Raw genomic sequence first — 197,999 nt, forward strand, 5'->3', positions numbered from 1 at the left:
CCCATGGACCGTGAAGAAATGATTTGTGAAGAATGTGTGCTGTTTCCGCGGAACTATAACCGTGAGGCGATGAAAAAGGGGAAAGCCGGCATTCCCAGCTTGTTGTCGGAGATGATCATGGACAAAAGTGGCTTCGTGGCTCAGTCGTCTCCCATCCGGCTCTAAGCCCGTAGGCGGGGATGTGAATACGAACGATGGACGTCGAAGCCCTGAAGCAGAAGTACGAGGAGGTCTACCAGACTCAAATTCTCGATCAAGTGTTCATCATCCGCCCGCTCAGCCGGCAAGAGTACAAGGAGATTCTCGAGGCCGACCTTCCTCTTGGACAGCATCAGGAAGCCATCTGCAAGGTGGGCGTCATTTACCCCAGCGACTTTGACTTTGAGAATGGATTGGCTGGTTACGCCGAAGCCCTCTCGGACATGATCCTCGACATTTCCACTCTGAAGCCAGACCAAGGCAAACAGCTTCTGGAACAGTACCGAAGTGAGATGGCCAACTTCGATTATCAGGTCGACTGCATCATTACCGAAGCGTTCCCGCAGTTTACCCTTGAAGAACTGCAGACCTGGACGGTCAAGAAGACCATGTTGTATTTGTCGAGGGCCGAGTGGAAACTCGCCATGCTGCGCGGCGTACCATTGGTTCAGGTGCCGGAGGGCGATGCGCCGCCGCCGAACACTCCTTCACCATCTCCCTCTTCGGAGAATCCTCCCAAACAAGGACCTCTCTCCAAAGAAGAAGTGGAAGCGATGCTCAGCCAAGCGATGGGAAAACCCATCAGCCTCGATCAGGAAACACGGATCGGTCAGCCGCTACCTGAGTTCAGTTGGTTCCGGGCAGAAGCGGAGCTGAAAGGAGAATTTGACTAGACAGGAGGGTGTTGTCGTGGCATACGAGGACTATGAAAACGCGTATTCATCCTATCTGGATATGGACAACCGGACGCATGCGCGCTTTCTGCGTTCCGAGGATGATCGCGACGACACTCCTCTTTATCAGAAGATTGGAATTGGAGTTCTGGCCGGCGCCGCCCTGTTGGCCGTAGGCCATCGAACGGGCGCTTTGCATCAACTCGGTCGATTCCTTGAAACCGAAGGAAAGGGCACGCTACAGGCGGCCAAGGAAGCGTGGAGAGAACGAGGATCGGTCCTTCGCCCCGAGACCTATTCGGAGATGGGCCAAGCCTTCTTGGAACGCCGGCGCGAGATTACGGAGGAACTGCGCGCTCGTAATGAGGATTTCATCCGCAAACGCGAGTACGACATGGTGCGGTATCTCCGACAGCGCCAGGAATTGCTCGAGAAGCAGTTGCCCTTCCACATCGAAGAACGGATTCGGCAAGGGCAGATCCTGAATCATCTCCGGCAGGCTGGCATCCGTGAAGAAGCCGTTCACCAAGTCGAGTCCGCCTTCCATGCCGCGCGCGCAGGATTCTTACGTCATGCGGGAGACGAGCAGCTGCGACTTCACTTGGCGCAACATGGGGTCTCCGATCAGGACGTTCTCAATGAGGTCATCCGCGCGCGGGCCATCCACCGAGATTCGATTCGGAATACAGCGGAAGGCATTGCCTGGATTGATGGCATGCGAAAGCGGTGGCGCGAACAAACGGCCCATGACATCCAAACCACAACCCGTGACCAATCGAAGAGCGGCCGTCTGATCCGTGGACATAAGAGGGCCACGATCCAGGACATTTTGGATCTGCACGAAGCCGGTGTCATTCGGATCGATGCCGATACCCTGACCCAGATCCATGATGTCCTGAAATACAACAAGAAGTTCGGCGAAGCCATTTTTGACGAGAATTTGTATCTGGTCACGAAGAACGGCCGGACGGTTCTTCAGGACTACAAGGTGTACGATCAGATCGGCCGGCGGACGATGGAATGGTGGGCGAAGATGCTTCCCGGCGGACTTCTTCACCTTCGGGACATCTTGAATGTGAAAGAAGCGCGGGAGAAAGCCGCTTTTCGTATTTTTGAAGCCGGTACTCGACAGCCGGTTCTCAACGCGCATCTTGGCATTGCTCCCCAAGAGACCTTGCGTGAGCCGGTCGTCTTTTCAAATGGACATTTCGGCCGTTTGATGGACGCCAATGTCATCAACAATGATGCCCCGATTGAAATTCTCAACCCGAACCGGAGGATGTACCTGACTTCCTCACGCTTTGGAACTATCGGTAAGATTACGAGGCAAGTCAGCGGCATCGCGACCGATCACAAGCGACGGAATAAATTTACCGAGGCCCTGGACCTCTTTAACCAGATGCGGGACACGGAGTATGCCGAATGGTTCAGCATCGGGACGAAGTTCTTTAACCCCGATTGGGAACGAAACAAAGTCCGCAAGGCGCTGACCGAGCGTCTCGGTTACGACGATTTCTTCGACATGCACCGATACTTCTCCCGGTATACCGAAGGATTCTCGCCCCGTGTCTTTAAGAATCTGGTCGAGTACATGCCCGGACACCTGCAGGGATTCATCGAACACGAAGGCATTAACTTCAACCGGGATGAAGATGTGCTCAAGCTGTTTGAGTACCTGAGTCAGGACAAGGAGGCCACGTTCAGCCTCCGTCAATTTTGGGGCCAATATGAGCGAGATAAATATGGTGTCCTCGGTCGCAAGTATCCCGTTGGGGAGGCCAATCCGTTCCTCGGAGGATATGTCAAGATCCAGACGGGCATGGATCAAATCCGTCAGAAGGTCAGCCTGGAGTTGATTCGCCAGATCGAAGAGGTTCGCCCCTTTGCATCGAGAACGAACATTCGCGAGATTGCCGAGGAGCTTCAGGCACAGGGCAAGATTCTCCGGTCTGACCTGGAGCAGATCAGTTGGCTGAAGAACTTTTTCGATCTTGAGCGCCGCGGCCGGGAGATCTATACAGACAAAGATGCGGCGCTGGCCGAGATCAATGACCTGTTCCACGGAAGCTCGGAGGACTCACGCCAATTCCGTGCCTCTTTGGAATCGATGGTCAAAAAGACCAATCCCATATGGCAAAAGTACGCGAGTACACGAGCGGCCAACCGAGTCGGTGACGAGTACATCGCGGTGAACCAGGCGAACTTTAAGAGTCTGTCGGATGTTATCAAACAGCTTGGCTTTCGCACAGGACGTCGAAATCTCGAAGACTTTACCACGCTCTCCGTGTTTGGATCCTTCTATCCGGTGTATCGTTTGCAGGAAGCACTCGGCACGATGGGCCTTGGCTTCTCGGATGCCTCGATGGGAAGCCCGTTGCAGCTTTGGTCCAGCCTGATACTCAAACGCTTCTTGCCAATTGGCCTTGGTGTCGCGTACTGGCAGTACCTTGATTACAAGGCGGACGACTGGACCGGCATGAGCATCTCCGGCCGTTGGGAGACCTATAAGGCGAACAAAGCCTTGAACGAGGCCGCAGAGCGCGATGAATCCGGGGAGACGGAACAACGCAAGCGCGAAATGATGCTCCATCCCGGCATTGAGCAGTTTGGCGAGATGCCGGCGATTACGCTCCCAGGCCTGGGACGGATTGGGATGGGAAATCTCGCTCAGGTTGTGACCGGCACACTCGGCCTTCCGACACGTCCCCAGGACGCGATGAGTGAGGAGGAGTTGCTGGAATACTACCAGCAAGGCACAGATCCCGTCCGTAAAGGCCGCTGGTGGCTGTTTGGTTCCAAGAGTGCATACCGCGGCGATCGGATCATCCAGTTCGCGCCGAATGCCTATCGACGCGCGACCAGTGGCTGGGAGTATTCCGATGTGACCGCGACCGGTGAGGAACGCTGGTCGCATTCGATGATTCCGACCTTGGAGAACCCGCTGGGTATCCTCAAGATGCTGTTTGAGAGCCAGGATGAGCGGTACTGGTGGGAACTGAAACATTACTACGACCGGCCGTATCTTCTGACTGGGTCACTGTTCAACCCCAATACCATGTTCTTTGGCGACATCGGCAATGCGACGATTGGCCAGCTGATTAAACCGGTGAAGCAAATGCACCCGGAGTATTGGGGGAATCCCATCCTCCTGACTGAGCAAAATGAAGAGATTGGCCAGCGACCGACCGGTCCCATTGTCACCAAGGTGTCGCCCGCAGGCCGCATGGAAAACGTCGTTCTCGCGACTCCAGAGGAATATGGCTCGGAATACCACGAGGGTTCCTCTCTGGTGCCCCAGGAGGACTACGACGAGATTCATGAGGCCGCCCCGAGACATGCCGCAGGGCCAGGACGATACGTTCGTATGGATCGTTTGGATGACGAAGGGAATCCAACCGGGGACTACACGCTGATGGATCTTCAGAGCGGCGATACGATCTTTGTGCCCAGTCGGGTGGCCAAGGAAGGATATACGCCACCAGAACTCTTTGATATGGCGGCGGCTGGACCCGAACCCTCCGAGGAGACCAAGCCTCGGGCCATGTTCAGTCAGGAGTTTGCGTATCACAACGAGATCCGCAACCGGCGGCTTCGCAATCTGCAAGATCCACGCAGCATAAACTGGCAAGCCCAAGAGTTCGCCGCCAACTGGCAAGAGACCCTCGGTGTGTACAACTGGCTCGTCAGCGAAGAACTGTTCAACTATCAGCCGTACGCCATGAAGACGGTGATCGACAAGGCGGATCGGGCCACCAACATCTCAAACCAGTTCTGGGAAGCCAACCTGGGTGGACTTGGCGGGGAACTCTCCGAGATTGGACGCCGCTTCATTCGGCGCGACAGTGGTCAACTCCAGCATTATGATCCCGTGCCAAACCAGATGCCAGACTGGCTTCCGGGTGGAGATTATTTCCTCAACTTCCATGTTGGAGATCCTTACGCTCTCATCCCCTACGGGGAATACCGGTTGCCGGGTGAAGCGTATGAGAAACTGAATCCTTTGCACCCGGACGAGACCGGCCGCTACGGCGCATTCGATAAGTTCAAGATCCTTGCTGATGTGGCGCCGTGGTCAGATGAGTACAAGTTCTGGCGGGACTATGTCACCCATAACATCACCGACGAAGAATTGCGGAAACAAGCGGCGGACATCAAGCGACAAGTCGCCAAACGCAAGCAAAAGTACGAGTTCTACGAGTATCGCTTCAAGGACAAGGATCTGAAACTCGAGAAGGTCCATGTCACGAAGCTGCTCGATGACTATACATTCTTGACGAAAGAGTACCCGGATACGCCGATTCGTCTGGCCGGCATGCGGTATCAGGCGAAGGCACCTGGGGTTTTGGCCAGCTACATTCACCCGGGGGATGTCGTGACCATTGGGGTCAATGCCGACGAGCTGCATCGGGTCTCGGATGATACCTATGGCACGATGCGCGCGGTTGTCTATATCGATAACCTCAAGAACATCAACCTCGACATCCTGCAAAAAGGCCTGATGAAAGAAAACGAGACCGACTTCTCCGCGCCGGCGGTCCACGCGCGATTCACACCGAAGGAGATTCGGGAAGGCCAGCGATGGGAAACCATTGCCCACTTTGAATCGCCGCTGAACACGAAGTTCCTGCAGGTTCGCAGTGCCCTTGAAGAATACGAGCGAGACCAAGTGTACGGCAAGGACTATGCGACGTGGCAAGACTTCATGATCCGGGATTACCTCATCCCGGCCTACCAATCGGAGATTCGTAAGGATCCTGCGGAAGCCGCCATGCGTGGCGCATTCATGGGTGCCTTTATCGGACGCGTCTTTTTTGGTGGTGGGCGCCGAACCATCGGTGGGGCTATCATCGGCGCGCTGGTGACTGGTTCAGGGAGCCTGTGGCGAGAACACTGGGAACACGAACATGGCGAGACGTGGATCCCGAAGCGCCGGCGGATTGAGAATGACATCAACGAATACTTCGACCTGTTGAATTACATCAAGTACAATGCCTTGTACAACAAGGCGAAGGACGAGGCGAGGGAAGAAGGCTACGATGTCGACGCCATCGTCCGGTACATTCAACAGAAGCAGGAAGACACCAAACGCCTTCGTCAGCAGTTGCAGGCGGAGAAAAAACGGCTGTATCTGGAGCAGCCCAAGGACTTCGACGAGAAGAAGAAAGCGATCAATGAGAAACTGGAAGCTATCGACGAGGATAAAGATGAACTGGTACTTCCAGAAATCGTGGTCGAAGCTCTAGAATACAAGAAGAAACGGGATAGCACCTTGTATGGGGTCGATCCCTATGGAGATCGGCTTCAAGTCATGGCGGCATTCCCGTACAAGGATCGGTGGTTCTTCAACGCCTTCGTGGAGGCGTCTCCGAAAGAGCGCCAGCGTATTCTTGAACTGGTTCCCGATAACGAGAAGCGCATTTACAAAGCGATCTGGGGGATGGATCCCGGAGAAAAGCCGTCTTTGGAGGACTACTTCACAAAGAAGTATTACCTGCCGGGACCGGATTGGGCCGGATGGCGTCCCGAGTACGACCTGAACGACATTAAACTCAAGGTCATTCGGAACTACGACAGCCTGGATTTGAGTGATTTCAACTTCTGGCCCGAGGATGTCGAGGCGGCAAAACTGGCGCCGGATCTGAATCGCGGCAACCAGATTTACCGTTCCCATGTCGACACCACGTTCAAAGGGTATCGGGAGATGTCCCGGCGCATTCAAGAGGTACTGGAAGGACAAGGTCTGCGAGATGTCCGCGTGACGGCCGCGCCTTCCGGCTCTAACAACTCCCGGATCATCTTTACCTATCAGGAAGACCGCAGCCAAGAGATCGCGGACAACCTCAAGCAGAACATCGACCAGTACGTGTAAGGAAGTGACGAGATGGCCGATTACTTGAATCTGATCAGTGCCGGCGTACAAATGGTGACCCAGACGCAAAGCACAACGCCCATCGGCATTTTCTATCCGGTCCAACGCCGGCCACGAAAAGATACCACGGAGTACGACCAGCGTGTCGCGCATGTACTGGGTCGGATCAACAGCACGAGACTGAGTTCGAACTTTGGCAAGCCGGGAATCTATGACCACTTTGTCTCGATGGCACAGTCTGCCCGACATCCCGGCCAGCCGGCCGTCGCCACCTTCAATGAGTTTGTGCGCAGAGCCATGCACGGCGTTCACGGTCGATATGTGGCGTTTGACATTGAGACCCTTGGGGATGCCATGACGGGTCATGCGCTCTCAATCACCGAGATTGCCGCACAAGGATTCAATCCCATCCTGGGAACAGACCGGTCCGGCCGGCAGCTGGTGGTCGGGGCCACCCCGTCGAATGTCCGATTCAGCGCGATCATCCGGCCGACGAATGAGACGGTGCAGTATTTAGAAAACCTGATCACTCGTCTGGAACGGGATCCATACGCATGGCGATTCATGACAGACGCGGAGAAGAAGTCTTTGTATAACCTGATTCGCTACGATCCCGAAGGACCAGAAGGCGCTCAGCTCGAGGATCCTTGGCGCATTCGGCACAATCCTCTGGCCGCAATGCTCGAACAAGATCCGCTTCAGAACATGCAGCCGTATACCGCCAACATGCGCCGAGGTCTGGAATACTTGATGGAGAAGGGCACCAACCCACAAGACGTGATCCGTCAATATGATGACTTCATTCGACGGCACTCCGCCAAACTGTTTCTCTCCCAAAACGGGACCCAGTTCGACCTTCCGGTTCTTCAGCGTTGGGCCGAGCAAATGGGAGAATCTCTTCGCACACCGGCCAATCACTTGGACCTTCTGACACTGAATCAGACCATCTTCCAAAACCCGATCACCATGCACCAAGTTTATGGACAAAATACCGCGGTACGTCGATTCGTGGATGGTGCTTGGTCTTTGCAGGAGTTGCGCCGCACGTTCGGATTTGAGGAAGGTCAGGCCCATAGCGCGTTACATGATGTGGGTGAGCATGGCTTGGGTGGCGTGTTTGCCAAAGCCCTCCCGTGGATCCAACGTCAGATTGAGGACCGAAAGATTGATCCAACAACGGGATTCAGCCATCGCTCTCCAGTGTTTACGTGGAGTGATGCGAAACTTCAAGTCGGCCAGAAGCTGTTCTCTGTCGGCGGCGTGATGGCCATGCCGGGAATGGAAGATCACCAAGCTGTCCTCCGGGATGGAGAGTTCGTACCCTATAATCCTGGCTGGAACCGAACGATCATCAATACCCATACGTTCTATGAAGTGCAGGGAATCCGAAGGCTTAACCAACAGGGAGAACCGCTCAAACTTGCGATTCAATTGTACGACCAAGATAACGACCGTTACGCCTTCATTATTCGAGAAGGTAAGGATGCAATGGCTCAGATTGGTGAGTTCTTGCAAAGAAGCTTCATCAACTGGGATGGGGCGGATGAGGAAACCAGAAACAAAATCCGAAAGCGTCATGGAGAAGAGTACGCACGGCGCGCGTATCGCCGTCTAACCAGTCTGGAGGGGGCCGGTCGCGGCATGACGGCTGGCTTTATCGGAGCTAGGCGGATGTATCAGAACGCCGCCATGTATGAGAAGCGCCTTCAAGGTAAAGCCGGAAACATGCAGGATAACTTTGACGAGAACGGCAACATCATAGACCCCACACGGCGCATTACGCACCAACAGATGCTCGAAGGCATGGACTTCTACAGCAAACCCGGTTCCACTCCAGAGGAGCGCTTCAACCAACAAGAATGGGAGAGCTTTTGGTACATGCAACGTCGGCTTCGGTCGGAATTGCCGGTGATGATGCCGGCGCTGGAAGCCATCGAAAAGGCATTTCCTGAACCGACGAGGAGACGCAATGAGAGCGAATTAGAGTATAAAAACCGTCTCTTCGAAGCGCGCCGGCAGCGCGATATTGCATGGCGGCTGTTTAATCAGTATCTGAATGAAGTTGTTGGCGACGATGGTCATGTCGAGGAGCTTCCGCTTGAGGAATATGAGAACCGTGGTCTCCATTTCCGAGACCGGGAGACAAAGAAGCCCGTATACATCAACTTCACGGATACCACCACGGCGTCAACGAGTATTTATCGCCATATCGCACATGAAAGGGAAGAGGTCCGAAAGCAGAAGCTGACGTCTCTCATTCACTCGTTGCGCGAGAGCAGCGCCATTGACGATGACACGGCGGAGTATTTCCATCAGGTGAACGCGAATACCAAAGGCATCAGTGAAACGGTCCGGACGATTGTGCAGCACCTGATGGCCAGCGCACAAATCATCCGGGATAAAGAAACTGTGTTGTCGCTTCGTGAGCGAAAGGCCATTCAGAAGATCTCGGATGATGTGTCCAAGGAACTGGTTCAGCGAGCCATCGATCAAACGAAAGGTGCGTGGGGAGTCGCCATTCAACGATCCTTTGGTGATAAAGAACTGCGCCTGAGCCCCGAGATGTCGCGCTTCTTTGATGAGGAGCTGGATCGGGTCAACCCCATTACGGGCCTGGAACCGAATAACAAGCAAGCGGTCATGGAAGTGCTGAATCGCTATCAAGAGATGTTCCCGCATATGCAATTTGCCTTGTCGGTGGCAAAGGACAAGACGGCGGCGGTCATCCACATGTATGACCCGGAGCATAGTGCAAGCGTGATGGAACATGTCCTGTCCGGCAAAGAACATCCGAACGCGCTTCAGCTGACGGTTCCGCTTGTGACTGAGCGCGGCACGATTGAATACGGAAACCGGAAACTTAACTCCCGCGTCACCTGGATGCCTGGACAAGGCAAGCAGGTCATTCGGGAGATGTCCTCGTCCGAGATGATGGCATACCACCTGACCGGCGAGCGGCGCATGAACGCAATCCGTGAGGCCATTGAGGCAGGTGACTGGAAGCGAGCCAATGACCTGGTTCGTCAGGGACTCAACAAGGGACTGGATCATTTGGCCACGATCAACTTGCAGGACTTTGAGATCAAGGACAACCTGTACAATAACAACCCGGCGGACCTGGTTCGCACCGGTCGCGTCGACATCTCTCCGGCCATGATTCACGACCTGTACAACCGCGGAATCTTGCGGGAGAAGTACACCGATGAATTTGGTCAGGAACGAAGCGACTTTGTGAACCCCGACGAGGTTTTCTATACGGATAAGAGAGGGAACCGCCGACTCAAGCGTCTGGTCAACATCTCGGCGCTGACCATCGACAGACAGGCGGAGCTGGTCATGAATGCGAGGAAGTGGGCGGAGGAACACGGCCGTCTCATCTACTCCTCGAGCATCAAAGGCGATATGGTGGCAAAAAACCTGTGGTCTTTGATTGACGGCCGGGATCTGGTTACTTACGGTACCTTCACCAGCATGGGCCGCGACAACCCGATCCAGTTCCAGAATGTCTCGCGGTTCTTGCCGGAAGTTGTGGAGCGCCTGGGTCAGACGAAGGTGTATCACAACTTCAATGAACTGGTAGCCACTCCACTGCAGCACGCGCTGCGGGAGGCACATCAGGATCGTTTCAGCATGAACGTGAAGATGACCTACATGAATGAGGCGGATCTTCGCAACCGGGTTATGGAACTGGCGGAAACAAAAGAAGGTCGTCGGCTGTTGCAGGAGGAGGGCTGGATTGATGAACAAGGGAACATCGATCCAGTGCGCATCGGCCGCGTCTACGAACAGCAAGCCGTCTTCAACCGTGACCTCATCAATGCCCTTGAGGTCGAACGACAGAAGTTCTATGACATGGGAGATGATCCTTCGACCTTTGAATGGGATGAGAAGCTGCTTCGCAATGGGGAGCCGATCGAAGGCGCCACGCTAAAGCCAGGCCAACGCATTGGATGGGCGATGATCGGCGGAAAGCGTACCGAGATTACCTATGACCGGCCTTATGAAGGGACACTCTGGAGCACCGATGGCCGCATTGGTGTGACCTGGCGAGAGAAGCCCTTCAAGTTCTTCTTCGAAGGCGAGAAAATGACGCGGGTCGGTGAAGGCGTATCACAGCGCTTGCTTGAACTCATCACGGGCGTCAAAGGCGTCGCCGGTATCATGAATACCGATGTCACGAAACACGAGGACTTTGGTGCCATGATGGCGGCACAGGCCAAGAAGCTCGCTGCCTTTACCATGGGTCTGCAGAACGAACGAGACCGCCAGCGCGCCATTGAGATGATTCATCAAGCGAACATTGGTCTGCGTTGGAATGGTTCCTATTTCGAAGACGTGAGCAAGGAACTTCAGGAGATCAATGCCAAGGCCTTCCGCGATGTCGCTGAGCAGCTGGATCGGGCGCTGGGTAAGGCCAAAGGCGCTGATCGGAGTCTCTTGGTCAATACGAAGCCACAGAAATACCAGGCGGTGTGGGGATTGGGTGACTTCCGCATGGCGAACGTCGCCCCAACCGGATTCATCGTCGACAAGGAAGGCAAACACATTTTCTACATGGATGAAGATGATGACCTTGTTTCCAGCGGCGAATATAAGGGAACCAGCTACAGCCACCGTGAGATTGGTGTACTCAAAGCTACAGGTCGTGAGAAAACGGCAAACTATGTACTCGATCTCATGCGGAGACATGGACTCGAAATCGGCCGCAGGCAGGAGACCGTGAATTTTCTCAAGTCGATGGAGGCGTTTGTGGCGCCAGAAAATGTGGTGGACCCACGCTTTAGTGAAGACTCAGTGGTGCGGCTTGGTGTCCATGACCTTCGTCCTCTCCCGGATGCTTCCGAAGTGACACCGACCCAAGAACACTATACAGGCACCATCTTTGACCGCCAACATATTGAAAAACTGCTTGGCGACAAGTCGAACGAACATGGATTCTGGTTTGCCCTGCCGGAGTTGCCAGAGGACATGCGGATTCAGGTTCTGGAATACGCGCGCGGATATGGCGGTGCCAGGGAGAACCTCTCACGGCCCATTGATAAGATCTTCATCCCCTATACTGAGCTTCGCGGCCAGGGCAAGAACATTTATCTCTCGGAGGTTCAAAAAAGCATTGCCGACATTTATCGCAAGGCTCAGGCGGTGCGTGAGGCCGCAAGTAATCAGGAACTCGTCGATGCACGCAACGAGCTGCAATCGGCCGTGGACCGGTACATTAACACACTGGCTTATAATGTGACTTCCTCGAAAGGACAAACCGGAGAATCGACGTTCAAGGTCCGTCTCCCGTCCTCGATGCGTGGACGTGCCGCGCTGATCTCACCCGAAGAATCACAGATGCTCCAAGGTGAGCATGTTTTTATCAGTGAGCATGATGCGAGAAAGATGGGCATCTATGACGATTTGGCGGATGGACAAACCCGAGAAGTCATCGTGAACCGCTATCCGACCTTCCACCAGGATGCTTTGAAACAGGCCATTCTCCACATGCGCAGTGATGTCGCACCGGGAGAGATTCACGTGACGTCCGGTATCGCGGACCTTCTCAAGGCCGACGCCGACGGTGACGAGCTGAACCTCTTCTATGCGGCGGACAAAGAGATCCAAAACGAGTGGCGCCACATTCGAACGATGGAAGAGAAGATGGCGGCACAGCGGACCAAAAAGATCCTCAACGACTTTGCCGAATCCCCGCGTCGCTTTGATTTGGAGAGTTTGGCGGCCGACCAAGGTGGCGTGTTCCGCCAGATTGAACCTGGCAATGCGGAAACTCAGGCAAAGATGGGGAAGATGTTTGTCGGTCTAGCTGATACGATGAACTTGAAGCTCCGTCAATTTGCCGCAGACTTTGTAGAGGATCGGGACCAGCGTGCGGCGGTAGAGAGTTTTGGCCAGGGCTTGGTCCAGCGGATCATCTCCTCCAAACACGGTGGCACAGACATCGGCGCCTTGAAGATGCTCGATGCCATGCGACTTGGAAACTGGGATGAGCTAGAGTCCATTGACCAGGACTACTTTGGCGGTGTCCTGACTCAAAAGCACCGCCTTCGTGAAGCTGTACCCGTTCTCAAGGACATCACCACGAAGCTCCAATACGGTCTTTATAACCCGACGCTCAACTTCGGTACGGCCGGCGGATGGCGCGTCAACAAGACCGGCTTGGCACCATTGATGGAGGCCGTACAGGGGCGGCTTACAGATCGTGAGTCCACGGGCAGCAACCCGTTCCTGCAAATGCTTCAGGATTTGATGGGTGTCGAATCCGAAGACGGCCTGCCGAAATACCGGGTCGAGCCGTTCCAAACCCAAGAGCCACTTCGACGGCCGGAGCGCGCGGGTGGACTGGCGGGTTTCATCAGTGAGACGCTCGAGGATACCACAGGCGGGATCGTCGATGCCTTTCGTCCGGGAACGATGCAGGCCATTACAGATCGGATCAAGACATTCTTCTCAAAACCGAGAAACAAGTGGGGATTCATCGGCGGAATGCTCGGACTTGGTGGTATAATGGCTTATAATACCCTTCATGAAACGGAACTTGAACCGCCTCCGGGACCGCCGACTCCGGCGATTTCTCCGATCGATGAACCCTCTCCTCAAGGCGCCAACATCTCCATCTCTGCCAGCGGAGACAAACAGCCAGAAGAATCCTTTGGTCCTATGGTTCACGAAGGCATGCGAAATGCGGGGTACAATGGCGGCCCTTCGAATATGACGGTCAACTATACGGACAACACCGCCAATCTGAACCGAAACTGGTATCGAGACAAGGTTCAGCAATCGATGGCGATGTAGGGGGAAACTCCATGGCAACAACCGTTCTCGATGACCGGGACGCCCTATATGGGGCGCTCCCTGACCATCATTTGCGAATTGGAGATACACAGTTTTACGTACCGCCAACGGCGATTCAGGTGACGCGGCGCGTGCGATCCGACCGGATCAATATTTTGCGTGGCCGCGGCAGCTTTGCCAAGCAAAGCGGATACTCGGACTTAGTGGTTGAGCTGACGTTGTTCTTTCCAGATACACAGTCGATCAATAACGAACTCCGGCCGCTTTTGGCTCAGTTTATGAAATGTCCGTTCTTGCCGATTGAGAACACGCATCTAAATAACGTCCACAAGATCGAAGCGGTCACGGTCGAAGGCTTGACGGTTACAACCACACCTGGTTTCCCGACGACCCTGACCGCGACCATTCAGCTTCTTGCATTCAACCCTTGGTCGTATCTCATCGATCAAACCGGCCGTACCTTTGATGAGATGATCAACTGGCCGCTGTTTCGTTGGTACTACCAAAGGAACCTAGAGCCTTCGAAATACCGGTACATCCGCTATTTCGAGCCGCTCACCGAGGATCTGGACAACAGCTACATCTTCCGTGTAGCCTCCGAGCAGGATCTAAGTGCCATGAAAGCCTGGAGGGTACAGGAGAATAAGCTGTATCAGGATTGGTTGCAGAAGACCCAAACGACCGATCCGGTGCAGGACATCAAGAATGAATTCGCCTCCGACGAGGATTTCTGGAACAAACTTGACCAACAAGCTCGAAGCGCTATTTTCGAGTACGACATTCATATGGAGGAGTGGCCCATCCCCAACCTCCATCTGGTGAGTCTATCTGCGAGCTTCCAGAACATTATCAGCACTGTTCAATTGCAGATGCACGAAGCCCCGACGCATCAGTACCTTGGGTCTCAGGACACCGTGTTTGCCGCGGTATTTCAAACCGATGACGAGGAAGCGATTGCGTCGTTGCAAAACCTCGTGCGCCGTTCCTCATATCTGACCCGGGAGTACCATACGGTACTGTCGAACGGCTTTCTTGAGTTTGATAATCAACTCGCCCGGCTTTTTGGAGTGCATTACGTCATCATCGATGATATGGTTGTTCGCAGCGTGGAAAACATGCCGGGTGTCTTCGAGGTCACGTTACAGATGACCTCGTACAACCGGATGCAGCAGCGGCTGGCGGAAACCCAGATGATTGGCGGTAACGTGAAGTGGGATCTCGGTGGAGCGTTCACGAACTCGTTCCTCAAGATGCTGACACCCCTTACGTCTTGGTCATGGCTGCAAGATCGTCCGTTCTGGAAGCAAATCACGAGCGATGGATGGAACGAGCTGGACATTCAAAAACAAGCGGTCTACAACGCAGCCATCCGGGAAGCCTTCAAGATCATCGAGGTGTATCCCGATCTCGAACTCCCGACGTATGCGGAAGTCGAGCAAGCCGGCTTCTCGATTCCGAACACCAACGGTGGCTATTTCGTCGACCCGGACTTTTTCATCATGTACGAGGACCCGTTTGAGTTTAACAACATGCTCAAAGACGAAGTGGCGAAGTCCTACACCACCGTATTGAGAGATGCCGGCGGTGGTAAAGCGGAGATTACGCCGAGTACAGCCAATCCAGACGAAAAGACCCAAAAGGACATCGACGAGAAAAGTGCCAAGTATGACAATCCTACATCTGGCATCTCCTCGGGCGATCCCCCGGATACGGCGGACCAGAAGAACCTGTCGACGGCGGACATGGAAACGCTGATCCGAGAAAAGGCCGCTGCAGAAGGGTTGGACCAGCGGTTCGTCATTGCCTTTGCGAAAATGAACGACGCCAAGCTGCGGCAGTTTTACAATCCTGGAATTGGCGCGAACAAAGAGTTGGACAACATCACGGTATCTGACTCCAACATCCCGGTCATGCAGACTGCGGATCTGCATTACTTTAAGGACCCAAGCCTGATTCAAGAAGCTGCCTATATCGGTGTCATGCGCGTCAGTCCCTTGATGGGGGATGCGCAGGCACTGGGTCGGAGCATTGTCTACAACGTGACCCAAGGCGTAGCGGCCCTCAAGTATTACCTAAGCCAAGTTGATGATGCCGGGACGATCAATCAGAACGTATATGATGCGCTTGGCCTGGATCCCGACAAGGATATTCAGAAGGCAAAGTACGCCGCGGCCATCGCTTTGTATCTGGGCTTCGGCCGAGAGTGGAATGACCTGGTCAGTCAGAATAAACGCTTGCCGTACCTTCTCACGGCCAAGATCAAGGCCGTCCTCTCGGACATGGATAAAGAGTCCAAGTGGTCCAGCCAGGATCTGAAGAAGAAGTATTCGGCATTGCCCATTGCTGACCAAAAAGCGCCGGCCAACACCGAGGAAGATCTGTCCGCACAGTTCCAACCCGATGAGCCTGGAAACGAATCGGATTATGAGAGTGACGATTTCACCTTCCGGGGCATGTTCCAGGACATGATTCAGTACGACCGACGCGGCCGACTGATTCGTGCGTTCCCGACTTTCTTTATGGTGTTCATCGATGAGGGTCAGTACGTGGACGGCGTGGTGAAACTGGCGGATCACTTCTTTGGGTATTCGGCGGTATCGGACATCACCTATACGAACAACCGGAAACAGGCCTCCAGCACACTCGTCGTGGAAATGTGCAACGTCTTTGGCAACCTGACGGATGCAACGAAGAGCGTGGACCTGACTCATCCCAACACCCTGAGCCTGTTTGAATCGCTCTTTGTGCCAACGATGGAGGCGGCACACATTGAGCAAAGCCGCGACCGGAATTCGAACTACTACAAGTCGATCTTCCTGCGCACGGGGGCCAGAGTGCATTTCCGCATGGGATACGGCTCCAATGCCGCAGAGCTGCCGACGATCATGAACGGCACGGTGACACAGCTCGAGAACAACGGGGATACCGTGACGATGATCGTCCAGGATGATGGGGTGGAACTGACCAATAAGCTCAAGGCGAAGCCTGGCGATTCCACGGATGGATTCCTGCAGGCCAAGAAGGAACCGTCTGAGATCATCGACGACCTGCTTCTGGATCGCGGCAGCGGCATCAGCGGATTCATCGGCAACCTGTGGGAAGACTTCAGCAACAAAGCGTACTATAGCCACTCCCTGGGCATCATGCACTTTGGTATGCATGGTGTACCGATCTCTGGTCAGGACTTCATCAAAGGGGTTCTGCCCATCGCATGGCTGATTTCAGGTACAGACCGAGACATTTACGAGATCAACATGAACATCTACAAGACCAACGGTCTGTTGAATGTCGAGAACGACACCTTCTGGCACAAGCTCGAAGACATGTTTGGTATTGGACAGGGACAGGAAGATAGTATTAACATCACACTGTACGACAAGACGGTGTGGGATGTTCTAAGTGTCTGTGCCTACATGGGACCGGACTACATTCTGGCCGTTCATCCATTTGAGTTCCGTAGCACCATCTTCATGGGGAAACCGTATTTCCCGCTCAACTATGGGTACGTCGTCGACAATAACAAGATTACGGGAACGCTCATGAAGCCGTTCCGCCAGTACCATTTGTACGATTCGTGGACGAGCATTATTGACAATAGCATCGTTGCCTCGGAGCAAAATATGTACACCGTGGCGATTGGCACCTTCATGAACGAAGGCAAGCTCGATACCACGCGCCCCATCTATGTCGACGCGGACATCTGGCCGGAGAAGCAACGCACGGTCAACGTCGACACACAAGTGAACGCCAAGGGAATCTGGTTTGTTGAAAAGGCCGTTCCCTTCGTGGGAGGTCTGCTTAACAAACCATTCAAGTGGTACTTCGATGAGGGCGTCGCCATCAAAATCGCGGCATCCGCCCTTCGTGACTATGTGAAGGACATGTACGATGGGTACCTCACAGTGATGGGTGATCCAACAGTAAAGCCGTTCGACCAAATCCTCATCCATGATGAGTACATCGACATGGCGGGGCCTGCGGAAGTCAAGGAAGTTACGCAGATCATGTCCCTGGATATGGGCTATGTTACAGCCATCAAGCCGGACTGTGTGGTGGTCAATTCCGACCGGAAAGTGATCAATGGCGCGTTCTCGATGACGGCCACATTGACACCGCTGTTGGTCACGTTGAAGCTGCGGAGTATGTTCCGAAATGCCGGGTACACCGGTGCATTGCCCATCATGAACGCCATTTGGGCCATGACGAAGAACAACATGAAGACGCTCAAGGCCAAATTCGACGCCACGAAACTCGGCACAAAACTGAACAATTGGTGGAACGGCAGCGATATGCAGACGTATACCCGGAAGTTTGACATGGTTTCAAAAGAAACCATAGAACGGTGGAAGAAGTCCGGGCTTCTGAAGAAAACGGCCGATACCCTTGGGAGTGTCAATGCACAGCAGATAGAGGAGTTGCTCAACAGAGGCGATTCTGCTTTGCTCGAAAAAGGCTTTTGGGGCTATGATAAGGTGAGTTCAGCTGCCAAAACATTGAGACTGGAGAAGGCTACAAGCAAGTTTGTGGCCGGCGGCGCAAAGGCAATTGGAATGGCAGCTCGATTTGCACAAGCCGGTCTTGTAGGGGCAGAGATGTTCGCCGGTCCCATTGGATGGATCGCCATTTTGGTCGAGACGATGGCCATGTCGCTTCTGACCGCGACCGTGGGTGAGTTCCTCAAGCGATTCCTCTTCACGCGCCATGCTTGCCTCGTCATGCCCCTTAAGAAAGAAGGCATCGAGTTTACGGCCGGACTCAATGGCCATAAGGGATCGGTGGTCGGAGACTCCCCAGACATGTGGCAGTCCCTGTTGACCAATGGCGTCGCGTCCACGATCTTCTCCGTCTTCCTCGGCGTTGACACCTCGCAGTATGGCGCGGCTGGAAGCTCCAACAATCCAGTGTCAGTAAAAGCGAGCAGCAATGGGTCGTCAACGGGCTCCAGCAGTTCCGCGATGTCGTTCTTTGAGCAATACCGCCGGCCGGTTCCGTATGACCCGACGCTAATCCAGTGGTACAACACCGATTTGGAGAACGCCAAGAAAGAGATGTCGGGCGAACTCCAGCGTCTGGATGACGAGAACAAGAAGCCGGACTACAGCGATGAGATCAGCGCCATGCAAAAGGGATTGCAGGAGATTAGTCAACTGCCTTCTCTGATCAAGAATGCCATCTCGAATCTGGCGAGTGAGATTGCCCAGCTCATCAGTGGCGGGGATGGCTACAACTACGATGGCACCGACTTTACGAAGATCGACCTCAATCAACCAAGTGGCATTAGCGCCGAGGCCATTGATAAGGCATTTGCGGCCAATGGAGGCGGTCATCTCAAAGGGCTTGGAAAATACTTTGTCCAGTTGGAGAAGCAGATCCCACCGCTTCCGGGACATCAAGCCAAGGAAGGGCGCGTCATGAATGGTTTGTATTTTGCCGCTCACGCCGCCCACGAATCTGGATGGGGAACGTCTCAGATCTATCGAGACAAACACAACTTGTTTGGCTACGGTGCATACGACTCCAACCCCTATGGCGACGCCGACTCCTTTGACTCCGATGAACACTGCATCATTTTCGTGGCCAACAAGGTGAAGGATGATTATCTGACACCCGGTGGACAGTTCTACAGCAAGGATAAGGGTCCGACCCTGGAAGGCATGAATGAGAAGTATGCCACGGACAAACACTGGGCCACGGACATCGCCAACATCATGAAAGAGATTGCAAAGCTCGATCCCAACTTCAAATGGCCAGGCACCGCCACTAAGGTCAAGATCGATGAGACACCGCCCGATCCGAACCATCGAGAGAAATACTATTTGACCCCGGCACAAGCCAAACAGAGATTGGCCTATGTCCCATCCTTCGGACTCAAACACCTGGGGCAAACATGGGTCGATGGCAGCGCGGCCATCAAGTACGCACACAAGGGTACGCTTGAAATGGCCGATGAACTGGCGAGGCTATACAAGCAAAAGACGGGAGATAAACTGAATCTGACCTCCACATACCGCGTCGAGTCGGGCAGCTGGCACATGACCGGTTGGGCGATTGACATCGATACCCCGGACGCCCCGCGGATCGGCGGACAGGTCCGGTTCCCGAAAGGCAGCAAGGAAAAGCAGAACCTCGAGACCTTGATTGACCTAGCGATTCAGGTTGGTTTCGGCGGAATCATTCACGGGGATGTGGACGTGATCGCAGCCATGAAGAAGAAGTATCCCAACGTTGTGATTCAGCAGCGTGATGACCACTATAACCACTTACATCTGTCCTATCCGAGGGGCTGATCGGAATGCCTGAGACGAGTCATTTTCGCAAGCAGCTAGCCCATGAAGGTCGGGAGGCGGCGGGTGATACCCACACCTCCGGCCTGATTGGGTATGTCGTGAACTTTCATCCGGCGGCAGATATCTGCAACTGCAGCCGGCATAAAGGCGCCAAGATTGAAAAGGATGTTTGGCACACCGCAGACATCGACGTCTTCATGGGGCGCAAGTATCAGCGATATGTTGACGTGCCTTGCTTTGTATACTCACAGGGCATTTTAGACCACGGTCTGAAACCCAATGATCGGGTATGGGTAGAGTTCATTGGCGGCGATAAGTCGCATGCCGTTATCACGGCCTACTATCGAGACCCAAGTGGGTTGGAAGTCCTTGTGAATGACTTTCAGATTGGTGTCGCCAACTTCGTCTCCAAACTTTTTAACTGGTAGGTGAAGTGCATGTCATGGACGGACACTTTGAATGATATTCAATTCCAGCCAGACGTTGACATCGACGATATGGTCAACCAGTTTCATGCCACCAACGGGACGGACAATCAAGATGTCGGCTTCGTGCATCGTATGACAGGCGCCGGCATTTTGGCCCGCTCCAGTGGTACGCTCGAAGGTTTCGCTGATTATGGACTTGGCTTTCGGATCGACCCAGACACGCAAAGCATTACGTTTGTCGCTCCCACAATTCAGTTCCTCTGCTATCAAACAAAGACGTACGACCCCAACTTCAAGCAGCCGCTCAACCCCATCAACAAGGAATTTGCAGACGTGTTGCAGATCTTAGGAGGGACTCCCGATGGCACTTCGGTATGACGATTATGACTTACGCTTCTACGGAAATGGAATTGAAGGCGATCTACAGGTGGACCCTGTAACCGGCGATTTAGCCTTGACTGAGCAGTGGGAATGTCCCCGGCAGGATATGACCAACCGGATTCGCACACAGACGGGGGACTGGAGTACGCACCCGGATATTGGCGGGGATCTGGAGCTTCTTGAGGGGGAACCCAATACCCGGGCCACCGCGGATCAAGGAGCGGCTCAGATTTTGCGAACACTCACGTTTGATGGACGGTTTTCTCCTGCGGATTTGACCATCCGGCCAGTGCCGACCAGCATCGACCAGATCGATTACTACGTGTTTCTTGACGCCGGCGCCGATCAGCCACTGGTTGTCAAACAGACTTCTCAGTTGTAGGGGAAGGGGTGAGTGATGTGGCCACCCTGATCAAACGAACCGCCGATCAGATTCTCCAGGATGCCTTGACCTACATCCCGGCGAACACACCGATTACCAATCTCACGCCGGGAGCCATTGCCCGCGCGCTGGTCGAGGCCATGAAAGACGAGTATCCACGGCTATACGACTATGCAGAAACGATCCTGAACATGGGATTTCTAAGTACCGCCGAAGGTCAGTATCTGGATCTCATCGGTGGACTCTTTAGCTACCCTCGTCGAACCACGACCGTCATCGATCAGACCACAGGCGAGATGAATGATGTCCTCATTGATGATGACACATATCGATACGAGATTTCACAACGGGTGCTGGCCGCGGCAAACGCCAACTTAACCGCATTGCGTCTGGCCATTCTACCGGTTCCAGGTGTGGATGATGTGGTGGAGAAGGAGTATGCGCAGGGCACTGGCAGCTTTAGCTTTTACGTCATCACCTCCAACGGATTTACACCGGAGAGTGTGCAAAGCCAAGTCCAAGCGGCCGTCGAGGATGTGAAAGCGTTCGGTGTTCGGGACAATATTCTGCTTCCCACAGAGATTCCCCTCGACATCAGCCTGCAGCTTACCCTTGCAGACTCCGTTTCCGACCAGGATGCACAACTGATTCAATTGAACGTGAAAACGGCCATCTACAATTACATCGGCAACCTCAGTATGGGGCAGGGATTGATCTATAACGAGTTGGTCAAAGCCATCATGGATGCGGATAGCCGGATTCAGGAATTCACGATCACCCAGTTCTATCTCAATAATGAGCCGGCGTTGCTGACCAACCAGAATGTCAATGATGACGAGCGAATCGTGGTCTCCAGTGTCAACGTAAGCTGAAACACCCGATAAGGAGGTAAATAGGGATGCCGCTGACCAAGATTCTGAAATCCGATCTCAGTGTGGACCTCCAGCAACTGATTGAAGACCTGAGAAATGCCCGAGGGACATTTCCCTCGCTGTCCGACCGGCTTGATGGCCCTTCGGTGTTGCTGAAAAACCTGGACTCGAGCATTCAAGATGTGATCAAAGACCTACAGATGGCCAAAGACACAACCGGCCAAGAAATGTCGATCCGCATGACAAACATGGAGAATAAGGAAGTCATCGTGGACTTAGAGAACGCCAAAACCGCGAGTGGCAAGGACATGTCCACCCGTGTTTCCGATCTGGAATCCGAAGTATCCAGTCTGTCCTCAGCCTCTGGCACAGTGGGTCTAAAGACCGTTGGCGAACCCCAGCTTACGGATGCCCTGCTGGCCGAAATCCACGCGGTGTCAGAGCGCGGAAACTACACAGAACAGTACACTTACGATGATTATGGCAACGTAACATCTGTTACGGTAACTGGGGACTTCGCCTATACCGTTACCTACACGTATTCAGATCCCGTCAACGGCATACTTCAACAATCTGTCAAGACACTCATTGAAGACGGCAAGACGGTGACGGTGACTAAAACCTACACTTACGATTCCACCAACACCAATATCACCGCAGTATCGACCACAACCACGATTTCGTAAGGGCGGTGAAAGACAATGGATGCCATCGTGATGAGCAAGGCCAAATCAGCCTTGAATAAGATTAAGAATCTTGATCTCAACGTTGTCGCGCCGCTGGCGGAAGGCCGGTTTGCGACCGTTGCCGATCGATTGGCATGGTTGGAAGATCAAGCGGCGAAATTAAAGGCCAGTAACTCCATTCCTATTGACTTGAGCCAAGGTATCTTTGATGGGACCGAGTTTGTAGGAGGACAACTGCGGCTGAAATGTCTTGGAGAGAATCAATATGTCACTTCCGGCACGTGGGAATCTCCTATTATTGACCTGACGAGCGATTGGATCGATACGACACGCGTCAACATCACGAACATTGTACCCTCAGGAGCGTCATGCGTTCTTGAAGTGGCTTCCTCAACGGATGGCGTTACATTCTCAAACTATTCGACATATGACCCAGCAAACATTCCGCAGACCAGATACCTGAAATTCAGGGTGACTTTAACCGCACCAGTGACAAGTTCAACATCAACGACCCTTGAATTCAACAATTCAGATCCTCAAAACACATTCACATTGGACAGTAATACAGTAGCGGACGGGGCTCTTCACCTCAAGACCAGTTACACATTCACGATGACGGATGAAGGTGCGGTAGGGGCCGGCCATATGTTTAGCCAAGTCTTGGACAAGACAGCCTTTAGTTCTATTGAGAAAGTGAGTGTGAACTAATATGGCAGCACCTGCAACAAGCGGGAAATTGGTAACGACTCTGCAAGGAATGAATATAGGAGATTATATTGTCTGCGGATTGACATTTGTAGGAAGCAATTCAGCACCAAAACTCGGAATGCTTGGCAGTTGCAATTATAGCGAGATGTCTTACTCTGGTATGGCAAATCCGTCCAATGGCGCTAAATCAACTCAGTGGTCCTTTTACTTTGTAAAGGTTGATAAAGGTTTACTCATTGCGGATCGTGTAATCGTGAACTCCATCTCGTGGGACACTTTGAATTCTGGCAAGGTCATTCAAGGAACTCCTGCATCTAATGTGTTTTCTGACAGCACATATGCGCAGCAAGGTATATCCAACCCCATCATACGTTCCCTTACAGGTGGAGTAGCTTATGCAGATGCGAATGGGAATTACACTACGAGTGGAACAAATGCTTCACCGGGATGGCCAACGAACAATGAATATGATCGCTACCTCATGAACTCCACCCTAGGGGGAAAGATTATTGCCGGAGATGACAATGTGTGGCACCACGGGAATGGCTCTTTTTATATGCAGACATGGTGTCAAGACACTCCGGCACTTGCCATAGCTGTCTCGACCAATAGGGTGGTAAGGTCCAACAATCCATCACAGTCATGGAATTTTAACTACAGGGCGTCAAGTACCGCAATCACAACTACCGGTTTCCGCCCAGTCTTCCAGTACCAAGAATAAAGAGAGGTGAGAGCATATGGCTACAGTAGGACAACAGCTTCTTTATCCGGAGTATGGTTGGAAACGGTATGATGATACAAATAAAGCTCTTACCTATACAGGAACATGGAGTTCGGTATCTGGGCCTGGGTTGGCTAATTTCAATCAAACAAGAAGGGAATCGACAGCTACTGGAGCTTTAGTGTCCTTTACGTTTTTCGGAACAAAACTAAGAATTATCTCAGTAGTAAACAGTAATGGCCCCACAAGTGTTCAGGTCGCAATCGATGACGCTCAGAATACGTTTAGTTGCAACGGAGCCACCACAGTAGCTCAGGCGCTCGTGTTCGAACAAACTGGACTTTCACAAGGAAATCATTCTGTGACAATTACTCTTACACAAGCAAGTAACTTTGTGTTTGACGCCATCGACACCGATGGGTACTTGGTTGACTCCAACGGTAACCGTGTACCAGGTGCATGGTGTACATCCATTCAAGACATGATTGTGGGAGACAGGATTGTTGCAGAATATACGGCTCCCACATCTGATCAGGTCGGGACATTCAAGAATCTTGGTACATCTACAGCTTCTTTGATTCCCGCTGCCTCTTCTGCCACGCCAAATGGTGCATTCTACTTCATCATGGTGGATAGAGATTATCTCGGACGAAAGCTCCTTGTGGCGGACCGAAATATTCAAAGCGGCATTTCATGGGATACATTAAATACAGCAGGCATCGCCAGCGGGAGTGGATTACCCTATTCATTTCTCAGAGATCTAGTTCCGGTAATGACATCTGATACAAGTCCAGGCATCTGCTCCATATCCGGATTTTCTGATGCATGGAAAATATTTGATGGGTATGAATCATCGAACGTTTATTTTAGTGCTTCTCAGAACATCATTATAGATTTCCTATCCCCAATCAGTGTTCAGGGCATGAGCTATTTTGCAGACGGATCCTATGTAGTGAAAAGCTTTACCCTAAGTGGATCCAACGATGGCTCTACATGGACAACTATCCAATCTGTATCTGCACCACAAGTACAGCGCAACACAGTATTATTTGATGTGGTAACTTACCGCTACTATCAAATTAGCAATGTACAAATCTACAGCAGTGGTGTTGCAGACCGCGCATTTAAATCAATTCAATTGATTGGACCATCATCAAAAGAACACACTCTTCGGCTCCTCACGGGTGGTACATCTTCTCAAGACACCAATAATGAATGGGATAAGTACATTGTTAACTCCACATTGAATGGCGCCATTACAGCGGGAGATAACAATGTATGGAATTGGAGTGGTTTATACAGTTGGGCATCTACTGTGGGTTCCTCTGCAGGTACATGGAGGGTAACAAGAGGATACAGTGCAGCAAACACTTGGGATCAAGCAGGATCAAGTTCAGTCAATTCTATTTACGGTTTCCGTCCAATGCTTGTCGTAGATCCACCTGCACCCCAAAAGAAGTTCTTAATACAAGATGGGATGGATATTGAGGCATATGTATCTAGTACATGGACGACAATTGGATCTGCTCCTGCCACTCAGGACATGTTTGATCAAAATGGCATGACAGACTTGTCTGTCCTCACGCCCGACGCTATTCAACAGCTCACATCTTCTCAGCCTAAGCTCTTGTTCTGGACAGATGATACACAGACTCCAAGTCATACCGCGACGATCACCGCTGTTCCTGCACCGCGACTTGTATTTCCAACGGGTGACATTGATCTTCCGCCACAAGGATTTCAGTCGATTCAGCTTAATGCCTCTGTTTCTGGTTCTGGTGTACTGGGAGTGCTGGCGAGTGTGGATGGCGGGGAAACGTGGCATTCATACAATGGCGGCGCGTGGGCTGTCGTAGATACAACAGACTTGGCTACTGTGAAATCCTTGGTAATGACGCCGGACACCTTTAATGGACTGACACTGGATCAATGGCAAAAGCTCATTGGTTCATCCACAAAGATCCGCTTTGCCTATTATATTGAACAGGCAACTTCCATAGACCAAGCAGCGGCGGATTTCCTTACGATTACCGCCAATCCTGTGTCGATGGTCACGCCTACGATAAATTCGCTCTCCGTACAAGCTGACCAGATTTCGCTGGAGAACCGGCTGAAGAGCCTCGAGCAAATCAACGCCATCAACCTCTCCAAGCTCAATTTCAAGAGCAATGCTTTGATCAAGTCTGCTCAATACAGTATGTATGACATGATTGTCGATACATTTGAGGATGTGGGGACGGTTGACACTGCCGCCACCACAGCCACCTATGATACAGTGAATAAAGCATATATCGGTCCGGGTGATGTTGTAATGCCCATCCAGACACTTCCGGATCCGAGAAGCAAGCTCATGATCAACGCAGACGCGGATCCAGAGGCGGCGTTTAGTTACAGTCTGGATGGCGGCGCGACGTGGAATGCAGCCACCTTGGGGACAATCATGGACATCTCCTGCGCCTCTGGCAACCAACTAAAGATCAGAGCCACGTTGACGGGGAGCTCACAGCTTCGGGCATTGTCTTACGCTTGGGTTTAAGAACGTGGGGTCGCTCCGCCCCCCTCCCGCCTCATAGATGTGAAAGAGGTGATTGGATTGGATATCCTGGCTCTTCAACAAGCCATGAAGGCCAAAAAAGCCATGAGTGCCCTGTCCAACCGTATGGGGGCAACCCCACAGGGCGCATATACCGACGTTGCCACCCGATTGAGTGCGTTAGAATCTGAAGAGATTCCTACAGTATCTCACCATGTCTCCGATGTAGAGGCGGCGACGGCCATCAATCTGAATAAAACCAACCTTTTCATTCAGAGCATCATCGATAAAAACCGGTACGAGCATACGGATATGGTGGTGGAGGATTTTCAAGACGACTCTGGAATTGACCCTTTACAGTCGTCTGGCTATGTTTTAGATACAATCCTCGGCGCTGTTGAAGTGGTATCTGGCCAGCCGTCTGCGATTGTGGTCACGACGGCGGAAGACTCCGATATTGTCCCCTCTGAGTTTCAGATTTCCATAGCTACGAAGGTCAACGATACCGATGACGTTTCCGTTGATCTGACAAAAGGTACGTTTACCAACACAGAGATTGTGAGTGATCAGTTGCAACTGAAACGAACGAGTGCCGATGAGGATTCTCCAGTCACTTATGCGGCATCAGGTTCATGGGAATCGGATGTCATTGACTTAGGAGATAACTTTAAGTCTCTTGATACAATCAACGTGACGAATACTTTACCAACTGGTACATCCATTTCGATTGAGACATCTACCTCTACAGATGGAATCAACTTCTCTCCATATACACCCCTGAATTCAGATGGAACCATTGCTTCACCTTCAGGGAGATACATCAAAATCAAAGTGGATATGTCAGGGGGGTATCAATTTGTCAGCAACCTCAAGAATGATTTTGTGGCTTCAGAAGCAAGTCAGTTTCAGAGTGACCCACAGGTTGCTTTTGATGGCAGTCTTCATGAAGTGACTTCGTATTCCACTCCGATGACAGTTGACTCTTCATGGACAGATGCAGGAACACTCTTCAGATCGACGATTGATACATCATCTCTGAAATCCATTGAAAGACTAGAGGTGAAATGATGGCTCAGTACACAATCAATTCGCCAGGCAGTTCCAACATGACATTGCCGTCTACCCTCTCAGCAGGCGACATTCTTGTGTTCAACTGGAGTCCAAACCCACTAGCATGGAGTCCTCCTGAATATGGAACATACAAAATAACGGCTTATGGAGCAAAGGGTGGCGGAACGAACGGTGGGGCTGGGGGGATTGTACAAGGAACCCTTACTCTGCTCCCTACAGATGTCGTACAGCTTTCTATATATGCTGCTGCAACTGGGGCATCTGGTGGCACAGGTGGTGGCCCTGGTGGGAATGGAGGGTACTCATCGGCTGGTGAAAATGGATACCGTGGCGGCAAGGCTACATTATGTAACTTAAACGGAGCATTGATTCTTGCGGCAGCAGGAGGCGGTGGACAAGGAGGAAAGGGAGGAGACACACATTATGGTACCACTACGTTGTATGGGACAAGCGGTGGTGCAGGATCTCCTGGTGGATCTGGGCAAGACGGAAATCCAGGAACTGGAACTGGAGGCGGAGCTGGTGGTACCGTTTCCTCTCCTGGAGGACAAGGCGGAAAAGGTGGTAAAGTAATTTATAGTAACAAAACATATAGTGGTCAAACAGGATCAGATGGAGCACCTGGAGACACACCGTACGATGGATCTGGCGGTGGTGGCGGAGGTGGTGCTACCTGGGCTTCGAGCGGTCAAGGTGGTTTTGGCGGAGGTGGTGGGCGAGGAGGAGACAACTATCTCGATTCCTCTCTCACAGATTCATCCGTGTTGGCCACATTTAACACTGGAGACGGCCGAGTCGAGATTGCAGTTGTTTCAGTCGCACAGAACAAATATCTAATTCAAGATGGAAACGATATTAAAGCGTTTGTATCTGGCGCATGGACAACGGTAGGGCAAGAGCCTATTACCAAGGCCATGTTTGACTCTTATGGTATGACCGATCTGTCTGTCCTAACGGATGCCGCTCTTCGTCAGCTCAATTCCACTTCACCACAGCTCCTGTGTTGGACAGATGAAACCGGATCTCCATCCAGAACACAAATCATTACGGGGATTCCTCCGGCCAAACTCATTCTGCCTATAGGAGACATTGAAGTACCAGATGGGATTGATTCTGTCAATCTTGATGTCACCACGTCAGGATTTGGCAAGGTAATTATTGTGGTGAGCGTAGATGGGGGATTAACATGGCAATCGCATGCATTAGGTGGATGGACCCCCGTAGATATCTCCTATCTTGAAAACGTCGGTGCGAATGGGATGTTGCCGGATCAAGTCAATGCTTTGACGGCCGATGAATGGGCGGCGTTGGGCGTCACGGACAAAATTCGTTTTGCCTATTATCTCGATCAGTTATACAGCACCGACACCGCACAAGTGAATTCACTGACTATCAACGAGCGGCAATACACCCTGACTCCAACCGTCTCCAGCCTGGATGTCATCTACAAATTGCTCAATGCTTCAAACCCGACGTTTTATGTATCGCGAGATGATGGGGTGACGTGGAAAGAAGTCGAGCCGGATACGTTGGTTGACCTCACGGATCTTCCAAGCGGGAATCAGATTCGCATCAAAGCCGTCTTACAAAGTGGGCAAGAGATCTATGGCTATTCATATTCTTGGGTATAAGGAGGGCGTGAAAACATGGATGTCATCAGCCTTGGTATAGCATCGTCTGCATACAGCGCGGAAGAAAAGATGCGCAATCAGACATTGGGACCGGATGTGACGGGATCGTTCCCGAACACTAAGTCCCGTATTGATGCAATTGATAAGTCCTATGCCGGCGTCGTCGAAACCGCCAATCAACTTATCATCAATGACGCGATCAACATCATGAAGGCGAACGCCAAGCTGAATGCCGTGGCCAAGTCGATGAGGTACAAGCATCAGAACATGATTTTCGACGACCTTCTTGACGCTAATGGGATTGATGCAAGCAAGAGTTCGGGATATACCGTCGATACCACGAATGGACTGGTCAAATCTTCTGGATCTGAACCGGCGACCATTGTAACAATTCAAGAACTTGCGGATGCGGTTCCGCAAGAAGCTGTGTTAGTTGTCGAAGAATCTGTACCGGCATATACTGCAATTGTTCCAGTGATGACAAGCAACACATCTCCTGCGGGATATGTCGCTTCAACAAACACATCGACTCCAGCATATTATGCGTTTGACGGAGCTGCTCCCGAATGGGGAACAGGAGATAGTAATACGACGGGGTGGGTTCAGATCGACTTACCGTCGGCTGCGAAACTCGATAAACTCACTTTGTCGATCAATAACGCTCCTTGGTCCACTCAATGCGCTCCAAAAACATTCGATATTCTTGGATTTAATCCAGATACACATGCATGGGAAACTATCCAGTCATTTACCGCTGGAGCCTGGTCTGATAACATGATACAGGAATTTACTGTGAATTCTACAAGAACATACACCTCCTATAAACTTAATATAAACACTGTCAACGGAGGACAAAACTTGTGGGTCGAAAATGTCGGTCTTTATCAACTGAACACAGGTATCATGGGAACGTACTATATTTCTCGTGACGACGGTGTTACATGGGAACAGATTATCCCTGAGCAACTCTTCTACTTCACAGCCAAGTCTCCACAAGACAAGAAGATTCGCCTGAAGGCTATGTTGCCTCCCGATGTCTCGTTACTCAATTATGGACTCACCTGGACCTAAACTCTCATGAGGAGTGATTCCAATGGCACGCGAAGTCTTTAGCCTTGTTTCCGACGAAGTCCGTCAAGAGACCGTTCTTCGTTATCAAATCTTGAACGGCCAGATTACACCAGAAGTCTATGCGACGTTGGATCCTGACACACAAGCCAAGATCAACAAGATCCTCTTTGACATTGCCTCCGAGAAATCAGACCCCAATATCGGCGCATCCTGTCTCGAGTTTGTTCTTTTCACCTTCATGCGTCTCATGCTCAAGCGCCTGAATGGAGAAGCCTTCACGGATGAAGACATGGGGATCCAAGAAGGACTCAATCAGATCCTTGCCATGCATGAAATCACCAATGGCACCCCAAGGTCTGAGTGGCTGTTTGACTATCTTCTGTATACACAGGCGAAAGCCCAAGATTTTCTGCAAAACCGAAAGGAGCATATTGAACGCAAGAAAGCTGTAATCGGAGACGTGTAATGTCCGTCATCAATGCAAATTGGTCAGTTCATGAATGAGGAGTAGAATGGGTTCATTGGAAAATGGTCGTAACCGCTCTTCATAGAGGGGTTATAGCATATCCACAAAGGAGTGATAGGGATGCCGCTTGAGTCGCAACAGTCGAATCAAGTCACCGTGATGGTGAGTGACGCACTGGCTCCTGCCAAGGTTCAAAACCTGCGGTACACGGTATCGCAAGGAAAAGTGTCCTTGGCTTGGGATCCGGTAACGACCAACTCGGATAGTTCGCCACTCACTGACCTGGCTGCGTACCGCGTCTACCGCAAGGACGACGAGGGTTCCTCGCCGGTACTGGTGGGTACGGTGGCTTCCACAATCGACAATCAAGTCACCAACTTCGACGACACGACGATGCTCGATGGCGCGAGCTATCTGTACATCGTCACGGCGGTCGACAACGAAGCGACCCCGAACGAGTCGGTGGCCTCGGACGAATTGCCGGTCAAGACCATCCCATCGGTGCCTCAGAACCTGCAGGCGACCTCGGGCGACGGTCATACACACCTCACCTGGGACTCGGTCCTCGATGGCGGCAATGCCAAGAAGAACGAGAACCTGGCGGGGTACAATGTATACCGTTCGGACGATGGGGGCGCGACCTTCAACAAGATTGGGTCGGTCGACAAGAACACCCTCAGCTACCAGGACAACACGGTGGCCATTGGCCAGCAGTACATCTACGCGGTCACGGCGTTCGACAACAGTCCGTGATGTCAGCGTAACTTTTGGGCATCCGGCGTTTGCCGGGTGCTCTTTTCTTATCCTGAGAATGACGATATAATCAGTGTAATGCGTTACATGTAGGGAGTGTGAGGGCCTTGAGCTACTCATACATATCTCCAAATGGGGACATCCTCATTGTCTCCGATGCCGAAATTAACTGCACTCGGCTCGTGAATTCGGATGTTCAATCGGATCCTGTGGCCGTCGATGAACCATTCTACCAAGACTACCGGCCAACCCATCTTCAGTTTCAAATCCAATCACCCGTCCAGGAACAAACCCTCCAGATCACCATCCCGTACTTGAATAAGCTATCCACCTTGGAAGCACGGCATGCGGTCATCTGTCTGCATGATGACGACAACAAAGTCTGGCGGGTCTTGGAGACCACCGTCAATGAAGATGGCAAAACACTCATGGCAACGGCCAATCAGGTCGGAATGATCGCGGTTTTCTTGAACAAGTATTGGTATTCGGCGCGTGCACAGATCATGGCGGATACTTTTCCAAGCTGGACATATATTCGGCAGTCCTCCAAAAGTATCGGCCAGCTTTTCTTGAACTTCTTTGGCCTCAAGCTCGAGGAAGTCGAAGAGCAGCTCAATTTGATTGAAAGCCAGAAATATATTGGCACGCTCCAAGTCGAGATGCTCGATTGGATTTATATTTATGAGTTGCCCAGTGTTCAGCCGACCGATGACCTGACACTGTACAACGACGGCCGGCCCATTCCGATTCTGGATACCATCGAGCAGTTCTTCTACAACGACCTCGATGATGGCGGGATCATCGATTACGACAATCGACGATTTTACTCCCGATTCAAATACGACAAGTTCAGTGGACTCATCAATAACGTGAATCAGCGTGTTTCCTTTGAGTCCACACCCATTCCACAGCTGCTTTGGAACGCGTTTGACGAATTTGGTCTCCTCGTAGGACTCGCGCGCCTGCCTATGGAGACCAATGCTCAATTCAAGGAACGCATCCTCGATGTCTTCCGTTATCCGGCTAACTCCGGTGACGAAGGACTCACCAATGGGATTGCCCGCGAACTGGGCCTTGTCCAACGCGTCACATGGGCCAATGATTCGAAGCATCTGTACCTCAAAGGCCGCAGCATTGACCCAAGAAGTCTCCGCGTAGATGGGCAGACGTTGCAACCCAATGAGTACAAGCAAGATGAGTTCGGCAACATCATCGTCTTGGCTAGAGGAAATGGCGGATCTCACGTGGTCTCGTTCATCGCCGGAATTGAGAAGTATGAGCTACATGATCAAACGAATGAACAACTCTACCAGCTCATGTTTACCCCAGATGGACAGGCAACCCCATTGCTTCGGAATTGGGTGGCATACATTGAGAAAGTGGCGCCGATCATGTGGGGACGGTTCACCTGGGATGAAGGCTCCTGGGACACGATTGACAAGGCGTTTACGGGCCTTGGTTATCTGCCAAACATGTGGGACTCCGACATTGAAGTCTGGAAGAACTACACCTTTGATCCAAAGCGGTGGGAGAGTGAAAGTATATGGCGTTCGTGACGTTTGACTATAAACTTCAGGCCTTGATCCAACCCATCCTGACTCGCTACTTCAACTATCAGATTTGGGCCAACTGCACCATCGATAACAATGGATCCACCCAGACGGTCACCGAACTGGTCTACACCGGTCGAGGTTGTGTCACCTCTCTCAATGACAGCCTGAACTCGGCCAATACCCTCGATGAACACACCGTCGAATATCTGGCGACCACGGGTGTGAACCAGTTACGAGACCAGTATGCCGGCATGACCGTCACGGTGGATTCGTATACCATCGTCTCGACGGATCCGCGGGTCTCTGTGATCTGTCCTCCAGATGGAAGCGCACAGCCACTCGCTTGGTGCAGCGACCTGGTTCAAGACGAGGTGGAGGTCGAAACCACTTGGATTCAAGGGCCGACAATTGATACATCTCTGTACAACTCTCCAGACCAGATGATGCCGCTCTTGGAGACGAACATTAAGGTCCATCTGGCCCGTTTTGCCACGGCCCCACTTCCAGACAACTACAACATCATCTCTCTGCTGGCCACTTCGGATAACGAAGCCGTCGTCATGGAGCTTCAAGATGACAACCTCTTTGTGTTTGCCCAAGATGCTGGAGACTTTCCGCCAGAATTGGTCGTGGACGAAGACACGGTGACGCTGGTACAGGGCATGACCGGGACTCTCAATATCCAGATGCTTGTCGGCGGTGAGAGCGTCGACCGCATGGATGAACTGCAGGTTTACATCAATGATCCGTCCATTGTGTCCCTCGTCAGCGTGGATGACAACGGCGTCGTCTTGCAGGGCACCAATGTCGGTACCACGACGGTTTCTCTGTCCTTCCTCACCTCGAATGTCATTGTCACCGTTCAAGTGGTGGCACCCCAAGGACAATTGGACTTCAGTAAATCTGTTCAAACCTCGTATGTCGGGGACCCAACGGAGATTCATTTCCATGCCACTTACGAAAATGGCAGTCGGTTTGACATCGCCTCATCGATCCTGGCACTGGTGGATGGAGACGCAGAGATCCAAAAGATCGACGAATCCACGTATGCGGTGACGCCGCATGCCTCTGGGATCCTTACGATGTCGATTTCCGTGACCGGGGCAACGGGCGACCCGATCAACGCCACAATCAAAATGCCTGTAAAGGACAAGCAATTGAACCGATTCTTCATCACGCCACGAGAGCTCCAGGTGGTCAAGGGCCAGCCGTTTACGGTCACGGCCAACTATGATGTGCCGGATCCGGAGATGACCGTGGATGAATCGTTGATTACCTGGACCGCTTCGGATGAATCCGGCCCGATTGGACTGGAGGTTCAGAGTGGGCGGAGCATCACCCTCACCCCTCAGAACACAGGTGAGTTGACGATTCAAGCCCGCTTGTACAATGGCGCGGACTCCGTTGTGGCGACCGTGTATGGAGAAACCGAGCCTTTTATTACGGTCAGTGCGGAATCGGTTCTCCTAAAGCCGAATGACACCGTGACTCTGTTTGCTCAAGTCGTCAATGGTCAAAATCAGCCGATTGATTGGTCGGTGGAAGACAATGGGCTCATCAAAGTCCTGAACCAGAGCGACAACTCGATTGAGATTCAAGGGCTTATCGATGGCACCGCTGTGATTCATGCTCGTGCGCTCGGGATGCAGAAGGATATCACCATTAGTGTCAGCTCGGTGGAATTTCAGGCCAGCGATGACCCGGATCCCATTCAGATGGATCCCGGTGATCAAAACACCTACTACTTCCCGACTGAAGATGCTCCTGAACAGTGGGGAGACCCAGGCACGCCCTCTTCCTATGTGGATGGTGGCGGCATTCTCACAGAGATCTACGGGAACGGAAGCGGAACAGAGGACCCGACCTATGCCTTTTACTCTGGCATCGGAGACAATGACGATCTGTTCGTCAAAAAACCACAGTTTGAAAACACGGTCCAGAAGTTCAACTATGCGGCTCGGATGCGCGGAAAGAAAAAGCATAGCGTGATGATCTATCCAGAGATCGACTTCCAGTATTCTATTCAGTACAAAGGTGACTTCTTTACGGATTACAACGAGTCGCCATTCAAGTTCGAAGTAGACGCCTATCCGCAGCGGGACTTTCACTTTACCATCAATGAAACCCGCAAGCTGCAGTCCTTGCGCGACTACTCGGTGAAGATGACGATTGGCGGAACCGTCCCGAAAAAGACGCTGCAGTATGCGGTCGAGTGGACCGGTGCCTATGAAATTTCCAACACGATCGACATCCGTGCCTTGTTCGACAAGAATTCAGGGGAAGGCCATTTTGTGGGGGCTGGAAAAGATACCTGGGAACTTCTCTCCAATGGTCATGTCGTCGACCACAGTAACCAGAGCCGTTTCAGTGGGTCCATTGCCAGAAACACCCAATATTTCAATCCAACATGGGCCTATAATGACTTTGAGGTTCACTTTACGCCTGTGATCGACTTAGTCACTGACTATCACGCTCCCCTCTGGGGCAATGACGACGATATTATCGGTGTGATTTTTAAGGCGCAGAACGACTGGAAGAACTTCTACTGCTTCATGTGGGAACGGGATGAACGGGTGCAGTATTCTTGGCGCGCCGGCAACAACCTGGATGGTCTTCCCCTTGGTTTCACAGACTCCGAGTGGGAAGCCCATTGCGTCACCGAGAAATATCAGGATCCGTGGAGTAACTATGTCCACAATCTCGGATGGGGAGACCGGCATTATCGAGTGTACCGATGCAAAAATGGAAAGTTTTATCGGGTCAATACGCCTGACCTCTCCAATGGAGATGGATGGGTCTATGAAAAAAGCAATGGCATTCGGATTCACGCGGATGGCAATCACATTCAAATTTACATCCTGCCATCCGGAGCAAGCAACTGGAGGAAAGTCTTTGAGTTTGATACGGAATATGAAACCGGGAGCTTTGGTCTCTTTAACATCTCCCAGGCAGTCGAATTTACGTCTTGTACGATTACTCGTTGGCAGCCGATTTCCGGACGTGTACCGGATTCTCCGAACTGGGATAGCTGGGACGGCATTGGTACGAAGACACTTGCCTCTTCCGGCAGCGACTATGTCGATGCGGATGTGAAGAAAGCCGCGGGAGGAAAACCGTATGAAATCTTATCGGTGAAAGGTGTCGTCAAGGATTCTTCGGCCGGTAAGATCGACGCGAGTCTCAATGGTGCAGTGACCATTACCACGACCAACCCGCCGGATGCCGGGAAGTCGGTTGACACGGAGTTCATTAAACAGGGCACGGTGACGATTACGCCCGATAACACGAGTGAATCAACCGCCGTTGTCGTATTCAGCGATCCATCCACCTTGTTTACCGATGAGATCAAGCAGTTTAAGGAAAACAACCCGACGTTGGTCAATGTCACGCCGACCTACACCTTGGAGGAGCCAACGTCATCCGATGAGGAGTTTAGTTTCGACGGGAAGACCCTCAAGATGTGGAAGAGTGACCCGCCCACCGAGACGTCGAGCAAGGACTTCACCTGCTCGGTCTATGCATATGAGGGGTGGAAGACGGCGGCAACGCTGACCAGCTTTGAGGGCGGCCCGTGGGCCACCTACACGGTGACGATGAATGAGGCCGATTTTAACCCGGATTATGACCAGGTCCGTTGGCATATCGCGGGTGACATCAAGAACCCGGCCAAGGACAATGACTATCTGGAGATCAAGACCACCGAATGGTATCACGGCATCTGGCCGGCCGACGTGAAAAACGAGGGAACGGTAAACAGTGAACAGCGGCTGTATATCGACATTCCGCCAATGCCTGAACACTATGTCGAGCCGCATACAGGAGAAGTCATGTACCACGGATACGACAAGGTGGACTTTCTCTTAACCAAGGATCCGGTCGGCAAAGACGCCGTGTGGATGTACTTTAAATCCAACCCGAATATCACAACGAGAAATGCAGCGTCACTGTGTCCGATCAACCCGATCAATGGGTATCCGGTCATCAAGACGAATCTCATTAACGATCAAGTCGTGGTGGTCTGTGATCCCGACCCGAGGTACATCCCCTGGATCAGTGGTAAGTATATTGGCTATGGAAAGGTCAATGGGAAACGGCCCTTTTTCTCGGATAACACCGGGAAGGCCGATATGATCAATGTCCCGACGGATGTCGTATACCTGCCGCCAAATCTGGTGAATATCCAAGGGCCGTTTGTCGAAGTCGACGATCCGAGGGTGCAGGTATCGGTGAATCCAGACAAGACCGTGAACTTCAGCTCAGACTACATGGACGCCTACGTCTGGTACACCGACTGGTATACGGATTGGGTGAATGATCCGAATAACTACTTTGCGACACTCGATCAGCCCACAGAAATCACCGATCCGGTGTACATTGACCCAACGCTCGCGCCGGACTACGACGAAAATGTCATCATCGACCATGTAGAAGTGACGAGCAACAACCCCTTCGTGGCGACATGGGTGAATCCGGCGCCAACCGATACGCATGGCTTGCTCGGCACGTATTACAAGATGCCGAATCGCATCGACCCAACTCGCGAAAAGTTCCAGGTCACTGGCGACTATCGCTTGCGCCAACAGGTCTTCACCGTCAATGAGCCGGTCGATGAATACCGAGAACCCGGAACTCCGGTGTCCGAGGCCTTTTTGCCGGGTATTGCGCCCATTGTCGGTACCGTGCCTGACCGACAAGTCGTGGATGTCACCACCATCTTTGTGCCGGCCGGCCAACCCGTCTTGAAAATCTTAGGGGCATTCTTTGGGCCATCCGGTGACCACTATCCGGATCTCCAGGTGACAGCCCCGAATGGAGAACAGTTTGGAATCGCTGCGAACAATGGCACATGGAGTCAGACGGCCATCTCGATCACTCAGTTCGCCAATGGCACTTCGATCAAATCCTGCAGTCAGTACAGCTTTGCGGGAGAGAACGATCTGTATGACCTGATGACGTTCACCAATCCGATGACGGGTGTGTGGAAGATACAGGTCTACAACGGTGGCATTGAGTCGTCGGAATACACGGTGACAACCAACATCGGTACTCTTCTTCAAAACGCATTCACGCTTCAGCACGTTCCCGATGCGTGGAATGTGAAGGTGAAAGTCAATGGCACACCCATTCCCGGATTTACCGTCGATGGCAGCACGGTGACGATTACCGATCCACTGAACAAGGACGACGTGGTGGAGATTGACTACACCACAGGTGGCCTTCAGGTGGACGCCCTGCCCATGCAGTCGGAATTTGAATTCCAGGACTCGCCACCGTTCACGATCGTCAGCGTTCAACGCAATGGCGTGGACATCCCAGAAGACCCAACCAATGGCTATACGGTGCAGGATGATAAGTTCTATCTGCATGGCAGCGCGCTGACACCCGGAGACGTCGTGGTCCAATACGCGATGGGTTCCGTGAACAATGTCTTCACCTTGGCCAATCCCGTGGGAGAAGGCGTCGAGGTTTATCTCAATGGGGTCAAGCTCGATCCGTCTCAATACACGGTCTCAGGAACCACGCTCGTCATCCAAAAGAGTCTCTTGCATCTGAATGACTGGGTTCATATTCAGTCGTATCAGTTGCTTCCGGGCTTTGATACCTCAAAGAACAATTACTTGGGCGAGTTCCAGTTCTCGCGGATTGACCCGGCGATCAACTTTGATTGGGGATACAGCTCTCCGTTTGCCGAAGAGACGTCCCCGGTACAGGCCAGTGAATTCACGATCGAAGAAGTCATCCCGGATACCGCGGACTTCGATTTCATCCTGGATGCGACCGTCGTGTATCCGACGAATAGTCCCATCAGCATCGATAACTTTACAGGGACTTGGGTGGAGTTCGATACGGATCCCACCAGTAAAGGTAATTGGCATGGACCGCCGGAGGACGGTTATACGGACGTTACCAACTTGGAAAATCAGAATGGTCAATCTGGATGGTACAATCCCGATCATGTGAACCTGACGGATTATGCGTTCTCCTTCAAGGTGCAGACCCGTGCGGGTGATGATGACGTGATTGGCGCCTTGTTCCGCTTCGACCCCGATACGTTGAATTTCTACTCGTTTGAGTGGGATGCGGAAGCGCCAGAAACGCATTGGATCTTGCCCACAAAAGGGATGTATGTCTTCCGCAACATTTGCCTGAACCCGCAAGACTACGGGAAAGATAAATTGGTCTACGAGCGAGAGCAATTGGGGTACTTTAATCAAGCATGGGAACCTGGTCAGCACATTGTGCATGAGGTCCTCATCCAGGTATTTGGATCCACGATCATTGTCACGGTGGATGGAGAAGAAAAGATCCACGTCACCGATCCGGATTCGACAAAAGTGTTGACCAAAGGCGCATGGGGACCGCTGACGCAGTCGCAGCCCGAATCGCACTTTTGGGATTTCTTGTTCACCACCTATCAGCAGGTAGTCTTCAGCCATCACATTCAAAACTCAGTTCCCGTCCCCGTGTCAGATACCAACCGGACTGCAACATTACAGGTGATCGATCATACGGTTCGGGAAGAGTTCCAAGAAGACATCAATGAGCTTCTGGACAACAACGTGGGAGTGGATGAAGCCGATCTGATTGTCAGCTATCAGATTGTAGACGACCACAGCGATGTCGCCAGCGTGTATTTCGATGATCCGGCCCAGCCGACGACAAATATGCCGACTTCGACTTCAGACCAAAACGCATCCGTCTACGCCAAGATTCTCACCAAACCGCAGACGGCGCCAGAGGTGCCAGACTATGGCGAAACGCGTCATACCACCCTGGACTACCCGCCGCCGGACGTGCCATCGGATGTGTATGTACCGAATCAGCCAGAACCCTACATTCCGGACATGGTCCCGCCGCCGACCACCGATATGTCGGACGGCTTTGCGGTGAGCTGGCGCGGGCGGATCTATGCCCCCGTCAGTGGCGTGTACACATTCTATGCGACCGTCGATGATGGATTCCGTCTCTGGATCGATAACCGTCTCATCATCGACGCTTGGAAGGACAATCCCGGTGGCGTGACCTACACCGGCTCCATCGAACTGGAAGGTGGGAAGTGGTACACATTCTCCGCGAACTATTTCGAGGATACGGATCGGGCGATGGTTCGGCTGGAGTGGGAGTATCCAGGATCCCCAAGGCAAGTGATTGGTCCGGATTACTTCGTGCCGTATCTGGGCTACACCGTGATGGCACAGGTGCGTGAAGCCACGCCGCTGCCCTGGAGCCCGATGATTCATAACGGGTATTACTACTTCCAGGACAAAGAGTTTTACCTGTATGCCAACAAGGTGCATATCGTAACCACACCCGTGGACAACACGGTCTTGTTACAGCCAAGACCCCAACAAGGTTCGCCCCTCATCGTTCGAGACAACGAGGGCAACATTCTCCGCAAGGTCACATTCTTTGATGACGACTGGAATCTGACCCTTGAATATACGGACGAGATGACAGGGAATGGCGGCGCGCGGTACTTCCTGGCTTATCGAGACATCGATCCCAACACGCTCAAGGTGTATGTGAACGGGGAACTTCTTGGGCCATCCCAATATGTTTTTGATCCCAAGAAATCTGTAGTGGAGTTCATGAAAAACCTCGGCTTCTCTGATATAATCGTCCTGAAGTACAAGCTGTTGTACAGCTACATGGTCGATTACAACTACGATGTCGAGAACGACGTCGCCAAGCTCACCCTGCATGATGCCTATGATCCAGCGCTCATGCGGGATATGGAGATCATTTATGAAGGCGCGACCGACACGCCGTTCTACCGGGCTTCCGATGAAGTGTCTTTCAACCCGATCCTGAATCACAATCATCGAGGGTTCTTGTACATCACGAACAAGCTCGATGAGACGGCCAAGAGCATTGAACTGACGGTCTCTCCCGACAAACTTCCGGCCAGCGGAACCGGGAAGTGTCTCGTCACCGTCAAAGTTCTCGACAAGTACAACAACCCCATTCAGAGAAAAGACGTTCAGATCTTCCGAGATGGCGAGCTGGTCTTTAGCGGCAAGACGAACCGCGCCGGTGAGGTCTATCTGTATGAACAGCCCGCGCCGACTCCCATTGGGGTATCCCAGTACCAGGCGGTATGTGATGGCCTCTACAATGTCGCTCTGCTGAATTTCTATCAGCCCAATGTGGCCAAACGGTACTTTGTCGAACTGAAAGCCTCGAAAGCCGCGATCCAAGCGGGTGTGGACGATACCGTCACGATTACGGCCACGGTTCGGGATGAAAACTGGATGTCAGTTCCTGGCGTGAAACTGACGGTGACGTATAAAGACACCCTCGGCCGGACCCGCACCGTCATGCCGATCACCGATGCGTTTGGTCAAACGACCATCACCATTTCGGGTGAGGATCTCGCGCCTGGAGCGTTCCCCGTATACGCCATTTATGACATGGGTGTGGAAGAAGCCAGCAACTTCATTTTCATCAAGGTGATCGGGGGCTGAGGCCCCCGTTTTTGATCGATAGGAGGATGACCCACATGCCGCGGCCTTATGTCGTGGGTTGGTACTACGCATTTAAGACCCTGTATGACTGGAAGAAGAAACATGGATGGCGGGTTACACGGCGCCGAATGAAGCTGTGGAAACAGATGCTCCGGAAGAAATACTTCTGGAGGACTCCAAAAGAGCGGGCCGAAGAGATGCGAAAGTTTCTGGATGGGATTCGTGAAATGGGAAGGACCGTTCATGAAGAACTCCATGTCGCCCGAGGGATCTCGGTGCCCTCTTGTGGATGGTGTAACCCGCGCGCCGGGGAAGAGGACGATGAGGAAGACTTGGAGGTGAGCTCATGATCTCATACTCTTGCCGAGTCAGTTGTGTCATCTCCGTGCCCAAGCAAGAACTGCTGGCACACGCCTTCAATTTGGAGTTAGATGATCAATCCATCGCGGAGACGCGAGATAGCGAAGACGTCGCTGACCTGCTCTTTGAAGGAAAGACGCTGCAGGATTTGTTTGAGCCGATGATTCAGGATTATGCGCAGCAATACGGATTGCAACGCTCGGACATTGTGGTCACCAAGTATCTGGCCGTATCCGGCAATAAAGACGTTATGGTGGCCTTCAAAGGCGCCAGCGGCACCGATCTATTCGAGACCCAAGATGACTCCAAGGTTGTCATCGCATATTACCGGCCCAGCGCGAATCTCGGCTATGGGCTGGAGTTACATGAGTACCTCAGCCAACTTCCCAACAACAAATATGCCTTGCGGGTCGGTAATCAAGTCCCAAACGGCGATGTGAACCTGGCCTATGTCTACACGCCGGATCTGGATTCGGACGCGAATGTGGCCTTGATTGATACGTCCTCGGTCTCCGACAACGTGATTCCGTTGGATCAGATGGAATCCATCGTCGTCCCTGATTCGACCGGGAAGCTGCAGTATGCATCGATTGTGTCCGAGAATGAACCGGTTGTTGTGCGGCCGCCATATGACATGTTTCCCTCCAAAGACTTTGTCCTGACTCGCCGGTTTGCGAACCATACCAAGTCCGTGGACAATGCGTTGTTCTACAAATTCGAACTCAAATACCACTACGACAGCAAAACCGGCACACCTGGGCAGGTGACTCGATATACGGGTAGCGAGATTCAGATCACCGATGAGAACGGGAATCCTCTCGGTGACGGGTTCAACTACCTGATTTACGCGCGCTGCATGGAAGGGAACCCGCATATTTACTGGGTCAAAATCTACACGGCGTTCAACACGAATGAAGAGCAGACCTTCAAGGTTCTGTACAACCACGTGGATCAGGTCCTGCCCGATGACCAACTGACCACGACCCGCCAATCCGTGTTGTATTCCAACCAGCAGGGGAAGGCAATTCAAGGTGGCAAGCTGCGGATCATCAATGGCATGAGCGCCTATGAAGAAACGACAATGGATACGGTGAAATCGGCCGATGAGACCCAAGAGGTCTATGCCATTGACGATCAGCCCCAGTACGATGGCTATCGGATCTATGTTCCGCAAAAATCGGAGTCCGATCCGCGCGGGCCCCAGATCTTCAGCTACAAACTGTCGGCTACTTATACCACGGCGGAGGGGACGGAGGAAACCTTCACCCTTGGCTGGATCACCGACTGGGTCCTCAACCCAGAGGCTTTGCTGGAACATGAGAAGCCCGTGTTTGATGGGCAGTGGAAGAACATCGGGATCCAGGATGGTTCCAGTTTCTTGTCTGCCCAAAGTCTCATTGGGATGGTTCTTCCGCATGGCATCGATCGATTGCCGTCCAATGCGGTTTATAAGATCGAAGACGCCGCGGGAAATCTTTTGTATACCACCGAGACGGCGCCGGATAACCCGAATGTTCAAACGGACGTGGACTCCTCCGGAGACAATCCGCCGCGCGCGTCCTATACGGGAACCCCCAAGTCCCCGTGGACCGAAGGCGATGATCCGAATACACGTCTGAAAAGTAATCCCATTCCGCATCAATGCACGGTATTTGCAGAGCATCAGCGACAAGAACTGGACTTTACCTGGCAAGCCAGTGGGACGGGCCTTCTCACCAAAACCAGCTTGTTTGAATCGCAATGGCAGGCGGTCGCACGACTCGAGGTCGTCAATGAGACCACGGAGAAAATGATCAAGGTCTTTGATGACTGGGATTATCTTGGCCCCAACTCCGGTATGAAGCGGTCTGACTGGAAATACGATGCCTCGAAAGATCAGTTGTACTGCACGTCCGATGCCGTGGATATCGGGGCGTTTTACGAGAATACCAGTGACGCCAAAAAGCTATCGAACTACGTATGGTCCGCTACGGTGACGGTCAACGACCCTGGGGATGATGATGTCATCGGCCTGATCTTCCGACTCAAGGACGCGAACCATTACTATATGTTCGCGTGGGAAAAGCAGACCATGAACACCTCGTCCTATAAGTATCCCGATGGGTCAACCAACCCCGTGGGGCGCATTTTGGTTTCCAGTAAGGGCGTTTCCCAGCTTATCTATGACTCGAAAGGCGCGAGCCACTCTCCGTATCTGACGACTAAGAGCTGGAGCGACTACATGAATGGATACGCCGGTGAGTCCTTTGGCTCGAAAAAAAAGCGCATTTTCAAGGCAAAGCCGGCGAGCGGGTCAAAATACAGCGCAGATAAAACCGGGAACAGCTATGTGGATGTGACCATTTACGACAGTACCTACAAAGGAACGGGGTGGGAGAAGAACACGAAATACCAGATCGAAGTTCACTGCATCGGCGATTTTTTCAAGGTCTACATTAACGGTTCGTTGGTCCTGACCGCCCGGGACGCCGATTACGATGCGGGTACCTATGGGGTCATGGACATCTCCCAAAAAAGTGTGTACTGGTCGAGCCTAAAACTCACCCTGATTGATACGGACGTGGTGGTGTCCGAAGCCTTCCCGGTATCCTTGCCATCGAATGCCCAGTACAAGCTCTCGACGCAACCCGTGTCTGCGATTATGGCCCCATATATCCAAACCTTTATGAAGCAGAACTATGGGTCGGAGACCTATCCGTACGATATTCTGGGCTATTCCGTGAACCCCGGACAGGATCTCATTTGCACCATTAAGAGCGATGGCTACGTGTATGGATATACCAACAGCCCCAAAGCGGCTGGTTCTGTCACGGTACCCTGGAGCACATCTGACAATGGACTTGACGTCGAGGGAACCGGTAAGGCGTTCTTCCAGCCGGACGGGACGTTCCGGTACGTGCTGGAACCCGCTGTCTTGCCCGTGGACTTTGTGCCGAAGAATGTCGTGAACTTCCAGTGGACCCGGATCTGGATTACAGGTGGAGACAACGTGGCGTTATCCATTGGCCCCGATAACGAAGTGATTGCAAACGCGAGCCCACCACCGATTGAACCCATCGGCCGGCCGTACACCCTGACGGATCAGATTCTCAAGAACGATGGCATCAAGACGTTGGCCAATGTCTTTGGTGACGGTGGAATCTACGAGCAGCTTGCGATCCCAAAAGATATTCCACAGAATGAGATTCTTCTGCGGATCGAGCGAGGGGATGCAAACGGAAACAATAAAGAGTTCCGTGTCAACTACCGCTTCATGAGTACCCTCGATAGTACACGACGCTTTTGCATCGACCAAGCCAGCCACGGCGTCAACCGAATGAATGTTGGGTATGTGCTCTCCCAACTGGGCGACAATCCCCAAGTGGATCTCGTGGCCTGGACGACGTTTGAGGATCTCGAGGCGGTTCCGATCCTCGCCATTCAGCTCACGGACAACAAGAAGATTGAAACGGAAAAGCCAAGGGTCGAAAAGGCGTCGATGGAGATTTCGAACTGGTATCTGCGGATCAAAAACGGCCGAGTCAAACGAAGGATTCTGCTTCCGTACTATGAGGCCGAAGAGCGTGTGCCTCAGATCTACGTCTCGTATCCGCAACTGATGGCCTATGCGCCAAAGGATCCGTCCGATACCGTCGAAGTGATTCTGGACTACACGATCCCGGAATACACAAATCAGGACTTCTACGACCGGCCCGTGATGTTTGTCGAGAATGAGCGGCCGCTCATCATCGATGAGACGACGATTCAAACCCGCTATGCACCGATTGTCCTGAGTTCCGAGACCGGGATCAGCTATCTTGAGGTCGAAGCGCTCCACATGAACTACGGACGCATCCTACGGATTTCCGACGTCGACGCAGAGAAGGGAATCATCTATCTGTATGACCGGATCCGGGATAATGATGATGTCGTCGTGCGCTATGCCTATCGGGAGGAATGGTACACCTACCGCGGATTTGAGCGTCAGAATCCGTCCACGGGCGACACGGTATTGTTCCACCTGGATCTGAATCCAAGCCCAGGACACCGCATTACCTTGGCGCAGGACGGATTTCACGAGTGGATTCCAGGAGACGTCCCGTTGCGGGAAGTCTACACAGAGCAAGAGCGCGAGAGCAATCAGATGCTGGTGCGGCAGATTCATGTGTACCTGCGGCCGACGGCCATCTGGCTCCCGGGCGCCAGCTCACCGATTGAAGGTACAACGAGGACGCAAGCGGTCTTCCATACCACTGAGGCCAACTGGTTCGATCCAAACGACTATCTGTATGACCCGACCATGCTGCGTTTGGCGAAAGTATCCGTACAGGCCAACTCGCGGATCGACAAGGACATGATCGTTCTCGATACGCGTTCCCGTGGCGGTGGACTCGACGAGGCTCTCTCCAACGACATCATCGCTGCCGTCAACAAAGAGTCACTGTATCACTGGGACATCGGATTCTTTGATGGGGAGGCGTATCAGGAAAATGGCGTCATGATTATCCGGTTGCCGCGTTCGATTCTCAAGACCGAATCGAACCCAAACGGGTTTACCGAGTCTCAAGTACAGGCGGTCGTTGCAAAACACAAGGCTTTCGGTGTGCTTCCGATTATCGAGTTCTACAGTGACGCCGAAAACGATCTGAACGTGATTGGAAATCCTGAATTCTCCTATGGGGAACATGTAGACCAGTACAACAAAGACCTAAGTTATGGCGTTTACCAGATTGAGCAATCCAGTGATGACGTGACATCTAACTGGGTGTTACGGATTATTGACGACGCTCGTTACGGAGTTTCCATTCCAGGGTACCGCCTTACCTATAGCACATACGACATCATCGTCCGCGCGCGCTTGGACAATGGTGCCCAACCTCGAAAGGCCGGCGTGCTGCAGATCACAAAGACGGATGGGTCCACCGAAACGGTGCTGATGCCAACCGTCAACAGCACGTCGTGGGACTCGTATGTCACAGTCATTCCGATCGATCAAGCCATCGATCGAGTGGACCTGATCCTCGGTGGAGGTCAGGATGTCACCGAAGACCTCTTGATTGACTCCATTCGCGTCGAACCCGTGTACAACGTAGACGAGACCCAAATGGAGGTTCATGATGTGTAGTTATTTATGTGTAATGCTTTTCATGATAGAATAGGCTCATGTCGAGACTGGCATGAGCCATTTTGTTTCCATCGAGAACTCGGAATCTATAGACCCCTGAATTCGTATAAGGAGGTGTAACCGATGCCCGTCACGAGTTCCTCGCAACTGATTCCGTTTGTGAACAGCCTGGAATCTCGAATCAACACGATGCAAGATGCCTTTAATAGTTGGCAGCAGAATAAGTCCGCCATTCTGTCCGCATTACCTCAAATCGATGCCAATCGCGTCAGCTCGCTCAGCGCGCTGGTGAAAGCTGAGGATGCCTTGGCGGAAATCAACACGGCGACATTTAATGTGGCCGCGGCAAAGGGCCAGAAGCTCAAAAAGGTCATCGATGACCTAAAGCAACAGTGTATTGAGGCCGCCCAGAATGCCACCGGCAAGATCGATCCGAGGTTTGCCGATGAGATCGACAATGCGATCTCGGAAGTCGACAGTGTGGTGGCCGATGGCCTCAAACTTGATTATCGACTTCGAAAGATTCAAGAACTCGGCCAGACCGCGCTGGATACCTCGAACTCGGTCTTTGCCAAGGAACTCATCGTCCCGCAGGTTTGGGATATCGGAACGCCCGTCACAGATACCACATTGAATGTACAGGGGGATCCCGGTGTCGAGTTTATCAGCGGCGATGTGACCGTTCTTGATGAAGACGGCAATGCGATGTTGGATGAATCCGGGCAGCTCATCACTGGCACCATTGACGAGTCCGGCACCATTATGCTTTCCGCGGCTCCAGGTGACACTTGCAAATTGTACTATCCCGTTCGACTTCATTTTAGCGACATTCCAGATGACTTTTTGTACTTGTTCATGCAGATGGTCGTCGCCAAGAACAGCCCACTCATGCAGCAGATTCTTCAGTTTGAAAAGACGCTGGACAGTATTGCGGCAGACATTCAGGCGATGAAGGGGCAAGATTGGACGATTGATCACTCCATCATGGACAACTATCGAGACATCGTGAAGGAGAGCATTACCCCGAAAGGCCTCACCATCACAGTTCAAGATGGGATTGTCCATACAACCTTCTCGTACAATGACCATCCGCTCCTCGATCATTTCGTGTTACAACGCTGGAATGAAGACGCAAAAACCTGGGAGCCGTATGACGGCGCGGACGGTATTGTCAGCAAGTAAGACAGCCTCGTGCTGTCTTGGTACATAGGAGGGACGAATATGGCCAGTTACCTCGATCAATTCATGCTGACGATGCCCGCCACTCAGCGCCAAAAGCTGCTGGAACTGCTGCAACTCAAACAGCAATTGGGTTACATCAAGTCGGAGTACGAACTGCAACTGGAACTGGATAATCTTCTCAAGCAGCTGGACGCGCGCGACGGAAAGCCGACGTTTCAAGCCAGAACCCAGTCTGGCATTACAAATTCGACAGCGTACAACCAGAACTTTGAGGAGATCGCCTTTGACCTCAATGTTCTCTTTGGGGCATCGGATACCATTGACCGTCTCTTACGAGACAACCAGCTCCTCTCGCGAGCTGCCCTATCGGACATCCGCAAACAAATCTTTGCGATGCAATCGAAACTCGAGCAGCTCAAACTCACGATGAAAAACACCGATGGATTCGTCCAAGGTGTCCATGAACAATTCAACGTGCCGCAGTACACGGAGACCGACGAACAAACCCTGAGCCTCCTTCGACAAGACCGATTTGGCCAACCCGTGCCGGCGATCTATAACGCTCAGGTGGTCGGCGGCGCCCTGCAGCTGGCGTCTTCCGAGAGCTTTGATGCCCTGCGAACAGCGTATGGCAGCAACATCGCGACGATTAAAGTCCGCAACCGCGTCGGCCCTGTGGCCACGGATAACAGTCATCCCGTGGAATACGCCATTGACGGCAGTACCGAAAGCTATTGGGCGGAAGCGGTATTGGTCGATGCGCCCATCCAACAGGACATCAGCAATCTATGGAGCCATGACTATCACGACTATCCGAAGGACGGGGCACTCTGCGAACTGGAGATTGATCTTGGCGGCATTACGACCGTCTCGGAGATCACCTTTGATCCGTATTGCGCCTATCCGCTTGAGGTCGTTGCGATACACGGATATGAGTCGACGGATTATGATGGCCAGATGTACGAGCTCATTTCACCGACGCACCCGAATCCGTACCAGCGAAGCCAAAGCTCAACGACAGAGATGACCTTCCAGTTCCCATCCGTGGACATCTCCAAGATTCGGATTCTCCTTCGTCAGGAGAACTATGTGAAGGTCAACTACATCGTGAGCCAGGATCAGGTCAATGACATGCAACTCTGGAACCAGATTGCCCAGTCGGATGCGTCAACCACGATTCCGGACAAGGCAGCGCCGGGGCAGACGGTCGCAGAGTTTGATCAGGTCAACCAGATTACCGGTTGGAACACCTATCTGAATGCCCTCGAACAGTGGGCGTCTCAACAAGGAGACAAAGCCTCGAACCTGATTCAGTCTGCGCGGACCGCGATGAATGTCATTCGAACGGGGAACTATCAGAACCCAATGGCCCTGACACTCCGCGCAGTGGATCCCAATGCGACCCTGCCTTCGGATCCCGAGCTCCAGAAGTCCTGGGTCCCCGTCTCAAAACTTGAGTATCTGTACGGCGCCTATGACATCAGTATCAACGGCCGGCAGTACGAAAGCATGTCGGTCTACGTGTCAAAGCCGTTGCCGTTGCCTGGCAACATCAAGAACATCAGCATCGATACCCAGGAAAAGCATTACGACATTCCGATGGATCAAGGAGACCAGGCCCGAATTACGGACATTGAATACTACATTACGTACAAGAAGAATCCAGACGTGGAAGCCTGGAAACCGATTCTTCCGATCAGCAAAGAGTACGTAGTCGGGGAGTTGTTACTCGGCCGAAGCAGTGATGTCGACTATCCAGAGCTTTCCGGAACCATGTGGTTTACTCTTCGGTTCCCGGCCATCTCGGCGGACACCGTGGCTGTGCGTCGGAATGGCTCACCCATGGACAGCATGACCTACGTCTTGTCGGATGACGGCAAGGCGCTGGGAATCTACCCACAATATTATTCGGCCTCAAGTATCTATACCGTCGATTACAAACCCGCCGATTCGGCCTACGTCGTGAGCCTGGACGCGTCTTCAGGCGTTGAACCAGTCCAATTCATCAACGACAACGGCGATACCGGGGAGTTCTTTGAGACGGTGGACGGAGACAACACGGTGACGCTCAAGCATGAGCCATTCATCTACCGCAGTGATCTCTTTACCTACGACCAAGACGCGGCCTTATACACCCAGGATGATTCCAAGCTGAGTCCAGCGAACCCGTATTACTCGGTGCGCGTGATGGTCAACGGGGTGGAGTACGAGAACATCACCGACTACACCACCGGCACCTTTGACCGAGAAAAGCTGCAGACGGCCAATGGCGGCAAGTGTTTTGCGCAGATCGGAAACAAGATTTACTTCCCGACGGGCCAGCAACTCACCAACATCGTGGTGGACTACTTCTACTTGACCACAGACATCCGGCTCAAAGCGATTCTTCGACGCAATGCGGCCGGCTACGAAAGCGTCACGCCGGCACTGTATGAGTACAGTGTCCGCTGCCAGACCTATGACCAGGCCGTGAAGGACTTGTTGACGTAACGGGAGGTTTCATCATGCCACTGACGCAGCCGCTCCAAAACGATTCGCAGATGCTTTATCTGCAAGCCAAGTACCAGTTCGAGAAAGCCCAACAGGCCTTTCAGGACGGCACGATCAAAACGGAAAAAGGACTGATTCAGGCTGTCTTCAAGGCCTTTCAGGATTTTTTCTTGAGTCTTGGAAAACCGATGTTGACTCCAAGGTACGCGGTTGATGGCGGACCGCCCATCTCCGATGACTATAACCAAATGATGCAGGAGATCCTTCAAGACCTCACCCTTTTGTATCAAGAGGTCGATATCCTCGGCCGCGGCCTGTATACCGACTTTAACTACAACCAAGTACAGGCCGGACAGCTCAAGGCCAAGTTCGATGAGGTCAGCGACAAACTGAAGGATCTCGAACTCCTCAGTGGCACATCGGCGGACGATGCAACCATTGTTCAGTTCCGGGAGAACTTCACGAACTCCAACGACATCGACTTCGACCGCATTATGACGGAGCCTGCGACCATTGAGAATGGCACCGTCACGCTCAAGGCGGTCAATACGGAGAATCTGAGTCCCAATGCGACCGTCACGATCGTCGTGGGCGACGAAACCTACACCAACTTTATTATCGGCTCGGATTCCAATGGGTTTCCCGGCAACAACGCAGAAGTCACGGTTCAACCCGGAAGCTCCCTCACGGGGACCGACAATCAATACACGTTCCTGGGTGAGAAGGACAATCACGGAAACTACGGGGCCGTGCTCGATGGAAACTCGAACACCTGGTTTGAGTACGAACTGAATAACCTGCGCGACCAAGAAGCCATTCGGGTAGCCAAAAACCTAGGCTGGGATTACCAAGTGAGCGGCAACCAAACCATTCGCTGGGCCAGAGATCCCGACAATGGCGCGCTGCGGCTCCATTTGCAGATCGTTCTCGATGAAGTGACACAGATCAACCACATCAACATCAACATGTACACACCGCCGAACTACGGCGCACAGCCGGCTATTGTGAAAAACATCCTGGTGTCCGATGGCGTCAGCGCCCCACAGTCGGTGCTGAGTCCCGACAAAAAGGATACGGACTACAGCTTTTACTTTGCGCCGATCAAAGCCAAAACGATCTCCATTCTCTTTGAGCAGCCGACAAAGTATTACACCGACCTGGGCCACATTTATTACCGGAAGAAAGATTCCAACCAGGACACGGTTCAATATGCCATTACCCAGGGCGGCCAGCCACCACAAGACATGATCCAGCGGGTGGATGGTCCGCTCATCTCCATCGAAGATCTCGGCGTCACGGTGACGGATACAGGAGCGTCTGTGTCGACGTACTATCCCATGAAAGGGCCGGAGTCCAATGGATATTCCATCGGGGACATCCTGACGGACCTGACAAGGCGCGTACAGGAAGAAGACATCGACATTGGCGTGGAGCGATTCGAAGGATACCGCTACTGCATTGGCATTCGAGACATTGAGATTTACTCGTTCCAATACGAGCAGCAAGGCGAGATTGTCTCCAAACCATATTACTTTGAACAGCCGTTGCAAAAGGTGGCTCTCTCTGTGGACGAGGTGTTGCCCGATGCCTTTGGTGAGGATGCGGATTCGTATCTGCAATATTTCATCAGCATCGACGACGGCGCTACTTGGTATCCGATCACCCCTCTGGAACGGTCCATCACGGGTGTGACCGGGGGAGAGGAAGGACCGCCACCGAAAATCTATACGATTGAACAGGTCGATTCACCGGATCAAAGCATCACAAAACCTGGCTACATTGAGACCCAGTATCCGGTCTATAGTCTTCGTGTACGGTGTCTATTGTCTCGTCCGGGAGATGCAGCGTCGAGCAACTCGGTTCAGCAATTTGGCGATGGCTCGGATGACCTGACCTTTGCCACGCCGATTCTCAAAGGCTATACCGTGAAGGGATATATCCAGGGACAGGTCAGCGACTCTGCGGCCTCTCACTTGATTGCCCAAGCTCCCGATCAAGTCGATCCATACCCAAGCGACGATGACACGCCGTTTTTCCCGAGCGGCTCTGACAACAACAATGGTGGTAGTGACACAGGCGGTGGCGCAGGGGGAACGGGAGGCACAGGCGGTGTTGGAGGGATCGGTGGCACGGGAGACACTGGCGATACCGGTGGCCCTGGAACCGGTGGGTCGGGAGGCAGCGGAAGCACCGGTGATTCTGGAGGAAGCGGTGGAAGCGGCGGCGACACCGGAGGAAACACGGGCAACAACGGAGATTCAGGCTCCGGTGGATCCGATGGATCAGGTGGATCGGGTGGATCCGGAAGTTCCGGGAGCGGAGAAGATACCGAGAATCCGACCCTGCGAGTGGTCATCGACAACAAAAACGAGCAGCAGTGCATCGAGGATCCACTAACGGTATCAGGAACAGTGGAAACGTCAAAGCCGCTGGACAAGATCGTCCTGATCATCAATGGATCCGTGGAGCAAACCAACGACAACCCAGATAGCGGGACGGAGGTGCCCTTCCAGTTTCAATTTCCTTTGGATGACTTCTCGGCTGGCGATTCTATTGCGGTTGAAGTCAAAGCCTTTGATAACGTCGGGAATACTGCCGAAGATGACTACGTACTTACGCTGGAAGATTGCAGTCAGGATGGAGGCCAACAAGTCCGAGACTGCTTGCTCTACAGCGCGCTCGTCATTCATTACTTCAACCCCGTCACGGGGTCCATCGAAGTCGCCAATGTTCCGATGTCGTGGCTGCCGTATGAGATCGACAATGGCGCCGGCGTGAAAGCCACATTTGCCTTTAATCAGTCTCTCAACGGCATTGTGGCCATGATTACGGATGGATACGACACCACCGGCTATGCATTCCCCTTGTGGGCAGTCGGCGTCGAATACCTGGATGAATACAACGACCAAAAGACGTCTTGGGCCCAGACCATCCTCAATCAAACCGAAGGTGTGAAAAATGCGGAACTGATGCTGGGTGATCCCTCAACGAAAGACCCAAGCGGATGGATTGCCCAAATCATGGACGGTAATCTGTACACGAATGCCCCGTGTATTGGGAGCATCAATGACTATGTCGTGTTTGGGTTCGACGAGGATCTTCAGAATCGGCATTGTACGGTGGATGGAGATTGGGATCCGGAGGCGCATAAGAAGGACATCAGCGATACGGATCCGCCGGTTGATCCATACGACCCGAACAAAAACCCGGTCAGAAACTGCTTGTCCGTCGAAAAGGTGTGCTTCCAGTATTACAGTGACGTCACCAATGAATTAGAAATGGTCATTGTCCCGATGTCCTTAATGGTGAACTACACCTACACCCTTGAAACGAAAGCGGGGAACGTTGACCTACTGATTGGATGGTCGGAGTATTTCAAGGGCATTTCCCTCTATGTGAAGGATGCGACCGGAGATACCAATGTCCAACTGACCGGTGTCGGCGTCATGTTCCGGGACTACTATGACAACATTAAGACCGCATGGGCCAACGGGACCTCGTATTGGACCCGCGGGGTCAAGCATACCGAGTACATGATCGGTGGACCCAAAGAGCTTGGGGACTTAACCTGGGTGGCCGAAGTGGAGAGCGGTGATTTTTCGAACGCACCTTGCATTGGGGCGCCCCATGACTTCGTGGTCATGCATTTCTACGACGTGTTTACGGGGAATGTTTGTCCGATCGATCCGTCCCAGAACACAGACTCCACCATTGGCATCGATCCCAACAACCCACCCGATGTGCCAACGGTCAAATTGGATGCTCTGCTTCCTGACTGGTGTCAGTCCACGGACCTTCCGATCACCGGCACCATTACCGACTGGCAAGGGGTCACAAGTTATGTCGTATCGGTCAATGGTGTGAAACAAACGCCGATCAGTGGTCAGGGCCAAGCCTCGGTACCGATCAATCTCACGATTCCAACCGGTGACTATGAACCTGGCGAGACTCTCACGATTACGGTAACAGCCACCAATATCAACGGAAAAACGGGGAGCGCGAGTGTCAGCACGGTGATTAAGGACTGCTCACCGCCGCCTCAGATTGCCTTTGACCCGATCTCTGATCCGGTCTGCTATCGGACATTGGGTGACAGCCACCAGTTGACGATCGCTGGAACGATTACCGACGATACCGCCGTCTCGCGTTGGCAGGTCGTCTATGGAGATGCCGTCATCGCAGATACAACATTGACGCCGATGCCCAAGTCGACGAGGTTCTCGGTACCGGTGACGATTACCTTCCCAGAGCCTACGATCACGACGACGGCTGGCAAAGCCGACATTGTCTTCTTAATCGACTACACCGGCAGCATGAGTGGACCGATTCAGAGCATCCGAAGCAACCTGCAGGCGTTCTGCAACTCGTTGACGAGCAACAAGATCGACTTCCGACTAGCCGTTGTATTCTATGGGGACATCACAGGCATTGGCGGCAATATGCCATATATTCGCCATGATTGGACCTCGGACGTGACCCAGTTCCTGAACAACCTAGCCGTCACTGTCTCTGGAGGAGGAGATACGCCGGAATCCACGCTGGATGCGATCATGGACGCCAGCCAGGGTGGTATGTCCTTCTTACCCAGCGTACGAAGTGATGCTGTGCCGTTCTTTATTGTCGTGACGGACGCGCCGACACACGCCAAAGGGTACGATTCCCTGAGCATTTATGACCCTGACCAGGTAGCCAATACACTCAAGGATCAAGGGGTTGTGGCCTCGTTTGTCACCCAACTTACCGACCCCATCAAGACCCAATATAACCCGATTGTCTCTGAAACCGGAGGCCAGTTCTTCGACATCAGCTCGGGCACTTTTGGTGTTCAGATGCAGGCACTCACGAATCAGATCACCAAGCAATCCCTCTACTATCCAGACAGCACGGCGACCATTACCGTGAACGCTTGGGATGAGAAGAACACGATGGCGACAAGTTCCATCACCGTAAACCTCAAGACCTGCTAGGGGTGGACGTGCATGAACATCAAACAAATTCAAATACGCCGGGCCGTGGAGCAGATCGTCCGGTACTACCTGAAATACGGCCGGTATCCCACGTTCCAGACGATTACGTACCAACTGAGCCAATGGCTCCGGGACCATACCCCTGGGGCCCCGAGTTTCTCGCCGTACAAGGTGTTACGCAAGAGCCGGTCCGATGCCAATTTGTTCAATGAAAACATCGCTCAGATTGCCCAAGACCTCAGTGATGCCTACGCGGCGACGATTGACCAAACCACCAGCCTCATGACCAGCTTCAATTACATGGAGGCCGAGCGAAGAAAGCTCTGGCATGCGCTGGCTGAGCTGCAAAACGAGATTGAACAACTCATGCTGGTGGCTACAAACTCAAGTGGGTATGTCGACAGCCAAATCATCAGCTTCGAGGACATGTCTGATGTCGATAAGACCCGAAGCACAGTCTTCATCGATCTCAATACCGGCCAAGTCACCTTGCCGCCGAATGACCGCAGCTCCGAGAAGATCAATATCCAAGGATCCAATACGACCTTCAATGTACTGACCCAAGCAGCCAAGACAGCGGCACTGGATACCATCAACAACGCCTTTGATGACAACGCCAATACGGCCTGGTGGCAGGTCGTCAAGATGCTGTCCCCAGGCGTCGTCAATGCCGAACTCATCGTCATGTTTGACCAACAGTACGTGATCAATCAGATCGACTACGTGAACCATGCCAACAGCCCCGTGACGATGCATGTGTCCTACACGGAAGATGGAACGAGCTTTAGTCCCATCCCGGGGGACAACCAGCAAGTTGTGTCGGATGCGGCGACATGGAAGTTCTCGGACGTGCCCGCCAAGGGAATCCGTTTTACGTACACGAAACAGACGCATGATGACAACTCGGCCGGCGTGTATCAATACTACTTCGGCGCCAAGAACATCTCGGTCTACCGCAAGAGCTATCTGACAAGCGGTGTGCTGATCAGCAATCCCGTCCAGATGGAAGAGCTGCATGTATCGGGTGTCTCCATCAAGACCACAGATACCATTCCCTACAGCACCTCGATTGATTACGCGGTCGCCTTGTACGATCCGGATCAAAGTGTCGATGACGCCGTTTGGTACCCGATTAGTTCTCTCGATGACACGAACCCGAAGTACCCAAAGGTCGTTCAGTTCAATGCCTCGACCACGAAGACCGTGGAGTTCCCAAAAGCAGAACCAACCACCGAAGTGATCAACGGGATGCCTGTGTTTCGACTGATTCGGGAGGACGGAGAGCCGGTACTGCCGGATGAAGATACGTTTGACAACATCAAAAACCCCAAGCTATTCCGTGGCATCAACCAGTGGAAACGTGAGCAGACCTATGTCCCGTTTACGGGCAACGTGCCTCTCAATAGCGCATGGGATGACATCTACACCAATCGGCCGAGTCTTGTGACCACCGACTATTGGCCCATTGGAAATACCTTGAGTCTGCAACGGGTCAATGGCGGCGACAAAAACAACTTCTATCGGTTCACGACCTGTATCTATTCAGAGACGGACCGGACAGTCCCCATGAGTCTTTCCGTGATTCAAACCGATGCGACCACTGGGATGAAAAAGCGCCTTGGCACGTTTGCCGTGTACGTCAATAATCAGCGGATGGTCGCTTCGAACGACCAGGTGACCTTGCCACTTCAGGCTGGATGGAACCAGATTCAGATCCTGTATCACTGGGGCGACATGGCGAATCGCACCGACATGGATCCCGCGAATCTTCCAACCACAACCTACCTGGGGATGTTCAATTTTTCAGCGGAGCCGAAAGTCCGGGCGGAGCTGGACAGCCTGACATTTGTCGATGTGCATACGCTCTATCACAACATTTCGCCCAACGATCATGGCTACTGCGCCATCTACGATAACCAGATCGTCCTGAATTACCAGCCCAAGGACTGCATCTTTCAGCTGGTCTATGACGTGTCGTCGAACGACAACCCAACGAATCAAATCCTCGTCAAGGCGACTCTGTCTCGAGAAGCCGATACCGATGGTTTGACGCCGATAATTTCCAAGATTGAAGTCCGTGCCATGTGAGGTGATACCCTTGGCGTCCATCCAAAACTTCGAGTTTTACCTCGACGCTCCTGGCGACAGCTTTCCCGTCGTGGTGAGCTTCGACGATGTGCAGGGCGGCCGCGGCTTTAGTTTGTCTGATGGGGAGATTTTTGCCCTGCAGTGGGACGATACCAACCGATTGTTACGCATCATCAACTTTACCAACATGGGCAATTCCGGGGCCAAAATGGGTTCGATCCTCGGCATTTGTGCGGTCTATGACGATAATGTGCGTTGCTGGGTCGATCGTATCACCGATCAATCTCCGAATGCTGTCAATCTGAATCTGGCCGTAGGAAACTGGGTCTTTGGCAAAACTTATGATCAAGCCGTCAGTGTACCGGGGTACCAAAAGCCGTACATTGGGTATGTGAATGATTCTGTCCAGGTCCACATCGAATCGTATTCGCCGCCGCCGGAGCCCATGAGCGTGACCCTGGATCAAGACTATGTCACGAAATACTTGGGCGACACCCTGACGGTGAATGCGACCATTGTTTCCAGCGCGCCGGTCACGGATTACGAGTGGAACATCAACAACCAGATCGATGTCTTGTCCAAGGATCAAAATCAGGCCACGTTGAAATTCAACGTGCTGGGAACGTTTCAGATTGAGTACACAGCTACCAACCAGATCGGTCAAACGGCGAGTGCTTCTTGTACGGTGGTCGTCGTTAATCCGCCGGCCAAAGTTCTTGATCTCTCGCTCTTCACAAAAACCAAAGATGGCACCGAAGTCCCGATCGCGCCATCAATCACCTTGAACCAGTACGATATCGATCCAGCGAACATCCCGCTTTTGTTTCGAAACACCGGCGAGTCCACATGGGTGGGGGAAAACTTCAGCGTCGATGTGGGATCGATGGTGTTTCAGGATTCCTCCACACTCTGCGTCGATTCGCTGCCTAGAACCCCCAACAGTGACTATCAGCTGACTGGGGTCATCACTCCGTTTGATCCGTCACGCGCCTATACGATTACGCTCAAGGCCACGGTGTTGGACGACCAGGGGAAGTCAGACACGAAGTTCTTTCAGATTCATTGGACGGCCCAGAGTGGTCCAGACATCAAGCTCAGTCTGGTTGGCCGGCCCAATGTGAACCTCAAGCTGCCGAACCGCATGAAGCGAAATGCCAGGTACCGGGGACCGAGGGAATCTGAGAAATACCTGTCTGACCATCAAGAAGAGATCTTTGAAATCCGCCAGAACTGGAGAGACATCGCCAGTCTGACGCAGCTTCAAGAGCAAACGATTCATTCATGGTTTGCGGGACAACATGAAGGAACATCAACCATCGTTACGTCTTCGGCAACAAAGACCTTGCAGACGACGCCAGATAAAGCACGATATGCGCTGTTGCCCAAAGACAGCGAAGGAACGATTGATTATGCCGTGGTATCATTAAATGGAACATCCATTCCATTAGCTACGCCCTTGCAATCCAACTTCTCCGCTGGTGCGAGCATCACCGTCGGCGATCCCGTTTCCACAGAAGTTCCGATCACGATCACCCCGCAAAATGTTCTTGCCGACGATGGATTTATCATCGACGGAGACGCCATCGTACTCGGGCGTCATGTCTTACAAGAAGGAACTCTGTCCGTCACGTATACCGCTACAGGTCCCATACAAGCGGACAGTGTCTACGGCTTGGATGAACTCAAACTTCAGCTCCGAGAGTTGGACGAACGGCTTGGCGAACTGGAAAGGAGATATGCCTCCTATGAGAATGCCTACAAGTAAGCCAGGCGGGGCCCGATTCCGCGGTCCCACCTCGTCTCATGAATATAACCAGAACGAAGACGATAAGTATCTGGAACTGGTTGAGTTATACCAGCAAAGCAACAAGAATCTCCAGGATCTTCAGGAAGCACACCGCATTGTGGTGGCAGAAAATGCGGCACTGCAGGCGTACATCCAGATGTTAACCGATCGGATTGGCACGCTGGAACAAAAGATCACGGATATGCAGGGTGCGCTTCCGTATCCGCCAACATTCTTTCAAACCTCCTTTGTGCAACAGATGGCGACCCACTATCCGAACATCTCGCAGGATAACTCCGATAGCACCCTGAGAGCCGACATGGACACAGAATATCGATACGCTACACTGCCGATGATCGCACAGATCCCGAAGACGTACGTCAAGAACGACCTCACGGGAGAGATCATTGTTCCCGATGAACTGCAAGTCAGTCTCGGCCGCTCCAATAGTGGCGGCACAGTGGTGGATACGAATGTCTATGAAGCGTTCAACGGCAGCGACGATACCTTCTGGGAGCGGGTTGTCACCTATGATTTCTCGAGTTGTCCTGACCAGGAAGATGTCATCATGGAAATTACGCTGCCCTCACACCTAGTCAACAATCTCAATATCAACACCATCGTCATCAATCCGCATCCGGAGCGTGGCGTTCAGGTCGCCAATGTCGAGTATCTTTACGAGGACGCTTGGCAGCAGATTCCCGGCTTCCAGCAAAACGACCTCGCCACGATTAGCACCGCACTCTATTCTCCACGCAAGAAGTGGTACTTTCCACAGGTTCCGGTGCAAAAGATCCGGATCACCCTGGTACAAAAGACCCCGATTGACTTGGGTGGGAAAAAGGCATTCATCCTTGGCGCCCAGGAGATCGGTGTGTATTTGACCTTATTCGAGCAGGGAGGTGGAATGGTCCTCACCCCGTTTGAGATGACGGGTCTGTACAACATCGAGTCGGTCGAGCATGTATTTCTCAACCGCGGCGCGTTCAGCTTTGACCAGAAACTCGACAATCAGCTTGAGGGCAACATCTTTGACTATGAAATCCTCAAAGAGGAGATCGATGGCACTCTGACACCACTGAGTGGCCGAGAGTGGTCTGGCCAATTTGCACAGCGCCTTTGGGTCCGAACGATGCTGTATCCGGATCCGTATAACGGCGTCAATCCCTGTCTGACGGCCGTACGCCTCAATTATTCTCGATAGAAGGGTGGGTGAACGATGGATGAAGCAATCTTCACGCAGAAAGACCTAGAAGAGCTGCGTACCGAGCATAAGCAAATGTCCCAGACGATCAGCGACATCATCGCGCGGCTCACCATTGTGGAAACCAATCATGCCTCGATGGCCGATGATGTGAAGGAACAAAAAGGCCTCATTTCGGAGATTCGCAAACAGCTTGACTCCCTCACGAACTCCTCCACGGAGACCAAGGTTCAGATCAATATGATCTTCAGCACCCTACACGAGATCAAACAATCGGTAGCCGCACTGCAACGGGACGGTCAAGACACCCGAGACAAACATCACTCTGCATGGACCGAGTTCCTCAAGCAAGTCATCTACTTTTTCATCATGGGTGGGATCACCCTGATGGCCTCGCACATGGCTCATTAACCAAGGAAGGTGAGAATCATGCCACGTTTTCTACAAGCTCTCATTGCCACGCCGGCATTTGTGCAGCTGGTCCTCGCATCGATCAAACTCGTCGAGTCTCCGAAGAATGGCCAAGCCAAGAAGAAAGCCGTTCTGGACATCGTGAGTGCCGTGTATGATGAACTCGCGGCCAACTTCCGAATCCGGTTCGGAAAGACCTTCGTGCTTCGGGTTGCCGACTTGGTCATTGAAATCGGCGTTCGCTTCTACAATCTCATTGGCGAGTTCAAGCACAACCACGACAACAAGGATGAAGCGACGAGCGATGATTCGGCATCACAAGCTCCAAAAGCTGAAGCTCCAAAAGACGCTAAAGCTCCAGCGGAACCGACCACCGCACCCGCGGCTCCTGCGACATCGCCTGAACCAGCAGCTCCGGCAGAACCGGCTGACCAACCCGCGAATCCGGCGGAAGGCAATGCCGAGCCCAGTGAAAATCAGTCGGTTGCAGCCAATCCCACTCAGCCCGTTTCTCAATAAGGCTTCATCAGAATCCCGAGATGATTCGTGTGTTTCCTGTGAATCTCTCGGGATTTTTCATGTTTTCTGTTGAAGATGCAGATCAGACGTGTTAAAATCATATGTGTAATGCACTACAATATATTTGTTGCGCGCAACCCAGTGGGAGTCTATAATGGGTCTGCATTGAAGGAGGCATCATGACATGCGGCCTGTCATTGAAAAGTACCTGCCGGATCTCGAGCAGGTCAACAAGATCAAAGAGAAGCTGAAGGTCTGCAAAGATGAATGGCTAGAGACCAAGCCCGGCCCCAAGGGTAGCTACAGCCAATACATGGGCGTGAACACCGTCCGACAGATTCTTGATTATGCCGTGGATGGCATCACGTATTGGGATTTTGGCGTGGACGCACAGTGGCGAGAGGAAATCTACAAGTACAACAAGCAAGGTAACTCATGGGAATTCGACGGCTATGTCTATCATGTCCGTGGGTATCTGTTTATCCCTGGGCTCGGTCATCGCGAACAGTATGGCTGCAAGATCGCGGTTGGGGGTAGGGACAATCAAGACTCTGCCTACAAGGCTGCCGCATCAAACCTGTTGGTGAAATGCGCGTCACTGTTTGGCGTGGGCGAGTCCATTTACTCCAAGATCAAGGTCGAACTCGACGACGAGCATCAATATGAGCAGATGCAACAGTCGGGTCAATATCAATTCGCACCGGATGGATACGGCCAACAATGGCAACAAGCCCAGCAACCCCAGCAGTGGCAGGGACAGACAAATTGGCAACCCCAACAAGGCTGGAATGCGCAAGCCCAGCAGTGGCAACAGCCCCAGTCGTCCGACCTGGCGCCGCAAGAGCAGTGGCAGATGCAACAACAGTTTGGCTCGGCCGCGGGATACCAAGCACAGCCTAATCCGCAACAGGCCCAGCCGCAGGCCCAAGCACAACCACAAGCACAGGCTCAGCAACAGCAATATCAGGCGCAACCGATGACGTCCTATGGAGCGCCGGCCAACGCGCAACAGGAGCAAACGCAGTCAGCCTCCAGTGCGATTCCGCAACAGTGGGACCCGAACGAGATTCAGCGAATCCACATGCACAAAGCGCGGTTAGGCATCCAAAACGATGAGCAGCTGTATCCGTACATTCGTGACTTTATGCGGGACGAAAACGCGACGTTGGCCAACATCAATCCCGATAACCTAAAAGCCTTCAATGACTACTTGGATCAAATCGCGGTGTGACGAGACGATGAATCGAGAAGAGCTTGCCCAGTATTTCGTCTATGAACTTGTTCAGCCCAGTGGCAATGCAGAACGGCGGGTATCCACCGCGATACTCGCCCTCGAACGTCTTGAAGAACTGGGATGGACGCTGGAAGAGATCAAGCAAGAACTCGACACCTTTGCCAAGTCGTACCCGCAGATCATTCGGAATGTGTATCATCTCGAAGAGATCTTTGGCCAGAAAGAACCTCCGGGAAACCTCATGGAGCCGGATGTGTTCTATTATCACAACGAATTACGCGAAGTGCCGCCACCAACTCGGATCGTCAAAGATCCCGTGACCGGACAGTTCATCCGAACAGATTCCGAGTTCTATCTAGAGATGAAGCGCCGATTCACCATGAATGATCTTTTAGCGTACTGGTATCGATCCAATGGCACAGTAGACCCCAAAGAACACACGCGGCGGCAAGACGAAGCGCGCTTTCGGTATCTGCTTGGGATCTACAACCTGGATGAGATCTTGTTTGCCATTGATTGCGCCAAGTCCCTTCGAGAAGAACGGCAACAGTCACCGCTTCGGAATGTCTTTGAGCTGGAGCGGTACATCGAGGATGCGAGGCAAATGTTGTTGGAGAAGATCAACGTCCACAAGCTGGCCGGCATCAATCAGATCATCCCAAAGAAGGTTCAAGCATGAACACGTTCCCAGACGTATGGGTTGAATGTGGGGCGGACCTAGACAATCCCAAGTTTCCGTTCACGCGAAAACATTATTATCCAGCCGGCCAGACGGATGAATTTCGCCAGCAATACGGAAACTGCGGCGTCTATGAGACCGTGATGAAGTACGTTTCACCGGTATGGGTTCAAGACTCCAAGGGCCGGATGATCATCAATACGCGCGAGTCCCTGAAGTACGGTGACTTCTATATGGACTTTGACACCAAACTCGAAAGCGATGAGGATTTCGAGAAGGTACGCGCGGATGTCAAAAGTGCGCTCCGGTATCTGAAGGTCATCCTGTCCATTGATCCCAGCCAGGTGTCTTTGTACTTCTCCGGCCATAAGGGGATTCATCTGACGGTGGACGCGCGCGTTTTGGGGATTCAGCCCCACTTGGCGCTCAACCAGATTTACAAGGAGATTGCCTCAGACATCGCGCAGTATTGCAAGAACAATACCTTGGATCTCAAAGTCTATGACGACAAGCGGATGTTCCGCATGGTCAACTCTTTACACAAGAAGAGCGGGCGCTATAAGGTGCCGATTTCCCATGCCGAATTCGAGCGCTTGAGCCTCTCGCAAATTCGGGATTTGGCGATACAACCGAGATACGTGTTACCGCCGATGCCGCAAGTCAATCCAAGGGTCAAACATTCCATCCAGCGGGTCATCGACAAGTGGACACAGCGAATCAATCAACGCAAGGAATTTGAAGGTCGCTTTAAAAAGCTGGAGCAGCTCCCGGTTTGTATCCAAACGATGCTGAGTGAGAAGAACTTCCGGGAGACCGTGGATGAACGAAACAACAGCGCCACAGCGCTCACGAGCTTCTTTATGCAACAGGGGATTGAACGCGAAGAAACCTTGGCACGGATGAAGCAGTGGAGCGAGGAACGCTGTCTGCCGCCGCTTCCAGCCCGCGACATCGAGATCATTGTCAACTCGGTCTACAACGGTGGATATCGCTACGGATGCGAGAGTTTCCGGCGTTTGAGTGGCGTATGTGATCGAGACCACTGTCCTCTCTTTGCATGAGGAGAAAGGAGCCGACGAGTGCATGTCATGGTTGTCTAAGATACTTTCGGCATTCCGTGGACCATCCAGTGAACCATCCAGGAGCCTTGTGATGGATGAAAAGCTGATTGAAGAGATTCGCAGCACTCCACCTCCGCCAATCAGGAGCGTGCCAATTGAGTTTTTTCAACGAGAGATCCGAATCGGCAATGACCGGTTTATCGCGCCCAAAGACGGTCAGGTTGTCGTGACATACGAAAACGGAGAAGTGCGCTCCGTTGAAACACGTGTACGGGAGGTAGTATACAGATGGCCGTTAGTGAGAAGCTGATGGGCGAACTCATTCGCCAGATGAACGAGGAGTTTATGAACGAGAAGATCTATTTGGCGATGTCCTGTTATGCAGCCAGCCAGCACCTTGAGGGCTTTACGAAGATGTTCATCTATCAAGCCAAGGAAGAACATAAGCACGCCATGCGCTTTTTCCACTACATCGTCATGCAAGGCGGACGGCCGCGGATCTACCCGACCGATGAGCCACAGAACTTCTTTGATAGCATCACCGATTGTCTCCGGACTGCTGTCACACATGAACAGCAGACCACCGAGCGCATTTATCATCTGACACAGCTTGCCGAAGAAGAAAAGGAGTATTCCACGCAGGAATTCTTATCCTGGTTCCATCGGGAACAAGTTGAAGAGGTACACACCTTCTCGGATCTGTTGGCCCAAGCCGCGGCATTGGATAGTGATCCCGCCACACTGATGGCGTGGGATCACCGGATCTTCCGTCAGTATGAAGATGAGCAGCGATTCGCTGATGACGATTTCATGGGATTCAAGGATTATGAGGGAAAACCGAAGAAACATCGAGATTAAGAAAAACGGATCTTATTATTGAAGTGTATTACAACATCGTTTATACTCAGGGTGCGAGTGCGTTCCTCCTTTTTGTCGTGGCACGAGGGAATGCCGTCTCCCTTGTGCAAGAATCGCTCAAGGCAGCGGCGCTTGCAGAATGGAGACAAGAGGTGAATTCAGTGGAAGGCCTCAGCTTTGAAGAAGCCTTGCGGCAAGTACAATGGATGGAGCAACCCGCTCAACCCCAGGTGCAACAAGAGCCGTTCTCGACGGATGATATAAATCCTCATCGTTTGCGCGTAACCAATCCGGATGGGCTGCTCGGCCGGCCGCTGAATAAGATTGAGGCCATGATGCTTCAGAACATCGAAGCGGTGGATGAATACGCGTGGTCGCGCGGATCCCGAGGCGGTCTGGATACCGGATGGGAGCTGTTCAATGACGCCATCGAAGGCGGCTTACAGCCCGGTCTGATTCTCTTTGCCGCGGCACCGAACGTCGGGAAATCGGCCATGATGTTGCAGATTGCAAAGACAGTCTCAGAGCGAAACGAAAACGTCTATGTATCCTATCACTCACTGGACGACAGTAACAACGAGCTGCTTCCGCGCTACATCGCCTGCGACCAACAGATCAAGATCGCACAGGCCAAGATGCCTGAAAAGTTCTCGGATCAACCGGAGATCATTGAGAAACGCAACGAAGGGCTTCGGAATCTGTACCGAAACATCTACCGCTTTGGCATGTATGACTCCGAGAATCTAGGCACCAGTGTGGAAGCGATTGAACAACACATCAAGGACATCCTGATGGAGTTGCCAGAAGGCGTCAAACTCGTCATCTGCATCGACAGTTTCAATGACCTGACCGTGGAGTCACAGAAGTTTAGCAACAACGATGCGCGCAACGAGTATGTCGCCAAGATGCTCAAAAGCTGGACGGTTCGATACAACGCCGTCGTCATGTGTACGGCACACCTTCGGAAGACCAATGGCAAACGGCCAACGGTCGACGATCTCAAAGACACGATTCGACTTCAATACGAAGCCAACCTGATTCTCCTTTTGTACAACGAGGTCGGCATCAAAGAAGAGAATGCCGCGGTGTACTGGATGGATGAAGAAGAAGAGACGAAGATGCCCGTCATCGAGTGCAAATTTGCGAAGAACAAGTTCAGTTCCTTTAAGGGAACGCGATTCTATGAGTTCTTCCCAGACTTCTCGTTCATGATTGAAGCGCCCATCGAGGCGTGCCGAAGATACGCTTCGCTGATTTATCAAGGCTAGGAGGTGGTTTCATGGAACTGCTAGACACCAAGAGTGCGCGGGTGGGATACATCCTTCAGACCTTTCCAGACGCGCGCAACAATGACAATCTGCTCTGCAAGCTCTATTGGGAACTCTTTGATGGCGCGACCGATTTGAATGACATCATCTATGCGACGAAAGCCGAGGTCATTCGGCGCGCCCGACAGCTCTGGAATGCAAAAGGCATGTACATGCCCACCGACCAGAGAATCATCAACCGCCGGCTACGCGTCAAGCGGAGTCAGAAGACTACATAAAGGAGGTTGACTATGAGCGAGATGGTACATGTTGAATCCTCAGACAGCGCATTCGCCACGTTCCTACAGGAGTATGTGCAGAGCAATATGACACAGCGAGTGCGCCTGGAAACCACGATTGAAGAGTACCAATCCCTTCGAGATTACGTGGCCGAGCGCATTGACGATCAAATCAACCTGATTGAGCAGTGGCAAGAACAACTCAACACAGGGACAGGAATTGCCACGCCCGACATGCTCAACGTGGCCCAAGGTCGTCTCCAGCAAGACCGTGACTTGCAGGATGAGATCGACCGGATTCTTAACGATCTGAATGCCCACAAACATGAACTCAGCGATCGTGTCCACACCTATCTGATGGACCTATCCAAGATTGAGATTCATAGTGGGGGATTCGTCGCACACATCTTTGGCTACAACCGGGATGTACAGTGGGATCCAGACAATTCGTCTTTGACGTTCACAGCCGCGGGAGCGCGCGCGGAAACCGCGGTTTCCGTCCCGCTGTCGAACTGGAGAGACTCCTCGAAGTTCACCATCATTCTCAAGAGTTAGGAGGCCGCCACGGTTGATCTTTTCCTACTACTTGGACGTCGATAAGACCCATTTGATCAATATGAAGTTCAACGTCAAGCAGATCCTGGTCCAGAATTCCATGCTTCAAGTCACGTTTGACGCAGTGGTCGAGGAAGTTCTGGATGGAACCGTGCTTCACTCGGAATCTCAAAGCGGTGCATTCACGCTCTCTTCCAGCCGCGTGGATGATCCCACATCTTCGGATGGATACGACATCAACTTCATCCGCACCCGATATGCGGATCAAAACAAGTGGATCTTTGAAATCCAGAACAACAGCCAACCCGATCAGGTTGTCCTCGTGGGGCTTTACAGCACAACGGCAACCGGAAACCCGCTGGGCGAGGACATCATTCAGGATGATGACTCCTACAACTTTATCCTGAAGGGCAACAACATCGGCCAACTCGAAGAAACGTATGTGCCGCCGGTGCTCACGCAGAATGTGGTCAACACGGACTTCTCACAGCTCGTGTTGCCGTACGGATTTACCACGGTATCCGGCATATATGACTCTGCAGTGGGTAGGTTCTTGCTCAGTGACTTTTCGCATACGTTCCCGAACTCGATTGATCCGGATACAGCCTTTACCCTGACGGCGAATCTCGCGCCGATGCAAACCGATTCCGTCAGTGACGAGATCTTTCATGTCACACTTCACGGCATTGGTCAGGTGACGTTGTACAAGACGTACTTGGCATACCTGCGGGAAGGTGACGACCCGAGCAACACGATAACGATCTTTTTCGGGGCATCGGCCGATCCAACTTGGTTCCTATCGCCTCCACCGTACTTTACCGACAAATCAAAGTTCAGTGTCCAAGCGGACGGAGCCGGAGGCGTAACCGTCAAATACGCCGGAGTATCTTTGATTGGAAGTTATGACCCATCCAATCCATTTGCAGGCGTGGACCTGCAAGCCGCAGCGAGAGCAGACAAAAGTCTGGTGGTCTGCGCCTTTGACAACTACACCATTGAATTCTTCAAGTAAGGAGCGAGATTCATGCTGATTGGCTACACCAAGACCGTTGCCGAACTCCGGACACACATCAACAACCGAATCAATGACATCAAGATGCAGATCAACGAGATGGAAAAGGAATTGCGGGATCTGGAGGCGGATATCCGATACAATCCACCCGAACGTGGGGTGCCGGATGACCGACTGAAGGACCGTATTCGTTTGAGCACCGAGATTGACGATCTGCAAAATGATCTCGCCTGGCTTCAGGCCAAACTCGAAGAGGCCGAGAACTCCCAGGATCAAAACCAGTCGGTGTACCTGTCTCTGAATGACTGCATCCGGCTAGGGGTTACGGAAGACGAGGAGGCATAAGCATGACAGAAGCCGAGCGCAGAGAACTGGTGGAGCGATACAAACAAGAACGAATCCGGCAGGTCAACCTGACCGCCCCTAAGAGCGCCATCTATGGCAAGGAAGACATGCTGAATCTGCCGCGGCATCGCGTCTTGCATAAGTGTCACAACTTCGAGGAATGTCCGCTGTGCTACAAGTGCCGGGCCTACGACCCGAAATACGAATCCTGCCGGCGCTGTGTGCTGGCGAAAGAAGGTCTTTTGTGCGACACCTCCTATCATCGGACTGACATCATCAATCGCATGATCACCCGAGAAAGGATTGATCTGGATGCCAAAGAGCAACAGAGGGCCGTTTAACGGCATGACGTGGGACCAGGTCGCCCTCATCATGGCGTCCCAAGCGGCTTCCCGGCCTGTCTATTGTCGGTACTGTGGAATGGATATCACACGTCCATCCAGCAAACAGCCCAGCGGACCGAATGGCGCGTGGCGTGCGCATCTGGATTGGGAGATTCAAAACGAGGCTCACCTGAGTTGCCACGAGAAGTACGTCATCGAGCAACGCAAGCAAGCCATGCAACAGTTCCATCGAGGAGGAGCTATGTCATGACAGACATGGAGAAGAAGTTGATGTTCCGCAGTGAAATTGAGAGCGTAGAAACCACGGAGATTCGGGAATTCCTCATGGAGGCTATTGAGAAAGCACCCGACAGCTTCTTTGAAGATGAAGAACTGGTCTCCAAGGCCAAGAAAGCATTCCGTGTTGTCCAACACCTGTTGGATGAGGAAAAGACCAAAGGCGGGGTACGGGATATCATTCTCGCCGGCACATTGCTCTGTGACACGCTCTACAACGAGATGCCCGAGCCGTTCAAGGCGTTGCATCCTTGTGCCCCACGCATTTACTTTGCCGATCTGAAACATGAAGTGCATCAGGCAATTTGGGATGGTATCTTCCAGATCATCGAGTCGCATGAACATGACGTCAACACATCGCCGTTGCTCGAAGCCAAAGCCGGCACGCCAGGGTACTTCGTATTCTTGGCGTACTCGTTCATGAAGCCTGACTTCGTAAATGTAACGATAGGCGAATAATCGATATGCCGCCGGCCCCAATCCTAGGTTGGTTGGGGCTGTTCCATCTATCCAAGCGTTGCCCCATAGCGTCTTTCAAAAGTAAAATGCGAATACAACCGCTGTATGTAGTGCATTACATAATGTGCATTGCATCGAGGTGACTATATACGACGTGGAGGCAAAGGAGCAATGAGTGTACAGCTACGTGGTTTCCATAGGAAACTCTTTCAGACTCGATATGCTCAAAAGAGCCTGGATAAAGAAAGGTACATTGTACCGGGCGCCGATGTTGTGACGTTGATTCGGGATGGGAAGTACCCGGTGCGTGAGACCGCCACCGTTACCCGTGTAGACGGCGAGACCGTTCACATGATCCTCACCAGCGGCGATATGGTAGGCCAAGAATTCAGCCAGAACATCGCTCATGTGGATGCGCTGGTGGAAACAGAATGGGAGCATGCATCGGAGCGCGTTTCAACCGCTGTGGCCGGGGTAGAGAAACCCGAAGTCCGCAAGTCCCATCAGAAGAAGTTCCATCATGCCATATCAAACTTTTTATTGATCCCAGCCGGCCGCATCCTCTCTGGCGCCGGAGATGACTCCTTCGTCACTCTGTTCAACTGCTATGTGACGGCAATCAAGCCACCAAAAGGCCAAGAACGGTATGGTCGCGACAGCCGTCAAGCGATCTTTCACACGATGGGCTTCATCACGGAAATCATGGCGCGCGGTGGCGGGAATGGAACCTGTCTATCGGTTCTGCGACCGAAGTATGCGACGTTGTCTCAAACCAAGGGCAAGTCAGCGGGCGCGGTGCATACCGGCAACATGATCAGCTCCCTCACAGACTGGGTGGAGCAAGCCAACCGTCGTGGGGCCCAGATGCTGACCTTGCACGACTGGCACCCCGATGTATTCTATACCGCCGATGAAAACGACTCTCTCTATAATGAGGACTTCATTGGTGCCAAGAATAAGCCAGGCTTCATGGAAGGCAACAATTCCTCCGTTTTGGTGTCCGATGCCTTTATGCATGCGGTCGAACATGATTTGAATTGGGATCTTGTATTTCCGGACACCACGCATCCCGCCTACAACCTTGAGTGGGATGGAGACCTCAACAAATGGAAAGCCAAGGGCTATCCGGTCAAAGTCTATCGCACGATCCGCGCGCGAGACATGTGGAAGAAGATCATCCACTGCAATTGGCGTTCCGCCGAACCCGGCATCATCTTCATTGACACTTGCAATCGGATGCACAATGGCTGGTACCTCGGCACGATTATGGCCACGAACCCATGCGGCGAGCAGCCGATTCTCGATGGCTCGACCTGCAACTTGGGCGCCATCAACTGGGGTCGCATGATTAAGCCGGTTGGAGAAGACGAGCTGGGAACCATCTATGACGTCGATTGGGATCTGCTGAAAAAGACCGTATGGGCAGGTGTCCGGTTCCTGGATAACGTCATTGACGTCAGCTTTTATTGGGACAAGGACCTTGAGCGTTGGCAAAAGGGGGAACGCCGTGTCGGCCTTGGCGGCATGGGCATCGCAGACTTCCTCATTGCCATGCGGAAGCGGTATGGCTCCAAAGAAGGCAACGAACTCATCGAGAAGGTCATGCGGTTCATTCGTGACGAGGCATACCGTTGCTCGATTGAATTGGCCAAGGAGAAAGGGCCATTCCCGTTCTTTGATCGCGACAAGTATCTGGAGAGTGGCTTCGTCAAGACCCTCCCCGAAGACATCCAGCAAGCGATCTATGAGCATGGCATTCGCAATTTGACCTTGCTGACCTTTGCGCCGACCGGTACGACTGGCAGTGTCACGCCGTCCCTGCTCGATCCCGAAGGATCCGTGTCCACGGGTTGCGAACCCCACTTCGCCATGAAATATCACCGGCTTTCGCGGGTGGGTTCGACCATTCAATATGCAGGTGTCGCAAAAACATGGATAGATGAACATCCAGGACAGGAGCTTCCAGAGTGGTTTGTGGGTGCAATGGATCTCACCCCGGAAGAACACGTGGGTGTCCAAGCCGCGCTCCAGAAGTACGTCGACAGCTCCATTTCTAAGACCGTCAACTGTCCGGCCGATTACACGGAAGAACAAGTGGCCGAGGTCTACATGCTGTTATACAAGTCCGGCTGCAAAGGCGGGACCATCTATCGGGACGGTTCCCGTTATGAACAGATCCTCAGCCTCACGGATGAAGAGGAAGCACCGGAGACGGCGGAAGAAAAGGCCGGGGAGACCAATGAGATGCCGGCGGTTCAAGACAAATATGCCAATTGGGAGTGCGTCGGTTGCGGCAGCAAATCCTTCGTACTTGTTGAGAATTGCCCGCAATGCACGGAGTGTGGTCTACAAGTGTGTTCCATTGGAGGACATTGAGTTTCATTGGAGGTGTGGCGAGCACCTCCGGTCCAGGAGGTGATGCTTGTGAAGGGACTCGGTCTACGAGATGGAATCCGCCTCCTTCTTATGTCCGTCCTCATTCTCGGCGTCATGCTTTATCTCTCTTGGACCGTCAGTTTGGCGTTTGGGCTCTTCGTCTTGGTCTTTGGTGTGGTTGAAATCGGCACCGAACTGTTTTGGATCTGGCTTGTGCAAGGAGGTGAGGAACATGGACATCCGACAAGCTGACCTCATTTTGGTGCGCGGCCATGGGCCAATTGAACGCATCATCGAACACGTTACCGACAGCCCGTATTGTCATGTTGCAGGACTGGTCAAGGACAATGAACTCATTGAGGCCCAGGCTGGACACAAGATCGGATACCAAGCCCTGGACTACTACGACGGTGTATCCGATGTCTTTACCTGCGACATGGCGACCGAGGAGCAACGGCAGCAGATCGTCGAATGGGTTGTCAACCGGCTGGGTGGTCATTATGACTATCTGCTGATTGGTTGGGAGGCATTACACTACATTCTCCATGTCGACTTGCCTTACAACCCGGATCCGAACCGGTTTGACTGCTCCCAACTGTGGTCGGAAGCGTACCGCTCCGTCGGAATTGATTTGTGTCCAGGGATCAAGTTTCCCTCACCGGCAGACACCGCGAACTCTCCGGTACTCCGAAAGGTGGGCTCCTTTTAAGGAGTCACCATACATAGCAGGGGGGAGGGGCTATCATGGAACTGCTATCCGAGTATGTCAAACGCCAACGTAACAGACGTCGATGGGTCGTATCCATCGATGAACTTGAACCGGACAGCTACCGCACGCCACTGACAGAACGACTGCGAGACTTTATCGGCCAGCCAATTACGCCAGATTTCCAGAATCGGTTACAGCGAACGTTCGATGAGTATTTTCAGGAGATGCAATATATCAACCCACTGTACCAACCGGAATATCTCTATGAGGATCACTTTGTGATCGTGCCGGGCGAACGCGAATTCAGGCTCTCACACATCCCTGAACCTTCATCGGTTCTCGTATGGATCAACGAGACTCTAGCCCATTTGTTTGATGACTATACCTTAGTCGGAGACACCATTGTGTTTTCCGAATCACCGAATCGGGGAGATCTGCGAGTCCAATATCTGGTTCGAGCGCGGAGGCCCGTATGGAACTGATTTCGGTCTATATCGATCAACACCGGCCAACGGTTCACATTGACGATTTGGACATCGAGATTGACCTCGAAAAGTTGCAAATCACCGTGAGGTCGAGGGAATCCAGGATGCTCTGTGTGGAGCAATTGCTCTATGAGCTTGGGATCTACAGCGCCGAGGAACTGCCGTGGATTGACATGCAACCGCCCGTCTATCTCGATGAAAAGACCACGGTTCACATTGACGTGATGCCCAAGTACAGAAGACGTTTGTGGGAGGCCGTAAATTGGAACTCATTGCTGAATACATGAAAGCACAGGAAGAGCGAGAGGAAGCCATTCAGGAAACCATCAATCGATTCATCGAGGAAGTATGTAACCAAATGCGTCAGGCCCTTGATTTCGATTTACATTCAAACGATGAAGTTCGCAACTACTTTGGTGAAACTCCATCTCCTACGTACCAAGTGCTTCTCCACTATGGGGGTGAAGATGTATGGAACTGATTTCTGCCTACCTTGAGAACCGTGACAAGGCACGACTCGATGAGTTGACCGAAGCCTTCAACACGTTTCTAGACAGCTACAAGAAATTCATGGAGGACGCTGGAATCATTCCGTATTACGGGTTTCCCAATGACCAACCCACTTGGGTCACACCGATATGGCAAGAACCTCGAAGACCTGACTGGGAGGGCGCTGTACATTATGCAGCCTCTTGAGCTGACCGTAAACGATCTGTACGAATTCAAGGCTTGTCCCCTGCGGTTTAAGTTCATGCGTTTGGACAAGCAGCCCGTCAAGATGACGGAGAATGATGGCCTGCGGGAAGCCGTGAAATCCACCATTAGCTACTTCTATTTCAACTTGGCACAAGGCAAGTTGGTGGGCATGGAAGATCTGAAGCAGAAGTTTGGTTCCATCTGGTATGAGCGCAACAAGATCTACAACATCATGTATGACGACAAAGTCAAGCAGCGAAAGCGGGAGCTAGAAGCCATCTCGATGTTGGCCTCATTTCATCGCCAACAAAAGTTCCACCCCGACAAAGTGGTGGCCGTAAATCTGGACTTTCGGATCCCATTTGGAGATGACCTCTATATCTCCGGTCAAATCCCCTTGATCCGGGAAAGTCCACGGGGTCTTGAGATCGCGCACTTCAAGGTCGGCAACCACAAGCCGGATGAGTTTTGGACCAAGACCGACATGGGGCTAACCATCGAAGCCATTGCCTTTGAGTCGATCTTTAAACAGCAGGTGCCAAGCATCTGTCTACACTATCTCAAGGCCGGCACAACGGTCTATACCAAGCGGACACGAAAAGACTACCAGCGTCTCTACAAGACGATCCGCATGATCAAAAAGACGATGGAGGAAGGCTGGTATTATCCTCGAGAGTCCTATCACTGTGACAAATGTCCAGCCAAACAACCCTGTATGGAGTGGACTTGATGGAACTCATTCAAGCCTACCTAAGCCGCTGTCCGGAGCCAAAGAGCAAGCCGATCCAACATCACGCACCCTGGGCTCGTGATGTCACATCGTTGTCTCGTCGCGCGAATGCACTCGAAGACCTCTTCCTCGAGCACGGTGTGGCACTGGCTCAATATCGGGCCCTGGAATTCGCAACCCGTATAGAACGCGAGCACCTAAATGACATCCATAATGTTGAGCGAGAATGGGAACAGGCTCTGCAGGAACTTCTTGAGGAAGAACACCGAAAACGACAAAGACAAAAGAGACGATGGCACACAGTACCGTTGATATGGACATGTCTGTGTCTTCTGTTGATAGGACTGGACCTGATCATAGCGATCCTACACCGCACTCATTGAAAGGAGGTGAGAGGATATGAAATCCTTCAATGAACTCCAAGTCATCGTGGCCAATGAGATTAAGCAACACGGCGCCGTGACACCCCAGACTGCCGTAACCCTCATCGGCCATATTCAAGCCTTGGAAGACAAGGTTCGCAAACTCGAACAAAAGCTCCAAGCCACCAAGCCAAGGGACGAAGGTACCAAAGAGAGCAGTGGGGAAGAATGAGCCAACATGGGACACAGGGGTGAAAAACCAAGGAGGATTCATATGCAAGAACGGTTTTTCACCACGGATGCACACGACTTGCAAATGGTCAGGGCCGAACAGATCGGCGTGGACTATGTAGACTGGGGTCTACAGGTGATCATGGCACCCGAGGTCTGGAACAAAAGCATAGGCCAAGGCGTCAAAGTCGGCATCCTCGACACAGGCGTCGATTTCACGCACCCTGATCTCCGGGATAACATCGCCGCCTACATGGACTTCACGGGGTCTCCGGCCGGCCCACGAGATGTAGAAGGACATGGCACGCATGTCGCCGGCATCATCGCCGCTGAATCGAACAATGTGGGCCTTGTCGGCGTCGCACCAGGAGCCAAGCTATATTGTGCCAAGGTCCTGGGCGATAACGGCAGTGGCGGGTTTGACGCCATCATCCGCGGCATTGATTGGTTGATTCAACAGGGCGTGGATGTCATCAATATGTCCCTGGGATGTTCCGTCGAGCCTCCGCAGGAAGTCCATCAAGCGATCCAACGCGCCGCGGCCGCCGGGATTGTCATCTGCGCAGCCTGTGGCAACGAGAATACCGACGTCGGCTGGCCGGCCAAGTACGATGAAACGATTGCGGTATCCGCAATGGGTATGGACTACAACCGGGCGGAGTTTAGCAATCACGGCGTGAAAAACGAGATCATTGCGCCGGGTGTTGACATCCTATCTACATTCAAGGGAAGCACCTACGCACGTCTGTCCGGCACCAGTATGGCGACTCCAATTGTCACAGGTTCTGTCGCCTTGTACATCTCGATGATCAAGGCGCAGACCGGCAAACGTCCACCGGCGGAACAGATACATGCGGCGATTGACGCCTCCGCCGTTCACCTTGGCAAGGAAGGAAGAAACGAGGATTTCGGCGTAGGACTGATAAATCTCGTGAAACTCTTAGGAATTTGAATAGGGGGCTATGTTCCCCCTGTTTTTTCGCTTCAGCCTATGCTATCATGTGTCTGTGCAATGCATTACACTGTTGCAACGCATTACATCAAATCGAAGGAGAGGAAAATGATGGGCCACAAAGTCCAGATCATCGAAGATCTTGGCAAGGGCGTCCTCCGAGAGCAATTGGCCAAGAAGGGAGAGAAGTCGGATGCTCATCGGGAGCAAACGCAAGAAGAACTTCGTCCTGGAGAGTCAAACGCACGAGCTGAAGACGAATGATCAGGTGCTGATTGTCCAGCAGAAGTCCGATGGCGGAATCACCAACTATGACTTGATTCTCGAGCCGGACAAGTTTGATCAGCTTGGATCTGAGGTGCGCCTGTCTTTCGAGGAATACTGCGAAACCATCAACGATCTGGTCACGGAGGAAGAAGACGACTGGGATTCGCTCCGGATGAAAGACCAAATCAACATGACACGGGATGCGATCCTCGAGCGGACGATTCTCAAATACGCCAAGGAAAAGTACGGCCTCGATCCGGAGCAATTTAACGGACACGACATGAATTACATCAAGCGATATGGGTCGGACGGGAGTTTCCTCGGCGAAGCCGTCATCGTCACCTTGACGATGATCCCGACGATGAATGCGGCCGTGAAAGGGTGAGACACATGTTGGTCCCCCTGGAGCTGCCGATGATGATGTATGGCAAGTACAAAACCAGCTGGTATGTCAACGACCCGTCCGGTGCCACGGATCCAAGGACCGGGAAGCCGAAGAAAGTGAAGAAGACAAAGATCGTAGAGCACTTAGAGGAACGCGGCGATCCCGGGTTTTATCCAAGTGTCAACCACATCTATCAGAACATCCGTGGCGGCGGCAAAAAACTGACAAAAGCTGCAGAGCAACTACTAGCAAAGTGGCGCAGTCTGGCGAAAGCATGGGCGGAGGAAGTCGGTTGGGAATGCACGCACGGTGAAAAGGTCATCGTCGAAGTTACGGCCTTCTTCCCAGACAACCAAAAGAGAGACACGTCCAACGTATACAAGCTGATGATGGATGCTTTGGAGGGTGTCATCTACGATGACGACTACTACGCCCTTCCGCGAACGATGGACTTTCAAGTCTTGCCCAAGGATAGCGCAAAGCGACCGTATTTTCGGCTCCACATCTACAAGAAAACCGACGAAGATCTGCATGGGCGTCAGGTTGCAGGAGGTTTTTGATGTCGGACGAGTTGGTCCTGCGCTATCAGCAAACTGGAGACTGCGCCGGCCTCATCGAGGCATACCGGCCATACATCGAGAAGTTTCAGCGCATGTTTCTCACTGGAGACATTGACTTTGGAAACTACGACATCCGACGGTTCCTCGCCTGTTACATATCGGACAAAGAGACGGTACGAAGTCTATGCCGTGGAAAATACCACAGCAAGCAGGCCATTCAGGAAGCCTATCGGGTGCTCGAGAAAATACGCCGGGTCTTTGACGGCTATGAGTCTGACGAACTCTTTCATGAGTTGTTGATCCCGTTTCTCACATGCGCAAGGTGTTACGAGCCTTCCGGCAAGACGTTCAGTCAATATCTGTACAGCTGCTTTCGATACCGACTCAAGCGGCTCATCGATGAACGACTGTTGGATACCAATGGGGAAATGGCCTATTGGGACATGCACGAGCCCGCCAGTGAAGCCTTAGAGGACGAGTTGGACCTCGACCGCCCTGAGTACATGGATCCCAGCGAGCCCGTGGATTTGCACAGTCTACTCTGGCTCAACGGCACCCTCTGCGGAGACACGTTCCGGGATCTCACGTACACCGAGCGATACATCCTCGTCAAGGCCTATGAAGATGGTCTGGATGAACGAGCCATCGCACAACTGACAGGGTTACACCATCGCTCTGTATACCGAATCCGCAAACGATTGATTGAGCATTTCCGCAACCTGCGGGATAAAGGAGAATTGAAATGGATCAGGTAGCCATCATCAACCCCGATGCGAAGGTCGCTGGAATGGCTTGCAAGACGAAACAAGACGAACACACGTTAATTCCACTGGACTGCTACGGCCGTGACATCGAATTCCTCGAGGACCGAATTGTCATCAAAAATCTCATCGTCCCGCACGCATGGTTTGAAGCCGTCCAGTTTTTCGACGAGAAGCACTGGAACGATATTGTCGAAGCGATTCGTCGGAAAGAAGCCCTCGATCTCTCGTATGCTCAATAATTCTCTTGATTTCACACCTTCTTACGTTTATAATGATTGTGTAATGTATTACACGAAGGTTGTGAAGACATGCCTGTGCTGCAACCGATGATCGATCGGTTCCTTCAACAGAAGCAACAGCAAAACGACCGCCCGATGCGGAACAAGTTGCATCCATCGACGATCGGCATGTGTCAACGCAAGATCGTCTTTGAGATGATGGTTGTGCCTCGGGCGCTGGATCCGCCGCGATTGGCTCGGGTGTTCGACAATGGACACAAGGTTCATGAACGATATGAGCAACTGTTCATGGACATGGGCATCGGAGTGGCACGAGAAGTTAAACTGGAGAAGGGAGACATCTCAGGTCACACCGATGCCTTGATCAAGCTGTATAGCTTTGCGGCGCCACAGGGCGAATACTGGCTTGTGGAACTCAAAAGCGCCTCCTCGAAATCCTTTGAGTGGATGGTCAAGAACAACCAACCCAAGAAGGAACACAAAGCGCAACTGACGTTCTACATGCACCTAAGCGGGATCCATAAAGGCGTCATCCTGGTGGAGAACAAAGACAACCAGGAGATCTGGGAGTACGAGATGGAGTACGATCCAGTCTTCGGCCAACAGCTTGAACAAAAGGCACTGTGGCTGATTGATTTAGCCAAGCACCGCATCCTACCGCCGATCCCAAGGGGTTTTTCGCCGTCTCATTACAAATGCGCCTACTGTCCATTTGCGATGTATTGCCACTATGGATCCCGAACCGAAGATGGGCAAGAGCGTTACCCGATTCCGTTCATGCCGGGGACGGAAGCGTATCGGGATATACTCAAGATCATCGAAGCGATGGAGCAAGGCAAGTCGATTCCCAACGTCATTGAAGGGGATACCATCGGGGAATTGATCCAAGAAATGACAAGAAAAAGCCAGACGTATGTCGACGCTTAAATCCGATGGTAAGAGAGGTTGGGATGAGCATGGTATTCGTCGATGTCGGTTTCAGCAACTTTATGGACGCGAGCAAGATCATTACGATCAGCCGGCCGGATTCGAGCCCGATCCGCCGGTTAGTCGGCCACGCCAAGGACAACAATCGGTACATCGACCTGACGCAAGGGAAGAAGACCCGTTCGATCATCGTGAGTGCCGGCGAACAAGGTCTGGTTGTCACCGCTTCTGCGGTCCAGACTTCCACGATTATCGGGCGGATTCGCAAGGCGTTCGAAGACTTGTTTGTCTCCCGCTTGGATCCCGCTGGCTTGGCGGTGATTGGAGAAGGTGGGTCCGAGTAATCCCCAACAAAGGAGCGATGGACGCATGTGCAACCTGGTTCACCTGCACGTTCACTCCGAGTTTAGTGAGTTGGACGGGCTCTCCAAGGTGCAAGACCTGGTGGCGCGTGCGAAAGAGATCGGGAGTACCGCCCTGGCCCTAACAGATCATGGCGTCATGGGTGGTATTCCCGATTTTATCACCGCATGCGAACAAGCAGGAATCAAACCCATCCCGGGCGTCGAAGCGTATATGACGCGCAACCGGCTGCTCAAGGGCGAGTTTCTCAAGGAACGCCGGCTGGAGTTGTGCGAGAAATACAAGATCAAGGAGAAGGTCCTCAAGACCTTTATCCGCACCATCGAAAAGCAGCCGGCCAGCTTCATGGATGAAGCGACGGAACTACTCAAGGACTATCTCATGGCTCCGCCATCGGGCGACCTCTTTCATCTGACGTCGGGCGAGCTATCCAAAGACGACGTTCTGAAAGAATTCCATCGGGAGGTCTATGACTATCTCTCGTATGACAACTATCACATCGTCCTGCTGGCGATGAACAATCAAGGGTTGGAGGATTTGTATGCCATCATCAGCGACGCTCATCTTCATGGATTCTATAGCGATCCTCGCACTGATCTTGCTTTTATTCGCGATCATGGGCTCGGGAAGAATCTCATTGCGACTTCGGCGTGCCTCGGCTCTTGGTTCGCTCGGCTGTGCCTTGCTGGGCTTATTGATGACGCTGTTGCTTTTATAGAAGAGTGCAAGGAGACGTTTCATGCGTTTTACCTGGAGAAACAAGCGACCCATCTGCCAGAGCAGATTCAGCTCAACCAGATCATCGACGATTTAGCGGCGCGGACAAACACACCGAAGATCATCACAACCGATGCGCATTATGCCCGCCAAGAGGACATCGACACGCATGACATCCTCATCTCGGTCAACTTCGGCAAGTGCGTCTTGGATCCAGATCGCCTCCGTTACGCACCGGAATTCTGGATGAAATCCGAAGAGGAAGTGCGCAGCATTTGCGACGATGAGGAAGCCATTCTCAATACGAAGCGCATTGCCGAGATGGTCAATGTCGCGCTTCCGAAGGAGCCGCTATTTCCAAAGTTCATTGTCGAAGAGGGAGACAGCCCGGAAGAGATTTTACGCAAGACAGCCTGGGATGCGCTGTTCCACTACGTCATCAAGAAGCCAGTGGACCTCGAGCGCTACTGTCAGCAGCTGGCCTATGAACTTGATGTCATTACAAGTCTTGGCTTTGCCGACTACTTTCTTGTGGTTTCGGACTACATACGCTGGGCGAAACAAAATGGGTATGAAGTCGGGCCTGGACGCGGGTCGGCCGCGGGTTCTCTGGTCGCATTCATGCTCGACATTACGACACTTGACCCCATCAAAAACAACCTGATGTTCGAGCGGTTCTTGAACCCCGAAAGAGCGGGGTATCCGGACATAGATGCAGATTTCAGCTATGAGGCCGCCAAAGCGGTTCAACAGTATCTTAAAGACAAGTATGGCCAGGATCGGGTTGCACAGATTGGCACCTACGGCACCTTCGCCGCGCGGAAGGTCTGTCGTGCAGTGGGGAAGGCCCTTGGGTATAGCGATCAGGATCAGGACAAGTTTGCCAAGGCCATTCCGGCCAGACCCAACATCACCCTCGAGGAAGCCTACAACGAAGAGCCGTTGGTCCAGGCCTACGCTCGCCAGCATCCTGACTGGTGGAACGCCATGAAGAAACTCGAAGGACACATCAGTCATCATGGTGTGCATGCTGGAGGCGTCGTCCTTTCTCCAGTCCCGTTAACGAAAGTGGTACCGCTTCGTCTGGATAGCGAAGGCCTTGCGACCACGCAATACGATATGGAGTGGATTGAGAAGTTCCTGGTCAAGTTCGACATCTTGAAACTCGATACGCTGGATCTCATCAAGTACACCATGCAATACGCGGGCATCTATGGGAAAGTCGATCTGAATGAAATTGATCTCAATGACCCGAAGGTGTACGAGGAGATCTACAACAAGCTGAATTTGGCCGGCATCTTTCAGTGCGAGTCGAAACTTTACCATGACATCATCTCCGCGATGAAGCCGAACTGCTTTGAGGATATCTCGGTCATCGTGGCGCTCGGCCGCCCAGGACCATTGGACCTCATCCCGGACTACATCGATCGGAAGTGGGGCCGAAAGAAAGTCGAGTACCCATTGCCTGAACTGGAGCCGATTCTCAAAGACACCTATGGAGTCTGGGTGTATCAAGAACAAATGATGCAGGCCAGCGTCATTCTCGGCGGACTCACACGCGGTCAGTCCGACATGATCCGAAAGGGTGTCGCCAAGAAAAAGCATGACCTCATGCACAAGTGGATCGACCTGATGATCTACGGGTCTGAGCGGTACAAAGAGATGCGCCGCGAACACAATGCCATCGTCAATGCGATGAAAGCACGCGGGGAAGAGGTCCCGAAAGAGATGATGGACAAATACGATCCAGACCTGGATAAGGTTCCGTATGTGGAAGGTGCCATCAACCGGGGTTTTGATGAAGCCACCTTGCTCAAGATCAAAGAGGACTGGATCAAGTTCGGTAACTACTGCTTCAACCGCGCACACTCGGCTGCATACGCCAAGTTGTCGGTTCAAACGGCATGGCTCAAGACGTACTATCCTGTCGAGTTCATGGCGGCACTCCTGACCATTGCTGGTGACAAGAAGGCCAAGGATGGCACGCCAAAGACGGTCCTGTATATGCAGGAATGCGAGAAGATGGGCATCAAGATTCTGCCGCCGGATATCAATGAATCCAACGCATCTTGGACACCCGTTGTCCATCCGGAAACGTACCAGAATCACCTCAAGGTCCACGTGGATCTGGGAACGAAGCCGGAAGAAGTGCAACTCAAGCCCGATGCCATTCGCTTTGGTCTGGGCGCCATTGCAGGGATCTCCAAAGAATCGGTCGATGAGATCATCAAATATCGTCCGTATACCTCGGTCGATGATGTCGTCGAACGGGTCAGCAGCCGCAAGATCAACAAGAGCAAGATTGTGGCTTTGATCAAATCGGGCGCCTTTGACTCGATCAACCCAAACCGAAATCTCTTATGGCGCAATTACATCAAGAGTCGCGGGGAGGACTACGAGGCGATTCCAGCCCGCACCACCAAGAAAGACATCATGAGCTATGAGCGGGAGTATCTTGGCACCCTCATTACCGTACAGACCCGCTGGGACACGATTCCCAACGGGAAGGAAGACGTACAGATCACGGGCTATGTCCTGAAGGTTGAGCCCTTTACGGCCAAGAAAACCGGTAAAGAACATTGCCGAGTCCTCGTGGAGACGCAAGAGGACGAGCGAAATGTCCTCGTATTCGGGACCAAATGGCAGCAACATAAAGGCCGCTTGGCACCCGGGCTGAAGGTCATTATCAAAGGCAAGAAGTCTGGCGAGGACCTTTTGGCAGATTCCATTCACTATGTCATGGCTGGGGTGAGCGCATGATTCGACGATTCAAGTGCTGGCTCTTTGGACACGACTGGCGCTTCTCTCATTATGGGAATCTGTATCATCGTTTCGAGCGGTGCGCGAGATGTGATACCATCCGCGATTTAGGGTGGGATGACGACTATGCAAGGTCTGTGGAGATGTGGGTATGGAACTCATCGAGGCTTATCTGAGAACAACCATTGATAGCTGTCAGTTTTGGATCTCGGATCGAAGCTATGCGCCTTGGGAAATTAACTGTGAATACATTGAAATCAACTACCATCCCACAGACCCACTTGATTGTTCCGGTATCATCTGCATCCAAAAAGACGTAATGCAAGAAGTAGTTCAATACGCAGAGGGATGGCAGGTGAGGCCTTCTACATTGATCCTGTGTTATGAAAACGGGGATATGGTGCCCTATGAAGTCATGTCCCTCAACATTGAAGAGTACCAAGGCGACTCTGTCCAGTTCCGGTTCACGGCCAAACGAGGAGAGGACACATGGAACTTATCACAAGATATCTGAGGGCCCGCCAACCTCATTATCAACCATTCCTTGCTGCGGGATACCAGCGATGTGTGGCGCGAAGAGGCGACCATGCGATCGACGTATTCATCAATCCAGCTTCTTTTTTAGCCACGTGTGAAGAGAGGAGGCTTATGTTCGATCGAGAGGGTTATCGCATCCATCCCGGAACCCTCCTGGGAGGCAGCGCCTCCTTCTCGATGGGCTTTGAATCGCGCGAGGATCTAGACTTGTGGTTTGGCCTTATAAATGGTCATACCTTTGATCTGGAACTCTGGCACGCGACATTGACGGGATGCTACGTCATCAGCTATTCCACGAGTCACGAAGTCATCCCTCAAAATCACACCGACAATCGCGTGATGGAGTACCAGGTTTGCGTATGTTTTCAGCATCTCGCTTTGAAACCAAACAAATTTGTGTCATAATGTATGCAATGTATTACATGAAAGGGAGGCGTCCTTTTTTGGAACTGAATGAGTATCAAGAGCTGGCATCACGAACCGCGAGGACGGACCGCCCCTTCTTACAGACGGTGGCCAACTTTGCACTCGGCGTAGCCGGTGAAGCAGGAGAAGTGGTCGATGAGGTCAAGAAGCTCATCTATCATGGCCATCCTCTGGATAAAGACAAGATGAAGAAGGAACTGGGCGATGTCCTATGGTACACATCCCAACTGGCCCGAGCCTTCGGGATTGAGTTGGATGACATCGCCATCACAAACCTTGAAAAACTGAAAGCCCGATATCCAGACGGGTTCTCAGAGGAAAGGAGCCTTCATCGAACTGTATGAGCAAGCCAGGTTTTCGCTGTGGATAGAGCGAGGATGAAGATGGGAAGCGGGAGGACGACCAGGGATTTATGAGGTGAGACTCATGAATCCAAAGGAACTGATCTGGTATGACAAAGGGGACACCGTGATCGTCATCGATCCACTCTCTCCTTATGATGGATGGATCGGGACCATTGAAGTCGCCAATCCCAAGAAGATGCGATATCTGGTTGCCTTTGAACACAAGAGGGTCAAGGACACCTTCTGGTATAACCAGATCCGACCCTACCGCTCTAAGGAAGATTTATTGGCCATGATTGATCTGGCCCTGGCTTTAGGGCCGGCTGCAGAATGGATGTTCCATGACTGGGTAATCGAGTTGCACACCCGATTTCCAGAAACCCGAGGGAACTAGCAAAGGGGATGCAGGGGTTGTGACTTCGGGAGGGTAATAGATGAGCTGGACTTGGACATCAGAAGAAGGACGCAGGGCACTTCAAAAAGCCATTGAGCTACGCGAAGATGGACTTTCTTACAATCAGGTAGCCACCATCATCAACTCGAGTTTCGATGCTCGAGTCACAGGAGAAGCGGTACGGCGCGCACTTCACCGCCACGGACACTTGTTGGAGCCAAGCCTGAACCCAGAAGAAGATGACGAAGAAGCTATCCGACGCATGATTGAAGACGCCAAAGAAAAGGCACGGGAAGAGCGGGACAAGAAACTCGTCAGTCAGCTCTTGCGCGAAAGAGGACGAACCGAACTGATTCTGGAGACGTTCCGAAACTGTATTGAAGCGTTCCCAAAGGTGAAACTTCAGCCGCCCAAACCTGTGGCGCTTCGCAAAGATCCGGAAGAAGCTCTGTTGCTATTCAGTGACGCGCAGATTGGCGAGAAGATCACCTTGGAAGAGACCAATGGTCTTGGCGCCTACAACATTGACATCTTCCAACACCGCATGCGTCATCTCACAAATGAAGTCCGACGCATCGCCCGGGAACAGAGCCTGGCACACCCGATCCGGAAACTCAACATCGCGATGCTGGGCGATAACGTCGATGGAATCAACGTCTACCGCGGCCAGGTGCATCACCTCGATGTCATGATCGTCGACCAGTTCCTCATTGGAACCTGGGAAATCGCCAAGTCTTTGGTCGCCTTGCTCGACACGTTTGACGAGATCGAGATCTGGGGCATCGTTGGGAATCACGGGCGCATCGGAAAGAAGGGTGAGAACCCGAGCCATATCAACTGGGACTACATCATGTACAAGATTATGAAGAGGTTGCTCGATGAGAACTACGGAGACCGGATTAAGTGGAACATTCCCGTATCCAACTGGACCCTGGCCGAGATTAACGGGCATAACTTCTTGTTCTTGCACGGCGATACGATCAAGGGATGGAATGGCCTTCCGTACTACGGCATCGACCGCGCAGACTCTCGGTTGACGAAGATGTTGGCGGCACATGGACGGTTCTTCCGGTACCTGTGCCTGGGCCATCACCATAACCCGGCGGAGATTGACAGCCCCGGCGGCGAGAAGATTCTCAATGGCACAATGGTCGGTGGCTCCGAGTTTTCCATCAACCAGCTTCATACCTCGAGTCTGCCGAGCCAGTGGTTCTTTGGCGTCAGCCAAGAGCAAGGCATTACGTGGCGCCATAAGATTCTCCTGAATGTGTTTCCCGACGCCAGGGAGGAAAGTGCATGAAGCGATATTTACCGACGCTCATCCGCCAAGGACGGATTCTGATTCTACTGGCCATCGCGATTTTCATTGCAAAGATGTGGGGACAGACCTATGCATTTCTGTTCCTGGCCTACTGGATCCTGTGTGATCTCTCGGATATTGAGACCGAGCTCATCGAACAAAAAGAAAGGCGTGAACAGTTGTGGAACAATATCTTTCCTACTCGAAAGCCTTTTTAGCCGCCTTGCAGTCCGCCATGACCAAAGAGGAACTCGACAACTGCATGGCCTGTGCAGAGGAGATTTATCAAGCGATAACGCCAATCATTGAGAAGCACAATCTCAATATCCGAGAGGCGCTGAACACCGTGGTGGCTGTCAACACAACCGTCGTGGAACTGGCAAAGGAACAGATGGAAGAACGGAGGAATGTCCAATGATGAAAGAACTGATTGTCGGAGAGATTCTCACGCAGTTGGCCGCGGCCAATGCTCAACTCACCGAGATCGCCAGGGCAATCGAACAAAACTGCGAGTCGATGCGGGATGTGATAGATGTCGTCTTGGCTGAAGAGGAAGACGAGGCTGACCTGTCTCCCGAAGACGAAGCTACAGAGAGTGTTCTCCATGAACTGTTTCAGTCCCTGCCTCCGGGAACTCAAGTGATCGCTGTCGATCCAGATGACTTTCTGGATTTCATTCGGAAAAACAACTTCGACGTATCGGAGGATTGAATATGTACCTGATTGCCTTAGAGGGACTGGACAAAAGCGGGAAGGCCACACAGGTACAGCTGCTTCAGGATCGACTCGAGAAGGGCGGCAAGAAGGTCACCACGATGGACTTTCATCGCTACGATACGCCAACCGGACAACTCATCATGAAATGGCTCAGAAGGGAATGGGAGGTCTCCCAGGAGACCATTGAGTTAATCATGACGGCCGATAAGCAGGCCCAACAGGAGAACTTCCAGCGACTCGAACAAGAAGGATATGACTTTCTCGTCTTAGACCGGTATACCCTGAGTCAAATCGTTTACTCTCAAGCCGCAGGCATTGAATGGCTATGGACACTGGCATTGCAAAGCCACCTACGTCAACCGGATCTCGACATCTATATCGACATCACACCCGAAGAGTCCATGCGGCGCAAGGGCAAATGGGGCGAGAATGACCGTTACGAAAGCGACTTAGCCTTCCTGAAGAGAGTACGCGAGAATTACCTGAGTTACGTCGATAAAATTCACTCTACCAGTGTCGCCATTGTCGATGGGATGGCCAGTATCAAACAGGTCCATGAAGCCATTTGGTCCTATGTATCCAACGAATTCCTTCATTAAATATCAAATATCGACCCTCCTCGAGAGGGTTTTTTCTTGATTTTGTCGAAGAAGAAAAACATGGTGATCATTCCTCGGAGGTGCCAGTATGAAGAAAGTTGTTGGGTATGGATTGGCCTTCATCCTTGGTCTCGTCATGAGCGGTAGTACGGCTCTTGCCGCAACAAAGACGGCAAATGATACTTATCCTACAGTCGTCAAGTTGCCACCGAAGAACGTCAAATTCAACAAACCACCCTATATAATTCCTTGGGGTCCCGACCATAACTCTAAGGGTGTCATCAACACGTTCTACTATAGGTCCTATTACGAAGTGATGGGGAATCCGACCTCAGCCATGATAAAGGCTGCTCAAACCGGCTTCACGTATGCTCGCACCCATGACAAGAGCCTCACGGTCGGAAAAGACACCATTAATTTTCACTGGGTGGGCGTCGGAGACTGGGACGGCTACCTTTGGGATGGTGATGGGTGGTGTACTTTCTATGTGAAGATCGACGACAATGACTGGGGACACTTAACCCATATGTTCAAGACCTATAAGAAGAAACAGATCATTGCCGCATGGGACAAAATCTGTAAGGACGTGTACAACCATTCCGTGGCTATCAAGAACGGACTGGAGGGCGTCGGAGTCGAATTCGACTACAATGGCATCCTTCACTCCAACCCGACCCCGTACTTAAACCCAAATACCACGAGCGAGGGGAATCAGTATCACAAGTTCGCAAAAAATAGCTGGCGCATGAACTTGAATGTGGTCAATTACATCGGAAGTCGGGATAGCAAACAATCCGAAGTGGCTCCTCCAGTCATTGTTGGGGACATCAGAAGTCACAACTAATCCGGCCAGGAAACATCCTCAGACGAAACCGAGGAGTAACCAAACCGGTTACGCGCTGATACTGTTGACCCGCTTCGGCGGGGTTTTCTTTTGTCGTAACGAAAAACCCGTCCATTAACGGTACTCGAACAAAATAAGTTTACATAAGCTTTCTTATCGGACGTTCAAAAAATGGAAAGGAGGAAGTGTTTCCACTCCCCATCGGATTGCAGTCCGAGCCCCAGACTCTCGGGGAACCGGATGCCGCATGATGATTAGTACAGGTTGGTGCCACCCTCAACGGGCAACTCCTTTTTATCGCTGTCCTTCAAATTCTTCCACATGCCAGGATGGAAGTAGTAATAATCCGCGATCTGATACGCCTTCTTGAAGTCCATATCTACCATATCACGGAAATTATCCCAAGCGATCTTCTTGGCGGTCGCCCGGCTCCACTCAATCTTCACAGCCGGTTGCGTGGATTGTTTGCCATATTGATCCGTAAAGTCGGCCATGCCCCACAAGCGGACCATGGTGACCTTCGGGTTCTCGAACAGCTTCTGCGACCACGCCGTCATGGTCTGAGCCAGGATCTGTGCATAGTCAGTCTCATTCCAGACGGCATCTGGCTTCACTTTGACCCAGACAATCTTGTCGCCCTGGGTCTTTGTCCCGGCATTATCCAGCACCTGCACGCTGGTAATCTCCGAGGTAGATGCCGTTTTTGTCATCTTTTCTGCCTCACCGATGGCCAACTGCACGTTCTCCACCGATACTGTTTCGTTCTTCCATTCTGGTGCTGGTTTTGATGTGGCTGGCTTGGCTTCCGGCTTCTCGGTCTTGCTGTTCGTCGTTTTCGTGTTCGACGTATCTTTAGATGCGGTCTGTGTTTTCTTCCCGGCAGTCTGGGATGTTGCGCTGCCGTTGTCCCCGCTATTTCCGCCGAAATTGGTCGCCGGTCCGATTATGATCCAGGCAATCGCCCACGCCGTCACCAGCCAGCGGGCCGCTTTCGTGCCACGCTTTCCTGCCCACATCCAGATGGCGGCAATCGGTGGCACAAAGATCCCCAACACCCACAGATACCAACTCTTGCGCTTCTTCTCTTCGGTTTCCGACACGAGCGCTTCTCCCCCTTGCAAGTGTTTATAAATCGATTATACCTGACGAATTTTGTTTAGTCAGAAGCCTCCTTCTAATTTGTCCTCGAATTGCCGATGGATCACCTCCTTATAAGGTTGGGATTGTCGAACCCCCATGATCGACGTATAATCAGATCATCAATCGAACACATGTTCGCATATGGGGGTAAGGATATGACACAGACAAAGACACCGATCGACGAGGCGATTCATCAGATTTGGCTTGAATTACGCAAGACACTCCAAGAGTTTGAGGAACTGTTGGAACAAGCAGAGGGTTCGTCGGATCAGCGTACATAAATCTCCTTGGTGGGATGTTATCATTTTCCACGGCCAAGGAAATGATTGTTCTTGTATCATATAGAGGATGCCGATCTTCGCTGGACTGAGGTGGCGGAGTAATGTGCGGACGCTTCACTCAAGCCTTTGAGAACTGGGGAGACGTCTTGAGAACCTTCGGGGTGGTGGACGATGGATTCCGCGTGCCGCCCAGATACAACATTGCTCCCTCTCAAGACGTTCCCATCATTATCTCGGATGGGCAAGCCAGACGTATTGGACAGGTCCAATGGGGGCTGATCCATCCATGGTCTCAGTCATCCAGAAGTCGCATCCGTCCGATCAACACTCGGGCGGAGACACTGTTGGCCAATCGGTGGTTTCGATCCTTGGTTCCCAAAAAGAGATGCATCGTACCCGTGGACTCTTTCTACGAGTGGCGCCGAAACACCAAACAGCCCTTGCGCATCCAGCTCGAGCGCCGGCCCGTATTTGCGCTGGCAGGTATTTATGACGTTTGGCACAGCAAAGACGGCCAAAAGGTCAGTTCCTTTGCCATTGTGACCTGTTCCCCCAATGTTTTTATGCTCGGGATCCATGACCGCATGCCCGTGATCCTAGATGAAGATGGCGTCAACTTGTGGCTGGATCGTTCCGTGACCGACCCGGAAGTCGTAACCTCCGTCCTCACCCCCACCACGGAACCTATGAAGGCTTATCCGGTCCACCCGAAAGTCGGAAATGTACGAAATGACGATCCTTCGTGCATCGAACCGTATGAGTGATTTATGATAGAATCCTACCGACCGAATGATTCACTTCCACCGTACTCTCCGATGGCACACAATGCCTCGGAGAGTCCTTTTTGTCTCGCCTGAACCCTGCGGATCATAAAGACTAAATCTTCAATCACCTCTTGATACACTTGGGCTCGGATCGGATCTACATTTGGAAGACGTTCCGTGTAAGCATCAATGAGTTCTTGGAGATCGTTTTGCTCCTGAGTTGCAGCGTCGATCCACATTTGGACACGCTGACGATCCGCATGTCGTTGCCGTGCTTGTTCCGTCGTGACAACGATATGGCGGATTGTGTGTTCTTGTGGCAACGGAAATCCGGATGGAATCGAGGGAGAAATCAGAGCATCCATCCTACATCTCCCCTCCTTGCATTGTTTTCGAGAAAGATAAAAAAGCCGCCCATACGAAGACGGCTATCGTTTACTACTGCAGATTTTGAACCTCCTTACTTGCACGTTTGTAGAATTGAAGATATTGCCGTTCGTCCTCTTTCGTATTTTCACTGTTTCCTGTTCCGTCGATCCGTTCATTGTAATCTTGATAAAGCGAGGTCAAGAATACCCATGCTTGAGCAGTGTCGGAGCGTGCCTGATAGACTTTAGGATCTTCTTCTGGTGAATATCGATACGAGATTTTGTGATAAACATTCCACCCTTCCCGATTGTGTTCTGAAACATAACTACTCCAATCAGTTGGATCGGGCACGCCTGCCATTTGTAGTTTCATCCACTGGTAATATTGATTCATGAAGGACAGATAACTTTTTAGATATGCTGCTGAAACACGGGACTTTATGGGATGAATGTTGAGTTTGAGATTGACCACCTTGCGAGCCTCTAGTTCTTTTTCTCCGTATTCTTTTTTCGCAAGTCGGCCTGTTAAACGCTCTCCATTTTGTCCCACTAATTTTAGGATGCCTTTCGACTGGTTTTCGGAATTCGCAAAGAAATCTACGGTGATGACATAAGGCCCCTTCTGCAGTTCTTTCCAGTTATGCGGTGTGATGGATGCTTGATAATGTCCATTCTGTACCTGCACTGTCTGACTGCTACCGTAGTATTTTTGTGTATTGGCCAAATCAAAATCCACATCGACGTTTGCACCGTCCGGAAGGTCGGTACTGCCTCTCACGACAATATTACTGCCTTTCGTATAAACAGAATCGATGGTTAACATTGAATACGATTTGTGTGTAACGACAGTGTTTTTGTGTGTAACCACAGTGTTTTTGGTGGAACTCGATGGTTGGTTACACGCGGTAAGTAATAGCATCGGAATACAAGCCAGGACCCGATATGCGCGATGAGACACTTTTAATCCTCCCAGACAAAAATTCCATATTTGATGATATCCTAACCGATATGCCTTTGGAATACATATTGGATCTGAATCCCAATGGACTTGATCCCCTGAATCAATATGGGATCATGGGATAGACAACTCGGAGACACACAAACAATCGTCGATACGGTTCCATCCTGAATATCATTCAAGAGAGCTTGGAATCCTGGACAATCTAGAGTATCACCAGAAGCCCCACAGTCGACGTACTCTTGATAAACAGCGCGTCCGACATGGTCCCGACACGCCTTCAGTTGGCGTTCGATCTCTGCCATATCCATGAGATCGGTCCGGGCATAGATACCAATCAAGCATCGAACCTCCTATGTTTAGGCTGGCACAGGAGCCTGGAGCATCCCGGCTTGGATGAATGCATTCTGCAAATCTACCATCATTTCCTGCATGGCCGGCCAGCCGTCCTGCTTCTTTCGCAACACATAGCTGGGGTGATACGTATGGAGCATCGGGATGCCATTGAACTCTCTCCAGATCCCACGCTCTCGGCTGATCTTCAACCGGCTCCCTTCGGATCGCATGGCCCACATGGCCGGATTCCCCAGGGTCACTATGACCTTTGGCTGAACAATCGCGATCTCATTAAACAAGTGCGCGTTGGAACAGCACCGTATCTCATCCATCGTGGGTTGGCGATTGTTCACATCCGTCCGGCACTTGACGACGTTCGTGATATACAACCGCCGCCGGTCCACGCCAAGTCTCAACAACGCCCAGGTCAGGAGCTGCCCCGCCGCGCCGATCAGCGGTAGATCATAGGCCTCCTCTTGTGCGGCCGGCGCCTCCCCAATCAACATGACATCCGCTTGCCAACTCCCTGTACCACGGACTGGGCCCTGACATCCCAACGCTAACGGACAACGCCGGCATTCACGGATATTAGTGTCCATATAAAATTGCTCATCCACCAGGTGCTGAGTATATTGGTTGACATACTGGATCTCCTGGAGCGGATATCCCGCGTTGACCAATTGACGTTCAATCTCAGACCAGTCACGGACGTCCGCCAAGATCCTCCACCTCCATGTTTAACTTGTCAGCAACTTGTGTCAGACTTATAATGAGTGTTGAAGACGGCAATCATAAAAAAAGGCCCCACCAGCAGCCACTGGTGAGGCCTGGCGGGCCGACAAGGCCTACCCATTGCGCCGAGAGCAAAGCAATCTGTCAGCGGATGGTCGACTGGCCCGAGTCGACCATCATTCATTTATGATGAACTCAAAGCTGACAGCCAGGAGCCAGAGGTGTCCAGCTATAGGTACTGGGACGACTCTGATCCGAAGCACTCGCTTCATCGGCACCACCTCCTCGGCTCACACCTAACGCAACAGGTAGAGCCGAGTCGGCCCACATCTGTGTGAGCCATAGGAGGTGGCTGGGCCTACAACGGATAGATTCATCTTACGATGAGTCCCGCCACTTCAAGTATAGCATCTATATAACCCCATTTCCTAGAAGGAATTCTCAATATGAGCCGGATTGTCGAACGACCCATTCAATCCATCCAAACCAATGACCGAGGCGAACCGGTGGCATGGCTGGATCGCGGTGTGACCCACCGAGTTGTTGAGATTCTCGATGCCTGGAGAGAGGCTGGAAATTGGTGGGAAGACGAACCGAATCGAGCCATGTATCGTGTGCTTACATCGGAGAACTACGTGTATGATCTCGAAGAATCCGAAGGCAAATGGAAGGTCTATAAAGTGTGGGATTAGGCCGCCCATTTGATTTCTATTCTAGATCATGGGCGTGCTATACTAGAAATGACCCATCTCTATAGATGGCCAACGTCTTGTTGTTGGCTGACACCCCCTCGGCTGCTGTGGGACGGTGCGGCGCCTTGTCGGAGGGCCGAGGGGGTGAGAGTTGATGCGGTGGTTTCGCATTCGCGTGACGCTTTTACCGACCGGCCATGCGTTTCTGCCTTGGATCGTTCGTGTAGAGCTTACCATAAAGAAGTGACGACCGGTTCTCAGCCAACCGGTCGTCGTTAGCGACTCACCATCAACTCCGACAAGCGTTGCACCGTCCGTCGGGACCCTGCCAGTCAGCCTCTGGCGGGGTCTCATTCTTATTATAGTCAATGTGCGTCTCATGTAACAACATGCTGAAACGAATCCAAAGGTCAATGAACTTACTCTCCCAGAGGTCGACCTCTCTAAAAAGCATGATTCATAAAATCATGATTCTATGAAATCGCTTCTCCCTCCCGCTCGGGATGCGGACGCAGATCTACCTGGGGCGGCTCCTGTGCCTTGCAGTAGAGTTCAATCGGCATGCCCTGGCTCAGCCACTGCGTGAGCTCTTCGATATAGCGGCCGCGCTCAATATATTGTGCCGCCTGTTTTCGGATCGCAGCTCTGGCCAGTTCTTCTGTCTCCCCAAATGCCTTAAACAAGCAATTCCCGTTAGGTAGCCGCAGCATATAGACGTCGCCTTTTGGCCACTCGTCGATGGCAATGGCATCATGCCAGCCTTCGTGATAGGCGGCTTGGACAAACTTCAGAGTTCGTAGGCCACTCAAAATCTGCTCTGGGGTACTTCCCCAATGGGTTTGGAGCTTTTTCAGAAGCTGAGAAGCCCATTGAAAATGAGTATACCGATCCGCCTGGACTTCCGCATGGAACCCATACCACTCGTCATACTCCGGGTCCGTTTGCCATTCAAACCGTACTCTATAGTCCGAATACCCTTTGTGTTCCCGGACGACAACCGACAAGTGTTCGTACCGATTACCATAGGAATGGCTCGGCGGCAGACGATAAATCAAGAAGTATTTATTGGGACGACGAATCTGCGTCATGAAGGATCATCCTTTCTTGGCATAAAAGGAAGACCCCTGTGATTGACTCACAGGGGTCTTGCGCTAAACGGAACTATGAAGTTTGTCACCGACATAATAGCATAGAAGTCATAGCTATGACAACTGAAAAATATCGACTTGGTTCGGCAGGAAATCTTTTCGCCTTAGCGAATATATGCTATGATTCTGTTGCGCTAAACGGAACAGGATGCCTGTACCCTATACAGGTTATCTACGTCTGTTTTGGCGCACCCATTAACGGTGCGCCTCGATTTTTATAGAGAAAGGAGTGCGGGGATCGAGTGCTCGACCACAAAGACACGGGCAAGTATACATACTGGATGAAGCACTTTGAGAACGGAGAACTGATCGAGGTCCCTGAGTCGAAGATAGAAAACATCTCCCTTGACACGCTCGACAACGGACCGGTCATCCCCTTGCATCAGGGTGGATTCGCACAGATCCCTGCCTATTGGCTCTACTTCTGGTGTCCCTTTCTCTCGGTTCACGCTCAGTCTATATTTACGCACTTGATCGCCCATACATACATAGACAAGAACTGGTGCCAGATCAAGCGTGAAACGCTCGCTGCAGAATGCAACATGAGCCTGTCCGCCTTCAACAAACACTTCGAGCAACTTGAACGATACAAGCTGGCTTGGCGCATCGAGGTGAGAACCCCGGATGGAAGCAACCTGCCGAACATTTACATCACGAGGAGGCAAATGCCCCTCATCCCGCAGGAACTTTACGATCAATTATCGGACCGGCTCAAGGACATGCATGATCAGTACATCGAGCGCATGGCCAAAAGCGGCATGCTGTACCTGGATGTGGAGTATGAACGTCCACTTCCCGAACCCAGCCCACCGCCGAAAAGACGCGGCAGACCAAAAGGCTCAAAGAACAAACCCAAGGCGTCTGAATAGGCGCCTTTTTTTATGCCCAGAAAAACACCTTCCACGAGAAAAAATACCCCCTCCGTAATACGGACCCTCTATTTTTTCTGGTGTAACCCGTATCTCTTCTGGAGGAACCCCTATTCCGTATCACATAAGGTCCATTTCACCGTGCGGAAGGTAGATTCTTTCTCACAGACGGTGGAATCCGTGAAACGGAAGCATTGGTTCCTTGATGCGGAAGGGCACATTCCACCACAAAGAAACCCACCTTCCGTCACAAGGAAAGCAGGCTTACATACGGCGGAGACAAAAGAATAGATCTTTGAATCAGATCCAATAAACAATTCTCCTCCTACTCCTACTATATAGGGGAGACGGAGCTTTGAACCTGCACATTCTCAGGAAACTCCATCGCGAGGTTCTCGAGTCCATGAAGAAGACATCGAAGCAGGAGCTGAACCTGATCCGACTGAAGGAGCGGAGGAAGGTCCACCTGAAGATACCCAGGTCTGGACTTCACTCTGATGTCGACGCCGAGCAATTCCCGGATGGAACTCACCGTGTTCCTCGACAGTACAGACACCGCAGCACACACGATGTCCGTTCCCGGATCGCCAAAATTGGCGTGCCCGTGGATCTCTACCCTTTCGATCTTCCCTGTAAAATCTCTACCCACCACCACCCTAATCATTGGGCTTTCACCAAGTTGCCGTTTTGCTCTGCCTTTAAGGTCACCGGTTCAGCCACCATTTCCGAGTTGGCCATCTGGAACGCTTTCACCATCAGGTCATACTTTTCCTTGAGTTCGCGATAATCCTTGACGAGCGATTGATACAAAGGATGATCTTTCACTCCCTCATCGGAAATCTCGCGAGCCTCTGTCTCTAATTCATAGATCCGCTGTGCCTGTGCCTTGATCGTCTCTTCAAGCACACGCTGCTGTTCAAAGAGTGCCTTTACGTGACGCTCGGATGCCTTATACATTCCCTCGAGCTTTTGATTGCGTTGCTGCAATTTCTTGGTGTCCTGGTCCACCTGTCGCAGGGCACGAATAATACCGGCCAGATCCATAAACGGGGTTTGTGAAAGATCCTCCGTGGTCTCCTTAGAATCATTCACGACATGGATGGGCATGACTTCAGCCATCTCGGTCTCTCTGCGCTTCCGACGGCGCCGCATTTGATTGAAGTGCTGACGAATAGAAACCGGTGTGCGCTTGAGCCGCTCACTCGCCTCCGAGAAGATTTCGGCATCATCGATGCCTAGCAAGCTCTGCTCCTGGACAAACTCCTCCAACCAGCGCTCCTCATCTTCCGTCCAGCGCGCATTCTTGTTGATGGGATACACGTTCGCCATGCCTCAATCTCTCCTCTTCTTGCTGAAGATATGAAATCGCAGCATCGAGCCCGCGTTTGTCCGTTTGGGTTTGCCACCAGGTGTACAGAGGCATCCAGTCTTCCAAATCCCAGACCAACACCAAATGCTGATAGTGATACAGACTCAACACAGGCTGACTGAGGTATCGGCCAGGTAACGCCTTCCATTTGCGTTTACGCGGCTCGAACCCTTTGAAGAATCGGTCAATCGCTTCATGCAGCTGTTGCAGTTTTTTCACCGCGGAACACCCCGCACAGGTTCCCTCGATTTGACCCTTGCCTCCTGTGCTTTTCACACCCAAGAGCGATGCCCCAAGCACAGGAGACAGAGGCCTTCTGTGAGTTACCTTGCATCCACATGCTCCTGGATGAAACGTCGAAAGAGCGGATTTTGAGTCTGAATCAGCCAGCGCACGTACGCAACATTCTCCCGTCCGTAGGCGCCTTTTCGTTCCCGTGCGGGAACTTCTTGTTCAAATTGCGCCCACAGTTTCCGGTGTTCATCGGGATACGCATCGGCAAAGGCGTTCGTAGCAAAGATGGCCCGTTGGAACTCTAAATTCATGCTGCTGTCTCCTCGCTGTTCGGATCAAAAAGCCAAAGCTGACTCTCGGTTACAGTCGTATTCCATCGGTAAGCCAGCCGGCCGTTTTCCACGACGTAGAGCATCGATCCGATCCGGTACTGGCCATCCTCCAATGCCACTTCATCACCAATGAAACACCCCTCAAAATCCACCGGATTGCCGTCCAACCCCATCGGGGGTTCGTACAAGGGAGTCACCTTCACCTCGTCGACGTCCACCTCGACCCACACAGAAACCCCAATGGTCAACTCGTACGTCTGACCACATCGAGGGCATTCGTAGCGACGAGAGTCTTTCAAGCTCTCCACGTTGAACTCAGCTTCTTCCACCAGTTCGGACTCAAGATCCGTTTCAATTTCCTCTCCGCATGTGCAGACGATCCGCTTCCTATGGTACTGTGCCTCCATGTTTAGTCCTCCTAGCCAACGGCAATGACATCAAACGCATCACCGAGTTTCTCTCGAATCTCATCAGGAGTCGCTTCGACGACCGCCATCAAATGGTCATTGACCGAGATGACCTCAACCTTTTGTTTCAACGCATCGACCTGAGATGTATCCTCTAACTGAATGAAATAGACAGCCACAACATCGACCTCCTTCAAGGATCATAGGCCGTGTAATGCATTACACAATCAAGTATAATACACAAAACACGGCCTCTCAATGGAAAAGCTGTGCGTTATGCGTTCGTTTCGCCTTCAACCGCTTCAGATTCGCCCGAACCGTTCTCCTGCGCCTGTTCCGCCGCGGCAGCTACATCCTCGGCAAACGGGTCTACTTCGGCTTCCGGTGGATTGAAGTCCTCGATCACGACACTATCCTTCATGTACGTGGTACGGATCGGGGTCACCAAGTCCAGATCCGACGAGCTGGTACCGGACACCCGAATCACAAACGGCGTCTTCGGAGACGTGAAGCAAAGCACAACCTGTTCCTCCGGAGAGATGGCGCCAAGCATGTCGAGGAGATACGCAACGTTAAAGCTCGTTCCGATGTCCTTGCCCTCGGAAGACAGAGGCCGAATGTCTTCCTGGAACTTGCCATACTGGGTCGGATCGGACAGGAACCGAACTTGGCCGTTCTTCGCGTCGACCAAGATATGAGCTGTTGTCACGCCCACATCATTCGCATACAAGGTCGCGCGACTCAGCAACTCCCTCAGCTCGCCGGCGCGAAACTGAATCTTAGTGCTGAAGTCAGGTGGAATGATCCGGTCGGTATCCGGGTATTGATCGTGCAACGTGCGAGTATAGATCGTGGTGTCGTCCAACTCATACAACACATAGCTCTTATCGAACCGGATTGTCACCATATCAACGTCCTTCAGGTGTTTCACTACTTCGTTAATGGAATCGGCCGGAATCACATGGTTGCCATCCTCCACCTCACCGGTCAGTTGATACGACTGCTGCGCAAGACGGTGAGAATCGCATCCAATGGTCCGGAATATGCCGTCCTTGACGATGTGGTTCACGCCCGTCAGAACCGGCCGCGTCTCCGATTTGGATGTCGCATAGACAGTGCGGCGATACATCGTTGCCAGAACCGCGGACGGAACGGAGAACGATAGCTGTCCATTGACCGACGGCAGCTTGGGATACTGGTCAAGGTGCAGACCCGCCAGAGACATCTTGGCGCCCTTGAACTTGATGAGCGTCTGAAGTTTGTTGAACTCGATGGTCACATGCTTTCCAGTAACACGGTTCACCAGGTCGACGAACTTACGACCCGGGAAGATAAGGCCGCCACCCTCTCCCTGAACGCGGAACGACTCCATATCCGTGATGACGGTCTTCGTATAGAAGTTGCTGTTTCCGCCGATCAGCGTGATCTTGTTGTCCTCAACCTGAAAGTAAATGCCCTGGAGCGCCTGGGAGGGCGAGTTCTTTGACACCGAGTTTCCGACCTTACGAACCGCCTCACGTAACACTTCGCTCTTGATGGTCAGTGTGAACACCTGATTGGTCGTAAAGACCTGCTTCTCGGCCTCCTTCTCCAGTTCAACCGCCTTCTTCAGGTCAGCTTCTGCAAGCGCCATGATACATTCCTCCTCTTTTTAATTCCCTAAAATTCGGCGACAGCCGGCTTTAAGCCGTAACGGATTTGCGTTCGAGTTTCTGGATGGCGATGACTAACTGGACATCGAGTTCCTCCATCGTCTCCTCATCGTAGATGGGCATACCCAACTTGGAGGCCACAAGGATCTCGAGTCTTGCGCCTTTTGAATCAAGCCAGTTCGGAAGGACCACCACTGCATCGGCATCCAACATGGCCTTGATATCCCTACGCAGGTAATCCTCCCACGACCAACCCTCGACATAACCGAGCCGCGCGGGATTGATGACCTCATATCCCTTCTCATTCAGCCGTTCCTCAGCGGCGAAAAAGGCCTCATAGTTGTAGTTCTCCATTCCAGACATCGGGCCGCTGATGTAAATCTTCGTTGCCATACAAATACCCCTCAAGCAGAAGTTTTTTATCTCCAGGGGAGCGCGCCTGAAAGCAAGACGCTTGTCTCCACCTGTCCATCCCATTCTTTCGGGATCGTGACTTGGCCAGACTTCACATCCACGATGATCGGATACTGATTGTCGGTGGAGTATGCAAATGTGCGAAGCCGACCTGTCTGCGGATCGTACTCCATCGAGGCCAACATCATGCCATCGACCATGATCGCCACACCCGGACAAGGATCATCTGGGTATCTCATGACTTCAATCGTCCCAAGCGGAGTCTTCACCGGCTCCAACATCATCCCTCCCATCCGTCAGCTCAAGATCAGCTCAAGCTGGCCTTGGGCTACTTTACGACTGTTGTCCGCAATCTTCATCGGAGGGTCATATGGATCGAACCCACCGAGGCCATCCGGCATCAAGGCGTACCAGGGCGCATACCAGAACATCTGGATCTTGCAAAGTTTGACCGCGACCAGATTCATGTCCACCGCATAGGCCCGAAGGATGTAATTACTCTGCGGAAGAAGCATGGCACCGCACCCTACACTTGGTTCACAGGTAGTCTTTCTCTTGAGTGCCTCCGGGTCTTCCCCGCCCACCAACATCTTTGTCATCATCACGCACAGATGAAATGGAGTGGGAAAGTACCCGAGGGCGCCCCGGTATCCCCGACCCATTTCGTCACACAAGATTTGACTCATGTAGTCGGTCGGGTTATCCAGAACCAGAAACAGATCAAACATCCGGTAGTAATGCTCATTCAGTTCAGATGAGATGTCCGGCGGAGAGTTTCTGGCACCAAAACCCCAAAGCAACCAATCTGCAAACTTCTCAATATTGGACTCCCATCGATAATCCTCTAAGCACTTGGTAAGCATCTTATGGGTGGCGGCCACGCCCGAACTCCCTCGATCTGCCCACTGGATTTGAGGAATCGGGCCGCTATCCGCAATCGTGCCTTTGGCTACGATGTCGAGCCACCAATTCCACCGACCCCAGAGCAGCTGGTCATACGCAAGCAGGAATGGGAGCAACCAACCCTTCTTCTCGAAGACCTCGTTGGCGTTTTTCGGCGCGCCACCCATTGCGCTGGCACATTCGAAGAACGTGCTGTGCATCTCCAAGAGCTTTTCAGGATCGAATCGCTCAACGCGGTATAAGCTCGTTGATTTCTTCTTCATCGTCTTCGTCCTCACCACAATGCACAATGAACGAGTCAGGGACATACTCTCCATCGGGAAGCGCGCTCCACTTATACGCCTTCAGAACGGCTTCCTCCAGGCATTCAGCCTCAACCTTAACAACCCCGGACATCGTCCAGCTTACAGGCAATCGATATGTCTTAGTGGTCCGATTCCCACGAAAGACCAGGCTCGGAGCGTCCTCTGAACTGCCGGGACGTTCCTCGAAGTCGGCTTCATTGAAGCTGTAGACTTGAGTGCCGATCCCATCATCCAAGATTTCAAATACGCGCGCGTCGTCCGTCTCGGGATCAAAATCTTTCCAAACCACTTGAGCCAATGAGAGTCTTGCTTCCTCAAGGGTCGGCTTGGACCACAAATCCTCCACAATTCCACCGTTGGACACGATGCACACATACCTGGAAACAATGTTCATCGATAAACTCCTTTCCAATAGATCGGATTGGCCAACAGATTCTGTAGGCATGTCGTAAATCCCGTGAAAATAAGTAGCTTTGGAAGAAAATCCAGTTCATCGAGGTCATACCAATCAAGAACCATCGGAAATACTCCTCTCCCCTCCGTCGATGCGGCGTTTGAGCCAAGAAAACGTGATTTTGAGGCGGCGGAACACAAACGCAATCCCTTGAGTGGCCTCACCCCGATGATGAATGATCCCAAACCAATGGATGGCTCGGCCGGTATTGGTACGCCAAGAGTCGCCCTTGTGTTTCGCCCACGCCACGTATACCCCGTATCCCGCGAAGGCCAATCCACGCGCGGAGTAATCAGGGTCATCATGACGAATCCGAATCAACCATCTCACCACCAAACCGCCGGCGCTCAGAAGAGCGCCAGCTCGTATTGGCCTTCGGCGACAAGCTCTTTCTTGCGCTTGCCCTTGTTGTAAGACGCTGCGTCTTGCACCAGCGTGAACATCTCCTCGACATGGGCCAGATAATCGGCCAAGTCGAGGGCAGATATCCGGCCGGCGGCCACATCCTCTTGCATCTGCTTGACGATGCCTTGCTGGATGCGACGGACTTCCTCGATACCCAGCGGGTTCATATCGTACCCGTCATAGCCTTCAAACGTCGCATTCTGCAGCTCCTCATACGTCGCATTGATTCGCTGCCAGCGGCTCTCGATGGAACTGACATCATCCAGCGTGCCTTCGTTGACGAGTTTCTTGGCCAACGCGGTGATGCCCTCACCACTATCCGCCATCGCCCGCAAGCCTTCCTCAGAGAACTTGCCTTGCAGCGCCAATGCGGCGTCAATCTTGCGAGCAATGTGTTCCAAAACATTGGCCTGGATAGTATCTCGATAAACCATCGTGTAGACCTCGACCGGTTGCGTCTGCTTGATCCGCCAGGAGCGGCGGCTGGACTGCATGTAGTTATAGGTGGAGTAATCCATCTGGTAGTAGATGATGGTCGGGAACATGAGCAAGTCGAGACCCACGGACACCAGGCGCGGGTTGGTAATCAGAACATCCCAATCATGCTTCTCCATCATCTCATGCAGCCAGGCTTCCCGGTCCTCTTGCTTCGGCATCTGGATACCGTCATAGACACCAGAGGCCTTTAGGATCCCGACATTGTATCCATCCGCCTTGAGTTTCTCGTACAGGTACGTGTCGACGCCATTGGATCCTGTGAACCGGCAATACACCAACACCTTTCGACCGCGACGGTGAATCTCATCGTCGAGCTTCAAGGTCAACTCATGGTACTTGGTCGGAATAAACGTGGACGGATCGAAGTTCGTAGGCACCGTGATCACATGCGTGAGTCCTTCATTATCCTCATACGTGATGGGACCCCAATTCCACGGTGTATCCGAGTATTGATACAACGTGTTGATGTACGTCGACACATGCCGCATGCCACCGGTCAGGAACAGACTCTGACGCATGATGCTACCGATCTCGTCTTCCACTTGCTTGTAAGCGGCGAAATGCCTTTCATCCATCTCGACGAAGATGGGCTCTTCTCGATACGGCGGCAAGGCATATCCGAGGTCGGCCAGTTCCACAAAGGCACAGTTGCTAATCAAGTATCGGGAGAACACATGCGGTGAGACACCCGCACGCTCCCTCATGCCGGACTTCTTTCGGTTCGACAACGGTCTCCCGTTCCCCAGGTGCTGTTTGTACGAGTGTTCATAGACCCCGTACCGCTCGATGAACAGGGACAAGTCGTTGTAGCTGATGCTCTCCCGAAGCAAACGCTTAGGATCCAGACGCGCCAAAAGGTAGAAGATGTCGGACGCCATGCCACCGAGCAACGTCCCGGTCAGCAGGATCTGCTTCTCGGTATGATTGATCAGCTGGCCAAACGCCTTGGCGCGGTCGGTCTCGCCGCTCTTGTATTCATGAACTTCGTCGGCGATGAGATACTTGAAGAACCCGCGCCGAAGACGCTTATTGATCATCCATGCCGGAGACACCTTCCGATTCAGGGAGTCTTTCTTGAGGAGCGCAGGCCGCCACAAGACAAACCCACATTCCTGCTCATGTTTCGACGGATCCTTGACCATGTGCTTAGGTAAGTCCGCCGTGCGAACCCGATTGCGGCACACATAGTTCTCGGCCTTCATCGTGTTCATCCACTTGCCGTTGCGCTTGGTTTGGAAGAAGTGCTCATCGGCCGGCTCCTTCTTCCGAGCCATGAGCAGGCCGCCACACTGCGGGCAATGAAACCCGGTATCGGTCGTCACGACGGTCTCTTCTTCCCGACCGGTATTGATGTTGAAATACGGTTCTCTCCGGAACCGAATCCGAGCCTTTTCCCCATTGGCTTTCCGTTCCTTGGCGTCCGCCGCGTTATACCGCCAATCTTGAATCGGCTCCATCGGATACGTCGCCTTTGCCACATCGGAGGACATGACCCAATACTCAATCTCACTGGGCCGATAGGGCATCTTCTCCATCTTCAAGACGTTTCGCCATGAGGTGATTTCATATACCTTGGCGCCAGGGACACGCTCTTTGATCTCCCGCTTCCACTTCTCGACCATAATACCGGGAACGAACACCAGCGCCCGGTACGGATCCACCTTGCCCTTTGACATATGCTCGGTGATATAGGGAATGACCGCACCCATCGCGGTCTTGCCTGTCAGTTGTGTTACCGTATGGGCTTTTTATCCCATACTTCTAACGGTTCATATTCCCGTTAGCTCAGCATACCTTTTCACCCTCGACTCAACGTTAGGGTGGCGCGGCCTCGTGGGAGCATTATTCCTGTTACCGGTCAGCTCCTATGCGTTGCCCCTGACTGGGATTTGCCCAGCCTTCGGTTCGGGTCAGCATCTCAGCCTTCCCGCTTAATTCCGCGCTATTGCCCACTACATTTCTGCAGTGGCGGGCATCATCTACCCATCTCGCCCACGACGAAGCAATACTTCTCGTCCTTGAGCGTCTTGGCAACCCCCATCACCACGTCGGCCTGTGGCGGAAAGAGACCCGTGACCCCATTCTTGTTGGCGTGCAGGTTCACGTCATAGAACGCCGGCGAGTGTTTCTCCTTGGTCGGATCAAATCGAATCTGGCTATTCTCCTGAATCCGATCGCCCAGCGCGCTGGCAAAGTGGCTCAGGTACGTATCGAGAGAGTCGCAATCCTTGAGAACCGACTGTTCATCAGTCCGGCCATCATCAAGAAGTGCAAAGTCCAGATCCAGAGACTGAATCCCCTCGGTGATGATGTTCTCCAAGTCGCGTTCCGTAATCTGAAGCAGACCGGCCTTGAGCGGATACTCATTGCCATAGCAATGAACCGTCAGCTTTCGGAAGTAGCCGAGGTCGATGCACTGTTGAACAATGTAATCCGCCCACTCTTCCAGCATGGGGGTGTTGTAACGATCATTGAGGATGCGGAAGATCTGCTTCTCAATATCCCCATCCCACGCCAGAATGAGTTCTTCGGGTGGCCGGCGCGGTTCAAGACCCTGTGCCAATCGCTCATCCTCTTCTCGCTGCCAATCCTGTCGAGCCTTAATGTTCGGCTTGGCACACTTGGCAACGACCAACATGTGGGTCAAATCCTCGACCCGAGTTTCAAACACGTCAAACGCATTGCGGTCGGGCATGACGACATCGAAGCAGGTATGGCCCTTTTCGTAGGAATTGCCTTCCGCGCGCCGAATTTGGCCGGTCTTAAAGTCGTTCATGAATTCGACGACTTGATGCACCTTGCTGTCGGCACCAATCACGTTGGCTAGATACACAGTGCGATGACGCCGCTGATAATCTACCACGAGCAGATCAATATACGCCTGCGCGCGCTGGTGCCGAGCATACATTTCGAGCAAATAGATCTCGTTGCTCTGAAAATCCGCCACTTTGAACACCTCTTACATGAGTTTGTGAAATTGCCCGTGACGATCTAAGAACTTCACACCGATGTGGTAATACTCTCGTTCCTTGATGCGCGTTACACCTTCTTCATCTTCTTCCGTCGTCTCTTGCGACATCTTGACGACGCTCCCCTTGACCAGATGCTGGTCGGGGCCCGTTCCGATGTATCCATTCAGATACCCAGACGCCAACATCAAGGCAACGTGACCTTTATGAAGCTGTGTTGGTGGTTTGGGAACCTCGTTATCCAGAACCTGCGAGTACGTCTGCTGATACGAAGAAACCAGGCTCGACCTGCGGATGAACGACAGCGCTTCTTCCGCGGTTACCGGACCAACTCGAAAGTGCAAAACGTCTTCTTGTCGTTTCGAAGGAACCTGATACAGCGGTTGCGCTTGAATCGAGATCACCGGAATTTCTTTGTAGGGACGATACTTATACTGCATCAGCTCATACGCATACTCGGGATCCCGAATCGCCTTGGGCCGCTTCCGCGCAAAGATAATGCACTTTCTCTGTTCCTCATACTCTGCGTCATCTTGCCGATAGACCCGGATATCGTCGTACTGATTGGCCAGCTTGAAGCAAATCTGGCTGTCGATGAACTCCTTGGGCGTGACGAAGATGAGGATGCCATTCGGGGCCAGCTTATCCGAAACCAGATTCAGCAAGAACTTGTCCCAACGGTAGGTCACCATCCGGCGTTCTTGCTCCCGCTGCATCCGGCGGAAGGCAATTTCCCGTTCCTCGATGGTCTTTCTCACCTTGGCCTCAAACTTCTCCCGACGCTTTTGGATCTCTTCTTCGGTCAACCCCTCGTCACCAAAGTCAATGACGTCCTCATCTTGTGCCTCTTGTGCTTCCAGCAGCCGGCGGACTTCCGCTTCAAAGTCTGGAATCGTGAAGGGGTCATAGTCCCGGAAGATCTCATCAATCAATCGGCTGTCCACATCCGGGTTCATGACCACCAGCGAGAAGGCTTCCGGCGTCACCTTGGACTCATTTTTATACGAGGACGTGCAGACCTTCGTGAACCTTTCCCGCGCGCGATTGGCTTGCCATTGATTTTCCGTGACCCCATACCGATAGGTCTCCGGGTGCATCCTTGTAATCTCATACAGCACTTCCCCATCGCCGCACCGATAATCCAGAGCGGTGACGGCCTGGCCCTCTGGGAACTTCAAATACGTGCGAATCACTTGGCACGTAAACTTGCTCAGTGGCTCATTCATCCACCGTGCGTACATGGCCTCTCTCCTCCTCAGATCGTTTCATCCAAACTGTAAACGTCAAAATCAATGAAATCCTCGTCATCCAACGAGAAAGGATTGCGAACCCGGCGTGTGGACCTTGAGTCTGCATAGTCGATACATGCCGTTAAGTCATGAATGACGGCATCGATCAACTCAATGGGGATCCCTCGCTGTAAATACCCAACCGTGCTTCCAACTTGCCGACCATGATGGGCTGTCTTATCGCGGAAGATCCCACCCTCTGCGAATGTGGTCTCAATGATGGCAAAGGGAACGGGGGATTCGAGTTCGAAGGTGTGATCATCGGTCGCTTTGAATCGAACCATCACACGATACCATTTGTCCTTGACCTGGAATCGCTTCGAAAACACCTTGACCTTGGCGGTGAAGCGATCCAACAGCCACCCTCTTGCTTCTGAGGTCATGACGTCAAACGTATCCGGGTGGATGCCGCTCATGCGAATCGGAGTGACATTGTACATGTAAGCCTGAATCAATTCCATGTTTGATGTTCACCTTCTTTAACTGACGCGGGTATTATACCATAGTTTATGAAAATAGGGCACTACTTGTGTAGTGCCCTTCATGATTCTCGATCTTACTTCAATTTGCTTTGCAAATACTCACGAAGCGCCTGTGTCGATGGGAATCCAATCGGCTCCAGGCCCATATCGTACTTTACAACGTCGAGGATAATTTCGATGAGTGTGCTTTGTGTAATCGCGCAGCCGCCATTGAACTGATTCTCTTCGGAAAAATCGCTCGTCCACTTGTAGATCTCCCGGTTGTAGATACCTACCTGTTTCATGACCGGTTTGTTCGGGCTGTAGAGCTTCGGATCGAGCCCTGGACGATATACATGTCGAGCTTTCCTTGGGACCTCTGGATATTCGGTGTCCGTTTTGGAATCCGGCGGTGCAGATGGTGATGGAGCAGAAGGTTCTTCTTGGATCGATTTTTGCCGGGTCACGGCAACTTCATCCACAGTTCGAACCGAGGTAGGAGCAGAGGCCGGCGCGCGACGAACCATCGAAGCCATCGAGAAGGAAGGCTCTTCCCATTCGTCTTCCTGTGCGGCTTGACGGTGCTTACTTTCGCTGGCCAGCCTCTTGAGTCGGCTCATTGTATCTTCTGCCATGAAACTCTCTTCCCTTCTCAAGACCTCCACATTTCAAGTCCCATTATAGGAAAGAGAGAATTTCTTGGCAAATATTTTGTTAGGATTTTTGCACCACTTTCGGTTCCTTCTCTTCAATCGAATTCACAAGTTCCTGTACTGCATTGTAGATGTGCTCATCACCCCAATATTGCTCGGCTTCAATCACATAGATCTCACCAGTTTTAGAATCCGTAACCAAAACTCGAAGTGGCGACCCAATATTAGGGGAATCCCAATAGGAGATCAGCTTGGTATTTTGATCAAAGTCCACAGACTGATACGCCTCAGATACTACATCCACAGAGTATCGATCCCTAAACACGGCAATCTCCCCTTCTTCCTTACGCGGCTTTCACAATCTCATAGACACGACGCAATTCTTCATCGGTCAGTTCGTTAAAGAACTGGAATGGCTTTACTGCCTTCATACACTCATGGTGCAACAGGTTAATGTCCACTCCACGCATCGACAGGTCCATGAGCATCGCATTGATCTCGTTTTCGAGACGTACACGCTCCGGATTTGGCGTCTGCGGCTGGTTGACACCCATCTCATCCAGTTCATCACTGCAAATATGATCCGGATCATCGCCCGTTGGAATGGCAAATGCCTGCCGTTGCATGTACTTGTACGCCATCGTCATGGCTTTCGCGATGCCCTTATCCTGTGAATCCGAACCCTGACCACCAACATTGATAACCTCGTATTCTCCAGTCTGCACGTCGATGATCTTGTACTTCATGTTCACGGTGGTGACCTGGTTGTTGATCTGAAAGTCCATATTCACAGGGAGGATGATCAGGCCAAGATCCAGCAGATGCCGCCGGATTTCTTGGGTCATCTTCTCCTCAGATAGGTAGCTGTACCGAGTGGATTTGAAGCTGATAAATCCGTCCTTCTTGAGATACTTGACACGACGCATAACCTCAGAGATTTTCTGATACAGATTCAACGTCTTCTCAGCTTGCGGATCCACCTGATTCTGTTCCACTGTCCTCGACCTCCAACAGTTGATTGGGATGCATGGAAGTATGCGGACGGAATACCGCGACCTGATCCAAAGACTGAAGTTCACGTTTGAGCCGCCGGAGCAACTCAATCACCTCCGGCTTGGTCAGATCACGCTGTGCCTGATGCCTCCCCTGGTTGTCAGTCCACACGACCGTCCACATGGATGAAATCACCTCATGGTCTCGTTTCAGCCTGCAATCAAATGACGCTGGTTGTGCTTGTACGTATCCACCCGCGCCTTGATCGACTCATAGCTCACCTCAAAGAGTTCGGATGCTTGCCGGATGTATATGTCCAGTTCAACCGGATCTTCAACCTGGCTCAGAACCTCGATGACTTTTCGCATCCGTTCTTGTTGCAATTGTGCAATCTCGGATTGATGATAAAAGATCTGGTCATAGGTCTCACGATGAATCCGTTCCAACCGCCACTGACTTATGGTACGCCGATGCTTCTCCATCCAGCGAAGCAGCTGATCAGGTTCATCTTCGAAGTTGTCACAAAGATCACAGGGATCTAGACCCTCTGGCATTGGGATGATAAACGTCTGGATACCGTGAGACGTCAGCATCTTGGCATCCCGCTCGATGGCCTTCATGCCGGCTTCATCCCCATCTCGCATCGAGACGACCCGCTTCGCGCCGGCGCGCACCAAGAGTTTCGTCTGGGCTTCGGTGAGCGCGGTTCCCATCGTGCAGACGGCATTCTGGACACCATATTTGTGGAGCTTGATGACATCCGTCCAGCCCTCGACAATCACAGCTTCGCCCCACTGGCGAATGAACTCTTTTGCGATGTGCATGCCAAAGAGGTGATTGCCCTTGTCAAACTCCGGATACGGATGGTCCTTGTAATACGGGTCATCCGGCTTGATAGAGATTCGGTCCAGATACTTCACAATCGGCATCTTGCCTTCGGCCTGCAGTTTCTTGTTCGCCTCGGCCAACACGTTGGGAGGAAGCATCGTCCGGCCGGTAAAGCTGATGATGTTCCCGTGAAAGTCAAACAGGGTAAAGACGATGCGATCCTTGGTATTCCGAAAATCATAGTCCACGTCATCACCAAAGCCGAGCTTCCAAAGCAAAATGTCTTGCATCGTGAACCCGCGCTGATAGAGGTATGCCAGAGCCTCTTTGTTGTTCATGAGGTTCTGTTGAAACCGCTCAGCAGCTCGCTCACAATACTCAATCCACTTGGCGCGAAGATCCTGTTTTCGCTTGGCTTCAGGATCCAGAACCGGCAGTGGCTCACCTAGGAAGTTGGCCAACCACTCAATCGCTTCGCCAAGATTGCATCGTAAAATGCCCTTCAAGAAACCATACACATCACAAGACTGAACGGTGCTATGGTTTCTGGAACCAGCGCCACAGGCATAACAGCCAAAGGTCTGTTTGTCCGTCCGAACATGGAAACTCGGATTCTTTTCTTCATGAAACGGACAACACGCCACATAGTCGCGGCCCATCTTCTTCAGCGGCACAAACTGAGAGATGACCGCCACAATGTCGGCCTTCGACTTCAGATACTCCTTGAATTCATCTGGATAGTACGGCACATCGACCCTCCTCTCCTTGATCAAACTCCAAAAAGACGCGATAGCGACGATATCTCGACCTCGAAATCAACCTTCTTCACGCGCTTCGGAATGTAGCAACTGCCGTCTGGATTGTACTTGGCCGGAGATTGCTCCGGGAGGTCAAAAGTCCCATCAAGAGGTGTATGAAAAACATCGGATATAAGCCTTAGCATTCCAAACGAAGTTACATTCACGAAGCGGATCCGGGTGGCAGAGGGAAAATACTCGTGACAACGACTCTTCAACTCATTGAGCATCCTTCGGGCGATCCCTTGTCTTTGATGCGACTTCTTGACCATGACCCAGGTACAGCGGACCACAGAAGGATCGGTGAGGTCTTTGAACACATGTATCTCGCCGATGTCTTTCCCATATTCAATCTTGAATCCGTAGCCGTCAGGCGCTATCGTAGACCAGGAAAGCGGTCGGGAATCCCTTTCCCGGTTCATCTCATTCCTCTTTGAATTCGTCCGGATAGTACGCCACAAACGATCATCCCTCCTTGGATCAATCCCCTAAATGGAGCGATAGCGACTCAGTCATCGTCTTTCATAGTTGGCAGGATGCCCCGTTCAACATACTTTACGGCGTCCACTTCCTCGCAGACTTCACGGGCATGATCGCGAGCTGGCGCCTCACTGGCGTAGATGTACAGCTCACCCTCGACGGCCAATTTATCCCCGTCTTTATAGACGTCGAAAAGGCGTTCTCCGTACCAACCACGAAACGGCTCAAGGACAATCCAGTGATTCGGGAAATCCGGATGATCCACTGGCCTTACAAACACCTTCTGGTTCGGATCGATACTTTCGACGTAAATGGTCCCCTTCATCGATTCTCCTCCTTGAGTTTCTCACGTTCCTGTCGCGCCCACTCAATCCATGCCTTGAGGGCTGGGTTTGTGACTTCAATCGTTGTTCCTCGCAGTTCAAGAACGTGATGCGCGGCTTCAAGTTCCCGGGCCAACATCTCGATGGTTCGTAGTTTCTGGAGGTCCCAGCAAGTACCACAGAGACAAAACGCCTCTTGAATCTCATCGGGAGTTAACGGCTGAGCTTCAATCATCTTGTTCATCCTCCCAATCAATCCATGCTTTCACGTCTTCAGGAATCGAGTCTAGAGCAGCCTGCGCGATATCAACCGATGCCTTCCCATCGCTGTTAGCGACTGTAGACAACGCACCCGCCATGTTCCGCACTGTGTTCGCCAAGACATAAATCGTGTTCATGGCTTCCACATGTTCCGCAGGTCGAACATACATGAGTTCAGTACCTTCACCGCTCATCTGCCGGAGCAGATCATAGGTCATGTAAAACAATTCAGGTGAAAACATGTTCGAACCTCCTATGGACTGGTGATCTCAAAGATGCCTCGAAATCCCTTCGGAAAGCTCGTGATACCTTCGCTCTCTCTCGACACGGCGCGACAATCGCCGATAGGCTCGCTGGACTTTCCGTTCCAAAGGGATGCCCAATAGACGTTCCCACCAGTTGTAGTGGATGACCTGATACTTGTTCCCGCACTCTACTACGAACTCATTCCCTCGAATATGTCGAACTCCCATGATAACGTCCTCCGTTCCCTTGGCCTTTTTGTAAATCATCGGTCCCTACACAAGAAGTACACCGAGAACAACCAACGGCCACAAGAGACACGCCAGGGTCCACTCGGTACGGGTCATACGGCGTGGCGCAAGATCCCCATGCATCTGGGAAGCAATAAATGCGACTGCTACACTAGTGATGAGATACAATCCAATAAACGCGAGGATTTGCTCAGCAGACGTCAATGTTCATAGCGCCTCCTTTTCCGCGCACCTTGTCATAGGCTTCACGGGCTATTTGAACAAAGAAGTCGCCTTGCATCGACTGTTTCTCTCTGAAATTGTTGAATACAATCCGCGCCAATGCATCCAGCATGATGGCGTTTTGATTTTCTAACTCAGACAACCCCTTGACCATCTTTTCGTTGCATTCATGCGCCCGCTTCACTTCCTCATGCAGACGCTTGTTGCGCTCCCGCAACTCCTCAATTTGTTCTCCCCGAACCTTGGCGAGAACCTCACCCGACATCGTGTGGACCTCTTGCGCCTCATCACAGAATTCGGTGAGCCTGTGTATCTCCTCCAATTTATCCCGCATGATGGCGTTCTGTTGTTCTAATTCCTTGATATAGTCCATCATGTGTTGCTTTTGCGCACGAAGAGATGTCACTAAGTCAAAGGCTCCGATCGGACACTCACTATCTATGATTGATTGTAACTTTACGATCTTTTGGTCGCGCTCGTCGATTTGTTCAAGGAGGAATCCGATACTTGTGCACCCTGACTTCGGGGAACTAACCGACCACGGATTCTCCAACGCTTCTTCGTAGCTTCGAGTCTCGGTGTGTCCATCAATAAACGTTGCTACAAACTGCGTGCCGTTTTCGTCTGACCTCACCGTAACAGGATGCTTCATGTCGTGTTCCCAGGCATCCCTTATCGCCTGTATGCGCTCGTTATCGTCCATCACTCGTCCCCTTCTCCAAACTCGCCGCTCTGGAGTTGGGCTAGTGCTTTGTCGGCAATATGTTGACAATCAGCTAAGGCATCAAATGGGCTATACACAGGTACATCTATCCATCCTCCAGCGGATTGCTTGGAGATGTCCTTTAACGCCTTCTGCGTCACCTTCACCGCCGCAATCAGTTTTGGCCCTACCTCGTATCGCCATCCTGCTTCTGTGATCCGTCCATCTTTCATCGCTTGCTCAATCTCGTTCAGCCATTGCATTAGGCTTCACCCCGCTTTCTCCAGAGCGCTACCGGAGATGCTACCATACTGCGGGGCAACTTCCGCTCAATGCGTTCAGCCAATGCCTTTCGCTGATTGCAGACCTCACATTCCTCCACTTTGCACTCCATGTAGGACGTCTCAAGCGCTCCCAACAGTAATACCAACTCTGTCTGCGTGAAGTCCATCCGACGGACCTTGTTCTCGTCCACTACCAACCTTCACACACCCCTTCCTCACTCGGTATGATCCGCATGGCAAAACGGACATCCATCCTTATTCGTCGCCTCAAACCGGAACAAGTCTGACTCAGAGAGAACAATGTCGCGGACTTTATCGGCATAGCGTCCGCCAATACATCCGCATGGCTCGTTAATGTCCGTAGCAATCACGGTGTAGTGCTTAGTCGCCACGAATTGAACCCTCCTTTTCGGTTGCTATTTGCAACTCACCGGCCGCTTGGCAAATACGCCGGGTCAAATACTCATCCAATCCTTTGCACGCACGATCGGGATGATGATGGCAGTACCAAGTCTTACGAACTCTCTCCACGACGTCTTGCGGCTGTCGAAGGAGCCTTTCCGCAGAATCTCTATAGTATCCTGTGACCATCGCACAGTCGTGACATGGCTTTGGGAGGAGTTCAAGCGGAGGTTGTTCAGCCCACCAGCGCCAATACTCACTTTCATGAACGACAACTCGCGGGCGGCGAATTCTAGGCATCCAACTCGTCCCTCTGGACCTGGTGAACTTCAATCACGACATGCTTTTCATCTTTGACCGGCAGACGAATAATCCCTTTTGCAAAGAAGGCCGCCCCAATCAGAAAAGCCACGATCGAGAAGTTATCACAGGCTGCTTCTTGAGCGGATTTCGCCCACAAATGCCACCCGAAATACCACGTTTCCAGTGTGTTAAACACCAAGGCCAGTGTGATCAATACAAGACCAATCGCCGTGAATGATTTTGCGGTCATGATGGTTCCCTCCGGAAAAAACGAGGGATGAACGCATCATCCCTCGAGGTTTAGGATGTACCGAACCAGGTCGGTGATTTGCTCGCTCATGTCTTTCCTAAACTCGCGGACGCTCAGCGCGAGAGCTTGTGGCTTCTGTTCGCAATATCGATCCAGTGTAGCCAGTATATTCTGGTGCATCTTACGGACAACGTCCACGTCGATGGCGAATTTATTTTCCGCCTGCTCGCTCCGCAAGATCTGCAGTTCCTGGCGAAGCATCTCCAGTTCTTCGCGCATCGATTCCGCCGCTTGAATCTGGCGGTTGCGGTCGTCAATCACCTCTTGAACCAGCTTCAGATTCTGAACGGTCGAGAGCTGATCGGACAAAGAACGGAGATAGGACATCGCCTGATGGATCGATTCCGTCAAGACCGCCATGATCTCACGGTCATCTTTCTTGAGAATCTCTTGTGCGGTCGGAATCGACTCCATCTGTTCCAGAAACTCGCGGACTCGCTCATCCAGATTGACTGGCCGCTCTGTTACACCCGAAGTCTGGCCAAAGACGGTTTCATCCGCCAACGCCGTCACAGGCGCTGTAGTCTCCACTTCCTTGGCCGGTTCCGGCGTAGGTTGTGCAGCTTGAACCGGTACAGACGATTCTTTGGGAACAGACTCTGTCTTTGGCTCCAGTGTCACCAAATCTTTTTGAGGTCGAACGCCGAGCTTTGCAAACAAATCCGCCAGAGCAGCGTCATCTTCAGGACCAGAAATCTTGATCGATTTCTTCACAAATGGGCTGTTCTCAGGTAGCTTATAGATCTTGCGGTTGTACTGACCGCGGCGATCCAACTGAATCAATTCTCCAGCCTCGACCAGCTTCTTGAGATGATAGTCCATCGTCGGCCCTTGAACCCCAAACATGTCTGCCAGTTCCGTGGACGCAATCTCAATGGTTCCATCCGGAGATTGCTCAATTAAATCAGCCATGTATTGTAAAACTTTATGTCGGTCAACTTTTCGAGCCGTCTGTGCGCTCATGAGAAAGCCCCTCTCACTTTGGCCTTATACGCTTATAATCGTCTTCTTGAGACCATTATAAACGATAAGTTCAAGAAAAGTACAGACGGCGATCAAGATAGCTTCACTTTTTGCAGAATTTCTTCGGGAAGTTCGTCCAAGAACCGAGATGGCTTGACAGAAATCAGGCCGCGAGGCCCTTGCCGCATCGTAGTGTATGTCAAGAAAAGACGTTTTTCTGCTCGGGTAATGCCGACATACGCAAGCCGACGTTCTTCCTCCAACTCATGCGCTTCCTTGCTACGCCAAGACGGAAAGACGCCTTCATTCATGCCGATGATAAAGACCACCGGAAACTCCAGGCCTTTACTGGAGTGCATGGTCATCAGCCGTACCGCGTTTTGGCCCTTTTCCTCCACATCCGTGAGCAGCGAGATTTCCTGCAGAAAGTCTCCGAGTGTCTTGTCTGGATGGTCTTCTTGATACTGATGTACCAGTCGAAGAAACTCCTCCAGGTTATCCAGCTTGTCCTGGGCTTCTTTATTCTTGGTGTTCTGCCACATGGCCACGTAGCCCGTCTTATCTAAGACATACTTCACGAACTTCTCGAGATCGCGAGTCTGGTGGGCGCGCAGATCTTCCAGCAAAGACAAGAACACTTTTACCTTACCGTTGGTCGCTTTCTTGATCTGTTTGATGTCGTCAATGCTCCGCAACGCCCGATGAATGCTGACTTTGTAGTCATTGGCGTACTTAATGATATGTTCTTCAGACGACTTCCCTATGCCGCGCGCGGGCTTATTCAGAATGCGAAGCATCGCGGCATCATCCTTGGGGTTATGGATCACGCGAAGATACGAAACCGTGTCCTTGATCTCCTCCCGTTCAAAGAACGCAGACCCACCCACGACCTTATACGGAATGAAGTTCGGCACAAAGAGTTGCTCTAGGGCCAGAGATTGTGCATTGTTCCGGTAGAGCACGGCGAAGTCTGACCACGCATACCCTTCTTCCATGACCATCTTCTTGATCTTTGAAGCCACGTATGCCGATTCCTTGCGCTCATCGGACAGCTCGATGACCTGGATGGCATGGCCGCCTTTCTTGTCCGTGAAGAGGTTCTTCTCTTTCTGGTTTGGATTGTGTTTCATGATCATGTTTCCGGCATGGACAATGACCTCGGTGGACCGGTAGTTCTGGTCCAGATAAATCGTCGTGCAAGGGAAGAACTTGCGCTCGAAGGACAGAATGTTCGAGATGTCGGATCCGCGGAAACCATAGATGGACTGATAGTCATCGCCCACGACAAATAGATTGTTCTGTGGCCAAGCCAGGTACGACAGAAGCATGAACTGCGCATGATTGACGTCCTGATACTCGTCCGCAAAGACGAACTTAAAACGGTTCTGCCAATACTCGCGGGCACCTGGAAAGTCGTTCAGGATCTGAACGGTGTTCATGATAAGGTCGCCAAAATCCATCGCATTGGCTTCCTTCATGAACTCTTGATACTTGGCATAGACCTGGGCCATGACCTCATATGTGGGCGAATCCGCGAGATTATACAGACACCAATCGGGAGTATGCAGAAGGTTCTTGGCTTGATCAATGTAATGCAATGCCAGACCTTCTTTATAGTCCTCCTCAATGCCCATCATCTTGTAGATGCGTTCAAGAAGTTTGAGCTGGTCGCTAGTGTCATAGATGACAAAATTGCGTTCATAGCCGAGAAGATGTGCGTATTTGCGGAGAATGCGGACACAAAGGGAGTGAAAGGTCCCCATCCAGATTTGCGCCGCCTTCTCTTCACCGATCACCTTCGTGATGCGCTCTTTCATCTCGCGCGCGGCCTTGTTGGTGAAGGTGGCGACAAACATCTCACTGGGCTGAACGCCATGATTCGCAATCATGTTGGCGATGCGAACGGTCATCGTGCGCGTCTTACCCGAACCGGCGCCAGCCAACACGAGGACGGGCCCATAAATCGTTTCGGCCGCCTGCCGTTGATTCGGATTGAGTTCGGACAGCATCTGCTCAATTGGGGTGGTTGTTATTGTGGTCATGATTCGCCTCCACAGTGAATCTCATTCAGGCCGTGACTCATTGATCACGATGATCCTTGTTCAACTCCTCGCATTTGACCATCGCTCTGCGAGCAATCTCAGCCAATTCGGTCGCAAACCCGCCAATGCCTATACCCACTAAACGCCAAGAACGTTCCGCATAATCGATACGCTTTAAGGCGTCCCACATGATGGCGTTTTGTTGTTGCAACGTATCCATCGCAATCACTCCTTTCTACAAAATGGAGCGATAGCTCTTATCCAACCTGAATATCCTGATAAAGCTCACGCAGGCGCTTGATCCCGTTTTGATAATGGTACTGGACGGTTCCTGGATGAACACCACACAACTTGGCGATGTCGGTGAACATCCAACCCTCCACGTCATGAAAGAAGATGGCTTCCGCCTGTGCCTTGGTCAGCACGTTGGTTCGAATCCAGTAACGCAATGCGCGTAACACACGGTCATACGTTTTGTCCTCTTGGTAGACGGGAGCGGGAATGCGCACAATGAATTCCCGAATCTCTGGGTCCGGCGAGGTATCGATGCTCATCTTGTTGTTCACGCGTTGGTAGTTGATGCGCTTTGCCAAACGCGACTTGGCGTGGGTCCCTTGAATCCGCCACAGTGCGTACTCTTGGAGAACATCATCCTTGGTCATGCCGCGCTTTCTAGCCAGCGCCGCCAGCGATTTCGGGCTGACCTGAAGGTGAGGGTTGATGCCTTCCAGCGCACGCTCAATGTCCTTATAGTCCAGAATAAGTGCAGTCATACCAACCAGACTCCTTATGTAACCAAAGGGGCCAAGGGCCCCCGTTTCATCGTCTCTTGGCGAGGGAAATCAGGGTCGGGTGAACCTCAAGCAACTGTTGATACAACGACTCAAAGGTCTCGCGAATATCCCACTGCGCTTGTTCGCTCGTGCGCAGATTGATGAGATGATACGCTTCCCACAAGTTAAAGTGGGCCACGATTCTGCGCCGATGACAGTTGAGAACGCAATACTCGCGATAGCCGAGCTCTAATATATCGTATAGGGCTTTGGCTTTCTCTGCGACCTCATAGACGATATCCTCAAGTCCTGCTTCCTGAATGCGCGGTGGTACGGTAATGCCAAGGTTTGCGCTCGGCCGGCTGAACACAAAGTTCGTTTTCCGGTTGTGACGAAGCAGCTGGTGCCAACTGGCTTCCGAAATCAGCAGTTCCGCTTGGTAATCCACCTGCTTGAACATCTCGGGCGGAACATCATGCGTCCCCATTTCCCACAAGAGATCTTGGATGGACTCAACCAGATACGATTCACTCATCGTCCGCGCGCGGGCCAGCGCCTCCCGGAATCGAAGGCCCTGCTCCTGAACCAGGACTTGCGCGATGATGTTCACCATTGCGTGACGTTCCGAAGGTGCCTTCTGAAGGCCCACGTAACTTACTTCGGGAAAATCGGGGAAGTATTCCGTCGTAAACCGATGTTTGATCCGTGCCTTACTCTTCGCCATATATTCAGAAGGCTCGGCATGCTTGAGCAGTGTCGGCAAGATCTTGGAGATCTCCTGCTTGAGATTGTCGGCGAGCTGATGAACCTCGGCAAAGTCTGAGTTGTACAGTTTGACAATGCCATCTCGCCAGGCGCGGCCGTTGGCTGTCATGCCAAGATTCGTGAACATGGCCAGTGGCAACACGTAGCGCGCGTCTTCAAAGGCGAGCTTACGCAAAGCGACATCTCGCTTGGTTGATTCGCTAAGACTTGCCGGCAACAGTGCGTCCTTGTCTTTGTCCTTCAGATGGTTGTACACGCCCTCAATCAACTGTTCAAAGGCGTCGTAGCACTCGTTCATCAGCAATTCAAAGCGCTCGTGGCGCGGATCGTCTTTCGGAATCGGGTTGTACCAGTCGCCGCGCTTTGGCTGCTGATACCGCTGGCTGTACTCGGTGATCGAGAGAAACTCATTCGAGAGTTCCAATTCGGCCGAAGCGAGTCGAGACACCTTTTCAATTCCCACATGCGCTACGGCGTGTTCGGCCACGGAACTGTGCCCGTAATTCACGGTCCATTTTTCATGGAACTGGGCAGCTCGCTCGGACAAAGGCTTGAGATCCAGTGTCCGTCCATCGACTTCAACATGCCCCTTCTCCAGGGCTTCACGGAGGAGTTCCTTAAAGGACTTGGGGCTTCGAGAAACCCATGCAAACAAAACCGCAACGAATTCTTCGGGCAAGTTGGTTACGCCATAGACATTCCCATCCAGATTCGTGATGAACGGAGATAAGTCCACGGCTTCACGGGGCTTTTCCGTCGGCCGGGAAGCTCGGCTCTTGTTCTTCTTTTGCTCCTGGGTGTGTGCCAACCATCGCACCTCCAAAAAGATGAGGAGAACGTCTGTCCTCCTCATTGGGTCTCAGTCTGCTCTTTAGGTCACGATGCGGACAGGGATCGGAATGAAGTTGTATCCGCCAAGACCCAGGCTCCTTGCAATGGAACTCGCATGCTCCATCTGACCCAACGCAACCTTGCTCTGGATCCCCAGATCCCGCGGCAGGCCTTTGAGCAGCGAGGCCTCCGATTGAAACTTCATGGGTTTGACCCCGGTTTTGATGTGCCCCTTGGACGCTGGTCGCGACGCAGTCATTCCGTTCATCTGACGAAACCGACCTTCGGAGATGAATTGAATGGCCTCTCTCGCATCGGCTCCATAGTGAAACAACGCCACAACCATCACCTCCTTTCAGGAGGCGTTAGTTCAAGTCGTTAAACACCGAAACGCTCGGGCCATCATCGTAATACTCCGGTTTCTTACCGGCCTCGACGAGCTGGCCGCCAGCCTGAGACAGGTGCAGTTCAATGTCCCGAGTCACTTCTGTACAACTCGTGCCCTGTCCACCAATGACTTCGAACTTCACGCCGCCGCCTTTCGGAATCGTAAACTTCACCTTGTGCTCCTGCATGATCATGATCCTCCTCTATAGCTCCATTCATGCTACGGCCACACGCAGCCGGTATCCTTGACTACGAAGCGCAGACACGGTTTTGACAACGTCCTGAAGGAAGCTGCATTCAATCACGGCATCCAGAGAACCGTCGAGATACGTGGCCACACGATAGCCCGAGAGAAACGGACTCCCGTGTGGCGTAATCACGCAGTATTCCTTGAGTTCTTCAAAGGCGAGCATTTATGCCCACTGCGTAGCTAGAATTTCAATCTCGCCGTTCTCGTTGACCGTGATGTCTTCCTCCCGTACGTTCCAACGGTTCTGTTCGCAAATGTCCAAGACTCGATACTTGTCATGAAGCTGAGCGACCGTGCCGGTGAACGCCTTCTCACCCCACGGCATCCGGAACCAGTCGGCAATCAGTTCATACTCCCCGGATTCTTTCTTGTTGAACCCAATGGGAAGCAGTTTTCCGTTACGAACAACGGCCAGTTCTACACGCCGACGGTCGCCATACCCGGTATCGATGACCTGATCCTTTCTGAGTCCCAGACCCATCTCTTCCAGCGCTTTGGTCAGATACGCCTCATTGTTCACCGGACAGGCATAGGTCGCAAAATGACTCATAGAAAACCCCTCTTTTCATGTATGGATTTTGCCCCACGAGATCGAAAAGAACTGCTGGGTTTATTGTAGGGCATTACAATCGGCCTGTAAAGTACGTTTTTGCAATGTTTCTGAGTAATTCCACGCGTTTTTTCTGGATTTCAACGACTTGGTTATAGACACTCTCGGGCATCTGATCGAGTTCCTCTTGGGTATAGTTCTTCTCGATCAAGGTCCGGAGACTCTTGAGACTGTGCTGCATGAACTCTTCAAAGTGCGGCGCCAAGATGAGGCGATACACATGAAGATGTCCCACGCGTTTCTTGAAGTCCTCCAGCAGTTGCTCAAACTCAGCCACCTCATCCATCGCGAAGTCGATGGCTCGCTGGAACTTTTGCTTCTTGTCCAGATCCTCCTCGAGTTGAAGGTTCTTGGACACAAAGGCATAGGCTTTTTGTCGCTCGACCTCTTTGTCGTACATGAGTTACCTCCTAGTCTGCGATGTCCAAATCTCCCAGGTCGATCACGCGCAGCCGCGGCTTGCTCCCTCCCTTGTACTCTCCATGAAGGAGTCGATGTTCATGACTGGAAGCGCACTTGGCGCTCGTCTTGGCCCATTCACGAAGATCCGACAAGAGCTGCGGATTGCGCTTGGCCAGCGGAACGGTCTTCTGGATTTGTTCGCGGATGTCCTCTATGAGGATGTGGTGAGATGGGCGTTCTCCCTTTCGGAAAGACGCATAGGCCCTTCGGCCGGCTTCGGAGACTACCGATTCAATTTCAGCACCGGAGAAGTCCTCCATTTCCTTCGCCAGCTTGTCGATGGTTTCCTCATCGAATACACCCGGCTCCGCCGTATCACCGACCTGATAACCTCGCTTGATCAAATGAATCTTGAGGATCTCCTTGCGTTCATCCAGATGTGGCAAGGATACAAAGAAGACCTCATCAAATCGGCCGGCACGGGTGAGTTCCGGCGGCAGCTTTGTGACGTCATTCGCAGTGGCGATGACAAAGACGGGCGCCGTCTTTTCCGAGAGCCAAGTCAAGATGGACTGAACCACGCGGGAAAGTGTACCGGAGTCGGAACGATCCGAGCTTCCCATACCGGCCAATCCCTTTTCCATCTCGTCAATCCAAAGCACACATGGGCTGACATCCTCCGCCAGCTTCAAGGCACGGTCAATGTTCTTTTCAGACTGACCGACGCGAGAATCCATGATGGAACCCATGTTCATCTTCAAGAGAGGCAAGTTCCACATGTGTGCGACGGAACGAGCGGCCAGCGATTTACCGGTACCCGGAAAGCCGACCATGATGCAGCCACGAACCGGATCCACGTTGTAGTTGCGGGCTTCGGGATCAAACGAATAGTACGCGTCCCGGAACCAATCCTTGACGATGTCCATCCCACCCACTTGATCCATATCGCCGAGCTTGGTGATGTATTCAAGCAAACCCGTCTTGCGGATGACCTGTTCCTTTTCGGCCACGATCTCCGAGAGGACAATCCGCTTATTCTTCGCAACGGACTTCTTCAAGACATTCGTGATCTCCATCTCGGTCATCCCGACCAAGGAGTGAATCAGCGCTTCCCGTTCACGCCCTTCTGGTACCGGAAGCTCGCGCATCCGGAGATAATTCTCCATCGCTTCCAGTTGCTCAATCACTTGCTCTCGGGTCGGCAACTCGTATTTGACTACCGTCACCAGTTTCTCCAACTCCATTGGGATGTTATAGGAGTTGGGAGCGGTCACGATGATGGGCTTGTACACTTTATCGGGCAACTCCAGAACGTCTCGAAACTTGCGTTTGACCTGTGGATTGCTCCACAGATCATGAAAGTCCTTGAGGATATAAACGGCTTGCTCGGTAGAATTTTGAATCCGGTCCAGGATCAGAACGGGGTCAAACATCTTTTCGGCTTGCTCCCCGGTAATCAGATCCACAAGGCCTGCGGTTATCGTCCAGTAGTACCCTTGATAGGACTTGAGTTCGATGAGCGACTTCATATCCTGCTGAAACCGATCTTCCTCATAAGTCGTCACCAGGATCATGCGGCGCCGGCTGTTCATCAGCATACTGATTTCCTGCATCCCTGTCAGTTGACTCATCCGTTTCTACGCCCCCAGTCGTACGTAATGTTGGTCGCGCCAATGGCTGCAAGTTTGTCGCGGATTTCCCGGACAAACGGCTCCCAAGAACCACAACCCGGCCAGCGGCTTAATGGCGGCATGGCATACCACACGCCTTTATACTGAAAGACAAACTTCGCACCCGTTACATAAGCGCCTACGTCGCCATACGCATTGGCTTTTCGGGCCCACTCACTCTGGATGGCCTTCAGTTCAACCGGCACATCGGCGTGTGGACCCATGTAGATCGCGTTGACAGTTGGCATCGTACCCCTCCATGAAGCCAGTCACAGATCCAAATCGATGTCGGCAAACTTGCTGACCAGCGCCGCCTTCTTGGCTTGCTCGGCACTCTCCTTGAGGATATCCTGGCGGCTCGCTGTAAACCGAGTGAGATATTCACTGTACATGAAATCATTTTTCGACACGGAGAGCAATTCGGACTTAATGTTGTCCGCCTGAACCGCAACCGAATAGCGGTCATGATTCTCGTCCCACGGTTCCGGCTTGATGGTGAACTGTTCCATCCGTAAATGGGTCAATCCCAAATCCGATGTGCTTGTCTTCGCATTCTCCATTAACTCCATGCGATAAATCATCATGTCCTCCAACGAGTAGAACACAAATTCAAAGCGTTGTGGCTTCAACAGGTCGGAGACCGAACGAACCGTGAGGTTGATGTCGAGTATATCCAGATAAGTGTTCGATTTCACCACCCAGTCTATGTGGTACTCAAGACCCTCAAAGGTACCGACATTCTGGTTGGCCTTCATGTCCGTAATGATGCCGATTCCCTTTGTTCTCCGATACGTCACCCCGACTCGAGCCGGGTACCGGCCCTGTTGCCAGCAGTTCGACACATAGGTGTCCAGAAGAGTATCGACCGCTTGACGGTACTCCGACGTGGATTCCAGGCGCTCATTCTTACCCTCATAGTGAAGGCGCGCCATAATCTGTTCGAACTCTTCCAGTTCAAACGTATGGTCAAGCACGTCATCCTGGACCTTCGCGCGGAGAACCACAGTCTGCTCATCATACTTCTCGGGATCCGTGAGAAGCTGCATCGGAATCGAGAGATACTCAATGGGATTTAAGATCACCAGTGACTCATTCTCCAGCTTGATCTTCGGTAACAACGACAGGTCAACATAGTCCATCTCGCCTGGATTCGTCGGGTTCGGGATGGGCATCTCACTCAAGCCTCCTTGTGTCAAAGTCAAGATGAGCGTCATTCGTTGATCGTTGCGAGCATTTCCTTGAGCCGATGGATGTACGCCTCAAGGGCATCGATGCACTCAAGCGGAATGGTGATCCCAGTGCCCTGGTATCCGCCTCGGGGACCAATCTTCTCGATTTCGAGCCAAAGACCTTCCCCCTCATCAAACTGCATGACGAAACGCTCCGAGTTTGCGGCACCGGGTGAACCTTTGAGCTGGACGCATTCCCGATACGACAGAAAAGACATTATGCACCTCCAAAGATCTTCATGTACTCGTCTCGTTCCACAAAGCGCTGTTCACAATCCTCATCACAAAAGTGCATAGAGTCATCCAGAAGCGCATGGCCACAACAACGGCACGTCTTTTGGCAGGCCATCCTGCGGTTGTATTCATCGGCATAGAGCATCTCAAAGTGCTGACCGCTTGGGTCACGACGCAGGCTCTCGGCCGCATAGATGACTCGCTGATTGGCGGAGCCAATGAACATGCCTTCATCCATCGTCGGGGACACCGGAAGGCGCTTGTCATGTTGATAGTCCCCATCCACCAGCATGTCTACGTACTTGAGCAGTTCAAGAATCTCATCAGGTGTGGCGATTTGATACCGCGATCTGTCCTCTGTCCAACTGCTGCTGTACACCTGGAGTGCTTCATGAACCTCTGGTCCGTCACACGCGCGAGGAACGAAGACAATGCCATTGCGCAAGAGATTCTCCAGCACATACGCGGTATAGATGACGATATGAAACTTCGGATCAAGTTCCTTCAGCCGCCTGCAGACCTTGATGAGATTGCGCGTCTGAAGCAGGGGCTCTCCACCGCAGAACGTCACCTGACGATTCCATGCATCCCGAACGATGAAGTCCACTACTTCATCCACCGTCATTTCGCGTCTCGGGCCGCCAAACTCCCACGTGGTCGGGTTAAAGCAGCCTTGGCACGGATTGACGATGCCCCGGATGCAGCCTTTCAGGAAAAGCTCCAGACGCTTGCCTGGGCCCGCGGTCCTTGCATCTTTGGTGATGCCAATGAACCACAATCGATCACGGTCTGTCATGCACATCACCACTAGGCATTCTTTTTCCACTCCAACAGGTCGGTTCTGTAATCAACACTGTTGCACAAGATCAAGCACACCATACGCAACTGATCCTGAAGGTGCCTCACATCATTTGTCGCGTCTATGATTTCCGCCTGGATCAGATCCCTCTTGTGCCTGAGCATATCAAGCTGGCGTTCGAGGATAACAATCTGTTCATCAAGCGTCGACATTTGGGTCTTCAGACGGTCCACGGTTATCTTGGACTTGGCTTCGGCGCGTTCCAACTGGGCGTTGAGCTTGTCTACCTCGCGCAACAGTCCCTTGATGGTCTGCCGATTCACCGGCTCTGGAAAACCAAGGTCGCATTTGAACACGGTAATAAAACACGTGTTGTCAACATCCGTCACGATGATGATGTTGTCGCGGATGTAGTAATTACGTGTCATGTTGTCGCCAATCTGCCCGCGCCAAAGGAAGCGTGCATGCTCAAACAATTGATGAACATGTCTGTTGATTTGTTCCTCGTGCGCGATTATGTAATGCTGGCGCTCAGGAACTGTGGTGATGCCTACAATCCGCTCGACATAGCGTTGCTTAAAGTGCTTGGTCAGGTTCACAACTTCACCTCCCGCTCGAATTCTACTCAGAGCATGTAATGCGTTACAACAAGTATAGTACAGAAAGGTACAGAAACACAACGAAAACCGGGCTTACACGAAAGAAATTTTCGTTAAGCCCGGTTATTCTTCAGCAGATCGATCTCACACGGTATCAAGATGAAGCCAATCTGTATGTTTTGAGCCATGCAGGATCAACTTGCCAATACTTCGCCGCCTGCATAACAGCTTCATCCTCGGTGCCCTGGAAGACGCCAATGACTAAATCCGTTGGGTCAATGTCCTGGAATTCCGGATACCCGGTTTCGTCGTAGTTCCCGGTTTGGATCTCGAGAGACCCCGCGTATTCCGAATCCAGCACCACCAGATAGTCAGACATTCGCTTTGCCTCCCTTCAAGGCCAACCAGGGGCTTCTCCTTCGACGCGTCTTCCGGGCCATCGTTCCACAGAGGACAAAGAACAGGAACTTGACCAACAGCCACATCAGCTGCAACAACATCAGGACACACTCAATCAGCAAGTCCCAAAGAGTCCGGCGCACCACAGGATGGCGTAGAATCGAGCGCAGAATTTTGGTCATGAGAGACCTCCTTAGACGTTCATCCGAATCGAAATCGTCTTATCCGTCTCTTGATACTCCACACAGTCGGGCAGATGCTCTTTGAGTGCAGGATTCTCCTCGATCTTCTGCAGGAGATAGTTCTTTGCCTTTGTGGCATCGAGCTGCGGTTCTTTCAGGAACTGATCCCGTACCCCATTGGCGGCCAGAAACCCTTCAAAGGCCACGGGATCTTTGATGACCAGGTTGTGATTGACCTTGCGCGGGGAGATCGTCGCCACATCCAGTTTGAGGGCCTTACCGCCGTTGACGTTCATGATGTAATGCTTGACAAGACCATCAATGTCCTCGATCTGTTCCACCACGCGTTGAATCTTCTTGTCCCACTCCTGCTTGACCGCATCCCGCAAGGCTTTGAGACGGTCGACTTCTTCCCGCAGAATCTTGCGTTTGATAATGAGCTTTCGAACCATCAGCTCATCGAGCATGAAGGTCTGGCCACCGTTTTCCTCATAGGCTTCCAGCATCTCTTCAATGCCCGCCAGATCCTCTTCCAAAATCGCTTCTTCGAACGTTGCTGCAACCGCCATGACAAGATCCCTCCTGTTAATCGAGTTTGTAGCCCTCGATCGGTTCCTTGCAGTTCGGGCACACATAGGTCTCGTCGTCAGAGTTTACCTCATCGAGCGGAACGGCCTTTCTCTCAAGGACCTTCTCACTGATGTGGTACCAGGCGGAAACCGTGGAAACCTCTTCGCAGTATGGACAGGTGCGAACCACGTCCACGACACGGACCCCGAAGCCGCCCTCTCCCACCAACTCAAGGCTTGTCGGCATCCAACGGGGACCTCTTGCAACTGCATAGGGCTCATCCCAGTCAACGATCACAAGACCATCCTCGATGGAGGACACAGTACCTGTAGCCTTGTGATCGGGATCCAAAGACCGTCGTTTTACGCGGTCGCCAGGGGTAAAATCAAACTCCACCAATTCGTTGTCGATCACGACTTTGTGGATAACACGTCCCACACCCATACCTCCTGAAAATCCGGCGATAGCCGTGGATTATGCGACCGCGTTCGTCGAGGGGCTCTTTTGAATCAGCTCGTCGACGTAATGCAACAACACATCCAGAGAAGCTGTATCATTGATGCCCTGCAGTTCTTCAAGTTCATCGCGGGTCAGGCCCAATGCTTCAAGGGTTTCGACATAGTCACATCCCGACTCGCCGTCTCTCTCATAGGCCTCATAGAAGTCGCAGGCATCCGACCCATACTCCATCTGAAGGCCGTAGATATCCGAATCACTAAGCCCCGCGATTTTCAGCAAATGACCCACCGAGCAGTAATGACAAACGCCATTGTCGTCCCGTACAATCAGACTTCCAAACGCCCTTCCTTGCTCCTCTAAACGCGTCCTGAGTGCTTGTAAGGCCTCTACACGAGTCATACATCGTCCCTCCTATCAAAATAGCGACAGCTGGCCATGGACGGCCTTTTGTGTGGAATCCACTTCTTGCATTACACCAGGGCGTTTACCGGGGATACACGGATGAGAGATGACCACAGCGCCCTTGATGACGGTGATCTCATACCCGCACTTGGGGCACCGCAACAACACCATTTCTTTGGTCACTCAGGGTCGCCACCTATTTGCTTGTTCAAGAGCCGAATCTGCTCCAAGAGAGCTTGGATCGTCTGCACATAGGACAAGAGGATGTTGTAATCCATGACAACATACTGCTTGTCGTCACCTTTGAACCGAAAGGGGAGAAAGTAATACTCCCGGTTCATCTCGCGCGCTTCCTTGGCGAGTTTCTCGAGCCACTCTCGTTTGATGACAATCTGTTTTTCGCCCCGGCTATCGAGACTGCCTCGCTCTTTGTACTCTGCGAGTGCAGCGGTCAGTTTTTCCTCAGTAATCATGTCACCGAGGGCGAATGATAAAGAACCGGAGGCAAGTTGCCGGCGTGCCACATCTTTGGCTTTGGACACCGCCCGGTTGTATCGGTGGGTGCCGTCTTGTTCAAAGTCCATACCTGCCTTTGTCTGCTTACGAGCCACGGATCGAGGCCGAAGCCCCTTTCGCTCTTTTGGCGGTCGATACAAACTCAAGTCAAAGCAACGAGAACACGCCTTTCCGACATTTGCGCACTCATCAGCTAGTCGGCAATCTCCACTGTTCATACAAGTTGCTTCTCCAATCGAAGAATGGAGTTATTCGTGATCTTCGACTCCGCCTTCATCTTGAGCGTCGCAATCGTTGCGTCCAGCAAGTAATAATACTTGTTCCAGATATCCTCGATCTCGAACAAATTGACCTTGGGAAAGGGCCAAAATTCAGGAGCCGGATACTCCCTCGCAAACTGGATCCCGCCCGCTCGCCGCGCGTCTGGATTCGGCCCGGAATAGTAATCCTTGAGAACGCTTTCGAGGAACCTTTGTATGGCGTCTCGGTTGCGCTTGGCACGCGCAAAATCGTAGTAAACTTGGGTATACAATTCGGATAACTGAATGTTAAATATATGCAGGGTCTCGGTGGTGTTCTCCATGGGGACAACAAGTTTGCGATTCCGTTCCTCGTAGTCAGCGACGAGCTTGTCCCACGCGTGCAAATCTTCCATCAAAAGACGTTCTAACACCCGACTCATGACAATTCCTCCTGGTCATGAAAACAGGCCAAACAGATTGACTAAGCCATCCTGCATGTAATCCATAAACATGAAGATACTCAGTGCGCCAAGGGTCTCGGTCGTCCGCGAGGCGATCCGATCAACCTGCTGGGCGGGTGGGTCATACGCATCCAGAATATTCTTGATCCGCTCACTGAAGCGATGAATGAGGCTGGATTTGATGTGACCCGCGGCTTGTGGGTATCTCTCGATCACAAGCCGCGCGGTCGAAGTGGGCAGGTCCAAGGATACTTCGGTTCCGGTCGCGTTGGCAATGTCAACGCGCTCCATAATCACAGAAGCCACCACATCAGAAATCGCGGAGATCGTAGTTTCATCCGTATCTCCAGACCGATGGACAATGTACTCGCGTCTAGCCGGCATGTCCTTCTTCCCTTCCCCATGTGTGTTTCATTCTCAGGACGCTATTCACATCATGGACTGCTCTGAGTTTACGCGCAGGATGACAGCGATTCGGCCATCCTCCAGCTTGTGTGCAGATTCAATGGCCAGGTTCTGAACGTGTTCGAATTCACCCTTCACCATTTCTTGCATCGACTGTACAAACGATTGGATCCACGGTTCCGTGGCACTCATCGACTCACGAGCTTTTGCTGCCTCAAGTTCCAAGCGAAGCCGTTCCACTTCTTGCTCCTTCTTCGCAAGGATTTGCTGAAAACGGCTTGTGTGTTGATTGAGCATGTTGACCATGTCAATGATATGATTAACCTCTTGCTCTGCGTCCGGGATTCCGTAGTAAATGATTTCGTTGGGATCCGCTTTTTCCTTACTCGCAATGATCCCGATAATCCCCTCCTTGTACAGCTTGCGAACAGCACGATGCACTGTGGCTTCGCTGACTTTCTCCCCTGTTTCCTCCCCGATCGCCTTACCGATATCCTCCATGGACATCTTCAAGCGTTTATGCCGCTTGAGGAACTCATACACTTTTTGCTCCCCGGCACTGAGCAGCTCGAGGATAACGGACTCAGATGACACTCGCCTAACCTCCTCTGGAAAACCAGTCACAGTCGTATTACATTATACCGCAATATACCACGGTATAAAAGAAGTGCATTACAAATCACATCACTGCATTACATAATGCGGCCAGTTTTCCGCAGAGGCTGCGTTTTGCACCGAGTTCCTCTGACTTAGCGCTCAGTGAAAGGCCGGCTCATCGCACCGACCTTATCGGACCGTCTGACGCAGCTTTTGCTCTATGGCAGAGTTGACTTCGGCTTCATAGATACCTCGGCTGCGTGCAATCTCTCGTATCTCCTCGGGACTGTACACTCGGTACCGATTCCCTTTATTTCGGCGTGCCGGTGGGATGAGCCCATTCTCTTCCCAATACTTGATGGTGTCTTTGTGTACCCCAAGAATCTCGGCGGCATCTTTTACCGTGAATTCTTTTCTCATGCTGACTTCACCACCTGAAGTTGCGACTGGATATACGAGAACTGCTGATGTAAGACGGCAAGCGTCTGGTCATTGGCATCCACGAAGGAGTATGTCGTCAACACCGTCGTGGACGGAAGAATCGGCACAAACTGGCCTACTTCGGGCGCGTCCACAAATGCGAGGGAGGGATTGTACCCAAGACAAATGGCAATGACAGGCCGAACCACCATTACCTCAGCGACTAGGTGATGGACACACCGAGCATACTCCTTAGAGCCCACGCACTTGACCAACGATGTCAGGTACAGATCCTGAAAATCGTACCCACAATCCTTGAGGCACTGCGCCAATTGGTGGCCTTGCGGAGAATCAAACAAGACATCCTCTGGGGTTTCGCCAATGATCATGACTCGTGCCTCTGGATGGGTCAGTGGCAGTGGTTTCTCATACTTAGACAAGACACATGCGTGACAAGCTAACACGTCCTGGCGAAGATGCCCGTGGGCCAGACCCCTCATACAGAGGTCTGGCACTGTCGGCTGAACTTCGTCATAGAAGATCTGGGTTTCGATTCCCTGCCCAGCAGTGATTGACGTCAAGATCATCACCTACACCAGCGTATCGGCCACCAGTTCCGAATCGGCCGACTCCGCCCCGTCATCGGTTTCCTCGACAAACTGTGTTCCTTTCGGGATATGTCCCAAGACAATGCCATTGATGTACTCATAGAGAGCCGGGCTGACACGAAGTGCAGCAATCAGATTTTCTTTGCCCTGCCATTTCAACTGGTTGCCATGACTATCGCACGAAGGATTCTTAGCATCTTCGCCTATGAAATAGTACGCACCGGCGCGATTGATGACCCCGGTATCAATGGCCACGTCAACAATCGATTTGAGCACATCAATTCCCGTGTCAAAGTAATAGTCATACTCCGCCACGGTAAACGGACGCGCCACTTTATTCTTGATGAACTTGACCGTCGTTGCCTGACCGATGTGGACGTCGCCCTTCTTGATTTCCTTGCGGCGAATCTCAATTCGCATGGTGGCATAGAATTTCAACGCCCGACCCCCGGTTGTGGTCTCGGGGTTTCCGTACATCACACCGACTTTTTCCCGGATTTGATTGATAAACATGCACAGAGTATCGGATTCATACGCCACGCCTTTGATCTTGCTGAGCCCCTGCGACATCATGCGGGCCTGGAGTCCCACGTGATTGGCGTCCATGCCTTCTTCGATGATCTTTCGTGGCGTAAAGGCAGCGACCGAATCTCCGATGATGAGCGCAAACTGTTTCGAGCGGCAGGCCGCTTCAATAAGGTCAAAGGCCTGCTCTCCCGTTTCCGGCTGAGTGACCACAAGCTCCGAGAGATTCACACCGAGCGCCTGAGCATGAATGGGATCCAAGGCATGTTCAGCATCGACGAACAGCACCTTTTTTCCATAGAGACGATGCTCGGGTTCTCTCGCGAGCTTTTGAACCTGCGCGGCCACCATTAGGCAGAAGGTCGTCTTGCCGGCCGACTCCGGCCCATACACTTCGACAATCCGCCCGAGCGGCATACCGCCGATTCCCGAGGCATAATCGACACTGGGGATCCCGGTCGGAACCGGAAAGACAGAGGCCCGTTCCGTGCTATCCAGTGTAAAGAACGTGCCTTCCCCAAACCGCTTATTAAAGTCTGCAACCACATCATAACCGCGAGATGGAGTGTCTTTATCCGTTGCTGCCTTCGTCATGTCCCTCGACTCCTTTGTACGATGAAATAAACTCATCGACCGCATCCTTGGCCGCCTTAATCTGCCGAAGCAACGTACGCGCCGACTCGAGCGCCTTTTCATCGGTCACATTCTGAAACTGTTTCGTCAAGGCAACGCCGCGATGATTGAGCGCGCGCGAAGCAAACTGCATGGCGATGACGAGCGCATGATCGGGGATGTCTTGTTCCTGCTTGAGGAACTTATAAATCGTATCGAGCGACTCGTCATACATTCGGGCTTTCGCCGTTCTCATCGGCATGCCTTTATCGTGATAGTGCTCGAACAGCGCGTGGACGAAGCGGCCAAGGGCAAGGGCTGGTTTCGCATTGGCCCTAGCTGACATGCCACCAAAGCCCCCTTGGGGCCGGGGAAGCCACGACCTCCCCGGACATCAATTAGCGTTGATACGTGCCAACGGGTGCGCCAAATCCCTGTGGCGCGCCAAACCCGCCGGGTTGCGGGCCGCCTTGAGGTCCTTGTGGGCCACCGAATCCAGGCTGGGCAAAGCCGCCTTGTCCACCCTGCGGGGCACCAAACTGGGACTGATTGAAACCGCCTTGCGGCTGACCGAATCCTCCCTGTGGAGCCCCCTGGAATCCACCCTGTGGCTGGCCAAAGCCGCCCTGCTGGGGCGCTTGCGGCTGCCCAAAACCACCTTGCTGCGGATAGCCGCCTTGTTGTGGCGCAAAACCACCTTGATTTTGCGGCGCAGGCGCCTGCTGGCCTTGCTGCTGGTTGTGCGTCGAAGCCGGCTCACCAAAGCCTCGGAGATAATTCACCCGAATGGTCGGATAGATCCGTCCGTCCTGACCCTTATTGAGAACCGGCGTCCCTTTGACGAACAAGGCGCGCCCCTTATAGCAATGATCCATCAAAAAGTTGTGCATGGACGCGCGATCCGGAGACGACGCATAGACTTCGAGCTTCCAGTAATCCGGATCCTCCTTGTTCGCCACATTCACCGCAAGGTTCGCATTGGCAACCTTGGCCCCGTTGTTCAGGGGCACCGAGTAGGCATGCACGCGCTCCCCGGTGTTGGGATCTTTGATCGTCGAGAGATTGCCAAACACCTCGATCTCTGCGTAATCGGAACGCCCACCGGAGTTGTTTCCATTCTGATTGGCCATGATAACCTCTCCCTTTTTGTTTGGATTTCCATCCCCAAAATGAAGCGATAGCGGCTAATAGGACAGCTTGTAGAGAATCTTCCGGTCCTCCCGGATGATCTCGGTGACATGGAGAATGTGGACCGAACCATCCGCCATCTCCACTTGGAGCGGGGTTCCGACTTCCACATCTCGATTGGCGGGATACATGAAATCCTGCTCCTTTCCATCCGGGAAAACGAGCACGTTTCGCATAGGGATCACCCGCCTTTCACAAGGGCCGTAACTCAAAGGCCACAATGGAATGCTGCTGTTCCATTTTGTCACCACGATTGAGCGTGACCACATTCACAAATCCGCGGACGACGACGAAGTTGCCGATGACCAAGAGGTCCTTGAAATGCTCCGCCATCTCCGTGGACATGTAGACGCGCATGGCGCCGACAAAATCGTCAATGGTGATGACGTGTAAATCCTGATCTAGAGAAAACGACTCCGTGATCTTCCCTGCGACCGTCACCTCATCCCGAGGTTGAGCGCGCAGGCGAATCTCCTCGGTGAAATGCGTGACATGAGCCCGAATGTCCGCAATCGACGGCATTTACCCCTGACCTCTTTTCGTCTGTTGGTACTCAATGGCCAACTCCTCAATCAGTTGATTGACCTCGTGTTCATGGATAATGCCCTTGCGAAGCAATAACTGAAAAAGGGCGTTGACTAAAAGGTACGATGTGACGACTTCATCATTCCGGGTCACCCCTTGTGGAGTGTCCGCCAAGGAACGACGTTGCGGGATCATGTCCTCAAACAGGTCAAACTCTTGATCTTCGTTCATGAGTCTTCCTCTCCCCTCTTTGCATGCCGTGGTTATCATGTCAGTGCCCGGATTTGAGGATCCTGAGCATGACTTTCGTTACGCCATAGCTTCGGTTTGCCAGGGGCACATAGATGTCGATATGGCGCCCCTTGATCGCGCCGCCTACATCGTCAGCCCTTCGCACCTCCGTATGACCATCGGGAAACTTCAGTTCCACGACACTCCCAAGGGGAATGACCTTGGGATCCACAGCGATCGTGACCCCAGCTTGTACGTGCCGGCCCGAAGCCGTCACGCCAAAGCCAGGGTCTCCCGGCCGCTTGCCCGTGGACTGCTCATAGGCGTCGTAATACGTGGCCTTAAAGGGCAGCCATGGATGGGCGGTGGATAGGGACTCAAGCTGTTGCAGCTTTTTCGTCGTCTGGTCAAGTTCTTGCTTCAGCTTGGCATTCTCTTGAGAGAGCTGTTGGTTCTCTTGAGAGAGATGCTGGTTTTGCTCAGAGAGTTGATGATCCTTCTCTGAGAGACGTTGGTTGTCATCTTGGAGTGCATTTTCCTTACGCTGAAGCTGCTTCATCTGAACACCTTGCGAATCGTATTCATGACGAAGCGTGCGAAGTTGAGAGCTGAAAGTGATGTGTTGGGCGATGGCAGACGCAATGAGCAGGCAAACGCCAAGCCAATACGCCATCTGTCTTCGCTTTTCCACATCAAACCTCCAGTTTTTAAGACCTTTCCCCTTCATTATATACGTTTCCACAGGTCTATGCAATGTATTACAAGAACACAAAAGCTCTATCCCAAAAGGACAGAGCCTTCGTTTCAAACCTGGGGTTGCTACATCATGGGGACTTGTCGGACCTGAGTTTCGGCTTCGTCCCGAATCGGGGCAGCCAGAGGCCGGGAAACGAGCCGTGTCGATTTCGGGGTCGGATCGCTATCCCCTGCGTTGACCGTCACCTGATCCAAGGTGATGTAGTCATTCGGGTCTGCGTACATGTGATAATACTGGTGCTGACGATCGACTTCGGCGATGGCTTTGTTCTGATCGTCATAGACAATCACATTGTCGACCGACCCGCTTCGCAGCAACGTGACGACAAATACGTCAGCCATGCATCATCCCTCCTTTAGAACTGCTGCCAGTTGTTGAACTCACAGGCCATGCGAGCAATACGCTCCGTCTGAACCGCGCCGTTCTGTCCACTAGACAGTGTGACATGGTCAATGGCTACATAGCCATCAATCTGGCCTTTGTGCCGCCAACGAAGCTCGATGGCCTTTTGACGAGCCGTGTCTTCGTCGGTCGCCACATACATGTCGCCCAGAGAACCGCATGAATACGTGACAATGTACAGGTCGCCCATGACTATCCCTCCTTTGGGCATAAAAAGTCCATGATGGGATAATCATAACACTCGGTGAAAGGCATTACAATACAACCGCAAAACCGGCGATAGCCGTCAATGCAACACCCGAGTGGATTCCTGGATCACATCCTCGGGGAGATACACGGGGCGGGAAAGTGCCGTTCGGGCATTGAAGTTCGTATAGTGAGAGACGACTTCCCCACTAGAGAGAATCGTATTGAGATACGAGGCAGCGATGAGCGCAGCCATTTCATTGGTCTGCATGCGCTGTGGCGCGTCCACCACCGTTTGGCCACAGGACTGCGTCGGAAGCCGGGAATCCTTATCCTCAAGGATATCCGGATACACCTCACCGACAGGCCCTAGAACGGTCTTCCCATGGATTTTGACACCACAGACGACATGTCCACCATACCCGCTTTCTGCAATCTCTTCCTCGCTGCCTTCGGTCAACACAGCCTCGACACCGGTATCGATGTAGACCACCGTACCTTTGGATCCTTCAAACCAAGCATGCATCACTTGGCGAGAGGCATGATTGTCCACACAGCCAATGAGAATCCGAATGAGACGCCGGTATGCTGGAAAGACACCAAAACACGATTCAACGTCCTCAGGCGTCTCCACATACGACTCCTTATAGAACACCGGGATGTCGTAGACGGTACCATAACGCTCCGCGAGGACCTTAGACTTGGGGAGTCCAAGGTCCTCCGCGATGCAAGGCTGACGGAGAAGGTTCTTGGATTCGAACCGGTCTCCGTCGACGATGCAATAGCGAAAGCTGTCCAATGTACCTGCGGCATGGAAAGCATACAACATCTTGGCCAGTCTCTGGGTCAGGTATCCGCCATTTCCACCCGCACCTACCTGCACGATGTCAAAATGAAAATGGTGGGGCGTCCGATGACGTGGCCAGACCCGAAGCACGGGATGAAACATATCCTCCCTCCCGTTATGTGGAAAGTATCGCGGCAAAGCGCGGCAGAAGCAGTTGATCCTGTCGACTCAATGCCGTGTCTAGATACCGACACACTTCATAGATTCAACCTTTCTTGGCTCCCTTAACGACCGGAACGATCTGTTTCTTCTCGGCATCAACCAGCATCTCGGTGCGCTCTTTTGACAGCTCAGGATAATCCGCCTCGAGCATCTGCCGGACTTCTTCCACCGTCATCTCATCCCGCGGCACGGGGATCTGATAGCCGGCATAGTACACCATATAGTCTGTGCCAACCTTCTCAGGCGTCTTGGTGACGGTCTTCTTGACTGTGGTATTCTTCGACGACCGTTTCTGCGGCTTCGATGTTTCTGGCTCCTCAATCTCACCAAAGAGGTTGGTTACCGGTTCGTCGTCCTCTGGTTGCGGAGCGGCCGCTTCTGGTTGGTATCGATTCAATTCCTCGTTCGTGGTCACCTGATCCTCACGTTCCAGTTCCAAATCTGCCATGGGTCCTCTCTCCTCTCAGTCCAAGGAATCATAGAATTTTCGAATCATCGAGCCGATGATTTTCCATCCGATGTACACCACGAGAGCAAAAATCACGATGGGTGCAAGGAACATCAACACATGAAAGGCAATGTAGAGCACCAGCAAAATCAGGGCAATGAGACACAGAAATCGAAGCACAGGATTCACCTCATATTCTTGATCACCGCCGAATGGTTTTCTCGGCCCATTCGGAGAAGGTGAGGTTCAGCGGTGTCAAAATGTCATTGTCAAACTCACCTCCCTGAAAGGTATCAAAAACTTGGCGCAGGGGCCAACCGGTCTGATTCGACCGTCCTTGAATGTAGAGGTGGTCATTATTCGGGGTTTGTACCCACCGATATGGAAACGTCTGTAGCTGAGTCAGAGACTTGACTTTCTCGTTGTCAAAGTAACAAAGCATCCCTCCGTGGTGGACGTTTGAATAGGGAAACTGATAGACTGGTGAATCGTCTTTCAGGAACTGGTCGGTATAACAGCACACAGCCGCATGGACCAGGCGCTCCCCTTTCACCCGGAAAGCAAAAACCATTTTGGGATAGGGCACTTGGTGAAAGGTATCCGTGTGGTACACGACGTCAAACTGTCCGCCTTCCCAGGTCAAAAAGACCCACTCCGACTCATCCCCCATCTTGGCGTATTTGACCGTCCCGGGCGGCAGGGTCGGTGACGCAGCAACGAGCTCATATTGCTGGGCGGATGATTCCGAAGGCTCAATGGACGAGAGTTCAATATAGTGCAACAAGCGATCGGTGGTGATATGAAACGAGCGCTTGACCCCGTCGTCATCAAACTCAATCAGGGGCAAGTGCTCATCATCCAACGTGATTACAACGGCAGCCATAACTGTTCGTACACCTCTTCCGGAACCGGAGATACACGGCTTTTACGTTTCTGAAAGAACTCATCCCATTCCCTCCACGACGAGATGAATTCCTCAAGGGCTGAACTCATGATATTCCAGCCTTCCGCACTCACACAAAGAATTGGGGATTCTTCATCCAGCCAACCAGCATACAGCCAATAGCCGTCATACGTTTCTCCAAAACAGGCCGCAATGCTGCGTCGAAGGTCCTGGTACCGCTCGACTTCCCAATCGAACAGCCAGAAGTTCTCCATGTCATGAAAGACGAGACGAAAGAGCAAATTCTCTCCGGGAATGCTGTCATAATCCGTGGCTTGTGGATCCTCCACGGAAACTCGGTCACCCGTAATCACCTTCAACATATCCAGAAACATGTTGGTGGTATCGCAATAGGGGTCATACCCTTCATCAAAGACGAGCAACTTTTCCTCGAGCGGATACCCGTTCATTTGCATGAGCTTCATCATGCGAAGCCGGTCAAGACACGCCAGATAATGGACGACGGTTTCATAGTCCGGGAGCATCGAACCACTCTCCCCTAAAAGAATGTGACAGACCGCTTGGCGGCTGGCAACATGGAAAAGCCATAGATCAAATCCTTCATACGAATCCACTCATAGACGGGATGACCTTGGGCATCCTCCAGATTGTCGGCCTCAGCTGTCGGACAATACGCCATCGAATCCATGGCAAAGTCAATGCTCTGCAGGTCGATCTGTTTCAACTCCTCAAGGGTGACACGATCCCGATTGTGAATCAGGTCAAAAAGCGGGAACTGAACCTCGGTCTGGCGAACCTCCGACTCTGGCAATGACGCCGTTGTAAGGAGAAGCTGCTTGAACTTATCGGTGTAGATCCTTGGCACGGCGCTCATACTCCTCCTCCCCCCCCTTGTTCTTCAACGGCTGAATACACCATCTACCCTATGTTTCCCCATGTAATGCACTTCAAGTATGAAAAGGATTACAAGGAAGATCAACTACGGGAAAGAAAAAGCCCAGATCACGAAGTGACCCGGGCCAAAGGCGGCTCAGCCAGCCGCTTGCCGTCGCTCTCGGTTTTTGAGCATCCACTCGACTGCAAGTTTCGTGACATCCACCTTTCTCGCAGCCTTGCCACTCTCAAGAATCTGATCGGCCAGCTCCGCCTTGCGCTGGATAATCTCTAGGATCTGCTCATCAAACGAATTGCTCATCACGTAGTAATAGATCGTAATGTTCTTGGCACGGTTTCCGGTACGGTCAATTCGACCAATTCGTTGTTCAAGGAGCGTGTGATCCCAAGGCAAATCGATCATGACCATATAGTTCGCGACCTGCAGATTCAAGCCAGTAGAGGCCGCATCGGTGGCCACGAACGCCTTGACGCTTGGATCCTCGACAAAGCGACGAACCGCTTCCTCCTTCTCAGAGGTCGGTAGCTGACCGTGATACAAGACACTGTTGGGAAGCTCGCGATGAATGATTTCGGCCATGCGAGCAAACCGCGTAAAGATCACGACCTTGGATTCAGGTTCATCATAGGTCATGCTCTTATAGAATTCCTTGAGCTGCTCAATCTTTGGAGACTTAAAGTCCTTATCTGTAATGGCCAGTTCTTTGACGATCTGGTCGGCCATCGTGGAGCCCGACATGTGAAATAGCTCAAGGGTATCACACGCACCCACAAGGAAGTTGTAATACCCCTGGACGCGCGCGTCGATGGCATCCAGCGCTTCCTCGGTCGAGACCAGCTGACCATGCAGGAACTGAAACGACTTTCCGGACGAGCGGAGTTTGCTGGACTCCTCCCTCGCCTCTGCGATTTTCTCCAGGATCGCATCATGAACTTGTGCCTGTTTCGGCGTCATGTCAAGGAACAGGTGGCTATGCTGCACCTCCGGAAGCTGTTGCTGAATCTCCGGCATGTCCTTCGTCCGCCGGATGAAATGCGGCGCAATCCGGTAATGCAACTCACCCATGTTCTGATACCCATTGATCCCGTACCGTGGATGATACTTGCAGTAACGCTCACGGAAGCGCTCCCACGGCCCCAGAATGTTCTCATCCAGAAAGTAGAACAGACTCCAAATCTCCTCGGCCTTGCCCACAACCGGGGTTGCCGTAGCGAGAAAGCGATATGGGATATGACGAAGCTGATGCACCGCCGCCGCATTTTGGGACGGCTTGAGCCGCAACATCTTGTCGGTCACACCGGTCTTGATCTTTTGGGCCTCATCGAGAGCCACAATGTCAAGCGGTAGTTTCTTGATCCGCTCCAGATAGTCCTTGGTCCGAAAGGTTTCATAGTTGACGATCAAGAAACGGACATCGCTGTTCTCGAATTTCTCAATGGCGCCAATGCGCTGCGCCGGCGTGCCGGCCACGACGATGGCGTCCTCTCCGGTAAACTTGTCAATCTCTCGCGCCCACTGACGCTTGAGGGAATTCAGGGTCACAATCAATGCCCGACGGGCCTTCCCACGCTCAAAAAGGCGCATACAGGCACCAATGAGCTGCGGGGTTTTACCTAGGCCACAGCCGTCAAATGTGGCAGCACAACCTCGGTCGACCAGGAAGTTGGCACCGACTTTTTGATATGGATACAGTGGGACCTTGAACGACGGAAAATCCGTGTCCTGCTCCCACTGGAGATGTCTCTGAACCAATTCATCTTCAATCGGGAGGCCCTCCGCCTCAACAATTTCGCGAAGCGGCGTCATCCAAATGATCTGATTTGGGAACAGCACAAGTAGACGTGAGACCTGTTCGCGGCCACACATCCATTCCCCCGTTTTCAAGTTGAAACTCCGGCCTGGAATGGTGCGGATCTTCTCGAGGGTAAAATCAAACGTCTCTTGGGAATCAAGAATCTTCATGTAGAGGTTCCCAAATTGCATTCGTACCTGGATCATGTGCAGACCTCCCTTCTCGCTCGAATAACAAGACTCCTACTTTGCATTATAGCACAATGGGAATGCCCGCAGTATCAAGCCTTGGATTTCACCGGTTTTCGCGGCCTTTTTCTAAAAATCGAGTGGATGTCGGTCCGGAAGGGCCTCGGTTTTTAGAAAAAGACGGGGAGCATGAACGCTCCCCTGCCCTCTCACTTTGTTCCGACGAGTGTACCCCAAGCCGGCTTGTTCAGTGCGCCCCAAGTTGTCGCTTGCGAGGACGGGGTCTGGGGCGCACCAAACGAAGCATTGGGTTGGCCTTGGCCGGAAGACGCCGCAGCAAATGGATTGTTCCCGGTTCCATTGGGAACCATACCGGCAAACAGCGGTGACGGCTGACTCTGAGGCTGTGTATTCGCTTGGGCCGGCGGTTGGACAGCCTGCGCTTGTAGCTGTTTGAGAGCTTCCGCCAACGCGTGTTCCAGAATCTCTTGCTCCACGATATATGCCATCGCCGCATACTTACTGGAGATGGGCTGTAGGTATACAATCTCCGCGTTTTCCGTGGAGATGAGCGCGCCTTGCTCACTCATGCCAGTCACCAACGCACGAATCTTCGGCTGGTCCTCCCGGCTCTCCTGGTGGATGCGGAGGAAACGCGCCTTGGAGGGGGCAAACTGAGCATTATGCTCCACAAACGTATCGGTGTTTGCATCCCACTGCGCATCCGAACCAATCAAGTGACGCTGACCCGGAGCTGACTTGGAATCCGTGACCTTGAAGTTGATCATCAGCATGTAGAACGGACTGCGTTCGTCCGTAATGACCATGTTCACGCTGACACTGTTCTGGTTCTGACGAACGCTAAACCGCGCCACACCCGGATACTCATACACCGCATAGGCACCGCGTTGACTCTGCTGGACTCCATCGCCGGCCCGGAATCGCTGATCCAGCGACAGCACCTCGTTATACACGGGAGTGAAGTTCGCAATCCGAAGGGCGCTGAACGTCTCCTTGCCGTCATACAGGCGCGGGTTGCCCTGCGTGTACAGACGCGGATAGTACGTCAGGCTCCAGCCCTTTGTAATGGACTCCGAGGCATCGGTGACGATGACCGGATAGGCTCCGTTTGGCGTCTGTGCCTTCACTTCGACCTTGGTGTTGGCCTTGATGATCTCCGCAATCCGATTGAACATGCAAAACCACTCCTTTGAAGGGTTAATGGACTTTCTTTGCAAGCGCCCAGAGGGCGAGAATCATAAGCCAAAAGGGCAGATATTCGAGTTGACCTGTAATGACGAGCAAGATGAACGACAGCACCCAAAACACCGGTTTGTATCAACCCCCTGCCCTGTCGGCTTTCCCCTAAATGCGGTGATAACCGCAACAAAGAGGCTACGCATAGCTCACTTCGAGGAGACGACGTTTCGCTCGTTGAGCATACTCAGAGGCAGTATGAGCGACGAGGATGTTGTTGTCAGGAATCGGAGAATCCTTCTGGTACATGACCTTGTAGTTCAACACTCTGTGTTCTGGCCCCGCCAGCAACTCATAGAGTTGCATCCATAGGTCACGGTTATGAAGGTCCTCCCCATCCCTCCGCTTGAAGTCATTGCGTGCCCATTCATGGAGGTACTTATTGATGCCCGTACTGACCTGCGGTTGCGTCGTATAGATGGTCAAAAAGCACTGGTTCCGAAGGGTCTTCACCCCTTCCACGACAGCCTTCAGCGCCATACGGGTCTGTGTGGTCTCTAACGCATAGCCAGCCAGTGTCTTTGTCACATGGCGACCTAGGAGATAGGAGTGAAGGTGTGCAGCCCACCCTCCTGCCCCATCCGAGCCGACCGATCCCGCGATCCACATCTCAACCTTGAGCCGGTCCCACACCAGCTTATTGGACATGCCTCTCCCCTCCCCTTGAGCTTTCTCATAGGCGGTGTGCAAAACAAAAAAGCCCCTAGAGAACCAGGAGCTTGGGTTGCCGTGGGTAATTCCCCAAAAGGCGCCGAAAGGCGCAGGAAAAAGATTGTCAGAATCATGATCCAATCGATCAAGGAACAAAGATCCGCTTTTCGTTAGGATGAAATGCAATCACCGGCACACCTCGTTCCTTCGCATAGGAAACGATCATCCCTGTCCCGCTTGGCGTCCCATCCCATACGGCAATGAGCCCATCGGATCGATCCACCATGTACCGGTTCCTCCGCATCAAGCACTCGGGGCCGTCATATGGCCCCTGTGTGACAAAGTTCACGAAATCCGCAGATTGCATGTGTGCATGGAGTTTTCTCCGGTCCTCCTCCCTCCAATTCCTCCCGTGATCCGTTGACGGAAGACAAAGCACCAGATGGATGTTGTACTTTCCGTGCCCCTCTGCCCTCCTCTTCGCTTCGAGGACTAAATCGGCAGCCCAGGTATCGACGCCTAATGCACCTCCGGTGACGAAGCCAACGGTTTTGTACTTGTAGACAACGCGATGAATCATTTGTCGCAGGAATTGAATGACAGAACGCCGGATGGGATTGTCTTTATACCCTCCTAACCGTCCCGGCCGATGGCCGGTAAACGCATAGATTGGCATCTTGTTCACCTCCAAGATAGCTCAGATAGACTCGGTAAGTGTCTACCTATGACACTTCATGGCGAGCGAGTGATAAATGAACTATGACATAGATTATGAGATACGACGACCTATGAGACTTGAGGGCGAGCGAGTTATAAATGATCGAGTGAGATTTGATATCTATGATAACTCGACAAATTACATAAGGAGCTATCTATGAACTTGCAAGACGGGCGACATGGATTCAATAGACGCACCTATGAATTCTGGAGATAGTCGATATATCTATGAATGAAATATCTATGAGATATGAAACGGAGCGGGTTATCAATGATAGATATCGATATGACATATGGAGATTGGCGAGATATACGATAGAAGCTACGATATGAGACGTGAGAGATGTCTGGGAAAAACTATCGAAACCTAGCTATGAGATGTGATGGCGGGCGGGATATATGTCGAAGGGGAGGTGGTGACATTTCGCGACGGGCGGGTTCTGGCAAAGGGTCTGGAACAAATCATATCGATGAGATTGCAAGATGAGCGAGATGGATACGAGCTATTCCAGAGCCTTTGACATGGCTCGAAAGGTGGGGTACAACGGAGGAAAGAGGGCAGGCCATGAAAGGTGAGATAGCTATATGGTAGAGTGGCCAGAGCTTGAATATGTCACGTTGGGTGACGCAGCCGAGATTCTCAAGGTGCCTGCGCCAACTCTTCGAGGTTGGGCAGACAAACTGGAGGAACTCGGGGTACATATGCTCCAAAGAAATCATCGGAAAGAACGAATATTCACAAAACAAGATCTGGAGATCTTCGAGTTTATCAAGCAACAAAAGGATCTGTATGGCCGGAAGACCACAACGGTTGACTTGGCCATGATGGTGAAGAATCGGTTTGAGTGTCGGAGTGTAGAGTTGCATCCGGAACTCACGGAGTATCAGCCAAGACCGGATTTCACGCCGGCCACCGCGAAGGCCATCTTGGAACACGAGGGATTCCAGCAGCTCATGAATGCGATGGTCAACGCTGCGGCGGAAAAGGCGGTAGAGACGGTGAGAGAGGAAATGGAGGAGGAGAGACGCAAGTTCTGGGACGAGTATCAACGCCAGAGGGCAGAGGACACAGACTTTCTGCTGAACAAGATCAAAGAGAACAAGGAGCTGTACCAAGAGATCATTCGACTACAAAAGAGACCACTGTGGAAGCGGCTCTTCGGAAAAGAATAGGGGAGGGGCAGAAACGCGCCCCTCTTTTTTATGGATGAATGATAAAAAGATTCATTGGATAAGAGAATCATGATTATGGGATACCAATGAAAAAGATTCTATGAAAAAATATGCTCAGCGAATCGGTGAAGTAGGGAAGGGATTTGGTGGGGGAGGATAGCTGCCCGCGTGTGACTCTTCGTCGAGAAAGATGACACGATAGAGCTGGCCAAAGCCCTGCATGACATCCACCACAGCGCTTGCATACTCCTTCATCTGAAGGTCGGATACCTCAATCGTCAACTCATCAATCTTGACGGTGGACGGATTCTGGCTGAGGACGGAAACGCGAGGGAGGTCAATGTGAAGTCCTTTGAGAGTAAACTTAGTGTTCATTGAGGGTCACGCTCCTTCTGAGGTCTGTGAGAGGTCGTGTTTGACCTACGAATTTCGTCTTGGTTCTGAGATAGAACGTCATTGTAATACCGATACCCAGTGCGGGTGGCCTTAATCAGCAATTCCGAGCTCGTTCGCATCGTTATGACGTATCCTCGATCCTCAAGTAGCATCACCTGTGGGAGAGTTAGGCCATACTTGGCCAAAAGGCTCAAGGAAACCCAATGGTTCCGTTGCTTGGCATAGACCAGAACAAGCGCGAGATCCCGAAGGTTCAACAGATGTCACCTCCCGGATCCCTTCACCACGGGAATCTCTAGCTGCTGTCCAGGATGTAGGACCGAGGGGATATGTTGATGCTTCTCGGTGAGATAGATGAGATAGTTCAAGTCCGCGTTGTGATTATGTGCTGAAATGAGACCATAGAGGGTATCGCCGGGCTGAACCGTCACCGTCGTCCAGGTAACGTGGCTGGCCGACACTGGGGGACGAAGCCACGCCCACGCAAATACGAGGACGAACCCTACGAACAGGGCAAGGGAGAGCGCCAGACCCGAGTAGCGGCGCTCCTTACGCGGTGTGGACAGTGGAATCCGACGCGTCTGCGGCAAGTACCTCGCGTACCCGCGATTCAAGCTGAGTGCGGTCTTTGACATAGTACAGAAACCTCGCTTTCACATAGGGTAAAGCTCCAGATTCCACGATGAGTTCCTGGTTATTCGAAAGAACGGCGACTACGCAGAAGCCATTGGTTTGCTTGCGAATGAAGAACCGCTTGACCATATGCGACCCTCCTTAGTGACATTCCCCAAAATCCGCTGATAAGCGGATTCTTAAAGCCGGACATTGACATACGAACCTTTGACCTCCCGCAGAGGCGACACATAGGCCTGACAGACGGAAGAAGGCAGGGGACAAAGTGGCTGAGAAGGAATCGGGATCACAACGAGCATGGTGGGAACCAAGGGTAGGGGAGGGGGCAAGGCTGGCGTCGATTCCTCGGATTCCCGAAGGGCCTCCTGCAAGATGCGTTCAAATTCACTGGTCATGCATTTCAACTCCAAGAGGGGTCAAGAGTCGGGGAGGAGCAACCAAGAACTGACAACTAAAAAGCGAACAAACCGGGGTGAAAATACGAACATCATGTGAACTTTTTAAGAAGGAAATATCTAGGGTTCATTTTCCATAGGTTTGACCGGTCTTAATGGTTTATAGAGAGGCTTCGAACAGGGAGGGAGATGACGAACCGTGAGTTCCATGAAACCCGAGTTCAAAGAGAAAAAGAACGTCATCCCCCAAAACCCCAGTGACCTTGAGGAACACCCGATCCAAGCCAAAAGCAGGAGATGAGACCATGAGAACCCGAGGACCATGAAGCACAAACGCATGAAACCTCCAGGCCGGGGCCATCGTATGCCCTTTTCCAGGGCGGAGGCATTGGGCTATACATTGGGGTGGGCTGACAGGAAGGATGGAGGCTTCATTCTCAACATGTCGCTGAATGAACTCAGAATATCCGCCGCGCGCACCGCCGGGCCGCCCTTGCAAATGGGGTTCAGCTGAATACATTTAAGAGATAGCCGGACCTGCTAGAACCATCACAAGTACCAGTCACAGTCAATACAGTCACCTCCAATTGGAAAGGTGGGTCCGGCTTTCTCCCAAAAACACGCGTACATAATTGGTCCATCGTCACACCATTTCCGATTCTAACAAGCGAGAAACCGCCTGGTTAGCCAGTTCATCGCAGCGTTCATTGTATTGATTTCCCGCGTGGCCTTTGACCCAAACAAAGCTCACATCATGCCCGCCATCTTCGACGAGGGACACAAGTTCTTGCCAGCACTCGGCATTGGCTACAGGCTTCTTGCTGGCGGTTCTCCAGCCATGCTTGCGCCAACTGGCCAGCCAGCCGCGGTTGAAGGCAGAACAGACGTATTCAGAATCGGAATACAGCGTGACCTGACATGGCTTGCGGAGCGATTTTAGACTCTCGATCACCGCACGCAGTTCCATACGGTTATTCGTGGTCTCTTTCTCCGCACCGCACTTCTCCAATGTCTTACCCGTAACTTCATCCTCAATGACGAATGCCCATCCTCCCGGACCAGGATTGCCTTTACAGGCTCCATCGGTCCAAATGTTTACACGACGCAAGAAAACGCCTCCTTTGGTTAAGATCAAGAATGCGGGACCAAAGGCCCCGCATTATGTTTCAAGGTCAAAACGATAAGTTCAATTCTCAGTACCCTGCCGAGCCGAAATTAGCTGTTTTTCTAGCCATTGCACATAGGACATAGGCGGGGTGCCTTTCGATGAACCCCGAGACTCCAAGAACTCGTCAAAGAGACGCATCGAATCGTCCTTCAGGACTTCAAACAGATGATCATTCTCCTCCGAGTATGAGAGATACAAGCTATCCTCATAGGATTCGGGATAGTAGGGTGTTTCACTGCACCGAAGGGTCGGATTTTTATTCCGATCGAAGTACACAGGCTTCTCAAGGCTCTTGTTGTACTCTACAAACTCTTTGAAGCTAAACACCACATAGACGGAGTCTTCGATGCCCAGAGCTTCACTGGCCTCGATGACACGCGCCAGCATTCCCTCCTCGAAGTAGATGTCAAACTGCTCGATGCCTTCCTTGAAACGCACGATAGGATGGACACCAGACCGAACCATGTCTAGGAGTTCTAAGCCCCGCACGAAACACCACCTCGTAGCCAATTCGCATTGGGCGGACTGAAATTGCTTGTTCTCATGGTCAAAGGCAACGGAAAAGAACCCTCTCGATTCAGGAAGGGGGAGAGGACTACAACTAGCAAATAAGACCAAAAGTACAAGAATAGAATAAAGCATCACAAGTATACATGAATCCCATCCGTTCAGAAAGGCAAATCGTCCTCGGTATAGTCCTCCGATGTGACGGGCGGGTCCGAAAACAATTCTTGAAGGATACGTACCCGCTCGTCGTCATCAAACAGCTCAGGATCCTGGAACCGCGCCGACATCAAATCATCCCTTTGAAATGCACTGCATACATGCGGATATAACAAAGAATAGGGTAGGGGAGCACAAGCAATACGCCAGAGCACCAACCAAAGTGACGAAATCCAAAGAAACGGTACGTTCTCTTTCTACGACTCATTTGCAAACCCCCTTCCCCATGAAGCCATGCAATCTAAGATGGATTAACCCCAAGTGTTGTTGGGTACGAAACCAAAGGGCGGATATGACTGCGCTCCCGATGCCACTGGCTGATTCGATGAATCTGTAGGATTCGAAGTCTCTGCGCGGTCCAGGAACCGCACATTCTCAGCAATGACCTCTGTGACACGCACACGCTGGCCCTCTCGATTCTCATAGCTACGCACCTGGATCCGGCCATCGACGGCGGCTAGACGGCCTTTACGCAGGTACTGAGCGCAATTCTCGGCCATCTTGGACCACACAACGATCGGGATGAAGTCCGTCTCCGTCTCTCCGTTTTGATTCGTGCGGGGACGGTCGACGGCCAGTGTGAAAGACGCGACAGCCGTCCCGCTGTTCGTGTAACGCAATTCAGGATCGGCGGTCAGACGACCAATCAAGACAACACGATTCAACACGATCTCATCATCTCCTCTGTTACTACTAAGACGGAAAACTATTCACCAAAAATGCCGATAGGCATAAAAAAGAGCGGCCGAAGCCGCATATAGGGAAGGAGATAATGAACTGCTCACGGGTTGTCATCCCATACGGCACCGCCGGAAATAGAAGAGTCATACGAGTACGATGGGGCCGAGCTGCTGCCTCCCGAGTGAGAGGCCCACACAGCGAATCCAATCACGATGCCCAGACAGATGAAGAAGACCATGACACAAACCCAACCTAATGCCTTAACACTCGGCGGTGCATTCTTATACTCATTGTGGCGAAAGACGAAAAAGAACATCGTGATAATGGCTACAGCAATCATCTCCGGAGCAGTCATATTTGTGAGATGCATGCCATTTTGTCGCCGATCCCGAAGGCGCTCCTTCTCCCGTTGAATCTTGCGCTGACGACTCGCGCGCATCGCTCGACGAACCACATAATGCCGAAAACCATAATAACCAGGCCCGTGGCGGCTCACCCAAACCCCTCCCAAAATGGAAATCCCCACTCATCGTACATTGTATACGACCAGGAACGAGCGCGACAAGAAACATGCTATAGATTCGCCATTGTCCGAGTGATTTATAGTAACGAAAAACTCTCCTTACAACCCGATCTTGGCAATCTGCCTGAGTTCATCAAGACGATGGACCCTACCTGGTTCACCCCGAAAACCACTGAGGATCAAGAGCAGGCTATCCAAGAGGACATATCGGATGGATCCGGTCAATCCAATCCCTGATCTTCACGATGGCACCTCCACACACTGTCGATTCATGAGTGGCTCTACACACACCAAAGGAACGGGGCAGGCGGAGACAAACGCATCAAACCGTGCATCCAACCAAGGAGGCGTCCAAGGGGATGAGCGGCATACAAACACCCGGTCAAAGACCACAGGGACCTTCAATCCATCGTCATACTGCCGATCCATCTTCACGGCAGGCTCTTTATTCTCTGGAATCACTTCTCTCCACTTTGGGTATCGCATATGGACTTTGGCCAGTGGATAACCAATGAGCCAATCATCACAGTTGAAGAATCCGCGGAAGCAGGCCTCCCACACATCCCCTTGATAGCCGCCATCATGATGGGCGTCAAAGAGCCAAATCTCATCGACAAGATCCACCCAATCTTCGCGATAGGCATACCGGTTGCTGTCTGCATAGTAGCCGGAGGCGGCGGGAGAGAACGTAAACCGATCCCAAAACCCAATCTCCATATCCAGAGTATCTGGGAGTCTCCCAAACCACTCCATCAACTCAGGTTTGCGCTTCTCCCAATAGTCCACCATGAACTCCTTGGTCTCTCGCCGGCCTGTGCTACACCGGGGATCCATGAAGAAGTAGTCCCAGTCAACGACCAATAGCTTCAACACATTCGCCTCCACAAGGGAACGCCAGATTGACGCCGCGGATCGTGATTCCGTCGTCATTCAACGTGAAGCGGAAGTCTCCGAACAAAGACCGATACACATACACATCGTCATCCATGTGCGAAAAACGGAGACTGAATATCGCGTACAAATCGTGTTCATCAGTGCTGCGAACCGAGAACTTAAACGGCCAATTGCGAAGCACAGACTGCATCAAATACTCTCGCGCTTCGTCCTGGGACGTGATCACATCACCAAGAACCACAAACTCATCGTTACCCTTCGCTTGAACCTGAAATAGCATGCGTTTCACCTCAGAAAGAAAGAGGGTAGTATCGATATACGACCGCAATAGCTCCATGAAATGCACCTCATGGACGGCGGGGATAGGCCCACACAAAACGGATTTCATCAAGAGGGAAATACATACGTGTATTGTCCTCCACCCGAATCCCGATCTCCCGCCTTGAGAACCAAAACAAATCTCCTCGATACCGCCGACCATAATGAACAAATACGATCCGATCTCCTTGTCGTAATCGACACCCGCTAATCTCTATAAAATCGGGCGGGAGAGCCTCTGCCAGATAGGGCTGAATCAACTCCGTAACCATCACCCCTAATCAATCAACAACCGACCATCCTCACTAACCCACCCAAGGCGGAGGGCGAAGGCAAAAGCCACAGATCCATTCCCATATAACACCGCGGTACCATCTCGAAAATGCTCCATCATGTCAGGATATACTAACTTGAATAACTCCGTAGGAGACAGGTTCATCACGTCTTTCCGCTTGTACCCGAGGTAGGTCACCAAGTGCGCGCGGCAACACCGGGCCAGATGCCTCTCCAGTTCCTCCACAATGCCACCTCCTATCCTGAAGACTAAAGTCTCTCGATCCACAAAATATAATGGCCTTAAGAATTTAGACACGAAAAAAGGATGTGTTAAGTTGTATGTCAGCGATACGAAGGAACCATCCTCCGGAATTCAAGGCCAAGGTTGTACTGGAAATTTTGCGAGAAGAAAAATCGATTTCCGAGCTGGCTTCCGAGCATGGGATTCACCCCAATGTCCTTCAGCGGTGGAAAAATGATGTCGTTCAAAATCTGGCGCAACTTTTTGTCGATGATCGCAAGGGCATTACGAAAATGAAAAACGAATACGAACAGAAAATCAACCAACTCTATGCGGAGGTGGGAAAACTTACGACACAGAACGCATGGCTCAAAAAAAAATCTGGCCTCCCGATTGACTAGACAAGAGCGTTTGGCATTGCTGGATTGGGATTGTACCGAACTGCCGCTCAGTCAACAAGCAGAGCTTCTCAGTCTCAATCGATCCAGTTTGTATTACCAGCCAAGACCGCCGTCGCCGGAAGAAGTGGCCATCAAACATGCCATCGATCGGATCTATACCCAATACCCGATGTTCGGTTCAAGGCGCATCACTGCGATTCTCAGACGGGATGAAGGCTTCCGTGTTCACCGCAGCACGATTCAGCGTTATATGCAGGAGATGGGAATATCCGCCATCTATCCCGGTCCCAATCTCAGCAAGCGTCATTTGCAACATCGCATTTATCCGTATTTGCTCCGCGGTCTGGACATCGTCCGACCGAATCAGGTGTGGGGCATTGATCTGACTTACATCCGATTGCAGCGCGGCTGGATGTATCTGGTCGCCGTCCTGGATTGGTATTCCCGGTATGTCGTCGCCTGGCAGCTGGATCAGAGCCTGGAGATCGATTTCGTCCTGGAAACGGTGAAAACCGCTTTGGCTGTGAACAAGCCTGAAATATGGAACAGCGATCAGGGCAGCCATTTTACCAGTCCACAGTACATCGAACTGTTGAAAGCCGAACAAATCCGCATCAGCATGGATGGGAAAGGACGGGCTGTGGACAACATTTTCACCGAACGGTTTTGGCGCAGTCTCAAATACGAGGAAGTCTATCTTCACGATTACGCCAATCCGCGAGAAGCTCGAAAAGGCATTACCCGGTACATCGAACTCTACAATCATTACCGGCCTCATCAATCCTTGAACAATCATACGCCGGCATCGATCTACTGGGGAAACGTGCAACTGCCCGATCTGGTTATCCACAGGTAAGCCTGAATACAAGGCGGGCTCCCGCGCTTCGCTTGGGCTATGTCCGCCACCAGTGGACAGTCTCACTATCCATCATATTCCAATTATGGAATCCGAGAATGGGGGTAAGATAAACAAAACAAAAGACTTTGTGAAAATATTCACCCCTTAATTTTTTTGAAAATCTGTCTTGACAAATAGGGCCACCTTAAAACGAGGTCGCGGGGAATGCCATATATCCAAGGACGCTCTTTCTGAACCTCAATCTCAAAAAGCTCTTGGTTATACGAGAGCAACTTCCCCTTTAACACTTTGACCTTCGCATCCCTGATATAGCCGTCTATATACTCAACACGAACCATATCTCCAACCTCAAAGGTGCGCCTGCATTCAAGATACTCTTGAACCAACTCCATACACATTTCTCCTTCACAAATCCCGAAGGGCATTACATCACCAAGGCTTATCCAGCTTCTCTATCGAGAGAAGAAGGGCGCGGGGAAGGGCATACATGCAATGATACTTATTCCTCACATGAATCGTTTGATCATCATAGTCCACCAACTCACCCCGGCATACGTTCACCTTGGATAAACCCCGAAACACTTCTATGTACGCTACACGAACCATGTCTCCAACCCTAAAGTACCGGTCACACAGGATACACCCATCCCGTTGAAGATACTCACTGACTAGTTCCACACGTCATCACCTTACTCACAGACACCAAAAGCCTTATCGGAATCCTCCTTGCCGTATCTTTACCCTCCAGCCATATATCCTCCTCATCAAACTCCACTAGCTTGCCCCGAAACACACGCTGTTTAATACCGTGCGGGGATAAATCAAAGTACACCACACCCACGGTCTCACCACGCTGAACATAGCAACCATTTAGGACAAAGCTCTTGTCCCTTATGTATTCACGAACTAGTTCCATATCACCACCCCATATGCACTTCAATATACTCAATGCTCCGGATCGACATCGTAATCCAAGAGCCACTCCTGGTCTCAATGGCGACTTGTTCCTCTGAAAGCCACACTACACGTCCATCATAGTCGGTGCCACGATAGCGAAGAGATACTACGTCGCCAACACATACTTCGATACCACGAATGAGCACGGACTGTGGATTCAATCGACCACTGTATGCTTTGATCAACTCCATCATATAACCCCCAAGGTGGCGCATCCATTCTCCAAGATGAGCCGACAGGATTCTTGGGTAAGGAAAGGACGGCGGGGAAGATGAAGCCGCCCTAACACCCAATGTACTCTGCAATATAGTCCGTAATCACACCCTCATCCTCTGGTTCATATCCATGCCGTTCACAATACCGACGATAATGCAGGCTGTTTCCATCACTTGTCACCCATGCACGTAACTCTTTATCATACCAGTACAAAGTCACTGAATTCTGCATAAACAACACTCCTTTCCGAGCTTCATGAACAAGTCACAGCACATTCATCACAAATCGCTCTCCTAAATCAGCCGATAGGCTTGAAGGGCATTACACAACCAGAAACACAGTATACCCTAACTTACCACCACTTTGAACATCCCGTAGGGGACATGAAACACCATACACATGACACATGGATGACCATTAGATGAACCTTGTATGACTGAAAAGAAACTTGTGAGATATGTCCTTGAAACACCGAAAAGACCCTCGTGTAATATGCTCTTGAAACAACCAAAAGACCATTTCGAGATATGCACTTGAAACCTCGAAAAGCCCCTTTTTGTGTGGGCTTGAAACACCAAAAAGACCCTGCCAAACCCCGCACGAGGCACCGCCAAGGACCTGCACACGATAATGCCGGATTACCACAAGTTGATGATGTATCGGCTTGCATCGAGTCATGGACATGGGGCACAGAGAGAGAAGCAGAGAGGGGAGGATGGGAGTGTGCATGTGGGGTAGGGGAGAGACATGCGTACATCCGCATCCCGGAGGGTTGGGACAGGGGCTGCATCGTTCCAGCCCCCATCCCGGTCTGCGTGATGCTTACTCGTAGACACAGAAGCCCACAATGGCAAACTTCACAGTATGCTTGCCATTGAACTCGGCTTCCTCGACGTCGGCCACAAAGGCCTTGTGTCCGCTGAAGAAGGGATAGGCAGAGGCATAGAGACGGCCAACCTTGAGACCATTGAAATAGACAAAGGCTACAAGGTTGCCGGTGAGTTTCTCTTCTTCATAGCGGATGCCGATGATGCCACCATTCTTGAGGGCGGCTTCGACTTTCTCACCAGAGATGCCACGCAACACACTCATGGAGACGTTGAAGTGGCTTGGCGCGACTGCCTCAATGGTGTTCGGTGTCTTGGTACCAGAGACGACCATGCAAGCCGCCAACAGTTGACGCTTGGCCGCCACCCACGGGAAGGCATGGGCTTCACTCTTGGATTCGGCATAGGTCATGTGATAGGCGACATAGCCAATCTCTTCAGGAGCAAAACCAGCTTCGAGAGCGGCGATGGCTCGTTGAGCCTTCTCGACGATGGCACCGATCTTGTTCTTGCGTTCTTCCTCGATGCGATTCTTGCCGGTCACATAGAGCGGCGATTTATCGTCTCCATCGACCGCAGCCAGCAGGTTCTCGAGTTGCTTCTCGGAATACTCGAACGCCTGGGAGATCGCATAGCCATATTCCCGCTTGATCGGCGCGATATGCTTCTTCAACGCCTCGAAGCGCGCGGGATCCATGACGATGCAGGAGCTGAGTTCACCAAGGATGTTACAGCTCATGTCCTCCTTGTTCATGGACTCGACCACATCGAGGATGTTGGCCTCGAGATAGTCCTGAACATGCTTGCGGACCTGAGACAACACACTTCCAGTGAAGCGCCCTTCACGACCACGACGAGCGGCCATCCAGTCTGGATTGAACCAGACGCGACGACCGAGTTTCTCGTTCCACACCGAGACAAACTCAGGTGGATTGCCGATGAAGGACAGCTCATCCTTCAGATGCTCTTCATACGCGCCACCATGCTTCGGACGGTCAATCTCCCAACCTTGGCACAGACGCAGGAGTTCGATCCAACGTTCATACCGCTCGATCTCCGCCAGCAGGTCTTCCTTATTGCCGACGCCCATCGCCACCATATAGCCAAGGCGGCGGACGGCATCGGCCAAACGAGTCGCATAGTTCGTCAGCTGGCCGATCTTATTCGGCACGAGCTTGCGAACCACCCAAGCCTTGGACATGTCATGAATGGCCTGAATCAGTTCATGACCATACAACGTATCCTCGAACTTGAGTGTCCAACCATCCTGCTCCACGTCATCAAAGGCAATGGCCTGAGCTTCGCCCCAATCCATCGCCCACGGGCAACCTTCGACCCACTCATAGTTGCCATCCTCCAGACGGCGGAAGGATTTATCGAGGATGGCGGGATAGGACTTCTTCTTCAGAACCTCGACGATCTCCGCCTGTGTCGTCGCCAGAGTGGTATCACCATCATTATCGGCGCCACCCTGCTGAACAGTGGCAAAGTCATGGACACTCATGACACACAGGTTCTCAAAGCCACCCTTGGCCGCGGCACGCACATAGTTCTGCGGCGCCACGCATTTAACCAGAGCGGCTTCACCCTTGGCAATCGCGGGATTACGCATAAGCGCCACTTCCCGAGTCTCAATGCTGCGGCTGTCGTCGGACACCATGAAGACGGTGTTCGGACGCAGACCGATGTGTTCCGGCACGATGACTTCGCCTTCTGGGCAGAGCCGGTGCGCTTCCAGAATCGCATACGGATCTTGCACCATCCAGCGATAGTGACCTTCGACCGGAATCATGCCCTTGGTCCACATGTCCGCGATGTTCATCAGGATGTCCCGAGCGTACTTCTTCATCTGCAAGTCTTTCAGGGTGAAAGGCGCTGCAAACAAGAAGTGGGTGAAGGTCGATACCAGTGTCTTGTTCAGCACCTCTTCGGCTTCTTCGTCCTCCAGGCTCAGGATCTCCTCTTGAGACGGAAGTCCGACATACTCAGAGATCAACTCGGGATCATGCAGCATGTCGACCAGACGATCCAGATGCCGTGTGACAATCTTCTTCGCCGTCTCCGCGCCCATGCTCATGATGTGCATGAACTGATACGGAAGCAGCGTGAACTTCTTGCAGTTACGCGCCTGCTTGTTGAACAAGGCAATGCGCAGGGTGATGGTATGCTTCATCAGGTCGATATTGCGATAATCGCCCTTGACAGCGCCCTCCATCGCCACAATGTCTTCCTCGAAATACTTCTCAAGGCCTGGGACATAGACCATCAGACCCTTGGTGAAGGGAGTAATGCGAATCTGGAACGCCGAGCTGCGGACATCAAATTCCTTGCAGAGCGTCTTCCAGACCCGAGCATTGCAGAACACCAGGCCATCACCCACCGCAAACTTCTGCGGGAACTTCGCGGCATCAAAGACCTCGAACTGCTTGGTCTCCATGTTGAAGGCCTTGAACTTTCCGGTCTTCACAATGGCATGGGCCTGACGCGCCACACGCATGGTAAACTTGCCGCCGACGATGGAATACTCACCATTGGCATGCTCCACAATCTCCGTGCCAAACGTAATCGCCCGGCTCGGGATGGTGTTGGTGGACGCCAAGCCAAAGCGCTTCATGCCCTTGGTGATGTCCAGCACCCATTTGCCGTCCTTCTTCTTGGCAAAGGCGCGGAAGTCCATGCCGATTGCCTCAAAGACTTTCGGCACCGACAGATCGACCAGGAACACACCTTGCAGCGTGCGGTCCTGAGATGGAGAGGCCATGAAATACTCAGCCTTGTGAACCCTGTTGCCACCCTTGATGAAGAAGCCGTTGTGAACGACATGTTCACGCATCGCTTCGCTCTCCGGCTCCATGTTCTTGAGGTTCAGGTTCACATAGCATAGAACCGGAAGCACACGCACACCATTGACCTCGACGACCTTGTGAAGCAGAGCGTCCGTCAAAGCGCTCTGATTCTGACGCTGATACCCTGAGCGTGGATCCTCATCGACCAAGACGCGGGGATCCGCATAGTTGAGCGTGGAGACATAGCCATTGAGTTCTGCATCCCAAACCATTGCATTGACGTCGGCGCGAAGGACGGTGATGCCATAACGCTTCTTGCTGCTCTTCATGATGATCTCCTCCTGGATGTGGTTGTTGATGAGGGTGGTGTGGTTCATGAACATTTCCTCCTTGGAATTCATAAGATTCTGATATTGATAGGCATTGAAAGGCACTTCATGATTCATCACAGATCCAGCTCCTTGTTCTCGTATTTGTCGACCCATTCCCAGTAGAGGTCGAATGCAGACTCCACACTGGCTTTGTCGATGAGTTTGACCAAGGTGTGTTGGAGGCCATATCGCCCTTTGAAGGAGAATGAAATGCCAAACACAATGACGGGCTGCGGAAACACCTCATGGCGATTGCGCCACCTTGCCCCAACCGCGATACTATAGACGCCAAGCACATCGACTTGGCCCAAGAAGAACGTATGGTCCTTCTTGTCAAAGGCGGTGGTGAAGTCGACGGGAACCCCATAGAGATACCCATCGGCTCCATAGAGTCGGTCCTCCACTTGCGTGGAGACGCGGAAGTCGCGTCCGAAGACCTGCTCAAAGTGCAAAATGAGCATGTCCTCGATCCGTTGACCATAGCTTTGACGAATCCACATAGGGAACTCCTCCTTCGAGCGTTTTTGAGAAAAAAGAAAAAGCCTCATGTAGGGACAATGACGAACTCATCCCTACAAAAGGCGGGGAATCAAGAATTCTCTCCATGCTTGGATAGGGTTTCTATCGTGCGACAAGCATGGCGTCTTTGTCCTTGTACCCTGTGTGCTATGGACAAAGACACAGCATCACACACAGGGAGCGTGTGGTGTTTCACGGATCGAATGCAGCCACGCTTCCTGCATTCGACCGGACCACGGCATCCTCTGAATCACCTGTCGTCATCACAGGACTGCAGATCCAGAGAACCCATGATCATCTGCTCGTCTGAGCCAATCAGACGAACAGCGTCAGCACAATGAACTCCACAGCTTGCCAAGCGATGAAGAAGGGCCAGAACAATCCCATCGTCGCCAGGATCACGAGACCCGCAAACCACAAGCTGCCATACGAAAGACCATCTAAGAGATTGCCAAATGTCAATTGGCGACCTAATAGATAACGCTTAATCAACCAAATCAATGCGGTGACAAAGAACACCACAGCAAATCCCGTCAACAAGGCACCCGTGATGGTGGAGCAACCCCAACTCGCCAGAACCGCAGCACTCGCCACGGTCACATGGCTGGTGTGCTTGCGAATCATCGCCTCCAACTTCCGAGCTCCAGCCTGGATCTTCTCCCACACCTTGCCGCCAATCGTCTTAAAGAAGCATTTTGCTTTGTCCACAAAGCCCATCTTCTCTTCCTCCTTCTTCTCTTCGTTCACAATCTCTGCATCAATCACCAACGACGTCTTTGTGTCCTTCGCCTCAGCACCCACACGACCAAACCCACCAAACAACAGCTCATGCAACGTCATGACAACATTCCTCCTTGCGTACCATGCTCGCCAGCAGATTGGTTTTGGTGTACCGAGTACACCATGAGACCCACCTCATCAGAGGTGAGTCCGAGCTGTACTCGGTCAGGACGCCAAGTGCGCATACATCTTGTATCCCTTCAGCGTCAGGTTCACGGCAAAGCCCTCTTGCTTCGTGTGCCAAACATGAACAATGCCCTCGTCTTCGAGGGCACGGAAGTTTTCCAAGTGTAGTCCATACGGCACCAGCGTCTTCACCAGCACAAACTTGTTTTGGCGACGTGCATCTACGAGAATCCTTGCGAGGCTTTCCGACATGAAGTTCACCCTCCTGCAGATGTTTTTGGGCATGAAAAGGGGGTGGGGCATCGAACGCCGCCACCCACATGCCAACAATTCAACCTATCACCCCGCGCAATTTTTTATATTTTGTGGCCCCTATATGGCGTTTCCTTTTCCTGTAAACTATGGAGGGAGAGAAAAAGGGAGAGGGGAAGAGAGGAAATCGGTGCAGTGTACAATAAAGGTGTTCTATGAATTACCCCACCGGGGACAAGCCCATATGACTGGCTATGACCCCTGGCCGTGGCCACGCGCAGTCAGGTATCGTTTTATGTTCTGAGGCGTCTTGGCCAAAAATTTTTTTATACTACCTGTAGGTCTCTATAGCGAAATTTCGTATAATGGGAATGATGAAAGGCATTACAGAGGGGAGAGGGGATCATGCTGCTCTTTATCGACACAGAAACCGGAGGACTGAATCCAGACAAACATTCCTTGTTGCAAGTTGCGATGCAACTGTATGACGGAGAGAACGAGCATGAACCGTTCACCCTCTTTATCAAGCATGAGGAGTATGTCGTGACAGAAGAAGCCATGCGGATCAATGGTCTCAGCCTTAGCGACATCAACAAGTACGGCTTCACGCCAACGGAAGCTGTCAGTCAAATCCTGTCCTGGATACGGGAAATGGACCTGATGAAAGAGAAACCGACCCTGGCCGGGCACAACATCCATTTTGACCGAAGGTTCTTGCAGAAGTTGTTTCGGGACGGTAGTTGTGACCTTGATAATTTCTTCAGCTATCGAACGCTTGATACAGCCTCGGTGATTCGGTTTCTGAAGGATGCCGAGATCCTCCCAGCGGACTTTCCGGATGGGTTGCACGACGCCGCGAAGGCGCTTGGGATCCGTGTCGTGGATGCACACACCGCGATCGGAGATGTCCGTGTGAACATCCAGCTCTATAAGCGACTGAAACAACTCGTGAGAGGAGAATTCCAATGGGAAGAGTGCTTGCCATGAGCGACATTCATGGACAATACATTCCGTTCCAACAGGTTCTCTATGACGCAAAGTATGACCCGAAGGAAGATACTTTGATTCTCTGTGGAGACTATTGTGACCGCGGTCCGCAGACGAAACAGGTGATCGAAGAAGTGATGAGTCTGGTGGCCAAAGGCGCCGTGGCCCTAAAGGGCAATCACGACGACTGGATGATCCGCTACGCTCTGCGAGAGATGGAGATAGACGAGGAAAGCTCATGGCTGGAGCAGGGTGGGAGAGAGACCCTCGAATCCTATGAAGATGAGATGGACGATTTATATTGGCATGCCCGATGGATGGACTCGAATCTCAAGCTCTACCACGAAACCGACCAATTCATCTTCGCGCATGCCGGCGTCTTGCCGGGTGTTTCCCTGGAGTCCCAACCGCCGTGGGCGCTGCTTTGGCGACGCTACCAGGGACCTTGCCAATTGGGGAAACTCGTGGTTCATGGCCACACGCCCGTGAAAGAAGTCACTCAGGTCTTTGACCAACTGTTTATTGATACCGGCTCGGTATTCGGCGGAAAATTGAGCCTCGTCGACCTCACCAATGGAATTGTCTATGCGGCATAGATCTATCGTGTTATACTGGTCATGAAGTGCATTACACATAGGGCGGGGATAATCATGAGATTCTTGCCAGATGAAGCCGAGATCATCTTGAACTACATTCGGGAGGCCGGCTTCATGAAGTTTCAAAAGAAGAAGGATGCCGAGGAGATTGTGAAACTCGGCAAGCAGGAAGGACTGACGCTCCGCAAATTGCATGCGCGTGGCGGGTACTACGTGTATGTGCCGGGGCAAGGGCCGTGGGATCAGTTCAAACTCGGACCGATTCCGGTCATGGAGAAGTAGTCAGGGGCGATTGATATGGAACTGGTCGAGCAATACCTAGAGTCTGTACAAAAGGTGCAAGGTCTGTATGTGCTCAGTCTCGATATTGAGGATGTTGCAACCGCACATCACATCGCAGAGCAGATTCGTGAACGCTGGAAACAGATGACCAGTGAGCCGTTGCTGGTGTTGCCCAAGGGTGCGAAGCTGGAATACTTGGAGTTAACCTCGACCGCTGGGTAGGCATGGATCACCGTCAGGAATCTCCGGGAAGCGCATGAACGCATAGTGAGGGGAGAGGTTGACATGAGGGACGCTTGGATTCAGACGCTGTTTGACGCCGATCTGCGCACGGTCCATCCGGGATTTCGAGAACATATCGAGGACATCACCATTTACGATCTACTCTGTCAGTACGCACTGGACAGCAAACCCGATGTGGTGGTGAAGTTCGTTGATGATGACGTGTACCACTGAGCCGACGCTTCGCGTCGGGGATCGGGTGGAAGATGGACGCCATGCCAAGCGCGTCGGCATAGTGATGAAACTCACCCCGGATGGACAGCGCGCGCTGGTGAAGTGGGAGCCGTATCGGATTGCGACCACGTATTATGCGGTCCGAAATTTGAGGAGGGTTGGACATGCAAGCTACTGACCAAATGACGGTGTTTGTACGGGTGCAGGCAGATGGACCGACGGATGTTCGATACGCCTTGATCCACAAACTCGAACAGCTGATTGACTCATTGGAGTGCGCGGAAGGATATGTGTCCGGAGGCGCGATCAATGACGACTCTGGTTTCTTGGAGTATGACATTCGTTCCGTCCCGAGACTCCAAGTTGGGATGAAGGTCAAACATCGAAAACATGATTATGGGGTTGGAGAGATCACGATGGTCTCAAAGTCAGGGAGACGTTTTTATGTCCGGTGGTCACGGACCGATTACCTATTATCGGCATGGTATGAGGCGACCAATCTGGAGGTTGTCGATGAACGGAGTGGGATGGATGAAACGGCTGAAGCTGTTCTTTCATGAACTCATGGTCCGCTTCTATAGCTGGCGATTGGAAGACGACAACGACATGTTCACCCATTATGAACTCCTGCGAAAGCACGACCATCACTTGTTACAGGCACTAAAGATCAGCAAGGAGCTTGAGGCCAAGTGACGCAGAACATCCCGCAGGCATGCGAACTGTTCCAGCACTTTAAAGGCGGACTTTATACCGTCGTGGGTGTCGGCAAGCACTCAGAGACACAAGAAGATATGGTTGCGTATGTAGACGAAAACGGAGATCTGTGGTTCCGGCCGCTCTCGATGTGGAACGACCTCGTAGAGAAAGATGGAGAGCGCGTGCCGAGATTCAAAAGTTTGGGGATGCTCCATGGAATTATTGCAGCTTTATCTGACGCAAGTGAATCTGGGAGTTGAACCGGCTCCCGAAAGTCATGCTCGCACACTCAGTCCCTTTGACTGGGACCCGGTTTTGTCGGCGCCTGGGCCGATTGTGACGGTGTTGGCCGAACGTCGAACCGGAAAGACAACGGCGGCGGTACGACGTGCGATCTTATCACCATACGATACGCTCATCGTCGGTCCTCGGTATGAAACGGTGCGCTATATAGCCCAGGTATTGGCTGAACAGTTGGATGAGATGGGAATCAACGCGGCGATCCAACGAACCCACGCTGGAAATACGATCTTTATCTTGGATATGGGGCGGCAACCGGACAAACAAATTCGTGTCGCACCAATTGGGGACCGATCGGCCATGTGGTCCCTGTATGAAGAAATCATCTTTGATGATGCCAGTTGGTATGACTCTCGGATTCCTATGGACTACATTCAGCAAAGCGTGGGCGACAGGACATTTGTCATCATGGGGTCGTTTGAACGCGATTTTGTGCCATATCCCGCAGAACAAGGCGAAAACTTCAGGGCGTTAGTGGCCCAAGCCAATCAACACTTCCAGATGTTCTACAACGATCTTGAACCCGCTTTGTAATGCTTTTCATGCCATGCTATGCTTCACCTAAGCAGACCCTCTTGCTTCTGCATGTGGTCATGATAGCCTCTCTCCTCCGAAAGTGGTCTTTGTCCCAGCTCCCACGGGGCAGAGGCCACTTTCCATTTCATGAACAGGGAGGACAGGTAGAATGGGAGACATTCAACACGAACCGCGCGATGTTGATGTGTCGTACCTCGATGACTTTGCGTTGCATTACATTGAAACGCATCTTCGAGCGATGGGGTACGAGGTCGAGCCGAACCTGGTCATGAACGTACTCAGGTTGGAAGCTGAAGCGTTGAATGAACTCGGCTACGAACTTGTTTTTGTAAGAAATCGAGAGAAAAACGGAGGATCTCTTCGTAATCCTTCAAACGCACCGATGACATCATCCTGAGTGATTTCCCGATGCGAGGAACAGAATGGGGTTCCAAGACATCCGAATTGTTTGCCGGCAGGATTCCTTATACGATGGATAGAGAAAGCGCGCTTTGTTCGCACTCCCATTCGTCGACACTCGCCATTCAAGCTGTTTGCTTTTAGCTTACGGCATTCAGGCTTTGGACGTTGTGCCCGAAAACAACGTCCACCGTGCCTTGTGGGGTAGCTCATCGGTAGAGCGGTCGGCTGTTAACCGATTGGTCGTGGGTTCGATCCCCACCCCCACAGCCACTTTCGTGCCAGTGTAGCTCAGTTGGGAGAGCAGCTGCCTTGTAAGTAGCGGGTCACGGGTTCAAATCCTGTCACTGGCTCCAGACCCTCCTCACTGGAGGATGGTTCCACTCGATGTGGAACGAAGTCGCTGCAAGGCCCGTCGATTTTCTCATAACGTGGAGTCTAAAAATGATGACTTAGTTCGTGCAAGGGAAGCGGACGCCAGGATTGCAGCAGCCACCAAATCAGTGTTTCTCGCACCTCTATCAGGGTTTCGGACGCTGTACTCCTAAACAGCGTCCAATTTCACAAAGGGAGCATCTTTTCATGGCAAAAGTGAAGAAGGGTTTCCGAGCTGTGTTCTATGCACATGGACAGATTATGCTGTGGGGCCCAATCCGTGAGGACGAAGCCGCAGCGATTCGGGACATCTATGAGTACCACCATGAAGCGGACCTGTGTTTGAGAGACCCATACACTCATGCCGAGGTGCATGAGGTTTGGTATCCATACTACGACGTATAGGAGGGGCTATCGATGGAGTACGCGATTCAGGCTCTGCGTACTGAGGTCAAGATGTGCAGCCGTCGAATTGAGGAGCTGGAGCTAACCCTTCAAAGGCTTCGCAAGAAAGAAGAAGACACGTTGGCAGAGATCTGGAGGCTGAAGGCTGAAAGGCAGCAATATGCAGAAGCGATCGCTCGTCTCGAGGCTCACCGCGACGAGAATTCAACACTCCGAGAAGGAGGAGATGCATGATGTTGGTCGAGAAGTTCATCGGAGTTGTGTATGTGCAGAGCGAAGAAGATGCGGGATTCGAGAATGCGGTTCTGGCCGAAGGCATCTTTAGCGACGAGTTCGACACCTATGAAGAAGCCGTGGCTTGGATCAACGAGGAACATGAAAAGCATGACAACTTCCTCAGCGCGGAGATCAAGCACATCTGGGTGAGATCGGAGTAATGGATCTTCAGTTTGATAAGTCATTGCAAAACAACACGTACATCGTCACGGCGTCCACAAACAACTTTGCCCAGACGGATTTGGACTTGTTTGCGAAATTCGGGGAGCCTCAAGTCAATGTGGGCGGCCCCATCTACGATGACGAGAATGCCCTCGTTGAGGGGCTGCCCAGCCGGTGGCTGTACATCAAGTCCAACTTTCCTCTAACCGTTTCGTTCCAGAATGGAACGATGGTGTATGTGCATTACAACGGCATGCCCGACCCGAATCCGCCGATCAATGGACCAGAGCCTGTGGCCGGCACCGTGACCATTCCTCCGGATGTCGATCCAGAACGGCTCGCCAATGCGTGGATCAACACGCTCAAGTCCAACATGACCAAGGTACTGACGCAACTCAGAGCCAAGGCAGATGACTTCACCGGTCAGGATCAGATCACGATCTGAGATCCTGAAAGGAGGTGAGTCTGTGCTGACGTTGCACGTGTTTGGTCATGTCTTTGTCATCTGGCCGAACTTGAATCGGCATTGACGACGCAGAAACCGTGAAATTCAGCATCCTAAGGAGAATGAGGGATCGTCTATGCAGCCTCGCAATGATCAAATGGCACACATTGTAGACGCCTCAAACAACAATGGAACGATTGATTGGAAAACGGCTGTCCAGCAGAACATCGCAGGTGCGATCTTCAAAGTGACGGAAGGCGTAACCTATCATGACCCGACCTTCCAGAGAAATCTGCAAGGGGCCTTGGATGTCGGCTTGCCGGTTGGTGGCTATTGCTTTGCACGACCCAGGACCAGCTCCGCCAACGATGAAGCGGATGAGTTCGCGCGGACGTTGGAAGCCGCCGGCGGCCACGAAAAGATCAAACCCGTCCTCGACCTTGAGGACAATGGCGGGCTGTCCCGGGAAGGCGTTGTGGAGTTTGTTCATACCTTCATGGAACGGCTGAAGGGCCACTTTGGAGACTATGGCATGCTCTACACCTATACCGCCTTCGCTCAGGCCTATTTGGACGATTCTATGTCCAAGTATGACCTTTGGATTGCGGACTATCGAAACATCTTGGCGCCCCCGGATGTCGCTGGACATAACCGGTGGAAGATGTGGCAATTCACCAGTAAAGCCTCGATTCCCGGTTTCAGCGGCGCCGTAGACCTGAGTGTGTTCGATGGCACGGTAGAAGATTTCAGAGCGTGGTGTGGTCTAGTCGGCAAGGTTCAGACGCCGGCCCGAGCTGTCGTGACAGCGCCCTCGAGCACTCGGCCAACTCTCCGCATGGGGGACAAGGGGGCTGACGTGATCCAGCTTCAGCTGCTCCTGTATCGGATTGGACAGCATCCGGGTGCCGTGGATGGTATCTTTGGAGTGCAGACACAATCGGCCTTGAAAGCCTTCCAGGCAGCCTGCGGCATTGCCGTCGATGGGATTTGCGGCCCACAGTCTTGGTCCCATCTTCTGTCGGCACATCCGGCGTCTCGTCCGCTCTTGGCACTTGGGAGTCGAGGGGATCAGGTCACAGATGCCCAGTATCTGTTGGCGTACCATCACCAAAGCGTAGGCACGGTCGATGGATTGTTCGGGCCCAAGACCGATAGCGCGACTCGGAGTTTCCAGAAGGCCAACGGCCTCCAGGTGGACGGGAAGATCGGACCGCAAACCTGGAACGCGCTGTTGAAATTGTGATGATGTGGCCAAAAGGCTCTTGCAGTCGATTTTGAAATGCATTACAATACGTATAGTCATACTTGATCAATCCCTGATCAATCCCCTTTGCATACAACACAGACAGGACCAAGTGGAATCCGGCACATCCGCTTGGTCCTGTCTACGTATTTCGACAAAAAATCCCGTTGCGGAGAAAGATTTACTCGTGGTACGATGTTAGACACGAGGATACAAGGTGCAACATTGTCAGACAGGAGCAAGAGGAGGGGGCTTATGTCAAAGACTGCTGCAAAAGCCGCATCCACGCCAAAGGCAACGACTGTTCCGTATCTGGTGGCTCCGGACATTGGATTCGGCGTGGTGAAGGTGTTGTCGAGCGCACCGAACGTACGTGATTCCTCCATTGTGATGCCGGCCACTGCGGCACCAGGCGTCCAGTCCACCAGCCGGTTGTTTAACCTCAATCACATCGACCGCAAGAAGCTAATTGTGACCACGAGCGAAGGCACCTATTTCGTCGGGGAGAACGCAAATACGAAGACCGAAGGGCGCTCGAATCGTACGCAGGAGAGCGACCGCGCCAACGACCCCATCAGCCGTATCCTGTTTAAGACCGGCATTGCGCTTGGTGTTCCCGATGAGGAAGGCGAGTATGATGTCTTTGTCGTCACGGGTCTGCCCAATCGTGACTATGACAGTGTGGTCAAAGAGAATCTTGAGAAGTTCCTCAGCGAGCCTTACGAGATTACCTTCCATCTGGGTGGGAAGGACATCACCAAGAAGATCAATTTCGTGGGCTGTGTGATCCTGCGCCAGCCGGAAGGCTCAATTCTCAACAATACATTTTCGTTTACACCAGACTACAAAGAAACCGGATCCCTGTTGGCCTACAATCCGAGCATCAAGGAGTTTGTCGGCATCATTGATATTGGTCATTTCACCACGGACTATGCCCTATTCCAGGATGGATTCTTGGTGCCCAGTGATAAGACCTGCGGCTCCTCGGAGGCGGCCCATCTCGTATATAGCCGCTTACGTGTCGAACTGATGTCGAAGTTCCGGAACGAGTATGGTATGCGGTATGAGCCGACCGACAAGGATTTGGACCGCGCCGTTCGCCAGAGGAAAGTCCAGTTCAATGGTGTGGATCATGACGTGACTGCGGAAGTCGATGCTTGTGTCCAGGAAGTGGCGGCGACCATCGCGAAGGACGTCTTTGAGGCATGGGGGCCCGAAGCGACCCGTCTCGATCAGATTCTCTTGACGGGCGGTGGCGCGCATCTGTTTGAGGAAGCGCTGGCGAATGAGTTTGCGGCCCGCAAGATCCAGCCCTTTACCATTATTCCGAACCCGCAATTTGGGAACACTGTTGGGTATTATATGTTTGGCGCGATGGAATTGGCGGGACGGTACGACATCGATCAGGTCTATCAAGAGGTTGTGGCGCACCTCTTTGCGGACTGAGGTGATGGGCTGAATGGTCGACAAGATCCATGTTCGCTTGCGCGAGGAAGATACGTTACTGCGAGAACACTTCAGCAAGATCAAAAAGGGCGACCACTCTCATGAAGCCCGGCGATTGATGGAAAAAGCTCTGCTAATCGAGAAAAAAGAGCAGGAAGCCCTCAAGCAACTGCAAGTGAAGGCCCCGTAATGGGGCCTTTTGTCGTATATGCTCATTGACTTTGTTCGATGGGGTCTACCGTGTCAGTGTACAATGGAATCGAAAGGGATACGCTACCCTACCTAGCACCGACTGGCCGAGAGGGGTTAAGCCGTATCCCCTCTTAATTATGGTGCCAAAAGGAGGGGCTGTATGTCAGAGGGAAAGCGGACTGGGCCCAAGACTGCCGCGGGTTTGCAGGTAGCATCGCGTAACCTCGACCCGGTCGGGTGGACGCAAAACCCGGAGGCCGTTGAGGCCATCAACGTCGCGCGGCGACTTCGTCAAACCAAACATGGACTGTATGCTTCCGTGCCGATCATCTGCAAGGCTCGGGCATGTCCCTATGCGCATTCTTGTCCCCTGTTGGAAATGGACATGGCGCCGTTTGGAGAGAAGTGTCCGATTGAGATTGCCGCGATTGAAGACTTGTTTCATCGGTACTGTAAAGAGCTTGGGATTGACCCAGACAACGAAGAAAACACCGTTGATCTCATCATGGTCAAAGAATTGGTGGACATTGATATTTCGCTGCTTCGATGTGATAACAAGATGGCCATCGACGCGGACTTCATCATTGATCAAGTCGTTGGAATGACCGAAGAAGGTCACGCCCTCACCCGACAAGAACTTCATCCTGTAGTGTCTTACAAAGAGAAACTCCTCAATCAGAAACACAAGACGCTCCAACTCTTGAACTCCACACGAAAAGACAAGCAGGGGAGTAGGGTCACACACGTTCTCGATGCTTCGGAGCGGGCGGCGGAACTCTTGCGGGTCAAAAACGATATGCAGTCCCTCGAAGAAAACGAGAAAGAGGCGGAGCAAACCTTTTATGCGAAGTTTAAGGGCAAGGTGATTGACGTCGAACCCATTGGGTTTGAGGAACAAGATTCATGAAGGAGGATGATGGCAATGCCGGGGGTGCTCAATAAAATCACTGGGATTGCAACCCGTCCAAAGGCTTATCTCCAAGATACTTACCGTGATGTTGTGAGAGGGTTGCAATCAAAGCAATTGCCATTCTACTATGGCACTCTCAACAATGAAGCTCGCGTGAAAGCTCTAAGTGGAAATTACACATTCCGTATGAGAGATCTCGATTCTGGGCGTGTCAGCGTGCTGGCAGGCACTGCCCTTGGAGCTGGCTATCTTGGCTATCGGATTGTTCGACCAAATGGGCAGTCTGATGTGTATATCTAATCCGATGGGAGTGACGAGAGATGCCATCCATGTCAGGAGCAGCACGGTGGTTAATCAAGCACTCGATCAAGAAAACGGGCGTCCGGAACTTTGATAACTTCTTCTCCGGCTATGAGTATACCAAGCCAGCGAAGATCATTGGAGGCAGCGTCCTGGGGCTAGGCGTCGCGACCTATGAAGTGCTGACCAATCATCAACGGCCGATGGATGAGTACGCTCGTGCCACCGTGAATCCGGACATTGAGTCATTGCCCTTATCACGAGCCGATCAACTTGGGTATCAGGCTCCAGTTCCGCGCGCTCGGCCAAACGCACAACCTGAGTTCACATCGACCGGTGATTTGGTCTTTGCATTGCATAACACGAGATACGGAGGATACTTAGGATGACCGTGGCATACACCGGAAAGTATATCGGCAACCCAAACGCATCCTATGAGACGGATGTTACCCCCAAAAATGCGGCCGGCAGACTGAGTCGGATATGGAAGAACACGAGTTTTCCGCTCTTTACTGGCCTCGGAACAGCCGTTGGCATGGCCAGCGGTGAGAGCCTTCCGGTTGCGCTTGGCAAGTCTGTGATGGAGAACGCCTTGTGGTCTTTGGTTCCTGGCGGATTTGCCACGATGCTGGGTGTAACGGCAGCGCAGATGCTCCCTGAGATTATGAACGCGACCACAATGGCTGAGTCAAGGCTCGGGCAACGGAGTGCCATGTTTGGTGCCGGTTACATCGATACGGAAGCGGCCGCTTCGCTTCGGCAAACCACATTGAACCAGATGATGCAGGCTCGACAAAATGCGTCTCTGGCCGTGATGGGACATGCCCGAAATGCCGCGAAGGCCTATTAAGAAAGCGGGTGAAAAATAGTGAACGAGTCCTATTTGGATACGTATGACGACCTCTATGACGGCAACAATCAAAACGATGGAGGCTCCATAGTCAAAAACTTGGCTGTTGGGACGGGTATTGATTTCGGTGAAACGGTGGCCGAAGAAGGCATCCTCTTGGGTGGGGTCGGCTACGTGCTCCCAAAGGTGCTGAAGAACGGTCCAAACATTGCAACCCAAGCGGCCAAGTACATGTTTCGAGAAGGCCATATAGACCCGGATAAAAACAGACCGAGCCTCAAGGCGATCGGGAAAAACTATGGTGCCATGGTTCTGGCCGGCGGCTTGATGATGGGACTGGGTCTTGAATTCCTAAAGTCCAACAGGCCGTACAATCCCATCAATAGCAATGAACCCGCCACTGGGTACAACATTGCGACCGGCGCGGCAGGTGGCGCCATTTTAGGAGCGTCAGCTGGGCTTCATCTGGCCGGTGCGATGCATCTAGCGCCGAAGTGGGTACGTGGTTTCGCAGACAGCGACCTTTCTAAGGGATTTGTCAGCGATGCAAGAAGACAAGCCATCATTGACGATGAAACCGGCACTGAGGCCATTCGAGCGATGAAGGAATATCGGGATCGCTTACCGGGATTCCGTAGCCAAGTAGGCAAGGCAGTAACGGGAGTCGCGGATAAGGCCTTGGGCAAATTATACAATCTCAGCCCGCCTGGAAGCGGCAAGTTCTCAAAGCGAAACGTCGTCACAATGGCCGGAAGTATCCTGCTTGGGGCAGCGGTCGGAGCTGGATATAAAGCCGCTGCCAATTCAGATTAGAAGGTGGGGTGCGGAATGTGCTGTATAGTAACGAGCCCTATGAGCGAGTGGATCAGTCGGTAGCATGGGGCGCATTGCCGGGAGCCATTGGTGGCACTGCTGTCCTCGGGCACATGGCTGGAATCAGTGCGCTATCGCGCGCTGTAACTCGAGCAAGGTTGGCTCGGCTCGATCGAATTGCCGAGAGTGGGCCACTGACACTGGAACAACAGCAGACGCGAAGTCGACTTCTAGAAAAGATGGACTCGCGTCCGCTGTATAAGACCATGTTTGGCTCATGGAAGAGGTCTGGAATTTCTATGCTGCTGGGATCAGGTCTTGGTACCGTCGCAGGTATTGGCCTGCAGGCAATTAGAAATCAAGATTATGATTACAATTCATAATGGCGCATCACAAGTAGGGATGGTTCATTCATCCCTCTGATGTGCTGTTGCGATACTTCTGGTGGAGACGTTTGCAGTTTTCCATGTACTGGTTGACAGTCTCCTTTAGGAGTTCATCCAGTTGGCTTCGCTCATCGGGCGTGCATGAAGGTGAACTCATGTTATGGGAAATGTCTACTATCTTGTCCCATAGTTGAAGGCATTGTTCAAAGAGTTCAGGATCGCACGTCCGCATGTCCTTTTCAGGGTGTTGATCAAACTCATGTGGAATGTGTCTCTGGATATATAATTCCTTGCGGATGTCACGCTGAATGCCACGCAGAATAGACGTTGCGTATCCCACTGGGTCGTTGATGAGTTTTTGATACTCCTCGGGGTTCTTTTCCTTCCAGCGATTCCAAGCCAACCTCGCAGCTTGGCTTGCCAGAAAACCTAGCATATATCTTCCTCCTTTGGCTCTAATAGAATAATTACGCCGTATTGCTCAAATTTCCTGCTCATTTTTCGCTTGTAGTTCAATCTCTGGGAAGGAGAAGGAGAGATGTCAGCAGTTATGGACAACAGGTCGCTCGCTGATTTGGAGATTGAAGTTCGTTCTGACCCAGTCAAATGGGCCTATTGGAAACTGAAAGATCCCAAGGGGAATCCGTGGAGGGCCCGATGGTATCAGAAGAAAATTATTGATGGCATCATGAAAGGCGACCGGCGGATCGCAGTCCGCATGGGCAGGCGTGTAGGGAAGACGGAGACCCTGGTTGTTTTCTGTTTGTGGTACGCTTTTCATCACAGGAATGCACGTCTTCTCATAGCTGCGCCGTATGAAAACCAGGTTCGCCTGATTTTCATGCGTCTGAACGAGATGATCGACGACTGTGATGAGCTTCGGGAATCCATCCGGACTCGAACCAAGAACCCGTTCATTATTCAATTCAACAACGGAAGCAGCATCATGGGCTTTACAGTAGGGGCAACTTCCGGTCAATCGGGTGCGTCTGTCCGCGGTCAACGTGCAGATTGGATCTTCCTTGACGAGATTGACTACATGGACCGCGACGGCATTGATGCGGTTACGGCCGTTGCACTGGAAGATCCGGCGCGCATCGGGATCTGGTGCAGCTCGACACCTACCGGTAAGCGAAGTTTCTTCTATGAGATTTGTACGAACCCGGATACTGGGTACAAGGCATATCACTTTCCATCTATGGTGAACCCTGATTGGGATGAACGGATGGAGGCCCAAATGCGGGCCACGATGACGGAACAAAGCTACATCCACGAGGTATTGGCCGAGTTCGGAGAAGAGACGGTCGGAGTTTTCGCCAAATCGGCGGTAGAACGAGCAAAGTCGCAATTCCTGTATAGCTATCGGGAACTGAATGCATACGAGCGGGAACAGTACGAGAGACAGGGCTTCAAGATGGATGAAATTATCTACTATGGCCCGTATACTGTAAGCAAACCCGCTCCCCCTGCGATTCGCATTATCGGGGTGGACTGGGATAAATACGCCAATGATACGCAGATCATTGTGACGGAGTTTGATGAGTTCCTGAAGAAGTTTCGGGTTGCCTTTCGGGCGGAGATTCCAAGAGGGGAATTCACGCTCGACAATGCGGTCAAAAAAATTATCGAACTCAACGCAATTTATGATCCTCGTCTGATCTACATAGACCGAGGGTTTGGTGAGTATCAGATTGAGACACTTCGCTTGTATGGCCGGGAGCATCCTGAGACAGGCCTCGATCGAAAGATCCGGCCAGTGCATTTTGGACAAAAGATTGAAGTTCGGGATCCTGCAACACGAGAAGTGGACATGAAGGATGTAAAGCCATTCATGGTAAACCAGACGGCGCTCTTGCTTGAACGTGACAAGATTGTGCTGTCTCCCTTTGACGATATGGTCTGGAAGCAGATGATGGACTATCAGGTCGTCAAGATCACGCAGAACGGCCGGCCGGTGTACACCTCCGAAAACGAACATGCGCTCGATGCCTTTATGCTCACCATTCTCGGCTTTACGCTTGAGTTTCCGGACATCACACAGATTCTTGAAGAAGTGAAGGTCGCCCGGACCAACAAGTTCATTCACGGCAAATCCATCGTGGAGAAAGTCACTGAGAAGGTCTTTGGTGGCACGCGCGATGTGTACAAGCCTAGGGATACACGAGAGTTTGAGCCCAAGGACGATCCGAACTGGCGCCTGCGGAAAGTGCCGCTTGGATATGCCAAGCCGCGCGGCGGGCAATGGGGAATGAGAGGGACTTCGAGATATTCACGATCGCCGTTTGCCAGAAGGTCAATCTAACAGTTGGAATGCCTGAGATAATGCGTTGTGACCCTCTCGGCAGAGAGGTGGAAGGCAAATCAAACCCCTGTGTCCTTCTTGGCGGCTCATCTTTCACCCTCTCTTTCCCGGCCCGCCGCGAAAGCGGCGGGTTACATACATATTGGGGATGCAGCCAGAAAGAAGGGATCTTCAGTGATGAAAAGCAACGAGCCCTACGATCGAGTGTACTACAATCCTATGACATATGGCATGTACACAGGGCTGGCATCGGCCGGAGCTGGTGTGGGTTATGGTTTACTGACGAGCATGATGGCACCCCGGTCTATCAAGATCAAGAATGCAGCGCGCTTTGGAGCCATCGGGCTTGCGACCGGATTGGCCGGTGGCGCCTTGGGCGCGATGATAAAGAATCACATGGATAACTAGACGGGAGAGAGACGCCATGACGGACGATCTCTATGGGGGCAAGGGGATAGATACGCCCTACGAGCGGCAAATTTTTGATTACCATCCGAAACTCGAATATCCCATCGAACATTCCATTCATCTGATTCCTCCGGTCGTCGTCCAGAAGATTGAACGCGCACAGAACTTCACCATCACACAGAGTCTGATGGATTATGACAGTTTGTCGCAGGATATCTCCGACCTGATGGCCATTATTGAAGACCGGCAGTCCTCGGATTTCCAGTCCTTTGAGGATTTGTTGGCCGCCGATGACTATCAGCAGGTCATGGCAGTCGAAGATGAAAAGTCGGGGTATGACGGTACGGGTGACTATGAGATCTATGACCTCCTGTACCGAATGAAGCGCTCTGTAGATCGGAGACGGGACTTTTTGGACCAGTATTACCGAAGCCAGATTACCGATGCGACGGATGTCTCGGACGCCGCCGACGATGAGGCCAATGCGATTCAATCTTGGTCGCAATCCGTGATCGATGGGACAAACCTCGAGAACAGCCTCATGGACCTATACAAGTCCAGCTATGAGGTGGATGATCCGACCACGACCCAGCAGATCCAGCAGCTGCAGGATCAGATTGCTCAGAACCAACTGGATACGAACAACATGGAGACATTCCACACCACGATCGCGGATGTGGCCTACGTCCACAAAAACCGGTACACCCAGTTTCAAGACATCGTGGATTCGCTTCGCGATCTTGTCACCAATCCGGCTTCGGTCATGGAAAGCAACGGGATGAAATCCTTTCTTCAAACCATCTCCAGTCTCACGGACGTGTCCGCGATTAAATCACATCTGATCCTGGCCTTTCAGTCCTTGAAACAGCAGCACAACAACCTCAAAGGTCAGGCCTTGATGGTCGACGATAACAAAGAGGATGCGATCTCCAAGCAGCTCTGGATGTACCAACAGGTGCATACCAAAACCACCAATCCCCTGATTTATTTTCTGTACAACCAGGACGAGGGACAGAGCGCAACCTTCGATCGGTTTGCAACGATCATCACGGATTCGATGCAGAACGTGCAGGATCAGTACAATCAGTCGATCATCGACCTCGTGAAGCTGTACCAACAAGAGGCGGTGTTCTACGGTCGGCAAGTGGACCTCCTGCAAAAGAAGGAGGAAATCCGTCAATTCTTGAGGATCCTAGAGGATTTGGGAGATGTCACGGAAGTGACGGATGACTGGATTGATGATTATCTCAAGGCACATGGATACAGCAACTCTTGAACTTCGTAATGCATTACGCCTATGGGATATAATTGCCTAAGATAGACATTGTTCACACTTGGCAGGTAAAGGAGGGCTCATTGTGTGGCTCGGTTTCTGAATAACGTCATCAAGCGATTTGCCACAGCCAATGAAGCGCCTTCTCCTCCCAGTCGCAGTAGCGGCTCCGCCGGTGTGGGTTTTGGTCCATCCTTCAAGCGAGATCCGAAGGCAACGCAAGTGAAACGGGTCGGCTATCAGCTTCCGTCTGCGAATGCCACGGGTGGAGGTGGCGGGCGCGCGAATTTTGAGTCGCCTGACATTGACTTCGCCCAAATCGATGCGGCGATTGAGCGTGACAGCTATGTGATGCAGACGGTCCTCAAATACTCGGAGTTGGTCTTTAAGAGTGGCTGGCAGTTCAAGAGCAAGAACCAGCAGGCCCTCGATTATGTGAAGCTCCGTCTCGACATGATTGCCGTCGGGACCGATACGCCGACGGAGATGTTGTTCCAAGGGATTGCGGATGACATTGTCCGGTATGCCAATGCCTTTATCGTAAAGGCGCGCGGAAAGGGAAACCAAGGTCTGCCGCCTGGTCTGTCTGCGATTCCGATGCCCCCGGCCAAGGGCCCTGTGATTGGTTACTTTCGGCTTCCGCCCAGCACGATGCAGGTCGGACGGGATCTGAACGGGAACATCACGGGGTATCAGCAGACTGTACAGGGCCAGGACCCGATTACCTTTCGACCTGAAGATGTGATTCACATCAAGGTGAATGTCCCGGCCGGCAAGGCGTTTGGTGAACCGTGGTTGGCACCGGTCATCGAAGATGTGCGTCTGCTACGGAAAGTGGAAGAGAATGCAGCGCTGCTGCTCTATCGACACATCTTTCCCCTTCTCGCGTACACCGTGGGCCTAGACAAGCCAGGATACGAAGCCACGGACGAGGAACTTAACGAGATTCGGTCCACGATTGAGAACATGCCAACCGATGGGGCTATCGTGCTTCCGGAACGGCACAAGATCGATGCGGTCAATCTGACTGCGATCGATGGAAAGCCATATCTGGACTACTTCGAGGCTCGCGTGTTCTCAGGACTTGGCATGAGCCAGGTAGACATGGGTCGAGGCGATACAGCAAACCGGAACACCGCTGACGCGATGACGGGGATCAAGGCGGACCGGATCAATGGCTGGCAGCGCCAGATTGCCCTTCAAATCAACAAGTACATCATTGAGGAACTCTTGGTTGAGGGCGGCTTTGATCCTCTGGCGGATCCGAATAACAAAGTCGAATTCGTGTTCAACGAGATTGAAGCCGAGATGCGGATCAAGCTCGATACGCACGAGATTTACAAGTACGAGCACAACGTCCAGACCTTTGAGGAAACACGGATCAACCTCAAGCTCGAACCGCAAGTGGATGAATCTCGATTGTATTTGAACATGGTCAAGATCCCGGAGATTGAGGCGGCCGCTCAAGCGAAGGCTACTGTGGCATCCACGCCAGGAACGCCGGAAACCAATAACAAGCAGCAGCCGACGAACCAACATGGTACTCGATCCGGACCCAAGCGATCGACTGAGTCCTTGCGAGAATCTGCACCCGACTTCATCTCAACCTCCACTCTGGATCGTCTCCAGAAGCGTCTTGCATCGACGTATGAACAGATGGAAGCCGATGTGGTGGATGAGGTTCGCAAGCACATGTCGGGTCGATCCTTCCCGATCAAGGATCCAAAAACGCTGTTGTCTGCGGTGCATTTCGCCAAAGACACGATGTGGCACGACATCGAATATGCGGCCCGGCAGTGTCTGATGGATGGCGTTGTGGCCGCCAAAGACGATCTGAATCGCGGGTCGCTCGCCAATGTGAACTACTCCAGTTCGCTTCGTTTGATTGGGGAGGACGCCAATCGATCCTTGGGCCGGCTGGAGCAGGCGATTCAAAAGACACTGTCTGCCAAGCTGGCGGATGCCAAGGACTTGAGTGAAGCGATTCTCAAGACACGCGCCGTGTTCCAATCGCTCCGCTATCGTGTCGAATTCCTCGCGCTCTACACGCTGGCGAAGGCATTCAACTACGGATATGCGCTGAGCTTCCTTCAGTACGAAGAAGACCAGCTTGTCGTAGAAAAAGGATCCGATGGGTGTGTGACCTGTCAGGAGAAATCCGGCACCTCGATTCATGTGGGCAATCATTCATCTCTCGATGAAGTTGCTATATATCATCACATTCCGCCTTGGCATCCACATTGCAATTGCCGACTGACTCCGGCGAAAGAACCGGAAGCCAAAGCGTGAAGGCCGCAGAAGGGGGTGAGCAGAGTGAACTACACGTTTGAAGAGCATAAAGCCAAGAAGCTGATTACCAACCCGATGATCTATGAAACCGTAGCGGTTCGCACCACGCCACTCTCTCAGGAAAACCTTCAGCGGTTGACCGAGTCGGCAAAGGGGCAGGTACGGAAGCTGCGGGTTCAGATGGAGGCCATTCATGTTGGCCGTACAGCCAACTACAACTACTACACCGCGGAAGGTCTCAAAGCCGGTGTTCATACATGGACCCAGCCGTATAACAAGCCAGTTCTGACGCACCACAACTCGTATGATGGCGAACCGATTGGGCGCATCCTCAAGGCACAGTTCTCGGAAGCCACAAAGTCAGGTCGCCCTGGACTCATCTTCGATGTGGAGCTTACCGATCCAGACGCCATAGAGAAAGTTCTGGATGGGCGTTACCAGACCGTCTCTATCGGCGCAACCACGGATAAGGTGACCTGCAATATTTGCGGAACCGATCGTACGAAGGAATGGTGCGATCACTGGCCTGGAGAGTCCTATGACGGCCAAACCGCACACTTCATCATTGGTACCGTATTAGGCCACGAGGTCTCCTATGTGAACGTCCCGGCCGATGCACACGCAGGCAACGTGAGCGTTACACAGGAGGGAGAGCCTTCCGGCTCCGGGGACAAAACCGAATCGACGGACTTTCAGGTCCTCCAAATTGCCGAGAAGACGTATCGCATTACAAATGCACCTCATGTAAATGAAAGGAGTGGATCGAGTGCAATGAACGGGCAAACATCCCCAACCCCTGTACAGACACCGGCGCAACCCCCTCAGCAGCAGCCGGTCCAAGAGTCTCCGACGCAGACCCCTGCATCCCCAACTCCAGAACCCCAGGCTTCGGTGACACAGACACCAGTTCAAGAATCCGAACTGAAGGCCCAACTCACGGAGGCCGCCAACAAGATTGCAACCCTTGAGTCAACCATTGCGAATCTGGTCCTTGAAAAACAAGGACTTGAAAGCAAGGTTGCAGAGATGGAGGCCGAACACAACCAACTGGTTCAGGAGAACGCGGACCTTCATGCAGAGCTGCACAAGATGCTCGCTGAAAAAGTCTTGGATCTCAAGATCGCTCTGCGCAAGCCAGATGTGGTGAGCCTGGATCGAGAAGAAGCGCTCAAGATGCATGTCGAGCGCACCAAGGAATCCTTAGAGAACACGCTTCAGGATCTATTGGCCGAGATGAAATCCTGGCGGCCGGAGCCTGGTAGCGTGCAAAATCCGGGTCTCGCTGAGAACGAAGACGGAAAAACCCAGAAGACTACGATGACGCTGGCGGAAGCCGAGGACATCTTCAAAGGGCTCTTCGGTGGCGGACGCAAGCGAAACAACTGACCAAAGGAGTGAGTCGACATGGCACTATTCCATGGTGCAAAGCCTGTACAGGATACGAAAGACACCTACTTCCGGTCCAATACGAAGCTGCAGGCCGGTACGCATGACGCCCCTGGTGAAAAGTTTCTCGTTGACCCGCGGTTGCGGCGTTTGTTCCGCTACCACTTCGGTGACTTGTATGGGATCAACTGGGTCGTGATTCCGAAAGGCCGCGTGGTCGCGCCGGCGACGAATGGGGGCCCGAACGACGATGGTCGCTTTGTGGACTTTGACAGCAACCAGAAGTACAATGCGCTGACACTGGCCAACGGCGGTGTGGACGTGAATGACATTGACCGTGACGGCGCGCCGTATGTTCGCAAGGCCAACAAGGCGATTGGTGTAGCCTATGCCAACTTGTACGAAGAAATCGTTGATGGCTTCAATGGCATGCAGCCGACCATCGAAAACGAGATTTACATTGAGCTTCCGTACATTCCGCTGAAGGAACAGGCTGAGCAGATCGAATGGGGTTCTTTCTACGATGTCGATCCGTCCCGTCCGGTTCGAGCTGGCGACTATGTGATGTCGGATGAAAACGGCCGCTGCATCAAGGCGGACTTCGACTATGTGAAAGAGCAACTGGATGCAGCCAATGCGCAGGTTCAGGCTGCAGCTGATTTGGACAGCCTGAAGGCTGCGATTGCCAACGTGGTCCAGTGGCAGAAGGAACTGTCTCGCCTGCATGAACAGGTGATTGGCCAGGTCTGGGCCGTTGAGTCTCCGATTGCCGACGGCGTAGCACCACAGGGTTGGCTGAAGTGGGTTGGCTGGGCACAATCCGACATTCTGAATGATGAGCGCTGGGTCAATAGCTCTGGTGAGCGTCCAAGCGACATCGGTTCTCAGGATGGCTTCCCCGGTTATCCCTATGAAGAAAGCTATCTGCGTGGGATGCTCGAGTTCACGAACAAATACTTCCCACATGGTATCCCCGGTTTGACAGATGGTTCCCGGATTGAAGTGCCCTTCACGGATCTGACCATCGGTACGGTTCAACCGGGTCAGAGCGGCCGGCATGACTTCCGTGTGTTCCAGTTCCCGATGGTTCCGGGCTCCTTGACGGTGACCGCCAATGGCACGCAATTGCCGCTGTCGCCGACCCCGCCAAGCGGTACGTCAAACTATGTCTCCTATGTGGACTACAACGCGGGCTTGATCGTCGTGCAGTACGACAACAGCCAAGGCTCTGCGCCGGTGGAAATCAAAGCGACGTTCAAGGCCTACGGACAGATTCCGGGTATTCCGACGGGTTGGGACTGGACCGGTTCGGTCGGTGCCGTCCGAATCCTGCTGCAGAAGTGATGAAGGAGGTCATCCAACATGATGAACGTAAGCGAACATCAGCTTTCCGAACAATCGCTGGATATTCTTCGCCGGATCAAGCGGCAGCTTGATCTGAACGAAGATTGGACCCAGATTCCGAAAGGCGAATTGGTCACGGTTCAAGAAGCGCTGACCACACAGGACGCGAGCATCTTGATCCCGCGCGTGGTCGTGGGTCTGATGCGGGAGGCAGCCGAACCCAACTACATCGCCACCCAGCTGCTGCAGACCGTTCGCCTGACGGAAGGCCGCTCCATCGAATTCCCGTCGATCGGTGCGATGCGTGCCCACGACGTCGGTGAATCGCAGAGCTACCTGGAAGAGACCGTGGACTTCCAGCTGCACCGCACGCAGGAAGTCAAGGTCGGTAAATCCGGTCTCATTGTTCGAGTTACGGACGAGATGATCCGAGACTCGCAGTGGGACGTGATAGGGATCCTATTGCGGAAGGCCGGCGAGGCGATGGCTCGATGGAAAGAAGAGAAGGCGTTTATTCAGTTTTCGAAGCATGGCCACATCGTTTTCGACAATGACATCCGGCAGAAATACCCGGATGCAGGGACCACCGGCGTGGATATGCACGGTAATATAAATAATACCCTGTCTACCGAAGACCTGATCGACATGTTCATCGCCGTCATGATGAATGGCTATCAGCCGGATACGGTTCTGATGCACCCCTTGAGCTGGTCGGTGTTCTTCAAGAACGAAATCCTGCAGTCGCTGACCCATGCGGCGCTGGGCGGCAGCCAAGTCACCAACCTCACGATCCGTCCGGACCAGGTACAGGGCCGCGTACCGTTTGCGATCAACATCATGTTCACGCCGTTCATTCCGTTCGACTACCAGAACAAGAAGTTCGATATGTATGTAGTCGACTCGAAGAACATCGGCATCCTGCTTGTGAAGGATCCGCTCTCGACGGAGCAGTTCGATGATCCCATGCGGGATATCCAGTCTATCAAGGTGAAAGAAAGGTATGGAATCGGAATTCTCAACGAGGGCAAAGCGGTTGCGGTCGCTCGCAATCTAGCATTCGAGAAGACCTTCCCGATTCCGCCGGCAATTCGTATCGTCTCGTAATCTGGTGGTTCTTCTTGGCGTGACTATTTTCGGAAAGGGGATCTAGTATGCCTCAGTTGAAAATTGGTTTGGCACCCAAAAAGGTCAGCTTCTATGATCCCCTCACCAACACGTATTTGACCCTGAGTGAACCCGTGGAGATCATCAACTTCGATGACTCCACGGACCTCTCAGGCATTTGCCGGGGGCTCTTTTGTCAGCAACCGGCACTTGTGTTGTATGAGGGAAAACTTCCGCAAGCTGCGATCGACGCGTGGAAAGCGAAGTTTACAACGAAAATGACGGAGGGTGGAGCGCTCACTCGAGCGGATGCGATCCAGGCCCACTCCGCAGATGTTGTAACCGCGATGGCGTACTTCACGGATACGGGGGATCCGGTCAAGATTGAGATCCCGACCGAGGCGCTCCAGAAGCAGTTGAAGGTTCAGCAAGCCGGGGAGCCGGAGTCCGAGCCGGACAGTGAGGCGGACAGTGAGGCGGACAGTGAGCCGGAGCCGGCTGGACCTGCGGAGGAGAATGACCAAGAAGCTCAGCCAGCGCCTGATACGAAAAGCAAACGCGGAGGACGTGGACAAAAGGCGGAGTAATCGGAAGGCAGGGACGATGTGATGCTAGAGTCACTTTTCTCAAACCAAGTGCTCGTCTCCTTTTTGGACGTGCCTCTCCCTGTCATTGATCAAAAGCCACTCTCTCGCGGAAATCAAACCTTCAAACAGGTGGCCTTCCCGGGTACCGCAGGCACCTATCGGATCCAGACGATCAATGCGAGCAATCGGCTCACTAATGAAACGATCGTGAAGACGATCAGCACGGGGCTTGCATTGCCAGACATTCACCAGGAACGCTTTCGGATCAAGGCTGTCCTTCGTCAGCCGGCCGATGGGATTCAAGAGTCATACTGGCTGACGATGGACAATCAGGGTTATGACCGTGTTCAGACGCATAACCAGTACCGGATGCGTGGCGTATCGGCCGACGGCATTTACTCCGATTGGGTCTACAGTCCAATGGTGGACGAAACAAGCCGCCTCCTGATCTATCAAATGCTGTATGACCTCATCGACATGATGCTGATGGCGGATGACCAAGCGGTGGATGCTCTGCTGACAACCATCGTCTCGGATACCTTCCGATCCGTCTATGAGGAAATCTCGGCTCGGTGGGAGTGGTTACAAGAGGTCGAGGAATCCATCGCCCAACAATTGAACGAATCCTTCACATTCATTGGCGAGGAATTGTCTCAGGAATTTCGTGAACATCTGATGGGGTCTTTTACCGAGTTTGCGACCTTGCTTCAGGTCTATCAGGTCTTTGAAACGGCCGACTTGGATCTCTCGTCGGTCTTCACTACCATCGTGCAGCATTTTCTTGAAGACCGTCTCGATGACGTGATTCGGGCTTCCGGACTCGAGGTGTTTCTCGAAAACGACGGAAATCTGCAGGTTTTGTTAGACGGCGACTACCATTTGGACATCCGTGGGGAACTCTTGCGGCATGCACTTCATGTAATGCCCCACGACGACTTTGTAGCGCAAATCAATGCTGCAGTAGAATTCATCATAGGACCTTATGTGATGGAAACCGTGGATTACAAGCTGCTCGAATCCGCGTGTCAATCCACACACCAGATGAAATCGGAAGTCCAAGAAATCCTCGAGGCAGGGAAGACGGAAGAACTGGACCTCTTTTTTAACTTAGTCCTCACACATCTGTATATTCCGTCCCTCTGGATCGACCACCGGCTGGCCGAACTGCAAGTGCAGGCCGCGGCAGACGTCGCTTCGATGATACCGGATGACGGGGTTGAAGTCGTGGCGTTTGATGATGACCAAAGTCAGTTTCGGATTTTTGTGCTTCGAGACATCATCGAAGAATTGATCCGGGGCGATCAACTGCCCATGACCGAGCATGAAATAGCGTTGCTGGATCGGTGGTTAGAGTGGTGGGATGAAACACGATGTGCGCTTCTGGATTACAACTTCTATGAATTCCTTGACGTCTTTTCGAGGATGGGCGAACAATTCACCCAGTCCTATGAGAAGTGGATGGCGACTCACAATGAGTCCATGTCGATCGATCCTCGGGAACTGACCCAGTCTATAGCCAGTTTGAAGGCTCAGTCCGATGAGTCGGTACAGATGTCATGGGCGGATGCCGTCACCAGTAAAGGGCGATGGGAAGCCGAGTCACAGGAACCGTTCCCGATCCAAACGGATGAAGGGACGGCCGCCATCCAGACGAAGAAGGCGCAAGTTCTGGAGGATCAAATTTCCGCACTTATCAACGAGAGCTTGTCGGCTCCATCGACAAAGCACTTCGTAGGGTTCGATGAGTATCTTCGGGTGATCTCTGGAGAGGGCGCAGAGATCCGTTTCAGAGACCGTGTGGATGTCTCTGAACCACTTTCCGTTGGCATCTCACCGGCGTTCAACCCGATCTACATGCCGAACCCGACGGATTCGAGGATGTCCGTGATCTATACAAACAAGCAACAGGAGTTCTCGTTCGATCTCTCCGATGTCTATTTCATGCCCGGACGAGAGAAAGTCCAATATGCGCTTGGCGATCTTGGATCTTCCTGGCCGCTTGGCAAGTTTATCCTCGGCAAAAATACGCTCAAAGGGGTGTAACCTGAATGGACCTGAAGACGGTTGAAAAGCTCGTTTCGATGCTTCCGGATGGTCCAAAGAAGAACGAGTTTCTGGCCAAACTGAGGGCCGCTCGTCAACGGAATCAGGGAGGTTTGCACGACACCGTGGAGTATCGACCGGTCGGGCACATTAAGATTGAAGCCATTGACGAAGAAGGGAAAGTCACAGGCGTTCTGGCGGAACAACCGAACCTGGTTGTTCATGGCGCAGAAGAGATTCTTTTGCGGGCCTTTGCCGGTGATCCGGAGCGCTGCTTGTACAAGAACCGGATTCCGAAGACCAATCCGTCTCCGGTGTACTTTGTCGCGCTGCCAGATGGCGTATTCTCGACCACAGACTCGGCAGGGAATACACAACTCAATCACAAGCCGAACACCTTCTGGGCCGCGGTGAATGATGCAGACTTCAACATTACGTATTCGTACCGTCCGATCACCATGTGGATTAAGCAGGTCACGCCGTCTCCGCAGCCCGACAAAGTGGCGTTCCAGATCTATAGCTCGCCGGTCTCTGATGGTATCCCAATTTCGTCCGAAATCTATAGCTCGGCGACCAACATGTTCATTGGGATTGGCGATGGTTTGCGAAAGTCGGTCCCGTTGAGTGACACGCGTTTGACATGGACCGCAGGTTTTGCTGCAGATGCATCGGGGCACATGGTTTCCACTACCGTTGGCGATACGGTGTCCTTTGCTGAAAAGATCAGTAACTTTGCAGTGTCTTACCAGAAGTCCAATACCGGTGGGCAGATTGGCGTTTACATCAACGGCGTGCTGAAAGAGACGATTGAGACGTACGATTCTTCCTTGGATACACCCGTTGAAGAGCAGAAGGTCTACGACAGTTTGGACCCGACCGTCGCGACGAATGTTGAGCTTCGGTTTGCTGGAGCCGATGAATCCATCGCCTCTCCTCAGCTTGTGATCACAGACTTGCAGTGGGATGCTCTTCAGGTCTCAGACGCAAGTCTCATCCATGAGTTCGAGAACTACACGAACGTGTTTGACACGCCGAGCGCCTTCAGTACGACGACGACATCTCCGTTTACCGTTCAGCTTCCAAACTACCCAGTCGATCCGGAATCTGTCGTCGTCACGTACAACAACGTGACACTCACGCAGGTTCAAAAGCAGAGTGACGTGGTGGATGGCACGTACTATGTCGACGGGTTGCACGGCAAGCTGTACTTCTCCCGCGCTCTTAGCCACTTGCTCATCACGTACAACACGACCGGTGAGATCTACAACCTGGTCAATCCTGCGATCTTGACGAGCGTTACAGCAAACAGTCGTCCGGCTTGGGAGTTCGTGCATGAGGAAAAGTATCGACCGACCGACGGCACCATCATCGTTCGGAACCCGGATACGGGCGCCCAATACACGCAGGTTTCCGCGGATACGGCCATGGGCCAGGGCAAGTTCATGATCGACACGGCAGATGGGGCCAACAAAAATATTGGCATCATCATCGACCAGCAGGACCCGGATGGCAACACACCGACCAAACTTGAGATCCTCTTCAAGTCTGTCGATCGCCCGGGCGTTCCGACTGGATATACGCGCCAGGTCATTCAGAAACCCAAATCCGGCGTCGGGTATCCCTGGTACAGCCTCGACAGCGGTTCAGTCAGCTTTGTCACTGAATTTCCGGCAGGCGTCCCGGCCGGCGATGTGACGATTCGAGAGATGATTCTGGCCGATGGTCCGCGCGTGGAGGATGGCATTCCGGGCTACAACAACTATCCGGTTCACACGTTCTCTCTCGTGCGTGTTGGCGAGACTCGTAAAGAATCGACCACTGGGATCCGTGTAACCTGGACGATTACCCTGCAGAACTCTTCCGGACAGCCGTTCACCGGCGGTACGCAGTAATGAGGAGGCGAAACAAGCAGATGAATGCGATGCTTGAAAATGCGCATGTGAACGCCAAAGGCCGCGTGAAGGTGGAACTGTATGACGAACACGGTGTTCTCCAGACCTTCGAGAAAAAGAACCTGGTGGTGATTGGCGCCAATAAGATTATCGGGAAGGTCATGGCCGACCCCGCAAAAATGACTCGAGTTCATCAGACGGACACTGGTGCAACGGCCGGCATGCGCGGCGCCAATGGGTTCTATTCCTTCCAACTCTCCACACAGCGCGAGAGCCTTGGCGTATACGATTTCGATCCAGGCGCGATGAACTCGAATCGGGCCTTCACCTTGCCGGCCAATAACATTCTGTCCATCGACAAGGCAACCGTAGGTGGGGCCGATGTAATCCTGGATCAAGATGTGTACTTGGTGGACGCTGCGGAAGGTGGCATCGAGTTTGCATCGGCTCCGACACAGCCGATTCATGTGGAGTTCCGGTACCGATCGAACCCCTATGTGGAGATGATCGCCGGCACCGAAACGGTTGTGGTCGATGGCGTGACGTTCAAGCGGGGCACATCGCCCTCCGATGCGGCTCGGACGTACACGATTGACTATGGCTTAGGGCAGATCTATTTCGAGTCGGCCAAGTCGGATGTATCCGTGACGTATGACTATAACATCCGATATGGTTTAGCCTTCATGGGCATCGGTGGCAAACCCGACGGCCACCCGGATTATGTCCCCGTGGCTTTTGGTCCATCGGATAAGACCAAGGCGAACATGCCCGAAGAGTTTGCGGATGCACGCCAGCCCATTCAATATCCGTGTGTGGTGTCGGATGGCGATCCAGAAATCGAAGTGTTTCCGACCGTCCCGATCCATTTCGTTTCACAGAACGCCACCGTCATGGTGACGGATGATGGGACTGGAAACCCGACTCGTTCCTACACGGTCCCACATCAAATCAATGGCGTCGATAACCGTGTGCTTCGCCTCACAAGGGTACACAATGCGACGAGCAATGTCGATTACGTCATTGACACCGATGTGGTTCTCACGGACCCCGTAAACGGTGTTGTATCCTTCCAGCCTTCCGCCACGATAGCGGCAGGAGATCAAATTGTCGTGACCTACGACGTTCAGGCCGACAGCAACTACTTGAACTACCAGATGTCCAATGCCCCGATTTTACAGTTGATTTCCGTGACGCATGAGGACAACGAAGGCAACGTCCGGGCCTACAACGTGGTGGGTGGCGGTTTGACGATTGGACAGGGCGACGTATGGCTGCTCAATGCCAATGCTGGCATTGTCCAGTTCAGTGCATCGCCTCATGGAATTCCAGGTCAACCGACACCGCCGACACCGGATACTCCGGGCCAGCTGACCTTCACCTATATGGTGAACTCGGGTACCACCGTGCAGTTTGTGGCGGACTTCCCGAAGGGCGTCCCAGGGCCGGTGCTGACGCCGACCTCAAAGACCCTTGCCGCGACCAACGGCCAGGCTGCATATACGTTGGATTATCCTGTGGCCAAGGATGAGGGCGGCAACCCGATTATTAGCATCACGAAGAATGGTGTGGGGCTGACTCTAGGGACCGATTACACGGTCTCGGCCGACGGGACTACGGTGCAGTTCAATACACCGACCGTCAACACGGACGTCATCCTCGTGAACTACTCGTACCTGGAAGCCACCCATACGATCTACCAAGTCGCGATGTTCACGGACAAGACAGACGGCGAGATGTTCAACATCGCCGGCATTGGCCCGGTCACGAAAGATAACAATACCGGCATGCGGATCACGTGGTCGGTGACCTTCTGATGTGCAAAGAAGGAGGTTGATCTGAATGGCCACGCCCAACTACATGACTCGGATCAGCTTCCTCGATGGGCAAATCCTGCATGACTTTCACTTGAACATCATGCAGTCCAACATTGCCGAGGCGATCAAGTTGAAGACGACGACGGAGCGGTATGATATGCTGCTCCTCATCTCGCCTTACAACTACTACTTTGCGGAGCCGTTCGTAGACACAACCAACCGGGATGCCTCCAGCACTGCAGAGTTAGATACGCTGAGCTTTTCGATCAACCAAGACAGCTGGATCACGCCGATGATGCAACTGCCGGAGGATGCCAGCGAGATCTACCTGCTGTGCAACAAACAAGAGAACCCGGATTACGGCGCCACGGTGTCATTCTTCTATCGAACGAGTTCCACCGGGAGCTGGATTCCGATTGAGCCGGATACACAGACCCCATTGGGTACCACAACCCGGTTCATTCAACTCAAGGCGACGTGCAATTACACCGGCACGGTTCGGCCTATTCTCTATGATTTCTGCCTGATGTGGAAGTAAGGAGGATCGGCATGGCACATGTGGAGCAGCACCCTACGTACCCTTTGTTCCGCAGGAAAGTAGGAGTCGTCCCGGACTTCACAGGGGCGAACTACATCTTTCAGGAAGTGCCGACGCCGGCTCCCGACGGCGTACAACGAACGTTTACGCTGAAGCATCAACCATTGCCGGACTCCGAGATGGTGTTTAAGGATGGCATGTTCATGAGCAGGGGAGACGCGAACGACTACACACTCACGGGGAATCAGATCACCTTCGCAGAGCCACCTCCGTTTGGCTCTGTGATCCTGGTGAACTACCGATATGCGGGGTTGGGTACATGAACTTTGTTTTACGTACCACCCCGAACCCCCTCGCTCGAAACGTGCCCTTGGACATTCAGATCGAAGTGATCTTCATGGTGGACATCGATGTGTCTACCGTGGTTGAAGAGAACGTCATTCTGCTGGATGTCGGCCAACAGGCGGGTGTGCCCGTAGACCTCTCGTACGATCGTCGGGTTCTGACCATCAAACCCAGGGCAAACCTGAATCCCGGTACCCATTATCAGGTGCAGTTGATTGGTGGCAAGGAAGGGTTCCGGGACATCACAGGCAACTACCTGGATGTCGGTTACACCTTTGATTTCTATACCGATCATACCCGCGGGATTGAACCACCCGAGGTCTTTGAACCCGAGGATCTTTCGGAATGGAGCGCGCCGGTTCACTTTCGGTGGTCAGTGGCTGAGAACGCGGACCATTACGAACTCGAAGTATCCCAGAGTAACACCTTCTCTCCAATTGTGTGGAGTGGAGAGGTGCATGACACTGAGGTGACGCCCGTCATCGATTATGAACCAGGTCCGTACTTCGCGCGGATTCGCTCGGTCGATTACAAAGGTCAGAAGAGCGAATACTCGCCGATGATCCGGTTCTATTACACGGGCGGATTGCAGTCCGAGCCTGTCGAACAACTCGTCAGTGAGTTAACGAGTGAACAGCTCTCTGCCTTACAATCGTACTTCGCCCAGCAAGCTCCCTCCAATTCGCTGCATGTGGTTGGCTCGACACCCAAAGACGGGGCCGTTCACGTTGCCCATGACCAAGGACTCATCAACAACTGGCCGAATGCGCTCAAAGAGATTGTCATTGAGTTTGACGATACCATTGATCCCGCATCGGTGGACGGAACGGTCGTATACCTGGTCTCCGATCGGAACTAGACCAAAGCCCTGTGACTCAACAGTTGCAGGGCTTTCCACGTCCATTTTTCGAGTCGCCGCATGACGCTGGAGAATACACGCAAAAGTCCACGATTTTGCTTGAATTCATGACCAACAAAGAGAAAAACAATCCACCGGATATGGATCTCCTGCGCATAGTCGCGATCGGCTCCCTTGGCGCAAATGGAGTGACCATCCTAGGCCGTGTTACACTTGACCTGATAGAAACTGGCCACGATACCAACGTGTATCCAGTATGGATCAAACAGTTCAAGAATCATTTCTTGAACTGGTAACGTGGTGTTGTTGAGAGGACGGTGATGGTGTATGGGACAATCCGACTCGACGGATGTGAATCAGCTCCCTTCGAGTGCGTATGCCTTACCGGCAAGCATTCGGGTGGAAGGCAATAAGCTGATCCTCACGCCGCAGGCGGGTTTTCAGTTCAATACCAACTACACCGTCGTCTTGATGCCAGGGATTAAATCCACCAGCGGTAAGGTCCTCCTCGAGCCTCAGACGATCAACTTCTCCTCGGAGTTCGCTCCCCTGTATACCTCGCCTACTGCTGTGCGACAGATCTTGCGAACCTTCGCCGATAACTTCTCTCTCCAAGAGATCTACGTGGCGATTCGGGATGCAGGCTATAAAGCGCAGAACCTAACCGGGCGATTCTCCGATCCGAACGATCCTCGTTTCCGTCCGATCCTGTCGATGTATGTGGAGTATTTCCCGGCCACACGCTTTTGTGCGTATGAGGCAGCACGGACGCTCCTCAGTTCGCTGCTCCTCAAGATGCTTGAAGATCCCATGCTCGTGGACATCGGGACGAATGTGCAGGTCTCCTTGGGCGACTTTCGAGTCGCAGAGTCTTCCAATACCGACGCCTTTCAGGCGGTTGAGGAGATGCTCTCCCAAATCGACCGTGAATTGGTCTACTGGAGAGACGCGCTCATGGGTCGCACCAAGCGTGGATATGCGAAGCCGCAGTCGGCACAGTTCCGGACCGCGAGCGGATCCCCGACATCGAGGGACTTCTGATGTTTACATTTGAGAATGTCCCGGACATTCGACAGATCATCGGGCAACTGTTTGATCGTTTTAGCTACAAGATCGTCTACGTTCGGAGAAACCGCAAGTTCAAATGTACCTGCTACTCCGAGCGAAGTGGTGAAGGAGACCCATCCTGTCCAAAGTGCTTTGGGACCGGAAATGTGGTCACAATTGAGACGGTACGTACACGGCGCCGGTTTCAGACCATTCCTGAAACGCTCCCAGGTGCCGGGAAATATACATCCGCGGGTACGTTCTCCATTCAGGCCTATGTCTACTACTTCGAAGCCGGAACGAATCCGCAGATGGGCGATTTGATTCTGGAGGTCGATTGGGACCAAGACAAACCCATTGGCGTCCGGGAGAAACTCTACATCTCCACGATCCAGACCATGCAGGAATTTGAAGGTAATCCAGCCTTCTATCAAGTCTATGCCCGTTCGAACTGGAAGGGGGATGCGGATGACATCGCCCTCTCCGAGCATTAGCTATCAGCAGCTCCCCTTTGTGTACGTCGAGCCATCCATCGAACCCGGAAAGCAACTGGTGCTTGCTGCGGCCTCCGAACAAGGCGATCTGTATCAGCCTATGGAAGTGACCAATCCCGATATGGTGACGCGCCTTTTTGGATCGGGGCCCTTGGTCGACCGGTACAAAGAGATGGCGAACACAGGGCTCACGACTATGTATGTGATGCGGATCGAAGATGGCCAGTTCGAGAAGGCATTTCAAGCACTGGCGCCCTTTGTTTTTGACCTGGCCTATATCGATGGGCTGTACTTTCACACTCACCCCGATGCGATTCAACAGTTCATTGAGTTCGCCAAGGAACGGGAGTATGAAGGCCGACTGATTCATGGAATCTTTGATGTTCCAGGCCTTTCAACCTATGCCGACCTCCGGGGTATCTTTCCGCAAATCGCGTCGCTGACGATCCCCGTTTCCGATGGGGTCGATGAGACCGGGAAGTACATTTCGGTGGTGGCGGATCAATTCAGTGACGCAAGGGCCGGCGCCGTATATGCCGCGCTGGTCGCCAGCTTGGATCCCCAGGTCAGTCCGGTAAACAAGCCGGTGACGGCCACACTGCAGAGTGAGTTCACGAATGACCAGATTCTTGATCTTCGAACCAAAGGTGTCGTGTGTTTCAGGAACTCGATCAAAAAAGGTCTGGTCTGTACCTCCTCGACCTGCGCGGTTGCCACCGAAGGCAGTGTCCATCAACACATCTCCAACTTTCGAATCGCCCAGCGTTGTATCCAAGCCATTGCGGAACAACTGGAACAGTTCATTGGACGCTTGGGTTCCTTTATACAGACGGATCAACTGGAGTCCATCGTCGAAGCCGCCCTCATGCAACAGTTGAAGGATGGCCTCATTCGAGACTACCGCTATGACATCCGCATTGACCGTCAAGACCCACGGATCTATGTGATCCACACCACCATCGAGATTGTCCCCTTATTTTCCGTCCATTCGATGACCCAAACATCTCAGGTGCAGGTGAGAATTTGATGCCGCTACGTGTGACCAACGAGTATCTGGACACTCGACTTCGATCGGACAAACCGATCACGGTGCTTGGCTTTATCGATGAACTGAAGCGCATGTGGGAGGCTGCTGGGAAGAAAGGCAAGATCGTGCGAAAAACGCCGTTTTCCGACGATGCCGAGTTCCCCGTGATTACGTTCCACATGCTCCGGCGGCTTATTAGCCAGCAGTACAAAGACGTCAAGCCGCGCTACCGGGACACGATCGAACATCCCTATATCCCTGGCGAGCTGATTGAGCTGAGGGGCCAGATGTTCGAGGTTTGGCTCCAGTTCACCGTCTACTCGCAGTCTCAAGAAGAGGCGGATGAACTCGTCGAGGAACTGGATGACTTTCTGAATACCTACGCCGGTTACTTCAAACGGATGGGGGTTCATGAGATCCGGTTCTTTGCCCAAGAAACCGATGATGTGGACACGTCCTACCGCTTTCCGTTGGCGGTTAGGCCTGTTCAATACACGTTCTACTTCGAGAAGATCACACCCGTCTTCTTGAATCGCATTGCACAAATTGCAGTTCAAGCCAAAGTTCATCATTCCCCAGATGAACTACAAGAGAAGGAGTGAATCTCAGTATGGCAACCACGTCTACGAACCCGTTGGACCAGTTTCCGAACCTGCCTGGTGTGAAGGTCACGTATGAAGACGGAAATCTGCTTTCCGGTACGGTCACTCAGGCGAATACGGGATCCGTGCTTGTCATCGGTACAGCGGTGGACGGTCCGGTTGGACAACCCGTTTCCGTGAACACCATTGGTGGGGTCAAAGTCGCTGACAAACTGTTTGGTGGGATCCTGGACCGGAAGACCAAGCTGCCCAATGGCGCGAGCCTCATTCGGGCCATGTATGAACTGGATCAGATGGGATGTGAGGACATCCGCTTGCTGCGGATTAACGGACGCTACGCCTATACGGAACTGAAGGCGCAGGACATTGCTCGCACCTTTGATCAGTTCCTGGATTATGCGGCCGGCAACACGGCGTTCTCGGTGGATCTGAATATCCCCGATGGCAGTCAGTTCGTTCAGGTCACGAAGGTGGAGCAGCTTGAGGGCGATGGGACTACGCTGACGATGAATCTGGCCGATGTGATGGACTACACCGATAGCTCCAAGAACCCGGTCAAAGTGTTCTTCTTGGCCAACAAGATGCGTCCTGGCAATGAGGTCAAAGTCAGCTACGATGTCGAGAATCGGACCTATACGCTGGTTCCGAGGTCGGATACGAATGGCGTGCCGGATTACAGCGATCCGGACTACACCCTGACGCGTGATACGACCAACAACCACTATTTCTATAGCTCGAAAAAGAACTGGTCGAACCAGCTCATCTCCGGGCATATTCCTGTGGTGACGGTCATCGACAACAACACGAGCCAGGTCTACACGGTTTCTTCCGTGCTGCCGGACGGAACCTTCCTGTACCGTGTCGGTAACGGTGCCACGCCGGATCCGCTGCACGATCCTTGGTCTGCGGCCGATTACCAGCAAGGCGGTATCTTCTTCACCTCGGCGTATGATGATCAGGTGAAGGCAGGTGCCTATCCGGACATCACCGGGAACGTCACCGTCCACTGTGAGTACGCTTGGTACACCTCCTCGATGGCTTCTGAATCCGCGACACAGACGATCCCCGGCACGGCTTCGACCTATACGCTGGATCGCACCCCGTTGTCCGATGACTTTAATGTCTACTACCTGGACGGCAACAACAACAAGGTCCTGTTGCAAGCCGGGAAGGATTACGGCTTTAGCGCTCTGGATCGGACCGTGACCGTCAATGCGGGTGCCGCTCCGGTTGGTGTTCGCTTGTATGCGTCGTATAAGACCATGCAGCAGACGGCGGACAGCCCGAAACTGATGGTCAAGGGTAAGTATCCGGGTTCGGTCTATGGCCGGTTGGTGGATCCCTACGACCAGAAAAGCATCACCGGCGTGCAGATCGAAGTCCAGGTCGACACCGATCCCCGGAATGTGACCGGCAACGACAAGGTGATCATCATCACCAAGCCGGACGAGAAGCGCACCTCCTATAAGGATATTCAGATCATCTATCGGACTCTGGACATGCCCAACATCCGGACATTGCGTGAGTTCGTGAACTACGTGAATAACGACGCTCGCAACAATGTTGTGACGCTCGAATGTCCGAATGAATTTGGAGATATTCCGGTTCAAGGTCTCTTGCCGACGAACGGTCCCATCTTCTTGGGGCAAGAATCCCCCGGCGTGATGCATGAAGATCCGTCTTACGGTCCCACGGATCCGGCCCGGTTTACATGGTTGGGTGATGATGGACTGTTTGACGTGACGAACCAGGAGGATATGCAGCGTCTGTATGAAATCCTCGGCGGCAAGTACGAGGTCGACGAGAACGGCGATGCGACACTTGTTCAAGAAGGCATCTACAGCCTGCTTCAGAACTATGTCGTCGACGAGATCCTCTTGGTGGATGCGTACGCCAATACCCTGATTGATCCGGCCGATACGTCCAAGAACTTTGCCACACAGTTGGCTCAGCACTGCGCCGTTGTGACCGCAAAGACTTGGGAGACGATCGGTGTCATCGGGGTGGCTCCGGCGCCGAATGCGGACTTGCTCAGTGTTCAGGAATACGTGAACTTCCTGAGCGGACAGGTGCAACCGACCCAAGATGACCGCGACCGGTATGCGCAGTACGGCATCAACCTCGACTTCAACAACGAGCATTACCTCTATGACGAAGGAACTGGCGACATCATCCTCAGTGACTCCGGCGAACCGCTCGATGTCGGCCGTTACGTCCAGGTGGTGTTTGGTCCAGAGGTTGGCTTGACCAACCAGTACCTCGGCAACTATGTCACGAACGGTGCTTCGCTGTATGCGGCTCTGATTTCGAAGTTGCCGATTGAACAGTCCACGACCAACCAGCCGATCGACACCATCCAGGGGCTGCGCTATGACCTCTCTGAAGCGCAGCACAACCTGCTCTCTGGCGCACGCTACGTGGCGTTCCAGAAGAAGCAGAACATCAGCACCAATGGCTTGACCTCGAGCTTTGTGGTGAAGGATGGCGTCACGGCGGCCCTGGCGACCTCCGACTACAATCGCCTCTCGACCCTCCGGATTGTCCATGCCGCGGTGCAGATGGTGCGTAAGCAGGCAGATCCGTTCATCGGCTTGCCGAATGGTCTGGCGCAACAGAATGCGCTCAGTGCCGAGATCCAGGCCGGACTCGATGCGCTCAAGTCGGCCGGTGTCCTGCAGGCCTTCTCGTTCACCATCTACAGCTCCGTACAGGACGATGTCCTCGGCAATGCCTTTATCACCCTCGAACTTGTGCCGCAGTTTGAGACCCGCCGGATTAACACTTCCGTGGTTCTCCGAGCTGCGTAATGTCCTTTGCAAACCGGGGGTCGACATGACCCCCGTCCATTCTTGAACAGATAAGGAGTGAGTGTGTATGGCAGCTCCGAATATGGAGGAATACATTCGCACATTCAGTTCGTTCTCGGGCGCCGACATTGTTGCGACGTTCAATGGTCGCGTCATTGGCGAGCTGCAGGCCATTTCCTACAGCGTGACTCGCGAAGTCGCCCCGATCTACACGATGGGATCTCCGGATCCTCGGAGCTTTAGCCGAGGCAAACGAGGCATCTCTGGAACTCTGATTTTCACGACGTTTGACCGTGACGCTCTGATGGCCGAGATGACCAAGGATTATTCTGGGGCGCCGCCGCTTCAGACCTATCAGCAGTTCAAGGCCAATGCCGGACAGATTGAGAATGACTTGCTCAATGGTCTGCGTGCCACACAGGGCGGCTATGGCATTGTGTCCTGGGACGAGCAAATGACTCGACTTGGTTATGGTTTGGCTGGCAACAGCTTCAATGCCGACAACCTGACTGGGTTCTACGTACCTGAGTATGCCGACCAGCTGATGCCGTTTAATATCTCGATCACCGCAGCCAATGAATTCGGCCAGCGTGCCGGGATGGAGATCTACGGCGTCCAGATTCTCAATGAAGGGTCTGGCTTCTCGGTCGATGACGTCGTGACGGCGAAGGCCTACACGTTTGTGGCCCGCAAGGTGACCCAGCTCACGCCGAAGGAAAACCTGCGGAGTCAGGGTTCCGCTAGCCCGACCCCGTCGGCCGGCGACTTGTTCGGTTTCCGTCTGTAATCCACCAAGCCAATGTGAAGGGCAGCAAGTGGGCTGCCCTTTTGTACATAAGGGGCAAGGAGGGGAGTGCGGTGAGCAAGCACTTTGGTGGATACTCAAGGACCTTTACGTCCTATTCAGGCGCAGACATGGTGGCCTCCATCACGGTTCCGGGACAGGGGCCCGTGGTGTTTGGTGAACTTCGATCGATCTCCTATTCCGTCTATCGAGAGAAGTATCCGGTTCGCGCTCTGGGACGCGTGAGTATGAAAGGCTACACGCGCGGCATGCGGACCATCAGCGGCATCATGTCCTTTATGGTGTTCGATGAAACCATTGTATACCGCTGCATGGAAGCGATCCGGGACCAGGGTTACAAGATTCTGATGGACGAGTTACCCATGTTTGATGTCACGATTTCGTCCATGAACGAGTTCGGAGACAAGAGCCGCCTGACCATCTATGGCATCTCTACCTACATGGAAGGGCAGGCGATGACGATTGACCAGATCTACACCGAGAATGCGTTCCAATTCTATGCGCTGGACATCGATCCATTGACCCGCGTGGAGTAAGGAGGTGTCTCAATGGGAAACTTTGTATACGTCAAGAAGCCGGCGCCGGTCGGAAACTTGTATCAGCGCCCAGAGATCCATACGGAGTACCAGATCTTCTCGGAAGACTATTTCTCCTATGCCGACGTCAACATCTACTTTGGAGATATCTGGGTCGATGAGGCGACGAGCTTCTCCTTTGTCTTGCAGGAAGAGGTCCTGCCGATCTACGGGTATCACTCCTATACCTTTGACACCATTGCCCGAGGGCGACGCATTGTTTCAGGCACCTTCAGTATTAACTTCAAGCAGACCGGCTACTTGCAAGCGATCCTGGAGAATGCCCTGGCGATTCAATATGCCGTCGACCAAGCCAAACAAAACGGAAAGATTCCGCAGGATTATTTCTCGAAGCACACTTTAGATGAGTTCTTGCAGGAGAACGACTATGAGAGCTTCGACCAGTTGGCCACGCAGTTCGAGGACGCTCTATGGGGGACGGCACCGGATAAGAATAATCTCTTATCGCCACTCGATGGACCCTATTTCCGATCGGACGCGTTTGGCTTTGACATCAAGATCAACTATGGCGCGGTGAGCGAAGCGATGGACCCCAACCGAAAGCCGTACTTCACGGCGATACGGCATGCCCCCAAAGCCAACATTACGGTGGAGACGGTCAATGGAGTACAGATCGTCTCGTACCAAAAGGAAATGTCCACGGCTCAGGAAGGCATGCCAATCCAGGAGGTTTATAGCTTTGTGGCACGGGATGTCAACGGACCTTTATACGTCCGATAGCCAATGATATAATCATCCATGAAATGCATTACACAGGAGGGAAAGTGACGATGGATGAGCTAAAGGAACAGGAGCGAGTTTCAGAAGATCAAGAACCCGAATTGCAGTATGGATATACGAAAGAAGAGTTGGAGGCGCCTGTCTTTGAAGGCGGCCCCACACGTCTTGAAGTGGAGCAGTGGAAGGAAAAGTACGGAGCGATCTACTTCACACCCTTTGAGGATGAGGTCTTTATCTGGCGAACCCTGACCCGGCCGCGATACCGACAGATGATTCAAGACAAAGACCTGACCACCATGGACC

Annotated in this window: 217 protein-coding genes, 2 tRNA genes and 1 pseudogene; 124 read left to right on the forward strand and 96 right to left on the reverse strand. The window is 52.4% G+C overall.

All coding sequences use genetic code 11. The features are described 5' to 3' along the window. Nucleotides 1–194: 194 nt before the first annotated feature. The 69 genes from ASH01S_RS03445 to ASH01S_RS03785 all read left to right on the forward strand — a co-directional run bounded on the left by ASH01S_RS03445 (nucleotide 195) and on the right by ASH01S_RS03785 (nucleotide 88,708). Entirely contained in the window at nucleotides 195–872 is a 678-nt protein-coding gene (locus ASH01S_RS03445; RefSeq protein WP_067923505.1) for a hypothetical protein, read from the forward strand. 16 nt (nucleotides 873–888) lie between these two features. Beyond that, nucleotides 889–6,741 (forward strand): hypothetical protein, encoded by a 5,853-nt coding sequence (locus ASH01S_RS03450; protein WP_067923508.1) that lies wholly within the window; start codon nucleotides 889–891, stop codon nucleotides 6,739–6,741. Nucleotides 6,742–6,753: 12 nt separating this feature from the next. Next, nucleotides 6,754–13,536, forward strand: a complete 6,783-nt coding sequence (locus ASH01S_RS03455) for a hypothetical protein (protein WP_067923512.1) — start codon at nucleotides 6,754–6,756, stop codon at nucleotides 13,534–13,536. A gap of 11 nt (nucleotides 13,537–13,547) precedes the next feature. Further along, on the forward strand, nucleotides 13,548–19,823 hold the full coding sequence (locus ASH01S_RS03460; protein WP_067923515.1) for a glucosaminidase domain-containing protein: 6,276 nt from the start codon (nucleotides 13,548–13,550) through the stop codon (nucleotides 19,821–19,823). Nucleotides 19,824–19,828: 5 nt separating this feature from the next. Next, nucleotides 19,829–20,251, forward strand: a complete 423-nt coding sequence (locus ASH01S_RS03465) for a hypothetical protein (protein ID WP_245628918.1) — start codon at nucleotides 19,829–19,831, stop codon at nucleotides 20,249–20,251. Nucleotides 20,252–20,278: 27 nt separating this feature from the next. Beyond that, entirely contained in the window at nucleotides 20,279–20,629 is a 351-nt protein-coding gene (locus ASH01S_RS03470; protein WP_157066961.1) for a hypothetical protein, read from the forward strand. Then, nucleotides 20,613–21,014 (forward strand): hypothetical protein, encoded by a 402-nt coding sequence (locus tag ASH01S_RS03475; RefSeq protein WP_067923524.1) that lies wholly within the window; start codon nucleotides 20,613–20,615, stop codon nucleotides 21,012–21,014. The genes ASH01S_RS03470 and ASH01S_RS03475 overlap by 17 nt, the downstream gene beginning before the upstream one ends. A gap of 17 nt (nucleotides 21,015–21,031) precedes the next feature. Further along, nucleotides 21,032–21,886 carry a baseplate J/gp47 family protein gene (locus ASH01S_RS03480; protein WP_067923527.1) on the forward strand — a complete coding sequence of 285 codons (855 nt, stop codon included), beginning with the start codon at nucleotides 21,032–21,034 and terminating at the stop codon, nucleotides 21,884–21,886. Nucleotides 21,887–21,912: 26 nt separating this feature from the next. Continuing rightward, nucleotides 21,913–22,572 (forward strand): hypothetical protein, encoded by a 660-nt coding sequence (locus ASH01S_RS03485; RefSeq protein ID WP_067923530.1) that lies wholly within the window; start codon nucleotides 21,913–21,915, stop codon nucleotides 22,570–22,572. Nucleotides 22,573–22,587: 15 nt separating this feature from the next. Next, nucleotides 22,588–23,280, forward strand: a complete 693-nt coding sequence (locus ASH01S_RS03490; RefSeq protein WP_157066962.1) for a hypothetical protein — start codon at nucleotides 22,588–22,590, stop codon at nucleotides 23,278–23,280. Nucleotide 23,281: 1 nt separating this feature from the next. Continuing rightward, the gene (locus tag ASH01S_RS18310) at nucleotides 23,282–24,001 is read left to right on the forward strand and encodes a hypothetical protein (protein WP_157066963.1); all 720 of its coding nucleotides are present in this window, start codon (nucleotides 23,282–23,284) and stop codon (nucleotides 23,999–24,001) included. A 16-nt stretch (nucleotides 24,002–24,017) separates the two neighbouring features. Continuing rightward, nucleotides 24,018–26,537 carry a hypothetical protein gene (locus ASH01S_RS18315; protein ID WP_157066964.1) on the forward strand — a complete coding sequence of 840 codons (2,520 nt, stop codon included), beginning with the start codon at nucleotides 24,018–24,020 and terminating at the stop codon, nucleotides 26,535–26,537. 57 nt (nucleotides 26,538–26,594) lie between these two features. Next, on the forward strand, nucleotides 26,595–27,602 hold the full coding sequence (locus tag ASH01S_RS03500; RefSeq protein ID WP_067923542.1) for a hypothetical protein: 1,008 nt from the start codon (nucleotides 26,595–26,597) through the stop codon (nucleotides 27,600–27,602). A gap of 159 nt (nucleotides 27,603–27,761) precedes the next feature. After that, on the forward strand, nucleotides 27,762–27,962 hold the full coding sequence (locus ASH01S_RS18320) for a hypothetical protein (RefSeq protein WP_157066965.1): 201 nt from the start codon (nucleotides 27,762–27,764) through the stop codon (nucleotides 27,960–27,962). Nucleotides 27,963–28,028: 66 nt separating this feature from the next. Further along, nucleotides 28,029–28,178, forward strand: a complete 150-nt coding sequence (locus ASH01S_RS18325; protein WP_157066966.1) for a hypothetical protein — start codon at nucleotides 28,029–28,031, stop codon at nucleotides 28,176–28,178. Between the two features lie 191 nt (nucleotides 28,179–28,369). Then, nucleotides 28,370–29,236, forward strand: a complete 867-nt coding sequence (locus ASH01S_RS18330; protein WP_157066967.1) for a hypothetical protein — start codon at nucleotides 28,370–28,372, stop codon at nucleotides 29,234–29,236. Between the two features lie 15 nt (nucleotides 29,237–29,251). After that, the gene (locus ASH01S_RS03520) at nucleotides 29,252–30,307 is read left to right on the forward strand and encodes a hypothetical protein (RefSeq protein ID WP_067923555.1); all 1,056 of its coding nucleotides are present in this window, start codon (nucleotides 29,252–29,254) and stop codon (nucleotides 30,305–30,307) included. Nucleotides 30,308–30,329: 22 nt separating this feature from the next. After that, on the forward strand, nucleotides 30,330–30,773 hold the full coding sequence (locus ASH01S_RS03525; protein ID WP_067923557.1) for a hypothetical protein: 444 nt from the start codon (nucleotides 30,330–30,332) through the stop codon (nucleotides 30,771–30,773). Between the two features lie 120 nt (nucleotides 30,774–30,893). Beyond that, a complete protein-coding gene (locus ASH01S_RS03530; protein WP_067923560.1) occupies nucleotides 30,894–31,526 on the forward strand; it encodes a fibronectin type III domain-containing protein in 633 nt (210 codons plus the stop codon). Between the two features lie 392 nt (nucleotides 31,527–31,918). Beyond that, a complete protein-coding gene (locus ASH01S_RS03535) occupies nucleotides 31,919–33,082 on the forward strand; it encodes a low copy number virion structural protein (RefSeq protein ID WP_157066968.1) in 1,164 nt (387 codons plus the stop codon). After that, complete coding sequence (locus ASH01S_RS19845) at nucleotides 33,070–41,544, forward strand: PA14 domain-containing protein (protein ID WP_067923568.1); 8,475 nt, start codon at nucleotides 33,070–33,072, stop codon at nucleotides 41,542–41,544. The genes ASH01S_RS03535 and ASH01S_RS19845 overlap by 13 nt, the downstream gene beginning before the upstream one ends. A 35-nt stretch (nucleotides 41,545–41,579) precedes the next feature. Further along, nucleotides 41,580–41,894, forward strand: coding sequence for a hypothetical protein (locus tag ASH01S_RS03545; protein WP_067923572.1), 315 nt, complete (start codon nucleotides 41,580–41,582; stop codon nucleotides 41,892–41,894). Next, nucleotides 41,891–47,008 carry a hypothetical protein gene (locus tag ASH01S_RS03550; protein ID WP_067923575.1) on the forward strand — a complete coding sequence of 1,706 codons (5,118 nt, stop codon included), beginning with the start codon at nucleotides 41,891–41,893 and terminating at the stop codon, nucleotides 47,006–47,008. The genes ASH01S_RS03545 and ASH01S_RS03550 overlap by 4 nt, the downstream gene beginning before the upstream one ends. Before the next feature lie 159 nt (nucleotides 47,009–47,167). Further along, nucleotides 47,168–48,190, forward strand: coding sequence for a hypothetical protein (locus ASH01S_RS03555; RefSeq protein WP_157066969.1), 1,023 nt, complete (start codon nucleotides 47,168–47,170; stop codon nucleotides 48,188–48,190). Nucleotides 48,191–48,229: 39 nt separating this feature from the next. Continuing rightward, the gene (locus ASH01S_RS03560; protein WP_067923581.1) at nucleotides 48,230–50,680 is read left to right on the forward strand and encodes a hypothetical protein; all 2,451 of its coding nucleotides are present in this window, start codon (nucleotides 48,230–48,232) and stop codon (nucleotides 50,678–50,680) included. 14 nt (nucleotides 50,681–50,694) lie between these two features. Beyond that, nucleotides 50,695–55,647, forward strand: coding sequence for a vWA domain-containing protein (locus tag ASH01S_RS03565; RefSeq protein WP_067923584.1), 4,953 nt, complete (start codon nucleotides 50,695–50,697; stop codon nucleotides 55,645–55,647). Nucleotides 55,648–55,659: 12 nt separating this feature from the next. Then, nucleotides 55,660–57,735 (forward strand): hypothetical protein, encoded by a 2,076-nt coding sequence (locus tag ASH01S_RS03570; RefSeq protein WP_067923587.1) that lies wholly within the window; start codon nucleotides 55,660–55,662, stop codon nucleotides 57,733–57,735. Nucleotides 57,736–57,745: 10 nt separating this feature from the next. Next, entirely contained in the window at nucleotides 57,746–59,500 is a 1,755-nt protein-coding gene (locus ASH01S_RS03575; protein ID WP_067923590.1) for a hypothetical protein, read from the forward strand. Then, complete coding sequence (locus ASH01S_RS03580) at nucleotides 59,481–60,725, forward strand: hypothetical protein (protein ID WP_067923593.1); 1,245 nt, start codon at nucleotides 59,481–59,483, stop codon at nucleotides 60,723–60,725. Before ASH01S_RS03575 ends, ASH01S_RS03580 begins: the two co-directional genes overlap by 20 nt. Before the next feature lie 15 nt (nucleotides 60,726–60,740). Next, nucleotides 60,741–61,136 carry a hypothetical protein gene (locus ASH01S_RS03585; protein ID WP_067923596.1) on the forward strand — a complete coding sequence of 132 codons (396 nt, stop codon included), beginning with the start codon at nucleotides 60,741–60,743 and terminating at the stop codon, nucleotides 61,134–61,136. Nucleotides 61,137–61,154: 18 nt separating this feature from the next. Beyond that, nucleotides 61,155–61,655 carry a hypothetical protein gene (locus ASH01S_RS03590; RefSeq protein WP_067923599.1) on the forward strand — a complete coding sequence of 167 codons (501 nt, stop codon included), beginning with the start codon at nucleotides 61,155–61,157 and terminating at the stop codon, nucleotides 61,653–61,655. Between the two features lie 184 nt (nucleotides 61,656–61,839). Further along, nucleotides 61,840–62,886 (forward strand): hypothetical protein, encoded by a 1,047-nt coding sequence (locus tag ASH01S_RS18940; RefSeq protein ID WP_174520716.1) that lies wholly within the window; start codon nucleotides 61,840–61,842, stop codon nucleotides 62,884–62,886. Between the two features lie 7 nt (nucleotides 62,887–62,893). Beyond that, nucleotides 62,894–63,568 carry a hypothetical protein gene (locus ASH01S_RS03600; protein WP_067923602.1) on the forward strand — a complete coding sequence of 225 codons (675 nt, stop codon included), beginning with the start codon at nucleotides 62,894–62,896 and terminating at the stop codon, nucleotides 63,566–63,568. After that, nucleotides 63,565–64,629, forward strand: coding sequence for a primase C-terminal domain-containing protein (locus ASH01S_RS03605; RefSeq protein WP_067923605.1), 1,065 nt, complete (start codon nucleotides 63,565–63,567; stop codon nucleotides 64,627–64,629). The genes ASH01S_RS03600 and ASH01S_RS03605 overlap by 4 nt, the downstream gene beginning before the upstream one ends. A gap of 288 nt (nucleotides 64,630–64,917) precedes the next feature. Beyond that, complete coding sequence (locus ASH01S_RS03610; RefSeq protein ID WP_067923608.1) at nucleotides 64,918–65,487, forward strand: ferritin; 570 nt, start codon at nucleotides 64,918–64,920, stop codon at nucleotides 65,485–65,487. A gap of 152 nt (nucleotides 65,488–65,639) precedes the next feature. Then, nucleotides 65,640–66,755 carry a DnaB-like helicase C-terminal domain-containing protein gene (locus tag ASH01S_RS03615; RefSeq protein WP_245628919.1) on the forward strand — a complete coding sequence of 372 codons (1,116 nt, stop codon included), beginning with the start codon at nucleotides 65,640–65,642 and terminating at the stop codon, nucleotides 66,753–66,755. Between the two features lie 11 nt (nucleotides 66,756–66,766). Further along, the gene (locus ASH01S_RS03620; protein ID WP_067923613.1) at nucleotides 66,767–67,033 is read left to right on the forward strand and encodes a hypothetical protein; all 267 of its coding nucleotides are present in this window, start codon (nucleotides 66,767–66,769) and stop codon (nucleotides 67,031–67,033) included. A 12-nt stretch (nucleotides 67,034–67,045) separates the two neighbouring features. Then, complete coding sequence (locus ASH01S_RS03625; RefSeq protein ID WP_067923616.1) at nucleotides 67,046–67,588, forward strand: hypothetical protein; 543 nt, start codon at nucleotides 67,046–67,048, stop codon at nucleotides 67,586–67,588. Nucleotides 67,589–67,601: 13 nt separating this feature from the next. Next, nucleotides 67,602–68,600 (forward strand): hypothetical protein, encoded by a 999-nt coding sequence (locus ASH01S_RS03630; protein ID WP_067923619.1) that lies wholly within the window; start codon nucleotides 67,602–67,604, stop codon nucleotides 68,598–68,600. 12 nt (nucleotides 68,601–68,612) lie between these two features. Further along, complete coding sequence (locus ASH01S_RS03635) at nucleotides 68,613–68,945, forward strand: FlxA-like family protein (protein WP_067923622.1); 333 nt, start codon at nucleotides 68,613–68,615, stop codon at nucleotides 68,943–68,945. 2 nt (nucleotides 68,946–68,947) lie between these two features. Then, the gene (locus tag ASH01S_RS03640; protein ID WP_067923624.1) at nucleotides 68,948–69,286 is read left to right on the forward strand and encodes a hypothetical protein; all 339 of its coding nucleotides are present in this window, start codon (nucleotides 68,948–68,950) and stop codon (nucleotides 69,284–69,286) included. Between the two features lie 249 nt (nucleotides 69,287–69,535). Then, nucleotides 69,536–70,024 carry a hypothetical protein gene (locus ASH01S_RS03650; RefSeq protein WP_067923630.1) on the forward strand — a complete coding sequence of 163 codons (489 nt, stop codon included), beginning with the start codon at nucleotides 69,536–69,538 and terminating at the stop codon, nucleotides 70,022–70,024. 303 nt (nucleotides 70,025–70,327) lie between these two features. Next, complete coding sequence (locus ASH01S_RS03655; RefSeq protein ID WP_169794177.1) at nucleotides 70,328–72,400, forward strand: adenosylcobalamin-dependent ribonucleoside-diphosphate reductase; 2,073 nt, start codon at nucleotides 70,328–70,330, stop codon at nucleotides 72,398–72,400. A 48-nt stretch (nucleotides 72,401–72,448) separates the two neighbouring features. Next, on the forward strand, nucleotides 72,449–72,652 hold the full coding sequence (locus ASH01S_RS03660; protein ID WP_067923635.1) for a hypothetical protein: 204 nt from the start codon (nucleotides 72,449–72,451) through the stop codon (nucleotides 72,650–72,652). Continuing rightward, nucleotides 72,633–73,109, forward strand: a complete 477-nt coding sequence (locus ASH01S_RS03665) for a C40 family peptidase (RefSeq protein ID WP_067923638.1) — start codon at nucleotides 72,633–72,635, stop codon at nucleotides 73,107–73,109. The genes ASH01S_RS03660 and ASH01S_RS03665 overlap by 20 nt, the downstream gene beginning before the upstream one ends. Nucleotides 73,110–73,144: 35 nt before the next feature. Then, nucleotides 73,145–73,591: a hypothetical protein gene (locus ASH01S_RS03670; RefSeq protein WP_067923640.1), complete on the forward strand. Its 447-nt coding sequence runs from the start codon at nucleotides 73,145–73,147 to the stop codon at nucleotides 73,589–73,591. Then, nucleotides 73,582–73,881, forward strand: coding sequence for a hypothetical protein (locus ASH01S_RS03675; RefSeq protein WP_067923643.1), 300 nt, complete (start codon nucleotides 73,582–73,584; stop codon nucleotides 73,879–73,881). The genes ASH01S_RS03670 and ASH01S_RS03675 overlap by 10 nt, the downstream gene beginning before the upstream one ends. Beyond that, a complete protein-coding gene (locus ASH01S_RS03680) occupies nucleotides 73,857–74,075 on the forward strand; it encodes a hypothetical protein (protein ID WP_157066970.1) in 219 nt (72 codons plus the stop codon). Before ASH01S_RS03675 ends, ASH01S_RS03680 begins: the two co-directional genes overlap by 25 nt. Further along, entirely contained in the window at nucleotides 74,066–74,290 is a 225-nt protein-coding gene (locus ASH01S_RS18775; protein ID WP_067923649.1) for a hypothetical protein, read from the forward strand. Before ASH01S_RS03680 ends, ASH01S_RS18775 begins: the two co-directional genes overlap by 10 nt. Then, nucleotides 74,277–75,020, forward strand: coding sequence for a PD-(D/E)XK nuclease family protein (locus tag ASH01S_RS03690; protein WP_067923653.1), 744 nt, complete (start codon nucleotides 74,277–74,279; stop codon nucleotides 75,018–75,020). The genes ASH01S_RS18775 and ASH01S_RS03690 overlap by 14 nt, the downstream gene beginning before the upstream one ends. A gap of 399 nt (nucleotides 75,021–75,419) precedes the next feature. Next, complete coding sequence (locus tag ASH01S_RS03700) at nucleotides 75,420–75,614, forward strand: hypothetical protein (protein ID WP_067923658.1); 195 nt, start codon at nucleotides 75,420–75,422, stop codon at nucleotides 75,612–75,614. A 42-nt stretch (nucleotides 75,615–75,656) separates the two neighbouring features. Further along, the gene (locus ASH01S_RS03705) at nucleotides 75,657–76,565 is read left to right on the forward strand and encodes a S8 family peptidase (protein WP_067923660.1); all 909 of its coding nucleotides are present in this window, start codon (nucleotides 75,657–75,659) and stop codon (nucleotides 76,563–76,565) included. Between the two features lie 193 nt (nucleotides 76,566–76,758). After that, nucleotides 76,759–77,217: a hypothetical protein gene (locus ASH01S_RS03710; protein WP_067923664.1), complete on the forward strand. Its 459-nt coding sequence runs from the start codon at nucleotides 76,759–76,761 to the stop codon at nucleotides 77,215–77,217. Nucleotides 77,218–77,222: 5 nt separating this feature from the next. Beyond that, nucleotides 77,223–77,777: a RusA family crossover junction endodeoxyribonuclease gene (locus ASH01S_RS03715; RefSeq protein WP_067923667.1), complete on the forward strand. Its 555-nt coding sequence runs from the start codon at nucleotides 77,223–77,225 to the stop codon at nucleotides 77,775–77,777. Next, entirely contained in the window at nucleotides 77,777–78,532 is a 756-nt protein-coding gene (locus ASH01S_RS03720; RefSeq protein ID WP_067923670.1) for a sigma-70 family RNA polymerase sigma factor, read from the forward strand. The genes ASH01S_RS03715 and ASH01S_RS03720 overlap by 1 nt, the downstream gene beginning before the upstream one ends. Next, nucleotides 78,520–78,780 carry a hypothetical protein gene (locus tag ASH01S_RS03725; protein WP_067923673.1) on the forward strand — a complete coding sequence of 87 codons (261 nt, stop codon included), beginning with the start codon at nucleotides 78,520–78,522 and terminating at the stop codon, nucleotides 78,778–78,780. The genes ASH01S_RS03720 and ASH01S_RS03725 overlap by 13 nt, the downstream gene beginning before the upstream one ends. 69 nt (nucleotides 78,781–78,849) lie before the next feature. Then, nucleotides 78,850–79,707, forward strand: coding sequence for a PD-(D/E)XK nuclease family protein (locus tag ASH01S_RS03730; protein WP_067923677.1), 858 nt, complete (start codon nucleotides 78,850–78,852; stop codon nucleotides 79,705–79,707). Between the two features lie 23 nt (nucleotides 79,708–79,730). Beyond that, on the forward strand, nucleotides 79,731–80,051 hold the full coding sequence (locus ASH01S_RS03735; protein WP_067923680.1) for an extracellular matrix/biofilm biosynthesis regulator RemA family protein: 321 nt from the start codon (nucleotides 79,731–79,733) through the stop codon (nucleotides 80,049–80,051). Between the two features lie 25 nt (nucleotides 80,052–80,076). Continuing rightward, nucleotides 80,077–83,547 (forward strand): DNA polymerase III subunit alpha, encoded by a 3,471-nt coding sequence (locus ASH01S_RS03740; protein ID WP_067923685.1) that lies wholly within the window; start codon nucleotides 80,077–80,079, stop codon nucleotides 83,545–83,547. 151 nt (nucleotides 83,548–83,698) lie between these two features. Then, nucleotides 83,699–84,061, forward strand: coding sequence for a hypothetical protein (locus tag ASH01S_RS03745; RefSeq protein WP_067923690.1), 363 nt, complete (start codon nucleotides 83,699–83,701; stop codon nucleotides 84,059–84,061). Beyond that, a complete protein-coding gene (locus ASH01S_RS18335; RefSeq protein ID WP_157066972.1) occupies nucleotides 84,037–84,489 on the forward strand; it encodes a hypothetical protein in 453 nt (150 codons plus the stop codon). Before ASH01S_RS03745 ends, ASH01S_RS18335 begins: the two co-directional genes overlap by 25 nt. A gap of 38 nt (nucleotides 84,490–84,527) precedes the next feature. Further along, the gene (locus ASH01S_RS03755) at nucleotides 84,528–84,854 is read left to right on the forward strand and encodes a nucleoside triphosphate pyrophosphohydrolase family protein (protein ID WP_067923697.1); all 327 of its coding nucleotides are present in this window, start codon (nucleotides 84,528–84,530) and stop codon (nucleotides 84,852–84,854) included. A gap of 82 nt (nucleotides 84,855–84,936) precedes the next feature. Further along, nucleotides 84,937–85,248 carry a hypothetical protein gene (locus tag ASH01S_RS03760; protein ID WP_067923700.1) on the forward strand — a complete coding sequence of 104 codons (312 nt, stop codon included), beginning with the start codon at nucleotides 84,937–84,939 and terminating at the stop codon, nucleotides 85,246–85,248. 40 nt (nucleotides 85,249–85,288) lie between these two features. After that, a complete protein-coding gene (locus ASH01S_RS03765) occupies nucleotides 85,289–86,548 on the forward strand; it encodes a hypothetical protein (protein ID WP_067923703.1) in 1,260 nt (419 codons plus the stop codon). Further along, nucleotides 86,545–86,766 carry a hypothetical protein gene (locus ASH01S_RS03770; protein WP_067923706.1) on the forward strand — a complete coding sequence of 74 codons (222 nt, stop codon included), beginning with the start codon at nucleotides 86,545–86,547 and terminating at the stop codon, nucleotides 86,764–86,766. The genes ASH01S_RS03765 and ASH01S_RS03770 overlap by 4 nt, the downstream gene beginning before the upstream one ends. Beyond that, on the forward strand, nucleotides 86,730–86,966 hold the full coding sequence (locus ASH01S_RS18340; protein WP_157066973.1) for a hypothetical protein: 237 nt from the start codon (nucleotides 86,730–86,732) through the stop codon (nucleotides 86,964–86,966). Before ASH01S_RS03770 ends, ASH01S_RS18340 begins: the two co-directional genes overlap by 37 nt. Beyond that, nucleotides 86,963–87,259 carry a hypothetical protein gene (locus ASH01S_RS03775; RefSeq protein WP_067923709.1) on the forward strand — a complete coding sequence of 99 codons (297 nt, stop codon included), beginning with the start codon at nucleotides 86,963–86,965 and terminating at the stop codon, nucleotides 87,257–87,259. Before ASH01S_RS18340 ends, ASH01S_RS03775 begins: the two co-directional genes overlap by 4 nt. Before the next feature lie 2 nt (nucleotides 87,260–87,261). Next, nucleotides 87,262–87,864 carry a dTMP kinase gene (tmk, locus tag ASH01S_RS03780; RefSeq protein ID WP_067923712.1) on the forward strand — a complete coding sequence of 201 codons (603 nt, stop codon included), beginning with the start codon at nucleotides 87,262–87,264 and terminating at the stop codon, nucleotides 87,862–87,864. A gap of 88 nt (nucleotides 87,865–87,952) precedes the next feature. After that, a complete protein-coding gene (locus tag ASH01S_RS03785) occupies nucleotides 87,953–88,708 on the forward strand; it encodes a hypothetical protein (protein ID WP_067923714.1) in 756 nt (251 codons plus the stop codon). A gap of 254 nt (nucleotides 88,709–88,962) precedes the next feature. Here ASH01S_RS03785 and ASH01S_RS03790 read toward each other — a convergent pair whose 3' ends face one another. Next, a complete protein-coding gene (locus ASH01S_RS03790; protein WP_067923717.1) occupies nucleotides 88,963–89,808 on the reverse strand; it encodes a hypothetical protein in 846 nt (281 codons plus the stop codon). Nucleotides 89,809–90,003: 195 nt separating this feature from the next. Between ASH01S_RS03790 and ASH01S_RS19465 the strand changes: the two genes are divergently transcribed. Both ASH01S_RS19465 and ASH01S_RS03795 read left to right on the forward strand, forming a co-directional pair. After that, on the forward strand, nucleotides 90,004–90,129 hold the full coding sequence (locus ASH01S_RS19465; protein ID WP_281178186.1) for a hypothetical protein: 126 nt from the start codon (nucleotides 90,004–90,006) through the stop codon (nucleotides 90,127–90,129). 101 nt (nucleotides 90,130–90,230) lie between these two features. After that, the gene (locus ASH01S_RS03795; RefSeq protein WP_067923720.1) at nucleotides 90,231–90,893 is read left to right on the forward strand and encodes an SOS response-associated peptidase; all 663 of its coding nucleotides are present in this window, start codon (nucleotides 90,231–90,233) and stop codon (nucleotides 90,891–90,893) included. A 14-nt stretch (nucleotides 90,894–90,907) separates the two neighbouring features. Here the strand turns inward: ASH01S_RS03795 and ASH01S_RS03800 are convergent, their stop codons facing one another. From ASH01S_RS03800 to ASH01S_RS03815, 4 genes are all read right to left on the reverse strand, one after another. After that, on the reverse strand, nucleotides 90,908–91,258 hold the full coding sequence (locus ASH01S_RS03800) for a hypothetical protein (protein WP_067923723.1): 351 nt from the start codon (nucleotides 91,256–91,258) through the stop codon (nucleotides 90,908–90,910). A 73-nt stretch (nucleotides 91,259–91,331) separates the two neighbouring features. Further along, the gene (locus ASH01S_RS03805; RefSeq protein WP_157066974.1) at nucleotides 91,332–92,039 is read right to left on the reverse strand and encodes a hypothetical protein; all 708 of its coding nucleotides are present in this window, start codon (nucleotides 92,037–92,039) and stop codon (nucleotides 91,332–91,334) included. A 221-nt stretch (nucleotides 92,040–92,260) separates the two neighbouring features. Further along, nucleotides 92,261–92,560, reverse strand: a complete 300-nt coding sequence (locus ASH01S_RS19630) for a recombinase family protein (protein ID WP_067923729.1) — start codon at nucleotides 92,558–92,560, stop codon at nucleotides 92,261–92,263. An 18-nt stretch (nucleotides 92,561–92,578) separates the two neighbouring features. Beyond that, nucleotides 92,579–93,274, reverse strand: a complete 696-nt coding sequence (locus ASH01S_RS03815; protein WP_067923732.1) for a uracil-DNA glycosylase — start codon at nucleotides 93,272–93,274, stop codon at nucleotides 92,579–92,581. Between the two features lie 459 nt (nucleotides 93,275–93,733). Between ASH01S_RS03815 and ASH01S_RS03820 the strand changes: the two genes are divergently transcribed. Continuing rightward, a complete protein-coding gene (locus tag ASH01S_RS03820; RefSeq protein ID WP_067923738.1) occupies nucleotides 93,734–93,979 on the forward strand; it encodes a DUF6504 family protein in 246 nt (81 codons plus the stop codon). 473 nt (nucleotides 93,980–94,452) lie between these two features. Here the strand turns inward: ASH01S_RS03820 and ASH01S_RS03825 are convergent, their stop codons facing one another. Then, nucleotides 94,453–95,067, reverse strand: coding sequence for an OTU domain-containing protein (locus tag ASH01S_RS03825; RefSeq protein ID WP_067923742.1), 615 nt, complete (start codon nucleotides 95,065–95,067; stop codon nucleotides 94,453–94,455). 302 nt (nucleotides 95,068–95,369) lie between these two features. Between ASH01S_RS03825 and ASH01S_RS03830 the strand changes: the two genes are divergently transcribed. Next, complete coding sequence (locus ASH01S_RS03830) at nucleotides 95,370–95,996, forward strand: hypothetical protein (RefSeq protein ID WP_067923745.1); 627 nt, start codon at nucleotides 95,370–95,372, stop codon at nucleotides 95,994–95,996. 334 nt (nucleotides 95,997–96,330) lie between these two features. Here the strand turns inward: ASH01S_RS03830 and ASH01S_RS03835 are convergent, their stop codons facing one another. The 75 genes from ASH01S_RS03835 to ASH01S_RS04205 form a co-directional block, all read right to left on the reverse strand. Further along, nucleotides 96,331–96,660, reverse strand: a complete 330-nt coding sequence (locus ASH01S_RS03835; RefSeq protein ID WP_067923748.1) for a ribosomal-processing cysteine protease Prp — start codon at nucleotides 96,658–96,660, stop codon at nucleotides 96,331–96,333. Beyond that, on the reverse strand, nucleotides 96,657–97,316 hold the full coding sequence (locus ASH01S_RS03840) for an SANT/Myb-like DNA-binding domain-containing protein (protein ID WP_169794178.1): 660 nt from the start codon (nucleotides 97,314–97,316) through the stop codon (nucleotides 96,657–96,659). Before ASH01S_RS03840 ends, ASH01S_RS03835 begins: the two co-directional genes overlap by 4 nt. Next, entirely contained in the window at nucleotides 97,276–97,584 is a 309-nt protein-coding gene (locus ASH01S_RS03845) for a hypothetical protein (RefSeq protein WP_067923755.1), read from the reverse strand. The genes ASH01S_RS03840 and ASH01S_RS03845 overlap by 41 nt, the downstream gene beginning before the upstream one ends. Nucleotides 97,585–97,688: 104 nt before the next feature. Then, nucleotides 97,689–97,910 carry a hypothetical protein gene (locus tag ASH01S_RS03850; protein WP_067923760.1) on the reverse strand — a complete coding sequence of 74 codons (222 nt, stop codon included), beginning with the start codon at nucleotides 97,908–97,910 and terminating at the stop codon, nucleotides 97,689–97,691. Continuing rightward, entirely contained in the window at nucleotides 97,907–98,338 is a 432-nt protein-coding gene (locus tag ASH01S_RS03855; protein ID WP_067923763.1) for a hypothetical protein, read from the reverse strand. The genes ASH01S_RS03850 and ASH01S_RS03855 overlap by 4 nt, the downstream gene beginning before the upstream one ends. A gap of 11 nt (nucleotides 98,339–98,349) precedes the next feature. Beyond that, complete coding sequence (locus ASH01S_RS18345; protein ID WP_157066976.1) at nucleotides 98,350–98,517, reverse strand: hypothetical protein; 168 nt, start codon at nucleotides 98,515–98,517, stop codon at nucleotides 98,350–98,352. A 95-nt stretch (nucleotides 98,518–98,612) separates the two neighbouring features. Beyond that, nucleotides 98,613–99,971, reverse strand: coding sequence for a DNA polymerase III subunit beta (gene dnaN / locus ASH01S_RS03860; RefSeq protein ID WP_067923766.1), 1,359 nt, complete (start codon nucleotides 99,969–99,971; stop codon nucleotides 98,613–98,615). Nucleotides 99,972–100,020: 49 nt separating this feature from the next. Beyond that, nucleotides 100,021–100,383 (reverse strand): DUF4406 domain-containing protein, encoded by a 363-nt coding sequence (locus tag ASH01S_RS03865; RefSeq protein ID WP_067923769.1) that lies wholly within the window; start codon nucleotides 100,381–100,383, stop codon nucleotides 100,021–100,023. A 26-nt stretch (nucleotides 100,384–100,409) separates the two neighbouring features. After that, on the reverse strand, nucleotides 100,410–100,682 hold the full coding sequence (locus tag ASH01S_RS18780) for a hypothetical protein (protein WP_169794179.1): 273 nt from the start codon (nucleotides 100,680–100,682) through the stop codon (nucleotides 100,410–100,412). An 18-nt stretch (nucleotides 100,683–100,700) separates the two neighbouring features. Then, complete coding sequence (locus tag ASH01S_RS03875; RefSeq protein ID WP_067923775.1) at nucleotides 100,701–101,570, reverse strand: DNA methyltransferase family protein; 870 nt, start codon at nucleotides 101,568–101,570, stop codon at nucleotides 100,701–100,703. Further along, nucleotides 101,536–102,006 (reverse strand): hypothetical protein, encoded by a 471-nt coding sequence (locus tag ASH01S_RS03880; protein WP_067923778.1) that lies wholly within the window; start codon nucleotides 102,004–102,006, stop codon nucleotides 101,536–101,538. Before ASH01S_RS03880 ends, ASH01S_RS03875 begins: the two co-directional genes overlap by 35 nt. A gap of 407 nt (nucleotides 102,007–102,413) precedes the next feature. Beyond that, nucleotides 102,414–104,678: a helicase-related protein gene (locus tag ASH01S_RS03890; RefSeq protein ID WP_067923784.1), complete on the reverse strand. Its 2,265-nt coding sequence runs from the start codon at nucleotides 104,676–104,678 to the stop codon at nucleotides 102,414–102,416. A 266-nt stretch (nucleotides 104,679–104,944) separates the two neighbouring features. Further along, on the reverse strand, nucleotides 104,945–105,916 hold the full coding sequence (locus tag ASH01S_RS03895; RefSeq protein WP_067923787.1) for a hypothetical protein: 972 nt from the start codon (nucleotides 105,914–105,916) through the stop codon (nucleotides 104,945–104,947). A gap of 12 nt (nucleotides 105,917–105,928) precedes the next feature. After that, nucleotides 105,929–107,179 carry a DUF6094 domain-containing protein gene (locus ASH01S_RS03900; protein ID WP_067923790.1) on the reverse strand — a complete coding sequence of 417 codons (1,251 nt, stop codon included), beginning with the start codon at nucleotides 107,177–107,179 and terminating at the stop codon, nucleotides 105,929–105,931. 14 nt (nucleotides 107,180–107,193) lie between these two features. Next, nucleotides 107,194–107,688: a hypothetical protein gene (locus ASH01S_RS03905; protein WP_067923793.1), complete on the reverse strand. Its 495-nt coding sequence runs from the start codon at nucleotides 107,686–107,688 to the stop codon at nucleotides 107,194–107,196. A gap of 95 nt (nucleotides 107,689–107,783) precedes the next feature. Beyond that, nucleotides 107,784–108,323: a hypothetical protein gene (locus ASH01S_RS03910; protein ID WP_067923796.1), complete on the reverse strand. Its 540-nt coding sequence runs from the start codon at nucleotides 108,321–108,323 to the stop codon at nucleotides 107,784–107,786. Between the two features lie 79 nt (nucleotides 108,324–108,402). Further along, a complete protein-coding gene (locus tag ASH01S_RS03915) occupies nucleotides 108,403–108,666 on the reverse strand; it encodes a hypothetical protein (RefSeq protein WP_067923800.1) in 264 nt (87 codons plus the stop codon). Nucleotides 108,667–108,685: 19 nt separating this feature from the next. Beyond that, nucleotides 108,686–109,336, reverse strand: a complete 651-nt coding sequence (locus ASH01S_RS03920; protein ID WP_067923804.1) for an ERF family protein — start codon at nucleotides 109,334–109,336, stop codon at nucleotides 108,686–108,688. Then, entirely contained in the window at nucleotides 109,305–109,517 is a 213-nt protein-coding gene (locus ASH01S_RS18785; protein ID WP_067923809.1) for a hypothetical protein, read from the reverse strand. Before ASH01S_RS18785 ends, ASH01S_RS03920 begins: the two co-directional genes overlap by 32 nt. Before the next feature lie 26 nt (nucleotides 109,518–109,543). Then, nucleotides 109,544–110,911 (reverse strand): DNA primase, encoded by a 1,368-nt coding sequence (locus tag ASH01S_RS03930; protein WP_067923813.1) that lies wholly within the window; start codon nucleotides 110,909–110,911, stop codon nucleotides 109,544–109,546. Nucleotides 110,912–110,931: 20 nt separating this feature from the next. After that, on the reverse strand, nucleotides 110,932–111,381 hold the full coding sequence (locus tag ASH01S_RS03935) for a GNAT family N-acetyltransferase (protein WP_217996294.1): 450 nt from the start codon (nucleotides 111,379–111,381) through the stop codon (nucleotides 110,932–110,934). Between the two features lie 86 nt (nucleotides 111,382–111,467). Then, nucleotides 111,468–111,764 (reverse strand): hypothetical protein, encoded by a 297-nt coding sequence (locus ASH01S_RS03940; protein ID WP_067923821.1) that lies wholly within the window; start codon nucleotides 111,762–111,764, stop codon nucleotides 111,468–111,470. Continuing rightward, on the reverse strand, nucleotides 111,761–111,997 hold the full coding sequence (locus ASH01S_RS03945; protein WP_067923826.1) for a hypothetical protein: 237 nt from the start codon (nucleotides 111,995–111,997) through the stop codon (nucleotides 111,761–111,763). The genes ASH01S_RS03940 and ASH01S_RS03945 overlap by 4 nt, the downstream gene beginning before the upstream one ends. Next, entirely contained in the window at nucleotides 111,990–112,265 is a 276-nt protein-coding gene (locus ASH01S_RS03950) for a hypothetical protein (protein WP_067923828.1), read from the reverse strand. Before ASH01S_RS03950 ends, ASH01S_RS03945 begins: the two co-directional genes overlap by 8 nt. Nucleotides 112,266–112,292: 27 nt before the next feature. Then, a complete protein-coding gene (locus ASH01S_RS18350) occupies nucleotides 112,293–112,496 on the reverse strand; it encodes a hypothetical protein (protein ID WP_157066977.1) in 204 nt (67 codons plus the stop codon). 211 nt (nucleotides 112,497–112,707) lie between these two features. Continuing rightward, nucleotides 112,708–113,442 carry a hypothetical protein gene (locus tag ASH01S_RS03960; protein ID WP_067923838.1) on the reverse strand — a complete coding sequence of 245 codons (735 nt, stop codon included), beginning with the start codon at nucleotides 113,440–113,442 and terminating at the stop codon, nucleotides 112,708–112,710. Beyond that, nucleotides 113,442–113,705 (reverse strand): hypothetical protein, encoded by a 264-nt coding sequence (locus tag ASH01S_RS03965; protein ID WP_067923841.1) that lies wholly within the window; start codon nucleotides 113,703–113,705, stop codon nucleotides 113,442–113,444. The genes ASH01S_RS03960 and ASH01S_RS03965 overlap by 1 nt, the downstream gene beginning before the upstream one ends. A 236-nt stretch (nucleotides 113,706–113,941) precedes the next feature. Further along, nucleotides 113,942–114,118: a DUF1826 domain-containing protein gene (locus ASH01S_RS18355; RefSeq protein WP_157066978.1), complete on the reverse strand. Its 177-nt coding sequence runs from the start codon at nucleotides 114,116–114,118 to the stop codon at nucleotides 113,942–113,944. A 302-nt stretch (nucleotides 114,119–114,420) separates the two neighbouring features. Next, entirely contained in the window at nucleotides 114,421–114,681 is a 261-nt protein-coding gene (locus ASH01S_RS03980) for a hypothetical protein (RefSeq protein WP_067923851.1), read from the reverse strand. A gap of 36 nt (nucleotides 114,682–114,717) precedes the next feature. Continuing rightward, nucleotides 114,718–115,704: a winged helix-turn-helix domain-containing protein gene (locus ASH01S_RS03985; RefSeq protein WP_067923855.1), complete on the reverse strand. Its 987-nt coding sequence runs from the start codon at nucleotides 115,702–115,704 to the stop codon at nucleotides 114,718–114,720. Nucleotides 115,705–115,796: 92 nt separating this feature from the next. Further along, the gene (locus tag ASH01S_RS03990; protein WP_067923859.1) at nucleotides 115,797–117,746 is read right to left on the reverse strand and encodes an ATP-dependent helicase; all 1,950 of its coding nucleotides are present in this window, start codon (nucleotides 117,744–117,746) and stop codon (nucleotides 115,797–115,799) included. A 37-nt stretch (nucleotides 117,747–117,783) separates the two neighbouring features. After that, the gene (locus tag ASH01S_RS03995) at nucleotides 117,784–117,966 is read right to left on the reverse strand and encodes a hypothetical protein (RefSeq protein WP_067923861.1); all 183 of its coding nucleotides are present in this window, start codon (nucleotides 117,964–117,966) and stop codon (nucleotides 117,784–117,786) included. 37 nt (nucleotides 117,967–118,003) lie between these two features. After that, entirely contained in the window at nucleotides 118,004–118,519 is a 516-nt protein-coding gene (locus ASH01S_RS04000) for an RNA polymerase sigma factor (protein ID WP_067923864.1), read from the reverse strand. A 46-nt stretch (nucleotides 118,520–118,565) separates the two neighbouring features. Beyond that, nucleotides 118,566–120,092, reverse strand: coding sequence for an FAD-dependent thymidylate synthase (locus ASH01S_RS04005; protein WP_067923868.1), 1,527 nt, complete (start codon nucleotides 120,090–120,092; stop codon nucleotides 118,566–118,568). Between the two features lie 63 nt (nucleotides 120,093–120,155). After that, nucleotides 120,156–120,455 carry a hypothetical protein gene (locus tag ASH01S_RS04010; protein WP_067923871.1) on the reverse strand — a complete coding sequence of 100 codons (300 nt, stop codon included), beginning with the start codon at nucleotides 120,453–120,455 and terminating at the stop codon, nucleotides 120,156–120,158. Between the two features lie 25 nt (nucleotides 120,456–120,480). Next, entirely contained in the window at nucleotides 120,481–120,690 is a 210-nt protein-coding gene (locus ASH01S_RS04015; protein WP_067923874.1) for a DUF2997 domain-containing protein, read from the reverse strand. A 27-nt stretch (nucleotides 120,691–120,717) separates the two neighbouring features. Next, nucleotides 120,718–120,915 carry a hypothetical protein gene (locus ASH01S_RS04020; protein ID WP_067923879.1) on the reverse strand — a complete coding sequence of 66 codons (198 nt, stop codon included), beginning with the start codon at nucleotides 120,913–120,915 and terminating at the stop codon, nucleotides 120,718–120,720. Further along, nucleotides 120,916–121,302, reverse strand: coding sequence for a DUF1257 domain-containing protein (locus tag ASH01S_RS04025; RefSeq protein ID WP_067923882.1), 387 nt, complete (start codon nucleotides 121,300–121,302; stop codon nucleotides 120,916–120,918). A 73-nt stretch (nucleotides 121,303–121,375) separates the two neighbouring features. Next, nucleotides 121,376–121,762 (reverse strand): hypothetical protein, encoded by a 387-nt coding sequence (locus ASH01S_RS04030; RefSeq protein WP_067923885.1) that lies wholly within the window; start codon nucleotides 121,760–121,762, stop codon nucleotides 121,376–121,378. Nucleotides 121,763–121,772: 10 nt separating this feature from the next. Continuing rightward, a complete protein-coding gene (locus ASH01S_RS04035) occupies nucleotides 121,773–123,395 on the reverse strand; it encodes an AAA family ATPase (protein WP_067923887.1) in 1,623 nt (540 codons plus the stop codon). Next, a complete protein-coding gene (locus tag ASH01S_RS04040; protein WP_067923890.1) occupies nucleotides 123,392–123,682 on the reverse strand; it encodes a hypothetical protein in 291 nt (96 codons plus the stop codon). The genes ASH01S_RS04035 and ASH01S_RS04040 overlap by 4 nt, the downstream gene beginning before the upstream one ends. A 21-nt stretch (nucleotides 123,683–123,703) precedes the next feature. After that, nucleotides 123,704–124,606, reverse strand: a complete 903-nt coding sequence (locus tag ASH01S_RS04045; protein ID WP_067923893.1) for a hypothetical protein — start codon at nucleotides 124,604–124,606, stop codon at nucleotides 123,704–123,706. Between the two features lie 38 nt (nucleotides 124,607–124,644). Continuing rightward, the gene (locus ASH01S_RS04050; protein WP_067923896.1) at nucleotides 124,645–124,881 is read right to left on the reverse strand and encodes a hypothetical protein; all 237 of its coding nucleotides are present in this window, start codon (nucleotides 124,879–124,881) and stop codon (nucleotides 124,645–124,647) included. Continuing rightward, nucleotides 124,881–125,693: a 4Fe-4S single cluster domain-containing protein gene (locus ASH01S_RS04055; protein WP_169794180.1), complete on the reverse strand. Its 813-nt coding sequence runs from the start codon at nucleotides 125,691–125,693 to the stop codon at nucleotides 124,881–124,883. The genes ASH01S_RS04050 and ASH01S_RS04055 overlap by 1 nt, the downstream gene beginning before the upstream one ends. An 11-nt stretch (nucleotides 125,694–125,704) precedes the next feature. Beyond that, a complete protein-coding gene (locus tag ASH01S_RS04060) occupies nucleotides 125,705–126,295 on the reverse strand; it encodes a hypothetical protein (protein WP_067923902.1) in 591 nt (196 codons plus the stop codon). 154 nt (nucleotides 126,296–126,449) lie between these two features. Next, nucleotides 126,450–126,674: a hypothetical protein gene (locus ASH01S_RS04065; RefSeq protein ID WP_067923905.1), complete on the reverse strand. Its 225-nt coding sequence runs from the start codon at nucleotides 126,672–126,674 to the stop codon at nucleotides 126,450–126,452. Next, nucleotides 126,667–126,876, reverse strand: a complete 210-nt coding sequence (locus ASH01S_RS04070; RefSeq protein ID WP_067923908.1) for a hypothetical protein — start codon at nucleotides 126,874–126,876, stop codon at nucleotides 126,667–126,669. Before ASH01S_RS04070 ends, ASH01S_RS04065 begins: the two co-directional genes overlap by 8 nt. A gap of 11 nt (nucleotides 126,877–126,887) precedes the next feature. After that, entirely contained in the window at nucleotides 126,888–127,445 is a 558-nt protein-coding gene (locus tag ASH01S_RS04075) for a hypothetical protein (RefSeq protein ID WP_067923911.1), read from the reverse strand. 16 nt (nucleotides 127,446–127,461) lie between these two features. Continuing rightward, on the reverse strand, nucleotides 127,462–127,884 hold the full coding sequence (locus ASH01S_RS04080) for a hypothetical protein (protein WP_067923914.1): 423 nt from the start codon (nucleotides 127,882–127,884) through the stop codon (nucleotides 127,462–127,464). A 36-nt stretch (nucleotides 127,885–127,920) separates the two neighbouring features. Then, a complete protein-coding gene (locus ASH01S_RS04085; RefSeq protein ID WP_067923917.1) occupies nucleotides 127,921–128,304 on the reverse strand; it encodes a hypothetical protein in 384 nt (127 codons plus the stop codon). 182 nt (nucleotides 128,305–128,486) lie between these two features. After that, a complete protein-coding gene (locus ASH01S_RS04090) occupies nucleotides 128,487–128,891 on the reverse strand; it encodes a hypothetical protein (RefSeq protein ID WP_157066980.1) in 405 nt (134 codons plus the stop codon). A gap of 146 nt (nucleotides 128,892–129,037) precedes the next feature. Beyond that, nucleotides 129,038–129,505: a hypothetical protein gene (locus ASH01S_RS04095; RefSeq protein WP_067923923.1), complete on the reverse strand. Its 468-nt coding sequence runs from the start codon at nucleotides 129,503–129,505 to the stop codon at nucleotides 129,038–129,040. Nucleotides 129,506–129,520: 15 nt separating this feature from the next. Next, nucleotides 129,521–129,817 carry a hypothetical protein gene (locus tag ASH01S_RS04100; RefSeq protein WP_157066981.1) on the reverse strand — a complete coding sequence of 99 codons (297 nt, stop codon included), beginning with the start codon at nucleotides 129,815–129,817 and terminating at the stop codon, nucleotides 129,521–129,523. Between the two features lie 138 nt (nucleotides 129,818–129,955). Then, nucleotides 129,956–130,525 (reverse strand): hypothetical protein, encoded by a 570-nt coding sequence (locus ASH01S_RS04105; protein WP_067923929.1) that lies wholly within the window; start codon nucleotides 130,523–130,525, stop codon nucleotides 129,956–129,958. Nucleotides 130,526–130,717: 192 nt separating this feature from the next. Then, on the reverse strand, nucleotides 130,718–130,948 hold the full coding sequence (locus tag ASH01S_RS04110; protein WP_067923932.1) for a MerR family transcriptional regulator: 231 nt from the start codon (nucleotides 130,946–130,948) through the stop codon (nucleotides 130,718–130,720). Further along, nucleotides 130,945–131,535: a uracil-DNA glycosylase family protein gene (locus ASH01S_RS04115; RefSeq protein WP_157066982.1), complete on the reverse strand. Its 591-nt coding sequence runs from the start codon at nucleotides 131,533–131,535 to the stop codon at nucleotides 130,945–130,947. The genes ASH01S_RS04110 and ASH01S_RS04115 overlap by 4 nt, the downstream gene beginning before the upstream one ends. Before the next feature lie 3 nt (nucleotides 131,536–131,538). Beyond that, nucleotides 131,539–132,675, reverse strand: coding sequence for a recombinase RecA (recA, locus tag ASH01S_RS04120; protein WP_067923938.1), 1,137 nt, complete (start codon nucleotides 132,673–132,675; stop codon nucleotides 131,539–131,541). After that, nucleotides 132,653–133,039: a hypothetical protein gene (locus ASH01S_RS18790; RefSeq protein WP_067923943.1), complete on the reverse strand. Its 387-nt coding sequence runs from the start codon at nucleotides 133,037–133,039 to the stop codon at nucleotides 132,653–132,655. Before ASH01S_RS18790 ends, recA begins: the two co-directional genes overlap by 23 nt. Nucleotides 133,040–133,091: 52 nt before the next feature. Then, entirely contained in the window at nucleotides 133,092–133,823 is a 732-nt protein-coding gene (locus ASH01S_RS04130) for a single stranded DNA-binding domain-containing protein (protein ID WP_067923946.1), read from the reverse strand. Nucleotides 133,824–133,877: 54 nt separating this feature from the next. Further along, nucleotides 133,878–134,057, reverse strand: a complete 180-nt coding sequence (locus tag ASH01S_RS04135; protein WP_067923949.1) for a hypothetical protein — start codon at nucleotides 134,055–134,057, stop codon at nucleotides 133,878–133,880. A 16-nt stretch (nucleotides 134,058–134,073) separates the two neighbouring features. Beyond that, nucleotides 134,074–134,403 (reverse strand): hypothetical protein, encoded by a 330-nt coding sequence (locus tag ASH01S_RS04140; protein ID WP_067923954.1) that lies wholly within the window; start codon nucleotides 134,401–134,403, stop codon nucleotides 134,074–134,076. Then, the gene (locus ASH01S_RS04145; RefSeq protein WP_067923957.1) at nucleotides 134,404–134,637 is read right to left on the reverse strand and encodes a hypothetical protein; all 234 of its coding nucleotides are present in this window, start codon (nucleotides 134,635–134,637) and stop codon (nucleotides 134,404–134,406) included. A 40-nt stretch (nucleotides 134,638–134,677) separates the two neighbouring features. Next, nucleotides 134,678–135,328 carry a 3D domain-containing protein gene (locus ASH01S_RS04150; RefSeq protein ID WP_067923960.1) on the reverse strand — a complete coding sequence of 217 codons (651 nt, stop codon included), beginning with the start codon at nucleotides 135,326–135,328 and terminating at the stop codon, nucleotides 134,678–134,680. 128 nt (nucleotides 135,329–135,456) lie between these two features. Further along, on the reverse strand, nucleotides 135,457–135,735 hold the full coding sequence (locus ASH01S_RS04155; RefSeq protein ID WP_067923964.1) for a hypothetical protein: 279 nt from the start codon (nucleotides 135,733–135,735) through the stop codon (nucleotides 135,457–135,459). Between the two features lie 14 nt (nucleotides 135,736–135,749). Then, a complete protein-coding gene (locus ASH01S_RS04160) occupies nucleotides 135,750–135,986 on the reverse strand; it encodes a hypothetical protein (protein ID WP_067923970.1) in 237 nt (78 codons plus the stop codon). 96 nt (nucleotides 135,987–136,082) lie between these two features. Continuing rightward, complete coding sequence (locus ASH01S_RS04165; protein ID WP_067923972.1) at nucleotides 136,083–136,931, reverse strand: ThiF family adenylyltransferase; 849 nt, start codon at nucleotides 136,929–136,931, stop codon at nucleotides 136,083–136,085. A gap of 103 nt (nucleotides 136,932–137,034) precedes the next feature. Then, on the reverse strand, nucleotides 137,035–137,439 hold the full coding sequence (locus ASH01S_RS04170; protein WP_067923975.1) for a hypothetical protein: 405 nt from the start codon (nucleotides 137,437–137,439) through the stop codon (nucleotides 137,035–137,037). 15 nt (nucleotides 137,440–137,454) lie between these two features. Continuing rightward, complete coding sequence (locus tag ASH01S_RS18360; protein WP_157066983.1) at nucleotides 137,455–137,619, reverse strand: hypothetical protein; 165 nt, start codon at nucleotides 137,617–137,619, stop codon at nucleotides 137,455–137,457. 22 nt (nucleotides 137,620–137,641) lie between these two features. Then, nucleotides 137,642–138,322 (reverse strand): hypothetical protein, encoded by a 681-nt coding sequence (locus ASH01S_RS04175; RefSeq protein WP_067923978.1) that lies wholly within the window; start codon nucleotides 138,320–138,322, stop codon nucleotides 137,642–137,644. Further along, nucleotides 138,307–138,867, reverse strand: a complete 561-nt coding sequence (locus ASH01S_RS04180; RefSeq protein ID WP_067923981.1) for a hypothetical protein — start codon at nucleotides 138,865–138,867, stop codon at nucleotides 138,307–138,309. Before ASH01S_RS04180 ends, ASH01S_RS04175 begins: the two co-directional genes overlap by 16 nt. 14 nt (nucleotides 138,868–138,881) lie before the next feature. Next, complete coding sequence (locus tag ASH01S_RS04185; protein WP_157066984.1) at nucleotides 138,882–139,208, reverse strand: hypothetical protein; 327 nt, start codon at nucleotides 139,206–139,208, stop codon at nucleotides 138,882–138,884. A gap of 165 nt (nucleotides 139,209–139,373) precedes the next feature. Beyond that, the gene (locus ASH01S_RS04190; RefSeq protein ID WP_067923987.1) at nucleotides 139,374–141,236 is read right to left on the reverse strand and encodes a DEAD/DEAH box helicase; all 1,863 of its coding nucleotides are present in this window, start codon (nucleotides 141,234–141,236) and stop codon (nucleotides 139,374–139,376) included. A 191-nt stretch (nucleotides 141,237–141,427) separates the two neighbouring features. Then, nucleotides 141,428–142,414, reverse strand: a complete 987-nt coding sequence (locus ASH01S_RS04195) for a hypothetical protein (RefSeq protein WP_067923990.1) — start codon at nucleotides 142,412–142,414, stop codon at nucleotides 141,428–141,430. 199 nt (nucleotides 142,415–142,613) lie between these two features. Continuing rightward, nucleotides 142,614–143,123 (reverse strand): RNase H family protein, encoded by a 510-nt coding sequence (locus tag ASH01S_RS04200; RefSeq protein ID WP_067923993.1) that lies wholly within the window; start codon nucleotides 143,121–143,123, stop codon nucleotides 142,614–142,616. 148 nt (nucleotides 143,124–143,271) lie between these two features. Beyond that, the gene (locus ASH01S_RS04205; RefSeq protein ID WP_067923995.1) at nucleotides 143,272–143,802 is read right to left on the reverse strand and encodes an SLOG family protein; all 531 of its coding nucleotides are present in this window, start codon (nucleotides 143,800–143,802) and stop codon (nucleotides 143,272–143,274) included. A 626-nt stretch (nucleotides 143,803–144,428) separates the two neighbouring features. Between ASH01S_RS04205 and ASH01S_RS04210 the strand changes: the two genes are divergently transcribed. Then, nucleotides 144,429–145,016 carry a MerR family transcriptional regulator gene (locus ASH01S_RS04210; protein ID WP_067923998.1) on the forward strand — a complete coding sequence of 196 codons (588 nt, stop codon included), beginning with the start codon at nucleotides 144,429–144,431 and terminating at the stop codon, nucleotides 145,014–145,016. 114 nt (nucleotides 145,017–145,130) lie between these two features. On the opposite strand, the gene ASH01S_RS04215 is transcribed toward ASH01S_RS04210, so the two are convergent. The 8 genes from ASH01S_RS04215 to ASH01S_RS04265 form a co-directional block, all read right to left on the reverse strand. After that, on the reverse strand, nucleotides 145,131–145,391 hold the full coding sequence (locus ASH01S_RS04215) for a hypothetical protein (RefSeq protein ID WP_067924002.1): 261 nt from the start codon (nucleotides 145,389–145,391) through the stop codon (nucleotides 145,131–145,133). A gap of 570 nt (nucleotides 145,392–145,961) precedes the next feature. Continuing rightward, entirely contained in the window at nucleotides 145,962–146,174 is a 213-nt protein-coding gene (locus tag ASH01S_RS04225; protein WP_067924011.1) for a hypothetical protein, read from the reverse strand. A 909-nt stretch (nucleotides 146,175–147,083) separates the two neighbouring features. Beyond that, nucleotides 147,084–147,548, reverse strand: coding sequence for a ribonuclease HI (gene rnhA / locus ASH01S_RS04240; protein ID WP_067924020.1), 465 nt, complete (start codon nucleotides 147,546–147,548; stop codon nucleotides 147,084–147,086). Between the two features lie 78 nt (nucleotides 147,549–147,626). Beyond that, nucleotides 147,627–148,097, reverse strand: a complete 471-nt coding sequence (locus tag ASH01S_RS04245) for a hypothetical protein (protein WP_067924023.1) — start codon at nucleotides 148,095–148,097, stop codon at nucleotides 147,627–147,629. 485 nt (nucleotides 148,098–148,582) lie between these two features. Then, the gene (locus tag ASH01S_RS04250) at nucleotides 148,583–148,999 is read right to left on the reverse strand and encodes a single-stranded DNA-binding protein (protein ID WP_067924026.1); all 417 of its coding nucleotides are present in this window, start codon (nucleotides 148,997–148,999) and stop codon (nucleotides 148,583–148,585) included. A 113-nt stretch (nucleotides 149,000–149,112) separates the two neighbouring features. Further along, the gene (locus ASH01S_RS04255; protein WP_067924030.1) at nucleotides 149,113–149,508 is read right to left on the reverse strand and encodes a hypothetical protein; all 396 of its coding nucleotides are present in this window, start codon (nucleotides 149,506–149,508) and stop codon (nucleotides 149,113–149,115) included. Nucleotides 149,509–149,775: 267 nt separating this feature from the next. Beyond that, complete coding sequence (locus tag ASH01S_RS04260; RefSeq protein ID WP_083516810.1) at nucleotides 149,776–150,405, reverse strand: hypothetical protein; 630 nt, start codon at nucleotides 150,403–150,405, stop codon at nucleotides 149,776–149,778. After that, a complete protein-coding gene (locus tag ASH01S_RS04265; RefSeq protein ID WP_067924033.1) occupies nucleotides 150,386–150,766 on the reverse strand; it encodes a hypothetical protein in 381 nt (126 codons plus the stop codon). Before ASH01S_RS04265 ends, ASH01S_RS04260 begins: the two co-directional genes overlap by 20 nt. A gap of 596 nt (nucleotides 150,767–151,362) precedes the next feature. Here ASH01S_RS04265 and ASH01S_RS19635 point away from each other — a divergent pair. After that, nucleotides 151,363–151,665, forward strand: coding sequence for a transposase (locus ASH01S_RS19635; protein WP_027092656.1), 303 nt, complete (start codon nucleotides 151,363–151,365; stop codon nucleotides 151,663–151,665). Nucleotides 151,666–151,681: 16 nt separating this feature from the next. Continuing rightward, the gene (locus tag ASH01S_RS04280) at nucleotides 151,682–152,521 is read left to right on the forward strand and encodes an IS3 family transposase (protein ID WP_027092657.1); all 840 of its coding nucleotides are present in this window, start codon (nucleotides 151,682–151,684) and stop codon (nucleotides 152,519–152,521) included. Nucleotides 152,522–152,661: 140 nt separating this feature from the next. On the opposite strand, the gene ASH01S_RS04285 is transcribed toward ASH01S_RS04280, so the two are convergent. From ASH01S_RS04285 to ASH01S_RS04320, 6 genes are all read right to left on the reverse strand, one after another. Further along, entirely contained in the window at nucleotides 152,662–152,916 is a 255-nt protein-coding gene (locus ASH01S_RS04285) for a hypothetical protein (protein ID WP_067924038.1), read from the reverse strand. Between the two features lie 269 nt (nucleotides 152,917–153,185). After that, complete coding sequence (locus ASH01S_RS04295) at nucleotides 153,186–153,440, reverse strand: hypothetical protein (RefSeq protein WP_067924044.1); 255 nt, start codon at nucleotides 153,438–153,440, stop codon at nucleotides 153,186–153,188. Between the two features lie 1,079 nt (nucleotides 153,441–154,519). After that, nucleotides 154,520–157,756 (reverse strand): RNA dependent RNA polymerase, encoded by a 3,237-nt coding sequence (locus ASH01S_RS04305; RefSeq protein ID WP_067924051.1) that lies wholly within the window; start codon nucleotides 157,754–157,756, stop codon nucleotides 154,520–154,522. Further along, entirely contained in the window at nucleotides 157,756–158,181 is a 426-nt protein-coding gene (locus ASH01S_RS04310) for a hypothetical protein (RefSeq protein ID WP_067924055.1), read from the reverse strand. The genes ASH01S_RS04305 and ASH01S_RS04310 overlap by 1 nt, the downstream gene beginning before the upstream one ends. Before the next feature lie 334 nt (nucleotides 158,182–158,515). Then, nucleotides 158,516–159,040, reverse strand: a complete 525-nt coding sequence (locus tag ASH01S_RS04315) for a hypothetical protein (RefSeq protein ID WP_067924058.1) — start codon at nucleotides 159,038–159,040, stop codon at nucleotides 158,516–158,518. A gap of 105 nt (nucleotides 159,041–159,145) precedes the next feature. Beyond that, nucleotides 159,146–159,358, reverse strand: a complete 213-nt coding sequence (locus tag ASH01S_RS04320; protein WP_067924062.1) for a hypothetical protein — start codon at nucleotides 159,356–159,358, stop codon at nucleotides 159,146–159,148. A 405-nt stretch (nucleotides 159,359–159,763) separates the two neighbouring features. On the opposite strand from ASH01S_RS04320, the gene ASH01S_RS04325 reads away from it, so the two are divergent. The 24 genes from ASH01S_RS04325 to ASH01S_RS04425 all read left to right on the forward strand — a co-directional run bounded on the left by ASH01S_RS04325 (nucleotide 159,764) and on the right by ASH01S_RS04425 (nucleotide 171,028). Continuing rightward, a complete protein-coding gene (locus ASH01S_RS04325; protein WP_067924064.1) occupies nucleotides 159,764–160,345 on the forward strand; it encodes a 3'-5' exonuclease in 582 nt (193 codons plus the stop codon). After that, the gene (locus tag ASH01S_RS04330) at nucleotides 160,324–160,941 is read left to right on the forward strand and encodes a metallophosphoesterase (RefSeq protein ID WP_083516812.1); all 618 of its coding nucleotides are present in this window, start codon (nucleotides 160,324–160,326) and stop codon (nucleotides 160,939–160,941) included. The genes ASH01S_RS04325 and ASH01S_RS04330 overlap by 22 nt, the downstream gene beginning before the upstream one ends. 54 nt (nucleotides 160,942–160,995) lie before the next feature. Further along, complete coding sequence (locus tag ASH01S_RS04335; protein ID WP_067924069.1) at nucleotides 160,996–161,223, forward strand: hypothetical protein; 228 nt, start codon at nucleotides 160,996–160,998, stop codon at nucleotides 161,221–161,223. Between the two features lie 15 nt (nucleotides 161,224–161,238). Next, nucleotides 161,239–161,445, forward strand: a complete 207-nt coding sequence (locus tag ASH01S_RS04340) for a hypothetical protein (protein WP_067924070.1) — start codon at nucleotides 161,239–161,241, stop codon at nucleotides 161,443–161,445. Between the two features lie 63 nt (nucleotides 161,446–161,508). Then, a complete protein-coding gene (locus tag ASH01S_RS18365) occupies nucleotides 161,509–161,679 on the forward strand; it encodes a hypothetical protein (RefSeq protein WP_157066985.1) in 171 nt (56 codons plus the stop codon). After that, complete coding sequence (locus ASH01S_RS18370) at nucleotides 161,660–161,857, forward strand: hypothetical protein (RefSeq protein WP_157066986.1); 198 nt, start codon at nucleotides 161,660–161,662, stop codon at nucleotides 161,855–161,857. Before ASH01S_RS18365 ends, ASH01S_RS18370 begins: the two co-directional genes overlap by 20 nt. A gap of 335 nt (nucleotides 161,858–162,192) precedes the next feature. Beyond that, entirely contained in the window at nucleotides 162,193–162,372 is a 180-nt protein-coding gene (locus ASH01S_RS18375; protein ID WP_157066987.1) for a hypothetical protein, read from the forward strand. Then, nucleotides 162,369–162,635 carry a DUF1653 domain-containing protein gene (locus tag ASH01S_RS04350; RefSeq protein ID WP_067924072.1) on the forward strand — a complete coding sequence of 89 codons (267 nt, stop codon included), beginning with the start codon at nucleotides 162,369–162,371 and terminating at the stop codon, nucleotides 162,633–162,635. The genes ASH01S_RS18375 and ASH01S_RS04350 overlap by 4 nt, the downstream gene beginning before the upstream one ends. Beyond that, nucleotides 162,589–163,209: a hypothetical protein gene (locus tag ASH01S_RS04355; protein ID WP_157066988.1), complete on the forward strand. Its 621-nt coding sequence runs from the start codon at nucleotides 162,589–162,591 to the stop codon at nucleotides 163,207–163,209. Before ASH01S_RS04350 ends, ASH01S_RS04355 begins: the two co-directional genes overlap by 47 nt. 151 nt (nucleotides 163,210–163,360) lie before the next feature. Beyond that, nucleotides 163,361–163,609, forward strand: coding sequence for a hypothetical protein (locus ASH01S_RS04360; protein WP_067924076.1), 249 nt, complete (start codon nucleotides 163,361–163,363; stop codon nucleotides 163,607–163,609). Nucleotides 163,610–163,809: 200 nt separating this feature from the next. Continuing rightward, a tRNA-Asn gene (locus ASH01S_RS04365) sits at nucleotides 163,810–163,884 on the forward strand. Nucleotides 163,885–163,891: 7 nt separating this feature from the next. After that, nucleotides 163,892–163,967: transfer RNA gene (locus ASH01S_RS04370), tRNA-Thr, on the forward strand. Between the two features lie 226 nt (nucleotides 163,968–164,193). Beyond that, complete coding sequence (locus ASH01S_RS04375) at nucleotides 164,194–164,391, forward strand: hypothetical protein (protein ID WP_067924086.1); 198 nt, start codon at nucleotides 164,194–164,196, stop codon at nucleotides 164,389–164,391. A gap of 12 nt (nucleotides 164,392–164,403) precedes the next feature. Further along, complete coding sequence (locus ASH01S_RS04380; RefSeq protein ID WP_067924089.1) at nucleotides 164,404–164,625, forward strand: hypothetical protein; 222 nt, start codon at nucleotides 164,404–164,406, stop codon at nucleotides 164,623–164,625. Further along, complete coding sequence (locus ASH01S_RS04385) at nucleotides 164,622–164,828, forward strand: hypothetical protein (RefSeq protein WP_157066989.1); 207 nt, start codon at nucleotides 164,622–164,624, stop codon at nucleotides 164,826–164,828. Before ASH01S_RS04380 ends, ASH01S_RS04385 begins: the two co-directional genes overlap by 4 nt. Then, entirely contained in the window at nucleotides 164,828–165,274 is a 447-nt protein-coding gene (locus ASH01S_RS04390) for a hypothetical protein (protein WP_067924095.1), read from the forward strand. The genes ASH01S_RS04385 and ASH01S_RS04390 overlap by 1 nt, the downstream gene beginning before the upstream one ends. 136 nt (nucleotides 165,275–165,410) lie before the next feature. Further along, nucleotides 165,411–166,517 carry a GH25 family lysozyme gene (locus tag ASH01S_RS04395; protein ID WP_067924098.1) on the forward strand — a complete coding sequence of 369 codons (1,107 nt, stop codon included), beginning with the start codon at nucleotides 165,411–165,413 and terminating at the stop codon, nucleotides 166,515–166,517. Between the two features lie 255 nt (nucleotides 166,518–166,772). Continuing rightward, nucleotides 166,773–167,963 carry a ParM/StbA family protein gene (locus tag ASH01S_RS04400; protein ID WP_067924101.1) on the forward strand — a complete coding sequence of 397 codons (1,191 nt, stop codon included), beginning with the start codon at nucleotides 166,773–166,775 and terminating at the stop codon, nucleotides 167,961–167,963. A gap of 13 nt (nucleotides 167,964–167,976) precedes the next feature. Next, on the forward strand, nucleotides 167,977–168,153 hold the full coding sequence (locus ASH01S_RS18795) for a hypothetical protein (RefSeq protein WP_169794182.1): 177 nt from the start codon (nucleotides 167,977–167,979) through the stop codon (nucleotides 168,151–168,153). Nucleotides 168,154–168,315: 162 nt separating this feature from the next. Beyond that, complete coding sequence (locus tag ASH01S_RS04405) at nucleotides 168,316–169,062, forward strand: hypothetical protein (protein ID WP_067924104.1); 747 nt, start codon at nucleotides 168,316–168,318, stop codon at nucleotides 169,060–169,062. 15 nt (nucleotides 169,063–169,077) lie between these two features. Then, nucleotides 169,078–169,365 carry a hypothetical protein gene (locus ASH01S_RS04410; protein ID WP_067924106.1) on the forward strand — a complete coding sequence of 96 codons (288 nt, stop codon included), beginning with the start codon at nucleotides 169,078–169,080 and terminating at the stop codon, nucleotides 169,363–169,365. A gap of 29 nt (nucleotides 169,366–169,394) precedes the next feature. Continuing rightward, entirely contained in the window at nucleotides 169,395–169,754 is a 360-nt protein-coding gene (locus ASH01S_RS04415; protein ID WP_157066991.1) for a hypothetical protein, read from the forward strand. Next, on the forward strand, nucleotides 169,751–170,215 hold the full coding sequence (locus ASH01S_RS04420) for a hypothetical protein (protein ID WP_067924111.1): 465 nt from the start codon (nucleotides 169,751–169,753) through the stop codon (nucleotides 170,213–170,215). Before ASH01S_RS04415 ends, ASH01S_RS04420 begins: the two co-directional genes overlap by 4 nt. An 18-nt stretch (nucleotides 170,216–170,233) precedes the next feature. Beyond that, nucleotides 170,234–171,028, forward strand: coding sequence for a hypothetical protein (locus tag ASH01S_RS04425; RefSeq protein ID WP_067924114.1), 795 nt, complete (start codon nucleotides 170,234–170,236; stop codon nucleotides 171,026–171,028). A gap of 411 nt (nucleotides 171,029–171,439) precedes the next feature. Here ASH01S_RS04425 and ASH01S_RS04430 read toward each other — a convergent pair whose 3' ends face one another. Continuing rightward, nucleotides 171,440–171,850 (reverse strand): hypothetical protein, encoded by a 411-nt coding sequence (locus ASH01S_RS04430; protein WP_067924118.1) that lies wholly within the window; start codon nucleotides 171,848–171,850, stop codon nucleotides 171,440–171,442. A 138-nt stretch (nucleotides 171,851–171,988) separates the two neighbouring features. Here ASH01S_RS04430 and ASH01S_RS04435 point away from each other — a divergent pair, with 138 nt between their 5' ends. The 24 genes and pseudogenes from ASH01S_RS04435 to ASH01S_RS04550 form a co-directional block, all read left to right on the forward strand. Further along, nucleotides 171,989–173,716: a phage terminase large subunit family protein gene (locus ASH01S_RS04435; protein WP_169794183.1), complete on the forward strand. Its 1,728-nt coding sequence runs from the start codon at nucleotides 171,989–171,991 to the stop codon at nucleotides 173,714–173,716. Nucleotides 173,717–173,893: 177 nt separating this feature from the next. Then, on the forward strand, nucleotides 173,894–174,124 hold the full coding sequence (locus ASH01S_RS04440; protein ID WP_067924125.1) for a hypothetical protein: 231 nt from the start codon (nucleotides 173,894–173,896) through the stop codon (nucleotides 174,122–174,124). 16 nt (nucleotides 174,125–174,140) lie between these two features. Then, complete coding sequence (locus ASH01S_RS04445) at nucleotides 174,141–175,400, forward strand: hypothetical protein (protein WP_067924128.1); 1,260 nt, start codon at nucleotides 174,141–174,143, stop codon at nucleotides 175,398–175,400. Nucleotides 175,401–175,484: 84 nt separating this feature from the next. Beyond that, nucleotides 175,485–177,686 carry a hypothetical protein gene (locus tag ASH01S_RS04450; protein ID WP_067924132.1) on the forward strand — a complete coding sequence of 734 codons (2,202 nt, stop codon included), beginning with the start codon at nucleotides 175,485–175,487 and terminating at the stop codon, nucleotides 177,684–177,686. A gap of 24 nt (nucleotides 177,687–177,710) precedes the next feature. Continuing rightward, complete coding sequence (locus ASH01S_RS04455) at nucleotides 177,711–179,072, forward strand: hypothetical protein (RefSeq protein ID WP_067924135.1); 1,362 nt, start codon at nucleotides 177,711–177,713, stop codon at nucleotides 179,070–179,072. A gap of 18 nt (nucleotides 179,073–179,090) precedes the next feature. Then, entirely contained in the window at nucleotides 179,091–180,416 is a 1,326-nt protein-coding gene (locus tag ASH01S_RS04460) for a hypothetical protein (protein WP_067924137.1), read from the forward strand. An 18-nt stretch (nucleotides 180,417–180,434) separates the two neighbouring features. Continuing rightward, a complete protein-coding gene (locus tag ASH01S_RS04465) occupies nucleotides 180,435–181,520 on the forward strand; it encodes a phage major capsid protein (RefSeq protein WP_067924140.1) in 1,086 nt (361 codons plus the stop codon). A 47-nt stretch (nucleotides 181,521–181,567) separates the two neighbouring features. Then, entirely contained in the window at nucleotides 181,568–182,107 is a 540-nt protein-coding gene (locus ASH01S_RS04470) for a prolipoprotein diacylglyceryl transferase (protein ID WP_067924142.1), read from the forward strand. 21 nt (nucleotides 182,108–182,128) lie between these two features. Beyond that, complete coding sequence (locus ASH01S_RS04475; protein ID WP_157066993.1) at nucleotides 182,129–184,150, forward strand: hypothetical protein; 2,022 nt, start codon at nucleotides 182,129–182,131, stop codon at nucleotides 184,148–184,150. A 5-nt stretch (nucleotides 184,151–184,155) separates the two neighbouring features. Continuing rightward, complete coding sequence (locus ASH01S_RS04480; protein WP_067924146.1) at nucleotides 184,156–186,042, forward strand: hypothetical protein; 1,887 nt, start codon at nucleotides 184,156–184,158, stop codon at nucleotides 186,040–186,042. Between the two features lie 20 nt (nucleotides 186,043–186,062). Continuing rightward, complete coding sequence (locus ASH01S_RS04485) at nucleotides 186,063–187,856, forward strand: hypothetical protein (protein WP_067924148.1); 1,794 nt, start codon at nucleotides 186,063–186,065, stop codon at nucleotides 187,854–187,856. A 25-nt stretch (nucleotides 187,857–187,881) separates the two neighbouring features. Continuing rightward, the gene (locus ASH01S_RS04490; RefSeq protein ID WP_067924157.1) at nucleotides 187,882–188,394 is read left to right on the forward strand and encodes a hypothetical protein; all 513 of its coding nucleotides are present in this window, start codon (nucleotides 187,882–187,884) and stop codon (nucleotides 188,392–188,394) included. 11 nt (nucleotides 188,395–188,405) lie between these two features. Continuing rightward, entirely contained in the window at nucleotides 188,406–188,717 is a 312-nt protein-coding gene (locus ASH01S_RS04495; RefSeq protein ID WP_067924160.1) for a hypothetical protein, read from the forward strand. Continuing rightward, complete coding sequence (locus ASH01S_RS04500; RefSeq protein ID WP_067924162.1) at nucleotides 188,714–189,598, forward strand: Ig-like domain-containing domain; 885 nt, start codon at nucleotides 188,714–188,716, stop codon at nucleotides 189,596–189,598. The genes ASH01S_RS04495 and ASH01S_RS04500 overlap by 4 nt, the downstream gene beginning before the upstream one ends. An 11-nt stretch (nucleotides 189,599–189,609) precedes the next feature. Continuing rightward, nucleotides 189,610–189,894, forward strand: a complete 285-nt coding sequence (locus ASH01S_RS04505) for a hypothetical protein (RefSeq protein WP_157066994.1) — start codon at nucleotides 189,610–189,612, stop codon at nucleotides 189,892–189,894. 31 nt (nucleotides 189,895–189,925) lie between these two features. Continuing rightward, complete coding sequence (locus ASH01S_RS04510) at nucleotides 189,926–190,639, forward strand: Ig-like domain-containing domain (RefSeq protein WP_067924168.1); 714 nt, start codon at nucleotides 189,926–189,928, stop codon at nucleotides 190,637–190,639. Then, nucleotides 190,639–191,139, forward strand: a complete 501-nt coding sequence (locus ASH01S_RS04515; RefSeq protein WP_067924175.1) for a hypothetical protein — start codon at nucleotides 190,639–190,641, stop codon at nucleotides 191,137–191,139. Before ASH01S_RS04510 ends, ASH01S_RS04515 begins: the two co-directional genes overlap by 1 nt. Next, nucleotides 191,114–192,166 carry a hypothetical protein gene (locus tag ASH01S_RS04520; protein ID WP_067924178.1) on the forward strand — a complete coding sequence of 351 codons (1,053 nt, stop codon included), beginning with the start codon at nucleotides 191,114–191,116 and terminating at the stop codon, nucleotides 192,164–192,166. Before ASH01S_RS04515 ends, ASH01S_RS04520 begins: the two co-directional genes overlap by 26 nt. Then, nucleotides 192,166–192,768: a hypothetical protein gene (locus tag ASH01S_RS04525; protein WP_067924185.1), complete on the forward strand. Its 603-nt coding sequence runs from the start codon at nucleotides 192,166–192,168 to the stop codon at nucleotides 192,766–192,768. The genes ASH01S_RS04520 and ASH01S_RS04525 overlap by 1 nt, the downstream gene beginning before the upstream one ends. Nucleotides 192,769–192,776: 8 nt before the next feature. Further along, nucleotides 192,777–195,575, forward strand: a complete 2,799-nt coding sequence (locus tag ASH01S_RS04530; RefSeq protein ID WP_067924187.1) for a phage tail sheath protein — start codon at nucleotides 192,777–192,779, stop codon at nucleotides 195,573–195,575. A 67-nt stretch (nucleotides 195,576–195,642) separates the two neighbouring features. Then, nucleotides 195,643–196,362, forward strand: coding sequence for a hypothetical protein (locus ASH01S_RS04535; RefSeq protein ID WP_067924191.1), 720 nt, complete (start codon nucleotides 195,643–195,645; stop codon nucleotides 196,360–196,362). 71 nt (nucleotides 196,363–196,433) lie between these two features. Continuing rightward, nucleotides 196,434–196,916, forward strand: a complete 483-nt coding sequence (locus ASH01S_RS04540) for a hypothetical protein (protein ID WP_067924194.1) — start codon at nucleotides 196,434–196,436, stop codon at nucleotides 196,914–196,916. A gap of 12 nt (nucleotides 196,917–196,928) precedes the next feature. Beyond that, complete coding sequence (locus ASH01S_RS04545) at nucleotides 196,929–197,696, forward strand: hypothetical protein (protein ID WP_067924197.1); 768 nt, start codon at nucleotides 196,929–196,931, stop codon at nucleotides 197,694–197,696. A gap of 50 nt (nucleotides 197,697–197,746) precedes the next feature. After that, a pseudogene (locus ASH01S_RS04550) lies at nucleotides 197,747–197,999 on the forward strand (hypothetical protein); the annotation flags it as partial.

Source organism: Alicyclobacillus shizuokensis NBRC 103103 (genome assembly GCF_001552255.1).
GTDB lineage: Bacteria > Bacillota > Bacilli > Alicyclobacillales > Alicyclobacillaceae > Alicyclobacillus_G > Alicyclobacillus_G shizuokensis.

Bases quoted from the DNA above. Each gene is read 5' to 3' on its own strand.
- ASH01S_RS03445 (WP_067923505.1), top strand. From the start codon at position 195: ATGGACGTCGAAGCCCTGAAGCAGAAGTACGAGGAGGTCTACCAGACT.
- ASH01S_RS03455 (WP_067923512.1), top strand. From the start codon at position 6,754: ATGGCCGATTACTTGAATCTGATCAGTGCCGGCGTACAAATGGTGACC.
- ASH01S_RS03460 (WP_067923515.1), top strand. From the start codon at position 13,548: ATGGCAACAACCGTTCTCGATGACCGGGACGCCCTATATGGGGCGCTC.
- ASH01S_RS03465 (WP_245628918.1), top strand. From the start codon at position 19,829: ATGCCTGAGACGAGTCATTTTCGCAAGCAGCTAGCCCATGAAGGTCGG.
- ASH01S_RS03475 (WP_067923524.1), top strand. From the start codon at position 20,613: ATGGCACTTCGGTATGACGATTATGACTTACGCTTCTACGGAAATGGA.
- ASH01S_RS03485 (WP_067923530.1), top strand. From the start codon at position 21,913: ATGCCGCTGACCAAGATTCTGAAATCCGATCTCAGTGTGGACCTCCAG.
- ASH01S_RS03490 (WP_157066962.1), top strand. From the start codon at position 22,588: ATGGATGCCATCGTGATGAGCAAGGCCAAATCAGCCTTGAATAAGATT.
- ASH01S_RS18310 (WP_157066963.1), top strand. From the start codon at position 23,282: ATGGCAGCACCTGCAACAAGCGGGAAATTGGTAACGACTCTGCAAGGA.
- ASH01S_RS18315 (WP_157066964.1), top strand. From the start codon at position 24,018: ATGGCTACAGTAGGACAACAGCTTCTTTATCCGGAGTATGGTTGGAAA.
- ASH01S_RS18325 (WP_157066966.1), top strand. From the start codon at position 28,029: ATGGTACCACTACGTTGTATGGGACAAGCGGTGGTGCAGGATCTCCTG.
- ASH01S_RS03520 (WP_067923555.1), top strand. From the start codon at position 29,252: ATGGATGTCATCAGCCTTGGTATAGCATCGTCTGCATACAGCGCGGAA.
- ASH01S_RS03525 (WP_067923557.1), top strand. From the start codon at position 30,330: ATGGCACGCGAAGTCTTTAGCCTTGTTTCCGACGAAGTCCGTCAAGAG.
- ASH01S_RS03530 (WP_067923560.1), top strand. From the start codon at position 30,894: ATGCCGCTTGAGTCGCAACAGTCGAATCAAGTCACCGTGATGGTGAGT.
- ASH01S_RS19845 (WP_067923568.1), top strand. From the start codon at position 33,070: ATGGCGTTCGTGACGTTTGACTATAAACTTCAGGCCTTGATCCAACCC.
- ASH01S_RS03545 (WP_067923572.1), top strand. From the start codon at position 41,580: ATGCCGCGGCCTTATGTCGTGGGTTGGTACTACGCATTTAAGACCCTG.
- ASH01S_RS03550 (WP_067923575.1), top strand. From the start codon at position 41,891: ATGATCTCATACTCTTGCCGAGTCAGTTGTGTCATCTCCGTGCCCAAG.
- ASH01S_RS03560 (WP_067923581.1), top strand. From the start codon at position 48,230: ATGGCCAGTTACCTCGATCAATTCATGCTGACGATGCCCGCCACTCAG.
- ASH01S_RS03565 (WP_067923584.1), top strand. From the start codon at position 50,695: ATGCCACTGACGCAGCCGCTCCAAAACGATTCGCAGATGCTTTATCTG.
- ASH01S_RS03570 (WP_067923587.1), top strand. From the start codon at position 55,660: ATGAACATCAAACAAATTCAAATACGCCGGGCCGTGGAGCAGATCGTC.
- ASH01S_RS03580 (WP_067923593.1), top strand. From the start codon at position 59,481: ATGAGAATGCCTACAAGTAAGCCAGGCGGGGCCCGATTCCGCGGTCCC.
- ASH01S_RS03585 (WP_067923596.1), top strand. From the start codon at position 60,741: ATGGATGAAGCAATCTTCACGCAGAAAGACCTAGAAGAGCTGCGTACC.
- ASH01S_RS03590 (WP_067923599.1), top strand. From the start codon at position 61,155: ATGCCACGTTTTCTACAAGCTCTCATTGCCACGCCGGCATTTGTGCAG.
- ASH01S_RS18940 (WP_174520716.1), top strand. From the start codon at position 61,840: ATGCGGCCTGTCATTGAAAAGTACCTGCCGGATCTCGAGCAGGTCAAC.
- ASH01S_RS03600 (WP_067923602.1), top strand. From the start codon at position 62,894: ATGAATCGAGAAGAGCTTGCCCAGTATTTCGTCTATGAACTTGTTCAG.
- ASH01S_RS03605 (WP_067923605.1), top strand. From the start codon at position 63,565: ATGAACACGTTCCCAGACGTATGGGTTGAATGTGGGGCGGACCTAGAC.
- ASH01S_RS03610 (WP_067923608.1), top strand. From the start codon at position 64,918: ATGGCCGTTAGTGAGAAGCTGATGGGCGAACTCATTCGCCAGATGAAC.
- ASH01S_RS03620 (WP_067923613.1), top strand. From the start codon at position 66,767: ATGGAACTGCTAGACACCAAGAGTGCGCGGGTGGGATACATCCTTCAG.
- ASH01S_RS03625 (WP_067923616.1), top strand. From the start codon at position 67,046: ATGAGCGAGATGGTACATGTTGAATCCTCAGACAGCGCATTCGCCACG.
- ASH01S_RS03635 (WP_067923622.1), top strand. From the start codon at position 68,613: ATGCTGATTGGCTACACCAAGACCGTTGCCGAACTCCGGACACACATC.
- ASH01S_RS03640 (WP_067923624.1), top strand. From the start codon at position 68,948: ATGACAGAAGCCGAGCGCAGAGAACTGGTGGAGCGATACAAACAAGAA.
- ASH01S_RS03650 (WP_067923630.1), top strand. From the start codon at position 69,536: ATGACAGACATGGAGAAGAAGTTGATGTTCCGCAGTGAAATTGAGAGC.
- ASH01S_RS03665 (WP_067923638.1), top strand. From the start codon at position 72,633: ATGGACATCCGACAAGCTGACCTCATTTTGGTGCGCGGCCATGGGCCA.
- ASH01S_RS03670 (WP_067923640.1), top strand. From the start codon at position 73,145: ATGGAACTGCTATCCGAGTATGTCAAACGCCAACGTAACAGACGTCGA.
- ASH01S_RS03675 (WP_067923643.1), top strand. From the start codon at position 73,582: ATGGAACTGATTTCGGTCTATATCGATCAACACCGGCCAACGGTTCAC.
- ASH01S_RS18775 (WP_067923649.1), top strand. From the start codon at position 74,066: ATGGAACTGATTTCTGCCTACCTTGAGAACCGTGACAAGGCACGACTC.
- ASH01S_RS03690 (WP_067923653.1), top strand. From the start codon at position 74,277: ATGCAGCCTCTTGAGCTGACCGTAAACGATCTGTACGAATTCAAGGCT.
- ASH01S_RS03700 (WP_067923658.1), top strand. From the start codon at position 75,420: ATGAAATCCTTCAATGAACTCCAAGTCATCGTGGCCAATGAGATTAAG.
- ASH01S_RS03705 (WP_067923660.1), top strand. From the start codon at position 75,657: ATGCAAGAACGGTTTTTCACCACGGATGCACACGACTTGCAAATGGTC.
- ASH01S_RS03710 (WP_067923664.1), top strand. From the start codon at position 76,759: ATGCTCATCGGGAGCAAACGCAAGAAGAACTTCGTCCTGGAGAGTCAA.
- ASH01S_RS03715 (WP_067923667.1), top strand. From the start codon at position 77,223: ATGTTGGTCCCCCTGGAGCTGCCGATGATGATGTATGGCAAGTACAAA.
- ASH01S_RS03720 (WP_067923670.1), top strand. From the start codon at position 77,777: ATGTCGGACGAGTTGGTCCTGCGCTATCAGCAAACTGGAGACTGCGCC.
- ASH01S_RS03725 (WP_067923673.1), top strand. From the start codon at position 78,520: ATGGATCAGGTAGCCATCATCAACCCCGATGCGAAGGTCGCTGGAATG.
- ASH01S_RS03730 (WP_067923677.1), top strand. From the start codon at position 78,850: ATGCCTGTGCTGCAACCGATGATCGATCGGTTCCTTCAACAGAAGCAA.
- ASH01S_RS03735 (WP_067923680.1), top strand. From the start codon at position 79,731: ATGAGCATGGTATTCGTCGATGTCGGTTTCAGCAACTTTATGGACGCG.
- ASH01S_RS03740 (WP_067923685.1), top strand. From the start codon at position 80,077: ATGTGCAACCTGGTTCACCTGCACGTTCACTCCGAGTTTAGTGAGTTG.
- ASH01S_RS03745 (WP_067923690.1), top strand. From the start codon at position 83,699: ATGGAACTCATCGAGGCTTATCTGAGAACAACCATTGATAGCTGTCAG.
- ASH01S_RS18335 (WP_157066972.1), top strand. From the start codon at position 84,037: ATGGAACTTATCACAAGATATCTGAGGGCCCGCCAACCTCATTATCAA.
- ASH01S_RS03760 (WP_067923700.1), top strand. From the start codon at position 84,937: ATGAATCCAAAGGAACTGATCTGGTATGACAAAGGGGACACCGTGATC.
- ASH01S_RS03765 (WP_067923703.1), top strand. From the start codon at position 85,289: ATGAGCTGGACTTGGACATCAGAAGAAGGACGCAGGGCACTTCAAAAA.
- ASH01S_RS03770 (WP_067923706.1), top strand. From the start codon at position 86,545: ATGAAGCGATATTTACCGACGCTCATCCGCCAAGGACGGATTCTGATT.
- ASH01S_RS03775 (WP_067923709.1), top strand. From the start codon at position 86,963: ATGATGAAAGAACTGATTGTCGGAGAGATTCTCACGCAGTTGGCCGCG.
- tmk (WP_067923712.1), top strand. From the start codon at position 87,262: ATGTACCTGATTGCCTTAGAGGGACTGGACAAAAGCGGGAAGGCCACA.
- ASH01S_RS03785 (WP_067923714.1), top strand. From the start codon at position 87,953: ATGAAGAAAGTTGTTGGGTATGGATTGGCCTTCATCCTTGGTCTCGTC.
- ASH01S_RS19465 (WP_281178186.1), top strand. From the start codon at position 90,004: ATGACACAGACAAAGACACCGATCGACGAGGCGATTCATCAGATTTGG.
- ASH01S_RS03795 (WP_067923720.1), top strand. From the start codon at position 90,231: ATGTGCGGACGCTTCACTCAAGCCTTTGAGAACTGGGGAGACGTCTTG.
- ASH01S_RS03800 (WP_067923723.1), bottom strand. From the start codon at position 91,258: ATGGATGCTCTGATTTCTCCCTCGATTCCATCCGGATTTCCGTTGCCA.
- ASH01S_RS03820 (WP_067923738.1), top strand. From the start codon at position 93,734: ATGAGCCGGATTGTCGAACGACCCATTCAATCCATCCAAACCAATGAC.
- ASH01S_RS03825 (WP_067923742.1), bottom strand. From the start codon at position 95,067: ATGACGCAGATTCGTCGTCCCAATAAATACTTCTTGATTTATCGTCTG.
- ASH01S_RS03835 (WP_067923748.1), bottom strand. From the start codon at position 96,660: ATGATTAGGGTGGTGGTGGGTAGAGATTTTACAGGGAAGATCGAAAGG.
- ASH01S_RS03850 (WP_067923760.1), bottom strand. From the start codon at position 97,910: ATGAATTTAGAGTTCCAACGGGCCATCTTTGCTACGAACGCCTTTGCC.
- ASH01S_RS03855 (WP_067923763.1), bottom strand. From the start codon at position 98,338: ATGGAGGCACAGTACCATAGGAAGCGGATCGTCTGCACATGCGGAGAG.
- dnaN (WP_067923766.1), bottom strand. From the start codon at position 99,971: ATGGCGCTTGCAGAAGCTGACCTGAAGAAGGCGGTTGAACTGGAGAAG.
- ASH01S_RS03865 (WP_067923769.1), bottom strand. From the start codon at position 100,383: ATGGCAACGAAGATTTACATCAGCGGCCCGATGTCTGGAATGGAGAAC.
- ASH01S_RS03875 (WP_067923775.1), bottom strand. From the start codon at position 101,570: ATGAAGAAGAAATCAACGAGCTTATACCGCGTTGAGCGATTCGATCCT.
- ASH01S_RS03880 (WP_067923778.1), bottom strand. From the start codon at position 102,006: ATGAACATTGTTTCCAGGTATGTGTGCATCGTGTCCAACGGTGGAATT.
- ASH01S_RS03890 (WP_067923784.1), bottom strand. From the start codon at position 104,678: ATGGGTGCGGTCATTCCCTATATCACCGAGCATATGTCAAAGGGCAAG.
- ASH01S_RS03900 (WP_067923790.1), bottom strand. From the start codon at position 107,179: ATGTACGCACGGTGGATGAATGAGCCACTGAGCAAGTTTACGTGCCAA.
- ASH01S_RS03905 (WP_067923793.1), bottom strand. From the start codon at position 107,688: ATGGAATTGATTCAGGCTTACATGTACAATGTCACTCCGATTCGCATG.
- ASH01S_RS03910 (WP_067923796.1), bottom strand. From the start codon at position 108,323: ATGGCAGAAGATACAATGAGCCGACTCAAGAGGCTGGCCAGCGAAAGT.
- ASH01S_RS18785 (WP_067923809.1), bottom strand. From the start codon at position 109,517: ATGTGGACGGTCGTGTGGACTGACAACCAGGGGAGGCATCAGGCACAG.
- ASH01S_RS03935 (WP_217996294.1), bottom strand. From the start codon at position 111,381: ATGAACCGGGAAAGGGATTCCCGACCGCTTTCCTGGTCTACGATAGCG.
- ASH01S_RS03940 (WP_067923821.1), bottom strand. From the start codon at position 111,764: ATGAAGGGGACCATTTACGTCGAAAGTATCGATCCGAACCAGAAGGTG.
- ASH01S_RS03945 (WP_067923826.1), bottom strand. From the start codon at position 111,997: ATGATTGAAGCTCAGCCGTTAACTCCCGATGAGATTCAAGAGGCGTTT.
- ASH01S_RS03950 (WP_067923828.1), bottom strand. From the start codon at position 112,265: ATGTTTTCACCTGAATTGTTTTACATGACCTATGATCTGCTCCGGCAG.
- ASH01S_RS18350 (WP_157066977.1), bottom strand. From the start codon at position 112,496: ATGGGAGTTCGACATATTCGAGGGAATGAGTTCGTAGTAGAGTGCGGG.
- ASH01S_RS03960 (WP_067923838.1), bottom strand. From the start codon at position 113,442: ATGGACGATAACGAGCGCATACAGGCGATAAGGGATGCCTGGGAACAC.
- ASH01S_RS03965 (WP_067923841.1), bottom strand. From the start codon at position 113,705: ATGCAATGGCTGAACGAGATTGAGCAAGCGATGAAAGATGGACGGATC.
- ASH01S_RS03980 (WP_067923851.1), bottom strand. From the start codon at position 114,681: ATGACCGCAAAATCATTCACGGCGATTGGTCTTGTATTGATCACACTG.
- ASH01S_RS03985 (WP_067923855.1), bottom strand. From the start codon at position 115,704: ATGAGCGCACAGACGGCTCGAAAAGTTGACCGACATAAAGTTTTACAA.
- ASH01S_RS03990 (WP_067923859.1), bottom strand. From the start codon at position 117,746: ATGACCACAATAACAACCACCCCAATTGAGCAGATGCTGTCCGAACTC.
- ASH01S_RS03995 (WP_067923861.1), bottom strand. From the start codon at position 117,966: ATGGATACGTTGCAACAACAAAACGCCATCATGTGGGACGCCTTAAAG.
- ASH01S_RS04000 (WP_067923864.1), bottom strand. From the start codon at position 118,519: ATGACTGCACTTATTCTGGACTATAAGGACATTGAGCGTGCGCTGGAA.
- ASH01S_RS04015 (WP_067923874.1), bottom strand. From the start codon at position 120,690: ATGCAGGAGCACAAGGTGAAGTTTACGATTCCGAAAGGCGGCGGCGTG.
- ASH01S_RS04020 (WP_067923879.1), bottom strand. From the start codon at position 120,915: ATGCTCGCCTTTGAAGAACTCAAGGAATACTGCGTGATTACGCCACAC.
- ASH01S_RS04025 (WP_067923882.1), bottom strand. From the start codon at position 121,302: ATGAGTCATTTTGCGACCTATGCCTGTCCGGTGAACAATGAGGCGTAT.
- ASH01S_RS04030 (WP_067923885.1), bottom strand. From the start codon at position 121,762: ATGTACGACAAAGAGGTCGAGCGACAAAAAGCCTATGCCTTTGTGTCC.
- ASH01S_RS04035 (WP_067923887.1), bottom strand. From the start codon at position 123,395: ATGAGTCAACTGACAGGGATGCAGGAAATCAGTATGCTGATGAACAGC.
- ASH01S_RS04040 (WP_067923890.1), bottom strand. From the start codon at position 123,682: ATGCCAACTGTCAACGCGATCTACATGGGTCCACACGCCGATGTGCCG.
- ASH01S_RS04045 (WP_067923893.1), bottom strand. From the start codon at position 124,606: ATGCCCATCCCGAACCCGACGAATCCAGGCGAGATGGACTATGTTGAC.
- ASH01S_RS04050 (WP_067923896.1), bottom strand. From the start codon at position 124,881: ATGTCTTTTCTGTCGTATCGGGAATGCGTCCAGCTCAAAGGTTCACCC.
- ASH01S_RS04055 (WP_169794180.1), bottom strand. From the start codon at position 125,693: ATGACAGACCGTGATCGATTGTGGTTCATTGGCATCACCAAAGATGCA.
- ASH01S_RS04065 (WP_067923905.1), bottom strand. From the start codon at position 126,674: ATGTCTGACTATCTGGTGGTGCTGGATTCGGAATACGCGGGGTCTCTC.
- ASH01S_RS04070 (WP_067923908.1), bottom strand. From the start codon at position 126,876: ATGACCAAAATTCTGCGCTCGATTCTACGCCATCCTGTGGTGCGCCGG.
- ASH01S_RS04075 (WP_067923911.1), bottom strand. From the start codon at position 127,445: ATGGCGGTTGCAGCAACGTTCGAAGAAGCGATTTTGGAAGAGGATCTG.
- ASH01S_RS04085 (WP_067923917.1), bottom strand. From the start codon at position 128,304: ATGACTCGTGTAGAGGCCTTACAAGCACTCAGGACGCGTTTAGAGGAG.
- ASH01S_RS04090 (WP_157066980.1), bottom strand. From the start codon at position 128,891: ATGGACTTTGAACAAGACGGCACCCACCGATACAACCGGGCGGTGTCC.
- ASH01S_RS04095 (WP_067923923.1), bottom strand. From the start codon at position 129,505: ATGAGTCGGGTGTTAGAACGTCTTTTGATGGAAGATTTGCACGCGTGG.
- ASH01S_RS04100 (WP_157066981.1), bottom strand. From the start codon at position 129,817: ATGGAGCGCGTTGACATTGCCAACGCGACCGGAACCGAAGTATCCTTG.
- ASH01S_RS04110 (WP_067923932.1), bottom strand. From the start codon at position 130,948: ATGAGAAAAGAATTCACGGTAAAAGATGCCGCCGAGATTCTTGGGGTA.
- ASH01S_RS04115 (WP_157066982.1), bottom strand. From the start codon at position 131,535: ATGATCTTGACGTCAATCACTGCTGGGCAGGGAATCGAAACCCAGATC.
- recA (WP_067923938.1), bottom strand. From the start codon at position 132,675: ATGACGAAGGCAGCAACGGATAAAGACACTCCATCTCGCGGTTATGAT.
- ASH01S_RS18790 (WP_067923943.1), bottom strand. From the start codon at position 133,039: ATGTCAGCTAGGGCCAATGCGAAACCAGCCCTTGCCCTTGGCCGCTTC.
- ASH01S_RS04130 (WP_067923946.1), bottom strand. From the start codon at position 133,823: ATGGCCAATCAGAATGGAAACAACTCCGGTGGGCGTTCCGATTACGCA.
- ASH01S_RS04135 (WP_067923949.1), bottom strand. From the start codon at position 134,057: ATGCGAAACGTGCTCGTTTTCCCGGATGGAAAGGAGCAGGATTTCATG.
- ASH01S_RS04140 (WP_067923954.1), bottom strand. From the start codon at position 134,403: ATGCCGTCGATTGCGGACATTCGGGCTCATGTCACGCATTTCACCGAG.
- ASH01S_RS04145 (WP_067923957.1), bottom strand. From the start codon at position 134,637: ATGAACGAAGATCAAGAGTTTGACCTGTTTGAGGACATGATCCCGCAA.
- ASH01S_RS04155 (WP_067923964.1), bottom strand. From the start codon at position 135,735: ATGGCTGACGTATTTGTCGTCACGTTGCTGCGAAGCGGGTCGGTCGAC.
- ASH01S_RS04160 (WP_067923970.1), bottom strand. From the start codon at position 135,986: ATGGGCGACCTGTACATTGTCACGTATTCATGCGGTTCTCTGGGCGAC.
- ASH01S_RS04165 (WP_067923972.1), bottom strand. From the start codon at position 136,931: ATGTTTCATCCCGTGCTTCGGGTCTGGCCACGTCATCGGACGCCCCAC.
- ASH01S_RS04170 (WP_067923975.1), bottom strand. From the start codon at position 137,439: ATGGCAGATTTGGAACTGGAACGTGAGGATCAGGTGACCACGAACGAG.
- ASH01S_RS04175 (WP_067923978.1), bottom strand. From the start codon at position 138,322: ATGGCTGCCGTTGTAATCACGTTGGATGATGAGCACTTGCCCCTGATT.
- ASH01S_RS04180 (WP_067923981.1), bottom strand. From the start codon at position 138,867: ATGCTCCCGGACTATGAAACCGTCGTCCATTATCTGGCGTGTCTTGAC.
- ASH01S_RS04190 (WP_067923987.1), bottom strand. From the start codon at position 141,236: ATGATCCAGGTACGAATGCAATTTGGGAACCTCTACATGAAGATTCTT.
- ASH01S_RS04195 (WP_067923990.1), bottom strand. From the start codon at position 142,414: ATGTTCAATCGGATTGCGGAGATCATCAAGGCCAACACCAAGGTCGAA.
- ASH01S_RS04200 (WP_067923993.1), bottom strand. From the start codon at position 143,123: ATGTCCAATAAGCTGGTGTGGGACCGGCTCAAGGTTGAGATGTGGATC.
- ASH01S_RS04205 (WP_067923995.1), bottom strand. From the start codon at position 143,802: ATGCCAATCTATGCGTTTACCGGCCATCGGCCGGGACGGTTAGGAGGG.
- ASH01S_RS04210 (WP_067923998.1), top strand. From the start codon at position 144,429: ATGGTAGAGTGGCCAGAGCTTGAATATGTCACGTTGGGTGACGCAGCC.
- ASH01S_RS04215 (WP_067924002.1), bottom strand. From the start codon at position 145,391: ATGAACACTAAGTTTACTCTCAAAGGACTTCACATTGACCTCCCTCGC.
- ASH01S_RS04225 (WP_067924011.1), bottom strand. From the start codon at position 146,174: ATGGTCAAGCGGTTCTTCATTCGCAAGCAAACCAATGGCTTCTGCGTA.
- ASH01S_RS04265 (WP_067924033.1), bottom strand. From the start codon at position 150,766: ATGGAGCTATTGCGGTCGTATATCGATACTACCCTCTTTCTTTCTGAG.
- ASH01S_RS19635 (WP_027092656.1), top strand. From the start codon at position 151,363: ATGTCAGCGATACGAAGGAACCATCCTCCGGAATTCAAGGCCAAGGTT.
- ASH01S_RS04285 (WP_067924038.1), bottom strand. From the start codon at position 152,916: ATGGAGTTGGTTCAAGAGTATCTTGAATGCAGGCGCACCTTTGAGGTT.
- ASH01S_RS04295 (WP_067924044.1), bottom strand. From the start codon at position 153,440: ATGGAACTAGTTCGTGAATACATAAGGGACAAGAGCTTTGTCCTAAAT.
- ASH01S_RS04305 (WP_067924051.1), bottom strand. From the start codon at position 157,756: ATGAATCATGAAGTGCCTTTCAATGCCTATCAATATCAGAATCTTATG.
- ASH01S_RS04310 (WP_067924055.1), bottom strand. From the start codon at position 158,181: ATGTGGATTCGTCAAAGCTATGGTCAACGGATCGAGGACATGCTCATT.
- ASH01S_RS04315 (WP_067924058.1), bottom strand. From the start codon at position 159,040: ATGACGTTGCATGAGCTGTTGTTTGGTGGGTTTGGTCGTGTGGGTGCT.
- ASH01S_RS04320 (WP_067924062.1), bottom strand. From the start codon at position 159,358: ATGTCGGAAAGCCTCGCAAGGATTCTCGTAGATGCACGTCGCCAAAAC.
- ASH01S_RS04325 (WP_067924064.1), top strand. From the start codon at position 159,764: ATGCTGCTCTTTATCGACACAGAAACCGGAGGACTGAATCCAGACAAA.
- ASH01S_RS04330 (WP_083516812.1), top strand. From the start codon at position 160,324: ATGGGAAGAGTGCTTGCCATGAGCGACATTCATGGACAATACATTCCG.
- ASH01S_RS04335 (WP_067924069.1), top strand. From the start codon at position 160,996: ATGAGATTCTTGCCAGATGAAGCCGAGATCATCTTGAACTACATTCGG.
- ASH01S_RS04340 (WP_067924070.1), top strand. From the start codon at position 161,239: ATGGAACTGGTCGAGCAATACCTAGAGTCTGTACAAAAGGTGCAAGGT.
- ASH01S_RS18365 (WP_157066985.1), top strand. From the start codon at position 161,509: ATGAGGGACGCTTGGATTCAGACGCTGTTTGACGCCGATCTGCGCACG.
- ASH01S_RS18370 (WP_157066986.1), top strand. From the start codon at position 161,660: ATGATGACGTGTACCACTGAGCCGACGCTTCGCGTCGGGGATCGGGTG.
- ASH01S_RS18375 (WP_157066987.1), top strand. From the start codon at position 162,193: ATGAACGGAGTGGGATGGATGAAACGGCTGAAGCTGTTCTTTCATGAA.
- ASH01S_RS04355 (WP_157066988.1), top strand. From the start codon at position 162,589: ATGGAATTATTGCAGCTTTATCTGACGCAAGTGAATCTGGGAGTTGAA.
- ASH01S_RS04360 (WP_067924076.1), top strand. From the start codon at position 163,361: ATGGGAGACATTCAACACGAACCGCGCGATGTTGATGTGTCGTACCTC.
- ASH01S_RS04375 (WP_067924086.1), top strand. From the start codon at position 164,194: ATGGCAAAAGTGAAGAAGGGTTTCCGAGCTGTGTTCTATGCACATGGA.
- ASH01S_RS04380 (WP_067924089.1), top strand. From the start codon at position 164,404: ATGGAGTACGCGATTCAGGCTCTGCGTACTGAGGTCAAGATGTGCAGC.
- ASH01S_RS04385 (WP_157066989.1), top strand. From the start codon at position 164,622: ATGATGTTGGTCGAGAAGTTCATCGGAGTTGTGTATGTGCAGAGCGAA.
- ASH01S_RS04390 (WP_067924095.1), top strand. From the start codon at position 164,828: ATGGATCTTCAGTTTGATAAGTCATTGCAAAACAACACGTACATCGTC.
- ASH01S_RS04395 (WP_067924098.1), top strand. From the start codon at position 165,411: ATGCAGCCTCGCAATGATCAAATGGCACACATTGTAGACGCCTCAAAC.
- ASH01S_RS04400 (WP_067924101.1), top strand. From the start codon at position 166,773: ATGTCAAAGACTGCTGCAAAAGCCGCATCCACGCCAAAGGCAACGACT.
- ASH01S_RS18795 (WP_169794182.1), top strand. From the start codon at position 167,977: ATGGTCGACAAGATCCATGTTCGCTTGCGCGAGGAAGATACGTTACTG.
- ASH01S_RS04405 (WP_067924104.1), top strand. From the start codon at position 168,316: ATGTCAGAGGGAAAGCGGACTGGGCCCAAGACTGCCGCGGGTTTGCAG.
- ASH01S_RS04410 (WP_067924106.1), top strand. From the start codon at position 169,078: ATGCCGGGGGTGCTCAATAAAATCACTGGGATTGCAACCCGTCCAAAG.
- ASH01S_RS04415 (WP_157066991.1), top strand. From the start codon at position 169,395: ATGTCAGGAGCAGCACGGTGGTTAATCAAGCACTCGATCAAGAAAACG.
- ASH01S_RS04420 (WP_067924111.1), top strand. From the start codon at position 169,751: ATGACCGTGGCATACACCGGAAAGTATATCGGCAACCCAAACGCATCC.
- ASH01S_RS04430 (WP_067924118.1), bottom strand. From the start codon at position 171,850: ATGCTAGGTTTTCTGGCAAGCCAAGCTGCGAGGTTGGCTTGGAATCGC.
- ASH01S_RS04440 (WP_067924125.1), top strand. From the start codon at position 173,894: ATGAAAAGCAACGAGCCCTACGATCGAGTGTACTACAATCCTATGACA.
- ASH01S_RS04445 (WP_067924128.1), top strand. From the start codon at position 174,141: ATGACGGACGATCTCTATGGGGGCAAGGGGATAGATACGCCCTACGAG.
- ASH01S_RS04460 (WP_067924137.1), top strand. From the start codon at position 179,091: ATGGCACTATTCCATGGTGCAAAGCCTGTACAGGATACGAAAGACACC.
- ASH01S_RS04465 (WP_067924140.1), top strand. From the start codon at position 180,435: ATGATGAACGTAAGCGAACATCAGCTTTCCGAACAATCGCTGGATATT.
- ASH01S_RS04470 (WP_067924142.1), top strand. From the start codon at position 181,568: ATGCCTCAGTTGAAAATTGGTTTGGCACCCAAAAAGGTCAGCTTCTAT.
- ASH01S_RS04475 (WP_157066993.1), top strand. From the start codon at position 182,129: ATGCTAGAGTCACTTTTCTCAAACCAAGTGCTCGTCTCCTTTTTGGAC.
- ASH01S_RS04480 (WP_067924146.1), top strand. From the start codon at position 184,156: ATGGACCTGAAGACGGTTGAAAAGCTCGTTTCGATGCTTCCGGATGGT.
- ASH01S_RS04485 (WP_067924148.1), top strand. From the start codon at position 186,063: ATGAATGCGATGCTTGAAAATGCGCATGTGAACGCCAAAGGCCGCGTG.
- ASH01S_RS04490 (WP_067924157.1), top strand. From the start codon at position 187,882: ATGGCCACGCCCAACTACATGACTCGGATCAGCTTCCTCGATGGGCAA.
- ASH01S_RS04495 (WP_067924160.1), top strand. From the start codon at position 188,406: ATGGCACATGTGGAGCAGCACCCTACGTACCCTTTGTTCCGCAGGAAA.
- ASH01S_RS04500 (WP_067924162.1), top strand. From the start codon at position 188,714: ATGAACTTTGTTTTACGTACCACCCCGAACCCCCTCGCTCGAAACGTG.
- ASH01S_RS04510 (WP_067924168.1), top strand. From the start codon at position 189,926: ATGGGACAATCCGACTCGACGGATGTGAATCAGCTCCCTTCGAGTGCG.
- ASH01S_RS04515 (WP_067924175.1), top strand. From the start codon at position 190,639: ATGTTTACATTTGAGAATGTCCCGGACATTCGACAGATCATCGGGCAA.
- ASH01S_RS04520 (WP_067924178.1), top strand. From the start codon at position 191,114: ATGACATCGCCCTCTCCGAGCATTAGCTATCAGCAGCTCCCCTTTGTG.
- ASH01S_RS04525 (WP_067924185.1), top strand. From the start codon at position 192,166: ATGCCGCTACGTGTGACCAACGAGTATCTGGACACTCGACTTCGATCG.
- ASH01S_RS04530 (WP_067924187.1), top strand. From the start codon at position 192,777: ATGGCAACCACGTCTACGAACCCGTTGGACCAGTTTCCGAACCTGCCT.
- ASH01S_RS04535 (WP_067924191.1), top strand. From the start codon at position 195,643: ATGGCAGCTCCGAATATGGAGGAATACATTCGCACATTCAGTTCGTTC.
- ASH01S_RS04545 (WP_067924197.1), top strand. From the start codon at position 196,929: ATGGGAAACTTTGTATACGTCAAGAAGCCGGCGCCGGTCGGAAACTTG.